The 226,212-nt window shown below is 67.1% G+C and carries 220 protein-coding genes, 5 pseudogenes and 2 riboswitches (1 of these 227 only partly in view); of the genes and pseudogenes, 108 read left to right on the top strand and 117 right to left on the bottom strand.

The features are described 5' to 3' along the window. Together FB459_RS01110 and FB459_RS01105 are read right to left on the bottom strand one after the other, a co-directional pair. Positions 1 to 465, bottom strand: partial view of an SDR family NAD(P)-dependent oxidoreductase gene (locus FB459_RS01110; RefSeq protein WP_141927161.1) — the 5' end (the start) only. The gene continues 600 nt to the left of window position 1, outside the view; the window shows 465 of its 1,065 coding nt (coding positions 1–465); the start codon lies at positions 463 to 465; the stop codon falls past the left edge of the window. Continuing rightward, entirely contained in the window at positions 426 to 1,193 is a 768-nt protein-coding gene (locus FB459_RS01105) for a CPBP family intramembrane glutamic endopeptidase (protein WP_141927160.1), read from the bottom strand. Before FB459_RS01105 ends, FB459_RS01110 begins: the two co-directional genes overlap by 40 nt. Positions 1,194 to 1,264: 71 nt before the next feature. Here FB459_RS01105 and FB459_RS17025 point away from each other — a divergent pair, with 71 nt between their 5' ends. From FB459_RS17025 to FB459_RS01085, 4 genes are all read left to right on the top strand, one after another. Then, positions 1,265 to 1,723, top strand: a complete 459-nt coding sequence (locus FB459_RS17025; protein ID WP_170221633.1) for an SRPBCC family protein — start codon at positions 1,265 to 1,267, stop codon at positions 1,721 to 1,723. A 199-nt stretch (positions 1,724 to 1,922) separates the two neighbouring features. Next, positions 1,923 to 2,945: an NAD(P)H-binding protein gene (locus tag FB459_RS01095; protein ID WP_246092262.1), complete on the top strand. Its 1,023-nt coding sequence runs from the start codon at positions 1,923 to 1,925 to the stop codon at positions 2,943 to 2,945. A gap of 215 nt (positions 2,946 to 3,160) precedes the next feature. Beyond that, positions 3,161 to 3,388 carry a hypothetical protein gene (locus FB459_RS01090; RefSeq protein ID WP_141927158.1) on the top strand — a complete coding sequence of 76 codons (228 nt, stop codon included), beginning with the start codon at positions 3,161 to 3,163 and terminating at the stop codon, positions 3,386 to 3,388. Further along, a complete protein-coding gene (locus FB459_RS01085; RefSeq protein ID WP_141927157.1) occupies positions 3,381 to 3,818 on the top strand; it encodes a TA system VapC family ribonuclease toxin in 438 nt (145 codons plus the stop codon). Before FB459_RS01090 ends, FB459_RS01085 begins: the two co-directional genes overlap by 8 nt. A 92-nt stretch (positions 3,819 to 3,910) precedes the next feature. On the opposite strand, the gene FB459_RS01080 is transcribed toward FB459_RS01085, so the two are convergent. The 3 genes and pseudogenes from FB459_RS01080 to FB459_RS01070 all read right to left on the bottom strand — a co-directional run bounded on the left by FB459_RS01080 (position 3,911) and on the right by FB459_RS01070 (position 6,137). Further along, complete coding sequence (locus FB459_RS01080) at positions 3,911 to 4,639, bottom strand: type 1 glutamine amidotransferase domain-containing protein (protein WP_342771003.1); 729 nt, start codon at positions 4,637 to 4,639, stop codon at positions 3,911 to 3,913. A 4-nt stretch (positions 4,640 to 4,643) separates the two neighbouring features. Then, positions 4,644 to 5,654 (bottom strand): annotated as a pseudogene (locus FB459_RS01075) (IS481 family transposase). A gap of 75 nt (positions 5,655 to 5,729) precedes the next feature. Continuing rightward, positions 5,730 to 6,137, bottom strand: coding sequence for a DUF1761 domain-containing protein (locus FB459_RS01070; RefSeq protein WP_012832542.1), 408 nt, complete (start codon positions 6,135 to 6,137; stop codon positions 5,730 to 5,732). Positions 6,138 to 6,208: 71 nt separating this feature from the next. On the opposite strand from FB459_RS01070, the gene FB459_RS01065 reads away from it, so the two are divergent. After that, on the top strand, positions 6,209 to 6,847 hold the full coding sequence (locus tag FB459_RS01065; protein ID WP_141927155.1) for a winged helix-turn-helix transcriptional regulator: 639 nt from the start codon (positions 6,209 to 6,211) through the stop codon (positions 6,845 to 6,847). A gap of 124 nt (positions 6,848 to 6,971) precedes the next feature. On the opposite strand, the gene FB459_RS17990 is transcribed toward FB459_RS01065, so the two are convergent. The 4 genes from FB459_RS17990 to FB459_RS01045 form a co-directional block, all read right to left on the bottom strand. Further along, positions 6,972 to 7,097 carry a hypothetical protein gene (locus tag FB459_RS17990; protein ID WP_281279507.1) on the bottom strand — a complete coding sequence of 42 codons (126 nt, stop codon included), beginning with the start codon at positions 7,095 to 7,097 and terminating at the stop codon, positions 6,972 to 6,974. Between the two features lie 962 nt (positions 7,098 to 8,059). Next, complete coding sequence (locus FB459_RS01055; RefSeq protein ID WP_141927154.1) at positions 8,060 to 9,022, bottom strand: endonuclease/exonuclease/phosphatase family protein; 963 nt, start codon at positions 9,020 to 9,022, stop codon at positions 8,060 to 8,062. After that, entirely contained in the window at positions 8,991 to 9,452 is a 462-nt protein-coding gene (locus FB459_RS01050) for a hypothetical protein (protein WP_141927153.1), read from the bottom strand. Before FB459_RS01050 ends, FB459_RS01055 begins: the two co-directional genes overlap by 32 nt. 206 nt (positions 9,453 to 9,658) lie before the next feature. Next, positions 9,659 to 10,246, bottom strand: coding sequence for a flavin reductase family protein (locus tag FB459_RS01045; protein ID WP_246092260.1), 588 nt, complete (start codon positions 10,244 to 10,246; stop codon positions 9,659 to 9,661). A 220-nt stretch (positions 10,247 to 10,466) separates the two neighbouring features. On the opposite strand from FB459_RS01045, the gene FB459_RS01040 reads away from it, so the two are divergent. Beyond that, positions 10,467 to 10,937, top strand: coding sequence for a hypothetical protein (locus FB459_RS01040; RefSeq protein ID WP_141927151.1), 471 nt, complete (start codon positions 10,467 to 10,469; stop codon positions 10,935 to 10,937). A gap of 148 nt (positions 10,938 to 11,085) precedes the next feature. Here the strand turns inward: FB459_RS01040 and FB459_RS17020 are convergent, their stop codons facing one another. The 6 genes from FB459_RS17020 to FB459_RS01015 all read right to left on the bottom strand — a co-directional run bounded on the left by FB459_RS17020 (position 11,086) and on the right by FB459_RS01015 (position 16,903). After that, the gene (locus FB459_RS17020) at positions 11,086 to 11,232 is read right to left on the bottom strand and encodes a hypothetical protein (RefSeq protein WP_170221632.1); all 147 of its coding nucleotides are present in this window, start codon (positions 11,230 to 11,232) and stop codon (positions 11,086 to 11,088) included. Next, positions 11,225 to 12,112, bottom strand: coding sequence for an amidohydrolase family protein (locus FB459_RS01035; protein ID WP_141927150.1), 888 nt, complete (start codon positions 12,110 to 12,112; stop codon positions 11,225 to 11,227). Before FB459_RS01035 ends, FB459_RS17020 begins: the two co-directional genes overlap by 8 nt. Before the next feature lie 83 nt (positions 12,113 to 12,195). Then, positions 12,196 to 13,824: a DHA2 family efflux MFS transporter permease subunit gene (locus FB459_RS01030; protein ID WP_141927148.1), complete on the bottom strand. Its 1,629-nt coding sequence runs from the start codon at positions 13,822 to 13,824 to the stop codon at positions 12,196 to 12,198. 114 nt (positions 13,825 to 13,938) lie between these two features. Beyond that, positions 13,939 to 14,733, bottom strand: coding sequence for an ABC transporter ATP-binding protein (locus tag FB459_RS01025; protein WP_129625376.1), 795 nt, complete (start codon positions 14,731 to 14,733; stop codon positions 13,939 to 13,941). Between the two features lie 40 nt (positions 14,734 to 14,773). Beyond that, positions 14,774 to 15,772, bottom strand: a complete 999-nt coding sequence (locus FB459_RS01020; RefSeq protein WP_211345107.1) for an ABC transporter substrate-binding protein — start codon at positions 15,770 to 15,772, stop codon at positions 14,774 to 14,776. A gap of 36 nt (positions 15,773 to 15,808) precedes the next feature. Then, positions 15,809 to 16,903, bottom strand: a complete 1,095-nt coding sequence (locus FB459_RS01015; RefSeq protein ID WP_129625377.1) for a FecCD family ABC transporter permease — start codon at positions 16,901 to 16,903, stop codon at positions 15,809 to 15,811. 72 nt (positions 16,904 to 16,975) lie between these two features. Here FB459_RS01015 and FB459_RS01010 point away from each other — a divergent pair, with 72 nt between their 5' ends. Further along, complete coding sequence (locus tag FB459_RS01010; RefSeq protein ID WP_141927147.1) at positions 16,976 to 17,296, top strand: NADPH-dependent FMN reductase; 321 nt, start codon at positions 16,976 to 16,978, stop codon at positions 17,294 to 17,296. 165 nt (positions 17,297 to 17,461) lie between these two features. Continuing rightward, positions 17,462 to 19,936, top strand: coding sequence for a phosphoketolase family protein (locus FB459_RS01005; protein ID WP_141927146.1), 2,475 nt, complete (start codon positions 17,462 to 17,464; stop codon positions 19,934 to 19,936). A gap of 159 nt (positions 19,937 to 20,095) precedes the next feature. Here FB459_RS01005 and FB459_RS01000 read toward each other — a convergent pair whose 3' ends face one another. From FB459_RS01000 to FB459_RS00975, 6 genes are all read right to left on the bottom strand, one after another. Continuing rightward, a complete protein-coding gene (locus tag FB459_RS01000; protein WP_141927145.1) occupies positions 20,096 to 22,183 on the bottom strand; it encodes a catalase in 2,088 nt (695 codons plus the stop codon). Between the two features lie 160 nt (positions 22,184 to 22,343). Next, positions 22,344 to 22,979: a response regulator transcription factor gene (locus tag FB459_RS00995; RefSeq protein ID WP_141927143.1), complete on the bottom strand. Its 636-nt coding sequence runs from the start codon at positions 22,977 to 22,979 to the stop codon at positions 22,344 to 22,346. 43 nt (positions 22,980 to 23,022) lie between these two features. Continuing rightward, positions 23,023 to 23,814, bottom strand: coding sequence for a GTPase domain-containing protein (locus FB459_RS00990; protein ID WP_141927141.1), 792 nt, complete (start codon positions 23,812 to 23,814; stop codon positions 23,023 to 23,025). A gap of 152 nt (positions 23,815 to 23,966) precedes the next feature. Then, on the bottom strand, positions 23,967 to 24,992 hold the full coding sequence (locus tag FB459_RS00985) for an FAD-dependent monooxygenase (protein WP_141927139.1): 1,026 nt from the start codon (positions 24,990 to 24,992) through the stop codon (positions 23,967 to 23,969). An 81-nt stretch (positions 24,993 to 25,073) separates the two neighbouring features. Beyond that, entirely contained in the window at positions 25,074 to 25,937 is an 864-nt protein-coding gene (locus tag FB459_RS00980; protein ID WP_129625383.1) for an ABC transporter permease, read from the bottom strand. After that, the gene (locus FB459_RS00975) at positions 25,934 to 28,375 is read right to left on the bottom strand and encodes an alpha/beta fold hydrolase (RefSeq protein WP_141927137.1); all 2,442 of its coding nucleotides are present in this window, start codon (positions 28,373 to 28,375) and stop codon (positions 25,934 to 25,936) included. The genes FB459_RS00980 and FB459_RS00975 overlap by 4 nt, the downstream gene beginning before the upstream one ends. 172 nt (positions 28,376 to 28,547) lie before the next feature. On the opposite strand from FB459_RS00975, the gene FB459_RS00970 reads away from it, so the two are divergent. From FB459_RS00970 to FB459_RS00945, 6 genes are all read left to right on the top strand, one after another. Further along, the gene (locus FB459_RS00970; protein ID WP_129625385.1) at positions 28,548 to 29,408 is read left to right on the top strand and encodes an SDR family oxidoreductase; all 861 of its coding nucleotides are present in this window, start codon (positions 28,548 to 28,550) and stop codon (positions 29,406 to 29,408) included. A 51-nt stretch (positions 29,409 to 29,459) separates the two neighbouring features. Further along, positions 29,460 to 30,644, top strand: a complete 1,185-nt coding sequence (locus FB459_RS00965) for a zinc-dependent alcohol dehydrogenase (protein WP_129625386.1) — start codon at positions 29,460 to 29,462, stop codon at positions 30,642 to 30,644. Then, positions 30,617 to 31,624, top strand: coding sequence for an SDR family NAD(P)-dependent oxidoreductase (locus tag FB459_RS00960; RefSeq protein ID WP_246092258.1), 1,008 nt, complete (start codon positions 30,617 to 30,619; stop codon positions 31,622 to 31,624). The genes FB459_RS00965 and FB459_RS00960 overlap by 28 nt, the downstream gene beginning before the upstream one ends. Before the next feature lie 83 nt (positions 31,625 to 31,707). Then, on the top strand, positions 31,708 to 32,778 hold the full coding sequence (locus tag FB459_RS00955; protein ID WP_239700721.1) for a glycosyltransferase family protein: 1,071 nt from the start codon (positions 31,708 to 31,710) through the stop codon (positions 32,776 to 32,778). 222 nt (positions 32,779 to 33,000) lie between these two features. Continuing rightward, on the top strand, positions 33,001 to 33,843 hold the full coding sequence (locus FB459_RS00950; protein WP_239700724.1) for a hypothetical protein: 843 nt from the start codon (positions 33,001 to 33,003) through the stop codon (positions 33,841 to 33,843). A gap of 7 nt (positions 33,844 to 33,850) precedes the next feature. Continuing rightward, the gene (locus FB459_RS00945; RefSeq protein ID WP_141927136.1) at positions 33,851 to 34,666 is read left to right on the top strand and encodes a glycosyltransferase family 2 protein; all 816 of its coding nucleotides are present in this window, start codon (positions 33,851 to 33,853) and stop codon (positions 34,664 to 34,666) included. A gap of 4 nt (positions 34,667 to 34,670) precedes the next feature. On the opposite strand, the gene FB459_RS00940 is transcribed toward FB459_RS00945, so the two are convergent. The 6 genes from FB459_RS00940 to FB459_RS00915 form a co-directional block, all read right to left on the bottom strand. Further along, on the bottom strand, positions 34,671 to 35,396 hold the full coding sequence (locus FB459_RS00940; protein WP_211345106.1) for a DUF305 domain-containing protein: 726 nt from the start codon (positions 35,394 to 35,396) through the stop codon (positions 34,671 to 34,673). Continuing rightward, positions 35,393 to 36,067, bottom strand: a complete 675-nt coding sequence (locus tag FB459_RS00935; protein ID WP_141927135.1) for a thioredoxin-like domain-containing protein — start codon at positions 36,065 to 36,067, stop codon at positions 35,393 to 35,395. Before FB459_RS00935 ends, FB459_RS00940 begins: the two co-directional genes overlap by 4 nt. Positions 36,068 to 36,187: 120 nt before the next feature. Then, on the bottom strand, positions 36,188 to 36,880 hold the full coding sequence (locus tag FB459_RS00930; protein WP_246092257.1) for a response regulator transcription factor: 693 nt from the start codon (positions 36,878 to 36,880) through the stop codon (positions 36,188 to 36,190). A gap of 66 nt (positions 36,881 to 36,946) precedes the next feature. Next, the gene (locus FB459_RS00925; protein ID WP_129625390.1) at positions 36,947 to 37,465 is read right to left on the bottom strand and encodes a type 1 glutamine amidotransferase domain-containing protein; all 519 of its coding nucleotides are present in this window, start codon (positions 37,463 to 37,465) and stop codon (positions 36,947 to 36,949) included. A gap of 141 nt (positions 37,466 to 37,606) precedes the next feature. After that, a complete protein-coding gene (locus tag FB459_RS00920; RefSeq protein ID WP_141927134.1) occupies positions 37,607 to 37,858 on the bottom strand; it encodes a hypothetical protein in 252 nt (83 codons plus the stop codon). A gap of 64 nt (positions 37,859 to 37,922) precedes the next feature. Next, positions 37,923 to 39,347 carry an amidase family protein gene (locus FB459_RS00915; RefSeq protein WP_141927133.1) on the bottom strand — a complete coding sequence of 475 codons (1,425 nt, stop codon included), beginning with the start codon at positions 39,345 to 39,347 and terminating at the stop codon, positions 37,923 to 37,925. 43 nt (positions 39,348 to 39,390) lie between these two features. Between FB459_RS00915 and FB459_RS00910 the strand changes: the two genes are divergently transcribed. Both FB459_RS00910 and FB459_RS00905 read left to right on the top strand, forming a co-directional pair. Further along, entirely contained in the window at positions 39,391 to 40,620 is a 1,230-nt protein-coding gene (locus FB459_RS00910) for a thiolase family protein (RefSeq protein WP_141927132.1), read from the top strand. 40 nt (positions 40,621 to 40,660) lie between these two features. After that, positions 40,661 to 42,481: an AMP-dependent synthetase/ligase gene (locus tag FB459_RS00905; protein WP_141927131.1), complete on the top strand. Its 1,821-nt coding sequence runs from the start codon at positions 40,661 to 40,663 to the stop codon at positions 42,479 to 42,481. A 202-nt stretch (positions 42,482 to 42,683) separates the two neighbouring features. Here FB459_RS00905 and FB459_RS00900 read toward each other — a convergent pair whose 3' ends face one another. The 5 genes from FB459_RS00900 to FB459_RS00885 form a co-directional block, all read right to left on the bottom strand. After that, complete coding sequence (locus FB459_RS00900) at positions 42,684 to 43,700, bottom strand: CNNM domain-containing protein (protein ID WP_141927130.1); 1,017 nt, start codon at positions 43,698 to 43,700, stop codon at positions 42,684 to 42,686. Next, a complete protein-coding gene (locus FB459_RS00895; protein ID WP_141927129.1) occupies positions 43,697 to 45,154 on the bottom strand; it encodes a hemolysin family protein in 1,458 nt (485 codons plus the stop codon). Before FB459_RS00895 ends, FB459_RS00900 begins: the two co-directional genes overlap by 4 nt. Before the next feature lie 218 nt (positions 45,155 to 45,372). After that, positions 45,373 to 45,440: riboswitch (guanidine-III (ykkC-III) riboswitch) on the top strand. A gap of 15 nt (positions 45,441 to 45,455) precedes the next feature. Then, complete coding sequence (locus tag FB459_RS00890; protein ID WP_141927128.1) at positions 45,456 to 46,907, bottom strand: phytoene desaturase family protein; 1,452 nt, start codon at positions 46,905 to 46,907, stop codon at positions 45,456 to 45,458. Then, a complete protein-coding gene (locus FB459_RS17015) occupies positions 46,900 to 47,040 on the bottom strand; it encodes a hypothetical protein (RefSeq protein ID WP_170221631.1) in 141 nt (46 codons plus the stop codon). Before FB459_RS17015 ends, FB459_RS00890 begins: the two co-directional genes overlap by 8 nt. Before the next feature lie 74 nt (positions 47,041 to 47,114). Beyond that, positions 47,115 to 47,480, bottom strand: coding sequence for an SdpI family protein (locus FB459_RS00885; RefSeq protein WP_170221630.1), 366 nt, complete (start codon positions 47,478 to 47,480; stop codon positions 47,115 to 47,117). Between the two features lie 46 nt (positions 47,481 to 47,526). On the opposite strand from FB459_RS00885, the gene FB459_RS00880 reads away from it, so the two are divergent. Beyond that, a complete protein-coding gene (locus tag FB459_RS00880; protein ID WP_141927126.1) occupies positions 47,527 to 48,249 on the top strand; it encodes an aromatic acid exporter family protein in 723 nt (240 codons plus the stop codon). 5 nt (positions 48,250 to 48,254) lie between these two features. On the opposite strand, the gene FB459_RS00875 is transcribed toward FB459_RS00880, so the two are convergent. Together FB459_RS00875 and FB459_RS00870 are read right to left on the bottom strand one after the other, a co-directional pair. Beyond that, on the bottom strand, positions 48,255 to 49,208 hold the full coding sequence (locus FB459_RS00875) for a succinylglutamate desuccinylase/aspartoacylase family protein (protein WP_141927125.1): 954 nt from the start codon (positions 49,206 to 49,208) through the stop codon (positions 48,255 to 48,257). Next, the gene (locus FB459_RS00870; protein ID WP_129625402.1) at positions 49,205 to 49,684 is read right to left on the bottom strand and encodes an ATP-dependent zinc protease family protein; all 480 of its coding nucleotides are present in this window, start codon (positions 49,682 to 49,684) and stop codon (positions 49,205 to 49,207) included. Before FB459_RS00870 ends, FB459_RS00875 begins: the two co-directional genes overlap by 4 nt. A gap of 25 nt (positions 49,685 to 49,709) precedes the next feature. Here FB459_RS00870 and FB459_RS00865 point away from each other — a divergent pair, with 25 nt between their 5' ends. Continuing rightward, positions 49,710 to 50,909 (top strand): RimK family alpha-L-glutamate ligase, encoded by a 1,200-nt coding sequence (locus FB459_RS00865; RefSeq protein WP_141927124.1) that lies wholly within the window; start codon positions 49,710 to 49,712, stop codon positions 50,907 to 50,909. On the opposite strand, the gene FB459_RS00860 is transcribed toward FB459_RS00865, so the two are convergent. Continuing rightward, positions 50,887 to 51,327 carry an IS110 family transposase gene (locus FB459_RS00860; protein WP_141927123.1) on the bottom strand — a complete coding sequence of 147 codons (441 nt, stop codon included), beginning with the start codon at positions 51,325 to 51,327 and terminating at the stop codon, positions 50,887 to 50,889. The two genes, FB459_RS00865 and FB459_RS00860, sit on opposite strands and share 23 nt — an antisense overlap. Positions 51,328 to 51,600: 273 nt before the next feature. On the opposite strand from FB459_RS00860, the gene FB459_RS00855 reads away from it, so the two are divergent. The 3 genes from FB459_RS00855 (at position 51,601) to FB459_RS00845 (ending at position 52,897) form a co-directional block, all read left to right on the top strand. Next, positions 51,601 to 51,882, top strand: a complete 282-nt coding sequence (locus tag FB459_RS00855; RefSeq protein WP_141927122.1) for a DUF1905 domain-containing protein — start codon at positions 51,601 to 51,603, stop codon at positions 51,880 to 51,882. Positions 51,883 to 52,124: 242 nt separating this feature from the next. Further along, a complete protein-coding gene (locus FB459_RS00850; RefSeq protein WP_141927121.1) occupies positions 52,125 to 52,547 on the top strand; it encodes a CrcB family protein in 423 nt (140 codons plus the stop codon). Continuing rightward, positions 52,544 to 52,897, top strand: a complete 354-nt coding sequence (locus FB459_RS00845; RefSeq protein ID WP_205744709.1) for a fluoride efflux transporter FluC — start codon at positions 52,544 to 52,546, stop codon at positions 52,895 to 52,897. Before FB459_RS00850 ends, FB459_RS00845 begins: the two co-directional genes overlap by 4 nt. Positions 52,898 to 52,904: 7 nt before the next feature. On the opposite strand, the gene FB459_RS00840 is transcribed toward FB459_RS00845, so the two are convergent. Continuing rightward, positions 52,905 to 53,414 (bottom strand): MarR family winged helix-turn-helix transcriptional regulator, encoded by a 510-nt coding sequence (locus tag FB459_RS00840; RefSeq protein WP_141927120.1) that lies wholly within the window; start codon positions 53,412 to 53,414, stop codon positions 52,905 to 52,907. A 96-nt stretch (positions 53,415 to 53,510) separates the two neighbouring features. On the opposite strand from FB459_RS00840, the gene icmF reads away from it, so the two are divergent. Next, positions 53,511 to 56,744 carry a fused isobutyryl-CoA mutase/GTPase IcmF gene (gene icmF / locus FB459_RS00835; RefSeq protein WP_141927119.1) on the top strand — a complete coding sequence of 1,078 codons (3,234 nt, stop codon included), beginning with the start codon at positions 53,511 to 53,513 and terminating at the stop codon, positions 56,742 to 56,744. Positions 56,745 to 56,823: 79 nt separating this feature from the next. After that, positions 56,824 to 57,615, top strand: coding sequence for a helical backbone metal receptor (locus FB459_RS00830; RefSeq protein ID WP_246092256.1), 792 nt, complete (start codon positions 56,824 to 56,826; stop codon positions 57,613 to 57,615). Positions 57,616 to 57,617: 2 nt separating this feature from the next. Here FB459_RS00830 and FB459_RS00825 read toward each other — a convergent pair whose 3' ends face one another. Further along, entirely contained in the window at positions 57,618 to 58,565 is a 948-nt protein-coding gene (locus FB459_RS00825) for a phosphatase domain-containing protein (RefSeq protein ID WP_170221629.1), read from the bottom strand. Positions 58,566 to 58,873: 308 nt separating this feature from the next. Between FB459_RS00825 and FB459_RS00820 the strand changes: the two genes are divergently transcribed. From FB459_RS00820 to ppc, 3 genes are all read left to right on the top strand, one after another. Continuing rightward, entirely contained in the window at positions 58,874 to 59,107 is a 234-nt protein-coding gene (locus FB459_RS00820; RefSeq protein ID WP_141927117.1) for a pyridoxamine 5'-phosphate oxidase family protein, read from the top strand. 3 nt (positions 59,108 to 59,110) lie between these two features. Next, entirely contained in the window at positions 59,111 to 60,157 is a 1,047-nt protein-coding gene (locus FB459_RS00815; protein ID WP_141927116.1) for an alpha/beta hydrolase, read from the top strand. 68 nt (positions 60,158 to 60,225) lie between these two features. Further along, positions 60,226 to 63,003, top strand: a complete 2,778-nt coding sequence (gene ppc / locus FB459_RS00810; RefSeq protein ID WP_141927115.1) for a phosphoenolpyruvate carboxylase — start codon at positions 60,226 to 60,228, stop codon at positions 63,001 to 63,003. Between the two features lie 20 nt (positions 63,004 to 63,023). Here the strand turns inward: ppc and FB459_RS00805 are convergent, their stop codons facing one another. Together FB459_RS00805 and FB459_RS00800 are read right to left on the bottom strand one after the other, a co-directional pair. After that, positions 63,024 to 63,611 carry a methylated-DNA--[protein]-cysteine S-methyltransferase gene (locus FB459_RS00805; protein ID WP_141927114.1) on the bottom strand — a complete coding sequence of 196 codons (588 nt, stop codon included), beginning with the start codon at positions 63,609 to 63,611 and terminating at the stop codon, positions 63,024 to 63,026. Next, positions 63,608 to 64,084: an RNA polymerase sigma factor gene (locus tag FB459_RS00800; protein WP_141927113.1), complete on the bottom strand. Its 477-nt coding sequence runs from the start codon at positions 64,082 to 64,084 to the stop codon at positions 63,608 to 63,610. The genes FB459_RS00805 and FB459_RS00800 overlap by 4 nt, the downstream gene beginning before the upstream one ends. A 69-nt stretch (positions 64,085 to 64,153) precedes the next feature. On the opposite strand from FB459_RS00800, the gene FB459_RS00795 reads away from it, so the two are divergent. Next, the gene (locus FB459_RS00795) at positions 64,154 to 64,759 is read left to right on the top strand and encodes a YczE/YyaS/YitT family protein (protein ID WP_141927112.1); all 606 of its coding nucleotides are present in this window, start codon (positions 64,154 to 64,156) and stop codon (positions 64,757 to 64,759) included. Positions 64,760 to 64,845: 86 nt separating this feature from the next. Here FB459_RS00795 and FB459_RS00790 read toward each other — a convergent pair whose 3' ends face one another. After that, positions 64,846 to 65,751 (bottom strand): GNAT family N-acetyltransferase, encoded by a 906-nt coding sequence (locus FB459_RS00790; RefSeq protein WP_246092255.1) that lies wholly within the window; start codon positions 65,749 to 65,751, stop codon positions 64,846 to 64,848. 59 nt (positions 65,752 to 65,810) lie between these two features. Here FB459_RS00790 and FB459_RS00785 point away from each other — a divergent pair, with 59 nt between their 5' ends. Next, positions 65,811 to 66,812 carry a P1 family peptidase gene (locus FB459_RS00785; RefSeq protein WP_141927111.1) on the top strand — a complete coding sequence of 334 codons (1,002 nt, stop codon included), beginning with the start codon at positions 65,811 to 65,813 and terminating at the stop codon, positions 66,810 to 66,812. A 66-nt stretch (positions 66,813 to 66,878) separates the two neighbouring features. Here the strand turns inward: FB459_RS00785 and FB459_RS00780 are convergent, their stop codons facing one another. From FB459_RS00780 to iolC, 4 genes are read right to left on the bottom strand one after another with little or no spacing between them, the layout of a single operon-like run. Beyond that, complete coding sequence (locus FB459_RS00780) at positions 66,879 to 68,378, bottom strand: CoA-acylating methylmalonate-semialdehyde dehydrogenase (RefSeq protein ID WP_141927110.1); 1,500 nt, start codon at positions 68,376 to 68,378, stop codon at positions 66,879 to 66,881. Next, complete coding sequence (gene iolB / locus FB459_RS00775; RefSeq protein ID WP_211345226.1) at positions 68,375 to 69,274, bottom strand: 5-deoxy-glucuronate isomerase; 900 nt, start codon at positions 69,272 to 69,274, stop codon at positions 68,375 to 68,377. Before iolB ends, FB459_RS00780 begins: the two co-directional genes overlap by 4 nt. Next, positions 69,268 to 70,251 (bottom strand): Cgl0159 family (beta/alpha)8-fold protein, encoded by a 984-nt coding sequence (locus FB459_RS00770; RefSeq protein WP_246092254.1) that lies wholly within the window; start codon positions 70,249 to 70,251, stop codon positions 69,268 to 69,270. The genes iolB and FB459_RS00770 overlap by 7 nt, the downstream gene beginning before the upstream one ends. Beyond that, positions 70,248 to 71,213 carry a 5-dehydro-2-deoxygluconokinase gene (iolC, locus tag FB459_RS00765; RefSeq protein ID WP_246092253.1) on the bottom strand — a complete coding sequence of 322 codons (966 nt, stop codon included), beginning with the start codon at positions 71,211 to 71,213 and terminating at the stop codon, positions 70,248 to 70,250. Before iolC ends, FB459_RS00770 begins: the two co-directional genes overlap by 4 nt. 92 nt (positions 71,214 to 71,305) lie before the next feature. Here iolC and FB459_RS00760 point away from each other — a divergent pair, with 92 nt between their 5' ends. Next, on the top strand, positions 71,306 to 72,046 hold the full coding sequence (locus FB459_RS00760; RefSeq protein ID WP_141927107.1) for a GntR family transcriptional regulator: 741 nt from the start codon (positions 71,306 to 71,308) through the stop codon (positions 72,044 to 72,046). Between the two features lie 6 nt (positions 72,047 to 72,052). Here the strand turns inward: FB459_RS00760 and iolD are convergent, their stop codons facing one another. Then, a complete protein-coding gene (gene iolD, locus FB459_RS00755) occupies positions 72,053 to 73,969 on the bottom strand; it encodes a 3D-(3,5/4)-trihydroxycyclohexane-1,2-dione acylhydrolase (decyclizing) (RefSeq protein ID WP_141927106.1) in 1,917 nt (638 codons plus the stop codon). 131 nt (positions 73,970 to 74,100) lie between these two features. On the opposite strand from iolD, the gene FB459_RS00750 reads away from it, so the two are divergent. From FB459_RS00750 to FB459_RS00740, 3 genes are all read left to right on the top strand, one after another. Beyond that, a complete protein-coding gene (locus FB459_RS00750) occupies positions 74,101 to 75,474 on the top strand; it encodes a TIGR01777 family oxidoreductase (RefSeq protein WP_141927105.1) in 1,374 nt (457 codons plus the stop codon). 43 nt (positions 75,475 to 75,517) lie between these two features. Next, entirely contained in the window at positions 75,518 to 75,811 is a 294-nt protein-coding gene (locus FB459_RS00745) for an antitoxin (RefSeq protein WP_141927104.1), read from the top strand. Positions 75,812 to 75,894: 83 nt separating this feature from the next. Continuing rightward, complete coding sequence (locus tag FB459_RS00740; RefSeq protein ID WP_168990208.1) at positions 75,895 to 76,626, top strand: dienelactone hydrolase family protein; 732 nt, start codon at positions 75,895 to 75,897, stop codon at positions 76,624 to 76,626. A gap of 10 nt (positions 76,627 to 76,636) precedes the next feature. On the opposite strand, the gene FB459_RS00735 is transcribed toward FB459_RS00740, so the two are convergent. Genes FB459_RS00735 through FB459_RS00725 form a run of 3 tightly spaced genes read right to left on the bottom strand, consistent with a single transcriptional unit; the run spans position 76,637 to position 78,792 of the window. Beyond that, positions 76,637 to 77,200 (bottom strand): GNAT family N-acetyltransferase, encoded by a 564-nt coding sequence (locus FB459_RS00735; protein ID WP_141927103.1) that lies wholly within the window; start codon positions 77,198 to 77,200, stop codon positions 76,637 to 76,639. Next, the gene (locus tag FB459_RS00730; protein ID WP_141927102.1) at positions 77,197 to 77,760 is read right to left on the bottom strand and encodes a dienelactone hydrolase family protein; all 564 of its coding nucleotides are present in this window, start codon (positions 77,758 to 77,760) and stop codon (positions 77,197 to 77,199) included. The genes FB459_RS00735 and FB459_RS00730 overlap by 4 nt, the downstream gene beginning before the upstream one ends. Positions 77,761 to 77,769: 9 nt before the next feature. Further along, positions 77,770 to 78,792: an ATP-dependent 6-phosphofructokinase gene (locus FB459_RS00725; RefSeq protein ID WP_141927101.1), complete on the bottom strand. Its 1,023-nt coding sequence runs from the start codon at positions 78,790 to 78,792 to the stop codon at positions 77,770 to 77,772. Between the two features lie 101 nt (positions 78,793 to 78,893). Between FB459_RS00725 and FB459_RS00720 the strand changes: the two genes are divergently transcribed. From FB459_RS00720 to FB459_RS00675, 9 genes are all read left to right on the top strand, one after another. Beyond that, entirely contained in the window at positions 78,894 to 79,412 is a 519-nt protein-coding gene (locus FB459_RS00720) for an 8-oxo-dGTP diphosphatase (protein WP_170221628.1), read from the top strand. Positions 79,413 to 79,735: 323 nt separating this feature from the next. Then, on the top strand, positions 79,736 to 80,224 hold the full coding sequence (locus FB459_RS00710; RefSeq protein WP_141927099.1) for an OsmC family protein: 489 nt from the start codon (positions 79,736 to 79,738) through the stop codon (positions 80,222 to 80,224). A 48-nt stretch (positions 80,225 to 80,272) separates the two neighbouring features. After that, entirely contained in the window at positions 80,273 to 81,754 is a 1,482-nt protein-coding gene (locus FB459_RS00705) for a glucose-6-phosphate dehydrogenase (protein ID WP_141927098.1), read from the top strand. Between the two features lie 81 nt (positions 81,755 to 81,835). After that, the gene (locus tag FB459_RS00700) at positions 81,836 to 83,368 is read left to right on the top strand and encodes a flavin-containing monooxygenase (RefSeq protein WP_246092252.1); all 1,533 of its coding nucleotides are present in this window, start codon (positions 81,836 to 81,838) and stop codon (positions 83,366 to 83,368) included. A 4-nt stretch (positions 83,369 to 83,372) separates the two neighbouring features. Next, complete coding sequence (locus FB459_RS00695) at positions 83,373 to 84,659, top strand: glycosyltransferase family 4 protein (protein WP_141927097.1); 1,287 nt, start codon at positions 83,373 to 83,375, stop codon at positions 84,657 to 84,659. Then, positions 84,646 to 85,362: a class I SAM-dependent methyltransferase gene (locus tag FB459_RS00690; protein WP_141927096.1), complete on the top strand. Its 717-nt coding sequence runs from the start codon at positions 84,646 to 84,648 to the stop codon at positions 85,360 to 85,362. The genes FB459_RS00695 and FB459_RS00690 overlap by 14 nt, the downstream gene beginning before the upstream one ends. Next, on the top strand, positions 85,359 to 86,426 hold the full coding sequence (locus FB459_RS00685; RefSeq protein WP_141927095.1) for a prenyltransferase/squalene oxidase repeat-containing protein: 1,068 nt from the start codon (positions 85,359 to 85,361) through the stop codon (positions 86,424 to 86,426). The genes FB459_RS00690 and FB459_RS00685 overlap by 4 nt, the downstream gene beginning before the upstream one ends. After that, a complete protein-coding gene (locus tag FB459_RS00680; protein ID WP_246092251.1) occupies positions 86,423 to 87,043 on the top strand; it encodes a class I SAM-dependent methyltransferase in 621 nt (206 codons plus the stop codon). Before FB459_RS00685 ends, FB459_RS00680 begins: the two co-directional genes overlap by 4 nt. Positions 87,044 to 87,047: 4 nt before the next feature. Continuing rightward, entirely contained in the window at positions 87,048 to 87,500 is a 453-nt protein-coding gene (locus FB459_RS00675) for a DUF2599 domain-containing protein (RefSeq protein ID WP_141927094.1), read from the top strand. A gap of 74 nt (positions 87,501 to 87,574) precedes the next feature. Here FB459_RS00675 and trxA read toward each other — a convergent pair whose 3' ends face one another. Next, positions 87,575 to 87,964, bottom strand: a complete 390-nt coding sequence (trxA, locus tag FB459_RS00670; RefSeq protein WP_129625434.1) for a thioredoxin — start codon at positions 87,962 to 87,964, stop codon at positions 87,575 to 87,577. Between the two features lie 95 nt (positions 87,965 to 88,059). Here trxA and FB459_RS00665 point away from each other — a divergent pair, with 95 nt between their 5' ends. After that, positions 88,060 to 88,860, top strand: a complete 801-nt coding sequence (locus FB459_RS00665; protein WP_141927093.1) for a crotonase/enoyl-CoA hydratase family protein — start codon at positions 88,060 to 88,062, stop codon at positions 88,858 to 88,860. A gap of 136 nt (positions 88,861 to 88,996) precedes the next feature. Here FB459_RS00665 and FB459_RS00660 read toward each other — a convergent pair whose 3' ends face one another. Together FB459_RS00660 and FB459_RS00655 are read right to left on the bottom strand one after the other, a co-directional pair. After that, entirely contained in the window at positions 88,997 to 90,496 is a 1,500-nt protein-coding gene (locus tag FB459_RS00660; protein WP_141927092.1) for a hypothetical protein, read from the bottom strand. A 122-nt stretch (positions 90,497 to 90,618) separates the two neighbouring features. Continuing rightward, positions 90,619 to 92,253 (bottom strand): AMP-binding protein, encoded by a 1,635-nt coding sequence (locus FB459_RS00655; RefSeq protein ID WP_141927091.1) that lies wholly within the window; start codon positions 92,251 to 92,253, stop codon positions 90,619 to 90,621. Between the two features lie 115 nt (positions 92,254 to 92,368). On the opposite strand from FB459_RS00655, the gene FB459_RS00650 reads away from it, so the two are divergent. The 4 genes from FB459_RS00650 to FB459_RS00635 all read left to right on the top strand — a co-directional run bounded on the left by FB459_RS00650 (position 92,369) and on the right by FB459_RS00635 (position 99,019). Beyond that, positions 92,369 to 94,423 (top strand): NAD(+) synthase, encoded by a 2,055-nt coding sequence (locus FB459_RS00650; RefSeq protein WP_141927090.1) that lies wholly within the window; start codon positions 92,369 to 92,371, stop codon positions 94,421 to 94,423. Between the two features lie 53 nt (positions 94,424 to 94,476). Beyond that, positions 94,477 to 97,755: a DEAD/DEAH box helicase gene (locus tag FB459_RS00645; RefSeq protein WP_141927089.1), complete on the top strand. Its 3,279-nt coding sequence runs from the start codon at positions 94,477 to 94,479 to the stop codon at positions 97,753 to 97,755. A 41-nt stretch (positions 97,756 to 97,796) separates the two neighbouring features. Beyond that, positions 97,797 to 98,672 carry an SDR family NAD(P)-dependent oxidoreductase gene (locus FB459_RS00640; protein ID WP_141927088.1) on the top strand — a complete coding sequence of 292 codons (876 nt, stop codon included), beginning with the start codon at positions 97,797 to 97,799 and terminating at the stop codon, positions 98,670 to 98,672. A 107-nt stretch (positions 98,673 to 98,779) separates the two neighbouring features. Beyond that, positions 98,780 to 99,019, top strand: a complete 240-nt coding sequence (locus FB459_RS00635; RefSeq protein ID WP_141927087.1) for a hypothetical protein — start codon at positions 98,780 to 98,782, stop codon at positions 99,017 to 99,019. 2 nt (positions 99,020 to 99,021) lie between these two features. Here the strand turns inward: FB459_RS00635 and FB459_RS00630 are convergent, their stop codons facing one another. After that, positions 99,022 to 99,681, bottom strand: coding sequence for a response regulator transcription factor (locus tag FB459_RS00630; RefSeq protein ID WP_141927086.1), 660 nt, complete (start codon positions 99,679 to 99,681; stop codon positions 99,022 to 99,024). Continuing rightward, the gene (locus FB459_RS00625; RefSeq protein ID WP_141927085.1) at positions 99,678 to 100,940 is read right to left on the bottom strand and encodes a sensor histidine kinase; all 1,263 of its coding nucleotides are present in this window, start codon (positions 100,938 to 100,940) and stop codon (positions 99,678 to 99,680) included. Before FB459_RS00625 ends, FB459_RS00630 begins: the two co-directional genes overlap by 4 nt. 170 nt (positions 100,941 to 101,110) lie before the next feature. Between FB459_RS00625 and FB459_RS00620 the strand changes: the two genes are divergently transcribed. Next, the gene (locus tag FB459_RS00620; protein WP_141927084.1) at positions 101,111 to 101,878 is read left to right on the top strand and encodes a DUF4352 domain-containing protein; all 768 of its coding nucleotides are present in this window, start codon (positions 101,111 to 101,113) and stop codon (positions 101,876 to 101,878) included. Positions 101,879 to 101,958: 80 nt separating this feature from the next. On the opposite strand, the gene ligD is transcribed toward FB459_RS00620, so the two are convergent. Beyond that, positions 101,959 to 102,939 (bottom strand): non-homologous end-joining DNA ligase, encoded by a 981-nt coding sequence (gene ligD, locus FB459_RS00615; RefSeq protein ID WP_141927083.1) that lies wholly within the window; start codon positions 102,937 to 102,939, stop codon positions 101,959 to 101,961. 30 nt (positions 102,940 to 102,969) lie between these two features. Between ligD and FB459_RS00610 the strand changes: the two genes are divergently transcribed. Next, positions 102,970 to 103,260 carry a hypothetical protein gene (locus tag FB459_RS00610; RefSeq protein WP_129625445.1) on the top strand — a complete coding sequence of 97 codons (291 nt, stop codon included), beginning with the start codon at positions 102,970 to 102,972 and terminating at the stop codon, positions 103,258 to 103,260. Positions 103,261 to 103,303: 43 nt separating this feature from the next. Here FB459_RS00610 and FB459_RS00605 read toward each other — a convergent pair whose 3' ends face one another. From FB459_RS00605 to FB459_RS00590, 4 genes are all read right to left on the bottom strand, one after another. Further along, positions 103,304 to 103,666: a type II toxin-antitoxin system death-on-curing family toxin gene (locus FB459_RS00605; RefSeq protein ID WP_129625446.1), complete on the bottom strand. Its 363-nt coding sequence runs from the start codon at positions 103,664 to 103,666 to the stop codon at positions 103,304 to 103,306. After that, positions 103,663 to 103,866 (bottom strand): CopG family transcriptional regulator, encoded by a 204-nt coding sequence (locus FB459_RS00600; protein ID WP_129625447.1) that lies wholly within the window; start codon positions 103,864 to 103,866, stop codon positions 103,663 to 103,665. Before FB459_RS00600 ends, FB459_RS00605 begins: the two co-directional genes overlap by 4 nt. 208 nt (positions 103,867 to 104,074) lie before the next feature. Next, on the bottom strand, positions 104,075 to 104,494 hold the full coding sequence (locus FB459_RS00595; RefSeq protein ID WP_141927082.1) for an SCO6045 C-terminal-like domain-containing protein: 420 nt from the start codon (positions 104,492 to 104,494) through the stop codon (positions 104,075 to 104,077). Next, positions 104,481 to 105,353 carry an MbnB/TglH/ChrH family RiPP precursor modification enzyme gene (locus FB459_RS00590; protein ID WP_141927081.1) on the bottom strand — a complete coding sequence of 291 codons (873 nt, stop codon included), beginning with the start codon at positions 105,351 to 105,353 and terminating at the stop codon, positions 104,481 to 104,483. The genes FB459_RS00595 and FB459_RS00590 overlap by 14 nt, the downstream gene beginning before the upstream one ends. 91 nt (positions 105,354 to 105,444) lie before the next feature. Between FB459_RS00590 and FB459_RS00585 the strand changes: the two genes are divergently transcribed. Continuing rightward, entirely contained in the window at positions 105,445 to 106,056 is a 612-nt protein-coding gene (locus tag FB459_RS00585; RefSeq protein WP_141927080.1) for a maleylpyruvate isomerase family mycothiol-dependent enzyme, read from the top strand. Positions 106,057 to 106,114: 58 nt separating this feature from the next. Here FB459_RS00585 and FB459_RS00580 read toward each other — a convergent pair whose 3' ends face one another. After that, positions 106,115 to 107,704, bottom strand: coding sequence for an ABC-F family ATP-binding cassette domain-containing protein (locus tag FB459_RS00580; RefSeq protein WP_141927079.1), 1,590 nt, complete (start codon positions 107,702 to 107,704; stop codon positions 106,115 to 106,117). A 195-nt stretch (positions 107,705 to 107,899) separates the two neighbouring features. On the opposite strand from FB459_RS00580, the gene FB459_RS00575 reads away from it, so the two are divergent. Continuing rightward, complete coding sequence (locus FB459_RS00575; RefSeq protein ID WP_141927078.1) at positions 107,900 to 109,666, top strand: long-chain-acyl-CoA synthetase; 1,767 nt, start codon at positions 107,900 to 107,902, stop codon at positions 109,664 to 109,666. Positions 109,667 to 109,744: 78 nt separating this feature from the next. Here the strand turns inward: FB459_RS00575 and FB459_RS17985 are convergent, their stop codons facing one another. Next, positions 109,745 to 110,476 carry a transglycosylase family protein gene (locus FB459_RS17985; protein WP_281279504.1) on the bottom strand — a complete coding sequence of 244 codons (732 nt, stop codon included), beginning with the start codon at positions 110,474 to 110,476 and terminating at the stop codon, positions 109,745 to 109,747. A gap of 152 nt (positions 110,477 to 110,628) precedes the next feature. Between FB459_RS17985 and FB459_RS00565 the strand changes: the two genes are divergently transcribed. From FB459_RS00565 to FB459_RS00550, 4 genes are all read left to right on the top strand, one after another. After that, the gene (locus tag FB459_RS00565; protein ID WP_141927076.1) at positions 110,629 to 111,300 is read left to right on the top strand and encodes a response regulator transcription factor; all 672 of its coding nucleotides are present in this window, start codon (positions 110,629 to 110,631) and stop codon (positions 111,298 to 111,300) included. 24 nt (positions 111,301 to 111,324) lie between these two features. Further along, positions 111,325 to 111,735, top strand: a complete 411-nt coding sequence (locus tag FB459_RS17640) for a hypothetical protein (protein ID WP_246092250.1) — start codon at positions 111,325 to 111,327, stop codon at positions 111,733 to 111,735. 1 nt (position 111,736) lies between these two features. Next, entirely contained in the window at positions 111,737 to 113,323 is a 1,587-nt protein-coding gene (locus FB459_RS00555; RefSeq protein ID WP_141927075.1) for an alpha/beta hydrolase fold domain-containing protein, read from the top strand. Positions 113,324 to 113,409: 86 nt separating this feature from the next. Next, the gene (locus tag FB459_RS00550; RefSeq protein ID WP_211345105.1) at positions 113,410 to 113,700 is read left to right on the top strand and encodes a DUF2630 family protein; all 291 of its coding nucleotides are present in this window, start codon (positions 113,410 to 113,412) and stop codon (positions 113,698 to 113,700) included. A 168-nt stretch (positions 113,701 to 113,868) separates the two neighbouring features. On the opposite strand, the gene FB459_RS00545 is transcribed toward FB459_RS00550, so the two are convergent. From FB459_RS00545 to FB459_RS00520, 6 genes are all read right to left on the bottom strand, one after another. Next, entirely contained in the window at positions 113,869 to 114,129 is a 261-nt protein-coding gene (locus tag FB459_RS00545; protein ID WP_141927074.1) for a hypothetical protein, read from the bottom strand. A 309-nt stretch (positions 114,130 to 114,438) separates the two neighbouring features. Beyond that, positions 114,439 to 114,912 carry a hypothetical protein gene (locus FB459_RS00540; RefSeq protein WP_141927073.1) on the bottom strand — a complete coding sequence of 158 codons (474 nt, stop codon included), beginning with the start codon at positions 114,910 to 114,912 and terminating at the stop codon, positions 114,439 to 114,441. A 175-nt stretch (positions 114,913 to 115,087) separates the two neighbouring features. Beyond that, the gene (locus FB459_RS00535) at positions 115,088 to 116,218 is read right to left on the bottom strand and encodes an NAD(P)/FAD-dependent oxidoreductase (protein ID WP_211345104.1); all 1,131 of its coding nucleotides are present in this window, start codon (positions 116,216 to 116,218) and stop codon (positions 115,088 to 115,090) included. A gap of 141 nt (positions 116,219 to 116,359) precedes the next feature. After that, complete coding sequence (locus tag FB459_RS00530) at positions 116,360 to 116,662, bottom strand: putative quinol monooxygenase (RefSeq protein WP_075818624.1); 303 nt, start codon at positions 116,660 to 116,662, stop codon at positions 116,360 to 116,362. Further along, on the bottom strand, positions 116,659 to 117,228 hold the full coding sequence (locus FB459_RS00525) for a type 1 glutamine amidotransferase domain-containing protein (RefSeq protein WP_141927072.1): 570 nt from the start codon (positions 117,226 to 117,228) through the stop codon (positions 116,659 to 116,661). Before FB459_RS00525 ends, FB459_RS00530 begins: the two co-directional genes overlap by 4 nt. A 1-nt stretch (position 117,229) precedes the next feature. Then, positions 117,230 to 118,396 (bottom strand): glutathione-independent formaldehyde dehydrogenase, encoded by a 1,167-nt coding sequence (locus FB459_RS00520; RefSeq protein ID WP_129625458.1) that lies wholly within the window; start codon positions 118,394 to 118,396, stop codon positions 117,230 to 117,232. Positions 118,397 to 118,724: 328 nt separating this feature from the next. Between FB459_RS00520 and FB459_RS00515 the strand changes: the two genes are divergently transcribed. Further along, positions 118,725 to 120,374: a PucR family transcriptional regulator gene (locus FB459_RS00515; RefSeq protein ID WP_141927071.1), complete on the top strand. Its 1,650-nt coding sequence runs from the start codon at positions 118,725 to 118,727 to the stop codon at positions 120,372 to 120,374. A gap of 52 nt (positions 120,375 to 120,426) precedes the next feature. Here the strand turns inward: FB459_RS00515 and FB459_RS18295 are convergent, their stop codons facing one another. The 4 genes from FB459_RS18295 to FB459_RS00500 all read right to left on the bottom strand — a co-directional run bounded on the left by FB459_RS18295 (position 120,427) and on the right by FB459_RS00500 (position 123,569). Beyond that, positions 120,427 to 120,576: a hypothetical protein gene (locus tag FB459_RS18295; protein WP_170221627.1), complete on the bottom strand. Its 150-nt coding sequence runs from the start codon at positions 120,574 to 120,576 to the stop codon at positions 120,427 to 120,429. Continuing rightward, positions 120,576 to 121,148 carry a low temperature requirement protein A gene (locus tag FB459_RS00510; RefSeq protein ID WP_484456000.1) on the bottom strand — a complete coding sequence of 191 codons (573 nt, stop codon included), beginning with the start codon at positions 121,146 to 121,148 and terminating at the stop codon, positions 120,576 to 120,578. Before FB459_RS00510 ends, FB459_RS18295 begins: the two co-directional genes overlap by 1 nt. A 63-nt stretch (positions 121,149 to 121,211) precedes the next feature. Then, entirely contained in the window at positions 121,212 to 122,471 is a 1,260-nt protein-coding gene (locus FB459_RS00505; protein WP_141927070.1) for a fatty acid desaturase family protein, read from the bottom strand. A 42-nt stretch (positions 122,472 to 122,513) separates the two neighbouring features. Next, positions 122,514 to 123,569, bottom strand: a complete 1,056-nt coding sequence (locus FB459_RS00500) for a ferredoxin reductase (RefSeq protein ID WP_141927069.1) — start codon at positions 123,567 to 123,569, stop codon at positions 122,514 to 122,516. Positions 123,570 to 123,695: 126 nt separating this feature from the next. On the opposite strand from FB459_RS00500, the gene FB459_RS00495 reads away from it, so the two are divergent. The 4 genes from FB459_RS00495 (at position 123,696) to FB459_RS00480 (ending at position 126,898) form a co-directional block, all read left to right on the top strand. After that, positions 123,696 to 124,880: a PucR family transcriptional regulator gene (locus FB459_RS00495; RefSeq protein ID WP_141927068.1), complete on the top strand. Its 1,185-nt coding sequence runs from the start codon at positions 123,696 to 123,698 to the stop codon at positions 124,878 to 124,880. A 267-nt stretch (positions 124,881 to 125,147) separates the two neighbouring features. After that, positions 125,148 to 125,522 (top strand): hypothetical protein, encoded by a 375-nt coding sequence (locus tag FB459_RS00490; RefSeq protein ID WP_141927067.1) that lies wholly within the window; start codon positions 125,148 to 125,150, stop codon positions 125,520 to 125,522. A 70-nt stretch (positions 125,523 to 125,592) separates the two neighbouring features. After that, the gene (locus FB459_RS00485) at positions 125,593 to 126,261 is read left to right on the top strand and encodes a histidine phosphatase family protein (protein WP_141927066.1); all 669 of its coding nucleotides are present in this window, start codon (positions 125,593 to 125,595) and stop codon (positions 126,259 to 126,261) included. Between the two features lie 49 nt (positions 126,262 to 126,310). After that, complete coding sequence (locus tag FB459_RS00480; protein ID WP_141927065.1) at positions 126,311 to 126,898, top strand: hypothetical protein; 588 nt, start codon at positions 126,311 to 126,313, stop codon at positions 126,896 to 126,898. Between the two features lie 17 nt (positions 126,899 to 126,915). On the opposite strand, the gene FB459_RS00475 is transcribed toward FB459_RS00480, so the two are convergent. Beyond that, positions 126,916 to 127,869: a hypothetical protein gene (locus FB459_RS00475; protein WP_141927064.1), complete on the bottom strand. Its 954-nt coding sequence runs from the start codon at positions 127,867 to 127,869 to the stop codon at positions 126,916 to 126,918. A 106-nt stretch (positions 127,870 to 127,975) separates the two neighbouring features. Between FB459_RS00475 and FB459_RS00470 the strand changes: the two genes are divergently transcribed. The 3 genes from FB459_RS00470 to FB459_RS00460 all read left to right on the top strand — a co-directional run bounded on the left by FB459_RS00470 (position 127,976) and on the right by FB459_RS00460 (position 131,401). Continuing rightward, positions 127,976 to 129,655, top strand: coding sequence for an FAD-binding dehydrogenase (locus FB459_RS00470; RefSeq protein ID WP_141929345.1), 1,680 nt, complete (start codon positions 127,976 to 127,978; stop codon positions 129,653 to 129,655). A gap of 109 nt (positions 129,656 to 129,764) precedes the next feature. Beyond that, a complete protein-coding gene (locus FB459_RS00465) occupies positions 129,765 to 130,904 on the top strand; it encodes an AI-2E family transporter (protein WP_141927063.1) in 1,140 nt (379 codons plus the stop codon). After that, positions 130,901 to 131,401, top strand: a complete 501-nt coding sequence (locus FB459_RS00460) for an NUDIX hydrolase (RefSeq protein WP_129625469.1) — start codon at positions 130,901 to 130,903, stop codon at positions 131,399 to 131,401. Before FB459_RS00465 ends, FB459_RS00460 begins: the two co-directional genes overlap by 4 nt. On the opposite strand, the gene FB459_RS00455 is transcribed toward FB459_RS00460, so the two are convergent. Together FB459_RS00455 and FB459_RS00450 are read right to left on the bottom strand one after the other, a co-directional pair. Next, complete coding sequence (locus tag FB459_RS00455; protein WP_129625470.1) at positions 131,390 to 132,007, bottom strand: response regulator; 618 nt, start codon at positions 132,005 to 132,007, stop codon at positions 131,390 to 131,392. The two genes, FB459_RS00460 and FB459_RS00455, sit on opposite strands and share 12 nt — an antisense overlap. Beyond that, positions 132,004 to 133,209, bottom strand: a complete 1,206-nt coding sequence (locus FB459_RS00450) for a sensor histidine kinase (RefSeq protein ID WP_211345103.1) — start codon at positions 133,207 to 133,209, stop codon at positions 132,004 to 132,006. The genes FB459_RS00455 and FB459_RS00450 overlap by 4 nt, the downstream gene beginning before the upstream one ends. A gap of 183 nt (positions 133,210 to 133,392) precedes the next feature. On the opposite strand from FB459_RS00450, the gene FB459_RS00445 reads away from it, so the two are divergent. Genes FB459_RS00445 through FB459_RS00435 form a run of 3 tightly spaced genes read left to right on the top strand, consistent with a single transcriptional unit; the run spans position 133,393 to position 136,146 of the window. Then, the gene (locus tag FB459_RS00445; protein WP_141927062.1) at positions 133,393 to 134,454 is read left to right on the top strand and encodes an ABC transporter permease; all 1,062 of its coding nucleotides are present in this window, start codon (positions 133,393 to 133,395) and stop codon (positions 134,452 to 134,454) included. Next, positions 134,451 to 135,137: an ABC transporter ATP-binding protein gene (locus FB459_RS00440; RefSeq protein ID WP_141927061.1), complete on the top strand. Its 687-nt coding sequence runs from the start codon at positions 134,451 to 134,453 to the stop codon at positions 135,135 to 135,137. The genes FB459_RS00445 and FB459_RS00440 overlap by 4 nt, the downstream gene beginning before the upstream one ends. Positions 135,138 to 135,168: 31 nt before the next feature. Then, positions 135,169 to 136,146, top strand: coding sequence for a hypothetical protein (locus tag FB459_RS00435; protein WP_141927060.1), 978 nt, complete (start codon positions 135,169 to 135,171; stop codon positions 136,144 to 136,146). A gap of 13 nt (positions 136,147 to 136,159) precedes the next feature. On the opposite strand, the gene FB459_RS00430 is transcribed toward FB459_RS00435, so the two are convergent. After that, the gene (locus tag FB459_RS00430) at positions 136,160 to 136,738 is read right to left on the bottom strand and encodes a bacterial proteasome activator family protein (RefSeq protein ID WP_246092249.1); all 579 of its coding nucleotides are present in this window, start codon (positions 136,736 to 136,738) and stop codon (positions 136,160 to 136,162) included. Between the two features lie 158 nt (positions 136,739 to 136,896). Between FB459_RS00430 and FB459_RS00425 the strand changes: the two genes are divergently transcribed. Beyond that, positions 136,897 to 137,874: an NAD(P)H-quinone oxidoreductase gene (locus FB459_RS00425; RefSeq protein ID WP_141927059.1), complete on the top strand. Its 978-nt coding sequence runs from the start codon at positions 136,897 to 136,899 to the stop codon at positions 137,872 to 137,874. A gap of 94 nt (positions 137,875 to 137,968) precedes the next feature. Here the strand turns inward: FB459_RS00425 and FB459_RS00420 are convergent, their stop codons facing one another. Then, the gene (locus FB459_RS00420) at positions 137,969 to 138,718 is read right to left on the bottom strand and encodes an IclR family transcriptional regulator (RefSeq protein ID WP_342771002.1); all 750 of its coding nucleotides are present in this window, start codon (positions 138,716 to 138,718) and stop codon (positions 137,969 to 137,971) included. 71 nt (positions 138,719 to 138,789) lie between these two features. On the opposite strand from FB459_RS00420, the gene hutH reads away from it, so the two are divergent. Together hutH and hutU are read left to right on the top strand one after the other, a co-directional pair. Then, the gene (gene hutH / locus FB459_RS00415) at positions 138,790 to 140,349 is read left to right on the top strand and encodes a histidine ammonia-lyase (protein WP_211345102.1); all 1,560 of its coding nucleotides are present in this window, start codon (positions 138,790 to 138,792) and stop codon (positions 140,347 to 140,349) included. 23 nt (positions 140,350 to 140,372) lie between these two features. Next, a complete protein-coding gene (hutU, locus tag FB459_RS00410; RefSeq protein WP_141927056.1) occupies positions 140,373 to 142,124 on the top strand; it encodes a urocanate hydratase in 1,752 nt (583 codons plus the stop codon). A 114-nt stretch (positions 142,125 to 142,238) separates the two neighbouring features. Here hutU and FB459_RS00405 read toward each other — a convergent pair whose 3' ends face one another. Next, positions 142,239 to 142,709, bottom strand: a complete 471-nt coding sequence (locus FB459_RS00405; RefSeq protein ID WP_129625479.1) for an aminoacyl-tRNA deacylase — start codon at positions 142,707 to 142,709, stop codon at positions 142,239 to 142,241. A 23-nt stretch (positions 142,710 to 142,732) separates the two neighbouring features. Here FB459_RS00405 and FB459_RS00400 point away from each other — a divergent pair, with 23 nt between their 5' ends. The 4 genes and pseudogenes from FB459_RS00400 to hutI all read left to right on the top strand — a co-directional run bounded on the left by FB459_RS00400 (position 142,733) and on the right by hutI (position 146,725). Next, positions 142,733 to 143,947: an allantoate amidohydrolase gene (locus FB459_RS00400; protein ID WP_281279503.1), complete on the top strand. Its 1,215-nt coding sequence runs from the start codon at positions 142,733 to 142,735 to the stop codon at positions 143,945 to 143,947. Continuing rightward, a pseudogene (locus FB459_RS00395) lies at positions 143,947 to 144,111 on the top strand (pyrimidine dimer DNA glycosylase/endonuclease V); the annotation flags it as partial. The gene FB459_RS00400 and the pseudogene FB459_RS00395, both read left to right, overlap by 1 nt. A gap of 53 nt (positions 144,112 to 144,164) precedes the next feature. Next, on the top strand, positions 144,165 to 145,532 hold the full coding sequence (locus tag FB459_RS00390) for a formimidoylglutamate deiminase (RefSeq protein ID WP_141927055.1): 1,368 nt from the start codon (positions 144,165 to 144,167) through the stop codon (positions 145,530 to 145,532). Beyond that, on the top strand, positions 145,529 to 146,725 hold the full coding sequence (hutI, locus tag FB459_RS00385) for an imidazolonepropionase (protein ID WP_141927054.1): 1,197 nt from the start codon (positions 145,529 to 145,531) through the stop codon (positions 146,723 to 146,725). The genes FB459_RS00390 and hutI overlap by 4 nt, the downstream gene beginning before the upstream one ends. 54 nt (positions 146,726 to 146,779) lie before the next feature. On the opposite strand, the gene FB459_RS00380 is transcribed toward hutI, so the two are convergent. The 4 genes from FB459_RS00380 to FB459_RS00365 form a co-directional block, all read right to left on the bottom strand. Beyond that, complete coding sequence (locus tag FB459_RS00380; protein ID WP_141927053.1) at positions 146,780 to 147,088, bottom strand: DUF4333 domain-containing protein; 309 nt, start codon at positions 147,086 to 147,088, stop codon at positions 146,780 to 146,782. 72 nt (positions 147,089 to 147,160) lie between these two features. After that, entirely contained in the window at positions 147,161 to 148,444 is a 1,284-nt protein-coding gene (locus FB459_RS00375) for a dihydrolipoamide acetyltransferase family protein (protein WP_246092248.1), read from the bottom strand. After that, the gene (locus tag FB459_RS00370; protein ID WP_141927051.1) at positions 148,437 to 149,468 is read right to left on the bottom strand and encodes an alpha-ketoacid dehydrogenase subunit beta; all 1,032 of its coding nucleotides are present in this window, start codon (positions 149,466 to 149,468) and stop codon (positions 148,437 to 148,439) included. Before FB459_RS00370 ends, FB459_RS00375 begins: the two co-directional genes overlap by 8 nt. After that, on the bottom strand, positions 149,465 to 150,589 hold the full coding sequence (locus FB459_RS00365; protein WP_141927050.1) for a thiamine pyrophosphate-dependent dehydrogenase E1 component subunit alpha: 1,125 nt from the start codon (positions 150,587 to 150,589) through the stop codon (positions 149,465 to 149,467). Before FB459_RS00365 ends, FB459_RS00370 begins: the two co-directional genes overlap by 4 nt. 65 nt (positions 150,590 to 150,654) lie before the next feature. Between FB459_RS00365 and FB459_RS00360 the strand changes: the two genes are divergently transcribed. Beyond that, positions 150,655 to 151,179 (top strand): Lrp/AsnC family transcriptional regulator, encoded by a 525-nt coding sequence (locus FB459_RS00360; protein ID WP_141927049.1) that lies wholly within the window; start codon positions 150,655 to 150,657, stop codon positions 151,177 to 151,179. A 150-nt stretch (positions 151,180 to 151,329) separates the two neighbouring features. Here the strand turns inward: FB459_RS00360 and FB459_RS00355 are convergent, their stop codons facing one another. Continuing rightward, complete coding sequence (locus FB459_RS00355; protein WP_170221625.1) at positions 151,330 to 151,653, bottom strand: DUF4235 domain-containing protein; 324 nt, start codon at positions 151,651 to 151,653, stop codon at positions 151,330 to 151,332. Between the two features lie 172 nt (positions 151,654 to 151,825). Then, positions 151,826 to 151,933, top strand: a riboswitch (TPP riboswitch). A gap of 16 nt (positions 151,934 to 151,949) precedes the next feature. On the opposite strand from FB459_RS00355, the gene FB459_RS00350 reads away from it, so the two are divergent. From FB459_RS00350 to FB459_RS00335, 4 genes are read left to right on the top strand one after another with little or no spacing between them, the layout of a single operon-like run. Further along, positions 151,950 to 153,014, top strand: coding sequence for a thiamine ABC transporter substrate-binding protein (locus tag FB459_RS00350; protein WP_141927047.1), 1,065 nt, complete (start codon positions 151,950 to 151,952; stop codon positions 153,012 to 153,014). Then, positions 153,014 to 154,657 carry an ABC transporter permease gene (locus tag FB459_RS00345; protein WP_141927046.1) on the top strand — a complete coding sequence of 548 codons (1,644 nt, stop codon included), beginning with the start codon at positions 153,014 to 153,016 and terminating at the stop codon, positions 154,655 to 154,657. Before FB459_RS00350 ends, FB459_RS00345 begins: the two co-directional genes overlap by 1 nt. Before the next feature lie 2 nt (positions 154,658 to 154,659). Further along, complete coding sequence (locus FB459_RS00340) at positions 154,660 to 155,661, top strand: ABC transporter ATP-binding protein (protein WP_141927045.1); 1,002 nt, start codon at positions 154,660 to 154,662, stop codon at positions 155,659 to 155,661. Further along, complete coding sequence (locus tag FB459_RS00335; protein ID WP_141927044.1) at positions 155,658 to 156,575, top strand: N-acetylglucosamine-6-phosphate deacetylase; 918 nt, start codon at positions 155,658 to 155,660, stop codon at positions 156,573 to 156,575. Before FB459_RS00340 ends, FB459_RS00335 begins: the two co-directional genes overlap by 4 nt. 8 nt (positions 156,576 to 156,583) lie before the next feature. Here the strand turns inward: FB459_RS00335 and FB459_RS00330 are convergent, their stop codons facing one another. Further along, positions 156,584 to 157,390, bottom strand: a complete 807-nt coding sequence (locus FB459_RS00330) for a thioesterase family protein (protein ID WP_246092247.1) — start codon at positions 157,388 to 157,390, stop codon at positions 156,584 to 156,586. Between the two features lie 93 nt (positions 157,391 to 157,483). On the opposite strand from FB459_RS00330, the gene FB459_RS00325 reads away from it, so the two are divergent. Beyond that, positions 157,484 to 159,730: a heavy metal translocating P-type ATPase gene (locus FB459_RS00325; protein ID WP_141927043.1), complete on the top strand. Its 2,247-nt coding sequence runs from the start codon at positions 157,484 to 157,486 to the stop codon at positions 159,728 to 159,730. A gap of 9 nt (positions 159,731 to 159,739) precedes the next feature. Here the strand turns inward: FB459_RS00325 and FB459_RS00320 are convergent, their stop codons facing one another. The 5 genes from FB459_RS00320 to FB459_RS00300 form a co-directional block, all read right to left on the bottom strand. Further along, positions 159,740 to 160,459 (bottom strand): anti-sigma factor, encoded by a 720-nt coding sequence (locus tag FB459_RS00320; RefSeq protein ID WP_141927042.1) that lies wholly within the window; start codon positions 160,457 to 160,459, stop codon positions 159,740 to 159,742. Further along, positions 160,443 to 161,003, bottom strand: a complete 561-nt coding sequence (locus FB459_RS00315) for an RNA polymerase sigma factor (RefSeq protein ID WP_246092246.1) — start codon at positions 161,001 to 161,003, stop codon at positions 160,443 to 160,445. Before FB459_RS00315 ends, FB459_RS00320 begins: the two co-directional genes overlap by 17 nt. 16 nt (positions 161,004 to 161,019) lie before the next feature. Next, a complete protein-coding gene (locus tag FB459_RS00310; RefSeq protein ID WP_141927040.1) occupies positions 161,020 to 161,706 on the bottom strand; it encodes a class F sortase in 687 nt (228 codons plus the stop codon). Further along, a complete protein-coding gene (locus FB459_RS00305; protein ID WP_141927039.1) occupies positions 161,706 to 162,545 on the bottom strand; it encodes a DUF4397 domain-containing protein in 840 nt (279 codons plus the stop codon). Before FB459_RS00305 ends, FB459_RS00310 begins: the two co-directional genes overlap by 1 nt. Before the next feature lie 118 nt (positions 162,546 to 162,663). Continuing rightward, positions 162,664 to 163,458 carry an aminoglycoside adenylyltransferase domain-containing protein gene (locus FB459_RS00300; RefSeq protein WP_141927038.1) on the bottom strand — a complete coding sequence of 265 codons (795 nt, stop codon included), beginning with the start codon at positions 163,456 to 163,458 and terminating at the stop codon, positions 162,664 to 162,666. A 56-nt stretch (positions 163,459 to 163,514) separates the two neighbouring features. Between FB459_RS00300 and FB459_RS00295 the strand changes: the two genes are divergently transcribed. Beyond that, a complete protein-coding gene (locus FB459_RS00295; RefSeq protein WP_141927037.1) occupies positions 163,515 to 164,972 on the top strand; it encodes a protein kinase domain-containing protein in 1,458 nt (485 codons plus the stop codon). Here FB459_RS00295 and FB459_RS00290 read toward each other — a convergent pair. Further along, positions 164,969 to 165,667: an aspartate/glutamate racemase family protein gene (locus FB459_RS00290; RefSeq protein ID WP_141927036.1), complete on the bottom strand. Its 699-nt coding sequence runs from the start codon at positions 165,665 to 165,667 to the stop codon at positions 164,969 to 164,971. The two genes, FB459_RS00295 and FB459_RS00290, sit on opposite strands and share 4 nt — an antisense overlap. A gap of 202 nt (positions 165,668 to 165,869) precedes the next feature. On the opposite strand from FB459_RS00290, the gene uraD reads away from it, so the two are divergent. The 3 genes from uraD to FB459_RS00275 are packed head-to-tail and all read left to right on the top strand — an operon-like array spanning position 165,870 to position 167,789. Beyond that, positions 165,870 to 166,340, top strand: coding sequence for a 2-oxo-4-hydroxy-4-carboxy-5-ureidoimidazoline decarboxylase (uraD, locus tag FB459_RS00285; RefSeq protein WP_246092245.1), 471 nt, complete (start codon positions 165,870 to 165,872; stop codon positions 166,338 to 166,340). After that, entirely contained in the window at positions 166,340 to 166,666 is a 327-nt protein-coding gene (gene uraH, locus FB459_RS00280; RefSeq protein ID WP_141927034.1) for a hydroxyisourate hydrolase, read from the top strand. The genes uraD and uraH overlap by 1 nt, the downstream gene beginning before the upstream one ends. A 4-nt stretch (positions 166,667 to 166,670) precedes the next feature. Beyond that, on the top strand, positions 166,671 to 167,789 hold the full coding sequence (locus FB459_RS00275) for a glycerate kinase (RefSeq protein ID WP_141927033.1): 1,119 nt from the start codon (positions 166,671 to 166,673) through the stop codon (positions 167,787 to 167,789). Here the strand turns inward: FB459_RS00275 and FB459_RS00270 are convergent. Next, on the bottom strand, positions 167,762 to 168,787 hold the full coding sequence (locus tag FB459_RS00270) for an endonuclease/exonuclease/phosphatase family protein (protein WP_170221624.1): 1,026 nt from the start codon (positions 168,785 to 168,787) through the stop codon (positions 167,762 to 167,764). The genes FB459_RS00275 and FB459_RS00270 overlap by 28 nt on opposite strands. A gap of 81 nt (positions 168,788 to 168,868) precedes the next feature. On the opposite strand from FB459_RS00270, the gene FB459_RS00265 reads away from it, so the two are divergent. The 7 genes from FB459_RS00265 to FB459_RS00235 all read left to right on the top strand — a co-directional run bounded on the left by FB459_RS00265 (position 168,869) and on the right by FB459_RS00235 (position 177,420). After that, positions 168,869 to 169,699, top strand: coding sequence for a bifunctional allantoicase/(S)-ureidoglycine aminohydrolase (locus FB459_RS00265; protein ID WP_141927031.1), 831 nt, complete (start codon positions 168,869 to 168,871; stop codon positions 169,697 to 169,699). A gap of 250 nt (positions 169,700 to 169,949) precedes the next feature. After that, complete coding sequence (locus tag FB459_RS00260) at positions 169,950 to 171,389, top strand: xanthine dehydrogenase small subunit (RefSeq protein WP_141927030.1); 1,440 nt, start codon at positions 169,950 to 169,952, stop codon at positions 171,387 to 171,389. Then, positions 171,386 to 173,671 carry a xanthine dehydrogenase molybdopterin binding subunit gene (gene xdhB, locus FB459_RS00255; protein WP_141927029.1) on the top strand — a complete coding sequence of 762 codons (2,286 nt, stop codon included), beginning with the start codon at positions 171,386 to 171,388 and terminating at the stop codon, positions 173,669 to 173,671. Before FB459_RS00260 ends, xdhB begins: the two co-directional genes overlap by 4 nt. Positions 173,672 to 173,683: 12 nt before the next feature. Beyond that, positions 173,684 to 174,502: a xanthine dehydrogenase accessory protein XdhC gene (gene xdhC / locus FB459_RS00250; RefSeq protein ID WP_141927028.1), complete on the top strand. Its 819-nt coding sequence runs from the start codon at positions 173,684 to 173,686 to the stop codon at positions 174,500 to 174,502. Further along, entirely contained in the window at positions 174,499 to 175,776 is a 1,278-nt protein-coding gene (gene guaD / locus FB459_RS00245; RefSeq protein WP_141927027.1) for a guanine deaminase, read from the top strand. Before xdhC ends, guaD begins: the two co-directional genes overlap by 4 nt. Positions 175,777 to 175,819: 43 nt before the next feature. Continuing rightward, entirely contained in the window at positions 175,820 to 176,593 is a 774-nt protein-coding gene (locus tag FB459_RS00240) for a carboxypeptidase-like regulatory domain-containing protein (protein WP_141927026.1), read from the top strand. After that, entirely contained in the window at positions 176,590 to 177,420 is an 831-nt protein-coding gene (locus tag FB459_RS00235) for an aldo/keto reductase (RefSeq protein WP_141927025.1), read from the top strand. The genes FB459_RS00240 and FB459_RS00235 overlap by 4 nt, the downstream gene beginning before the upstream one ends. A gap of 407 nt (positions 177,421 to 177,827) precedes the next feature. Here the strand turns inward: FB459_RS00235 and FB459_RS00230 are convergent, their stop codons facing one another. After that, the gene (locus tag FB459_RS00230) at positions 177,828 to 178,541 is read right to left on the bottom strand and encodes a transporter substrate-binding domain-containing protein (protein ID WP_141927024.1); all 714 of its coding nucleotides are present in this window, start codon (positions 178,539 to 178,541) and stop codon (positions 177,828 to 177,830) included. Positions 178,542 to 178,619: 78 nt separating this feature from the next. On the opposite strand from FB459_RS00230, the gene FB459_RS00225 reads away from it, so the two are divergent. Together FB459_RS00225 and FB459_RS00220 are read left to right on the top strand one after the other, a co-directional pair. Continuing rightward, positions 178,620 to 179,648 carry a GNAT family N-acetyltransferase gene (locus tag FB459_RS00225; RefSeq protein WP_141927023.1) on the top strand — a complete coding sequence of 343 codons (1,029 nt, stop codon included), beginning with the start codon at positions 178,620 to 178,622 and terminating at the stop codon, positions 179,646 to 179,648. 49 nt (positions 179,649 to 179,697) lie between these two features. Then, positions 179,698 to 180,039, top strand: coding sequence for a hypothetical protein (locus FB459_RS00220; protein ID WP_141927022.1), 342 nt, complete (start codon positions 179,698 to 179,700; stop codon positions 180,037 to 180,039). Between the two features lie 215 nt (positions 180,040 to 180,254). Here FB459_RS00220 and FB459_RS00215 read toward each other — a convergent pair whose 3' ends face one another. Next, on the bottom strand, positions 180,255 to 180,533 hold the full coding sequence (locus FB459_RS00215; protein WP_129625515.1) for a hypothetical protein: 279 nt from the start codon (positions 180,531 to 180,533) through the stop codon (positions 180,255 to 180,257). 273 nt (positions 180,534 to 180,806) lie between these two features. Between FB459_RS00215 and FB459_RS00210 the strand changes: the two genes are divergently transcribed. Both FB459_RS00210 and FB459_RS00205 read left to right on the top strand, forming a co-directional pair. Then, positions 180,807 to 182,204: an HNH endonuclease signature motif containing protein gene (locus FB459_RS00210; protein ID WP_170221623.1), complete on the top strand. Its 1,398-nt coding sequence runs from the start codon at positions 180,807 to 180,809 to the stop codon at positions 182,202 to 182,204. Positions 182,205 to 182,335: 131 nt separating this feature from the next. Further along, complete coding sequence (locus FB459_RS00205) at positions 182,336 to 182,929, top strand: GNAT family N-acetyltransferase (protein ID WP_246092244.1); 594 nt, start codon at positions 182,336 to 182,338, stop codon at positions 182,927 to 182,929. A gap of 390 nt (positions 182,930 to 183,319) precedes the next feature. On the opposite strand, the gene FB459_RS00195 is transcribed toward FB459_RS00205, so the two are convergent. Together FB459_RS00195 and FB459_RS00190 are read right to left on the bottom strand one after the other, a co-directional pair. Continuing rightward, complete coding sequence (locus FB459_RS00195) at positions 183,320 to 185,323, bottom strand: vWA domain-containing protein (protein WP_141927019.1); 2,004 nt, start codon at positions 185,321 to 185,323, stop codon at positions 183,320 to 183,322. Positions 185,324 to 185,334: 11 nt separating this feature from the next. Next, positions 185,335 to 186,723, bottom strand: a complete 1,389-nt coding sequence (locus tag FB459_RS00190) for a magnesium chelatase ATPase subunit I (protein WP_141927018.1) — start codon at positions 186,721 to 186,723, stop codon at positions 185,335 to 185,337. 132 nt (positions 186,724 to 186,855) lie between these two features. On the opposite strand from FB459_RS00190, the gene FB459_RS00185 reads away from it, so the two are divergent. Further along, positions 186,856 to 188,013, top strand: a complete 1,158-nt coding sequence (locus FB459_RS00185; protein ID WP_141929340.1) for an acyl-CoA dehydrogenase family protein — start codon at positions 186,856 to 186,858, stop codon at positions 188,011 to 188,013. 14 nt (positions 188,014 to 188,027) lie between these two features. Then, on the top strand, positions 188,028 to 189,206 hold the full coding sequence (locus FB459_RS00180) for an acyl-CoA dehydrogenase family protein (protein WP_141927017.1): 1,179 nt from the start codon (positions 188,028 to 188,030) through the stop codon (positions 189,204 to 189,206). A gap of 3 nt (positions 189,207 to 189,209) precedes the next feature. On the opposite strand, the gene FB459_RS00175 is transcribed toward FB459_RS00180, so the two are convergent. Next, positions 189,210 to 189,470 (bottom strand): 3-hydroxyacyl-CoA dehydrogenase family protein, encoded by a 261-nt coding sequence (locus FB459_RS00175; protein ID WP_246092243.1) that lies wholly within the window; start codon positions 189,468 to 189,470, stop codon positions 189,210 to 189,212. A 125-nt stretch (positions 189,471 to 189,595) separates the two neighbouring features. Here FB459_RS00175 and purL point away from each other — a divergent pair, with 125 nt between their 5' ends. Continuing rightward, positions 189,596 to 193,426 (top strand): phosphoribosylformylglycinamidine synthase, encoded by a 3,831-nt coding sequence (gene purL / locus FB459_RS00170; RefSeq protein ID WP_141927015.1) that lies wholly within the window; start codon positions 189,596 to 189,598, stop codon positions 193,424 to 193,426. A 10-nt stretch (positions 193,427 to 193,436) separates the two neighbouring features. On the opposite strand, the gene ptsP is transcribed toward purL, so the two are convergent. From ptsP to FB459_RS00145, 5 genes are read right to left on the bottom strand one after another with little or no spacing between them, the layout of a single operon-like run. Then, positions 193,437 to 195,125: a phosphoenolpyruvate--protein phosphotransferase gene (gene ptsP / locus FB459_RS00165; RefSeq protein WP_141927014.1), complete on the bottom strand. Its 1,689-nt coding sequence runs from the start codon at positions 195,123 to 195,125 to the stop codon at positions 193,437 to 193,439. Between the two features lie 4 nt (positions 195,126 to 195,129). After that, positions 195,130 to 195,399 (bottom strand): HPr family phosphocarrier protein, encoded by a 270-nt coding sequence (locus FB459_RS00160; protein ID WP_141927013.1) that lies wholly within the window; start codon positions 195,397 to 195,399, stop codon positions 195,130 to 195,132. Between the two features lie 45 nt (positions 195,400 to 195,444). Further along, on the bottom strand, positions 195,445 to 197,571 hold the full coding sequence (locus tag FB459_RS17980) for a PTS fructose transporter subunit IIABC (RefSeq protein ID WP_141927012.1): 2,127 nt from the start codon (positions 197,569 to 197,571) through the stop codon (positions 195,445 to 195,447). 22 nt (positions 197,572 to 197,593) lie between these two features. Beyond that, positions 197,594 to 198,538, bottom strand: coding sequence for a 1-phosphofructokinase (gene pfkB, locus FB459_RS00150; RefSeq protein ID WP_141927011.1), 945 nt, complete (start codon positions 198,536 to 198,538; stop codon positions 197,594 to 197,596). Beyond that, positions 198,535 to 199,290 carry a DeoR/GlpR family DNA-binding transcription regulator gene (locus tag FB459_RS00145; protein WP_141927010.1) on the bottom strand — a complete coding sequence of 252 codons (756 nt, stop codon included), beginning with the start codon at positions 199,288 to 199,290 and terminating at the stop codon, positions 198,535 to 198,537. The genes pfkB and FB459_RS00145 overlap by 4 nt, the downstream gene beginning before the upstream one ends. Positions 199,291 to 199,482: 192 nt before the next feature. Here FB459_RS00145 and FB459_RS00140 point away from each other — a divergent pair, with 192 nt between their 5' ends. The 5 genes and pseudogenes from FB459_RS00140 to FB459_RS00125 all read left to right on the top strand — a co-directional run bounded on the left by FB459_RS00140 (position 199,483) and on the right by FB459_RS00125 (position 203,698). After that, the gene (locus FB459_RS00140; protein ID WP_141927009.1) at positions 199,483 to 200,136 is read left to right on the top strand and encodes an NAD(P)H-binding protein; all 654 of its coding nucleotides are present in this window, start codon (positions 199,483 to 199,485) and stop codon (positions 200,134 to 200,136) included. Positions 200,137 to 200,209: 73 nt separating this feature from the next. Next, entirely contained in the window at positions 200,210 to 200,350 is a 141-nt protein-coding gene (locus FB459_RS17005) for a hypothetical protein (RefSeq protein ID WP_170221622.1), read from the top strand. A gap of 45 nt (positions 200,351 to 200,395) precedes the next feature. After that, entirely contained in the window at positions 200,396 to 201,700 is a 1,305-nt protein-coding gene (locus FB459_RS00135; protein WP_141927008.1) for a carboxylesterase family protein, read from the top strand. A 35-nt stretch (positions 201,701 to 201,735) separates the two neighbouring features. Continuing rightward, positions 201,736 to 202,070 (top strand): annotated as a pseudogene (locus tag FB459_RS00130) (YnfA family protein). A gap of 305 nt (positions 202,071 to 202,375) precedes the next feature. Further along, positions 202,376 to 203,698, top strand: a complete 1,323-nt coding sequence (locus tag FB459_RS00125; RefSeq protein WP_246092242.1) for an MFS transporter — start codon at positions 202,376 to 202,378, stop codon at positions 203,696 to 203,698. Between the two features lie 47 nt (positions 203,699 to 203,745). Here the strand turns inward: FB459_RS00125 and FB459_RS00120 are convergent, their stop codons facing one another. Beyond that, positions 203,746 to 204,135, bottom strand: coding sequence for a hypothetical protein (locus FB459_RS00120; protein WP_129624699.1), 390 nt, complete (start codon positions 204,133 to 204,135; stop codon positions 203,746 to 203,748). Between the two features lie 58 nt (positions 204,136 to 204,193). On the opposite strand from FB459_RS00120, the gene FB459_RS00115 reads away from it, so the two are divergent. Beyond that, complete coding sequence (locus FB459_RS00115) at positions 204,194 to 204,361, top strand: hypothetical protein (protein WP_211345101.1); 168 nt, start codon at positions 204,194 to 204,196, stop codon at positions 204,359 to 204,361. Positions 204,362 to 204,679: 318 nt separating this feature from the next. On the opposite strand, the gene FB459_RS00110 is transcribed toward FB459_RS00115, so the two are convergent. The 6 genes from FB459_RS00110 to arsM are packed head-to-tail and all read right to left on the bottom strand — an operon-like array spanning position 204,680 to position 210,238. Further along, positions 204,680 to 205,105 carry an arsenate reductase ArsC gene (locus tag FB459_RS00110; RefSeq protein WP_141927006.1) on the bottom strand — a complete coding sequence of 142 codons (426 nt, stop codon included), beginning with the start codon at positions 205,103 to 205,105 and terminating at the stop codon, positions 204,680 to 204,682. Positions 205,106 to 205,134: 29 nt separating this feature from the next. Further along, a complete protein-coding gene (locus FB459_RS00105; protein ID WP_141927005.1) occupies positions 205,135 to 205,749 on the bottom strand; it encodes an arsenate reductase ArsC in 615 nt (204 codons plus the stop codon). A gap of 20 nt (positions 205,750 to 205,769) precedes the next feature. Further along, positions 205,770 to 207,551 carry an arsenical pump-driving ATPase gene (arsA, locus tag FB459_RS00100; RefSeq protein WP_141927004.1) on the bottom strand — a complete coding sequence of 594 codons (1,782 nt, stop codon included), beginning with the start codon at positions 207,549 to 207,551 and terminating at the stop codon, positions 205,770 to 205,772. Positions 207,552 to 207,565: 14 nt separating this feature from the next. Then, complete coding sequence (gene arsD, locus FB459_RS18155; protein WP_425472262.1) at positions 207,566 to 208,387, bottom strand: arsenite efflux transporter metallochaperone ArsD; 822 nt, start codon at positions 208,385 to 208,387, stop codon at positions 207,566 to 207,568. After that, complete coding sequence (gene arsB, locus FB459_RS00090; RefSeq protein WP_211345100.1) at positions 208,380 to 209,489, bottom strand: ACR3 family arsenite efflux transporter; 1,110 nt, start codon at positions 209,487 to 209,489, stop codon at positions 208,380 to 208,382. The genes arsD and arsB overlap by 8 nt, the downstream gene beginning before the upstream one ends. Continuing rightward, on the bottom strand, positions 209,486 to 210,238 hold the full coding sequence (arsM, locus tag FB459_RS00085; RefSeq protein WP_141927003.1) for an arsenite methyltransferase: 753 nt from the start codon (positions 210,236 to 210,238) through the stop codon (positions 209,486 to 209,488). The genes arsB and arsM overlap by 4 nt, the downstream gene beginning before the upstream one ends. A 78-nt stretch (positions 210,239 to 210,316) precedes the next feature. Between arsM and FB459_RS00080 the strand changes: the two genes are divergently transcribed. Next, entirely contained in the window at positions 210,317 to 210,670 is a 354-nt protein-coding gene (locus tag FB459_RS00080) for an ArsR/SmtB family transcription factor (protein ID WP_141927002.1), read from the top strand. Position 210,671: 1 nt separating this feature from the next. Here FB459_RS00080 and FB459_RS00075 read toward each other — a convergent pair whose 3' ends face one another. The 5 genes and pseudogenes from FB459_RS00075 to FB459_RS18150 all read right to left on the bottom strand — a co-directional run. Beyond that, positions 210,672 to 211,118 carry a hypothetical protein gene (locus FB459_RS00075; RefSeq protein ID WP_141927001.1) on the bottom strand — a complete coding sequence of 149 codons (447 nt, stop codon included), beginning with the start codon at positions 211,116 to 211,118 and terminating at the stop codon, positions 210,672 to 210,674. Positions 211,119 to 211,169: 51 nt separating this feature from the next. Then, the gene (locus FB459_RS00070) at positions 211,170 to 212,834 is read right to left on the bottom strand and encodes a TniQ family protein (RefSeq protein WP_246092508.1); all 1,665 of its coding nucleotides are present in this window, start codon (positions 212,832 to 212,834) and stop codon (positions 211,170 to 211,172) included. A 94-nt stretch (positions 212,835 to 212,928) separates the two neighbouring features. After that, positions 212,929 to 213,993 carry a TniB family NTP-binding protein gene (locus FB459_RS00065; protein WP_141926999.1) on the bottom strand — a complete coding sequence of 355 codons (1,065 nt, stop codon included), beginning with the start codon at positions 213,991 to 213,993 and terminating at the stop codon, positions 212,929 to 212,931. Continuing rightward, positions 213,990 to 215,501: an integrase gene (locus FB459_RS00060; RefSeq protein ID WP_246092580.1), complete on the bottom strand. Its 1,512-nt coding sequence runs from the start codon at positions 215,499 to 215,501 to the stop codon at positions 213,990 to 213,992. Before FB459_RS00060 ends, FB459_RS00065 begins: the two co-directional genes overlap by 4 nt. A gap of 81 nt (positions 215,502 to 215,582) precedes the next feature. Continuing rightward, positions 215,583 to 215,801, bottom strand: a pseudogene (locus FB459_RS18150) (helix-turn-helix domain-containing protein); the annotation flags it as partial. A gap of 33 nt (positions 215,802 to 215,834) precedes the next feature. Here FB459_RS18150 and FB459_RS00055 point away from each other — a divergent pair. Beyond that, positions 215,835 to 217,108, top strand: a protein-coding gene (locus tag FB459_RS00055) for an IS3 family transposase (protein ID WP_370447369.1) whose coding sequence is annotated in 2 segments (ribosomal slippage) — positions 215,835 to 216,183 and positions 216,183 to 217,108 — 1,275 coding nt in all. Because the reading frame shifts where the segments join, the coding sequence is not laid out codon by codon here. A 299-nt stretch (positions 217,109 to 217,407) separates the two neighbouring features. Here the strand turns inward: FB459_RS00055 and FB459_RS00050 are convergent. Continuing rightward, positions 217,408 to 218,067, bottom strand: a complete 660-nt coding sequence (locus FB459_RS00050; protein WP_170221620.1) for a TnsA-like heteromeric transposase endonuclease subunit — start codon at positions 218,065 to 218,067, stop codon at positions 217,408 to 217,410. Between the two features lie 253 nt (positions 218,068 to 218,320). Here FB459_RS00050 and dnaK point away from each other — a divergent pair, with 253 nt between their 5' ends. The 4 genes from dnaK to FB459_RS00030 all read left to right on the top strand — a co-directional run bounded on the left by dnaK (position 218,321) and on the right by FB459_RS00030 (position 222,497). Beyond that, entirely contained in the window at positions 218,321 to 220,210 is a 1,890-nt protein-coding gene (gene dnaK, locus FB459_RS00045) for a molecular chaperone DnaK (RefSeq protein WP_141926996.1), read from the top strand. Beyond that, complete coding sequence (locus FB459_RS00040) at positions 220,207 to 220,983, top strand: nucleotide exchange factor GrpE (protein WP_246092241.1); 777 nt, start codon at positions 220,207 to 220,209, stop codon at positions 220,981 to 220,983. The genes dnaK and FB459_RS00040 overlap by 4 nt, the downstream gene beginning before the upstream one ends. A 78-nt stretch (positions 220,984 to 221,061) precedes the next feature. Further along, on the top strand, positions 221,062 to 222,057 hold the full coding sequence (locus FB459_RS00035) for a DnaJ C-terminal domain-containing protein (protein ID WP_141926995.1): 996 nt from the start codon (positions 221,062 to 221,064) through the stop codon (positions 222,055 to 222,057). Beyond that, positions 222,057 to 222,497, top strand: coding sequence for a heat shock protein transcriptional repressor HspR (locus FB459_RS00030; RefSeq protein WP_141926994.1), 441 nt, complete (start codon positions 222,057 to 222,059; stop codon positions 222,495 to 222,497). Before FB459_RS00035 ends, FB459_RS00030 begins: the two co-directional genes overlap by 1 nt. Positions 222,498 to 222,537: 40 nt before the next feature. On the opposite strand, the gene FB459_RS00025 is transcribed toward FB459_RS00030, so the two are convergent. The 5 genes and pseudogenes from FB459_RS00025 to FB459_RS00005 all read right to left on the bottom strand — a co-directional run. Beyond that, positions 222,538 to 224,280 (bottom strand): pyruvate dehydrogenase, encoded by a 1,743-nt coding sequence (locus tag FB459_RS00025; protein ID WP_141926993.1) that lies wholly within the window; start codon positions 224,278 to 224,280, stop codon positions 222,538 to 222,540. Positions 224,281 to 224,355: 75 nt separating this feature from the next. Next, positions 224,356 to 224,535: pseudogene (locus FB459_RS18145) on the bottom strand (amidohydrolase); the annotation flags it as partial. A 21-nt stretch (positions 224,536 to 224,556) separates the two neighbouring features. Continuing rightward, positions 224,557 to 225,780 carry an ornithine--oxo-acid transaminase gene (gene rocD / locus FB459_RS00015; RefSeq protein WP_141926992.1) on the bottom strand — a complete coding sequence of 408 codons (1,224 nt, stop codon included), beginning with the start codon at positions 225,778 to 225,780 and terminating at the stop codon, positions 224,557 to 224,559. Next, positions 225,777 to 225,956, bottom strand: coding sequence for a hypothetical protein (locus FB459_RS00010; protein WP_141926991.1), 180 nt, complete (start codon positions 225,954 to 225,956; stop codon positions 225,777 to 225,779). The genes rocD and FB459_RS00010 overlap by 4 nt, the downstream gene beginning before the upstream one ends. Before the next feature lie 61 nt (positions 225,957 to 226,017). Then, on the bottom strand, positions 226,018 to 226,212 hold a 195-nt coding region (locus FB459_RS00005), incomplete at its 5' end, for an SRPBCC family protein (protein ID WP_484455996.1).

The following is a 226,212-nucleotide window of genomic DNA, read 5'->3' as shown; positions in this document are numbered from 1 at the left end:
CGTCACCGTCGAGGGTGCACGAGTGGTGAGCACCTGCTCGACCTCGAGTCGCGACCGAAGGTGGGGCGACAGTTCGGACGCCGGGAGCATGGGCACCAGACCCGACAGATAGATCACTCGCTCCACACCCGCGCGGGTTGCTGCTTCCGCGAATGTTTGCGCAGCCAGGCGATCGAGCCGTTCGAATTCAGGATCAGCCAGTCCGTGGATCAAGTAGTACGCCGTCGCCACACCTTCCACTGCTGCGTCGACGGAAGCCGAGTCGAAAACGTCCATCTGCACGGTCTCGACCTGCGGATCCTCGTGCCACCACAGCGAATTCGCGCGCGAGACGTTGGTGAAGGTGGCGCGGACCCGATGTCCGTCGGCCAGCAGCCGTGGTACCAGACGACTGCCGATGTAGCCGCCTGCTCCGGTGACCAGGATCATCGGCCCGACCGGCGGCTCAGCAGCAGTTCGCCCCATGCGGCCGCCCGCTCGGTCAGCTTCGGCAGGATCACCAGCATCCCGGTCGACCAGGTGCCGTGGACGATGATCGGGGACAGCACGCCACCGGTCACGCGCCGTGAAACACCGGTGAGTCCACCCAGCAGCACGGACGCGAACACCAGCATCGGGTTGCCCGTCGCCAGGGTGGTCGTGCCGTACACGACGGTCGTCACCGCGACCTGATGCGGTTGCGGGGTGGCTGCGTACAACGCGCCTCGGAAGAAGAGTTCTTCGGCGGCGCCCGTTGCGATGGTCAGCGGCACCACGATGCGTAGGTCGCCGACCCGCGCGTGCTGCACGACGCTCTCGATCTCCTTGCGCAGCAGGGGGATCTGCACGACGGCCATGCCACCGAGAGTGAAGACCGCCACCGCTGCCGACCCGATCGCCAATGGTCGCACGATCGGCCGCACCGGCCCGCGCGAGGAGTTGGAGTGCCCGACATGCAGCGGTCCGGACGCCAACGCGCCGGCGGTCCAGACGCCGGCCAACGCCACGGTCCACAACTGGAAGGAACGGCTGCCGGGTGGCTGGCGCAACGCCGTCCGCAACACCGGCGCGCCGACGACGAGCGTGCCGAGCGAGACGAGCTGGCGGCGGCGGAATTCGGCGGGTGTCTGCCAGTGATCGCGGTCCACCGGGCGTAACCACGGCAGCTGTTTCAAGCGCCCCGCGATCTCGGTCAGGCGTGACGAATGACGCATCTGCTGCAAACTCCTCGGGGTGGTCGGTAGCTCCTAGTGTGGAACATCCACCGTCCCGAAGGGCTTCCGCCGTGAACTCATTCTCCGCACGCAATGTCTCTGAGGAGACCGTGCCATACGACGTCGACGCACTGTGGGAGGTGCTGACCGACGCGAAGACCCTGCAGAAGCTGACCCCGCTGGTGCACCGGATCACCCCGGACGGTGACCGCTGGCTGTGGGAGATGACCTCCGTCCCGGTGTTGAACCAGAAGTTCAAGCCGGTCTTCACCGCGCTCATGGACTTCGATCCCAAGAAACGGATCTCCTACTCCCACGATCCCGCGCGAAGCGACGAGCTCGTTGCGGTCGACGGCATCTACACCCTCACGCCCGTCGACGGCGGCACGCACCTGAGCATCGACATCGACATCACCGCACGGATGCCCTTCCCCAAGATCATGGGTCCGGCGGTCCGCACCGCGATGACCGTCGTGATGACCCAGATGGGCAATGGTTTCGCACGCAACCTGGACAAGCACCTGCGCTGACCCTTGGCGGGTGCCGGTGTCCCCTACGGTGACGGATGGGTGCCGCGCGGCACCCTCGGACGGCATCCGGTGACAGCGGTGCCGCTCGATCGGCCAGTGACAGGCCGAGCAGCGTCCTCCCCGCCCGGACGCGGCGCCGCGTCGCGATGTGTCGTGTCTGGACCCCGTGGCACGACCCGAACCGAGAGGAAAACGAACGATGAAGATTCTTGTGACCGGCGCGACCGGATACGTGGGTGGACGACTGGTGCCCGAACTGCTGAAGGCGGGCCACGATGTCCGCACCACCAAGACGGCGGACGAGGACGTCCACCCGTGGTGGAGCGATCAGGTCGAGACCGTCGAGATGGATGTGCTCGATCAGAGCGACGTGGAAAACGCGATCGTCGGCGTCGACGCCATCTACTACCTGATCCACGGGATGGGTGGCGACGACTTCGCCGACAACGACCGCAAGGCTGCCGAACTCGTCCGCGGCGCAATCGAATTGCATGGTGTGCAGCGGGTCGTCTACCTGTCCGGGATCGTCCCCGACGTTCCCGAGAGTGAACTGTCCGAGCACATCACCTCGCGCCTCGAAGTGGAACGAATCCTGACCGCCAGTCCGGCGACCGTGATCACCTTGCGGGCTGCCGTGCTGCTGGGCAGCGCGTCGACGTCGTTCGAGATCATCCGTCAGGTCAGCGAACGGATGCCGCTGCAGACGGTTCCGGAATGGATGAACTCCGACGTGCAGCCGATTGCGGTCGTCGACGCGATCCAGGCGTTGGTGGGTGCACTCACGATCGACGGCCCCTCGCGTCACTTCGACGTCGGCGGGCCCGAGTCGATGCCGTACGCCGATCTGCTCGACCTCTACGCCGACGTCGCCGATCTCAAGCGACCGCAGGTCACCGTGCCGCTCCTGCCGACCGGACTGGTGGGGTCACTCGTTGCCACATTGATCGACGTGCCGAAACCGACCGTCGAAGCGCTGGTCGAGAGCCTGCACCACGACATGGTTTGTGGCGACGGCGGGCCGGGGGTCCGCGAACTGCTGCCGGAAGGGCACCGCTTGATACCGATGCGTGAGGCGATCCAGCGTTCGCTGGCCGAGCGCACGGCGGAGCCGAAGGACGCCGACCCGATGGGTCCGCTTCCGCACGACCCGCCGTGGGCGCAGGGCGGCGAGGACAAGTCGTTGCTCGATCGGGTGAAGGACGTTCTTCCCGGCGGCCACTGAGGTTGCAGCCTCGTCACTCCCGAATATGCGTTGACCGCAACCCGGACGAACAGCCGGCCGTGGGATGCGCGCATATTCGCTTCTTCCCGTGGCCGCGCGGATTATCCGGGCGGCCACGTGTCTGCTCTGTGGTCCGGCCGTTGCCCGGACCCCGCGCCGGGGGCGTCACGTGTTCGTAATCTTTAAGTGTGATGCTCTGATGCTACGATGTGGTGATGCGGACCACACTGGAGATCGACGACGATGTGCTGGCTGCAGCGCGCTCCCTGGCTCGCAGTCGAGGTATCTCGATCGGTGCGGCGGTGTCCCAGCTGGCCCAGCGCGGTCTGAGCGCCGGCATCCCGTCGAGCGTCGATTTCTCTTACAGTCCCTTCCCGATCATGGTGGGTTCATCGGACGTCATCGTCACCGACGAGTTGGTCGCACAGTTGCGCGATGAGTGATGATCGCCCGGTCCTGTTCGATGTCAACGCGCTGGTCGCTCTGGCGCTGACGTCCCACCAGCACCACCGGAGTGCGCACACCTTCTTGGCGTCCGTCCGGACATGGGCCACCTGCCCGGTCACCGAATCAGGACTGATCCGGATGCTGCTGAATCCGGTTATCACCGGTTCACAGCGCGAAGTAACCGAGGTCTGGCCAATCCTTCGCGGCATGCGATCGGATCCGCGTTGGAACTTCCTGTCCGACGACTCCACGCTCGTCGAAGCGGTGGTGAGTCCGGTGGTCCTCATGGGACATCGTCAGGTGACCGATCTGCACTTGGTGAACCTTGCGGCGAGCCGTGGAACGGTGCTGGCGACGTTCGACAGCGCCATTCACACCTGGCTCGCCCCGAAGGATCGCCCCCATGTGGTCACGATTCCCGCCTGAAGGACGTCACTGCGCCATGGTTGAACACTCGGCCCGTACGGCAGAGCGGCCACTTGGATGTTCCACGCGGCCGCCCCGGTACTCGAACGCGATCAGCTCACGTCGGCGATGATGCGGTCGGCGAGGTCCTCGGACGACTGCGGGTTCTGGCCGGTGTAGACGTTCCGGTCGACGACGACGTGCGGACGCATCGGCAGCTTGGCCTTCTCGTACTCCACGCCGGCTTCCTCCAGCTTGTCCTGCAACAGCCACTTCGCCTTCTTGGCGAGACCGTTGAGCGTCTCCTCGGCGTTCGACAGGCCGGTCATCTTGTAACCGGCGAACGGCGAGGTGCCGTCGGCGTTCTGAGCGGCGAGGATCGCGGCCGGCGCGTGGCACAACAGGGCCAGCGGACGGCCTGACTCCAGACGCTTCCGGATGATCGCGCCGGACACCTCGTCGTACGCGAGGTCCTCCATCGGGGCGTGGCCACCGGGGTAGAAGACCACGTCGAACGCGTCCGGGTCGACATTCGAGAGGTTGTCCGGCGCGTCGAGAACCGGTGCGAGACGGGCGAGTTCGTCCTTCAGCGTGCCGATCTTGTTGGGCAGCAGCCCGCCCTTGACGCTGAGACTGGTCTGGTCGACGGTCGGCTTCTTCCCGCCGGGCGTCGCGACGACGACGTCCCAGCCGGCCTCCTTGAACTTGTTGTACGGCGCCAGGAACTCCTCGGCCCAGAAGCCGGTCGGGTGCTTGCTGCCGTCCTCGAGCGTCCAGTGGTCGGCGGCGGACAGAATCATCAGTACGGAGGTCATCGAGATTCCCTTCAGGTAATTGAGCAACCCACTAACTGTATGAGGCCAGGACGTTGTTGACGCGTGATGGCGTCCCGGAAGCGGGCGGCTTGCCGCCGTGCGCGCCGTGGGGCCGGTGGTAGTTGTAGTGCAGGTTCCAGGTCTCGAGCGCTTTTTCGCGCTGGTGTTCTGAGGTCCAGGTTCTGACGTAGAGGAACTCTTCGGCGAGGATGCGGTTGTAGCGTTCGACTTTTCCGTTGTGCTTGGGCGTGTAAGGCCGGGTCCGCTGGTGCTCGGCACCGTTCAGGGCGGCGGCGAAGGCATTGGAGCGATAGCAGGCACCGTTGTCGGTGCTGATCCGCTCGATCTTCACGATGCCATGCTTGGCGAACCATTCCCGGGCGCGGTTCAGGAACGCGACCGCGGTGGTGGCCTGCTCGTTCTCGAGCGATTCGGTGTACGCCAGGCGCGTGTCTCCGTCGATCGCAGAGTGTAGGTGTGCGTATCCCGCTCGCGCGCCGCGGGACTTCGCGCGGGCGGCGGCCCTGGCCTCGGGGCTGGTTCTTCCCGTGCACTCGCCAGCCGCCGCCGTCGGGGATGCGCCCGACCTTCTTCACGTCCAGGTGCACCATGTGCCCGGGATGCTTGGCGGTGATGGTCTTGATCTCTCGGTTGTTCTCGCCGTTGGGGTCGATGAACCGACGGCGGTTCAAGCCGAGCTGAGCCAGGTGGCGGGTGATCGTGCGCCGACTGACGGTGGTGCCGTCCGCGTGAAGCTCGAATGCGATGCGGGACGCCGACCATTTCTTCTCGCGCCGTAGCTGCTCGATCCTCGCCACCGTCTGGCCGGGTGTCGCGGTTGACTGTCGGACCGGAGCAGACGAGCGATCAAACAGCCCGAGTTCGCCGAACTTCCGGTAGCGGTTCACCCACTTCGATGCGGCGCCCGCGAGATGCCCACCTCGGCCGCCACGTGCGCGATCGGCCGGGTGCGGCATCGCTCCACGAGACGTCGGCGACCCTCGGGCGTGAGTGGCGCATTCTTGTGGCTGCGCGTGCCCATCGACGAGCTTATGCTCGAGGTCATACTCTGCCGCCTAGCGCAAGGACGTGATGGCCCCGTCATGGATCGACCTGCCTAGAACAGACCCAGCACAAGCGTGATCGCCAGGAATAGCGCGAGCTGATAGCCGGTGTTGATGATCGTCAGCTTCAGAGGCTTCTGCTCGAACGAGTTGTGCTGGAGAAGAGTCGATGCGGACAGCGTCAGCCAGGCGACGAACCCAACCACCACCGCCAGCCACACGGAGTCGTTGCCGGTGGCCGCCGACGTGAGCCCGACGGCGAACGCCAGTCCGAAAGTGGTCGCCGCGTTGGACACGGCGAGCAGGACGAGGTTCCGTGTTCGGACGGGTCTGTTCTTCTCCGGTGTGATGCCCGTGAGTCCTTCCCAGGCGTCCGCGATGGCTCCCTTTGAGTACCAGGCCATCGCGACGACCATCCCCGCGACGAACGCGAGGAGCACACCAATCCAGCTGATCTCCATGCTCATACCTCCTTGACGGCCGGAGCACGGACTGCCCTGGCAACGACGACGCTACATTGATACCATCAAGCATGGTTGAAAATATCAATCGTGCATCATCACGTCGATCCTACGGTCAGTTCTGCGGGCTGGCGCGCGCGCTCGACGTCGTCGGAGACCGCTGGAACCTCCTGATCGTGCGCGAGCTGCTGCCCGGACCCCTGCGATACGGCGAGCTCAAAGCATCCCTGCCGGGCGTGGCGAGCAACCTCCTCGCCGAGCGGTTGCGGACGATGGAGGAGACCGGCGTTGTGGAGCGAGCGCTGGGAGACACAGGCGTCGTCTACGGACTGACACGATGGGGCACGGAGCTCAAGGAGCCGATGGAGGCCCTGGGCCGGTGGGGCGTGCCTCTGCTGGCCGCCGGGCGCGGTGATGACGAGTTCCGGCCCCGGTGGCTGACGCTCGCCCTGCCCGCCATTCTCCACGGGAGGACGGCAGCGCCGCCCGTCGAGATCGGCTTTGAGGTCGAGGGTCTGCTCATCGTTCTCCGCATCGACGAGGGTGGTCCGAGCGCGCGGATCGGTGACAAAAATCGACCGAACACCGTCCTAGCGGCCGAGGCCGATACCGTTGTCGGCTTCGTCGCCGGCGCTCTCACCATCGACCAAGCGCTCTATGCAGGAGAACTCCGCGGAGACGCGGCCCCCCTTCGGCAAGCGTTCGCCTAAGACGCCACCTCCAAGGCAGCGGATCGGAGGGATCCGTAGTCGGTGCGACGCCGTCAACAACCTCATGGCCAGCAACAACTAACTATCTACCCGTTCGTCCGGCAGGACGGGCTGCGGGCGCAGCTCATGTTCCGGGGAAGTCCCGGCCCGGTGCGCTGGACGACATGAGAACCGCGCCGTCCGCACCATCACGGATCTCCACCTTCGCGATACCGGACGCCTTGGTCGCCACCCGACCGACCGGCCGCATGACCCTGTCACGCTTGACCTGCCAGACAGCTCGGACTCCATGAGCCAGGAATGAACGTCCACCAGTGCCGCCTCTTGATCCGATCGATGGAAGATCCCCACGCTAGGTCGGCAGCGTCAGTGACAGCCAGAGGTTCACCAGACTCAGGTCACTCAAGGTCGACGCCGAAGGTCTGACCAGACGCGCGGGTGTCGAGATCTACTTGCTTCCTGATCCGCGCGGATCTCGACAGGAGGATCAGTCGCGCTGACTACTCGGGACGGCGCAGCGTGACCGTCTCGCCGTAGGTGACGGCGAGGTGCCGTCGGCGTTCTGAGCGGCGAGGATCGCGGCCGGCGCGTGGCACAACAGGGCCAGCGGACGGCCTGACTCCAGACGCTTCCGGATGATCGCGCCGGACGGCACCTTGCTCGTAGACGCCGGACCCCAAGTGTGTGGACCGCACGCACTGTCACTAGGGTCTCGTCGCCCGCCTGCTTCAGGTAGTCCCGCAGGAGCAGTAGGTTCACCGCAGCAGTCGCTGAAACGTCATCGATCAGGATGAGAAACGTAGGCTGCCAGTACTCACGCCGTTTTAGGCTGTGTCCGGTCCGGCCGCAGGGACGCCGCCCGGGTACGACCCACGTCGCTCTTTGAGGAACCGCAGCGTCAGCCTTCCGGTCCCGTTCGTCTTCCAGTAGGCACGTGTTCCCACCCGCGTCAGCGCCGATGAGAGCCACCCGTGGTCAATGGAGTCCGGGATGCCCGCCATGCGCTGCCCACTGAAGGCAACACCAGCAGTGTCGCCCTCGTAGAGAGGCATCGCAATAGGCGACCGGTGCGCCTCGACGGCTTCACGGCGCTGTGACATGGGTCAACCACTCATTCCCTCAGAACGTCTTTGGGAATAATCAACCACCGAATGCAATGCTTGGCAGTGCGGATGCCTCCTGGGCGCATCACTTGCTCAAGGTGGTTGGAGGTCACCTCGGCACCAGACGCACCCACGTTCCACGGTGGTCGGACCCCTGCACGGTGAATCGTCCACGACCGCTCACCGCGAAGCCGTGGGTGACCACGTGGTCGAGCGAAAGCACTGGTGAAGCCGACGGCCAGGACGCGTCCGTGCCCCATCCCTTCTGCGCCTCGACACCGCCGCGCAGGAACGCGCGGAAGGCCGGGTGGTCCCTGGTGGCGTTGAAGTCACCCGCGACGACGGTTCGGCATCCGCGATCGCGCTCACCGGACTCCGTAAGGTGCAGCCCCTTGATCTCCCGCGCCCACGTCCCAGCCAACCCGGGTAGTGGCGGCAGCGGGTGCGCGCCGAGCACCGCCACGCAGCGGCCGTCGCTGCCGCTTATCACGACTCGTGGTTGCTGCAATTGCCCCGGGGAAGCCGGACCTGCGTCGGACTCACGCTCGCGCTGCGGGAGGCGGGACAGAATCACGCTTCCAGCGACGGTGCTGTTCCAGGCACGCCCGGAGGTGTACCGGAGCTCGCGCAGTTCAGGACGCCGACGCAGGTCAGCCACCGCAACCTCGTCGACTTCCAGCAGGACGAGCACGTCCACCCGGTGCCGCTTGACAACGGCGGCGACATCATCGGGAGATCCTTGCGCTTGCTTCATGTTGATCGCAGCGACCGTGATGCTCTTGCCGGGCTCGTCCGGAACCAGCGGGGCGCCGCGCCACAAGTCGTGACCGACCCCGACGAGCGAGAGAGCGAGCGCCGGACCGAGCACGAGTACCCAGGCACCACGCCGACGCACGCCGAGCACCGCCGCCGTCACGACACAGGCCGAAGCCGACACCGGCCACAACGCCTGGCACATGGCCAAGAACTCCACCGCCGGAAGGTCCCACCAACGGATGCTCATCACCGCGGTGGCAAGCAGGCCGACGGCAGCCTGTGCCTTAGTAGCCCGCCTGGAGGTACGTGGTGCCATCACTCCACTTCTGTTCGCTGAGTTCGACCTTCGTCGACGGCTTGACTGTGCGCGGGTACTTCGATCCACCGCACAGGTCGATGCTCTTGCGCGATGAGGTGTCCACGCGGGACACCTTGTCCCCCTGCACGATCACGACGATCTGCTGACCGTCGGCCACGGGCACGTGGTCGCTCGATTCCCGCCAGTTCACAGCCAGTTCCCGGCGTACGGCTTCCTCGGGAACATCCGGGCAGGTCACGAGGGCGCGCGACCAGTTACCGGGGATCAGTCCGCGGAAATCCGACACTGACCGGGCCGGTTGAGCACTCCGCGCTGCTTGCTCGACCGTGCTCCCGTCCGTCGATTTCGGTCCTTCCCCACCACCGCATCCTGAGACAGCCACAGCAATACCGATTGAGACGAGCAGGATTCGCGATGCCTTCGACATCGTCATAGCGTAACCAGTGCCGCCTCTTGATCCGATCTATGGAAGATCCCCACGCTAGGTCGGCAGTGTCCGGCAGTGACAGCCAGAGGTTCACCAGACTCAGGTCACTCAAGGTCGACGCCGAAGGTCTGACCAGACGCGCGGGTGTCGAGATCTACTTGCTTCCTGATCCGCGTGGATCTCGACAGGAGGATCAGTCGCGCTGACTACTCGGGACGGCGCAGCGTGACCGTCTCGCCGTAGGTGACGTAGCGGGACCCGCTCAGGCGAGCCACCGGATCGAGGTTCCACTCGAGCGGACGGTCGTTGTCCAGGACGTCCTCGTCGACCCAGGCGCACACCACGCGTCCGAGCACGATGAACGAGTCTCCGACGGGAATCACGTTGTGCAGCAGGCATTCCAGTGCAGATGGCGATGCGGCGACCCGAGGTGGACGCACCTGCTGCGAGGGGGTCTTGGTGAGACCGGCCAGTTCGAACTCGTCGACGTGCGGCGGGGCGGACTCGGCGGTGGCGTTCATGGGCTCCAGTAACCGCCGGGGCACGAAGTTGACCACGAACTCACCAGTCGCCTCGATGTTGTTGAGTGAGTCCTTTCGACCCACTGAGGTGAACTGAACGATCGGAGGATTGCCGGACGCGACGGTGAAGAACGAGTGCGGCGCAAGGTTGGGTCGGCCCTCGGCGTCCACACTGCTGACCCACGCGATCGGCCGGGGGATCACCAACCCCGTGAGCAAGCGATACGGCGCGGGAGCCGGAAGGTCATCCATCCGGAATGCACGTTGATTCACGGATCGACCCTATGGCTGTCCGTGACCGTTTGGAGTAGGTGGAGCTCTTCATCCACGTTTCATCCAGCTCTCATGCAGGGTCCATAGCGTTTCGGACAATCGGCGCCGGTAAAGGAAAGCGGTCAGGTCCACGGGCTTGATCCTGCCAACTGTCGCGGCACGGGAACAGGACCCCGGACGTCGGCGTCCACACGGTATGACCACTTCTCGCAGGGCTCTGATGCGCGCCTCGAGCGCCGTACTTCTGCTGCCGATCGCACTCGCCGGGTGCCAGGACGACGGACTGGACCGGCTGGGTGGGGAAGCCCCGTCGGACGATGAGGTCACGCTGAAGGTCTCAGTGAGCGACTGGAGCGGGTGGACCTCGCCGCCGCCGGGCTACAAAGCGCCGGTGAAGGTCACGACCGACGCGTACCGTTCGGGTGACATCTTCAGGGTGATGGCGATGGGAGAGGTGGTGACCTTCACGGTGGAGGTGCGCGAGCGCTCCGTCCATCTGAAGAGCACCGGGTCGATCTACGAGGACGGCGACGGAATGGGCGACGCGAAGGAGAACTTCCGGTGGCGTCGCGGCGGACGTATCGAACTGGCCACCCCGACCATGGACGCCGCAACGAACGTCACGATCGAAGATCTCGGCGCAGGGGCGCGGCCCGCGACGAGTGCGCCGAGCAGCACGTCAACCGGTTGACGAAAGGATCAGCGAGACAAAGCGGGGCTGAGTTCGCCTGCGAGACCGACGAATTGTGCCCACCAGGGGTGTACTCGTGAACGCTCGCGGCCGGCAACCGGACGGAGTTGGGCACCAGGTGCGCGAACGGGACGACCTCGCCGTCCCCTCAGTGGTGCAACGGCAGCCGCACCTCGGACGATGGGATCAGGTACTCGGTGACATCCAAGCCGTCCGCGCTCCAGTCGGGCATCGCCCACGACGCGACCCGGGGCGAGGGCATGACGGCGATCGGCCTGAGTCTTTGTTCAGGCACCCATCAGACGATGACCGTTGTGCCACAGCGCTTTCCGCATCCACTCATCACCAAGGTCGAGGCGGGCCAGGGCCTCGATCTGGTGGGCGTAGGCGTAGGGGATGTTCGGGAAGTCGGTGCCGAGCACCACCTTGTCGCTCAGCGAACCAAGCCGGTCGACGTAGCCGTCCGGCAGCGGAGCTAGGCGTTCAGTGAAATCGGTCGCCACCATCGTCGTGTCCAGATGGACCCGTTCGTACTGCTGCGACAGGTCGGCGAATGCGTTGTACTCGGGCATCCCCAGATGGGCGATCACCAACGGCAACCGCGGGTGGCGTTCGAGCAACCGGCGTACCGGCTCCGGACCGGTGAACTCACCCGCCAACGGACCCGACCCCGCATGGATCACGACCGGCGTTCCCGCCTCGTCGATCAGCGGCCACACATCGTCGAGCAGCGGGTCCTCGGGCGTGAAAGCACTCACCGAAACGTGCACCTTCCACAGCCTTGCGCCGGCGTCCATCGCCTGCCGAACGCACGCGGCCGCTCCTGGCTCGGGGTAGAAGGTCGCGCTGTGCACCGCGCCGTCCACCCGTCCGGCGAACTCGCGGTTCCACTCGTTCAGCCATGTGGCCATACCGGGCTTGTGCGCGTAGTTCAGGCTGGGGATGTACCGAACGCCGAGCGTCCTCAGCTGCTCGATGCGCTCGTCCTCGGGCAGCCGGTAGGTGATCGGCCAGGGCGTCCCGTAGTTCGTGTCGGCGTGATCGAAGTAGTCCCACACCTTGTTCAGCACCGCGTCCGGCATGAAGTGGACGTGGATGTCGGCGAGGCCGGGGATACCCAGGCGAGACAGGTACCCGGGCACCTCGGCGTCGGTGCGCGGTCCGGGTGTGGTCATGGCCCCATTCTGCTCAGCGGGGCCGGAAAAGCGAAGCGGGCCCGGGAAAGACCCGGACCCGCTTCGTTGAATGATTGCAGCGATCAGTGGATCAAGACCGGCGGCGCGGTGCCGTCGGCGTCGTCCGCGAAGTGCGACTCCTCGTGCTTGCGCGGCATCATCAGCGCCGGGATCAGCGTGAGCGACACCAGGATCGCAGCCACCAGGAAGGTGCTGCCGAAGACCTTGCCCATCGCGTCCGACACTGCGGACATGAGCTTGGCCTGAGCGGCGGCCGGGTTGGAACCGGCGGACGCGACGATCTCGGCGACGGCCGGGAACTTAGGCAGGGTCGCCTGGATGAGGGCTGGGTCTTTGGTGCCCTTGGTCGCTTCTTGGAAGCCCTGGGCCTGCGAGACGAGCTTGTCGTTCTTCAGACCGTTGGTGAGGACGACCGACATGATCGCGACACCGACGGACGAGGCGATCTGCTGAGTGATGTTCAGCAGCGTCGAACCACGGGCCACCTGGTGGTGGGTCAGCGTCTTGATCGCCGAGGTCATGATCGGCATCATCGTCGCACCCATGCCCAGACCCATGACGAACAGCACCGGGATGATGTAGCCCCAGTACGAGGTGTCGCCGTCGACCTGGGTCATGGCGAACATGCCGCCGATGATCGCCAGCAGACCGAACGGCACGATGCGTCCGACCGGGATCTTGTCGGCGAGCGCACCGGCGATCGGCATGGTCAGCATGGCGCCGATGCCCTGCGGGGCGACCAGCAGACCGGCGTCGAACGGCGACTCACCGCGCACCTGCTGGAAGTAGGTCGGCACCAGCAGCAGGCCACCGAAGAACGCGGCCGCGAAGATGAACATCGTGATGGTCGCGACGGTCAACTGACGGTTGGCGAACAGGCGCAGGTCAAGCAGCGGGTGCTCGGGCTTGAAGCTGTAGATCACGAACGCGATGAGCAGCAGCAGACCCACGGTGCCGAAGCCGATGACCTTGGCCGAGAAGAACGTGCCTTCCTCCGGGATCGAGGAGATGCCGTACAGGAAGAGCGCGAGACCCGGGCTCATCATCAGCATGCCGACGAAGTCGAAGGACTCGGTGGGCTCGGGGGAGTCGGACGGCAGCGCCCACCACGCGTACACCAGTGCGGCGATGCCGAGCGGCAGGTTGATCAGGAAGATCCAGTGCCAGCTGTAGTGCTCGATCAGCCAACCGCCCAGGATCGGGCCGAGGATCGGACCGAGCAGCATCGGCACACCGAGGATCGCCATCAGGCGGCCCATGCGCTTCGGGCCGGCGGCCTTGGTCATGATCGTCATGCCGAGCGGCATGAGCAGACCGCCGCCCAGGCCCTGAAGCACGCGGAACAGGATCAGCATGTTGATGCTGTTCGCCATCGCGCACAGCACGGAGCCGGCGGTGAACAGCGCCACCGCGAGCAGGTAGAGACGCTTGGTGCCGAAGCGGTCGGCGGCCCAACCGGTCAACGGGATGACGGTGGCCAGGGCGAGCGTGTAGGCGGTGACCGTCCACGCGACCGTGGCGTACGGCAGCGGGTTGTCGGCGCCGGTGAAGGTGGTCTGCAGATCAGGGAGAGCGACGTTCACGACGGTGATGTCGAGGATCGACATGATGGCGCCGAGGACGACGACACCTGCGATCTTCAGGACGGCACCGTCGATCTTGTCCGGATATTCCGGAGCAACCGAAGACATGAGTTCCTCATCGTTCGAGGGTGGCAGGGGCGGCTGCGAGGCGCGCAGAGCCCGCGCAACAGTACTGCTGCCCAGCACGTTGCGGAAACCTATATTTGCTCGGGGTGACCTATTTCATCCGTGGTTCGCCGCAGGGCTGAACCGAGGAGCGAACAGGAACTGCGGGATGCCGTCGTCGACCACGATCGTGGCGCGCACTCCGTAGACGTCCTTGATCAACTCGGTGGTCAGGACCTCCTCGGGTGTTCCGGACGCGACCACGTGCCCGGACTGCAACACCACCAGATCGTCGCAGTACCGAGCGGCCAGGTTGAGGTCGTGCAGCACGACGACGGCCGTCTGGCTGAGCTCGGTCAGCTGCAGGATCTCGTGTTGGAAGTGGATGTCGAGATGGTTGGTCGGTTCGTCCATCAGGAGGTAGCGCGGCTGTTGGGTGAGCGCCCGCGCGACCATCACCCGTTGCCGTTCGCCGCCCGACAACTCGCTGAGGTCGCGGTCGACCAGGTGTGCTGCGCCGACGCGGCGCAGGGCGTCCAGCGCGATCGCGTGGTCGCTGTCGCTGTACCGGCCCAGCGCGGAATGATGCGGCAGCCGTCCCAGCAGCACCACCTCGGCGACGCTCAGTGCCGTGTCGCCCGAATCCTCCTGCACGACAACGGCCATCGACCTCGCGAGTTCGGTTCGGTCGAACTGCGCGAGCGGCCGATCGCCGATCAGCACCTCACCCTCCGCCGGCCGCAGCGCGCCGAAGAGCAACCGCAACAGCGTGGTCTTGCCGCTGCCGTTCGGGCCGACGAGACCGGTCACCCGCCCCTCGCGGGCGACCATGTCCACCCCGTGCAGGACGTCGGTTCGTCCGTAACCCAAGCGCACCCCGCGCGCGTGCAGTGCGCCCACCGCAGTACTCATCGCGTACTCATCGCGTACTCATCGCGTACTCATCGCGTACTCATCGCACGGTGGGGAAGGCGTTCACGATCTTCTTCAGTCCGGTGATCGCAAGCGGCGACGGCGGCTCGGTGAAGTTGAACAGCTGGACGTGGATGCGCTTGTTCCGCACCGCTGCCAACCGTCCGGCACCGGGCAGCGAGGTCACTGCCCGTTCGATCTCCTGCGGGTTGCCCTCGTTGTGCAGCAGCACGATCACGTCGGGGTTCTTGGCGAGCAACTGTTCCGGGGAGATCTCGAAGACGCGTTCGGCGACACCCGCGAACACGTTCTTGAAACCGGCGGCGGCAAGCTGCGGATCGGCCATCGAGCGGTTGCCGTAGGCGTACGTGGTGCCGCCGCCGGGTGTCGGGTACAGCACGGCTGCGGTGGCCCCCTTACGGTCGGGCACGTTCGACGTGATCTTGCTGAGTTCCCCGCGCATCGAGGTGACCGCGCGAGTGGCCTGCTGCTGCTTGCCGAAGACCTTGCCGTACGTCTGGAGTTCGGCGTACACATCGTCGAAGGTCGGTGGCTTGTTCGCACCTTCGCACAGGGCCGGGACCTCCAACACCGGCACCTTCGTCGAGGCGAGTGTCTTCGGGTTCACGGTGTCGGTGTGGCCCAGGACGAGGTCGGGTGACCGCGCGAGCACGGTCTCCTTGGAGATCTGCAGGTGGCCGGAGGAGTCGATCTTGTCCGTCAGCGACGGGATGCGCTCGAGTGCAGCGTTCGTGTCGGCGTTGTAATAGGCCTTCGGGTAGACACCGGCCTTGGCGGTGATGCGGTCGAGGGCACCGATGGCGTCCAGGTAAGGCACGGACGCCGACTTCAGCAGCAGGCCACGCTCGGGCGGCGCGTCGAACCTCTGATCGGTGCCGCAGTTCGACACCGTGACGGGATAGCCGGCGCGGCTCTCCTGCTTGGTGGGCTCCGGTGAGCCGCACGCGGCGGTCATGGTGAGCGCGGCAGTGCAGACGACGGCGGGCATCAGCGGACGGCGGCTGGGTGGGGAATGCATTTCCTCTGGCTTCTGTCGGGGTCTTGTGGTCGGGAATCAGTGGGCTGCGGTCATCCGCCGCAGCAGCACGAGCAGGAACGGTGCCCCGACGAGAGCGGTGATGATGCCGATCGGAATCTCTTGCGGGCGCAACAGAGTTCGGGCGACGAGGTCGGCGAGCACCAGGAGGATCGCCCCCATCAGAGCTGCCACAGGAAGCATGTGGCGGTGGTTCGATCCCACCGCGCGACGGGCCAGGTGAGGCACGACCAACCCGACGAAACCGATGCTCCCGGACACCGCCACGACGGCGCCGACGTTCAGCGACACGACGACCAGGAGCCTGGAGCGCAACGTGCTGGGGGATATGCCGAGGGTGAGCGCGGTCTCGTCGCCGATGGCCAGTGCGTCGAGGCGGCGCGACCACACGATCAGCAATGCGGTGGTACCGATGACCACCGCGGTGACGACTGCAAGTGCAACGTCCCATCGGGCCAGGCCGAGTGAACCGAGCAGCCAGAACAGCACCGACCGAGCGCCTTCGGCCGACCCGGACGCGAACACCAGGAAGCTGGTCAGCGCGGACAGTGCGTAACCCACCGCGACCCCGGCCAGGATCAGCCGCACCGAGGTGACCCGCGATGTGCCGCGGGCGATGAAGAAGACCAGGAACGCTGCGGCGAGCGCGCCGGCGAAGGCGCTGCCCTGCAACGCGTACTCGCCCATGCCGGCGCCGATACCGAACAGGATCGAAGCGGCGGCGCCGGTCGACGCACCGGAGTTGATGCCGATCAGGTAGGGATCGGCCAGTACGTTGCGGACCATCGCCTGGAGCACCGCGCCGGTGATCGCCAGGCCGGCTCCGACAACGGCGCCGAGCACGATGCGTGGCAACCGGACCTCCCACACAATTGCGTCGAGCGCCGGGCTCCACGTGGCCGTTGCCGGGGTGCCGGTTGTGTGGTGACCGATGATCCGGACGATGCTACTGACCGGTGTGGTGACGGCACCGAGGGCGATCGCGGCAAGGCTGGTGGCAAGCAGACCGCAACAGAGTCCGATCAGCCAGGCGCGGTACCGGCGGTGTGAGCGGTCGACCCCGAGCGCGGTGCGTGCGGGCGCGTTCGATGCGCGCACCCGATCGATCTCCATACGCGACACGGTCGCATATGATGACTTCGCCTCGCCGGGCGGGGGTCGGGCGGCACATGTGATTGATCTTTCATCGGCTTCATCTTCGTCACGCCGGAGTACAACCACGGCGTGCCGGGCGGCTTCAAGAACGCGGTCGACTCGATCGGTCCGGAGTGGGCCGGCAAGGCCGTCGGCTGCGTCGCCTACGGCGCGGACGGTGGCGTGCGTGCGGTGGAGCAGTGGCGGGTGATCATGGCCAACCTGCACGCGCATGTCGTCCGCGCGCAGGTGTCACTGTCGCTGTTCACCGAGTTCGGTGAGGACGGGTTCCGTCCGCAGGAGCGTCGCGCCGAAGAGCTGAAGAGTATCCTGGGCCAGGTCGTCGAGCTGGCCGGCAAGCTGCGCGGCTGACGTCAGCGAGACTCACGAACGCCGCAGCCGTCGATCGGGTGCGGCGTTCGTCGTCCCTCGGAAAGTCGAGCGAGAAATCGCTCGGTCGCGGGCCTGTTCGGATGGGCGTCTGTGGTTAGCGTTGAGAACAGACTCTGTACGAAAGACAGCCCGTGAAAGGCAGCCATGACCGACCACGTCTGGACCACTCGCAAGGACACCGGGGTCAAGAAGCTCGACAAGGCCGACCTGCAGCGCATCGATGCGTGGTGGCGGGCGGCCAATTACCTCTCGGTCGGGCAGATCTACCTGCTCGACAACCCGCTGATGCGCACGCCGCTGTCGAAGGACCACGTCAAGCCGCGGCTGCTCGGCCACTGGGGGACGACTCCCGGTCTCAACTTCCTGTACGCACACCTCAACCGGGTGATCGACGAGCGTTCGCAACCGGCGCTGTTCATCACCGGTCCGGGTCACGGTGGACCGGGTCTGGTCGCCAACACCTACCTCGAGGGCAGCTACTCCGAGCGCTACCCGCAGATCTCCCAGGACGCCGACGGTTTGCGAAAACTGTTCAAGCAGTTCAGCTTTCCTGGTGGAATCCCTTCACACGTGGCTCCTGAGACACCGGGTTCGATCCACGAAGGAGGCGAGCTCGGTTACGCCTTGAGTCACGCCTACGGTGCCGCGTTCGACAACAAGGACCTGCTCGTCTTCACCGTGATCGGTGACGGCGAGGCGGAGACCGGACCGCTGGCCACGTCCTGGCACGGCAACAAGTTCGCCAACCCGGCGACCGATGGCGTGGTACTTCCGGTGCTGCACCTCAACGGCTACAAGATCGCGAACCCGACCGTGCTCGCCCGCATCGGGCAGGACGAACTGGACGCATTGATGCGCGGCTACGGACATACGCCGTACGTGTTCACGGCCGGGTTCGACGACGAGGCTCCGGAGTCCGTGCACCGCCGGTTCGCCGAGCTGCTCGACGAGGTGATGGACGCGATCGCCGGCATCAAGGCGAAGGCCGAGAAGCAGGGCGCGCAGAACGCCGAGCGTCCGATGTGGCCGATGATCGTCTTCCGCACACCGAAGGGCTGGACCGGTCCGAAGAAAATCGACGGCAAGGTCACCGAGGGTCACTGGCGCAGTCACCAGGTGCCGTTGTCGAGTGCGCGTGACACCGACGAGCATCTGCAGGATCTGTCCGACTGGCTGTCGAGCTACCGTCCGGACGAGCTCTTCGACGACGAGGGACGGCTGCTGGACGACATCGCGTCTCTGGCGCCCGAGGGCGAACTCCGGATGGGTGCGTCCTCCTATGCCAACGGTGGTCTGCGGCGAATCGACCTGAAGCTCAGCGATTTCCGTGATCATGCGGTGAAGGTTTCCGAGCCGGGGGGCGAGATCGCGGAGGCCACCAAGGTGCTCGGCACCTGGCTGGGCGACGTCATGCGGGACAACCCCGACAACTTCCGGATCTTCGGTCCGGACGAGACCGCGTCCAACCGGTTGCAGGGCGTGTACGAGTCGACCGACAAGCAGTGGCTCGGCGACTACGAACCGAACGACGAGGGCGACCCGATGGCGCGGGTCGGCAAGGTCGTGGAGATGCTGTCGGAGCACCAGTGCCAGGGCTGGCTCGAGGGGTACCTGCTCACCGGTCGGCACGGGCTGATGTCCTCCTACGAGGCGTTCATCCACATCGTCGACTCGATGTTCAACCAGCACGCGAAGTGGTTGAAGGTCACCAACGAGATTCCGTGGCGCAGCCCGATCTCGTCGCTGAACTATCTGCTCAGTTCGCATGTGTGGCGCCAGGACCACAACGGCTTCAGTCACCAGGATCCTGGCTTCATCGATCACGTCGTCAACAAGAAGGCCGAGATCGTCCGGGTCTACCTGCCGCCGGACGCCAACACCCTGCTGTCGACGTTCGACCACGTGTTGCGCACGACGCAGTACGTCAACGTCGTCGTCGCCGGCAAGCAACCCGGTCCGGTGTGGCTGTCGATGGACGAGGCGATCAAGCACTGCACGCGCGGCCTCGGCATCTGGGAGTGGGCCGGTACCGAACAGCCGGGTGAGAACCCGGACGTTGTCCTGGGTTGTGCCGGTGACATCCCGACGATCGAGGTGCTGGCCGCAGCGAAGATCCTGCGCGAGCGGATCCCGGATCTGCGGGTGCGCGTGGTCAACGTCGTCGACCTGATGCGCTTGCAGGACGCGCGCGAGCACCCGCACGGACTGTCCGACCGCGAGTTCGACACGATCTTCACCGCGGACACCCCGATCGTGTTCGCCTACCACGGCTACCCGTGGTTGATCCACCGGCTGACCTACCGCCGCAACGGTCACGACAACCTGCACGTCCGCGGGTTCAAGGAGGAGGGCACCACCACGACGCCCTTCGACATGGTGATGCGCAACGACCTGGACCGCTACCACCTGGTGATCGACGTCCTCGACCGCGTGCCCGGCCTGAGTTCGCGGTACGCCGGTCTTCGTCAGGAGATGCAGGACGCCCGCCTCGAGGCGCGCATGCACGCCTACGAGCACGGCGAGGACATCGACGAGGTGCAGGACTGGGTCTGGTCCGACTCCGGCGACACCGGGAAGTCGAAGGGCGGCCCGCAAACCACCGGCGGCGACAACGACTGAGTATCGCCGAGTCCCAGCGAATCTCACCGGGTCTCGATCGCGGTCCTCGGCTAGCGCCTCGTACCTACTCGACCACCGTTGTGGTGGTTTGAAGCAGCCGAATACAGACACGAACGCCCGGCCACACGAAGTGGCCGGGCGTTCTGCGTTCGGTGCGGATCAGGCTTCGACGTCGCGATCCCAGACACGCATCGGCTTCAACGCGTCGACGAACTTCTTGCCGGACGAGGCGTCCAACTCGATGCAGCCCTTGTCGAGCTGGTCGGCGAGGCCGGCCGCCTCGAACAACGGCTTTGCGTCGGCGGTGTAGCCGATGAACTTCTGGTGCGCGAACGCGTCCGTCACGAAGTCCTTGGCGCTCGCCTTTTTCGCCAGATCGGCCACCGACTCCTTGCCCGGGATGACCGCGACGGCGTCGTAGAGCACCGACGGGCCGCCCTGCACGTGTTGGTCGCCCGACTGCTTGGTGCCGTCGCTGAAGGTCACTCCACCGATGGTCGGGGTGATGAACTCGACCTTGCCGCCGACCGCGGTGACCGCGTCCTTCACCGCGTTGATCACGGACGCGTCCGCGCCCTCGCTGGTGAGGATGCCGAGCTTGCGCCCGGCGAACGACTTCGGGCCGTTCTTGAGGATGCTCAGTGAGTCCGAGCCGGGCAGATCGGTACGTGGCTTGATCGCAGCCTCCGCGGCGTCCGGCAGGTCGAGCCCGAGGCCTTCGGCGACCCGCGAGGCGAGCTCCTCGTCCACGTTGCGCAGATGCGCAACCACCCGCGAACGCACCGCTTCGCGCTCGCACTTGCCGAGCTCGAAGGTGTACGCCGCGACGATGTGGTCCTGCTCGGTGGGCGTCTGGCTGATCCAGAACACCCGCGCCTGGCTGTAGTGGTCGGCGAAGGTCTCCGAGCGGTGGCGCACCTTGGGCCCGCTGACCTGCTCCTGGTAGGAACGGAAGCCGCCCTCGGTGTCCGCGCGCGGGCCGCGCTCGTCACCGGTCCAGCTGTTCGGCTCGTAGTTGGCCCGGCCGGTCGGGACGGTGGTCTGCATGTGACCGTCGCGCTGGAAGTTCATCACCGGGCACCGCGGTGCGTTCACCGGCAGGTGGGTGAAGTTGGTGCTTCCCAGGCGACTGAGCTGGGTGTCGAGGTAGGAGAAGTTGCGGCCCTGCAGCAGCGGGTCGTCACTGACGTCGATTCCCGGCACGAGGTTCTGGGTGTGGAAAGCCACCTGCTCGGTCTGCGCGAAGTCGTTGTCGACGACGGAGTCGAGGGTCAGGCGTCCGACGACCCGAAGCGGCACCTGCTCCTCGGGAATGATCTTCGTGGGGTCGAGCACGTCGAACTCGAACTTCTCCGCGAAGTCCTCGTCGAAGATCTGCACCGCGAGGTCCCAGGCGGGTGCGTCGCCGGTGGTGATCGCGTCCCAGAGGTCGCGGCGGTGGAAGTCGGGGTCGGCGCCGTTGATCTTCACGGCCTCGTTCCAGACGACCGACTGCAGACCTTGCGCCGGCTTCCAGTGGAACTTCACGAAGCTGGACTTGCCCTCGGCGTTGATGAACCGGAAGGTGTGGACGCCGAAGCCCTCCATGAAGCGCAACGAGCGCGGGATGGCGCGGTCGCTCATCTGCCACAGGGTCATGTGGATCGACTCAGGCGTGAACGAGACGAAGTCCCAGAAGTTGTCGTGGGCCGACTGGGCCTGGGGGAACGCGCGGTCGGGCGCTTCTTTCACCGAGTGCACCAGGTCGGGGAACTTGATTGCGTCCTGGATGAAGAACACCGGGATGTTGTTGCCGACGATGTCCCAGTTGCCTTCTCGCGTGTACAGCTTCACCGCGAAGCCACGGACGTCGCGCGCGAGGTCGAAGGACCCCTTGTTGCCGGCGACGGTCGAGAAGCGGACGAAAGCCTCGGTCTTGCGTCCCTGCTCGCCGAACAGGTCCGCCTTGGTCACGTCGGTCAGCGCGTCGGTGCACTCGAAGGTGCCGCGAGCGCCGTAACCGCGGGCGTGGACCACGCGCTCGGGGATGCGCTCGTGGTCGAAGTGGAAGATCTTGTCGCGAAGGACGAAGTCCTCCATCAACGTCGGGCCACGGTCGCCCGCGCGCAGTGAGTTCTGGTCGTCGGAGATCGGGGCGCCCTGCGCGGTGGTCAACACTTGGCCGTTCTCGACCGGCTGGTGAATCTCGCCGCCCTGGCCGCGCTCGTCGAGCTGCTGGTCGGACTGGTTGGTCTTCTTGTCGGACATGTCCTGCTCCTGATGTCGTCGACACCGCGCCGAGGGTTGAGGGCCGTGGCGACGGTGGTCCGGGTGCTGCCTTCGACGCTATGGGGCGCAGGTTGTGCGATGTGACCAGCCGAACGAGCGGTTCGTGCCGGACGAAGGAATCACCCGAGAGGGGGAGGCCTCAGGATGCCGTGCGTTCGGAGTTGAAACCGTTGCGCATCGCCCATGCGACCGCTTGCGCCCGGGTGGCGACGCCCGCCTTGCGATAGGCGGAGCGGACGTACGTCTTCACGGTGTTGATCGACAGGTAGCACTTCTGGGAGATCTCCTGGTTGGAGTACCCCTGGGTGATCAGCCCGATGATCTCGGCCTCACGCGCGGTCAGCCCGCCGCCCTGGCCGGGCCATTCCTCCATGATGGACGGTGCATCCGGGGCACCCAGCACGATGACGGTCTCGCCGCGATGGATGCGTTCGAGGGCGTCGACCAGTTGCTCGACCGGGACCGCCTTGGAGATGTAGCCCTTTGCACCACTGGCGATGCTGTCGCGTGCCGCCTGCGGATTGTCGTTGAAGGAATAGCCCACGACCTTGCCCACGTTCGCCGAGGCGAGCAGTCCGTGGATGCGGGAGTTGCTGCCGTTGGGTGCGGCGAACGTGTCGTAGATGACGATGTCCACCGGATTGGCCGGGATGCCGCTCACCTCCGTGTCGACGACCAGGACGCGGTCTTCGAACGGGCGCAGCAATTGCGCAAGGCCCGCCACGACGACCTCGTAGTCGTTGACGAGGGCTAGGGTGATCGGGGCAGCTGGCACCCGCACAAACTAGCAACCCGGGTGGCGTAATGCCGCCGGAACCTCAGACGTGACCGCTCAGCTGCGCCATCCGGTTCTCCAGGGTGGTCAGCAGCTTGCTCAGTTCCTTCGTACTCTTGGAGTCGTTCTCGGCACTGACCGGCAGCACATCGATCGACAGTCGGGCGCCACCGGCGAGCGCACGCAGCTCGTCGAGTTTGGCGGCGAACGGCGAGCCACTGCCGGGGGAGTAGTAACGCACGGCCGCGTCGATGTCGTTCGCGAACAGGTCGGCCTTGGTGACGACGATGACCAACCAGACCGGGCGGTCGCGACGCACGCACATGGCGGCGATGCGGTGGGCGGTGATCGACCAGTCCTCCAGTTCCGCAGCCAGCTGCTCCTCGCGCGTGCGCTGTTCGGCCGCGCCACTGGTGCCGCCGGTGCGTCGGGGCGTCGCGTGGCCGTAGGCCACCACATGCAGGACGCCGTCCACCGGATCGTCATGGAACACCTCGTCCAATGCGCCCAGCCGGGTCGCCGCGTTGTCGCCGGGGACGACGCGGAATCGGAAGCCGTGCAGCCGGGAGGAATGCTTGGTGCGACGCTCCATCACTGCGGACCCTGCGTCGACGGCGTCGCTGCTCGCGTGCTTGGCGAGGCGGTCGGCCAGGCGCGTCTTGCCCACGCCGGTCATGCCGGTGACAGCCACCGTCGGGAAGCGACGGCGGAACAGGTGCGCCATCTGCCCGGGCGCACTGGACAACGCAGTGAGCGCGCTTCCGGCGATACCGGTGCTGAGGGCCGCCTTGCCCGGGCCGCTGATGGCAGCCTTGCCGAGCCGGGTTGCGTTCATGACTTGGTTACCTCGTCCTGCTGTGAGCAATCTCGTTCGGGTTCAACCGCAGCCGGCAGCCGCGATGTTCCCGTTCGTCCGCATCCGCGAACTCCTCCCGAGAGGTTAATCGGCCGGCGCGTACGTTGCCGGGCTCGGCGTCGCCGGACTCGTCACAGGGCGGTCGCCACCCGCATCAGGGACGCGGCCGTCAGGCGCGCCGCTTGTGTCACTGGCAGCCGTCTCGTCTGCCAGGCGCGAAGCGACCCGCCGCGGTTGAGCGTGTGCGCCAATGTCACGGCGTCCAGGATCGCGTCGCAGGCTCCTCGGCCCAAGTTGGGCAGGGACGCATGTGCGGCGTCGCCGATCACGACGTACCGATCCCGGACGTAGCGCGGCATCGGCGGGGTGGTCCAGAGCCGGGTTGCGATCGTGTCGCTCCCGCAGCGGTCGAGGGTGTGCCGGATGACCGGCGCGTCGCCCGCGAAGATCTCCCGGGCCTCAGCGAGAACCTCGTGGCTCGACAACGGCTCCGGACCGATCGTGCTGCGGTGCGCCGTGAACCAGTACGCCTGCTCGTCGGTGACCGACGCGACACCGAACAGCCTTCTGCGGCCCCAGTATTCGCCGAAACGATCGGGGTTGAAGTCGTCCGTCAGCCCGCGCATGGTGACGAACGGCGACTCCACTCGCTCCGAGGCGGCGGGGTGCACCAGGCCACGCACCCGACTGCGGACGCCGTCCGCACCGATCACGAGGTCGGCGTCGAACTGCGCGGGATCCTCGACCAGTTGCTGCTCGATCCGGACGCCGGCCGGTACGGCTCGGCGCAGGGCGGCGAGGAGGGCCGGGCGCGGGACGAGGTGGATGTCAGGCTCGGGCAACCTGACCAGCCGGCGCCCACCCACGGTGAACAGCGCCCCGTTGTGGGGTCGGTCGGCGCTACCCATCGCAGCGCCGATACCGGCCAGTGCGCGACGGGCGGCCGGCCACAGTCCGAGGGCAGCGCCCAAGGTCTCCCGCTGGGGCTCGGCCTCCAGGACGCTCACTTCGAAGCTCGCCGGGTCCAGAGCTGCCGCAAGCGCCAGCCCGGCGATACCGGCCCCGACGACGACGATGCGGCGGGGCCGGATCGCGTTTGTGCGCGACGCCGTGTGCGTCGGCTCCGACTTCGCGCGGTTGAACAGTTTGTCGAACATCTCTCCCTATTTTCGGCCGCTCCCCTCGAGGGCCTCGCGCCAGTACATCACCAAGTCCGGCGATGGCCACCGACTCAGCGATCAGGACACGACGTCCTTGCGGGCGAAGCCACGGACGGCGAGCGCGAACAGCACGATCCCGTAGCTGAACGACAGCGCGACACCCTTGGCGAGGTCGCTCCAGTCGATCGTGGGTTGCATCAGGTCGAACCACGCGTAATCCCAGTGCGCCGGCAGGAATTCGCGCAGCCCGCCGAGCGCGCTGACCTGATCGAGGATGCTGCACACGATCTGCAGTCCCATCGCGCCACCGACGGCACCGAGGGGGGCGTCGGTCCGCGTGGACAGCCACAGGGCGAGGCCGGCCGTGGTCAGCTGACTGAGCATCACGTAGAGCACGGTCAGCGCGCTGCGGCCGGCTGCGTCGCCGAACGAGATCGGCGCGCCGGTGGGCAGGTCGAGCGGTCCGGTGCCGTACGCGAGGGTGCCGATGACGAAGCTCACGACGGCGAGGAGTGCGATCGCGCCGAGTGAGAATGCAAGTGCGACAACGGCTTTCACGACCAGTAGCCGTGTGCGGGGTACCGGTGCGGCGAGCAGGTAACGCAAGGTCGACCAGTTCGCCTCGCTGGCGATCGAGTCGCCGAAGAACAGCGCGACCGGGATCACCAGGAAGAAACCGGACGCCAGGAACAACATTGCCACGGTGAAGTTCGGGCCGGACAAGGTGGCGACGTCCAGGATGCGCATTTGGCCACCGCCGCCTTCCTCGTCACCACCCCCGCCGACCTGGAAAGCGATCATCACGATCACCGGCAGTGCCGCGAGCAGGCCGGCGACGACCAGCGTCCGGCGCCGCCGCAGTTGCCGCGCGAACTCGACAGTGATCGGGAACGGGTGCCGGCCCTCCAGTGGGGTGAGGGCGGGTGGTGTCGTGGTGGTCATTGCCGGGCGCCTCCTTCGGCGACGATGCGCAGGAAGGTCTCCTCGAGTCGGCCGTCGCCGACGATCTCGGCCACGGTGCCGGCGCGCACGAGCCGGCCACGGTCCATCACGACCAGATGGGTACAGAACTGCTCGACCTCGGCGAGCAGGTGGCTCGACACGATCACCGTGCGGCCACCGGCGGCGTACGCCGACATCACCTGGCGCATCTGCCGGATCTGCCCGGGGTCGAGCCCGTTGGTCGGTTCGTCGAGCACGAGCACGTCCGGCAGCCCGAGCATCGCCTGCGCGATCGCGAGCCGTTGTCGCATGCCCTGGGAATAGGTGCGGACGGGACGCGCGAGGGCCTCGTCGCTGAGTGCGGCGACCTCTAGCGCCTCGTCCAGGTGAGCCTCCTGCGCCGGCCGCCCGGTGGCCTGCCAGTAGAGGTCGAGGTTGGCACGTCCGGACAGGTGCGGCAGGAAGCCGGGGCCTTCGACGAACGCGCCGAGCCGGGTGAGCACCGGCGCGCCGGGCTGGATCGGACGACCGAACACCCGGATTTCGCCGGCGTCCGGCATGGTCAGACCCATCAGCATGCGCAGTGTCGAGGTCTTGCCGGCGCCGTTCGGGCCGAGCAGCCCGAGCACCTGCCCGCGCTCCACGGTGAACGACAGGTCGTCGACCGACAGTTGGTTGTTGCCGCCGTACGCCTTGGTCAGACCGGTGATCTGCAGCGGGACGTCGGCGAGTTCCTCCTCGACCTGTTCGGCGGTGGTTCTGCGGCGCCGGCCGAACAGGATCGCACCGGCTGCGAGCAGCGCCAGCAACGGGAGCAGCCAGACCCAGGTGGGCAGCGGTTCGGCGGTGGTCTCGAACGAACCGACGACCGGGACGGTGAGGGCGCCCGCAATCGACACCCGATACGTCGCGGCCTTCGCCGGTGTCGCGTATCCCATGTCGGTGGATGAGACCACCAGCCGTATGCGATGCCCGGTCTCGAAGCGGCGGTCGATCGCGGGAAGCGTCACCTCGACCTCCCGCTCCGACCCGCCCGTCTCGACCCGGATCGGGGTGGCCAGGCGGGCCGGCAACACCGGTTGCGAACGTCCGGGACCGACGTCGTAGAGCTTCACGAACAGCACGGCTTCGGGTGTCGACGAACCCACCTTCAGCCGCACGCGGGGAGTCCCGGTGACCGTGACGGCCTCGGTGAGGGGCGCGCTGCTGAAGGCTGCGGACTGGCCGGGGAAGTTCAGCGATAGGTCGAAGACCTCGCCGGCGTCCCCCAATGCGCCGGTGCCCGGCAGGCTGCTGACATCGGCCGGCTGGCCGCCCGGCGGGTTCGCGAAGCTCTGTGGACGCCCGGTCAGCGCGATCGTGTTCGAACTCGTGCCGAGCAGGCCCGGGTACTGAGCCCGGCTCGCACCACGCAGCAGCGCACTGCCGTTCTGCGTGTTGGTGCCGGCGCGACGACTGACCCGGAACGCGGCCGTGTCGTTCCCGGATTCGCGCTTGAGGTGCTGGTCGAACCACGCGAGCGTCCGTTGCTCGACCCGGTCGGTCTCAGCATCGCCGCCGTCGTGTCCGCCGGCGATCCAGTCGACGGCGACAGGTGTTCGGTTCCCGGCGATTCGTCGTGCCGCGCGGTCGGCCTGATCGAGCGGGAACAGCGAGTCGCTCTGTCCCTGCAACAGCAGCGTCGGTGCCTTGATCCGGTCGCCGACCGCAACGGGGCTGCGGTCGCGCAGCAGTTTCAGGTCGGGCGCGGTCGCCCGCCCGGTTTCGGCGATGCGGGTGTAGGCGGCGCACAGTGCGGGGTCGAACTTCGCGCACCCGCCGCCGTTGTTGAAGAAGACGCCCGCCCAGGTCTTCTTGAAGACCCCGTTCGGTACGAGTGCGTCGGCCAGGTCCCAGTAGGTGATGGACGCCGCGATCGCGTCGACTCGGTGGTCCAGGGCCGCGGTCATGAGTGCGATGCCGCCGCCGTAGGACCCGCCTGCCATACCCGCGCGGGGGTCGCCTGCCTTGTCCAACAGCACGTTCGGCTGCTTCGCCACCCAGTCCAGCAACGTGGAGACGTCCGCGACCTCGGCGCCGGGGGCGTTGAGGGAGATGCGTCCGGTCGATCGTCCGAACCCTCGGGCCGACCAGGTGAGCACGTTGTAACCCTCGCCGACCAGTCGCTGCGCCTGCGGCAGCAGATCGGTCTTGTTGCCGCCGAACCCGTGCCCGAGCAGCACCGTGGGGCGACCGCCACCGACGTCCTTCGGGGTGAACCACGAGGTGTCGATGCGCGCCCCACCGGTGTCGAGCACGGTGTCGGTGCGCCGCACTGCGTCGGCAGGGTCGTCGTCACGCAGGTACACGCCGACGATCGCGGCAACCGCCAGCAGAGCGATGGCGGCTGCGATCGCGATGATCCGTCGGGTGGGACGGATCCCTGGCAGTCGCTTCATCCGGCGATTATCGCTGACGCGAGTGTCATGACATTCGAGACTTCGACACCCCGAACGTGATGACACCCGAGCGGCACATCCGTGAGTCGACGCGGTCCCTGCGGGTGTGCCGTCGTGCGGTGCCGGCGTATAACGTCGGTACAAACCGCCATCGGACGCCAAGGAGACCGCGATGACGAACGACCGTCCGAAGAAGGTGCCCGGTCAGCAGCAGGAGTGGCCGGGCAGCGACGCGGACCTGAACCCGCAGGCCGATCACGGAGCCGACTCGTGGACCGGCCGCGGACGCCTGGAGGGCAAGCGCACGGTGGTGACCGGCGGCGACTCGGGCATCGGCCGTGCCATCGCCGTGGCCTTCGCGAAGGAGGGCGCCGACCTGGTCATCGCCCACCTGCCGCAGGAGGAGGACGACGCGATGAAGACCGCTGAACTCGTTGCAGCGCAGGGGCGTTCGGCCACCCTGCACTCGACGGACCTGCGTACCGCAGAAGCCAACCAAGAACTGGCCGACGTGGCGGTCGAGCACATGGGCGGTGTCGACATCCTCATCTGCAACGCTGCCTATCAGATGACCCACGACGAACTGCTGGACTTCCCGGACGACCAGATCGAGCGCACCTTCGAGACCAACGTCTTCGGACCGTTCTGGTTGATCAAGGCTCTCGCCCCGCAGCTGGAGGACGGCGGCACGATCATCGTGACCACGTCCGTCCAGGCCTATGCGCCGACCGACCACCTGCTCGACTACGCCGCGACCAAGGCGGCGCTGAACAACCTCGTCGTCAACCTCGCTCAGGAGCTCGGTCCGAAGGGCACGCGGGTGAATGCCGTTGCGCCGGGCCCGATCTGGACGCCGTTGATCCCGGCGACGATGGCGAAGGACAAGGTCGAGGGCTTCGGCAGCGATACCCCGCTCGGACGCCCGGGCCAGCCGATCGAGGTCGCAGCGGCGTACGTCTTCCTGGCCTCGGACGAGGCGTCGTACGTCTCCGGCACGGTGCTCGGCGTGACCGGCGGCAAGCCGGTCTTCTGACCCGATCCACACACACCCCCCCCAAATCCGAATTCCACCGAAGGAAACTCGATGAAGGCATTGACCTGGCAAGGCATCAACGACGTGCAGATCAAGGAGGTCCCCGACCCGGTGTTGCAGGACCCCACGGACGCGATCGTGCGCGTCACTTCGACGGCGATCTGCGGCTCCGACCTGCACCTGTACGGCGTCCTGGCGGCGTTCCTCACCCCCGGCGACGTACTCGGCCACGAATTCATGGGCATCGTCGAGGAGGTCGGGTCCGCGGTCACCAACCTGCAGGTCGGCGACCGGGTCGTGGTGCCGTTCAACATCTCCTGCGGCAAGTGCTGGATGTGCGAGCGTGGGTTCTTCGCTCAGTGCGAAACCACGCAGAACACCCATCAGGGCAAGGGCGCAAGCTTGTTCGGCTTCACAAGCCTCTACGGCCAGGTGCCCGGCGGCCAGGCCGAGCGGGTGCGCGTACCGCATGCCGACTTCGGGCCGATCAAGATCACCGGTGACCACCCGGACGAGCGTTACCTGTACCTCTCCGACATCCTGCCGACGGCCTGGCAGGGAGTGCAGTGGGCCGAGGTCCCCGAGGGCGGTTCGCTGTGCGTCTTCGGTCTTGGTCCGGTCGGTCAGCTCGCGGTGCGCTCGGCCCGCCGGATGGGCATCGAGAACATCATCGCCGTGGACCGGGTGGCAGACCGTCTGGCCGTCGCCGCGGCGGCCGGTGCCCAGGTCATCGACCTGGACGAGGTGAAGAACGTCGGGGACGCGGTGCGTGACCTCACCGACGGACGCGGCGCGGACGGCACGCTGGACGCAGTCGGCATGGAGGCACACGGCAACCCCGTCTCGGAGGCCGTCATCAAGGCAACAGCGCGTCTGCCGAAGCCGGTCGGGAAACCGATGATCGAGAACTTGGGCATCGACCGGCTCGCCGCGCTGCACGGTGCGATCGACGCCGTCCGACGCGGCGGCACGGTTTCGATCAGCGGCGTCTACGGCGGCGCGGTCGACCCGATGCCGATGATGGACATGTTCGACAAGGGCATCGCTCTGCGGATGGGGCAGTGCCACGTCAAGCAGTGGACCGACCAGCTGTACGACCTGGTCGAACAGGACGACGACGTCCTCGGTCTGGAAACGCTTGCCACGCACCGCGTTTCGCTCGACGAGGCTCCGGAGATGTACCGCGTCTTCCGTGACAAGGAGGATGAGTGCCTGAAGGTGGTGCTGACGCCGTGATCGGGCAGGCGCCGGGGCCGGTCGCGCTCGTCCTCGGCGCCTCCCGCGGTCTTGGCTTGCTGTGCGCGGGCGAACTTGCCAGGCGCGGGTACGACGTCGTGCTCGCGTCGCGCTCGCTGGAGAGTTGCGAGCAGGCCTCCGATCACCTTGCCGCACAAGGCCTTTCGCGCGAGCATTTGCACGCCCGAGCCTGTGATGCGCGTGACGGTGATGCGGTGGACGATCTGATCGACGAGGTCGAACGCACCGTCGGGCCGATCGAGGTCGCGCTGCATGTCGCGGGCATCATCCAAGTCGGTCCCTGGCAGGAGTGGGAGCGCGAGCAGTTCGAGGACGCGATCGACACGATGCTCTGGGGGCCGGTCAATCTCTGCATGCCGCTCGCCCATCGCATGGCCGGACGCGGCCACGGACGACTCGGTGTGGTGTCCTCGGTCGGCGGCCAGGTCAGCGCGCCGCATCTGTTGCCGTACAGCACAGCGAAATTCGGTGCCTTCGGTTTCTCCCAGGGACTCGGTGCCGAACTCTCCGGCACGGGAGTCACGGTCACCAGCGTCGCCCCCGGGCTGATGCGGGTCGGTTCGCACCTGGCTGCGGAGTTCAAGGGTGACCACGCCAAGGAGTACGCCTGGTTCGCGGCCGGGGCATCGGCACCGCTGCTCGCGATCGACGCCGACCGCGCGGCACGCAAGATCGTCGACAGCCTGCTGCGCGGACGCCCGTTCGTCACGTTCACCCCGCTTGCCCAGGTCGGTACGCGCGTCCACGGGCTCGCTCCGGGGCTGACGCAGCGTCTGCTCGGCGTCGTCGGACGCGCTCTGCCGGACGCACCGAGCGGGCGCACCGAGGTGCTTCCCGGACACCGGGTCGAGCCGATGCTCTCCCCGAGGGCGCGGCGTGTGCTGACACGGCTGACCACACTCGGCTCGAAGGCCGCTTCCAGGAACCTCGAGCCCGGGCGTGATCAGACGGAGCGCTGACGACGCAGGCAGCAGGGCCGCACGAGACCGGGCACCCAACCGGGTGTGCCTGGCGGTCTTGACGCGCGGCTAATGTCACGAGGGTGGAGCCTGCCGCGCGCGGGCCGATGCGGGTTGCCTCCGTGCCGGCCGATCACGTCTACATCCGTCACCTCGCCCCGTCCGGGCACGATGACGGAGTCGTCCGTCTGCCGGATCCGCCGTCCGAGGAACCGGGTCGCTGGTGGCCACCGGTGATGCTTGATCCCGAGTGGGTCGCCGCGCACAGCGGTGACTTCGACCTGATGCACATTCACTTCGGCTTCGATGCGCGCAGCCCCGAGGATCTCCAGAAGCTGGCCGATGCCTTGGAAACGGCCGGGCGGCCGCTGGTGTTCACCGTGCACGACCTGCGCAATCCCCATCACGAAACCACCGAGCTGCACGACGCCCAGCTCGACGTGCTCGTCCCTGCGGCGAGCGAGCTCATCACGCTCACGCCGGGCGCTGCCAGGGAGATCGAGCATCGCTGGGGTCGTAAGGCCCACGTGCTGCACCATCCGCACGTCTTCGAGCTCGACGAGGTCGGACGCGTCCGACCCGGCAAGGACGAGTTCCTCGTCGGCGTCCATTGCAAGAGCCTGCGGGCGTGCATGGAGCCCGAACCGGTGATCCGCGCGATCGTGCAGACGCTGCCCGAACTGCCCGGAGCGCAGCTGCGGGTCGATGCGCACACCGACATCATGACGCCGGGGTACGACCGGTACGACGACGATCTGGCGACCTACCTGCGGCGGGCCCACGCCGACGGGCTGCTCGACCTGCAGGTGCACGACTACTTCACCCACGACGAACTGCGCGACTACCTGCGCTCCCTCGACCTGTCGGTGCTGCCCTACCGGCATGGCACGCATTCGGGGTGGGCGGAAGGTTGCCACGATCTGGGTACCGGCGTGCTCGCTCCCGACTGCGGGTACTACGCCGATCAACTCGACTGCTTCGTCTACCGCTGGGACGAGTTCGGGCTCGACGTGCACAGCGTGCAGTCCGCGCTGCGCTCGGCCTACGACAGCCGCGGCAACCACCCGATGATGACCTCGGCCGAGCGACGCCTGCAGCGCGACCGATTGGCGGACGCGCACGTGAAGATCTACAGCGCGGCCCTGGGGAACTGAGATGCGTGTCGCCGTGATCGCCGCCGCGCGACAGCCGTTCCCCGGTGGTCTGGAGTACATCGGCGTCTACGAACGGATGGTCGAACGAGCGTGATCGGTTGGTACGTGCACCATCACGGGAGCGGACATCTGCAGCGCCTGCTTACAGTCGCTGCGCACCTGACGCAACCTGTGACTGCTTTCTCCTGTCTGCCGGCCCCGCCCGGGTGGCAGGGGGATTGGGTGGAGCTGGCGCACGACGTTGGTCCCGATCCGGACCCTGATCCGACTGTTCGCGGCGCGCTGCACTGGGCGCCGCTCACCGTCGAGGGCTACCAGGAGCGGATGGGACAGATCGCGGCCTGGATCGATGCCGAACGTCCCGGCGCAATGGTCGTGGACGTGTCGGCCGAGGTGACTGCACTGTCGCGGCTGCTCGGTGTGCCGACCGCGACGATCGTGATGCCCGGCGTCCGGTCGGACCGCCCCCACGTGATGGCCTATGACCTGGCCGACCTGCTCATCGGGCTCTGGCCGGCGGGTGCTCATGAGGTGAGCCCCTCGATCGCCGACCGCATCGTCAACGTCGGCGGGGTTTCCCGCTTCGACGGGGAGCGGTCGCCGGATGTCGAAGTGCAGTCCGGGCGAGTGCTCGTCGTCTGCGGTGGCGGGGGAATCTCGCTGACCGACAACGACATCCAGCAAGCTGCTGCGGCAACAGGTTGGGACTGGGTCGCTCGCGGAGGGGACTGGCCGGCGAGCGAGGATCTGTGGCGAGAACTCGCCGAGGCGGACGTCGTGGTCACGTTCGCCGGGCAGAACGCCGTGGCCGAGGTGGCGGCAGCACGCAAACCCGCCGTCGTGGTCGCCACCGAGCGTCCGCACGACGAACAACTCGCGACCGTCGGTGCGTTGCGTCGCCTGGGGATCGTGCCTGCAGTCGACGACTGGCCCTCGTCCGGGGAATGGCCGGCCCTGCTCCGACAGGCTCGCACGCAAGGCGGGGACGCTTGGTCACGCTGGAGCACCGGCCACGGTGCACAGGACTTCGCGGCCGCCGTCGAGGCTTTGGCGGACCGATCGTGAACCTTCCATGACAGTTGCCGTGCTGACGATCGCGCATGGCCGCCACGATCACCTGCGTGGCCTGCTGGCGGGTTGCCGGCGCTCGGACCGGGCGCCCGACATGGTGATCGTCGTTGCGATGAGTGATCCGGACATCGAAGACTTGGCTCAGGACGCCTGGCCCGGTGCGATCGTCGAACACCTACCCACGGTCGATGGAGCGCTCCCGCTGGCAGCGGCCCGCAATCGTGCCGCGCAGACCGCCATCTCCCGTGGTGCGACCGCGCTGGTCTTCCTGGACGTCGACTGCGTTCCGTCGCCCGGCCTGATCGGTACCTATGCCTCGGCGATGGAAGAGGCGACAGAGCCGTCCGTCCTCGCCGGTGACGTCGCCTACCTGCCGGAGCACGAACGCCCCTATCCCGCAGGCGAACTCGACCGCCTGGCAAAACCGCACCCGGCCCGTCCGGTGCTCGAACCGGCGCAGTCGCGGGAGGCGGACGACGTCCGGTTGTTCTGGTCGCTGTCTTTCGCGCTCAGCGCCGACTCGTGGACGGCGATCGGCGGCTTCGACGAGCGATACGTCGGTTACGGCGGTGAGGACACCGACTTCGCACTGCGGTTGCAGGCGGCGGGCGCGTCCCTGGTCTGGGTCGGCGGCGCACGGGCGTATCACCAGTTCCACGAAAACCGGATGCCGCCGGTGCATCACCTGGACGACATCGTCCGCAATGCACGCATCTTCCACTCCACCTGGGGTCGGTGGCCGATGGAGGGATGGCTGCGGGAGTTCGACCGCCTCGGGCTCGTGCGCTTCGACGGCGAGACGCTCAGCGGGCTCTGACAGGTCAGGACGCAGCCGGCCAGGGGGTCGCCCCGCGCTTCTTGAGCATGTCCGTCATCAGGTTGATCTCGCCCGACTGTCCTTCGACCATCGACCGTGCCAGACGCACCACGCGCGGTTGGTCGCCGGACGATTGCGCCGCCTTGGCCATGTCGACGCCGGCACGGTGATGCACGATCATCAACTGCAGGAAGAGGATCTCCGCGGCCTTGCCGTCCGAGTTCTCCAACTGACGCAGCTGGGCGGTGGAGGCCATGCCCGGCATCCGTCCGTCAGGCAGCAGCATCTGACCCTGCGGCAGACCGGCGTGGTTGTGACCTGTCTTCTTCATCCAGGCCATGCGCTCGCCACTGACGGCGAGCGGTAGATCCCACTGCTGCAGCCAGCTCATCATCTGTCCGCGCTGGTTCTCCTGGGTGGTGGCGATGTCGTAGGCGAGTGTCTTGACGTCGTTCGCGACGTCCTTGGCGCGCACCACCATCGACATGTTCACCGCCTGAGCGTGGTGCGAACTCATGTCGCGGGCGAATCCGGCGTCGACGCTGTCGTCGGACGGGTACTTCGGCTGACCCAGCCAGTACCCGGCCAGCACCGCCAGCACGATCGCGGTCGCCGCTGCCACCGAGAGCAGGAATGGCTTCTTCGCCTCGTTCCAACTCAGTGCGCGGCGCTGTTGCTCGACTTCCTCGTCGGCTTCGACGTGGTGGTTGAGCGCGTCGCGCTCGGTCACATCTGTCCGCCGGTCTTGCCGGTGGCCGGGTCGTACGCACCCGAGCAGGCAGCACCGGGCTCAGGGGTCTGCGGACCCTGCAGGTAGGCCTTCACGAACTGCTGGATACGCGGGTCGGACGCCTTGTCCACGCGCAGCTGCAGACCCCAGGCCGACAACACGATCGGGGAGCTCTGCGAGGGCACCTTGGACATGATCATGTAGTCCTGGCTCGCGACCTTCTTCAGCGTCGCGATGTCGCCCGCGGACACTTTGTCGTTCGTGGTGATCCAGACCGCCCCGTGCTCGAGCGAGTGCACGGTGTGGTTGTTCGGGATCTCCTTGTCGTAGATGCCGCAGGTGGACCACGCCGGGTGGTGGGCGCCACCGACCGGGGGGTTCATCAGGTACTTCTGCTCGGCGTTGGTGTGGTCACGACTCAGGTCGGTCCACTGGCGCACGCCCTTGACGGGTGAGTTGATGACCTTCGACCCGGCGAGCGAGTCGGTGGGTTTGGTGTCGTCACCGCTCTGCGACTGAACCAGTGCGAAACCCCCACCAGCGACGAGGGCCAAAGCCACGACCACCGCCAGGATGATGCCGATCTTGCGGTTGCGTTCACCGCGTGCCTGACGTGCCCGCTCCTCGGCGAGGCGCTCGCGGCCGGTCTTCGTGGTGTCGGTCTTCGACAAGGCTCTGCTCCTGGGGGTGTGTTCGCGTGCGGCGCCGTACCTATGCCGAATCGCTTCGAGGAACCATCGTAGATAAGCGCGTGAATGGTCGTATGTTCACGGCCACCATGTGGAGCAACGTCAGAGTGACGGCATGCGTTCCGGACGGAATCCGTGACGCAGCGCCCAGGCGACGGCCTGAGCGCGCGTGTTGACGCCCGCCTTGCGGTAGGCCGAGCGGATGTAGGTCTTCACGGTGTTGATCGACAAGTAGCACAGCCGGGCGATCTCTTCGTTGGAGTAGCCCTGTGCGATGAGCCCGATCACCTCGCCCTCGCGTTCGGTCAGGTCGATGTCCTTGCCGGGCCATTCGGTTTCCGGCAGCGGGTCGACCGCGTCCGAAAGCACGACCGCGTGCTCCCCGGCCGCGATCTTCTCGAGCGCGTCCACCAACCGAGCGGTCGGGACGGCCTTGGAGATGTACCCGTGCACGCCGATCGCGAGTGTGTCGCGCACTGCGGACTCATCCTCTGTGAAGGAGTAGGCAACGACCTTTCCCACCTTGGCACTGTCCAGCAGATGCCCGACCTCTGCGGAACCGCCCCGGGGTGCGGCGAACGTGTCGTACACCGCGATGTCGACCGGTTGCGACTCGTCGTCGTCCACATCGAACTCCACGACCTGCACGCGATCGCCGTACGGCGCGAGCACCGCCGCCAGACCGGCGACGACGAGTTCGTAGTCGTTGACCAATGCAAGGCGCAACGGGTGACCGTCGGGTGGAACGGCGGGCTCGTGGGGGGAGGAACGGGGCACGTCAGCGGGGGCGATCACTGGGTTTCCTTCGGGACATCAGTTGCCGGACCGACCCAGCGGTCGATCCGGCAACGACGTGAGCGATCAGTTCAGGGCGGAGAGTACGGCGTGCTGGAACGCCGGCAGGTCGTTGGGGTTGCGGCTGGTGATGAGATTGCCGTCGACCATGACGTCCTGGTCGACCCAGGTGCCACCGGCGTTCTCGATGTCCGTCTTCAGACTCGGCCACGAGGTCAGTGTCCTCCCCTTGACCACGTTTGCCTCAACCAATGTCCAAGGTGCGTGACAGATCGCTGCGACCGGCTTGCCGCTCGCCACGAAATCCTTGACGAACTGCACCGCGCCATCGTTCGTGCGTAGTTCGTCCGGGTTGGCCACTCCACCGGGCAGGACGAGCGCGTCGTAGTCGTCGACACTCACGTCCCTTACCACCTTGTCGACCTTCTGTGTCTCGGTCTTGTCGAGGTGATTGAACAACTGAACGGTGCCGGACTCGGTGCTGATCAGTTCGGTGTCGTGACCTGCATTGCGCAGGGCTTCCCACGGGTCGGTCAATTCGACGGCTTCGACGCCTTCGGTGGCTGTCAGGAATGCAACCTTCACGGCTGAGCACCTCCTGGGAGATCGATGAGGACTCGGGTCTTCGCCCGGTCGTTGGGCAGGCTTACCGTATGGAGTTTTCGCGGACAAATGTCCGATGCTGCACTGATGCGGCACTAAATCACCCCGTGGGGTGGCGCTGCCTCAGCGCTTGGCGTGCCGCTCGCGGAACGGCGGCAGTCCACCGTCGCGGGCGATCATCGCGAGCACTTCCGCAGGTGCCTCGGTTCCGCGCTTCTCGTGAGCCGCCTTGACCTTCTGGGCCCGCTCCAGCCGCAGCCGCGACTTCGGATCACCCTGGGTGGACACCTGCGCAGGGCCGAAGACGGTGAGGCCGGCGTACTCCAGCCGCCACAGCAACCTGTAGCCGATACTGAGTCCGGTCTTGTCCTTCACTGCGGCTACATCCTCTGAGTGTGGTGCGGGGCTGACCCGAGAATCCTACGTCGTGTCATGGTGCTCAGACGTACGGGACGAAGGTCGGCCCGGGCAGCCGGCCGGTGGACGCGTCGCGCGCCGCTTCGTAGGCGTGCCCGATCTCCAGCAGGGTCTGCTCGCTGTGTGCCGTGCCCCAGAACGTGACCGCCACCGGCAGGCCGACCGCCAGTTCGGACGCAACGGTGAGCAGCGGGTAGCCGGCCTGAGCGGACGGTGCGGTGCACGAACCCGAGACGTGCTCGTGGTTGACATGGTCGATCAGGAACGCCGGCGGGTAGGCGGGGGAGACCAACGCGTCCAGATCGTGCTCGCGCAGCACCGCGTCGATCCCGTCCTCGCGTCCCGCACGTCGGCACCGGGCAAGCGCTTGCTCGTACTGCGGTGACTCGATGTCGGGACCCTCGAGAGCCTTCTCGAACAGCGACTGGCCGAAGTACCGCAGCTCGCGATCAGCGTTGACCCGGTTGAACTCCACGACATCGGCGAGGTCACGCGGGCCCTGGCCGCCGCGGGTCGCCAGGTAGTCGGTGAGGTGCACCCGGAGTTCGGCGAGCAGCACGATCTCCTCGTCCGGCCAGCTGTACTCGGGCGCGAGATCGGCGTGGTCGATGATCGTCGCGCCGGCCCGGGAGAGCAGTTCGAGGGCGCGCTCCGCGGGCGCGTCCGCGTGGGCGCTGTAACCCCAGTAGGTCTTGCGCGGGACGCCGATCCGCCTGCCGCACAACGGTTTGTCGTCGGGCTCGGGGATGGCGTAGTCGTCAGCGGTCAGTACCGAGAGCAAAACGGCCGACTGTGCGACGGTCGTGGTCATCGGACCGGGTGAGTCCTGAGAGACCGACACCGGTATGACCCCGGTCGTCGGCACCAGACCGACTGTCGGCTTGAGCCCGACGCACCCGTTGAACGCCGCCGGGCAGGTGATCGAGCCGTCCGTCTCGGTGCCGATCGCGAAGTCCGTGATGCCCGCACCCACCGCGGCACCGCTGCCCGAACTCGACCCACCGGCGGAGCGGTTGAGCGCGTACGGGTTGCGGGTGAGCCCGCCATATCCGCTCCACCCACTGATCGAGTTCTCGTCGCGGATGTTCGCCCACTCACTCAGGTTGCTCTTACCGACGATCACCATTCCGGCATCACGCAGACGGGTGACCAGAGCCGCGTCCCGCGCAGGGTTCGGCAGTTCGGCGAGCGCGAGGGAGCCGGCAGTGGTCGGCAGGTCGGCCGTGTCGATGTTGTCCTTCACCAGGACCGGGACGCCGTGCAACGGTCCGCGGGGTGCTTCGGCGTCACGTGCCCGTGCCTGGGTCGAAGCGTCGTCGGCCACCGTGCACACCGCTGCGATCTGTGGGTTCACCTCGGCGATGCGGGCCAGCGTTCGTTCGACCAGTTCGGCGCTCGTGGAACTTATACCGGCGATCGTCGCAGGTCTCGGTGCTTCTAGAGTCATCACCATCCGTCGATGTGATCGTTGCCGCGACAAGGAGCACTCCATGGGCGCATCATTCGTCTACGACGCCGTTCGTACCCCCTTCGGTCGTTACGGCGGTGCGCTCGCCGGCACGCGCCCGGACGACCTCGCCGCACTGGTCGTCGGTGAACAAGCGCGGCGCGCAACGGCATTGGACCCCGAACGCATCGACGAGATCCTTCTCGGCAACGCCAACGGTGCGGGCGAGGAGAACCGCAACGTGGCGCGTATGGCCGGGTTGCTCGCGGGCCTACCGGTGGGGATTCCCGCCGCCGCGGTCAACCGGCTGTGTGGCTCGAGCCTGGACGCGGTGATGCTCGCCTCCCGTGCGATCGAGGTCGGCGATGCGGACGTCGTGATCGCCGGCGGCGTCGAGTCGATGAGCCGCGCACCGCTGGTGATGCCGAAGCCGGAGAAGCCCTTCCAAGCCGGAAACATGGACCTGGTCTCGACCACCCTGGGGTGGCGTCTGGTCAACAAGAGGATGCGACCGGAGTGGACGGTGTCCCTGGGTGAGGCGACCGAGCAATTGCGTGAGAAGCACGGCGTCACCCGTGACCGACAGGACGAATTCGCCGCTCGCTCACACCGTTTGGCGAACCAAGCCTGGGGTGACGGCTTCTTCGACAACCAGGTCGTTGCCGTTCCCGAGGTCGAGCTGACCCGTGACGAATCCATCCGTCCCGACACCACCGTCGAGAAGCTGGCCGGCCTGAAGACCTCGTTCCGCAAGGAGAACGGCACGGTCACCGCGGGTAACGCCTCGCCGCTGAACGACGGTGCGAGCGCGGTGCTGGTGGGGTCCGAGGCCGCTGCCGACCTGACCGGTCTGCAGCCGCTCGCGCGGATCGCCGGCCGTGGCGCGGCAGCAAACGAGCCGCGGTTCTTCGGGTTCGCGCCGGTGGAAGCTGCAAACCGCGCGCTCGCGAAGGCCGGCATCGACTGGTCGGACGTGTCCCTGGTGGAGTTGAACGAGGCGTTCGCCGCCCAGTCTCTCGCCTGCGTCGATGCCTGGGACATCGACCCCGAGATCGTGAACGCCCACGGAGGCGCGATCGCGATCGGTCACCCACTTGGCGCGTCCGGCGGTCGCGTGGTCGGCACCCTGGCCCGGGCGCTGCAAGCGTCGGGCCGGCGGTGGGGTGTAGCTGCGATCTGCATCGGAGTGGGTCAGGGACTGGCGCTGGTGCTGGAGAACGTCTCTGACCGCCCGGTTCGGCCGCGACGTAGGTCCCATCCGTGTGGCGGCTAACCTGATTCGGCCGTTTCCAAACCGATCAGGGGGATCCCGAGTGAGCAGCAGTACGTCCGTCCGTGAGTTCGCGGTGGAGCAGGACTTCACCCTCGACGAGGACGGGATTCTCGCCCGCCTCCCGTGGCGTCGTGCTGCCGAGCGTCCGCAGCACACCAGCTTCGAGCGGTTCGAGAACGGGCAGTGGCTGCCGGTCACCGCCGAACGCTTCCTGGCCGAGGTGAAGGCGACGGCCAAGGGACTCCTCGCGTCCGGCGTCGGTGCCGGCGACCGCGTCGCACTGATGGCCAACACTCGATATGAGTGGATCCTGCTCGACGCGTCCGTGTGGGCCGTCGGTGGCGCGACCGTGCCGATCTATCCGTCGTCCTCGCCGTCGCAGGTCGAGTGGATCGTCCAGGACTCCGGTGCACGAATCCTGTTGGTGGAGGACGCGATTGCGCGCGACAACCTCTCCGGGGCCGACCTCGCTGATGCCGAAATCATGGTCATCGACGACGGCGCCACCGGCGTCCTGCGTCGGCGCGGGGTGGACGTGCCCGACGACGCGATCGAGGCGCGCCTGGACGGTCTGACCCTCGACTCACCCGCCTCGATCATCTACACCTCCGGCACCACCGGACGCCCGAAGGGTTGCGTGATCACCCACCGCAACCTGCTTGCCGAGGCGCGCGGTGTACTCGCCCACCCGATCGGTGAGTCGGTTGCCGGGTCCGGCAACCGCACCCTGATGTTCCTGCCGCTCGCGCACGTGCTGGCGCGGGCCGTGACCTACGCGGCCTACGAGGGTGGCGCCACGATCGGGTTCTGGGGCGATTTCAAGACGATCGTGGACAAGTTCGGTTCCTTCAGGCCCGAGATGATCCTGTGCGTGCCGCGGGTGCTGGAGAAGGTGCACGGCGGCGTCCGCGCGAAGGCTCTCGCCGGCGGACCGGTCAAGGCCGAGATCTTCCGTCGCGCCGAACGGGTCGCGATCGAGTGGAGCAAGTGCCAGGGCAACTCGGGTCTGGACGACGCCACGAAACCGTCGGTCCGGCTGCGCGCGGAGCACCGGTTGTTCGACAAGCTCGTCTACTCCAAGGTGCGCGAAGCGATGGGCGGACGCTGCTCGGTCGCGATCACCGGCGGTGGCGCGCTGGGGGAGACGCTCACCCACTTCTACCGCGGCATCGGGGTGCCCGCGTACGAGGGCTACGGCCTGACCGAGACCTGCGCGGCGATCACGGTGAACGGTCCGGGCGTGCAGCGCATCGGCACCGTCGGTCGACCGGTCGCCGGCAACGCGGTCCGGATCGCCGAGAACGGTGAGATCGAACTGCGCGGTCCGGTCGTGTTCGAGCAGTACTGGCAGAACTCCGACGCCACCCGCGATGCTTTCCACGACGGCTGGTTCAAGACCGGCGATCTCGGTGAACTCGACGCCGACGGTTATCTGCGGATCACCGGACGCGCCAAGGAGATCATCGTCACCGCCGGCGGCAAGAACGTCGCCCCCGGACCGTTGGAGGAGCAACTGCGCTCGCACGAGGTGATCGGTCACGCGATGCTCGTCGGCGAGGGACGCCCGTTCGTGTCGGCGTTGATCGCGCTCGATCCCGAGGGCGTCGCCGACTGGGCCTCGGCGAACGGCAAGCGGGTCGGCCCCGACCTCGCCTCCGACGACCAGTTACGCGCCGAGATCCAGGTTGCCGTCGATGAGGCGAGCGCCGCCGTGTCCAAGGCCGAAGGCATCCGCAAGTTCGTCGTGCTACCCGACGACTTCACCGAGGAGACCGGCGAACTGACCGCCACGATGAAGATCAAGCGCCACGTCGTCGAGCAGAAGTACGCCGAACAGATCGAGTCGATCTACCGCGAGTAGAAACCTGACCCGGCGAATCCTGACCGCTGGTTGAGTACGCCAAACAGATCGATCTACCGCGAGTAGAAACCTGGCCCGGCGAATCCTGACCGCTGGTTGAGCCATGCGAATGAGGAACGAATTCGCATGCGCCGAAACCAAGGTGAGACAGAACGGCCACCCAGGCACAGGTCGCCGGGTGGCCGTTCATGCATTCAAAGGGTCAGTCGTGGGCCTCGACCCCGCGCGGGAACAAGCTCGGCAGGATGTCGGTCAACGTGAGCACACCGGCGAACCTCTCGCCGTTGCGGATGACCGCCAGTTGAGTGCTGGTCTCCCGCATGGTCGCGATGGCCTGGTGCAACGGAGTGGTGCGCTGGAACTCCACCACCGGACGCGCGAGAGGCCCGGCGAAGTCGTCCAACTCGACCCCGCTGAGGGTGTCGCGCACGTGCACGAACCCACGGACGTGGTCGCCGTCCTTGAGCAGCACCCGCAGGTGACCGCTGCGACGGGTCGCCTCCTGAACATCGCGCACGGTGGCGGAGCCGGCGACCGAGGTGACCTGAGCGCCCTTGCGCAACAGGTTGCCGACCGTGAGATCCTCCAGGCCGAGGGCCTGGGTGATGGACGACTGGTAGCCGAGTTCGAGCGCGCCGACGTTCGCGGAGTGTTCGACCAGCGCGCGAAGAGCCTGCGGGTCACCGGCGATCGTCAGCTCGTCGACCGGCTCGACACCACTACGGCGCACCAACCGGTTGGCCGACGCGTTCAGCAGGCGCAGCACCGGGCGGGTCAGCCACATGAAGGCGCGCATCGGGATGGCCAGCACGGTGGCCGACATCTCCGGGTGCGCGATGGCCCAGGACTTCGGCGCCATCTCACCGATCACCAGGTGCAGGAAGGTGACGATGATCAGCGCGAAGACGAACGCGAGCACGTCGGCGAAGGTCGGTCCGAGCCCGACCGCCTCCAGCGGAGACATCAACCAGTGGTGCACCGCAGGCTTGGTGATCGCACCGAGGGCCAGGGTGCACATGGTGATGCCGAGCTGGGACCCGGCCAACAGCAGCGTCAGTTCGCTGGAGTTGCGCAGCGCAGCGCGCGCCGCACGTGAGTTGGACGCGAGTTCTTCGAGGCGGTGCCTGCGCGCGGCCATGAGCGAGAACTCCGTCGCGACGAAGAACGCCGACAACACGATGATCGCGATGGTCGCAAGGACGACGGTGGTCGTGCTCATGCCCGTCCCTCCTCGTTCGCGGCTGCCCGCTCGACGCGGTCCGCCTGCTCCTCGCGCTCCTCGCGCTCCTCGCGCTCCTCGCGCTCCTCGCGCTCCTCGCGGACCAGCGCGGGCTCCGGAAGGGTGAGTCGCACGCGGGTGGGCACGTAGTGCTCCACCTCCAGCACCTCGGCCCGCAGGACGTGCGGGTCGGTCGGCTCGTCGGCCACGAGATCGGCTGCGTCGATCGGTAGTTCGACGTCGACGATCACGCCTTCCTCCGGCAGCGAACCGTAGGCATCGATGATCAGGCCGGCGACGGTCTCGTAGTCGCCCTCGGGCAGGTCGATGTGCAGGGAACGCTCCACCTCGTCGACGTGGACATCACCGCCCATCACCCAGATTCCGTCGTCCGGTTTGGGTTCGTAGGACTCGTCCTCGGGGTCGTGCTCGTCGGTTAGTTCGCCGACGATCTCCTCGGCGAGATCCTCGACGGTGAGAATGCCGGTGAAGCCGCCGTACTCGTCCACGACGCAGGCGAGCACCTGGCGCTCGGCGTCCATCTGCTCGAGGGCGTCGGGCAGGTCCATCAGGGACGACAGCACCAACGGCGGCTTGGCGATGTCGGTCACCGGGGTCGCCAGGTCGACGACGTTCAACACGTCGACCAGGTGCACGACACCGAGGATGTGCTCCTCGTCGTCGAGCACGGGGTAACGGGTGTGCCCGGTCGACATCAGTTCGCGCACCTCGCCGACGGTGGCGGTGTCACGGACGACGTCGACGCGCGAGCGCGGCATCATCGCGTGCTCGACGTTCTGCCGCGGGAAGTCGATGATGCGGTCAAGCACGTTCGACAGTTCGGCCGACAGTTCGCCGCGTTCGCGCGACTCCTCGACGACGTGTTCCAGGTCGACCGCGGTGGCCGAGTGCTCGACGTCGTGCACCGGCTCGATGTTCAGCATGCGCAGGAAGAGTTCGGCCGCCTTGTCGAAGACCCAGATGATCGGGCCGAACACGGCCAGGTAGATCTTCGTCGAGCGCGACAGCAGCCCGGACATCTGGTCGGCACGCGCGATCGCGTAGTTCTTGGGGTAGAGCTCACCGAAGAGCATCTGGACGAAGGTGGAGAACAGCAGCGCCAGGATGCTTCCGATCGCGACCGAGATTCCCATCGTGAGGCCGCCGCGTTCCATCACCTCGCCGAGGGCCGATCCGATCAGCGGCTCGGCGACGTAACCCACGAGCAGTCCGGTCACGGTGATGCCCAGCTGCGCGCCAGAAAGCATGAACGAGGTGCGCTTGGTGATCTCCAGGGTGCGCTGCGCGCCCTCGTCCCCGGAGGCTGCCCGAGCAGCCAGCTTGGAACGGTCGACCGCCATATAGGCGAATTCCTGCGCGACGAAGTATGCGGTGACTGCGGTGATGAGCAGCACGACCACGATTCCGGCCAGCAGCGAGAGCGCGATGCTCATCGGCGGGCCTCAACCGGGTAGGAGGGGAAGGGGCCGGTATGCGGAGGTTGGTCGTCCATCGTCGTTTCTGGTGGGGTGACAGGTCGTTACACAGAGTACGGGCTGCCCGCTCCAACGCGGGCAGCCCGGCTCGGGTTCCTCTGTGGGATCCACGCACCGCCGTCCGATTCCACCGCCGGGGCGAGTCGCCTGCCGGCGACAGATGTGAGACCTTCGAAGCAGAACCTCAGCGATGAGATTCCCGGACGAGGGGCGCCGTACCCGGACAGCGACAAGACGGCCCGTGGAGGCAAGCTCAAACTCACGCACTGAGCGAGGGCAGCGGAATGTTGGTGTCGTCCAACAGGGTTCGCGCGGCCCACCAGCCGGACATGCCGTGCACGCTGGGACCGGGCGAGGTCGCACCGGAAGCGATGTAAACGCCGTCCAACGGGGTTCGCCACGGGGTCGGCGATGCCACCGGGCGCTTGATCATCTGAGTCATCGTCACCGCGCCGGAGGAGAAGTCGCCCCCGGCGAAGTTCGGGCTCACCGCACGTTCGAAGTCCGTTGCCCTGGTCGCCGTCGAAGCCAGGATCAGGTCGCGGAAACCGGGTGCATGCTCCTCGATCATCGCGGTGGCCCTCTCGGTGATGTCATGGTCGCTGGCGTACGGCACGTGCCCGTACGCCCACAGCACGTGCTTGCCTGCCGGTGCTCGCGACGGGTCGACCACGGTCGGTTGTACCAACAGGATGTACGGCCGGTCCGGGATGCGACCGCGCGCGACCTGACGCTCGGCGTCCGCGATCTGTGCGCGGGTGCCGCCGAGGTGAATGGTCGGCGTCTCGCGCAGCACCGGGTCGGTCCAGGGGATGGGACCGTCGAGCGCCATGTCGACCTTCGAGACGCCGTTGCCGTGCTTGAAGCGCTTAAGTGCACGCCGATACCCGGCGGGGAGCCGGTCGCCGGCGAGGCGCAGCAAGCCGGGCACCGCGACGTCCAGCACCGCCCCGTCGTACCCGTCCAACTCGCGCAGGTCGGTCACTTCGACACCGGTGCGGACGCGTCCGCCGTGATGCTCCAGGTCGGCGACGAGGGCGTCGGCGATCGCCTGCGACCCGCCGACGGGCAGTGGCCAGCCGGCGGCATGTGCAGTTGCGCTCAGCATCAGGCCGGCCCCCGCCATCGCCAGGCGTGGGTGCTGACCGATGGTGTGCGCGCTGCACCCGATGAGCATCGCCGGGGCGACTTCGTCGCGAAAACGCAACCCCCACAAGTAAGTTCCAAGCTCCAGCGAGCGTGCGCCGTAGATCGCGGGTCCGGCCAGGTGCTTCGGCACACCGATCAGCGGGCTGGTCGCGAACTGCGAGACCGCGTCGATCCGGTCGACGATCGGCCGCAGCAGGTCGCGGTACGCCTCGCCGTCGCGTCCACCGATCGCTGCGGCGGTGCGGTCGAGGTCGCGGTAGCCGCGGCCCGTGCGTCCGTCGGGCAGCGGGTGACCGAACGAGACCTCGGGCACGACGAGTTCGATCCGGTCGGTCAGCCCGAATGCCTGGAAGAACGGGCTCGCCAGTGCCATCGGGTGGACGGCGCCGGCCAGATCGTGCCGGAACCCGGGAAGGGTGATCTCGCGGGTGGCGGTGCCGCCGCCGACCCAGCCGTTCCGCTCGAGAACCTCGACCTCCAGGCCGGCCCGGGCCAGAGTGACGGCCGCAGCCAGACCGTTGGGCCCGCTGCCGACGACCACCACCCGCCGGCTGTCAGGCATCTGCAGCACCGGCCGTTGCACCGGTGGAGGTGGGTTGTTCGAGCACGAAGATCGCCGACTCGATCCACCCGATCCGTTCCACGAACCACTTCTCGACGGCCTTCGCCCGTTGCGGCAGGAGGGAATCAACCACACGGTAAGGGTATTGAGATTCGACCCGTACTGCACCGTCCGGGCATCAGCAGGCCTCCCGGACAGCCGCCGGCCTCAGTCGGTTGCATCGGCAGCCTCGCCGGCGGTCCGGGTCAGGGGCCATGCGGCCGCCAGTACGAAGACCTCGGGCGCGAACGCGACGACGGCAGCCGCGATCTTCCACCCAGGGATCAGGAGCAGCAAGCCGGCGACGGCGCAGATGCCGGACGCAACGGTCAGGGATCGGGCCATCGGCCAGGCGGCCGTGTGCCCGGCCCGCCACGCGGCCTGGTTGCGCATCGTCCGCGCGGTGCGGATACCCGCCCACTCATTGGGCCTCAGCCGTCCGGTCGCGGCGGCCCACGTCGTCCAGCCGATGGCGGCGGCCACCAGCAGATCGCACGCGACCAGGATCAACACCGCGATGGTCAACTCGTCCATGAGCTCCACGATTTCAGACGAGTTCCCGGAGCCCGCACTTGGACGCGTGACTGATTCACTCATACCCACGGGCGCGCAGAGCACGTGGGTTCCGTTGGCGGCGCTGTTCGTCTTCACCGCCGGGCGCAACGACCTGAACGACTACACGCTCGGCTACTTGCTGCAGATCACGCTCGGCATGGTGGTGGGTCTCGTCGTCAATGCCACTGTCTTCCCCTCCCTCGGATTGCATGACGTCGAACGCCACGCGATGGTCGTGCGTACCGACATCGGGGATTCACTGCAGGCCTTCGCCGACCACTTCCGTCATCCCACGCCGCAGACGGAGGAACAGTTGCGCACGTCCTGTCTGCAGGGACTGCCGGCGTCCGCCGCGGTTCTTCGCGAATTGGGTGAGGAGGCCGGGCGTGCGGGACGCGGCAACTTCCGGAGGGCGCGGTGGGACCGGGTTCGAGCCGATGTCCTCGGGCTCAAGGAGGCGACGCAGGCGTGCGCGCTGTTGCTCGAAGACCTTGCTCGCGAGGTGCTCGAGGACGGACTCGAGACCGTCGCGGACGATCAGCGCCGTGCGTTGGGCGACGCCGCGGCTGCGGTGAAGACCGCGATCGACAACGCCCAGTTCGCGGTCGTGCCAGGTGAACGGGCGCGGGCGGCGAACGAGTTGCTCGACGCGAGCATGCGGGACGAGGCTCCGTACATCGCCGAGCGGATCACCCAGACGCTGCGCCGCTGCGTGCGGTTGGCCGCCGCATGGGTCGACGAGACCTGATCGGCTCAGACGATGGTGGCGATGTGCACGAGCGCATCGCCGGAGTTCACCAACGGTGCCTCGGTGTGGCCGACGATGATGCCGTCGCGGTCGGCGTACACGGCGCGCAACGTCTTGCCGAACGAGTCGTAGAGCGCACCGAGCCGCTCGCCGAGGGCGACGTGTTGTCCCAGGTGTGCGTCCAGGCGCAGGATCCCGGTGCGGCGAGCGCGCACCCAGCCGCTGCCACGGCACTCGATGGACGGCGTGGGCGGTTCGCCCTCGAAGGGATCGATCATCCCCATGCCCGCCAACACCCGTCGGACGCCGACCACGCAGGGTTCGATCGCCCAGTCGTCCAGGCGCAGGGGCGCACCTGATTCGACGAGCAGGACGCGCGCGCCGCGCTCGCCGGCGACGTGCCGCAACGACCCGTCGCGGATCTCGGAGTGCATCATCGCCGGTGCCGCGAAGGCCGTGGCGAGTTCGCGGGTGCGGGCGTCGTCGAGGTCCGCGCGCACCTGCGGCAGGTTGGTGCGCCGGTCGGACGCGGTGTGCAGGTCGATGCCGACCTCGCACTTGGCGACGACCTCCTGCAGGAACAGGTGCGCGATGCGTCCGGCGAGCGAGCCGCGGGCGGACCCGGGGAAGCTGCGGTTGAGGTCGCGCCGGTCGGGCAGGTAGCGGTCGCCGGCCAGGAAGCCGTGCACATTGACGACCGGGACGGCGATCAGCGTGCCGCGAAATTCCTTGGGGTACAACGAGGCCAGCACCTCACGGATGACCTCGACCCCGACCACCTCGTCGCCGTGGATCGCCGCGTTGACCCAGACGACCGGGCCGTCCTCCTTGCCGTGCACCACGCGGATCGGCAGCGAGACCTCGGCGCCGGTGACCAGCCGGGTGATCGGCAGTTCGGTGTTCTTCGTGCTGCCCGGGCGGACGCGGACGTTGCCGATCGCGAACGACTCGCGCTTCATGCGTGGCCCCGGTTGCGTCGCCGGGTCTGCAGCGACGGGCGTCCGCCGTAGTAGGAGTGGCCGGAGTCGACCAGGAAGCCCTGGCGCAGCGCTTCGCGGCCGACAAGCATCCGGAAGCCCATCTCGTCACGGTCGGTGAGTGTGAACTCGGCGGGGATCCTGCGGTCGGCGATCGACAGCGTGGTGGAGACGACGATGCGGCGCTGGATCTGCCCGTTGGAACTGCGGATGTCACGGCGGTCGTGCACGGGGAGTTCGGCCGCGACGATGTCGTCGGTGGACTTCTGCCAGGGCCGAACGTCGAAGCGCACCCAGTCGACGCCGTCCCGTTCGAACTCCTGCACCTCGTAGGCGTGGATCGAGGAGGTGCGCGCGCCGGTGTCGAGTTTGGCCTTCACCCAGTCGACTCCGAGGTCGGGCAGGCAGACCCACTCGCGCCAGCCGACGGTGAGGTTGGACTCGCTGGGCGCTGGCACCCGGACAGTGTGGCAGGGTGCCACCGTGAAACTCGCGATTCTGTCCCGTGCGCCGCGTGCTTATTCGACCCAACGCCTGCGAACCGCTGCCCTCGAACGCGGGCACGACGTGAAGGTGCTCAACACGCTCCGCTTCGGAATCGACCTGTCGAACGACGAACCCGACCTGCAGTTCCGTGGTCGCCGATTGTCCTCGTACGACGCGGTATTGCCGCGCATCGGTGCTTCGATCACCTACTTCGGTACGGCTGTCGTGCGCCAGTTCGAGCAGATGGACGTCTACACGCCCAACACCGCGAACGGCATCAGCAACAGCCGCGACAAGCTGCGCGCCACGCAGATCCTGTCGCGGCACAACATCGGCATGCCGGCCACCTTCTTCGTGCGCAACCGCGCCGATGTGAAGCAGGCGATCGAGCAGGTCGGCGGCGCTCCCGTCGTGATCAAGCTGCTCGAGGGGACGCAGGGCATCGGCGTGATCCTGGCGCCGGAGGTCAAGGTGGCGGAGGCGATCATCGAGACCTTGCAGTCGACCTCGCAGAACGTGCTGATCCAGGCCTTCGTCAAGGAGAGCAAGGGGCGCGACATCCGGGCGCTGGTCGTCGGTGACCGTGTCGTCGCTGCGATGCGCCGGACGGCTCAGGGCGATGAGTTCCGCTCCAATGTGCACCGTGGTGGCTCGGTCGAGGCCGTCGAACTCGATCCGGAGTACGAGGCGACTGCTGTTCGTGCGGCGCAGATCATGGGTCTGCGGGTGGCCGGTGTCGACATGCTCGAAGGCAATGACGGGCCGTTGGTGATGGAGGTCAATTCCTCACCCGGGTTGCAGGGCATCGAGACCGCGACCAGGCTCGACGTCGCGGGTGCGATCATCGACTTCATCGGCGACCAGGTCGACTTCCCCGAGATCGACGTCCGCCAGCGGCTGGCCGTCTCGACCGGGTACGGCGTCGCCGAGCTGGCAGTGCACTCCGGCTCGGAGATGGTCGGAAAAGCGTTGCGGGACAGCGGTTTGTCCGACCGCGACATCACTGTTCTCACCCTGCACCGCGGCACCTCGGTCACCCCGTCGCCGCGTCCGGGCAAGGTGCTGGAGGCCGAGGACCGTCTGCTCTGCTTCGGCAAGCTGGAGGAGATGCGCTCCATGATCCCCGAGCGCCCCAAGCGCCGCCGCCGCGTCAAGAAGCTCGCCCAGAAGGCCATCACCGCTGCCGAGAACCCCTGACCAACGCTGGGTGAGCCCCCGAGTACCGACGCACGATCTGTCGGATCTGTTTCTTGTTCGCGGCCCGTTGTTGATCCAGCACCAGGATGTCTTGGGCGTACTCGGTAGCCAGTTCACGCAGGATGGTCATGTCCAGGGGTTCGTAGCGTGGTCGCCAGGTCGCGACCTGCCCCAGTTGGGCGATCGTGAGCGCGTGCCGGGCATCCGTACCGAGCGCGGTCGCGTGTAACAGCGCGGTGAGCATGTTGATCGTGACGGTGCGGCGGCTGATCCAGTCCGCAGCGCGGCGTAGCCCGGCTGGTGTGGTCGGGAACTGCTGATCGTCCAGGACTGCTCCGGTCCCGGGATGGATCACGGCGTAGTGGTGCGTGGCGGCGTGGGTGTCCACCCCGATGACGTACTGGCAGATGTCTGCCACGATGGTGGAGCTCCCAAGGACCGCTGGTTGAGCTGCCGAGTACCGCTGGTTGAGCCGGGGGACTGAGGAACGAAGTCCCGCGCGCCGAAACCTCTCGCGTTCACGAAGCAACTCGATCGAGATCAGACGCCGGTCGAGCCCCCGAACACCGCTGGTCGAGCCCTGCCCACACCGCTGGTTGAGCCCTACGGATGAGGAACGAATCAGTAGGCGCCGCAACCAAGGTGACGTTCATCCGGACCCAGCCACAACAGTCCGAACTACCGTATTCACGTGCACCTCGAATTCGACGCCGAAGTCATCGAGTGGCGTGGCCCGGCGCCGTTCCTCTTCGCCGTGATGCCTGAGCCGCAATCCGCCGAACTTCGCGACATCGCAAAGCAGGTCACCTACGGCTGGGGGTGCATCCCGGCGTCCGCAGAGGTCGGCGACACCGCGTTCACCACCTCGTTGTTCCCCAGGGGCGGCGGCTTCCTGGTCCCGATGAAGGTCGCCGTGCAGCGCGCCGAGGGCATCGCACTGGGCGACGTCGTCCACGTCCGACTGACGATCTGATGAACGCGGGAGGGATCACTGTGCGGTCGGCGGAACTCGTAGGCGTCGAAGGAGTGCGCTTCCTACCGACCGAACACCGAGGCGTCGGCGTGCTCACCATCGCCGGATCCAGCGGCCGTCGGACACCGAGCCGGTCGGCGGCGTCGATGATCCGGCGGTGCTGCGTATGGAGCGAGCCGTCCGCGCGTCCGCGGCGACGCCTTCGCCTGTGAAGTGAGCACCCGGCTGGATAGCCTTCCCGGGTGAACCGCCAGCCACCCGATACGGACGCCGCCGCAGTTCGTTCCGACCGGCTGGTGCTCCCGGCGCTGGTTTTCGTCGGTGGTGCCGCCGGCACGACCGCGCGTGCACTGCTGAGTGAGCGGTTCCCGATGCGGGCGGACGGCTGGCCGTGGACCACCTTCGTCATCAACGTGCTCGGTGCGCTTCTGCTCGGCCTTCTGCTCGGGGTTCTTGCGCATCTCGGCGACGACAGCGGTGCACGCCGACGAGTTCGGTTAGGACTCGGGACGGGTCTGTTGGGCGGATTCACGACCTACAGCGCCTTCGCGGTCGAGGTGGTGGAGCGTGACCTGGGCGCCGGTCTTGCCTATGCGACCGCGAGCGTCGTGGCCGGAGTGCTCGCCGCAGGGATCGGGCTCCGACTGCCGGGCATGAACCGATGATGCTTTGGATCGCCCTCGGGGGAGGCACCGGCGCACTCCTGCGTTGTGTGCTCGACACCTGGATCGCCGCGCGGGTGCGAGTGAGGGTCCCGGTCGGCACTCTGGTCATCAACTTGCTCGGATCGTTCGTGCTAGGCCTGCTCGTCGGTCACTTCGGACACGCTTCGGAGGCCACGAAGGTGCTCGGTACGGGTGCCATGGGCGGGTTCACCACGTTCAGCGCGGCGTCTGTGGAGTCGGCCCGGCTGCTGCTCGCGCCGAAGGTGCACTGGGCGGGCGTCGTGCATGCGCTCGGGATGGTCATCGGGTCAGTTTTGGTCGCCGCGCTCGGCCTGTGCGTCGGCGGTTGAGTTGTGCTCAGAAATCGCCTGCGGCAGAACGCATCCGGGCGATGATCGACACAAGTGACTCGAGGTCGTCGCGGTCGAGTTCCGGTCGGCCGAAGACCTGCTCGTTGAGCGCAGCCGTCGCTTCTTGCGCGAGTGAGCGTCCTTCTGGTGTCAGTGCCACGATGAACGCGCGCCGATCGTCGGGGTGCGTGGTACGGGTGACGAGCCCGGCCTGCACCAACCGGTCGACCGCGTTGGTGACGGACGTCGGGTGCACCTGCAGGCGCGACGCGATCAGCTTCATCGGCAGGCTGCCGCGACGACTGAAGGTCAGCAGCATCAGCACCTCGTAGCGGGCGAACGTCACGCCGAACGGCTTCAGCACCGCATCGACTCGGGCCGAGACGATCTGTTGTGCCCGCATGATCGAGGTGACTGCCGCCATGCCCGGCGCAGCATCGGCCCACCCGCGATCCACCCACTGATCCCGCGCGACCCCGATGGGGTCGGCAGCGAGGCGGGCGGGTGCTTCGGTCATGGATCGAGAGTAGATCAAACTCGCGTTGACGTCCATTAATAGGAAGTCCTACTATTTTGCGAGAGCTGAGTCACGTCCACGCACCCGGAGGACCCCATGGCCGACATCAAGCCTGAACTGCACAAGCCGGAGCACCACGTCCGGATCGTTACTGCCGCAAGCCTGTTCGACGGCCACGACGCCTCGATCAACATCATGCGGCGGATCATGCAGACGCAGGGTGCGGAGGTGATTCACCTGGGCCACAACCGTTCGGTGCAGGAGGTCATCGACGCTGCGCTCGAGGAAGACGCGCAGGGCATCGCGGTCAGCTCCTACCAGGGTGGCCACGTCGAATACTTCGAGTACCTCGTCGATCTGCTCAAGCAGGCGGGCGCCAAACACGTGAAGGTCGTCGGTGGCGGCGGCGGCGTGATCGTGCATGACGAGATCGACCGCCTGCGCAAGGCCGGCGTCACGATCTTCTCGCCCGAGGACGGCCAGCGCATGGGCCTGGTCGGAATGATCAATTCTGTTGTCGCCGACTGTGATTACGACCTCTGGCAGCTGGGCCGGGCTGATCTGGACGCAGTGCTGTCGGGTGATCGTGCAGCCATCGCGCGAGCGATCACCGGCGCGGAGCAGGGTGCGCTCTCCGCCGAGTTCGTCGACGCGATCAACCAGGCTGCGGCCAAGCGTCCGGTGCCCGTGCTCGGCATCACCGGCACCGGTGGTTCTGGAAAGTCTTCTCTGACAGACGAACTCGTGCGCCGCATGCGCCTCGACCAGCAGGACAAGCTGCGGGTCGCGGTGCTGGCGATCGACCCGACGCGTTCGCGCGGCGGTGGTGCATTGCTCGGCGACCGCATCCGGATGAGCTCGCTCGACGGTGACCGTATCTTCTTCCGGTCGCTCGCCACCCGTGGCAACAACCAGGTGCCCGAGCACCTCGACCAGATCATCGCGCTGACCAAGGCGTCCGGTTTCGACCTCGTCATCCTCGAGACTCCCGGTGTGGGCCAGGGCGATTCGGCGATCATCGACTATTCCGATGTGTCGATGTACGTGATGACTCCGGAGTTCGGCGCCTCCAGCCAGCTGGAGAAGATCGACATGCTCGACCTGGCCGACGTGGTCGCGATCAACAAGTTCGAACGCCGTGGGGCCGAGGACGCGTTGCGCGATGTCGGACGCCAGATGGTGCGCAACCGTGAGGCTTTCGGCAAGAAGCCCGAGGACATGCCGGTCTACGGCACCTCGGCGGCCACCTTCAATGACGACGGCGTGACCGCGCTCTACCAGGAGCTGCGAAACCTGCTGTCGGAGAAGGGAATGCACGTCGAGGACGGCGTGCTTCCGCAGGTCGACACCAAGCAGTCGACCCGGATCGCCACGATCGTGCCGCCGTCCCGCGTCCGCTACCTCTCCGAGATTTCAGAAACGGTACGTGACTATCATTCCGACACCGCGAAGTTCGCCAAGGCGGCAGCCCGTGCGCAGCGTTTCGAACTGGTCGCCGGCGAACTCGGCGAGGTGCCGCACAGTGTCGCCGAGCTGATGGAGAAGGCGCAGCAGGACGTGCCCGACGAGATCTCCAAGGCTCTCGTGAAGTGGCCGAGCATCGTCGATTCCTACTCGGGCGACGAGCAGGTCGTGAAGATCCGCGACCGCGAGATCGTGAACAAACTCACTCGGGAATCGCTGTCCGGCAACAAGATTCCGCGCGTCGCGCTCCCGCGCTTCGACGACCACGGCGAGCTGGTGAAGTTCCTTCGCCGGGAGAATCTGCCGGGCTACTTCCCGTACACCGCCGGCGTCTTCCCGTTCAAGCGGGAGGGTGAGGATCCTGCCCGCATGTTCGCCGGCGAGGGCGACCCGTTCCGCACGAACCGCCGCTTCAAACTGCTGTCGGAAGGCCAGCCGGCCACCCGCCTGTCAACCGCGTTCGACTCGGTGACCCTCTACGGGCGCGACCCCCACGAGCGTCCGGACGTCTACGGCAAGGTCGGCACGTCCGGCGTCTCGATCGCGACGTTGGACGACATGAAGGTGCTGTACGGCGGGTTCGACCTCGTCTCGCCCACGACGAGCGTGTCGATGACGATCAACGGCCCGGCACCGACGATTCTCGCGTTCTTCCTCAACACGGCCATCGACCAGCAGGTCGACGCATTCACCGAGCGTGAAGGCCGTGAGCCGAACGATGACGAGCGCAAAGAACTCGCGGCGTACGCCGTCGCCAACGTCCGCGGCACCGTCCAGGCCGACATCCTGAAGGAGGACCAGGGCCAGAACACCTGCATCTTCTCCACCGAGTTCAGCCTGAAGATGATGGGCGACATCCAGCAGTGGTTCATCGACCACCAGGTGCGCAACTTCTACTCGGTCAGCATCTCCGGCTATCACATCGCCGAGGCCGGGGCGAACCCCATCAGCCAGCTGGCGTTCACGCTCGCCAACGGCTTCACCTATGTCGAGAGCTACCTCGCACGGGGCATGGACATCGACGACTTCGCGCCCAACCTGAGCTTCTTCTTCAGCAACGGCATGGACCCCGAGTACTCGGTGCTCGGCCGTGTCGCCCGCCGAATCTGGGCGGTGGCGATGAAGGAGAAGTACGGCGCGAACGACCGCAGCCAGAAGTTGAAGTATCACGTGCAGACGTCCGGCCGGTCCCTGCACGCACAGGAGATGGACTTCAATGACATCCGCACCACGCTGCAGGCGCTCATCGCGATCTACGACAACGCGAACTCGTTGCACACCAACGCTTATGACGAGGCTGTCACCACGCCGACCGAGGAGTCGGTGCGTCGTGCGCTCGCGATCCAGTTGATCATCAACCGTGAGTGGGGTCTGGCGATGAACGAGAACCCGCTCCAGGGATCGTTCATCATCGACGAGCTCACCGACCTCGTCGAGGCGGCGGTGCTGAAGGAGTTCGACCGCATCACCGAGCGTGGCGGCGTGCTCGGCGCGATGGAGACCGGCTACCAGCGCGGGCGCATCCAGGACGAGTCGATGCTCTACGAACACCGCAAGCACGACGGCTCGCTGCCGATCGTCGGCGTCAACACCTTCCGCCACCCCAAGGCCGACGACGGCACGCCGAAGCACATCGAACTCGCCCGCGGCACCGAGACCGAGAAGCAGGGTCAGCTCACCCGAGTCCGTGAGTTCCAGCAGCGGCACCAGGGCGAGTCCAAGCAGGCGCTGGACGAGTTGCGTGCCGCAGCGGTCAACGGCGACAACGTGTTCGACGTGCTGATGCGCGCCGCGCGGGTGTGCTCGCTGCAGCAGATCACCGAGGCCTTCTTCGAGGTGGGCGGTCAGTACCGGCGCAACGTCTGACCAGCCTCTACACCCGTAGTCAACGGAAGTGGTCGTGATCGCGACCACTTCCGTTCGCGCGCTGAGTAAGGTCGGGCGGGTGCGAACACAGATCGACGATCTCGGATTCCACGTCGACCTCCCCGACGAGGTCGAACGAGTCGTCAGCCTCGTCCCCTCCCTTACCGAAGCGATCGCGGCGACCCGTCCACAGGCTCTGGTCGGTGCCACCGACTGGTGCACCCATCCCGCGGACCTCGATGTGCCGCGCGTCAGAGGCACGAAGAACCCCGACGTTGCGGCCATCGCCGAGTTGGCACCCGACCTGGTGGTCGCCAACAAGGAAGAGAACCGCGAGCTCGACGTGAAGCGCCTGCGGGATAAAGGGATTGCCGTCTGGGTGACCGACATCGAGACCGTGCCGCAGGCGCTGGACTCGATGCGCCGATTGTTCACCGAAGCTCTCGGCTGGGGGTCACCCGGCTGGCTGGACGAGGCCGACGCTCTGTGGCGAATGTCCGCAGGACGCGCGGGTGAGGTCGGCGGTTCTGCGGACACTCGGCGAGTGGTTGTGCCGATCTGGCGCGATCCGTGGATGGTGGTCGGGAGGCCGACGTACACCGCCGACCTCCTCCAGTGCCTCGGCTGTGACGCGGTCGTTCCGGACGGCGCCGAGGGCCGATACCCGCATGCTGACCTGGCCGATCTCGACGACCCGAGCCGCGCGGATCTCGTGCTGCTGCCCGACGAGCCGTACGTCTTCACCGCCGACGACGGCCCGGAGGCCTTCGTCGAGGTTCCCACGGAACTGATCAGCGGCCGGTTGATCACCTGGTACGGACCGGCGATGGTCGAAGCAGCTCGCACTCTTCCCGCCGTGCTGCGGCGCTGACGTCACCCCAGCGCGAGCGCCTCGTCGGCGTCGCGCTGCAACAACTTCCTGGTCGAGGCCTCCTGTTCGGCGGTCTCCCAATCGATGTCGTCGAGCGCGGCAAGTGATTCTGTGACAACCCGTTTCACGTTGTCGAGCGAGACCAGGCCGAGGCTGTACGCCTTCATGGCTGCACCGACGTATGTCTCGAAAACGTGGACTCCGGATGCCGCCAACTCCTCGCGTCGAGCGGCCGGGGTGTCGACGACATCGTGGATGAACACCGCCGACACGGCGTCCGGATAATCGGTCCGGACGCGTTGTCCGACCAGGACGTCGCCCTGACCGGAGTCACCGACGAACACGACGCCGTACTCGGGGAAGAGCTTGCGGTAGTGCGCGAAATTCGCCACCTTGCCGTCCGCCATGGCGTCCTTCGAGTGAATGTTCATCAGGCTGCCGGCCAGCAGGGATGAACTCGCGACCCCCGCTTTGCGCAGCACGTCCTTGGAGTTCGATTCGATGAGACCGAACGCGATCTCGGGCCGCGCGGTCAGGAACGTGAGGTCGCCGCGTGACCACGGCGACTCGGTGGGACCGTCGTCCAGGGCCTGCAGGAAGGCCAGCGATCCCGGAACCAGGAAGTGGCCGCGGGGGTAACGCGTCTCGTGGATCATCGGGAAGACGGTGTCGTCGATGTCCGACAGCACCTTCACCCCGAGTCGCCCGAGCGGCTCGGCCTGCGCCGCGAAGTGATCGAGGACCCGTTCGCGCACCGACTCGTCGTCGATGTCGCCGAAGATCAGTTCCTCGAGGTCGTGATGATCGTCGCGCCGGTTGAGCGCGTTCTTCAGCTGCGTCAGTTCCTCGCCGTGCACGGAATAGAAGATGTCGACGATCTCCCGCTCCTCGTGCCGTCGCGTCCACCCCTCCTGCAGCCGGTGGATCCGGTGGACGTGCTCTTCGCTCACTGCGTTCCTCCCGAGAGTGGACATGCCCGTTCGATGATGTCGTGCTCGGTGGCGCAGGTGTGGCTGCAGCCCGTCGATGTCAGGCTTGGTCGATGTTCCGTAAGCAGAGCTGCGGGTGCTGCGAACCTACGCGCAGCGGTGGCGTCCGGACGCAGATCCTCTGAGTCTCGACTGAGTCCTCACTCTGGCGGTCCGCACGTGGTCGGGGCCTGCCGTCCCTGCATCCCCGATCGTGCAGACTTCGACCTTGCGGCGTGCGCTCGCGAATTTTCGGTGAGACTGACCGCACCGACGGAAGGAAGCCTGAGATGTCCTGCAAGATTGCGACCGCCGACCGACGTCCACTGCAGGAGGTGCTCGATTTCGTCCGCTCCCGGAACACCATGGTGCTCACCACGTTCCGCCGCGACGGCTCGTTGCAGAGTTCGCCGGTGACCGGTGGCGTCGACGACCAGGGCAAGTCGCTCATCCGGAGCACGATCGACCGGACCGGCCCGATCGCCACCGGTGGCTTCCCGCCGCGCCTCGCCAACAAGGATTGACCCGTGAGCGATCTGCGTTTGCGCATCGAGAAGACCGTCTTCAACGGCGGTGCCAAGGTGCCCCGAGTGGTGAAGCGGGTGATCGCCGGTAAGCCGCCGACGGCGGACGGTCGGACCCTCGATCTCGACTTCGCCGTGGGCTTGCGAATGCTCGAACTCGGTGGGGCGACCGAGTACGCCGGCATGACCCTGCAGGAAGCCCGTGACCTGCTCGAACACGAGTCGCTCGTGTCTGCCGGTCCACCGGTCGAGGTCAGGCAGGTCGAAGACCTCACCCTCGATCTGCCGGACGCGTCGATTCCGGCTCGTCTCTACAAGCCGTCCGAAGACCCGAAGCTCCCGCTGCTGGTCTACTTCCACGGCGGCGGTTGGGTGCTCGGCAGCATCGAGTCGCACGACGGACTCTGTCGCCGCATCTGCGACCAGGCGCAGGTGGCCGTCCTCAATGTCGGCTACCGGCTCGCGCCCGAAGACCGTTTCCCGGCAGCCGTGGACGACGCGATCGGCGCGTTCCGGTGGGCCGTCGAGCACGCGTCCGAGATCGGTGTCGATCCCCGCCGTATCGCCGTCGGTGGCGACAGCGCCGGCGGCAACCTGTCGGCGGTGATCGCCCAGCAGACCCGCGGCGACGCGGTGCAACCGGCCTTCCAGCTGTTGTTCGTGCCCGTCACCGACCTGTCGCGACGCACCGATTCCTATGCGAAGTTCAGGGAGGGATACTTCCTCACGGCATCCGAAATGGACTGGTATCAGGACCATTACATCGGTCCGGACGGTGACGCGGCCGACCCGCGCGTCTCACCACTGCTGGCGCAGGACCTCACCGACCTGCCGCCCGCGTACGTCGGTGTCGCCGGTTTCGACGTGCTGCGCGACGAGGGCATCGCCTACGCCGAGGCCATGCAGGCAGCCGGTAACCAGGTGCAGCTGCGGGTGGTCGCCGGGGGAGTGCATCCCTGGGTCAACTCACCCCTCGCCCGCACCAGCAGGGAGCACCTCGCCGAAGCGCTCGGGGCGTTGCGGCAGGCACTGGGTGTGGTCTCGACGTGACGAAGGTCGCGTCCGCGGGCTGAACAGGGCATCTGGGTTACCGGGCGGTCGCGACCATACTGGGCGCCATGATCGACCAGCCGCAGATGGTGTTCGAGGCGACCGACGAGGGCCGCGCCGCGACCGAACCACTTCGCAACGACATCCGCCTGCTCGGCGGGATGCTCGGCGACGTGGTGCGCGAGCAGGAGGGCGAGCGAGTCTTCGAACTTGTGGAGCAGGCACGTAAGAAGGCCTTCGCCGTCCGGCGCCAGGAGGTCGATCGCGAGGGTTTCGCAGAGCTCTTCCACGACCTGTCGACCAAGGACGCGCTGCATGTGATCCGGGCGTTCAGCCTGTTCGCGCTGCTCGCGAACCTTGCCGAAGACCTGCACCGGGAGCGTCGTCGCGCCGTGCACGTCAACGCGGGTGAGGCACCGATCGACGGTTCGCTCGCGGCGACCTTCCCCAAACTGCAGGCTGCGCACCTCGACAACCGCCAGGTCGAGAGCGCGCTGCGGGACGCGACGGTCGTCCCGGTGGTCACCGCGCACCCGACCGAGACCCGGCGCCGCACCGTGTTCGAGGCGCAGAGCAAGATCAAGCGCATCATGCGAACCCGCGAGCGCATGACCCTCAACGCAGAGGAAGAGCGGGATGCGTTGCGGGACATCAAGATCCAGATCATCACTCTCTGGCAGACCGCGCTCATCCGGTTGAAGCGTGTGCAGATCGAGGACGAGATCGAGGTCGGGCTGCGCTTCTTCGAGGCATCGCTGTTCGATGTCATGCCGCGCATCAACGCGCAGGTGCGTCGCGAGCTGAACGAGCTCTACCCGGGCGCCGATCTGCTCGAGGAGCCGATGCTGCGTGCCGGCTCGTGGATCGGTGGCGACCGGGACGGCAACCCGAACGTCAACGCCGACGTCGTCGCCACGGCCTCGCGACGTGCATCCCAGACCGCACTCGCCCACTACCTGCGTGAACTCAACGGCCTCGAGGTCAGCCTGTCGTTGTCGAAACGACTCGCTCCGATCAGTGATTCGCTCACGACGCTGGCCGACCTCAACACCGAGGACGAGCGGGACGATGAGCCCTACCGTCGCGCGATCCGATGGATCCGCGGACGGCTGGAGCGCACCTACGAGAACTTCTTCGGTCGCCCCGCCGACGGTGCGATCGAGGTCGAAGGAGCTGCGCCGTACGCGCAGGCGCAGGAGTTCCTGGACGACCTGAACGTCGTCGACGACTCGTTGCGTGCCAACCACGACGACCTGCTCGCGGACGCCGAACTCGCCGGTCTTCGTGAGGCGGTCCGCACCTTCGGGTTCCACCTGTACGGGCTCGACCTGCGGCAGAACTCCGACGTGCACGAGGAGACCATCGCCGAGTTGTTCGCGTGGGCGGGCGTGCACGACGATTACGCCGCCCTGGACGAGGACGCGAAGGTCGAGTTGCTCGTGCGGGAACTCAGCTCCCGGCGACCGCTGGTCGGTCGTGGCGCGGAGTTCTCCGAGCAGACCTCCGGCGAACTCGCGATCGTGGCCTCCGCCGCGGACGCGGTGAAAACCTTTGGTACGGAAGCGATTCCCAACTATGTGATCTCGATGTGTACGAGTGTCTCCGACATCCTCGAATGCGCCGTCATGCTCAAGGAGGCCGGTCTCTACGTGCCGGACACGGACGGCGCGACCTGCTCGGTGAACATCGTGCCGTTGTTCGAGACCATCGAGGATCTCCAGGTCTCGGCCACCACACTGCGGGCGGCCCTCGCCCTGCCCGCGTACCGCGCCTTGGTCGACTCGAAGGGCGGTCTGCAGGAGGTCATGCTCGGCTACAGCGACTCCAACAAGGACGGCGGATACCTCGCCGCGAACTGGGCGCTCTACCGCGCGGAACTCGATCTCGTCGACGTGGCAACGGAATTCGACATCCGTCTGCGCCTGTTTCACGGACGCGGCGGCACCGTCGGACGCGGCGGCGGCCCGAGTTACGACGCGATCCTCGCCCAGCCTCCGGGTGCCGTCCGTGGCTCATTGCGACTGACCGAGCAGGGCGAAATCATCGCCGCCAAGTACGCCGAGCCCGCGCTCGCGTACCGCAATCTCGAAGCTCTCGTCGCCGCCACCCTCGAATCGTCGCTGCTCGACATCGAAGGGCTGGACGACACCGATCAGGCCTACCGTGATCTCGATGAACTGGCGGCCCTGGCCCGGGACGCGTACAGCGAACTGGTCCACCACACAGACGGATTCGTCGAGTACTTCAAGACCTCCACCCCGGTCGCCGAGATCGGTGCGCTGAACATCGGCTCGCGTCCGGCGTCCCGTAAACCCACCGAGCAGATCTCCGACCTGCGGGCGATCCCGTGGGTGATGAGCTGGTCGCTGGCCCGCGTCATGCTGCCGGGTTGGTACGGCACCGGTTCCGCGCTCGAACGTTGGATCGACGGCGACGAGACCAAGCTCGCCAAGCTCAAGCACTACTACGAGCACTGGCCCTTCTTCCGCACCGTGGTCTCGAACATGGCGCAGGTCATGGCGAAGTCCGATCTCGGTATCGCTGAACGTTATTCGCGCCTCGTCGACGACGAAGCACTGCGCGAGCGGGTCTTCGGCAAGATCACCGAGGAGCACGCGCGCACGCTGCGCATGTACGCCGCGATCACCGGTCACGAGGACCTGCTCTGGGACAACACCGCGCTCAAGCGATCGGTGTTCAACCGTTTTCCGTACCTGGAGCCGTTGAACCATCTGCAGGTCGAACTGCTCGCCCGCTACCGTGCCGGGGACGAGGACGAACAGGTGCGCCGCGGCATCCTGCTCACCATGAACGGTCTGGCCACAGCCCTGCGCAACTCCGGCTGACCGGTTTCGCGGAGAGCCGCTCAGCGGGTACCGGACTCCAGATCGAGGAGGGTCTGCTTCGCCTCGGTGCCGCCGAGGTAGGCGCCGATGGTCCCGTCCGAGCGCAGCACCCGGTGACAGGGCACCACGATCGGGAGTGGGTTCATCGCACACGCGGTGCCGACCGCCCGGACGGCGCGGGGGTTGCCGACGTGCTCGGCGACCTGCCTGTACGACTCGGTGCTCCCAAAAGGGATGGACGGCAGGTACTCGTGCACGCGGGCGCGGAAACCGCGGGACAGCGAGCGGTCCAGCGGGAGCTCGAAGGCGCGCAGACGTCCGGTGAAGTACTCCTCCAGCGACCGGGCAGCCTCGTCCAGTCGACCAGGAGCGTGCAACACCCGTGGGCTGATCTGCGCTGCCAGCATCACGAGCGCGGTGTCGAAGTCCTCGAGTTCGAAAGCGACCCGAACCAGTCCCGAAGTCGTTGTGGCGAGAAGCAATTCACCGACGGGGGAGTCGACCGTGCGGTAGGCGACCTCGACCTCGTCCCCTGCCGTATCCGCGAGGTGAGCGCGCAACATCTCCAAGTGCGCCGGGTCGGTGCGCAGGTCGTCCAGCTGGTTCATGACTCCTCCTCGCGATACAGGATGCGTAGTTTCTTCATGCCGTCGGCGGCTGCGCGCCGCGCAGCTTCGGCTGATCCGCCGATCAGGTAGGCGACGTCGGTATAGGACAGCCCGGCCAGGTGGTGGTACGCGATGGCCTGCCGCTGCCGATCCGGCAGCGCCGCGACTCGCGCCCACAGTTCCCGATCGTCCTCGGACGGAAAACCGTTGTCGTCCAGTGCGTCCGGTACATCGGACACCAGAACGTGACGTGATTCGCGCCGGACGACGTCGATCGCCTTGCGATGGGCGATCGTCACCAACCAGGCGCGCACGTTCGCGTCGTCCGGCAGATCCGGCCAGGCACGCATGGCCGACAGGAAGGTCTCCGACCAGGCATCGTCCGCCGCGGTGTGATGGCCGAGCACCGCCCGGCACACCCGCAGCACCACGTCGCCGTGCTCGCGCACGGCGTGGTCGAACGGCTGCTTCATGGTCATCACCTTCGATAGACGGCCCGGCCACCGCGAACGTGAGGTCGGCCGACACATAGTCTGCAAGGCGTGTCCCCGATCCGCCGCGCTCTGCAACTTCCGATCGGCTGCATCGTCCTCGGGCTGGGGGTCACCTTCCTGCTGTCCGCCAAGCTGGGCTCGGACGGCTACTCCACGCTGATGAGCGGTCTGACGGACGCGACCGGTGCCGACTTCGCGGTGGTCAGCTGGATCAGCGCCGCTGTGCTGGTCGCCCTGGCCTGGTTGCGCGGGCAGAAGCCCGGTATCGGCACTGTCTGCCAACTCGTCGTCGTCGGTCTGTCGGTCAGTGCTTTTCTCACGGTGATGCCGACTCCGGACGATCTGTCGGCCCGGATCGGGATGTTCGCCGTCGGTTACGTGGTGCTGTGCATCGGCGTCGCGGCGTACCTGGCGACCGATCTCGGCGCCGGTCCGACCGAAGCTGCGGCTCTGGCGTTCGACCCGCCGGTACCGTTCAAGTGGAGCTACACGATCTTCCAGGGGTTGTGCGTGCTGGTCGGTTGGCTCTGCGGCGCGACGGTCGGGATCGGCACGTTGATCCTGGCCGCAGGTATCGGCTGGTCGATCGACCGGCTGATGCCGGTCCTCGGCCATTCGGCTCGGGAGGTTGCCGGAACCGGCGCCGTCGACTGACTCGGGGTTGCTGCCTGACGAGGAGCGTGATCGTCGGCCTCCTGCACAAGGAGACCGAGGCGATGACCGCGACACTCTGACGAGGGTCAGATCTGCTTCGCCAGGTGGTGCCAGGTCTGGGTGACGTGCATCCCGACCTTCTCGTACAGCCCCAGCGCGCCGGTGCGCGAGTCGGTCGACAGCCCGAAACGGACGGCGCTCTTCTCCCGACCGAGCCGGAACGCGTCCGCCATCAGGGCTCGTGCCAGCCCGAGTCCGCGCTGGTCGCCTCGCACCGCGAGCTGGTCGATGTAGGCCTGGCCGGCGGAATCGATCAGCAGGGCTGCCACCCCGACGACCTCGTTCGAGTGGTCGATGGCCAACCGCATCTGCCACGGCTCGAACCCGCGGCGACGCAGCAACCGCACGGACCAGTCGTCGAAGGTCTGCGGGTTACGGTTCGGCCACTCGTTGAACGCGTCCTCGACCACCTGATACGCGATGTGGTCGTCCTGCCCGGGCACCAGTCCACGGATCGAATATCCCCGGGGGAGAGGCTGTTCGGCAACCTCCTTCTCGGGCGACAGCTCGAGCACCCACGACGTCCAGAGCGTTTCGTAACCGCGTCCGCGTAGCAGCGTCTCGCCCGGGCTGCCGCCGAACCGGGATTGCCCGACCAGCGTGCCACCGTCGCGTTTCGCCTGCTCCTCGCTCCATCGCGCCAGCCACGACCCGATGCCACGCCCCTGATGGGAGGGAAGGACAGCGGCATCGGCTCTACGGCCGTCGGCCACCTCTGCTGTCCCGACCAGGCGCTCGCCCTCGAAGACGCCGACGCTCTGCGACGACAGATCGAAGTTCGTCCTGGCCCAGTCGCCCTCGATGTCCTCGACCTCGATGCCGGGCTTCCCCGTGTCGGCTAACTCGGCCTCCGAAAAGACCACGAAGACAGCGTCCAGATCGCCGGGGACGAGGGGGCGGCTGGTGAGGCCAGGTGGGAGGTCGATGTCCATGTCGCCAAGCATCCTCCCGCGACGGTCGCGGCGCATCCGGATATGCCACGGTTGGATCCATGCGCCCCGGAACCACGAACTCGCTCACCGACGTCCACGGCATTCGGGTGGGCCATGCCACCCGGCGCGCTGACGGATGGTTGACCGGGACGACGGTGGTCCGTATGCCCGACGACGGAGCCGTCGGCGGCGTGGACGTCCGCGGTGGGGGACCGGGTACCCGCGAGACCGATCTGCTCGACCCGCGGAACATGGTCGAGCGGGTGCACGCCATTGTCCTCACCGGTGGCAGCGCGTTCGGCCTCGCCGCTGCAGACGGTGTCATGCAGTCGCTCGCCGCCGAAGGCATCGGCCTGCCGGTGGAAGCAGCCGGACGACAGGTGCCGGTGCCGATCGTGCCCGCTGCGGTCATCTTCGACCTGGGTCGCGGCGGTGACTCGAACGCCCGGCCGGACGCGTCCTTCGGCGCGGATGCCCTTGCCGCCGCGAGTGATTCGGGGGTCGAGCAGGGCGCGGTCGGCGCCGGAGCAGGAGCGCGTGCTGGCGGTTTGAAGGGTGGCATCGGTTCGGCGAGCGTGGTGCTGGACGACGGGACGACCGTCGGCTGCCTGGTTGTCGTCAACGCCGTCGGCAGCACGGTCGCCCCAGCCACCGGCGAGTTGTACGCGGCGCGGCAGGGCCTGCCGGACGAGTTCGCGCAGGTACCGGTGCATCCGAACGACCCACCGCCGCAGACACCGGCCGTCGGCACCGCGACCACGCTCGCCGTGGTGGCGACCGACGCCACTTTGACAAAGGCGCAGTGTCAGAAACTCGCCGGCATCGCCCACGATGGCATGGCGCGGGCGATCAATCCCGTGCACACGATGTTCGACGGCGACACCGTGTTCGCGGTGTCGACGATGACCCGAGAAGCGCCGGACGGCATGGGTTTTCACGCCCTGCTCACAGCGGCCGGGGATTGCGTCACCCGCGCTGTCGGCCACGCGATGTGGCACGCCGAGAGTGAAGCCGGCATGCCGAGTTACCGCGACCACCACGTCGCAAGCCAGGTCGAGTAGGTGCTGAACGCACCCGATATTCGCTCACGGGGGTTTCCCGCGACGCCTCAGAAGCCCTGACTCCGGTCAGTCGTTCTGCGGGAACCCGAGGTTGAGACCACCGTGCGAGGGGTCGAGCCAGCGAGAGGTGACGGCCTTGGTGCGGGTGAAGAAGTGAACGCCCTCGACGCCGTACGCGTGACTGTCGCCGAACAGCGACGACTTCCAACCACCGAACGAGTAGTACGACACCGGCACCGGAATAGGCACATTGATGCCGACCATACCGACCTCGACCTCGTTCTGGAAGCGGCGAGCAGCACCGCCGTCGTTGGTGAAAATGGCTGTGCCGTTTCCGTATTCGGATGAGTTGATGAGGTCGAGACCCTCGTCGTAGCTCTGCACCCGGACGACCGACAGCACTGGTCCGAAGATCTCGTCGGTGTAGATCGACATGTCCGTGCCGACTTCGTCGAACAACGTCGGTCCGACGAAGAAGCCCTCGTCCGGGCCGTGAAACTCCCCGTCGCGACCGTCGACGACCAGGCGGGCACCGGCGTCCAGGCCGGCCTGGATGTAGTCGGTGATCCGGTCGCGGGCCTGCGCGGTGACGACCGGACCCATGTCGCAGCCGGTCGAACCGTCACCGGTCTTCAGTCCGGCCATCCGGCTCTTGATCCGCTCGATCAACTCGTCGGCGATCGAGTCGACCGCGACGACCACGGAGATCGCCATGCACCGTTCACCGGCGGAACCGAACCCCGCGTTCACGGCCGCGTCGGCAGCGAGGTCGAGGTCGGCGTCGGGCAGCACCAGCATGTGGTTCTTCGCACCGCCGAGAGCCTGAACCCGCTTGCCGGTCGCCACGCCGCGCTCGTAGACGTACTTCGCGATCGGGGTCGAACCGACGAACGAGACGGCCTTCACGGTGGGGTGATCGAGCAGCGCGTCGACAGCCTCCTTGTCACCGTGGACGACGTTCATGACGCCGTCCGGCAGGCCGGCTTCCTTCCAGAGCTTCGCGACCTCGACGACGGCGGACGGGTCCTTCTCGGACGGCTTGATCACCACGGCATTGCCGCACGCGACCGCGATCGGCACGAACCACAGCGGCACCATCGCCGGGAAGTTGAACGGCGAAATGACGGCGACCACGCCGAGGGGCTGCAGGATCGAGTAGGCGTCCACCCCGGTCGACACGTTCTCGGAGTACCCGCCCTTGAGCAATTGCGGGATGCCGCAGGCGAACTCGGCGACCTCCAGGCCGCGGGTCACTTCACCGAGGGCGTCCGAGGTGACCTTGCCGTGCTCCGAGGTGATGATTTCGGCGATCCGCTCCTTGTTCTCCTCCAGCAGCTGGCGGAACTTGAACAACACCGGCGTTCGCTTCGCGAGCGAGGTCGATCCCCACTGCTTCGCAGCTGTGGCGGCGTGCTGGACCACGCGGTCGACCACTTCGGCGGACGCGAGGTCGAGCGTTCCGGTGACCCGCCCGGTGGCGGGGTTGTATACCTCGCTGGTGCGCTCGGCGGAACCGTCGAACTCCTGGTGGCCGATGAGGTGGGTGATCCGGGTGGGCGTGCTCATGGCGTTTCCTCGTGTGTCGGTCCGGTGAAGGGAAGTCGGGGGTCCATCGGGTGGTCGGTCCAGGTGTCGCGGACCCAGGTGTGCGCCGGGTCGTCGCAGATGCGCCACGCCCGTTCGTCGCCGGGTCCGGCCATCACGTTCAGGTAGTACAGGTCGTACCCGGGCGGGGCCATCGACGGCCCGTGCCAGCCGTGCGGCACCAGCACGACATCGCCGGAGACGACGCGGGCGTTGACCTCGATCGGACGATCGGCCGTGCCGTGCACCGCCTGGTAGCCGTGCGGTTCGGCCTCGGCCGGGCCACCCGTGGCGATACGGGACTCGAAGTAGTAGATCTCCTCGAGTTCGGTCTCGACGCCGGGGCGTTCCTCGTCATGCTTGTGCGGCGGGTACGAACTCCAGTTGCCCGACGGCGTCAGCACCTCGCAACAGATGATCGAATCCGCGTGCAGCGCAGCGGGAGTGCCGAAGTTGTGCACTTGCCGAGAACAGTTGCCGGCGCCGCGAAGCTCGACCGGCACGGCGTCCTTGTCGACGACAGCGAACGGTTGATCGGACGACGCGGGCGCGAAACACAGCGCCACCCGACTCGGCTCGGACGCGGTGACGGTGAGAGTTCGGCCGCGCGGCACGTACGCCACATCGCTCGGACCTTCGAACACGTCGGCTCGCCCCATCAGCCGGACCTGATCCGGGTCGCAGGACACATCGACACCGAGGCCGGACAGCGGAACCACGATGTACTCGTCGTCGCCGGTCTGGAGCGTGCGTGACTCGCCGGCACCGAGCGTCGCCACCAGCAGCCCGGTGTGCCGCCAGTCGTCACTACCCGGTCGCACCACGACGTCGTACTGCTCGTCGCTGATCGACCCGGCAGGCCTGTGCCAATTCATGATTCAGTCCCTTTCGCCGAGTGGCCGGGCTGTGAACCAGTGGCCGGGGTATAACCCGGCCACTCGTCCGTAACCCGGCCACTCGATGAAGGTTCGGTGCCGTGGACGAGGCGAGCCGCGACGTCGACGGCCGCGGCGACGTCGTCGTCCGGCGGGAAGAGCAACGCGCGACCGATCACCAGCCCGGCCGCGGACGGAGCGCTGAGCGCGTCCTCCCAGCTCGCGTACGTCTCGTCCGAGTCGGTCGTCGGGTCGCCGCCGAGGAGCAGGGTCGGAAGCGTGGTGGCCTCCAGAACGCGGTGCATCTCGGGCACGATCGGCACCTTCAGCCAGGTGTACGCGCTGGTGGCGCCGAGCCCGGACGCCACGTGCATCGACCGGATGGTCGCGTCGGCGGTGAGGATATTGCGGGCACGGCCGTCGGTGCCGAACTCTGACCAGAACGGTTCGATCATCGCGATCTTGCGGCGGGTTGCCAGCTCGTCGACAGCACGTGCTGTCGCCTGGAGAGTGGCGACGGTTCCGCTGTCCTGCAAGCAGATTCGAGCAAGTGTCTTTCCGCCGTCCAGTCCGAAATCGTCGATCTGCGCCGCCGTGTACCCGGTGAACCGATCATCGAACTCGAAGCCGGCCCCCTGCAAGCCGCCGCGGTTCATCGACCCGATCACCAGCTTGTCGTCCAGCGCTCCGAGCAACAGGAGGTCCTCCAGCACGTCGGCCGTGGCGAGCACGCCGTCGACACGCGGGTTGGCCAGCGCCGTCACCAGCCGGCCCAGCAGTTCAGGTCGGGACGCCATCGCGTCGTTGTTGTCGCGCACCCCGAGCGCGCCACGGGCCGGGTGGTCGGCGGCGACGATGAGGAGCCGACTGTCCGGGCCTTTGCGGCGCCCACGCGTCGCCCAGGCAGATGCGATCGCGTCCGGGTCGCTGATCCGTCGGCGGGTCAGTTGGTGAATTTCGGTGTCGGACAGTCTCATCATCCCTCCAGACGCACGGCGCCCGCTGCCAGCGCAGCCTCGACCTGGGCAGTGTTCGGCATGGCGGACGAGCACTCGAGCCGACCGGCGACGATCGCGCCGGCGGCGTTCGCGAAACGCAGCATCCGTTCCAGATCCCAGCCGGACACAAGCCCATGGACGATCGCCCCACCGAACGCGTCACCCGCACCGAGGCCATTGACGACGTCGACCGGCAACGGCGGCACCTCCACGCATTCGCCGGCGGTCATCGCCAGCACCCCACGCGGACCCTGTTTCACGATCGCCAGCTCGATCCCACGATCCAGCAGAGCTCGGGCAGCTCTGGTCGGATCGGTCTCACCCACCGCGATCTCGCACTCGTCCTGGTTGCCGACGGCGACCGTGACCTGCGCGAGTGCCTCACCGACGATCGCGCGGGCGCCGTCCGGCGACGGCCAGAACATCGGTCGCCAGTCGAGATCGAGCACGGTGAGCGGGCGCCGCTCTCGAACACCCCAGGCGTAGAAGTGCGCTTCGCGCGAGGGTTCGCGGGACAGGCCGGTGACCGTCGACCAGTACACGCGGGCGTCCCGCACCTGCTCGACCGGTATCTGCGCGGGATCGATGGTGAGGTCGGGTGCGATCGGCTCGCGATAGAAGTAGAGCGGGAAGTCGTCGGGCGGAAAGAGCTCACAGAAGGTGATCGGTGTCTTCAGTTCCGGGGTCGGCGTCACGGCGGCGGGGTCGACCCCGAACTCCTCCAATTGCCTGATCAGGTAACGACCGAACGGGTCGTCTCCGGTCCGGGAGATGAGCGCGCAGGTGCGTCCGTACCGCGCGGCGGCGACCGCGACGTTGGCCGCGCTGCCACCCAGGAACTTGCCGAACGTGTCGACCTCCTCCAGGCCGACGCCGCTGGTGAGCGGGTACAGGTCGACGCCGAGCCGGCCGATGGCCAGCAGGTCGGGTGCGGACGAGGTCACGACGAATGCCCTTCTCGGGGGACCGGACGGGTGATCCTGCAATGTAATGACATTTTTACTTCCGAACGACATTTGCTGTCTATGATCGGCCCATGGCTGAGACAGTGCCGGTGGTCATCGATCGGGCGAGCCCAGTCCCGTTGTACTACCAACTCGCCCAGCAGCTCACCGCTGCCATCGAGAGCGGGTCGCTCAAACCGGGCGACCCGTTCGAGAACGAACTGGCGATGGCCGAACGGCTCGACCTGTCCCGCCCGACGGTGCGCCGGGCGATAGCGGAGCTGGTGCAGCGTGGCCTGGTCACCCGGCGCCGAGGCATCGGGACGACGGTGGCCAACGAGGTGATCCACCGCCGCGACGAGCTCACCAGTCTCTACGAGGACCTCGTCCGCTCCGGGAAGGAGCCACGCACCGAGTTGCTCGACTTCGACCGCACCGCTCACTCGCCGGTGGCTGCCGAGTTCTTCGGCGTCCCGAAGAATGCCGACCTGGTGTTCGTGCGGCGTCTGCGATACACCGGTGACGTCCCCCTGTCGATCCTGTCGAACTGGTTGCTGCCGCAAGCGGCGAAGTTCGACGAGCGGCAACTGATCGACCGTGGCCTGTACGCGCTGCTGCGCGAGGCCGGAGTGCGTCCGGTGGTCGGCAAACAGCGCATCGGTGCCAGACGTCCGACCGGCAAGGAACGTTCGATGCTGCGCACCGACAAGGGCGAACCGCTGCTGACGATGACCCGTCGAGCGTTCGACGAGTCGGGCGCACCGGTCGAATACGGCGACCACGTCTACCGCGCCGACCAGTACGCCATCGAGATCACCGTCCACCAGAGCTGAGCACCGTCACAGGTGATGGCGCTGATCGCGCTTGCGCTGCTCGTACGCCGCACGCGCAGCTGTGGTCGACTGCAAGGTGGAGGTCTCGCTGACCGGTACGTCCCACCAGGACGAACCCGGGGGATTGGGGCCGGTGAGGTCGGTCTCGATGTAGAGCACCACGGACTCCTCGCCGTCCAGCGCAGTACGCAGACTGCTGCGGAACTCCTCGATTCCGTCGCTGCGCACCACCTTCACACCCCAGGACGCCGCATTTGCCGCGAGGTCGAACGGCACCGGCGCCCCGTCCAAACGCCCGCTGGACGCGTCCCGCATCCGGTACTTCGTGCCGAAGCGCTGCGACCCGACAGACTCCGACAGCGCACCGATCGAGGCGAAGCCCGCGTTGTCGAGCAGCACGACGATGACCTTGATGCCTTCGGACGCGATGGTCGCGAGTTCCATCGGCATCATCTGGTAGGAACCGTCACCGACGACGGCGACGACATTCCGGTCTTCGTCGCCGATCGCGAGGCGGACGCCGAGCGCTGCCGGAATCTCGTATCCCATGGTCGAGTAGGCGTATTCGAGGTGGTACTGGTCGGGCGAGGTCGCGCGCCACAGGCACTGCAGGTCGCCCGGCATCGAACCCGCCGCATTGATGATCACGTCGCGCTCGGCCAGTTCGTCGTTGAGTGCACCGAACACCTCGGTCTGTGCCGGGAGCGGCTCGTGGTCGCGGTGATAGCACTGCTCGATGACGTCGTTCCACTCGTCCCAGAGCCCCGCTGCTTCCTGCTGATACGCGTCGTCGGTGTGCCACCCCGCCATCTGCTCCTGCAACGCGACGAGCGCGGCGCGTGCATCGGCCACGACCATCGTCGCCGAGTTCTTCGCGGCGTCGAAGGACTGCACGTTGATGTTCACGAACTTCACGTCCGGACGCGCGAACGCGGTGTGTGACGCGGTGGTGAAGTCGGAGTACCGGGTGCCGATGCCGATGATCAGATCCGCCTGCGCAGCGAGCGCATTCGCCGCGGAGTTGCCGGTCGAGCCGACTCCACCGACGGCCACCGGATGGTCGAAGTTGATCGCACCCTTGCCGGACTGAGTGTCGGTCACCGGAATCCCTGTGACAGAGGCGAACTCGCGCAGGACGTCACTCGCCTCCGAGTAGACGACGCCACCACCGGCGACGATCAGGGGTCGCTCGGCAGCCTTGATCGCGGCGACTGCTCGTTCGAGAGCCGCCGGGTCGGGGGCCGGTCGGGGAATGTGCCAGACCCGGCGGGAGAAGAACTCCTGCGGCCAGTCGTACGCCTCGGCCTGCACATCCTGTGGCAGGCAGATCGTCACCGCACCGGTCTCGGCCGGATCGGTCAGCACCCGCATGGCAGCGAGCAGCGAGGGCATCAACTGTTCCGGACGGTTGATCCGGTCCCAGAAACGTGAGACCGGTTTGAATGCGTCGTTGACCGAGATGTCGAGCGAACGCGGGTCTTCCAATTGCTGCAGCACGGGGTCGGGGTAGCGGGTGGCGAACTGGTCGGACGGCAGCAGCAGTACCGGTAGTCGATTGGTTGTCGCGAGGGCGGCGCCGGTGACCATGTTCGTCGCGCCGGGGCCGATGGACGTGGTGACGGCCAGTGTCTGGCGGCGCCGCGTCTCCTTCGCAAACCCGGCGGCCGCATGAACCCCGCCCTGCTCGTTGCGCATCAGCCAGTACGGCATCTCGTCGTCTTCTTTCGCATCGACCGAGTTCTGCAGCAGGGCCTGGCCCACGCCGGCGACGTTCCCGTGTCCGAAGATCCCGAATGTGCCTGCGATCAAACGCCGCTCATCGCCGTCCCTCTCCGAGTACTGCTGCGTCAGAAAGCGGACGAGTGCCTGGCCGACCGTCAGGCGAACGGTGGGCGCGTGGGCGTACGGATAACTCGAGCTCATCGGTGCTCCCCTCGGGACGGTCAAAGCCAGGTTATCGGCCTTGTTCTGACATTTGAACAACTGGCCCGGCGAGCCTGGGGCCTCAGGATGCGTGAACGGACGGAGGGCGGCCCGCGTGGGATAGTGGTCGCATGCTGACCAGAACGCACGCGTTCACCGTTCCTGTGCCTCATTCCCGGCAGGAGGTCTGGGACTGGTTCGCCCGTCCGGGTGCCTTCCACCGGTTGGCGGCTCCGTGGACACCCCTGCAACCACTGGAGGAAGCGCGCAGTCTGGCCGACGGCCGGGCGGTGCTCCAAGCGAAGGTCGCGACGGCGTCCGTGCCCCGTGGCCGGTGGGTGGCCCAGCACCAGCCGGACGAGTACATCGACGGGAGTCAGTTCGGCGATCACTGTGTGTCCCAGCCGTTCTCGGCGATCACCGGGTGGAAGCACCTGCATCGCTTCGAGGGCGACGACGCGTCCTGCCGGTTGATCGACCAAGTGACGACCCGCGTCCCGAAGTCAGTGCTCACCCCGATGTTCCGCTACCGCGGACGTCAGGTGACCGACGATCTGAACGCTCACGCGGCTGCCGCTCGGCAGTGGGATGCGAAACCCAGCACCATCGCGATCACCGGCGCGCGCGGGTTGGTGGGGACGGCGCTGACCGCGTTCCTTTCGACCGGTGGCCACAGGGTCATCCACCTCGTGCGTGGCGAACCCGATCCCGACGCGATCCACCAGCAGCGGCACTGGGATCTCGAAACCCCCGACCCGGCGATCCTCGACGGGGTCGACGCGGTGGTCCACCTGGCCGGCGAGACGATCGCCGGCAGGTTCACCGCCGAACACATGAGCAAGGTGCACGACAGTCGGGTCGGTCCGACCCATCGGCTGGCGGAGGCGATCGTGCAGCACGGCGGTCCGCGGGTGTTCGCCTCCGCATCCGCGATCGGTTTCTACGGCTCCGAGCACACCGACGAACTGCTGGACGAGTCGAGCCCGTCGGGCGACGACTTCCTGGCCAGTGTGGTGCGTGAGTGGGAAGAGGCGACTTCGCCGACCTCCGACGCAGGTGTCCGGACGGTGCTGGTCCGCACAGGTTTGGTGCAGTCGGCCCGCGGAGGCCTGCTGGCCGTCCTTCGTCCGTTGTACGAGGCCTTCCTGGGCGGTCGTCTTGGTGACGGGCAGCAGTGGATGTCGTGGATCGCCATCGACGACCTGATCGACGTCTATCACCGCGCGATCTTCGACGATGTGCTCGCCGGTCCGGTGAATGCCGTTGCCCCGCAGCCACTTCGCAACGAGGAGTTCAGCAAGGTGCTCGCGTCGGTGATCTCCCGGCCGAGTTCGCTCGCGGTGCCGAAGGTGGGCCCGCAGTTGCTGCTCGGCCAACGCGGAGCGCGGGAGTTGGCGCTCGCCAGCCAGCGCGTCGTGCCCGCCGCGCTCATCGACGCCGGACACAGGTTCCGACACCCGGGCCTGCGGGAGGCGCTGCAGCACGAGCTCGGCCGAACCGACTGAGTCACCGATCGACTACCGATCGGGTGGATTTAGGATCCGGAGCATGAACTTCACAAGCATCATCGCCAAGGCGAAGAACTACGCCGCGAAGAACCCCGACAAGGTGCGCGACGGCATCGACAAGGCCGAGGCCGCGGTCAACGCCAAGACCGGCAACAAGTACGCCGGCAAGGTGAGGCAGGGCGCAGACGCCCTCGAGGACCAGCTCGGGGTGCCGGACGCTCCCGCGCAGCCTCAGGGTGGCGAGCAGCCGCCGACCACTCCGGCTCCGCAGCCGAACCAGCCTGGCACCCAGGCGGGCACCCAGCCCGGAACGCAGCCGCCCGCAGCCGGCTGATCACAGAAGGTTCCAAGTCGTTGTGCGACTCCCGCCCGGCGATGCGTCGACGGTCCTACCCTGGGACAGTTGGCCGTAGATCGATGAAAGGCAAGACGTTGAGACCCGCTGCGACGACCATGCCCCTGAGCGCCCACCGCGTGGCGCCGGGTGGAAGCGTACGCGGCGGCATCGTGATGCTGCCCGGGCTGCGCGAGTCGGACGCGACCATCATGGAACTCGCGCGCCGTTTCGCTCACGAGCGCTACGTCGTCCTCGTCCCCGAACTCGTCGCGGGCCTCGGCCTCGACCCGCAGGCGGCCGCGCGCGCGGAGCAGGCCTGGCAGGACGCCGACCTTGCCGACGACCCGACGGTCGGCGACGTCATGGCCGTCATGCAGAGCCCCGACTACGAGCGTTGGGTGATGAAGGCCCTGCGTGCCACCGTCGGGGAGCTAGCGAAGGAACCGGGCGTCGACACCCGGATCGCGGTGATCGGCTACGGCACCGGCGGGGGACTCGCGTTCGCGCTCGCGGCGGTCGATTCTCGGGTTCGCCTCGCACTGTCCTACGACTGTGTGGCCACCGATATCGACCTGGTCGAGAACATCAAGGGTGCAGCGGTCAGCTTCTACGCGGCCGACAACGCGGCGGCCGCAGAAGGTCTGCCCGAGTTACGGGCAGCGATGCGCCGTGCGGGAGTGCCGTTCTGCGCCAAGAAGTACCCGGGCAACCTCAACACGCTGCGTGATCTGGCGGCGGTCGGGCCGCAGTCGGCACTGGCTCGCGACCTGTGGCAGCGTTCGCTGGCGATGTTGCGGCTGCACCTCGCCTGATCCGTCGGCATCACCGGCCGCCGGTCGACATCCAGCTGCCCAGCGGCTGATCGGGGTAGTCCTCGTCGGTGACTACCTCGTCGACGACGTTCAGCCCGCGTGCTCGGTAGGTGCGTAGCGCGGCAGATCCGTCGAGCGAGCAGGTGTGCACCCAGACACGCGAGACCTTCGGCAATCCCGTTGTCTGCCAGGCGCGCTCGATGCCTCGGGTGAGTAGCGCCGACCCCAGTCCACAGCCGATCGCCGATTCCACCAGTCCGAAGTACTTGATCTCCATGTCCGTGGTCTGCCCGATCGCCGACGCACCGAGTTGCAGGTAGCCCTGTGGAACGCCGTCGGCGTAGGCGATCAGGAAGCGAGTGCCGGGCGCGGCGAGGTCCTCGGACCACTGCTGACGAGACCAATCGAGGCGGTCGGTCCAGCGCCACGGACCGCCGACCAGTCCGTACAGGAAGCGAGCGAATTCCGGTGTCACCGAAGTTGATTCGGTGACGGTCAAGCCCTCGGGAAGCTGGGCCGGGCCACGGAGGTCGTCCGGTGAACGCATCTCCAGCGTCCAGGTGGTGACCTTCACGGACGGGTCAGCAGCGCGTCGATCCGGTCGATCGTGGCGGCGGTCGCCTCGCGGTCGCCGTCCGGCCCATGGACGTCGGTGAACAGGTGGCCGCGGCCGGGGACGACGAAGTCCTCGAAGGACGTGCCCTCGGCCTCGACCGACGCACGCAACGCATCGAGGTCGTCCTGCTCGATCCAGGGGTCGGACTCGTAGCGGTGCACCTGTACCGGCGCACCCGGCCACCGTCCGAACGGCGCCGCGACGCTGTGCATCAGGATCACGCCCGCGGCCTCGGGCCGGGTCGCGGCGAGGGTCTGCGCGAAGGCCGAGCCCAGCGAGAACCCAGCGAGTGCGGCGTCCGCGGGAAGTTCCTCGACCACCGGCAGGATCCGCTTGAACAGTTCCTTGGCGCCGGTGCGGTCGCGGTATCCGACGCCCGACTCCTCGTCGTCGAACACCTGGCCGTCGTAGTAGTCGGGCACCACGAGGGTGTGGCCGCGAGCGGTGAGCGCATCGGCGAACTCTCGCACTGCCGGTCGCAGGCCGAGGGCGGAGTGCAGCAGCAGGATATGGGTCATGTCTTCTCCTCAGCCGAACAGGACGGCGGCTTCGTCCCAGCGACTCTGGGGCACGGACTTCAGGTCGGCGGTGCCTTCGCTCAGTGGAACGGTTTCGATGTCGATGCCGCGCAGCGACACCATGTGGCCCCACTTGGAGTCCATCACGGCGTCGATCGCGGCCAGCCCGAACCGGGTGGCGAGCACCCGGTCGTAGGACGTCGGCACGCCCCCACGCTGCAGGTGACCGAGCGTCATGACCCGGGTCTCGATGTCGGTGCGCTGTTCGATGATCGGGCCGAGCCATTCGCCGACACCGCCGAGGCGGGGTCGTCCGAAGCCGTCGAGGGCATCGCGGACGATCTCCGCACCGTCCGGCATGAAGCCTTCGGCCACGACGACCAGCGGTGCGCGGCCGCGGTCGAGCGCCGATTCCACCCATCCGCAGATCTGCTCCATGCTCACCGGTTGCTCGGGGATGAGGATCGCGTGTGCACCACTGGCGAGACCGGCGTGCAGGGCGATCCAACCGACGTGGCGTCCCATGACTTCGACCACCATGCAGCGGTGGTGCGACTCCGCGGTGGTGCGCAGCCGGTCGATCGACTCGGTCGCGATCGACACCGCAGTGTCGAAACCGAAGGTGTAGTCGGTCGCCGAGAGATCGTTGTCGATGGTCTTCGGCACGCCGACGACCTTGATGCCGTCATCGTGCAGCATCCGCGCGACGGTGAGGGTGCCTTCGCCACCGATGGCGATGATCGCGTCCATCTCGTTGCGTTCCATCACCTGCTTCACCCGAGCCGAGCCGCCGCCACCTTCGCCGAACGGCCCGATGCGCGAGGTGCCGAGGATCGTGCCGCCGGTGCGGGAGAGCCCTCGAACGTCGTGGCGGGGCAGGGGGCGGATGTCGTCCTCGACGAGCCCACGGAATCCGTCGCGGATGCCCTGGAAGTTGACGCCGTAGATGCGGTCGCCCTTCATCACCGCACCACGGATAACTGCGTTCAGGCCGGGGCAGTCGCCGCCGCTGGTCAGAATGCCGATGTTCACGTGGTCAAGCATGGCGGCTACCCGCCGGTCGGCGAAACCGCCCGGCGAGCCTGCTCAAAATGCGAGTCGGCGAATTCGGCGCGGGGTGCAAGGATCTGCAGGTGACCGAGCAACCGATCGACATGTGCCTTGCGCTGGTCGTAGACCTGGATCGGAGACGGGTTTTGTTGGGTCGCAAGCTGCGTGGGTTCGGCGAGGGCAAGGTGATCGCACCCGGTGGGAAGCTCGAAGCGGGAGAGTCCGCGCTCGAAGCGGCGGTACGGGAACTGGCGGAGGAGACGTCCCTGAGTTCGTATGTCCGGGACGCGCGGTCAGTGGGGGAGTTGTTGTTCACCTGGGCCGACCCGCAGCGGACGCCGTTCCGGGTGTCGCTGGTGATGATCGAGCGCTGGACGGGCGAGGCCGAGGCGTCAGCTGAGTTGTCGCCGTTCTGGTGCCCGCTGGACGAGATCCCGTATGCGGACATGTGGGACGACGACCGCATCTGGCTGCCGAACGTGCTGCGTGGCGACGTGGTCACGGCGACGATCGGCTACGACTTCGTCGGCGAGTTCGTCACCTCCGTCGATCTGGATGCCGCCGGGCGCAAAGCGCGACAGTCGCGCGTTACGCCCCGGTAGTGCCGCGTACCGGGGCGTAAGTCGCGACAATCGCGCCTTCGTTCGAGCCGCTAGGGTCGGTCGCGAGTTGTACGGCCATCTCGCCGGCCGGGTTCTACCTGCCGACCGGACTCGCTGTCGCGGGTGCCGCGCTGCTGTCGATGAAGGCGGCGAGCCACGCACCGTTGCCGATCATCCGGCTGTTCAGCCAGAAGCCACGTCGCCCTCCCGAACTGCGGGCACGTCCCGATGCTCGATGAACCGGAGCTGATCACGCGAGTCATCGAAGAGACCGTGGAACTGGCCGAACGTACACCTGCCACCTCGACGATGTCGGCGACCGCGTGAACCACTCCTACTCGACCTCTCTGCGGTGGGAAGGGACGACGGCGACCGGGTACGACGACTACTCGCGGCAACACCAGATCGACGTCGTGGGCAAACATCATCTGACCCTCAGTTCCGACCCCGCCTTCCGTGGCGACCCCAGCCTGACCAACCCCGAAGAACTGTTACTCGCCGCAGCCAGCAGTTGCCAACTGCTGTCCTTCCTCGCCGTCGCAGCACGCGCACGGGCTGACGTGCGTTCGTACGTCGACCACGCCGAAGCGGTCATGGCGAACGACGAAAGACCGTTGTGGGTCAACGAGATCCGACTCAACCCGGTCATCGAGATCAGCGGCGGCAAGCAACCGGACAAGTGGGAGCGCTGGGTGCGGATCGCTCACCAGGAGTGCTTCATCGCCCGTTCACTGCGATCACGGATGACCGTGCGCGCCACCTTCGTCACCGGCGACGGCGAGCACACGGTCGTCGAGGTGACCGACGCCTGAGGTCGGCAGTCGCCCGCCACGATGCCGGGAGTGGCACGATCGGTCACCATGACGACGAAGCAGACGACCAAGTCCGTCACCTTCCTCATCCTCGGCGCCGGCGGTGACCTCACCCAGCGCCTGCTGCTCCCCGGACTCGGCAGCCTGCTGGCGGTCGAGTCCGACCGCGAGGTGCAGGTGATCGGTGCCGACCGTGCCGACCTGACAACGGCCTCGTTCCGCGCCCTGGTGCGCGATCGGCTGAAGAAGGGCGGCGCCGACGCGAAGACCGCCGGGCGCATCGCCGGCAAGGCGCACTACATCAAGGCCGACCTGCTCGACCCGTCCGCGCTCGCCGACCTCGTCCAGGCGGCCGAGGGCGAACTCGTCGTCTACTTCGCGCTCCCGCCGGCCATCTCGATGAAGGTCTGCGCCCAACTGGAGAAGCTCGACCTGCCCGCGTCCACCCGTCTGGGTCTGGAGAAGCCGTTCGGCGCCGACGAGAAGTCGGCCCGGCAGTTCAACAAGCAACTGCAGCGAGTGGTGGACGAGGACCGCATCTTCCGCGTCGACCACTTCCTCGGCGTCTCGACCGTCCTCAATCTCATCGGCATGCGGTTCGCCAACCGCATGCTCCAACCGATCTGGAACGCCGAGCACATCGAGCGGGTCGAGATCCTCTATGACGAGGACCTCGCGCTCGAGGGCCGCGCCGGCTACTACGACCAGGCAGGTGCGCTGCGCGACATGCTGCAGAGCCACCTGCTGCAGATCCTGGCCATCTTCGCGATGGAGCCGATCGCCAGTCTCGATCCGCAGGAACTGGCCGATCTCAAGGCTCAGGTGCTGCGTGCCACCCACATCTGGGAGAACAACCCGAAGGAGTACGCGCAGCGCGCGCGCTACACCGCCGGTTCGATCAACGGCCGCAGCGTGCCCTCGTACGTCAAGGAGAAGGGCGTCGAATCCTCGCGCAACACCGAGACGCTCGCCCAGCTCACCGTCCAGATCGACAACAACCGGTGGGCCGGCGTCCCGTTCGTGCTGCGCAGCGGGAAGGCGATGGGCGCTCCCCGAAAGCAGGTCATCGTCTACTTCCGCGACGTGCCGCACCTGCCCAAGGGGTTCATCGGCGACCACACCGGCGACGCGATGATCATCGATCTCAAGCCCGGACGGGTGTCGTTCAAGCTGTCGATGAACGCCGAGGGTGACCCGCTCGACCTGGAGCAGAAGACGCTGTCGGCCGATCTCGCGGGAGCGCAGATGACGGCCTACGGCGAAGTGCTGCGCTACCTGATGGACGACAACCAGTTGCTCAGCGTGCGAGCGGACTCGGCCGAACTGTGCTGGAAGATCGTCGCTCCGGCGATCAAGGCATTCGAACAGAATCTGGTGCCGATCCAGCAGTACAAGGCCGGCTCGGACGGACCCGAGGGCTGGTTGGCCGACGACTCGGTCGCCATCGGTCAGGAGAGCGCCGAACTCACTTCGACGTCCAACAAGGGTCGTACCGCGCGGACGACGACGGCTCGTCCCGCCAAGGGCTGACGCGTTCGTCCACCCGTGACGGTTCCCCTGAACTCGCCGGTAACTTAGGCTTGGTCAGCCCGCAACAGCAAGGAGCCGACGGTGTCCGAACAGCAGATGCACGAGCAGACGCGGCAGCACCCTGCCCTCAAGGACCGCTACGACGTCGTCGTGGTGGGTGCCGGTCTGTCGGGGATCGATGCCGGCTACCGGTTGCAGACGATGTGTCCGGACAAGGACTACGTCATCCTCGAAGGCCGCGAGAGCATGGGCGGCACCTGGGACCTGTTCAAATACCCGGGCATCCGCTCCGACTCGGACATGTTCACCCTCGGGCTGCCGTTCGAGCCGTGGACCGGTAAGAAGTCCATCGCTGACGGCGCCGACATCCTGGACTACCTCAAGGACACTGCGGCCAAGCACGGCATCGACGAGCGCATCGTCCACCGCACCAAGGTCACGGACGCCTCCTGGGACAGCGCCACCGCCGAGTGGACGCTGACGCTCACCACACCGGGCGGCGAAAGCACCGTACGCAGCCGCTTCATCTACCTCTGCTCGGGCTATTACGACTACGACGAGCCCTACGACCCCGCGTTCACCGGCCGTGACGACTTCCGGGGTGAGGTCATCCATCCGCAGTTCTGGCCGCAGGAGTTCGACCCGGCAGGCAAGAAGATCGTCGTCATCGGTTCGGGCGCGACCGCCGTCACCCTTGTCCCGGCGCTCGCCGACCGGGGCGCAGAGGTGACGATGTTGCAGCGCACGCCTTCCTACGTCCTGGCGCTGCCGAACACCGACCCGATCGCGAACGTGCTGCAACGGACACTGTCGCCGCAACGCGCCTACAGCATGATCCGGATGAAGAACGCCACTCAGGCGCTCTCCCTCTACCTGGCCAGCCGCCGGGCGCCTAAGACGATCGGCAACATGTTGCGCAAGGGCGTCATGGCCCAGGTGCGCGGCACCGACGTCACCGAGCGCGACTTCACCCCGCCGTACGGGCCGTGGGACCAACGGCTGTGCATCGTGCCGGACGGCGACCTGTTCAAGGCCATCAGGAGTGGCAAGGCGAATGTCGTCACCGACACCGTCGACTCGTTCGTGCCCGAAGGCATCCGCACCGGATCCGGTCAGGTCATCGAGGCGGACGCGGTCGTCACGGCGACCGGGCTGAAGATGCTCGCCGGTGGCGGCATCACGCTCACCGTCGACGGGGCGAAGGTCGACATGGGCAGCCGCTACATCTACCGCGGCATGATGATCAACGGCGTGCCGAACATCGCGATGTGCGTCGGTTACACCAACGCCTCGTGGACGCTGCGTGCCGATCTCACGTCGCAGTACTTCGCGACGTTCATCAACCACCTGGACGCCCAGGGGTACGCGTACGGCTACCCGCACGTCGACTCCGCCATGGACGCCCGACCGGCCCTCGACCTGGACGCCGGGTACGTGCTGCGGTCGATGGCCGAGTTCCCCAAGCAGGGTGACCGCGCACCGTGGTTCCTGCACCAGAACTACCTGCGCGACCGGCGCGACACCCGGCGAGCCGACGTCAGCAAGGACATGACGTTCGTCCGTCGCGCAGAGCAGCACGACATCCAGGAGATCGCCGCTCCCGCGGTGGTGTGAGTCCGTGCCGCAGAACGTACGTGCCGAGCGCGGCCTTCGGGTCGCGCTGTCGTCGTATCGCAGCAAGCCGCACTCGGGCGGCCAGGGCGTGTACGTCCGCAATCTCTCGCGGGAACTGGTCGCACTCGGCCACGACGTCGAGGTGTTCAGCGGTCCGCCCTATCCCGAGTTGGACGCAGGGGTGCGGCTGACAACGGTCCCGGGGCTTGACCTGTACCGCGAGCCCGACCCCTTCCGTACCCCGCACATCCGCGAATTTCGTTCCGATCTGGACGTATTGGAGTTCGCGACGATGTGCACTGCGGGGTTCCCGGAGCCCCGGGTGTTCGGTCTTCGCCTGGACCGCCTGCTGCGCTCGCGGCTGTCGCAGTTCGACGTGCTGCACGACAACCAGACGCTCGCTCCGGGCATCCTCGAACTGGAGCGACGCGGGCTACCGGTGCTCACCACGATCCATCACCCGATCAGCCGGGACCGTCGCCTGGAGATCGAGCACGCCCGTGGGTGGGATCGCGTCACCAAGCGTCGGTTCTACGGCTTCGTCCAGATGCAGGCTCGCGTCGCTCGAAAGACTTCGCACGTGTTGACGGTGTCCGAGGGTTCGGCGCAGGACATCGTCACCGACTTCCGCGTGCCCCGCGAACGCATCAGCATCGTCCCGGTCGGGGTGGCGGTCGAGACGTTCGCGCCGCCGTCGCTGCCGCGCGTCCGTGGGCGGCTGGTGACGATCGCGTCGGCCGACGTGCCGCTCAAGGGCGTGCCGGTGTTGATCGAAGCGCTGAAGAACATGCGCACCGACGCGTGGTCGGAACTGATCATCGTCGCAGCCGCAAGCGAACGCACCCAGAAGTCGCTGGCAGACGCCGGCCTGCTCGACCGGGTGAGCTTCCGCTCCGGCCTCACCGATCTCGAACTCGCCGGCCTCATCGGGTCGGCCGAAGCCCTCGTCGTGCCCTCGCGATACGAAGGATTCTCGCTGCCGGCGATCGAGGCGATGGGGTGTGGGACGCCGGTCGTCGCGTCCGCGGTCGGCGCCCTGCCGACGCTCGTGTCCGGTGGCGCGGGAGCACTCGTGCCGCCGAACGACCCCGTCGCACTGGCAAATTCACTGACCGAAGTGCTGAGTTCGCCGGATCTTCGTACCGCCATGGGCGCGGCCGGTCGACGGCGCGCGGTGGCGACGTACAGCTGGCGTGCCGTCGCCGAACAAACAGCAGACCTCTACCGGGACGTGATCCGTGCTCGACGGACGTCCGGCACGATGAAGGAGAACGAACATGTTGACCGTTGACTTCGACCGCTTCCCGGTCTCACCCGGGATGAACCTGATCGACGTCGGTTGCGGCCAGGGACGGCACTCCTTCGAGGCGTATCGCCGTGGCTGCAACGTGACTGCATTCGACATGAACGAATCCGACCTGGCCGACGTGAAGACGATGTTCGGTGCGATGGAGGCCGAGGGTGAAGCGGGCTTCCCAGCCATCGCCCAGGTGCAGGCCGGCGACGCCCGCGCGATGCCGTTCGAGGATGGCAGCTTCGACCGGGTGATCGCCTCGGAGATCCTCGAGCACATCCATGAGGACGAGGCCGTGATGGCCGAACTTTTCCGGATCACCAAACCCGGTGGTCTGGTCGCCGTGACCGTGCCGCGCAACTGGCCCGAACAGGTCTGTTGGAAGCTCTCCGATGAGTACCACGAGGTCGAGGGCGGACACATCCGTATCTACAAGGCGTCCGAACTCGTCGACAAGCTCACCCGCGCCGGATTCCAGCCGTACGCGCAGCACCACGCGCACGCGCTGCACGCCCCGTACTGGTGGCTGAAGTGCGCGGTCGGCAGCGACAACGACAACTTCGCGACGAAGGCGTACCACCGCCTGTTGGTCTGGGACATGATGAGCGCGCCGCTGGTCACCCGGCTCGCCGAGAAGTCGCTCGACCCGGTGCTCGGCAAGAGTTTCGTGGTCTACCTCCGCAAGCCGGAGCATTCATGACGGCACCCGCACGCGACCTCTCGTTGCACGACGCGCTCACCCACGAGCGCGTCGTCCGGATCGGCGATTTCATTGCTTCGCAACAGGATCCGAACGGTGCGCTGCCGTGGTTCCGCGGCGGCCACCTCGACCCCTGGGATCACGTCGAGGCCGCGATGGGTCTGACCGTGGCCGGTCGTCACGACGAGGCGATCCGGGCCTACCTGTGGTCGGCGCGTACCCAGCGGCCCGACGGATCCTGGCCGATGAAGCAGACCGCCGGCGTCGTCGAGGAAGCTGCAGCCGACACCAACCAGTGCGCCTATATCGCGGTCGGTGTCTGGCACTACTACCTGGTCACCGGACACAGCGCGTCGCTGGCCCGGTTCTGGCCGACGGTCGAAGCGGCGATCAACTTCGTGGTGCGTGGACAGCTTGCGTCCGGCGCGATCTCCTGGGCGATGAACGTCGAGCGGGAATGGGACGACCAGGCGCTGCTCACCGGCTCGTGCAGCACCCTGCAGGCCATCGAATGCGCCTGTCTCATCGCCGAGACGCTGGGCCACGACCGCCCGCGCTGGCGGGCCGCCGGTCGTGGGCTGCGGGACGCGATCCGTAACTCGCCCGAGGTGTTCGAGGATCGCAGTCGATACTCGATGGACTGGTACTACCCGGTGCTCACCGGGGCCGTGCGCGACGAAGCTGCCGCGCGGCTGATCGACTCCGGCTGGGAGACCTTCGGATGGCCCGGACGCGGTATCCGTTGTGTGGCCGACGAGCCGTGGGTGACCGCGGCCGAGACCGTCGAGCTCGTCGCAGCTCTGGATGCAATCGGTGAATCCGACCGTGCCACAGAGCTTTTCAATGACGTGCAGTTCCTCTTCGACGAGGAGACCGGTGGTTACTGGACCGGCATGAACATTCCGAACGAGCAGGTCTGGCCGGTGGAACAGACCACCTGGTCGGCCGCGGCCGTCCTGCTCGCGGCCGACGCGCTAGGACAAGCCACCGGGGGAGCCTCGCTGTTTCGTGATGCCGGTGGTTGGAGTGGCTGGGGCGGCGCGATCGAAGGAGCGGCGAGTTGATCTCGGAGCAACTGCGGGCGGCGGTCGACGCGACCAAGGGATTCATGCCGGACGACGAGGGCGAGGCGCTGCATGCCAGCGCGCTTGCCGCCAAGCCCGGCGTCTGGCTCGAGATCGGTACGTACTGCGGCAAGTCGACCCGTCTGTTGTCGGACGCGGCACGGCAGGCCGGTGCCCGGCTGGTCACTGTCGATCACCACCACGGGTCCGAGGAGAACCAGCCCGGCTGGGAGTGGCACGACGAGTCGATGGTCGACGAACGATCCGGACGCCTTGACACTTTCGCCACCTTCCGCCCGGTGCTCGACGAGTACGCCGACGTGCTGAGTGCCGTCGTCGCCGACACCCGGGTGGTCGGCGCCTGGTGGGCGACACCGCTCGAAGTGCTCTTCCTCGACGGCAACCACACCGAAGAGACCGCGCAGCACGACTACCGCGCGTTCGCGCAGCACCTCGTCCCCGGCGCTCTGCTGCTCGTGCACGACGTCTTCCCCGACCCTGCCGACGGTGGCCAGGCGCCCTGGCACGTGGTGCAGTCGGCGCTTACGGACGGCTTCGAGCAGGTCGAGGTGCATGGTTCGTTGCGAGTCCTGCGCCGCCCGACATCGCGTAGCTGAGACCGTGCGCCAGGTCGTCGTCCTCGCAGTCGCGCTGCTGTGTACCGGCTGCTCGAGCACCGAGCCGACCACCACGTCCTCCCCGAACACGTCCACCATGAGCTCGACGTCGAGTTCGAGTCGGCCGTCGCCGGCCACGACATCGACGAGCACACCGCAGCCGGGTCCGCCCTACATCGGCACGCTCACCTGGCGGCCCGGACGGCACGGTCACGACCTGATCGTCACGCCCACCGGAGCCGGACGCGCCGTGCTGGGGCAGGAGAAGGAGGCGGCTGCTTGGGCGGAGGTCGCCAGGCGCGAGCCGCGGGCCGACACAGTGTCGATGCAACGCCAGTTCGCCTGTCACTGGCGTTACGCCCGATCCAAAGCGACCTGGAACCTGGAAACCTGGCGGATGGCCGTCCCGATGGACCAGGTCGTGAGCGCCTATTGCAATCCGGGCGGACCTGAGTAGCCGGACGCAGCAAACGCCGCAGCCCGAAGGCTGCGGCGTTCAACTGATCGAGTCCGTAGTAAGTCAGTAGTGAGTCAGTTCTGCTGGGCGGCGTCGCCCTCGGCGGCCTGCTGCTCGGCGATCTCGGCGTGGATCTTCTCCATCGGCAGTTCGCGGATCTGCTTGATCAGATCGGTCAGCATTGCCGGCGGCATCGCACCGGACTGGCTGAACACCATCACGCCCTCACGGAAGGCCATGACGGTCGGGATGCTGCTGATGTTCATTGCGCCGCCGAGTTCGCGCTGGTCCTCTGTGTCGACCTTGCCGAACACGATGTCCTCGTGTTTGTTCGATTCGGCGTCGTACACGGGAGCGAACATCTTGCACGGGCCGCACCAGTCGGCCCAGAAGTCGATGAGAACGATGTCGTTGTTCTGGATGGTCTCGACGAAGTTCTCGGTGGTCAGGGTGGTGGTGGCCATGCCGGCCCTCCTTGAAATCGGGTTCTCCTCGTCCAACGTCTCACGGGCCGCAGCATTCCCGCAGGTGTCGGGCCGCGGCGAAGTAGCGTGAGCGTGTGACCTCCTTGATCAGCTGCACCGTCCGAGACGGCATCGCCGACGTCCGCCTCGATCGCCCGGACAAGTACAACGGCCTCACCTTCGAGATGCTGCGCGATCTGGCATCCACCGCGCACCGGCTGCGCAAGGACCGAACGCTGCGCGCCGTCGTGATCAGCGGAAACGGTGACGCGTTCTGCGCCGGACTCGATTTCGGCTCGGTGTCCAAGAAGCCCTGGCAGATCCCCGTGGGTCTGGTGCCGGTGCCATGGCGGGGCACCAATGTGTTCCAGGAGGCGTGCTGGGCCTGGCGACGTGTCCCCGTCCCGGTGATCGCCGCCGTGCACGGCCACTGTTACGGCGGCGGCATCCAGATCGCGCTCGCCGCCGACTTCCGGATCACGACGCCGGACGCCAAATGGTCTGTGCTGGAAGGGAAGTGGGGCCTCATCCCGGACATGAGCGGGGTGCGCTCGCTCTCGGAGTTGGTCGGGGTGGAGACCGCGAAGCGACTGACGATGACCGCCGAGGTGCTCAGCGGTCAGGACGCCCATGACGTCGGTCTCGCCGGCACCGTCGCGGCCGACCCGCGCGCGGCTGCGTTCGAGTTGGCGCGCACGCTGACGACGAAATCGCCGGACGCCCTCGCCGCCGCCAAGCGATTGTTCGACAAGCACCACAGTTCGTCGGCCCGGCGCACCTTCGCGGCTGAGCGACGCGAGCAGGTGAAACTGCTGTTGGGCCGCAACGCGAAGATCGCCCGGGCAGCGGGCCTGAAGCGGGAAGCACCGCAGTTCGTCGCGCGCGGGACGCGCTGATCGTTTCGATGAGCTGGGAGCAACTCGACAGCCGCCCGATCTATGAGAACTCCTGGCTGCGCGTCCGCGAGGACGACGTTCGCAAGCCTGACGGAACGACCGGCATCTACGGTGTCGTGGGCGGATCTGACCTGCGTCAGCCGCCCACCGGGGTGCCCGGAGTCGTGCGTCGTCCGCCTCCGCGAGCCCACCAGTCGGCTGCGACCTGCTCCTCGTCCGTCGCCGCGACGCCCGTGTGGCCGAGCATTCCGGCGGCCATCAGAGCGTCCTCCCGCGGCGTCGGGTCATCGAGGAAGGGAGCCAAGGCTGCCCGATCGAGTGCGCCACCACGTCCGATCGCGATCAGTCCGTCCGAGACCACCTTCGGGTCGGTCGCGAACAGCAACCGGCGCAACAACGATTGGTCGTCCGGGGTTATTTGTCGCAACAGGTTCGAGGCGCTGCGACGCGCCTGGCCGACAGCGGACGTCGTCGCCACATGGATCGCGGTGCGTGCCACGGCGTCCCGGTAGGGGCTGGCACCGATGAGTTCCTGCGCCAACTGTCGCTTCTCCAGCCACAGGTTCGACAGCGCCTCCTGCAGGAGGCGGTCGATGATCGGGTCGTCGTCCAAGCCGGAGGCCTCGCGGACGGCGGCGAGGTAATCGTCGTAGTGCGGCGGGCGCTCGACGAAGCCGCGTTGACTCCACTGTGCCGGTGGTGGGTGGCCGACCGCGGCCATCGTGCGTCCGCCGAGCCGACCCGCCAGGCTGTAAGCGATGTCGCGATCCTGTGGGGATCCTTCCCGGGCCATCACCCGGAGCCGGTCCTGCAAGGCCTCGACATCCTGGCCGCCGAGTTGACGCCGGCCGATCATGGTTGCCAGACCGAACGAGACGCCGAGCACCCGTTCGTCGTCGCCGGACACGAACTGCTCGATGAGGGTTGCGGCGACACCCTTGCGGGTCGACTGGGACAACGCGTCCCAGGCATTGCGGGCCAACGGGGCCCCGGGCTGCTGCGCGACCGCGACGATCTCCTGCTCCGCCAGCTCTTGGTAGAGGCTGTCGCCGAGCAGGATGGACAACGCCGCCCACCGCGAGGAGTAGTCGAAATGTCCCGCCCGCAGCATCTCGGTCGTCAGACCGTGTGCCATCAGGCGCGCTGTGCCGCGCGGCGGAGGGGTGATCCGGGGGTCGGTGATGAGGATGACCAGGGTCAACCAGTCGTGGCCGGTAGCCGTGCCTTCCGCGATCGCGTCGTCGAGCATCGAGATCTGCGTGAAGAGTTGGTCACGGTCGTCGGGGATCGGCTCGGCAACCGTCACCCGGTAGGTCTGCTGCATGCTCGCGACGGCTCCGAGCAACTCGGCGGGTGCCAGGCTCAGCGCGCGTTCGTAGGCAGCGACCAGAGCGAGTGGAGCGGTGAAACGTCCGCTCTCCCACTGCGATACCTGTGACCCGTGCTTGATCGGGTAGCCGACCTCGGCGAGACGATGGACGAACGAGTCCGCGGTGCGGGCTCCCCACGGTGAGGCCATTCTGCTGACCCTTAGCAACCAGGCAGTGCGTGCCGCGACGTCGATCGAGGAGTCGAACAGGTCGTGTTCGTCGGCAGGCAGGCGCCGGGGTGCACCCCGAATCTTTCCCCAGCTCATACCCCGTCGTCCCCCTTGCGAGCGGCCACGATCCCTCACCGTGTTCGGCAACGATCATCGTCTCGTACCGAGATCTTTCGCGTTGATATCTTGGGGAACAAAAACTATCCGAAAAAAAGTGGTCACCCTCCGCCGAGGCCGAGCTTCGCGGCGGTCGTCTCGCGCATCTCGACCTTGCGCACCTTGCCCGTTACGGTCATCGGGAACTCGTCGACGAGTTCGACATAACGCGGGATCTTGTAGTGAGCCAGTTGGCCGGAGCAGAACTGCTTCAACGACTCGGAGGTGATCGGCTCGGCGCCCTGCCTCAGGCGGATCCAGGCGCACAACTCCTCGCCGTACTTCTCGTCCGGCACCCCGATCACCTGTGCGTCGACGATGTCGGGGTGGGTGTAGAGGAACTCCTCGATCTCCCTCGGATATATGTTCTCGCCGCCGCGGATCACCATGTCCTTGATCCGGCCGCTGATCTGCACATAACCGGCGTCGTCCATCACGCCGATGTCGCCGGTGTGCATCCAGCCGTCCTCGATGGCCTCGGCGGTCTTGTCCGGCTGTTCCCAGTAGCCGAGCATCACCGAATAGCCCTTGGTCATGAACTCGCCGCTGCTGCCGCGCGGCTGGGTCTCACCGGTGACGGGGTCGACGATCTTGATCTCCAGGTGCGGCATCACGCGTCCGACGGTGCCGACCTTCTGTTCGAAGGTGTCGTCGGTGCGGTTCTGCGTGCTGACCGGCGAGGTCTCGGTCATGCCGTAACAGATCGTCATCTGCTCGATGCCGGCGGCGATGAGCTTCTTCATCAACTCCGCCGGGCACGGTGAGCCGGCCATGATGCCGGTACGGACGCTCGACATGTCGTAGTCGGCGAAGTTCGGCAGACCCCACTCGGCGATGAACATGGTCGGGACGCCGTACAGGCTGGTGATCTTCTCGTCCTGGGTCGCCTGAAGAGTGGCGGCCGGGTCGAACGCAGGCGCCGGGATGACCATGCAGGCGCCGTGACTGGTGCACGCAAGGTTGCCCATCACCATGCCGAAGCAGTGGTAGAAGGGCACCGGGATGCACACCCGGTCCTGCTCGGTGTAGCGGCAGGTTTCTCCGACGAAGAAACCGTTGTTCAGGATGTTGCGGTGACTCAGCGTCGCGCCCTTCGGGAATCCTGTTGTGCCGCTGGTGTATTGGATGTTGATCGGGTCGTTGCTGTCGAGGCCCGACTGGACGTCGGCGAGCGCTTGCGGGGTGACGTCGTCCGCCTGGGCCAGCAGGGCGTCCCACTCCGGGGTCTCGAAGTAGATCGCGTCCATCAGATCGTGGCAGTCGTGCCGCACGCCCTGCACCATCCGTGCGTAGTTGCTGGTCCTGAACTCGCTGACCGCGAACAGATAGGAGATGCCGGCCTGCTTCAGCACGTACTTCAACTCGTGTGCACGGTAGGCGGGATTGATGTTGACCAGGATCGCGCCGATCTTCGCGGTCGCGTACTGAACCAGGACCCACTCGCTGCGGTTCGGTGCCCAGATGCCCACGCGGTCACCCTTGGCGACGCCGGCGGCGAGCAGCGCGCGGGCCAACCGATCGACGTCCGACTGCAGTTCGGCGTACGTCCAGCGTTTGCCCTGTGCGACGTCGACCAGGGCTCCCCGATCGCCGAAGCTCGCGACGGTCGCGTCGAAGTTGTCGCCGATCGTCTGCTCGATCAGCGGAGTGTCGGTCTCGCCGTGGGTGTGGGACAGCTGCGCGGACGGCTCGGTCATGTCGCGAGCGTAAGTGAGCCAGGTCACACGGGGGCGCTTGTCTCGCCGAGCGGTGCCGGTGCGTCGATGAGCGGCTCCACGCGGGTGTGGGGTGTCGGACTGGCAGACTCTCCGCATGGCTTCGAGCACGGACTTCTGGTCGGCGTACGCCCACGGTTACGCACGCGTCGCGGCGTGCACGGTCCCGACCGCGATCGCCGACCCGGCGACCAACGCGGCGTCGATCGTCAAGGAACTCAAAGCTGTCCATGCGGAGGGAGTCGCCCTCGCGATCTTCCCCGAACTCTGCGTGAGCGGTTATGCGATCGAGGATCTGCTGTTGCAGGACCCGGTGCTGGAGGCGGTCCAAGACGCGCTCGCGACCATCGCGAACGCGACCACGCGACTGCGACCGTTGGTCATCGTCGGCGCGCCTTTGCGCAAGGGTCTGCGCCTGTACAACTGCGCCGTCGTCATCCACGGCGGTGAGATCCTCGGCGTCGCCCCGAAGTCCTATCTGCCGAACTACCGCGAGTTCTACGAGAAGCGCCACTTCGCGCCTGGCGATGATCAGATCGGTGAGTCGATCCGTTTAGGGGACAACGAGATTCCCTTCGGTCCCGATCTGCTCTTCAATGCGACCGACGTGCCCGGGCTCGTAGTGCACGCCGAGGTCTGTGAGGACATGTGGGTGCCGGTCCCGCCGTCGTCCATCGCCTCGCTGGCCGGCGCGAGCGTCCTGGCGAACATCTCCGGCAGCCCGATCACCGTGGCCCGAGCCGAGGACCGTCATCTGCTGGTGCGCGCCCAGTCGGCTCGCTGCCTGACCGCCTACCTGTACGCAGCGTCCGGGGTCGGGGAGTCGACCACCGACCTGTCCTGGGACGGCATGTCGATGGTCTACGAGTGCGGGGACCTGCTGGGGGAGACCGAGCGCTTCCCGGACGGCCCGCGTCGCACCGTGGTCGACATCGACCTCGACCGCATCCGGCAGGACAGGCAGCGCGACGGGTCGATCGCAGACAACGCGCGCACCTACACCGACCGGGTACGGGAGTTCCGCACCGTCGACTTCCAACTCAAGGCGCCCGCCGGCGACATCGGCCTGCTGCGCAAGGTCGACCGCTTCCCGTTCGTGCCGGACGACCCCGCCCGCCTCGACCTCGACTGCTACGAGGCCTACAACATCCAGGTGGCCGGCCTCGTCCAGCGCCTGCGCGCGATCGGCAACCCGAAGATCGTCCTCGGCGTGAGTGGCGGTCTCGACTCCACCCACGCCTTGATCGTGGCCGCGCGGGCGATGGACCGGATGGGGCGCCCGCGTACCGACATCCTCGGTTACACGATGCCCGGGTTCGCGACGTCCGACTCCACCAAGACCAACGCCTGGAAGCTCGGCGAGGCACTCGGCGTCACCTTCACCGAACTCGACATCCGGCCGACCGCCACCCAGATGCTGAAGGACCTCGGTCATCCGTTCGGCGAGGGCAAGCCGGTCTACGACGTCACCTTCGAGAACGTGCAGGCCGGCCTGCGGACCGACTACCTGTTCCGGATCGCCAACAAGGAGAACGGAATCGTCCTCGGCACCGGCGACCTGTCCGAGCTGGCGCTCGGCTGGTGCACCTACGGCGTCGGCGACCAGATGTCGCACTACACGGTCAACTCGGGTATCCCGAAGACGATGATCCAGCACGTCATTCGCTGGGTCGTCGCGCACGAACTGTTCACCGACGAGGTGGGCGAGGTGCTCACCGCGATCGTCGATCAGGAGATCAGCCCCGAACTCGTGCCGAGCAAGAAGGGCGACAAGCCGCAGTCGACCGAGGACGCCATCGGACCGTATGCGCTGCAGGACTTCAACATCTTCTACACGCTCCGTTACGGCTACCGACCCAGCAAGATCGCCTTCCTCGCCTGGCACGGGTGGCACGACGACACGACCGGTGAGTGGCCCGCGGGATACCCGCAGGACAAGCGGATCGCGTACGACCTGCCGGAGATCCGGTCCTGGCTCGAGGTGTTCATCAAGCGCTTCTTCGCGTTCAGCCAGTTCAAGCGATCGGCGCTGCCGAACGGGCCGAAGGTGATGGCCGGCGGGTCCGTCTCACCGCGCGGTGACTGGCGCGCGCCGTCCGACGGCAACGCCGCCGTCTGGCTCAAGGACCTGGAGAAGGTGCCCACCGACTGATCGCCGGCACCCAGGGATTTCCGGAAGCGGGCGGCACGGGTTATTTTCGGACGATGGTCACTTCCCCTCGGCTCCAGGTACGCGGCGCGGCCTGGTTGGCCCAGGTGAGCGACGACGACGTGATCGAGCACGTGGGCCGCTTCGCTTACGAGCGAGCGCTCGGGTACGTCGACGCCGAACGCGTCGAGTCGATCAACGTCGGTGACAACGGGCGCCTGCTGATCGGCACCGTGAACGGCGGCGACGTGCGGCCGTACACGGCAATGTTGACCGTCCCGAAGGTGGGCGCGCCACCCCGCGACTGGCGTTCGAGGTGCTCCTGCCCGGTCAAGGAGGCGTGCAAGCACGTCGCCTCGATGGTGATGTCGGGTCGCGAAGCGCTCGGTGGTGCGCTGCAGCCGACCCCGACCGGCGACGCCAACTGGCGCGAGTTCTCCGACCGATTCCTGGGCGACGACGAGGCGTCCCAAACCTTCACGGACGCGGACGCGTTGGGTTTGCGCATCGCACCGATCATGGCGCCGCGGTCCGGCACCGACTCCTCCCCGCGTACCCGTTTCGAACTGATTCCGTGCCGCCGCGGGAAGACCGGTCGTTGGAATATGTCGATCGAGTGGACCGACGTCCGCACCGACGCCCGTTCCTCCGGACGCCGCTTCTTCGTGCCCGAGCAGGCGCAGGCCCTCACCCGGCTGCTCGAACGCTGGCGCGGTGCCGGCGGCGTGATGACCCGCGCCCCGCGGTTGATGCTGGACGAACTCGGGGGCGGAATCTGGGACGACCTTCAACTTGCTGTCGCCGCCGGTGTCGAACTGCTGCCCGCGTTCGCCCACCCGGACGCTTCGATCGAACTGCTCGCGACGCCGGTGCGTACCGACGTCCGATTCTCCGACGGCCCGAACGGTGAGCTGATCGGTCGCACCGAGATCGACCTGCACCGGCCCGGCCGGCTGGTGCTGATCGGTGACCCGGCGCATGGTCTGGTCGTCATCAGCGATCACGATGTGGTGCTCGCCGGCCTCGACCGGCCAATGTCGTCCATGGCGCAGTGGCTGTCGGCCAACGGTCCGGTGACCGTGCCGGAGTCCCTCGCCGAGTCCTTCCGTGACGATCAGTTGCCCAAGCTCGCCCGTCGATACGGGGTGGTGGCCGGCGGGTCGGTAGAAAAGCCCCGCCTGGCGCTGGTCGAGCCGCTGCGGCTGCACCTGAAAGTGGAACGGGAGTCCGACACGGCCGTCCTCGTCTCGACCGGTGTCCGGTACCCCGGCGGCGAACTGCACACGATGGCGTTGGACGCCACTCCCTGGAGCGGGCGCGACCGGCACAACGAACGGGTGCTCGTCGAGCAGTTGGAGCCCCTGCTGCGCAAGGCATCGCTGCTCGAGGCGATCGGCGGCATCGGGTGGTGGCCGAAGGACCGCGAGATCTTCACCGACTTCGCTGCGGTGCGATTCACCAACCTCCTCGATGAACTCGACCGCCACGACCTGGTGATCGTCGAGCGCGCCGATGATCTGCCGGTGTTCGAAGAGGCCCAGGACGACCCACTGATCGAGATCGGTGCGGACGACTCCGACGACATCGACTGGTTCGACCTGCGCGTCGAGGTCAGCGTCGGCGGCGAGAAGGTGCCCTTCGAGCCGCTGTTCCGTGCCTTGGCCCGTGGCGAGGAGTTGTTGCTCCTCGACTCCGGCACCTGGTTCTCGCTCGATCACCCTGAACTGCAACGACTTTCGTCCCTCATCACCGAGGCGCGCGAGCTGTCCGATCGCCGTTCGAGCGGTTTGCAGCTCAACAAGTTCCAGCTCGGCTACTGGGACGAACTGGTCGAACTCGGCGTCGTCACCAGCGCGTCAGCTGCCTGGTCCGAACGGGTCGCCCGCCTGGAATCGGTCGGCAAGGGGGAGCCGCCGGTAGCGCCGCAGGGCTTCACCGCCACCCTGCGTCCGTACCAGGTGGACGGCTACCACTGGCTCGCCAGCATCTGGGACGCCCAGCTCGGCGGCATTCTTGCCGACGACATGGGCCTGGGCAAGACCGTTCAGGCACTCGCGATGATCGCGCGAGCCCACGAAGCCGGCGAACTCACGGCTCCCGTGCTTGTCGTCGCGCCGTCGTCGATGGTCGGGACATGGGTGCGGGAGGCTGCGACCTTCGTTCCTGGGATGCCCGTCGTCGCCGTGCAGCGCACCGCGTCCAAGCGTGGAGAACCGTTGCGGGACACGGTTGCCGGTGCGGCGGTCGTGGTGACGTCGTACACCGTGCTTCGTCTGGACGCCGAAGAGTTCCAGTCGCTCTCCTGGCGCGGGCTCATCCTCGACGAGGCACAGTTCATCAAGAACCATCAGAGCAAGACCTTCCACGCGGCCAAGCGACTGCGTGCACCCTTCACTCTCGCGATCACCGGTACCCCGCTGGAGAACTCGCTGATGGACCTGTGGTCGATGCTCGCCCTGGCCGCGCCGGGACTGTTCCCCAAGCCCGAACTTTTCGGCAACACCTATCGCAAACCGATCGAGTCGGGTGTCGAGCCGGAGAAGCTCGAGCAGTTGCGGCGCCGGATCAAGCCGCTGATGATGCGCCGAACCAAGGAGGTCGTTGCGGCCGACCTGCCGCCGAAACAGGTTCAGCTGCAGGAGATCTCGCTCACCACTAAGCACGAGGCGTACTACAAGAGACACCTTCAGCGCGAACGCCAGCGCATCCTCGGCCTGCTCGACGACCCGGACGCGAACCGCATCGCGATCCTGTCGTCGCTGACCCGCCTGCGCCAGCTGTCGCTCGACCCGCGCCTGGTCGACGCCGAGTACTCCTCGCGCGAGCCGAGCGCGAAGATCGCCTTCCTCATCGACCAACTGCAGGAACTGTCGGCGGAGGGCCACCGAGCACTGGTCTTCAGCCAGTTCACCTCCTACCTGCGTCTGGTGGAGTCCGCGCTGACCGAGGCCGGGATCACCACGAACTACCTGGACGGCTCGACCACGAACCGGCAGAAGGTCATCGACGACTTCAAGGACGGCGACTCCGCAGCCTTCCTGATCTCGCTGAAGGCCGGTGGTGTCGGGCTCACCCTCACCGAGGCCGACTACGTCTTCGTCCTCGACCCGTGGTGGAACCCGGCTGCCGAGGCGCAGGCGATCGACCGCGCGCACCGCATCGGCCAGGACCGGCCGGTGATGGTCTACCGCCTGGTCTCCCAGGGCACCATCGAGCAGAAGGTCGTCGACCTGCAGGAGCGCAAGCGCGACCTGTTCGCCCGGGTCGTCGACGGCGGCGAGGGTGCGTCCGGCGCGATCACCGCTGCCGACATCCGTGCGATGTTGGAGAGCTGACCGACGGACGCACGCGGGTACTCACCGGTAGCGTCGGGTTCATGAAGAATCCTCTGCGCCGCGAACCACAGTCCTTCGCCGGCAAGCGTGCCCTGGTCACCGGTGGTGCCTGCGGACTGGGCCTGGCGATGACGAAGATCCTTGCCGCCGAGGGCGCCAAGGTGTTGGTCGTCGACGTCCACGGACTCGCGCCCGAAGGCGTGCTGCCGGCCGGCGTCGAGTATCGGCAGCTGGACGTGCGCTCCGACGAGGGCTGGGACGAGACCCGCAACTGGGTGGAGGCGACCTGGGGTGGGCTCGACCTACTGTTCAACAACGCCGGTGTCGCAGCCGGCGGACGCATCGACGTGGAGTCGATCGAGAACTGGCAGTGGATCATCGACATCAATCTGCTCGGTGTCGTCCGCGGCTGCCGCACCTTCGTGCCGATGATGAAGCAGGCGGGCGGCGGGCACATCGTGAACACCGCGTCTCTGGCCGGACTGGTGCACGCACCGAGTATGGCGTCCTACAACGCGGTGAAAGCTGCAGTCGTCGCGGTCTCGGAGACGTTGCGCCACGAACTTGCGCCCGACCGCATCGACGTATCGGTGATCTGCCCGTCGTTCTTCCGCACCAACCTCGCAGAGTCGTTGCAGGGCAAGGACGTCGACATGGAGGAGACCGCCGTCAGGCTCATCACGCAGGCCCCGCGGTCCGCCGACGAGGTCGCGTCCAAGGCGTTGGAGGGCGTCCGCAACCGCCGCTTCATCGTGCTCACCGACTCCGACGGTGTTGCCGCGTACAACGCCAAGCGCTACGCCCGGAAGGCCTACGACGCGGCGATGATCCGGTCGGCCAAGCAGGTGCGCGAGGGCAAGGACCCGATGGCGGACATCGACAAGGTCTGGACTCGCATGCGGAAGTCCAAGTCCTGACGGACTCCTTTCCGGGCAGAGCTACCCATGGCGGATTCGCGCTGAGGCGAGGACGGTGGTTACCGACGTGAAACCAACCTGGTTCGCAGTTCGGGGGCCCATCAGTCATGAACATCACTCGCCGCTCCGTCCTCGGTGCCGCTGCCGGCGCCGTCATCACCCCGGTCGTCGCGTCGCCGGCCACTGCGCTCCGCTCTGCCGTGCCTGACTCCAGCGGCGGGTACGTCAACTACCTTGAGGCCGGGACGTCGATGCAGCGCTACCTCGCCGGCAACTACTCGCGGTGGCGGACGGTGCGATCGACCTACGACCCGAGGGGCGTGATCGCGGCCCCGATCGCGGTCTGATTTCAGACCAGACCGGCCTTGGTGACGATCACCGCCACCTCGACGCGTCCGCCGACACCGAGTTTGCGCTGCGCGTTCGCCAGGTGGGTCTTGACGGTGGCTTCGCCGAGATAGAGCGTGCGTCCGATCTCGGCGTTGGACAGCCCGCGGGCCACCTCGACGACCACCGCGTGCTCGCGCTCGCTGAGTGCGGACATCGAGGTTCGTGCGGCGTCGCGGTCGGTACGGCCTTCGTTGACCAGCCCGAAGACGTAGCCGACCTTGCCGGGGGCGAGCGCGCCCTGACCGCGGTGCACATTGCGCACCGCGGCGATGATGTCGGCCGGGTCGGCGGTCTTGAGCAGGAAGCCGGCGGCGCCTGCGGCGATGGCTCGCTGGACGATGTCGTCGGTGTCCCAGGTGGTCAGCACGATCACTCGCGGCGGGTTGGTCAGCCGCTGGATCTGCGCGGTGGTGACCAGACCGTCCTGCCGCTTCATCCGGACGTCGAGCAGGACGACGTCCGGATGGTGGCGGTGGATCGCGTCGACCACCTCGTCACCGTCGGACGCGGTCGCGACCACGTCGATGTCGTCGGGCATGCCGACGATGGCTTGCAGGGCCGACACGACCATCGCGTCGTCGTCCACGATCAGAACCCTGATCGGGCGCAGGTCGTTCATCGGCCCACCTTCTGTTCGGCCGGGCGGAACTGCCACGGCAGCCGCACCAGCACCCGGAAGGCGTCGTCGTCCACCCATGCCCACGACTCGCCCCCGCATCGGGTGACGCGTTCGTGGATGCCGGTGAGCCCGTTGCCGGGGCGGAACGCGGATGCGGCACCGGGACGCAGGCGGTTGGTCGTTGAGATCTCGATGCCGCGGGCCGGCCGTGCGTCGAGGTGCAGCCGGATGGGCGCACCGGGCGAGTGCCTGCGCGAGTTGGTGAGCAGTTCCTGGGTGATCCGGAAGACGGTATGGCTGACCTGTTCGTCCAGCGGCGCCGACTCGTCGATGAAGATCGAGGACGCAACCGGGCTTCCGGCCGCAAGAGATTCGTCGATGAGCCCGGGAAGGTCGCTGAGGGTGAGCAGCGCCTTGCTCACGTCGGGGTCGCCGGGTTCGCGTAGCAGTCCGAGTAACGAACGCAGGTCGGCCATCGACTGCTGAGCGCTCTCGCGCACCACCCGCGCACTCTGAGCGAGTTTCGGGTTGTTGCCCGCCGCCATCTCCAGAGCGCCAGCGTGCAGGTTGAGCAGCGACAGGCGGTGGCCGAGCGCGTCATGGACCTCACGGGCGATGCGTTCGCGCTCCGCCCGGCGGGCCACCTCCTCGCTCAACCGGTCGATCTGGGTGTGCGCGATCTGTTCCTTGAGCGTGCTGGTGTCGAGCGCTCGCCGGTTACGGGTGAACACGACCAACAGTCCGACGACGGCGACCAGGACGGTCGTGATGAGCGCGATCAACCACCACGGGAACGCGACGCCGGCCTCGTACCGGAAGAACAGTCGCCAGAAGGAAGAGACCTCAGGGACGCCGTCGGTGACGTCGCGGTACACCGAAACGGCGACCGCGAGCGATGCCGCTGCGATGGCCGCAAGGACGTGTTCGCGCCGGCGTGCGATGAGCAGCACCGTGAAAAGACCTGCGAGAGGCAGGAATCCGTCGATCGGCAGGGCGATGGTGGCTACGCAGTAGGCGGCGAAAAGCTGCCATGGCCACCGGCGCCGCCAGATGAGCAGGATGCCGAGGACCACGCCGACGAGCCAGGCGAGCAAGGTCCAATCGGAGGTCGTCGCGACTTGTTCCGAATCGGTCGCGCCGACGCGGCGAAGGTCGTTGTAGGCGATCGCCAATGTGGTGGAGAAGAACGCCACGATCACCAGCGACGTCGTCCGCACCCGTCGCCACGAGCGCTCATGGGGTGCGGTGGACGACATCATGCGCACAACCTATGGGAGAGCACCGACAGTCGGTTCCACCGATCGGATCGACGCCGGCGCCGAACCTCCACCGATCGGGGGAGGCGGCTGCAGCCGTGCGGTGGAAGTGGAGAAGGGGCCTGCCGTCGTCCACTTGGGACATCGACGAAGGACCTTGGAAAGGACCCACCATGAACGACCAGCAGCCGATGAACAACGGTGCGCCGCAGTACAACCCGAACCACAACACGAACGGTCAGCAGTGGCACGGACAGCAGCCCTCGCCGTACGGTCAGGGTGGCAACCTGCCGCCGGCGCCGCCGTACGCCAACCCGCCCAAGAAGAACTGGTTCCTGCGTCACAAGGTACTCACCGGGCTCGGCGCACTGGTGCTCCTCGGGGCCATGGCGTCGGCTCTCGGAGGCGGTGGCGGCAAGGGCACCGACGCCGCCACGTCGCAGACGTCGACCTCGTCGAGTACGAGCCAGGAGTCCTCCGCCGGCTCGTCCCAGGCGGCTGCCGAGCCGTCGCAGACGAAGGCCGAGAAGCAGGAGAAGAAGGATGCCGGCCTGAACACCCCGGTGCGGGACGGCAAGTTCGAGTTCACCGTCACCAAGGTGCAGCCTGGCGTGAAGCAGATCGGCGACGAGTACCTGAACCAGCAGGCGCAGGGGCAGTTCGTGCTGATCACGGTCACGGTGAAGAACATCGGCGACAAGCCGCAGACCATGTTCGACAGCATCCAGAAGCTGACCGACGACCAAGGTCGTTCGTTCAGCCCCGACTCCGCAGCTGCGATCTACCTGAAGAACAACGACATCTGGATGAAGGAGATCAACCCGGGCAACACGTTGACCGGCACCCTCGTCTACGACATGCCGGCCGGTGCGAAGGCGACCAAGCTGGAGCTGCACGACTCGATGTTCTCCGGCGGGACGACCGTCTCCCTCACCAAATAGCAAACCTACTGCTCGGCGCCGAACCTACTGGTTGCAGCCAGTAGGTTCGGCGCGCATCAGTAGGTTCGCATCTGGCCTGCTCACTCCGATGGTTCCGGTGGCGCTTGTTCGCCGGCCTTCTCATCGCGAGCGGCCCAGTCGAGCAACTGGTCGAGTCGGAACGCGACGTCGTCGATCTCGGCGGTCAGATCGCCCTTGTTCGCATATCGGGCCGGGACCGTCGCGATCGTGAAGTCGCGCGGGTCGATGTCGGCCAGCTCGTCCCAGTCGAACGGCGTGGAGACGGTCGCATCGGTGTTGCCGCGCACCGAGTACGCGGATGCGATCGTGTGATCGCGGGCGTTCTGGTTGTAGTCGACGAACAACGCGGCCGGGTCGCGATCCTTGCGCCACCAGGTCGTGCTGACGTCCTTCGGGGCGCGACGCTCGACTTCACGGGCGAACGCCAGGGCAGCCCGTCGCACGTCCGAGAAGCCCCACTCCTGCTCGATGCGGACGTAGATGTGCAGACCGGCGCCACCACTGGTCTTCGGGAAACCGCGAATACCCAACTCGTCCAACAGTTCCCAGCACACGTCCGCGATATTGCGTACTCGGTCGAATGGGCAGTCCGGCATCGGGTCGAGATCGATGCGCCACTCGTCCGGCTTCTCGATCTGGGGACGACGGGAGTTCCAGGGGTGGAACTCGACGGTCGACATCTGTACGGCCCAGATGACCTGGGCGAGTTCGGTGACGCAGAGTTCGTCGGCGGTGCGTTTGTAGCGCGGGAAGAAGACGCGCACGGTGTCCATCCACTCGGGCGCGCCGTGCGGCAGCCGTTTCTGGTGCACCTTCTCCCCGGAGACGCCGGTGGGGAAGCGGTGCAGCATGCACGGACGGTCGCGCAGCGCCCGCACGATGCCGTCACCGACCGACAAGTAGTAGTTGACGAGATCGAGCTTCGTCTCGCCCCGAGCAGGGAAGTAGACCCGGTCGGGGTTCGAGACCGACACGATGCGCTCGCCGACCTCGATCTCGACCTTGGGGGAGCTGCTGTGCCGTCCCGGTAAGGCTGCCATGGTCCGAACCTACGCGTACCCTTGGGCGCCGTGAGTGAGAAGCCAAGCATGTTCCGGATCTTCGCGCTGCGGGTCGCGGCGGCGATGGTGGCAGTCGTGGCCGGCCTGTGCCTCGTGGTGACCGTGCTGGCCGCGATCGTCTGGGCCAAGGGCGGGTCGGAGGCCGACGGCATGCCGGCACTCACCGGTGGCTTTTTCGCCGGCTTCCTCCTCTGCCTCCTCGGGTTCTGGTTGTTGCGTCGTCGCTCGGCGCGGGTGGAGGCGGCCTTCGACGATCCTGCGGACGGCGCGCGCAGCGGGAGCAGCTCCACATCTGTGTGATCCGTCGCTGACCGGCGGCGCTCGGTGGGCGACGGCGACGCGGTCAGTGCCAGCGGGTGAGCGCTGCGGCGATGTCGGGCAGCTCGATCCGCCCGGCCGCGGTGGCGATGACGAGGTCGTACGCATCGTCGTCGGGAGCCTCGATCCAGGCGCCGTTGAGATCGAGGAAGACGACGGTGGCGAGCCAGCCGAGTCGCTTGTTGCCGTCGACCAGTGGGTGGTTGCCGACCAGGGACTCCAGCAGCGCAGCCGCCTTCTCCTCCAGCGTCGGATACGCCTCGCGCCCCCACAGCACCGTCGTCGGTCGGTGCGCCGCCGCTTCGAGCAGACCTACGTCCCGCAACGGCCCGACGCCGAGATCGTCGACGAGACCGAGCAGATCCTCGAGCGTCAGGAACTCGGTCACTTCCCGAGGCGGTCGAGGACGTCGGCGTAACGGGCCCGGGCGCGAGCGGAAGCGTCGGTGACACGCCGCTCATGGCCCCGTCGAGCGGCGACCTCGTGGATCGCACGGATCGTCGCTTCCTGGCGGCTGATGCCGTCGGCCTCTGCCAGCATCGCCAGGACGCGCTCGTCTGCTTCGGACAGTCGCAGTGTCATCGCCATGCGGATGATGGTATCAATGTGGTATCACCATTGTGCACCGAAAGCGGGAGGGCGCCGCGGCGACCCGTGGACGCGACGTGACCGTCCGTCGATGCGGTGGCTCACGATTGCGTCACGACGGGGGCAGCGGTATTGATCGGTCCCGGCCTCCCGCTCGACTCTCAGATATGCGAAACGGCCTTGCCGCCGCAGCGCAGGCCCCCGAGGCTCAGTTCGGCAGGGCAGGCAGGGCGTGGAGGCGTCCGCGCCGACTCCACACCAGGTGCCGACGCGTAGCCATCTCGACCGTTGCTATACGTCGCCGCCCGGCGCGGAGGTCGTCGAGCACCACCCAGTCCCCGTCGTCCGCGGCCGGGCGGTCGCGTACCCATTCCACGAACATCTCGGCGTCCCAGTGGGCGCACGAGCCCGCCGGTGTCGCCAGCACGAAGGCGATCGCGCGGTCTCGCCAGCGGGGGAGCAATGCGATCTCGGGTCGCACGTGGGTCATGCCGTCGACCCGCTTCATCGCGAGGATGCGACCGGTGTGGCGGGAGCGCAGTTCGTCGAAACCCTCGGGCGTGCGACCGCGCAGCAGTTCGCCGACGACCCCGCTCTGGCGCGCGGCCAGTTCGTCACGAGCCGACACGGGCGGCTCCCCGGGCGACGGCGCGGTCGATCCGGTCGAGGTCGTGCAGCACCGCTTCGGCCCGCACGTCGGCGTCCCGTTCGAGCATGATGCCCGGCACCGGGGCGCCGCACGAAATCCGATGTGCAACCAAGGCACTCAACAGCTCCGACACCGCGTCGGGCACGGGGTGGGCATGGGTGTCGATGTAGAGACCGTCGCGTTCGGTGCCGCCGGCGACGTGCACGTAGGCGACGGCGTCGAGCGGGAAGCGAAGTAGGTCCGCGTGGGCATCCGTGCCGCGCGAGACCGCGCTCGCGTGCAGATTGGCCACGTCGAGCACCACCCGGACGCCGGTGCGGCGCACGATCTCGCCGAGGAAATCCGGCTCGTCGAACTCGTCCTCGGGCCAGCTGAGCAGGGCGGCGATGTTCTCGATGGCGAGTGGCACCAGCAGCTGCGCCTGCGCGATCTCGATGTTCTCGACCACGATGTCGAGCATCCGGCGGGTGCGCGGTGGCGGCATCAGGTGGCCTGCCTCGAGCACATCGCCGTGCAACGAATCGGGCGTCCCGGCGGCCCGCACGAACGCGAGGTGCTCGCTCACCAGTGGCGCGTCGAAGAGCATCGCGAGCGACGAAAGTCGTTGCAGCCGAGCGGGATCAGGGGTGGAGGCGTCGGCAAGGCCCAGGCTGACCCCGTGCGGGATCACCGTGACGTGCTCGGCAAGGGTCATCAAGGCAGCCGGCGGACGGTCGGGATCGACGTTCTCGGCCACCACCTCGGTGAACTGCAGCCGTCCCTGCGCGGCGAGGTCGGCGAGGTCGGGGGCGATGGGCACCCGCCAGGCGATCGCGGTTCCGCTCGGCATCGGCTTCATGGGTCCGATGGTAGGTCGCAACCAGCTCCGCGAGGCGGACGGCGAGACCGTGCCGGCAGCCACCGTCAGGGCGACATGTGAGGCTGGCGTCATGAGCGACATCTGGAACCTCGTCCACGCCGAACGGCACGCCCTCGTCGACGACCTCTCGAGCCTCACCGACGCGCAGTGGCAGGCGCCCTCGCTGGCCGAGGGGTGGACGGTGCACGACGTCGCCGCACACCTCGTCGACAACGCCACGGCGACCACCTGGCGACTGGTCAAGGCGATGGTGAAGGCCCGGGGCAACTTCCACCGGCAGAACGACACCGGCCTGCGCGCCGCCAAGGGGGCTACGCCGCAGGCGACTCTCGAGCGAATGCGTGCGGTGGCCGAGCGCACCGACACCCCGCCCGCACCGCTGGCGAGCCGGTTGGTCGAGGAGATCGCCCACGGTGAGGACATCCGGCGCCCGCTTGGCATCGTCCGCGAGTATCCGGTCGCCGCGATCGTGCCGGCCATCGGCTACCAACTGCGCACGCCTCATGCGTTCGACGGCACGAAGTCGCTCGCCAAGAGGGTGCGCTTCGTGGCCGACGATGCCGATCTGGCGATCGGGCAGGGACCGGAGTTGCGCGGCCCCGCGCTCGAGTTGCTGATGGTGGCCACGCGGCGGGCACCGCGTGAAGGTGCGTTGAGTGGCCCGGGGCGCGCGCTGATCTGACGTCGGTGCGGGAGGTGGTCAGGTGAGCGGGGGCTCGAGCTCCCGCTGCCGCACCAACTCACGACCCCAGTAGCACCGTCGGCCCGCTCCACCGCGACCGCAACCACCGATCGTGGCTGGCCACGAGCACCGTCGCCGGGGCGTCGAGCAGTGCCGCCTCCAGTTCTTCGACCAGCCCGAGCGAGAGGTGGTTGGTCGGCTCGTCGAGCAGCACCAGGTCGGGGCGCCCCGCAATCAGCATCGCCAGCGCGAGGCGCTGCTGCTGGCCGAGGCTGAGCTGTCCGATCGGCCTGCGGGCGTCGCGCGGCGGCAGTAGCCCGAGGGTGTCCAGGCCGGGCTGCGACTCGTCGTCGCCGTACGCCTGCAGCGGGGTGAGGTGCGGTTCGGCGAAGCTGATCTCCTGACGAAGAAATCCGATTCGCCGGGCCGACACCTCGAGCGTGCCGTGACCCAGCGCGAGCTCGCCCGCGATCGCCGCGAGCAGGCTCGACTTGCCCGAGCCGTTGGCCCCGGTGATCAGCCAGTGTTCACCGGCGCACACGTCGAGCCGCCCGATCCGGAAGCGGCCGGCCACGGCGGCGTCACGCGCCGACACCCACCCCGCGCCGTCGGCCGAGAACGTGCCGCCGAACCGCAGGGTCTTCGGTGGCTTGCTGATGCGCGCCCGCTCGATCGCGGCGATGCGCTGCTCTGCGTTACGTCTGCGCCGCGACACCGTGGCCTGCACCCGCGACCCCTTGAACGCGTAGATGAACTTGTCGCCGTCCCTGGGCGGACGGTCGTGGGCCACATCGAGATTGGTGGTGCGGGCGGTGGCGCGAAGTTCGTTCAGCTCCTCCTGTTGCGCCTCGAACGCCTCCTGCCAGCGCGCCCGCGACCGGGCCTTCTCAGCGAGGTAGTCGCTGTAGTTGCCGGTGTAGCTGCGGCCGCCTTCGCCGTCGGTGCCGAAGTGGGTGCGGTCGAAGTCGACGATCGAGGTGCACACGCCGTCCAGGAAGGTGCGGTCGTGGCTCGCCGCGACGACGACGCCGCTCATCGCGCGCAGTTCCTCCTCGAGGAAGGTGAGGGCCGTGTCGTCGAGGTGATTGGTCGGTTCGTCGAGCAGCACGCAGTCGGGCCGGCGTGCGAGCAGCGCGGCAAGGGCGAGCCGTCCACGCTGCCCACCCGAGAGCGTCCCGACGGGCCGGTCGTGGGGCAACTGCTCGAGACCGAGGAGTGCGGCGGCGCGCTCGGCCCGGGCGGTCGCCGTCCAGGCGTCATGACGGGTGGCCCACGCGAGCACCTCGTCGTATCGATCGGCGGCGCCGGGTTGCTCCAATCCGGTTGCCAGCTCTTCGAGTTCGCGCACCGCGGCGTGCAGCGGCGCGAGCGCGTCGTGTAACACCCGGGCGATCGTGTGCTCCGGAGCGAGTCCGCCGTCCTGCGCGACGTAGCCCAGATCTGCCGGTGCGTGCACCTCGCCGCGGGTCGGCGGCTCGACACCAGCGGCGAGGCGCAGCAGCGTCGACTTGCCCGAGCCGTTCTCGCCGACCAGCCCGACGCGGTTGCCGGCGGACGCGGCCAGGGAGATGCCGTCGAGGATCCACCGTCCGTCGTAGGTGACGGCGAGATCGTCCAGGAGGAGAGTGGGGGAGGAATTGGCTGGCATGAGGCCTCGGAGGGGTCGGCATGGTGCGCCGCCGGGCAGGGCCGCGAGCGGGGCGATGATCCGATCAGTTCTCCATGGTGCATCCAGTCTGAAGGACGAGATCGGAGCGGGCCAACCGGTTTTCGTGGGACGGCTCGTTACCAGTGGGTAGCAAACCTGGCTAACCTTGTCCCGGTCGTTCGTGAGGAGAGTCACATGAGTCCTGCCACTCGCCGTCGCGTCGGTTTGACCGACATCAGCAAGGGCCTACTCGGTTTCGCCCCCGACCTGCCGATGCTGGCCCGTGAGGCGCCCGGTCTGCTGCTGCGTAAGCCGACGCACACTGCGTCCATCGGCCAGCAGTTTCAGCGCACCGTCGAACGCCACCCCGACCGTCCGTTCCTCAAGGGGGAGGGCCGCACGCTCACCTATCGCGAGGCGAATGCGCTGATCAACCAGTACGCAGACCTGTTCGCCGAGCGCGGCGTCGGCCACGGCGACGTCGTGGGTGTGAACTCGGCCAATGACGTCGAGAACGTCCTGGTCATCCTCGCCGTGGTGAAGCTCGGTGCCGTTGCGGGCCTCATCAATTACAACCAGCGCAGCGAGGTGCTCGCGCACAGCCTGCGGACGCTCGACGCCGCACTCATCGTGATGGCTGACGACCTGCTCGAGGACTTCGCGAGTGCCGGCGAGATCGCTCACGAACAGAACGTGATCCTCTATTCGCAGCTGGCCGGTCTGGCCGAGGGCCGCCCGAGCGAGAACCCCGCGTCGGCCGAGCAGGTCAGGGCCAAGGAGCGGGCGCTGCTCATCTTCACCTCGGGCACCACGGGCATGCCGAAGGCGTCGGTGATGACGCACTACCGCTGGCTGAAGTCGTACTCCGGTCTGGGAGCGCTCGGGGTGCGCCTGCGCCCGACCGACACGCTCTACTGCGCCCTTCCGCTGTACCACAACAACGCAGTGACGGTCGCGCTCGGCGCAGTGCTCGCGGGCGGCGCAGCGTTCGCGGTGTCGCCGAAGTTCTCGGCCACCAAGTTCTGGGACGAGTGTCGCTCCTACGACGCAACCGCCTTCGTCTACATCGGCGAACTGTGCCGTTACCTGCTTGCCCAGCCGGAGAAGTCGGACGACCGCGACCACGGGATCCGGGTCGTTGTCGGCAACGGTCTACGTCCGGACATCTGGGACGCCTTCCAGCAGCGCTTCGGCATCGAGCGCATCGCGGAGTTCTACGGCGCGTCCGAGTGCAACATCGCCTTCATCAACGCGTTCAACATCGGGCAGACCGCCGGCACCTGCCCGCTGCCCTACAAGGTCGTGGCCTACGACCCCGAGACTGGTGCGGCCACCCGCGACGACGCCGGGCGCCTCACGACGGTGAAGACGGGCGAGGTCGGGCTGCTGCTCAGCAAGGTCACCGACCGCGCGCCGTTCGACGGCTACACCGACGACGCCGCCACCGAGAAGAAGCTGCTGCGCGGGGGATTCAAGGACGGAGACTGCTGGTTCGACACCGGTGACCTGGTGCGCAATCAGGGGCTCACGCACGTTGCGTTCGTCGACCGGCTCGGCGACACCTTCCGCTGGAAGGGCGAGAACGTCGCCACCACCGAGGTGGAGGCGGCGCTTGCCGGGTCTGCTCAGGTGGTCGAGTCGACGGTCTACGGCGTGGAGGTGCCGGGGTGCGACGGCAAGGCCGGTATGGCTGCGGTCGTGCTGCCCGACAGTGAGGCCTTCGACGGTGCAGCGCTCGCGGAGCACGTGCGCTCGCAGCTCCCGGCCTATGCGCGACCTCTGTTCGTGCGACTGGTCAACGAGCTCGAACACACCTCGACCTTCAAGTCGCGCAAGGTCGAGTTGCGCAACCTCGGCTTCGCCGACGGTGACGAGGCAGTGTACGTCCTCACCAAGGACGAGGGTTACGTGCCGATCTACGACGGCTACACCGACGCGATCGTGGCTGGCACTGCCGGCTGACCGAACTCGAGACACGACAAGCCGGCCCCGGGTGATCGCCCGGGGCCAGCTGCCGTTTTCGGTCGCAGCGGAAGGGGGTCAGCGCGCTGCGAAGGAGTGTGCAGTGCTGCGCGCGCTCGCCGCGGAGGCCGATTTGCCGGCCGGCTTCGAGCCGCAGTCGCGCTTGCCGTCACCGTCGTGATCGGTCCGGTTTCCCTGCGCCGCAGCGGTGTTCACCTTCTTGGCGGTGAGCGGAGCCGGGCGTGAACTGCTGCGTGCCGGTGCGCCGTGCGTCCGGTCGGCGTCGCGAGTGGTAGACGGGGTGGATGAACCCGTCGACGTGGTGCCGGCCGTCGTCGTGCCCGTGCCCGCGCTCGTCGAGGTGCCGGTGGCCGACCCCGTCGAGCCGGTCGAGCCGGTCGAGCCGGTCGAGCCCGTCGAGCCCGTCGACGTGGTCGGCACCGCGCCGAGGGACGCCCAGCACGACTGCGACGCGGCCCACGGTGCGGTGCCCTGCGCGTTGTAGAGCTCGATCGCCGCGGCGTCCTGCACCGACGCGGGCGCCGACTTCGCCGTGGCGTAGCCGGCGCTTGCCGACAGCGACTGCCAGGTGCTGGTGAGGAACTGGTAGGCGCCCGACGCGGAGCTGCTGGGGTTCTGGGCCTGGTAGTTGTTGCCGCTCTCGCAGTAGCGGATCTTCGCGAGCACGTCGGGCACGGTGGCCGCCTGGGCGGGCGCTGCCGCTGCGGCGACGCCGAGCAGTGCGAGGCCGACGGTGCCGCCGATCGCGGCGCGGCGCCAGGTGGCGGTTCGCTTCGAAGCTTGCTTCATGGTGGGTGTCCTTGCTCTCGTAGGTTCTGGGGACATCGACGAGCGTGCACTTGGGCAGATGTCGCAACCGTGACGGCAAGCTGGTGACGCCGACACCGCGCGCCAACGAACCCCACAGTGACCGGACAGCGGATCTTTCTACCGTCGCGGCCATGGAACTGCTCATCCTGGACCTGTCCGGCTCCGTCGGGCCCCGCCTGCACGCGTCCCTCGAGGCACGCGGTTACCGGGTCGAGACCATCAGCGACCCGTCGATCGCCTTGTGGCGCAGCGAAATCGGCAACATCGACGCAGTAGTGATCTGCTGTGACCGTCCGGCCCTCGACGATCTGGCGACGATCGCCGAGATCGGCAGCGGCGCCGAACGCACCCCCGTGGTGATGCTCGCGGCGTCAGCCGACGACACCGATGTCGTACGCGTACTGGACGCCGGCGCGGACGACATCATGTGCTCCCCGGTGAGCTCCCGCGAGTTCGATGCCCGGCTCCGCGCGATCGCACGCCGGACCACACCGCAGCTCGGTCCGTCGATCGAGGTAGGCACTCTCCGGCTCGAACCACACGAGCGACGTGCGTGGCGCGACACTCACGAACTCGACCTCTCCCCGAGGGAGTTCGCTCTGCTTGAGGTGTTCATGCGGCACCCGGGACGACTGCTCACCCGTGAGTTCTTGCTCGACGGGGTGTGGGACGTCGCCTACCTCGGCCGATCCAACGTCGTCGACCAAGGCGTCAGCCATGTGCGCCGCAAGATCGACCGGCCGTTCGGACGCGACGACCTGCAGACCGTCCGCGGCGCCGGCTATCGCCTGCGCGCCGGTTGATCTCTCGCCGCAAAGTGGCGTAACTTGCGCAGCTGGTCGACACGCCGAAGGCCCCTGGCGCTGGGCTGGAACCCCAAGAGCCGCAGCCGATTCCGCCACGACCGGGACTTGCTGGCCGGGAACGCGCGGGCGGTGCTCACCGCCGCCCGCCGGGGCGACGCGGCCGCCGCTGTGGAGGCGCTCGGCGAGCACCGGCTGCTGTGCGCGCACCACGCCGGGCCGCAGGGCGTCCGCACCACAGACAGCCCGCTGCTGACGCGGGAGTTGTGCGACACTGGCGTCACCCGGGCCGAGGAGGAGGTGCGGGTCGTCGGGTCCGAGGAGGAGGTGCGGGTCGTCGGGTCCGAGGAGGTCGTGCGCCCGGCGGTGGCCCGTCGGGTCGTGCGGGCGAGCGGTCTCCGGCAACGGCTCGGTTCGACACCCCAGGGGGACTGACGTGGACCTCAGCGACCTGCGACCGCCCGTCGAGGACGGCCCCTGGCCCCCAATCACCCACTTCCCGCCGCTGGTCTACGGCCCGCTGCGGGGCGCGAGGTCGTGGACCGGCCTGACCCACGCGTCCGTCCCCGGCTACCGACCGCTGCAGCTGGACGTCCACGTGCCGGAGGGCCTCGCGTCGCCGCCCGTGGTGCTCTGGGTGCACGGCGGCGGCTGGGCAGAGGGCGACCGGCGCCACGTGCCGCTGCAGTGGGGTCAGCAGCGGATGTTCCAGGCGATCCTCGACGCCGGGATGGCCGTGGCGACCTGCGACTACCGGCTCAACGAGGAGGCGCGTCTGCCCGCCGCCGTCCACGACGTCGTCGCGGCCGTCCGTTATCTGCGCCGATATGCCGCTGAGTTGGGGGTGGACGGTGACCGCGTGGGACTCTGGGGAGACTCGGCGGGTGCGCACCTGGCGGCGGTGGCAGGCCTCGCAGGCAGTTCTCCCGAGCCGGACCCGTGGGTGCTGGGCGAGATCGGGGTCGTCGCCGACGGCGCCTACGCCTCGGGCGGTCCGGAGCGGACCGACGTGCGGGCCGTCGTGTGGTGGTACGGCCTCGCCGACCTGGCCCGGGAGCGTCAGCTCGCGGCGTGGCTGTGGCCCGAGGTGGAGGCGGACGCCCGGGCCGAGCTGGCGCGCCGGCTGTCGCCGGTCACCTACCTGCGCTCGGACTCCCCGCCGCTGTTGGCGATGATGGGCGACGCCGACACTGTCGCGCCGGTCACCCAGGCGCACGCCCTGGCCGAGGCCGCCGAGGCGGTGGGGGCCCGCTGCGAGCTGGTAATCTCCCCCGGCTCCGGGCACGTCTTCCACGGCGAACCGCTCGAAGCGTTCTGGGAGCGCGCGGTCGAGTTCCTGGCGCGGGAGCTCGGTGCGGTGCCGCTCGTCCCGGAGGAGTCCCCTGCCCCGGAGCAGTTCGTCCGCCGAAACCTGCGGGGTGCGAGGTTCCGCGACGTGGACCTGTCCGGCGCCGTCATGCGGGCGGTGGACGTCGACGGCCTCGAGATCGACGCCCCCTGGCTGCTCGAGGAGGACGGCCGCCTCGTCGTCAACGGGGTCGACGTGGCACCGCTCGTCGACACCGAGCTCGACCGCCGGTTCCCCGGGCGGGCTCTGCGGACGGCGGCGACCCCCGAAGGGCTCGGCGAGGCCTGGTCCGCGGTCGAGCAGGCCTGGTCGCGGGCCGTCGCGCGGGCGGAGGCCATGCCGGACGGGACGATCGACCGGTCCGTCGATGGCGAGTGGACGTTCGCCCAGACGCTGCGCCACCTGGCCCACGCCACCGACATGTGGCTGCGCACGGGGATGCAGCGCCTCGACGACCCCTTCCACCCGTGGGGGCTGCCCGACGGCGACCCGACTGACGGCATGGGTGACGGACCGACCTGGGAGCAGGTGCTGGAGGTGCGGGCTGACCGCCAGGCCCAGGTCCGACGGGCGATCGCCGCCACCACGACCGAGGAGCTCGCCGAGGAACGACCCAACCCGCACGCGCCCGAGCACCGCGAGACCGTGCTCTCCTGCTTCCGGACGATCCTCTAGGAGGAGTGGGAGCACCTGCGTTTCGCCACCCGCGACCTCGATCTGCTCGAGCAGGAGACGTCGGGTCGTCCGTGCCACGATGAGGCATGACCGACGACAGCATCCACGACCGGATCAGCGCCCTCGTCGCCCGCGAGCGTGAGCTCCGCGAGCAACTGGGCACGGACCTCGGGGCCCAGGCCCAGGCCGACCGCGAGGAGCTCCGGTCCGCCGAGGTCGAGCTCGACCGGGACCTGCTCCGCCAGCGCGACGCGCTGCGGGAGGCCAGCCGCAACCCGACGAGGCGCAGGAGCGCCCCGCCGACGTGGTGGAGAACTACCGCAACTAGCCCCCGACGACGCCGGTGCATGGCTTCGGCACGCAGACTCGCGATCTGACGCACCATCCCCATGCACCGGCGCCCGTGTCGGCGGACGCCTTTCAGTTCATACCTTGCGCCACAAGGTAAGGCACCCGCTGTCGTCGCCTGCTGGGGCGAAGGGGCCTGATCTCGGTGACCGGTCGGAGCCGAAGGAGAAGACGGCGCCGACCGGGCTGGTGGCGGGTCAGACGGCGCGCAGGGTGCCGTCCTTACCGACCCGGTAGGAGATCGATCTGCCATCGCTGCGTGGTAGGTCGGTGGGGGAGACGATCGATGCCTTCGATGCTGGCGAGACGACGGCGTAATCGGTCGCCTTCGCTCCGGCTGCCTCGGCCTGGGCGGCCGGCACGACCGACGCCCCGACGAGCGCGACGCAGGTCGCGGCAAGAACACCGCGCCCGACGCGCTTTGAGGTGGACAGTGAGTTGGTGGCTGCGGTGTTCATGAAGAAGAGACTGCCGACGGTGTCTATGCACTTCCTGTGCGAAGACTACGACTGCGCGATGCGCGTTTTCAGCGTCCTTGCGCGGCGTCCAAGTTCGCCGGGTTGATCTTCGGCGCCCGGACTGCCCGCGACCTTCGCCATCGGTGTGCGCGTGCCGGAACAGCGCTGCACCGGACGATCAGTCCGCGCTGCGCCGAGCCGTTGCGCTCGGCGCAGCCTGGACGATGTTCGCGCTTGTCGCCCCGGCCGCACGCACGTCGTTGTTGACGCTGTCAGGTCGAGCCTTGCGGGACGTCGAGCTCGGGGGAGTCAGCTCTCGACGAACGGGGTGACCTGTCGAACACCGCGGCCGACCGATTTGGCGCCCGCCTTGGTCGCCGAGGTCAGGCCTTGGGTGAGCAAGGTCAGGCCGGCACCGACGAGCCAGACGTCCTTCGCCACGCCGGTACCTTCCTGGGTCGGACGGACGCCGTCGGACTGGGTCATACCAGGGGTCTTGAGGTACATCCGAACCAGACTCGCGCCGAAGCCGGTCAGCGCCGCGCCGGCGACTACAGGGGAAACCATCGGAGCAAGAAGCAGCGCGCCGACTCCAATTTCGCTGTAGGACAACACCTTTGAGAACGTCTTCGGGTCCATCGAGTCGAAGACGCCGGGGTAGGCGGTCTTCGCGCCGTTGTGCAGAAACGCGGCCGTGCCCTCGTCGACTTTCAGCTTGCCGACCCCGGAGTTGAGGATGAAGGCGCCGGTGGTGACGCGCAGCGGCATCTGTGTCAGGTTCATGGACTACTCCTCCTGGTGGATGACTGGACAACAGAACACACTAGATCCCAGACGCTTGTCGATGGCGCTTCGGGCAGCGTGATCCGAGGCGCACGTCGACCATGGCCTGACAGGTGCCCACCGCGAAGTGCCCGGACGCCGGGAGGTGCTCGCCGCGTGCCGCGCCGCAGACCCGCTAATCCTGGGCTTCGCCGAGGCGCGCTTCGGGCGTGAGCTCGGCGCGGAGACCGCCGCCGGTCGCAGCCCGGGCAAGAGCGCGACCCAGCGCCGGTGCCTGCTTGAACAGATTGTGACCGGCCACAAAAAAGACAGAGCCTGCCTCCCACACGGCCACGCCGTCCTCACTCCACGGCAGGTCGGTCACCCAGCAGTGAAGGAAGTCGCGCGGCTCTGGGTGGAGACCGGGCAGCGCTCGTGTCACGTAGTCGCGTGCGCGTTCGTCCAGCGATCGAATCGCCGCCGGGTCGATGAAAGTTCCGTCGTCGCGGACGCCGACGGTGTCGCTGAGTCCGACCGAGTAGCTGCTGTTGCCCGGTAGCGGCGTCGCGTAGACGCCGACTTCGCCGAAGACGCCGCTGCTGTCCTGCAGGCACGCGACTCGTGCCGGGGCGGCGGCTTTCACCTCGAAGGTCAGCCGGACGTGTGCGGCAAGGCGAACCGGCAGCGACAGGCCGACGCTGCGCGCCAGGCGGGCGGTTTCGCGGCCGGCGCACACGACCGCCTTGGAGTAGACAGCCCGGTCGGTGACGCTGCGCACCTCGACCGTCCCGTCGGCGCGGGGATCGATGGAGATGACCTCACCAGTGGTGACCGCATCTGCAAGGGCACCCGTGAGTGCCGTGATCGCGGCGCGAGTGCGGATCGCGCCGCCCGACTCGTCAAGCACCGCCGGCCCCGAGTACCCAGCGAGCAGCGGCATCCGTTGGGCGACCTCGGCCGCGTCGATCTCGCGTGCTTGCACGCCGCCGACCTGGTCCAGCACCCGCAGCCGCGCCAGGGCGCTGTCTCCGATGGCCACGACACCGTCTGATGAGACCAGCTCGACGTCGAAGTGTTCGGCCCACTCATCCCATACGCCGCGGCTTTCGCGCGCGAAAGCGACGAGTCGCGGGTCGTCGTGGGCGTGCCGGAAGATCCGTGACTCGCCTGCGGACTGACCCGTCCCGGGCAGACCAGCCTCGTACAAGCGCACCGGCACGCCCTGCTCTCGCAGCGCGTACGCCGTCGACAGACCGACGATCCCGCCCCCGATCACTGCTACCTCGGGTGAACGCGTCGTGGCAACGCCGTCGTCAGTTCCTGTCATCGCGGTTCCTCGATCTGTTGGTGATGAGCGATTGGCCGCAAGAGAAGGGGCCGCTGCCACGACGTCAGCGGGCTGTGTAAGCCCGAAGCCATCGCGCGCAGCGACCCCTCCTCGCTGGGCCAGTACTCCCAGTTTTGGGTGTCAGGCGGGGAGTTTGGAGCCCAGTACGTCGAGCTTCTCGATCGTCGGTTCGGAGAACAATGTGCCGGTCTGCTCGCCGAGAGCTACCGCAACAGGGCCGGACAGGTGGGCGTCACGTCCGGCGTCATCGGGGAACACGTCGAAGATCCCGAACGAGGTCGGCCCGAGGCGGATCGCGAACCACGCAGTGGTCGCCTGCTCGTCCTCGACAAGCGCACGGCCGCTGTCAAGAAACTCCTTCACGTCGTCCTCCTTGCCGGGCAACGCGTCAAACCTGACCAGCAATCCCTTGGTCACACTCATGACTTCTCCTCTTCCTTTGTCGTGGTGCCCGCGAGTTGGGACACTATCGCCTCGGAGAACGCCGGCAGGTCCTCCGGCGAGCGGCTGGTGATGAGATTCTTGTCGATCACCACGTCCTGGTCGACGACGTCGGCGCCGGCGTTGCGCAGGTCGGTGCGAATGCTCGGGTACGACGTCAGGGTGCGACCGGCGGCCACGCCGGCCTCGATCAACGTCCACGGCCCGTGACAGATCGCCGCCACTGGCTTGCCGCTCTCGACGAAGTCGCGGACGAAGGAAACGGCGTCCTCGTCGACCCGGAGCTGGTCGGGGTTAACCGTGCCGCCGGGAAGCAGCAGGGCGTCGTAGTCGCCCACCGAGGCGTCGGCGACCAGCCCGTCGACGGTGAACGTGCCCGCTTCATCCAGGTCGTTCTTACGGGCCTTGATCTCGCCCTCGTGGATCGAGAGGACCTCGGTCTGAGCGCCCGCGCGGTCCAGTACTTCGCGGGGTTGCTCGAGCTCAACGCGCTCGACGCCGTCGGCGGCGAGGATCGCGACCCTCTTGCCCTGGAGATCTGCTGCCATATCAGTTTGCCTTCTTTCCGTTTGACATGCCGGGCTTGATGACGACCTTGGTCCAACCCTCGGACCTGGAGTCGAAGTTCCTGTAGGCGTCGGCAGCCTGGTCCAGCGAGATCTCGTGGGAGACGATCCAGGACGGCTTCGCCTTGTCAGCCGCGATGAGGTCTCGCAGCCGGCGGTTGTACCTCTTGACCGGGCACTGACCGTTGCCCATGGTCTGTCCCTTGAACCAGTGGGTGCCGAAGTCGATGGCCGCCTTGCCCTGCTTGGCCAATTCGCTCTTGGCCCCCGGGTCCTCGGGGACGAACACGCCGACGGTGCCGATCCCGCCGGTGAACCGGACCGAGTTGATGAGCATGTTCAAGGTGGCAGCCGGGTCTTCGTTGCCCTCAGGGTCGTGGGCCTGATAGCCGACACACTCGCAGCCACGGTCGGCTCCGAGCCCCATGGTCTCGTCCAGCACAGCCTGCACGGGGTCGACCTTGGAGTCGTCGATGGCGATCGCTCCGATCTGCTCGGCCAGCGCGAGCCGGTCGGGGTGGCGATCGACCACCATCACCTTCGCGGCGCCCTTGATCGTCGCGGACAGGGCGGCCATCAGTCCCACGGGGCCGGCCCCGGCGATCACGACGCTGTCGCCCGGGATCACGCCGGCCATCTCGGTGGCGTGGTAGCCGGTGGGGAAGATGTCGGAGAGCATGACGTAGTCGTTCTCCTTGTCCTGCGCGTCTTCACCCAGGCGCAGCGCGTTGTGGTCGCCGAAGGGCACCCGGAGCAGTTCTGCCTGCCCGCCGCCGTACGGGCCCATTTCGGCGAAGCCGTAGGCCGCACCGGCGGCCGACGGGTCAGGTTGCGTTGTCAGGCAGTAGTTCGTGAGCCCGCGCTCGCAGTTCTTGCAGAACCCGCACGAGATGTTGAAGGGCAGCACGACCCGGTCGCCCACCTTGATCTTCTCTACTCCCTTGCCGATCTCCACCACCTCTCCCATGTTTTCGTGGCCGAACGTCCGGCCCTTCTCGAAGGAGGTCCGCCCCTCGTACATGTGCAGGTCCGAGCCGCAGATGTTGGTGGTTGTGACCTTGACCAGCACATCGGTGGGCCGTTCGATCTCGGCGTCCGGAACGTCCGTGACCGCGACATCTTTGGGTCCCTGATAGACGACAGCCTTCATGGCGAATCTCCAATCGTTGTGTCGGTGACTCCGACCAGTCCACACTCGTCGCCGACCACCAAGAATTCATGGGCGCACCAGGCCAAAGTCCCGGGGCATGATTTGGTTCGAGTGCACAACTCCCCACCGTGGGTGCGCTGGGCAAGGGGTACGGTGAGCGCGACGCTGCCCCCGAGAGTTGACGAGGACCGATGAGCTCGCACGGATTCGGACTGGATCCCGGGATACATCCGTGCTGCATGTACCGAGGCGTCGTGGCTCAGCGCGACGACCTGTGGGGTCCCTACGGCACAGGGGGATCCCGGGCGGGCCGGCCAGGGATCAAGAGATGACCGTCTGCGAGCCCGCCACAACCGGAACCGTTGTGCCAACCGGCGAGCTGGATCTGCGGCGTGCCCTCACCGGCCTCGAGGGGCTGCTGGTGATGTCCATGGCGATGATGCAACGTCACGACGTGGACGAGGTCATCAACGTCCTGAAGCGTGAGGTCGAGTCGGTGACCGGCTGCCAGTTGGTTAACGTCACCTTCCAGCGGGACCGGGAGTGGATCACCCTGCCCCCCAGGGAGCCGACGAAGCCGGCGGAACCGAGCCCCTCAACCGGTGAACGGGTATTCGTGCAGGACAACGGCGACTCCTGGACGTCGACGACGGCTGTGGCGGTCTTGAACGGCGCCCCGGGCCAACTGGTCCTTCGCAGCTTCGCCCGGCCCGACCCCGAACAACTGTTCGTCATCGAACGGTTGGGCAATCTCCTCGGGACGGCGCTCGCGGACGCGCAGGTGCACGAGCGCCACCGCCGACGCGCCCACGAACTCGGTGCAGCCAATAACGAGATGGCGCGCACCGTCGCGGCGCTGCAGCACCGTGAGGGGGTGCTTGAGGAGTTCGCCCGACTATCCACGACCGGGACTGAGCTCGACGTGGCCACCTCACTCAGTCGGCTCACTGGCTCCGCTGTCGTGCTGCGGGACAGATTCGGGCACGAGACGACCCGGATCACGGTTGCCGGCCGGTACCAACCGGTCCTCGAGCGAACCTCGCTCGAGGAGGTCATCGGCGGACGCCCCGAACTCGGCACGATCGAACTGGAGGTGCCACCGGACAAAGACCGAGACGACGCATCATTCGCTCTGCGGTACGCGGGCGTCGCACTGGGGCTGCTGAGGGCTCAGGCCGCAGCGATGAATGAACTGGAGAACCGACTGAGTCGAGACCTCCTCGACGACCTTCTTGGAGGGCTCCCGGCCGACGTTGCCGTGGACCGGGCATCCGCTCAGGGCCACGACCTTGGCGTTCCGCACGACCTGATCGTGTGCGCATGGTCCTCCGAGCGGGGTCACCGCGGGCACGACCGCGACGTCGATCACCTCCGGATGGCCATGGCTCGTCAGCGACTGCCCTGCTTGGTCGTCCGGAACCGGGGACTGGTCGTCGCCCTCGCCCATCGAGGTGTCGACATGGGCCGCATGTTCAACGACTTGTCGCGCGCCTACGGCGACACCAACGGTGTGATCGCCAAGGGGGAGCCGGCCAACTCGCCGGAACAGATCCCACGTGCGTATGAACAAGCCCAACGAGCACTCAGGGCTCGTCAGCAGTCCCACAATCCGTATGGCTTCATCGCCTACGCCGACTTGGGAGTAGACCGGCTGCTCGCGCTCGACGGCAACGCTGAGGAAGTCGAGCGTCTCATCACGGACTGGCTCGGCGACCTATTGAGCTACGACCGTCGCCACGGCACCGAGCTCGTCCCCACGCTAGCGGCCTACCTTGACCACGGGGGCAAGTACGCCGACACGTCAACGACGCTCACCATCCACCGCAACACACTGCGCTACCGAATCAGCCGCATCACCGAGATCTCGGGCCACGACCTCAACGACGTCGAGACACAACTCAACCTCCACCTGGCGACACGCGCGTGGCGACTGCGCCGTGCCTCCGTCGGCGAGCCCCCGCGAAACGCCGTCCGGTGAGGTAGTCCCAAGCCGTAGTTGCGAGAGTCTGCGCGGCGATGGCACTGGACGATCAGGAGTCGCCGCCCGGGCCGATCGCCGGGTGGTGCCAGAGTTCCCAGCTGGTGTGCAGCAAGCAGACGAAGGTCAGCCCGGCGAGCGCCGCCAAAGCAGGCGCCACCACCGCGACCAGAATCAGCGAAGCAGCCCCCAATGCGGCCATCAGGCGACCTGTGGCGAGCTGGTGGTGGTCGCGCCATCGGTAGGCGACGTCGCCGACGTAGAACACCGCGACGCCACCGGCCAGGGCGAGGGCCGGCAACAGGGGGAGTGGTTCCCCCGGTGCCGCGACTGCTTCGTGCACCCCGAGAGCGAAGAACACCACCCGGCCACGAGCGGCAGATGAAGGTAGCTGTAGGAGTCGCGCGCGAGCCTTGACCGCTCCCGACCAGTGGTGCCGCGCAGCCGTCGTTCGGCACCGCCGCGCAGATAACCGAAGTAGGACCACCACAGACCGGCCGCGATCAGCACGGCGAGGAGGACGGCCGTCACAACCCTCGGGCGCGCAAGAGCGGCTTCGGCGCCGGCGCCTACCCCGACGATCGCCTCACCCAGCGCGATGATGATGATCAGCCCGTGCCGCTCCACGAAGTAGGCAGGTGTCACGCTCCAACCGGTGGTCCCGACCAGGACCGGTCCCGACAGATCCATCACCGCGGCCACGATCCACAGCAACTCTCGTTCTGGCGTGTCGAAGAACGCCGCGGCCACCAGCACTGCCGGGCCGGCGAGCAGGGTGGGTTCGCTCGGCGTGGCGGCTCGCAGTCTGTGCCCATGACACCCGGGCGATTCAGTCGCTCAGGCGGTCTTGGGGGTGGTGCGGCCCTTCCACGCGTCGCGCAGCACCTGCCACTTGCCGGGCTTGCCCGACTCGTGACGCTCCCAGAACTCGTCCGGCAGCGACAGCTTGGCGATCTTCTTCCAGGTCTGTGCGAGCTGGGTGCCGAGCGGGCCCGTCGTGTAGTGCAGGTTGTACCGGTCGCAGATCTCGCGCACCTTCGGCGCCACCTCGATGTAGCGGTTCGAGGGAAGGTCGGGGAACAGGTGGTGTTCGATCTGATGGCTCAGGTTGCCGGTGAGGATGTGGAACAGCGGGCTGCCCGACAGGTTCGCCGATCCGAGCATCTGGCGGATGTACCAGTCGCCGCGGGTCTCGCCGTCGAGCACGTCCTCGGTGAACACGTCGACCTCGTCGGGGAAGTGACCGCAGAAGATCACCGAGTGTGCCCACACGTTGCGCACCATGTTCCCGCCGATCATTCCGGCGAGCGACCACTTGCCGGAGCCGGTGAGAGTGGCGACCAGCGGGGTGGCGATGTAGTCCTTCAGCACCTGTCGAACGGCCTTGGCCTTCAGCGCCTCCAGATCCTTGTCGAACTGCTCACGTGACTTGGCACCGGTCTGCACCTGGTCCCATTCGAGGTCATAGGAGGCGATGCCCCACTCGAAGGTCGGCGCGAGGAAGGCGTTGACGATCGGGTTGAAGATGTCGCGCTTCTGCCACGGCTGCTCGTCGCTGATACGCAGGATGTTGTAGCCCACGTCGCGGTCCTTGCCCATCACGTTCGTGTACGTGTGGTGTAGGTCGTTGTGGGTGTGCTGCCATCCGCGGGCCGGGGCAACGAAGTCCCACTCCCAGGTGGTGGAGTGGATGTCGGGGTCGCGCATCCAGTCCCACTGCCCGTGCAGGACGTTGTGGCCGATCTCCATGTTCTCCAGGACCTTGCCCATGGAGACGCCGGCAATGCCGAGCAGGAACATCGGCTTGTGCTTGCCGAAGATCAGCGCCGTGCGTCCGGCGAGGTCGCAGGTGCGCGCGACCTTGATGACCTTGCGGATGTAGGCCGCATCGTCCGCGCCGCGCTCGGCAAGTACGGAAGCGCGGATCGCGTCGAGCTCACGTCCGAGTTCGTTGACCTGCTCGTCGGTGAGGTGCGCGGCCGCCTTCGGACGCGTGTGTGCACCGCCCTCGGTGGGCAGCACGCCGGTGCGCTTCTTCTGGGTGTCGTCGTAGATCGCGGTGCGACGTTCGATGACGGAGGCATTGGTGATCGTCATGAAATCTCCTGACTATCAAGGGGGTTCGTGAAGTGCAACGGTTCAGACTTCAAGATGGACGGGGCCGACAGCGGCCGTGATGCAGGTCTGGATGAGTTCGCCCTCGTCGGCGTGGATCTCGCCCGTGCGCAAGTCGCGCACCTGACCCGAGACGAGGGGAGTCAGGCAGGTGCGGCAGATGCCCATTCGACAACCGCTCGGCATGATGACGCCGGCTTCTTCGCCGACCTCGAGGATCGGGGTGGAGCCGTCGCAGACGGCTTCCTTGTCGGACTTGGCGAACGTGATCGTGCCACCGTCGGTGTCGGACGGTGCGAGCAGCGCCGGTGCGAATCGCTCCACCTGCAGGCCCTGCGGGAGTCCGGCGTTCGCCCAGAGCTTCTCGGTGTCGTCGAGCAACTCGGTGGGGCCGCACACGTAGGCCTTGCGCGAGCGCCAGTCGGGGCAGACGGTCTCGACCGCGGACGCGTTGCTGAAGTCGATACGTCCGTTGTTGCCGGTGAAGTGGATGACGACGGTCAGGCCGGCGTACTGCCGATCCATCGTACGCAGTTCGTCGATGAACAGTGCATCGTCCTCATTGCGGGCGGAGTGAATCAGGACGACGTCGGCGTCGGGGCGCCTCGGGATCAGGGTGCGCAGCATCGACATGACCGGAGTGATGCCGCTGCCCGCGGTGATCATCAGCAACGGGCGTGGGCCGGTCGGCAGGATGAACTCACCCTGCGGGGGAGCGAGGAACAGAACGTCGGCGGTCTTGGTGTGTTCGACCAGGTGGCGCGACACGCGTCCGATCGCGGTGACGGTGATCTCCGGGTCGTGCCCCTGGGCCGCGGACAGGGAATACGAGCGCCACTGGCGGACCCCGTTGATCTCGACCCCGACGCGGGCCCATTGCCCAGCCAAGTGCGGCTCCCAGCCACGTCCGGGCCGGAAGGAGATGGTCGCCGAGCGGGCGCCGTGTCGGCGGACTTCGGTGACGACACCGCGCAGCTGACGCGCGGAAGCGAGAGGATTGATGATCTGCAGGTAGTCCTCAGGGGATGCCGGCGACGTCCAGACGGACGCGGCACGATGAATCGCCTTCAGAACTCCCATACGTCCATTCTGATTGGCGCGGTCCGCGTAAACGGTGAGTCTGTATGTAGAATTTCGACCGATAAACTGTGCTCCGGTGATAATAATGGGACGGAACGGCACGTTTCTTCGTTCGGAGGCTCGCTCATGACCACACCAGTCACACCCGATCGGGTGAGTCGCCCCCAGCCGTGGGCTCAATTGCCGCCTGAGATCAGTGCCACGATCGGTCCCGTCGTCCCTGAATTGGTGGCGACGATCATCAGGAACATTCCCCGTGAGATCACCGAGTACGCGCGCCCGCTCGACGGCGAGTTCGGTGCGGCCGTGCGGCGTGGTGTCGAGACCGCGCTGCAGCGTCTGCTGATCGAACTGCCCGGCACGGATGAGCCGCCCTTCACTCCCGAGGGCCGTGCGATCTATCGGACGCTCGGCATCGGCGAGGCGCGCACCGGTCGTTCGCTGGAAGCCCTGCTGTCCGCCTACCGGCTCGGCGCCCGCCTCACGCTGCGCAGCGTGAGCGAAGCAGCGCTCGAGGCCGGACTCGACGCGCGCGTCCTGCTCAATGTCGGCGAAGCGATCTTCGTGTACTTCGACGAGATCTCGGCGGCGAGCGTCGAGGGCTTCGCCGAGGAACAGTCCCGGCAGATGGGGGAGCGGGACCGCGCCCGTGCAGCCCTGCTGAACTCGTTGCTGTCCACTCGCGTGGACGAGATCGAGGTGCGTCGGTTGGCGGCGCGTGCCGGTTGGGTGATCCCGGACCGCTTGATCGCGCTGGTTGTGCCGCTGGAGAACGCGGAGGGCCTGCGATTGCGCCTGGGTGATCGGGCGCTCGCGTCCGCTCGCGGGGGGCAAGCCGTCGCGATCGTGCCTGAGCCGAGCACGCCCACCGCTCACCGCGAACTCGAGTTGGCGCTCGCGGGACGCAGTGCCTGGCTCGGCCCGGGGCGCCCCTGGACAGCGGTGAACGAGTCGTTGCGCGCAACGATGCAGACACTCGGAGTTCCGTCGGTCGATGAACCGCGGTGGGTCGTCGACCACGTGGTCGAAGTGGTGCTCGCCTCGCAGCGTGAACTGGTGGCGGACCTGGCCGAGCGTCGACTTGCACCTCTCGACGAGGCCGGCGAGACGCAGCGCGAGCGTCTGTTGGAGACGTTGGAAGCCTGGCTGCGCTGGCGCGGCGAGCGCAAGAAGATCGCCGAGGAACTGCACGTGCACCCGCAGACGGTCGGTTATCGGCTCGGGCAACTGCGCGAACTGTTCGGCAACGCCCTGGAGGATCCGCAGTCCCGGTTCGAACTCGAACTGGTGCTGCGCGCTCGGCATTCCTGACCAAGAATTGACGATCAGGCGGTGACGGCTTGACCCGGACATCGCCACGCTTTGCATACGACAACCTTTACGGCCTCGTCCGCAGCAAGGCACCGAATGCGAGGGTGGTCGTCGCCGGATATCCGCGGCTGTTCAACGGTGAGGACTGCAACGCGCTCACCTGGTTCTCACCCCAGGAGCAGACGTCGCTCAATGCCGCCACCGACCAGCTCGACACGCTGCTGCTAACCAAGGCGGCGAACCGCCGGTTCAAGACGGTCGACGTCCGTGCAGCGTTCGACACCCACCGGGTGCGACGGCGTCGAGTGGGTGAACGGGTTGTCGAATCCGATCGAGGAGTCCTACCACCCGAACGTCGCGGGCAAGCAGGGTTACGCGGCGGCCCTGTCGCCGACTCTGGTCGGTTCTGCGATGCGTGTGACAGCCGCCGCCACAACTCAGCACAGCGGGAAGCTCGCCGCGCCGCAGATCGACCTGTTGTCGGCCGAGTCGGTAGCGGGCGCACGCAAGGTCGGGATCAGCATCGACGAACTGTGCCGGCTCGACCGCGAACTGCGCTCGGGTGACTCCACCAGGATGACGAACGCCGGCCGCCGGATCGGGCAGCTGGACGCCTACGCCACGGCGAAGCTGGGACGCTGACGCCGCCTGTTCTTCGTCTCAGCTCACGGAGGGTTCACCTCCCGGTCAGGTCCATGGTGAGAATGGACCCATGCGGCTGATCCTGATTCGGCACGGCGAGACGCCGGCCAACGTGCAAGGTTCGCTCGACACCACTCTTCCCGGCCCCGGTCTGACCGACCGTGGCGTCGAGCAGGCGGAAGCCATCCCGGCGGCGTTGCATGGGGAACAGATCGACGGGTTGTGGACCAGTCGCGCCCTGCGCACCAAGCAGACCATCGCACCGCTGGCCGAGCACCTGGGCATCGAGCCGCAGGCGCTCCCCGGCACGCACGAGATCCAGGCCGGCGAGCTGGAGAAGCGCACCGACCCCGACAGCATCCACGCCTACCTCAAGCTGCTGGGTGACTGGGCCGAAGGTGACCTCGACCAGCGGGTCCCCGGCGGCGAGACCGGTCACGAAGTGTTGGACCGCTATGACGACAGCGTCGCGCGCATCGAGGCATCCGGTGCGCGCACCGCCGTGATGGTCAGCCACGGGGCGGTGATCCGTTTCTGGACCTACCAGCGCGCCGACAACATCAAGGACACCGACCTCGCCGTAGAACCACTGCCCAACACCGGAATCGTCGTGCTGGAAGGTGATTCGGACGAGGGGTGGAGCGTCGTGTCCTGGCTCGGCACCGCGCTCGCCGGTACCGGCCCGGACGACCCAGACCCCTACGACGGTCCGACCGGGCACCCGTTCGACGAGGACTGACGGATTCGCTGATTTGGCGGGCGTGGGCGGCGCGTTGCATGGTGTTCGGATGAAGTACGCACGACGCGGCCGGGCGGCCGCCCCGATGGCCGTTCTCGTGGTCGGTGCTCTTGCCCTCGGCGGGTGCAACAGTGGTGACGACAACTCCTCGAGTTCATCCTCGAGATCTACGACGAGTTCGACGTCGAGTTCGTCCACCACCACCTCGGCCACCTCGACTCCCTCGAGTGCTGCGACGTCGTCCGCCCCGGCGAGTTCGTCATCGAGCGCTCCGACCTCCGCCGCTTCCTCGAGTCAGTCGTCCAAGCCGGCCGCCTCGCCGACGTTGGTCAAGTCGTGCATCAACGCGAACTCGCGGTCGAACAGTGCGGTCAACGATTGGAACGCCGCTGTTCGCTCCAAGGACAGCACGCAGCTCGACAACGCTGCGAAGGGCTTCCGCCAGACTGCGACCTACCTGCGCACGCTCACCAAGGCGCCGGGCGACAAGCAGTTCACCCCGTTGGTCTGGGCGGTCGCGAAGGACTTCGACGACCTGGCCACCGCGCGCGTCCGCCGACAGACCGTGTCGACCAAGAACTTCAACTCCGACGCCCAGAAGATGCGTACCTACTGCCTGAGCAAGATCAAGGTCTGACTGCGGCTCGTCGTCACTCAGCCGAGTGAGTCGAGCAGGTCCTCGGCGTCCTGGCGAGCCTTGGTGACCGCCGCCGCGTGTGATTTGGCAGCCGCCAGTGCCTCGCGCGCGGCGTCGACCGCCTCCTGCGTCCGGTGCTCCAGGTCTTTCAGTTGTTCGACGACGCGTTGTGCGTCTTCGGACGAAACCGGTTCCTTCTCAGCTGGTTTCGCCGGTTCTGTCGGCTTCTCTGCCTCCTCGTCGGGGGTCTCCTCGGGCCCGTCGGACAGCTCGGCGTCGTCGGGCGCTTCCTCGGTGGGCGCGTCCTGCGCGGGCTCCTCGTGTGTGGGTTCGTCCGCGGCCGGTGCCTCGTCCGGATGATCTTCGGGTTCGGCCGGTTCGTCGGACCTCACCGAGCGCAGCGGGCGTTCTGCGCGTGCGGCGTCCCGCTCGGCGATCTCGGCCAGCCGTGCCTGCTGCAGTTCGCGCAAGGGCACGGCGACCGCCTCGTCCACCTCGACATCGCCGAAACCGCTGTAGGACAAAGGGTTCACCAGGTTGCCGCTGCACACGGCGTCCTCCGCCTTCTGCGAGGCGAGCGCAGCGGTGAAGGTCTGCGTCAATTGATCCTTGGCCGAAGCGGTACCGGCCCCATGCGGTTCCGCGTCGGCGAGCAGTTGTGCAATGAGTTCGGATCGCTCGGCACCCAGCTTCTTCAGGGTGGCGGCGTCCATCCGCCCCTGTGCCTCGCGCATCCGCTCACCGAGTTCGCGCAGCGCAGGGATGTTCGGTGGATCCTCCTGCCGGGCAAGGTGATTGACCGCGTCCGCTGCCACCGAGGGGCGACGTAACCCACCGACGGTCTTCGCCACTTCCTTGTCGCCCGCCTTCCGGATCTGCGCCACCAACCGCTTGCGGGTCGCGATGAACTCGGCCGGGTCGCCGGAGTAGAGCTCATCGATCGCAGCGTGCAGGGTGGGCGCGTCGTCCATGCGCCCAATCTAGTTGGGCATCAGGACGATCGATCGGGACGAACGACTCCCGCGATCAGTCCTGGGCGACTAACTTCGTCATTACCCAACAGTAGGAGTTGTCGTGATGGACGCTGACGTCATCGTCGTGGGAGCCGGGCTCGCCGGTCTGGTGGCCACCGCAGAACTGGTCGCCGCGGGCCGCAAGGTGCTCGTGGTCGACCAGGAGAACGAAGCCAACCTCGGTGGTCAGGCCTGGTGGTCGTTCGGCGGCATCTTCCTGGTGGGTTCACCCGAACAGAAGCGGATGGGCGTCAAGGACTCCTTCGATCTTGCCTGGCAGGACTGGCAGGGCAGCGCGCAATGGGATCGCCTCGACGGTGAGCACGACGAAGACCACTGGGGCAAGCAATGGGGACGCGCGTACGTCGAGTTCGCGGCGTCGATCAAGCGCGAGTACCTCACCGGCAAAGGCGTGAAGTTCACACCGATGGTCGGTTGGGCCGAGCGGGGCGACGGCCGCGCGACCGGGCACGGCAACTCGGTGCCCCGGTTCCACGTGCCGTGGGGCACCGGCACGGGCATCGCGAAGCCGTTCATCGACCTGGCCCGTGAGGGAGCGCAGAAAGGCCTGGTGACCTTCGCCCACCGGCACCGTGTGGACGGCCTGGTCACCTCGGGCGGCGCCGTCACCGGCGTCCACGGACGCGTCCTCGCGCCCGACTCCTGTGAACGTGGTGTGTCGAGCAACCGGGACGAGATCGGCGACTTCGAGTTCACCGCGCAGGCGGTCGTGGTGGCGTCCGGCGGCATCGGCGGAAACCACGAACTCGTCCGCAAGTTCTGGCCGGAGCGCCTCGGCACGCCGCCCAAGCGCATGATCACCGGCGTCCCTGCACACGTCGACGGACGCATGATCGAGATCACCGCCGAGGCGGGCGGTCGCCTGGTCAACCGTGACCGCATGTGGCACTACGTCGAGGGCATCCACAACTGGGACCCGGTATGGCCGAACCACGCGATCCGCATCCTGTCCGCACCCTCGCCGATGTGGTTCGACGCGCTCGGGCGCCAGTTGCCCGCACCGTTCTTCCCCTCCTACGACACGCTCGGCACGCTGCGCTACCTGCGCACGACGTCCGGCATCGACCAGCACGACCACTCATGGTTCATCCTCACCACGACGATGATCGCCAAGGAGTTCGCTCTGTCGGGCTCGGAGCAGAACCGCGACCTCACCGACAGGGACGTGAAGGCGGTGTTGAAGTCGCGCGTGGCCAAGGGCACGCAGCGCGAGGTGCAGGCGTTCGTCGACAACGGCGAGGACTTCGTCACCGCCGACACCCTCCCCGAGCTCGTCGCGAAGATGAACGCGCTGACCGACGAACCGTTGCTCGACGTCGATGTCGTCACGGCCCAGGTCGAAGCACGTGACCGCGAGATCGGCAACAAGTACTCCAAGGACTTCTCCGTCAACGCCATCCACAACGCCCGCAGCTACCGCGGCGACAAGATCGGCCGCGTCACCGCTCCGCACCGAATGCTCGACCCCAAGCACGGTCCGTTGATCGGCGTGAAGTTGAGCGTCCTGACCCGCAAGACGCTCGGCGGCATCCAGACCGACCTCGAGTCGCGGGTGCTCGGCAGCGACGGCAACCCGATCGAAGGGTTGTACGCCGCCGGCGAAGCGGCCGGGTTCGGAGGAGGCGGCGTCCACGGGAAGAACGCGCTCGAGGGCACGTTCCTCGGTGGTTGCATCTTCTCCGGACGAGCGGCCGGCCTGTCACTCGCTCGTCGGGTGGGCTGAACCGGCGGTCGAGCAGTGGCAGGCTGTCACTGTGCGTGACTTCCTTCGTTCCGGACGGGCTTCCGCCGCGGAGCCCGATCCGGTTCAGCCGGTAAAGACCATTCCTGCCATGGTGTCGGCCGAAGTACCGGAGGATGCCCAGGACGAGCGTCCCGAGCGTCCGCTGGACGACGTCAGTTTCGGGGTGCAGGTCGCCGCATGGTGGTCGCTGTGTCTGATCCTGATCGTCAGCGGTGTCATCACGCTGTTCTGGCTGCTCAACGAGATCAGCCTGGTCACGATCACCATCGCCGTGGCGATCATGATCACTGCGCTGCTCCAGCCGATGGTCGCGCTGCTGACCCGATGGAAGGTGCCACGCACCCTCGCGGTGTTGATCGTCTTCCTAGGCGGTATTGCGATCATCAGTTGGCTGCTGTGGTTCGTGATCAGCCAGATCGCCTACTCCAAGGACAGCCTGCTGGACCAACTCAACGGTGGTCTGGCCTCGGTGCGGGACTGGTTGGTGCACGGTCCGTTGGAGATGACTCCGAAGCAGGCCGACCGCTTCTCGGTTCAACTGGGTGACACTCTGCAGCAGCAGTTCGGCGGATCGTCCGAGGCGCTCGATCGTGCGACCGGCGCGATCGGCGTGCTGTCCGGTGGGGTGTTCTGCCTGTTCGCGACCTTGTTCATGTTGTTCGATCGGGGACGCATGTGGGCATGGTTCGTCTCGATGTTTCCCGATCACATCCACGACCACGCGCAGGAGGCCGGACAGGCTGCCTGGCGCACGCTGACCGCGTACATGCGCAGCCTGGTACTGCTGGCCGCGATCAATGCGCTCGCGATGGTGCCGGTGATGATGATCGCCGACATGCCGTTGGTCGTTCCGCTGGCCGTGCTGCTCTTCCTCGGATCGCTGGTGCCGCTCATCGGGGTGCTGGTCGCAGGTGTGGTGGTGTGCCTGATCGCGTTCGTCAGCCAGGGCCTCACCACTGCGATCGTCGTCGCCGTCGCGCTGGTGCTGATCGTCCAGTTGTTCGGCAACCTGCTGAACCCGATCATCCTGGGCAAGGCGGTCGACATCCACCCGCTTGCGATCCTCGTCGGCGTCACCGGTGGAACGCTGCTCGCCGGCATCTTCGGAGCGTTCGTGGCCGTCCCGTTGATCGCGGTGCTCAACAACGCGATCAAGGCGGTACGTCACCACCACACTTCCCGGCCGAACGGCAGCACCGCCGACTCGGCCGAGGTGGCGAAAACATGAGCGACGAACCAGGTGCGTTGCAGCGCACCGGTTTCCGGCTCTACCGCAAGCTCTCCCCGGCGGTCGGCCAGCGGCTCGTTCGTACCTTCAAGCCCACCTATTCCCTGGGCGCGATCGCGCTGATCGAGTTCGACGGCAAGCTCCTGGCGTTGCGGCAGGCGCATCGCGCGGGCTACTCCCTGCCGGGTGGTCTGATCGACCGCGGCGAACAACCCCGGGACGCGGTGCGGCGGGAAGTGGCGGAGGAAACCGGGATCGACATCGACCCGGGCGACCTGGTCACCGTCGTGTTCGACCCGCGGGTGCGGCACGCCGACGTCATCTTCCGCGTCGTCTGTGACCGCGAACCCGAGGTCACGGTGGCCAGCGAGGCGTACGACCACGCCTGGCTCGATCTGGTCGGCTGGCCCGAGGCCGACTACGCGACCGCGCGGATCCTCAAGGCCGTTCGCGCTGCGTCCACCGTGCCGCAGCCCGGCCGGTTGTCAGCGCAGTAGCCCGAGGTCGCGGGCGCGCCCGACGGCGGCGGTGCGGGAATCCACGCCGAGCTTGTCGAAGATGTGCACCAGGTGTGATTTCACCGTCGCCTCGCTGACGAATATCTTCCTCGCGACCTCCCGGTTGGATGCGCCGTCGGCCACGAGTGTGAGCACCTCGAGTTCGCGAGCGCTGAGCCGCTGCACCGGGTTCCGCAGACTCGCCAGCAACCGGTCTGCCACCACGGGTGCGAGGGCGGTCTCGCCGTGCGCGGCCTTGCGGACTGCGCGGATCAGTTCGTCGGGCGGCGCGTCCTTCAGCAGGTAGCCGACGGCCCCCGCCTCGACGGCACGCAGGATGTCGGCGTCCGTGTCATAGGTCGTCACGATCAACACGTGCGGGGGATCGGGCAGTTCCCGTAATGCGGCGGTGGCCGCGACGCCGTCCATGCCTGGCCCGAGTTGGAGATCCATCAGTACCAGTTCCGGTTGGTGCATCCGGGTGAGTTCGATCGCCTCCGTGCCACTCGCGGCTTCGGTGACAACCTCGATTCCGGCTGCCTCCAACAGCATCCGGAGACCGGCGCGTACCACCGGGTGGTCGTCGGTGATGAGCACTCGCGTCATGAGCGCGCTCCGTTCAACGGGATCTCGACCTGGACGGTGGTGCCCTCACCGGGTGCGGACTCGACCGCGAAGCGTCCACCGGTCTCTTCGGTACGGGCTCGCATGGCGTTCAACCCGTAGCCGCCGCTCTGACTCGGGACGATGGGTGCGGACGGGTCGAAACCGCGTCCGTCGTCGCGGACATCGAGTCGGACGACGTGGGCGTCCCCGCCCAGGGTGACGACCGCGCGGCAGGCATCGGCGTGCTGACGGACGTTCGCGAGGGCGCCCTGCGCGATGCGTAACAGTGCGACCTCGACGGTGGTGGGGAGCGAGCCCACCTGATCGTCGACGACGAGTTCGAGTCTGGTCGGGCCGGACTGGCGGTCGATCAGCCGTTGTAGCGCAGCAGAGAGCGGGGCGCGTTCGAGCTCGGTCGGGGTGAGGGCGTGCACCACCGATCGCGCGTCGGTGAGGCCGTCGGCGGCCGCCTGCTCGATGCGGGTCAGCACGTCACGCAGCTGGGATTCGTCGGCAGTGCCGGTGAGCCCGGCACGCGACAGCAGCACGATGCTGGAGAAGCTCTGCGCGAGGGTGTCGTGCACCTCGCGGGCCAGGCGGGCTCGTTCCTGCAGCACTCCGGCCTCACGCTGAGCACCGGCGAGCGCGTCGTGGGTAGCGATCAGATCACCTTGTGCCGCGAGCAATTCGGCGTTCAGTTGCCTTCGTTGCGCGCTCTCGGTCCGCAGCTGCCGGTAGATGGATGCGATGCCTATCGCCACCAGCGCGCCGATGCAGGGGCCGAGGATGCGCGGCACCACGGGGCCGTCGCCCCGGGCCAACTGAGCCGTGACCACGACGAGCGTTGCGAGCCCGATGACGGCCAGGGCCACTGGCACCCGGAGCAGGTGCAGCGCGATGAAGAACAGCGCGAACGCGACCCAGGACAACTCGACACTCACCGCGACCAAGGCAATCCACCCGACGAACAGCACCGCGAACCAGACGACACCGGACGAGGGCCTGCGTTTCTCGGTGACGAGTCCGATCGCGTACCAGGCGCCCAGCGCGAGACACCCGAGCACGAGGGGGATCGGGTGGCTGCTCTCCTGCGCGCCGCGGACCGTCCCGACGGCCAACAGCAGTGCGAAGAGCCCGTGCACGGCGAGTTGGAGAGTACGCAGCACAGGGCTCGGTGCGATCGGAGCGGTGGCGGCAGGCATCACCATCGACCGTACTTCGACAGCGCCCGTCGGCGCTTCCTCGCGGCATCCATCGAACGGTTGATCCCGTCGTCCATCGACGGTCGATCCGCCGATTCCATCGGTTGCGCGATGTGCGACCTGCCTGGTGCGGGGTGAACTGGACGACATCGACATCAGTGTGTCCAGAAGGAGTTGTGCAACGTGTTCTTGGCAGTCCGTGACCTGTGGTGGGCTCGGGGCAGATTCGCCCTGATGGTCGCCGCGGTCGGCCTCATCACCGCACTTGTGGTGGTGCTCAGTGGGTTGACCGAAGGGCTTGCGCGGCAGTCGATCTCGGCAGTGACGTCCTTGTCGACCGATCGCATCGTGTTCGAGAAGCCCGCCGCCGGACAGGAACTGTCGATGAACGCTGGCCGGGTGACTGACGCACAGGTGGCCGCGGCCCGGCGCCAACCAGGAGTGAGGTCGGCCGATCCGCTGCGTATCGGCAACTCGCGCGCCACGGTGGACGGTGTCGTCGCCCAGGTCGCGTTGTTCGGGATCGACCCGTCGGCCCCAGCCGCGCCGAAGGGACTTACCGACGGATCGACGGTGATCAGCCGTGAACTGGCCGACGATCGGGGGATCGGTGCCGGGGACGAGATCACCGTTGCAGGCAGCAAGTTGCGCGTCGCGGCCACGGTCGACGATGCGTCGTTCAGCCACCTGCCCGTGCTCTGGGTGACCCCGTCGGTGGGACGACAGGATCCCAGCGACGGGATCGGTTCGGTGATTCTCATGAACGTCGGATCCTCCTTCGGGGCAACCGGTTTCGAGTCCTCGACCGGCTTGCTGGCGAAGACGAAGGACGACGCGCTCGGCGCGATCGGTTCGTACTCCGCGGAGAACGGGTCGCTGACGATGATCCGGGGTCTGCCCATCGCGATCAGCGCACTCGTGATCGGTGCGTTCTTCACCGTCTGGACGGTGCAACGCGAACCCGATCTCGCCGTCCTGAAGGCCATCGGCGCCCGCACCTCCTACCTCGTCCGGGACGCGCTCGGGCAGGCGTTGCTCACCCTGCTCATCGGGGGCGTGCTCGGTGCTGCCGCGTCCGTCGCGGCCGGCCTCGCCCTCGGCGGACGCGTGCCGATCGTCATCGAGGCACGCACAGTCGTCCAACCACTCGTCCTTCTCGTAGTGGTCGGTTTGATCGGTGCGGTGGCAGCCCTGCGCCGTGTCGTGACCGTCGACCCGATGGCCGCACTCGGAGGCGCCCGATGACTTACGCACTCGAACTCGAACGGGTCTCGGTCGAATTTCCGGACGGCGACGGTGTCGTCAAGGCGCTCGACGACGTGTCGATGACGATCGATCGCGGTGCGTTCGTCGCGGTGACCGGGCCGAGCGGATCGGGAAAATCGACCCTGCTCGCGGTGGCCGGACTGCTCTTGCGGCCGACGTCAGGGCGGGTGATGCTGGCCGGCCAGGACGTCACCGGATCCTCCCGGTCGCGAAGTACCGATCTGCGTCGAGAACGGATCGGCTTCGTCTTCCAGCAGCCCCACTTGATCGGATCACTCACCGCGATGGAGCAGTTGGAGATGGTGGCCCGTCTGTCCGGCGACCTCTCGGCGCAGATGCGGGAGCGCGCCATGCACCTGCTCGAGTCGGTGGGGTTGGAGGCCGTGGCGAACCGTCGTCCGGCGGCGATGTCGGGTGGCCAGCGCCAGCGGGCGGGGATCGCGCGGGCGCTGATGAACGACCCGCAACTGTTGCTGGTGGACGAGCCGACCTCTGCGCTCGACCACGAGAGGGGCGTCGAGGTCATCGACCTGCTGCGGGGGATCACCAAGGACCAGGGCACCGGGACGATCGTGGTCACGCACGACCTCGCAACGCTGGGTGAGCAGGACGAGGTGGTGCGGTTGGCCGACGGGCGGATGCAGGAACCGGTGTTCGCCTGAGTGCGCAGGGCGGTCGCCTAGGGTGGCGGGCGTGACCCAGAACCAGACAAGTCGTCGTGCAGCCCTGGCCGGAGCCCTGGCGGTCGGACTGAGCGCATGTAGCAGTAAATCCACGAACGACCCGGTCAAGACGGCGGGGACCTCCGGGACACCCGCCGGTGGGTCGTCGACCACGCCTGCGCCCTCGTCCACGCCGCCTGCCGGCAAGACGCTGCCGGGTGGGGCGCGCACGATCCTGCCGCAGCACCGGCTCGTCGGCTACTGCGGAATGCCCGGTGCCCCGGCGCTCGGAGAGCTCGGCGCAACCAATGATCTGCAGGCGCAGATCGACAAGATGATGAAGGTCGTCAAGCAGTACGACGACGGCACGGTGAAGCCGCTGCCGGTCATGGAACTGATCACCACCGTCGTCCACCCGTACGCCGGCCGGGACGGCATGTTCCGCGAGCGCCTCGACCCGAAGGTGATCGGGGAATGGAGCAAGGCGGCAGAGGACAACGGGGCCATCCTGCTGCTCGACATCCAGCCCGGTCTCGCGTCCTTCCTGGACGAGGCGAAGGCGTACGAGGAGTGGCTGCTCAAACCGCACATCGGTCTCGCCCTCGACCCGGAGTGGGCGATCAAGCCCGGGCAGATCCCGGGCAAGGTGTTCGGCACGACGACGGGCGCGAAGGTGGACGAGGTCGCGGCCTACCTGTCCGGACTGGTGAAGGAGAACGACCTGCCGGAGAAAGCGCTGATCGTCCACGTGCTGCGCCGTTCGATCTTCACCGAGGAGTCGGGACTCAAGCAACACCCCGGCGTGCTGGTCATCAAGTCCGTCGACGGCATCGGCGTACCGGCGGACAAGGTGAAGGCGTACGACGCGGTCATGAAGGGCACGCCCTCGAACATCAAGGGCGGTTTCAAGATCTTTTATCAGGAGGACACCGCGGGTGGTGGGCCGCTGATGAAACCGGACGAGGTGCTGGCGCTCTCCCCGAGGCCCGATTACGTGATGTACGAGTGAACGTGCGAGCGCGTCAGAGGTACTGACCCGTAGGGTGGTCGTCCCCGCCATGTTCGGACGGCTGCTCGGCCCGCTGCGGCAACCCGCGTCGCATCGCCTGCAACTGGGCTTGTGACGCCATCTGCTGAGCGACGATCGCGGTCTGGATGCCGTGGAAGAGACCTTCCAGCCAGCCGACCAACTGCGCCTGCGCGATCCGCAACTCCGCGTCGCTGGGCGCTTGCTCGCCGAACGGCAGCACGATGCGGTCGAGTTCCTCGGCCAACTCCGGCGCGAGACCGTCCTTCAGTTCGGCGATCGAACGCTGGTGGATGTCGGCCAGCCGCTTGCGCCCCTGATCGTCCAGGCCCGCCGTGCGCACCTCTTCGAGCAACTGCTTGATCATCGAGCCGATCCGCATCACCTTGGCCGGCTGCTCGACCAGTTCGGTGGCGTTCTCGACCTTGCGGTCGCTCGACTCCTCGTCCGAGTCCTCGGAGTTCTCGTTCGGATCGGCCACACCCATGCCGTCCTGGGTGATCACCACGAACCGGCCGTGTTCGTCGGCTGCGGTCGCCGCGTCCTGCTGGGTGTTCTCGTCCTCGGGCGTCATGGCCCCATCCTGACATCCGGTTCGTGTCCGGCGGTCCGGACCGCAACCGGTGCCGTCGGTGACGCCGGTCGTGATCTGCATGTCCAGAAGTGCCGCGGACGTCAAGAAGGTGGTTTCGATCCCATGGACACGTCCGTCCCCGGTCGTAGGGTCGACACATGCGTGCTGTGACCCTTCCCGAGTTCGGCGACGAGTGCGTCCTGACCCTTGCCGAGGTGCCCGACCCGCAGCCCGGGTCCGGCGAGGTCGTGATCGATGTCGCGGCGGCCGGGGTGAACCGGGCCGACCTGCTGCAACGACAGGGCCACTATCCGCCGCCGAAGGGTGAGTCGGACATTCCCGGCCTCGAGGTCAGCGGCACGATCAGCGCGGTCGGCGACGACGTGGACGGCTGGAGCGTGGGCACCGAGGTCTGTGCGGTGCTCGCCGGCGGCGGGTACGCCGAGAAGGTCGCCGTCCCGGCGGGGCAGTTGCTTCCCGTTCCCAGCGGTGTCTCACTGATCGACGCTGCCGGTCTGCCCGAGGTCGCGTGCACGGTGTGGTCGAACATCGTGATGACCGCGCACCTGCAGGAGGGTGAGGTGTTCCTCCAGCACGGCGGCAGCAGCGGCATCGGCACCATGTCGATCCAGGTGGCCCGCGCGCTCGGAGCGAGGGTCGCTGTCACCGCAGGGTCTGCGGAGAAGCTCGAACGGTGCCGCGAACTCGGCGCCGAGATCTTGATCGATTACAAGCAGCAGGACTTCGTCGAGCAGGTCAAGGATGCGGCCGACGGGCGCGGAGCCGATGTGATCCTCGACGTGATCGGTGCAAAGTATTTGGCGCGCAACGTTTCTGCGCTCGCGCCCGACGGGCGCCTGGTGATCATCGGCATGCAGGGTGGTGCGAAGGCGGAGCTGAACATCGGGGCGCTGCTGGCCAAGCGGGGCTCCGTCATCGCCACGTCGTTGCGTGGACGCGACAAGGCCGACAAGGAGCGGATCGTCGCCGAGGTCCGCAAGCATCTGTGGCCGCTGATCGAATCCGGACAGATCAAGCCGGTCATCGACCGGACGATGCCGCTCGACCAGGTGGCCGATGCGCATCGTCTGCTCAACGACTCGACGCATATCGGCAAGGTCTTGCTCACCGTCTGAGAGCCGATCACGCAGGCGCTATCAAAATCGGCGTGAGTTTCTGCCCTTCGCCAGGCGCGGCGAAGGGCAGAAACTCACGCGGATTCGGGGTGGGTCAGGCTCGGTGGCCGAGCCGGTGGCTGAGCGACTCGGCGCTCGCCTGCACCTGTGCCACGAGGTCGTCGCGGTCCGAGTCAGGTAGGTCGGCACCGAAGGTGCACGCCAGACCGGCTGCCGGCTGCCCGGTGTGGTCGAACACGCACGCCGCGATCGACGCGATTCCTGGTGTGACAGAGCCGTTCTCGATCGCGTAGCCGCGACGGCGCACCTGCGCGAGTTCCGATCGGAGGGCCGTGAGTGAGGTCGGTCCCACGCCTTGGCGTTGAACGAACTCGGCTCGTGACGGAAACAGCGCGCGGACCTGAGCGGTGGGCTGCGCCGCGAGCAAGGCGAGCCCGGACGCGGTCAGCGGGGCGGGCAGCCGGACGCCGACGTCCGTCACCAGCATGGGACGCCCGGGCGCTCGCTCCTCGATCACGTAGAGCACGTCGCGTCCGTGAAGCATCGCAAGGTGGGCGTTCTGCTGCACCTCGTCGACCAACCGCCGGATGGTCGGGAGGGCGACCCGTTGTAGTGGTTCCTGGCGGGTGTAGGCCGAGCCGAGTTCGTAAGCAGCGACGCCGAGTCCCCAGCGTCGATCGTCGGGGGAGTGGGTCACGAAACCTGCATCGCGCAGCACGCCGAGCAGTCGGTAGGTCGACGAGCGCGGGATGCCGAGTTCGCGCGCCAGGGCGGCGCCGGGCTGGGGCGTGCCTCGACGGGCGAGCAGTTGAAGGAGGGCGAGCGCTTCGCCGGCATCGGGCACTGTTCGAATGTCTCATATCTGAGACAGTGAAGATGCCTCGGCGGTGTCGCTCCCGCCGCGACGGGAGTGGAATGACAGACATGAGCAACGAGCACGCAGAAGCTGTCGAAGTCGGGATCGGTCCGCTGAGCATCGACGACGTCGTCGCGGTTGCCCGGCACGGATGCCCGATCGCGTTGTCGCAGCAGTCGCGGGCCGAGGTCGAGAAGTCGCGGGCGATCATCGACGGTCTCGCCAATGACACGGTGCCGCACTACGGCATCTCCACCGGATTCGGCGCTCTTGCAACGAAACACATCCCGGTGAGCAAGCGACAGCAGCTCCAGCGGTCGCTCGTCGCCTCACACGCCGCCGGTTCCGGTCCGCTCGTGGAGCGCGAGGTGGTGCGCGCACTGATGCTGCTGCGTATCTCCACCCTCGCGACCGGTCGCACCGGTATCCGTCCGCAGACGCTCGATACCTACGTCGCGATGTTCAACGCCGGCATCGTGCCGTGCGTGCGCGAGTACGGCTCGCTCGGCTGCTCCGGCGATCTGGCGCCGCTGTCGCATTGTGCGCTCGCCTTGATGGGTGAAGGTGAGGTGCTGGACGCCTACGGCACCCTGATGGGGGCCGGTGAAGCGCTCCGCGCGGTGGGTATCCAACCGCTCGTGCTGCAGGAGAAGGAGGGCCTGGCGCTCATCAACGGCACCGACGGGATGCTCGGCATGCTGTGCCTGGCGATCGACGACCTACGGATGCTGCTCACCACTGCCGACCTGTCGGCGGCGATGAGTGTCGAGGGACTGCTCGGCACCGACGACGTGTTCGCGCCGGAACTGCACGCGCTGCGTCCGCATCCGGGCCAATCAGCATCCGCCGAGAACCTGCGGAAAGCACTGGCCGGCAGTGGTATTCGTGAGTCACACCGCGACCCCGAAGCGTGCACCAGGGTCCAGGACGCTTACTCTTTGCGCTGCTCGCCGCAGGTGCACGGCGCCGCGCGCGACACCCTGGCTCACGCGATCACTGTCGCCGACCGGGAACTTGCCTCGGCCGTCGACAACCCCGTCGTCACCCTCGACGGACGCGTGGAGTCGAACGGCAACTTCCACGGCGCTCCCGTCGCCTACGTGCTGGACTTCCTCGCGATCGTCATCGCCGACGTAGCGAGCATGAGCGAACGGCGCACCGACCGCTTCCTCGACGTCGCCCGCAACCACGGTCTGCCGCCCTTCCTGGCCGACGACCCAGGCGTCGACTCCGGACTGATGATCGCGCAGTACACGGCGGCCGGCATCGTCTCCGAACTCAAGCGACTCGCTTCCCCGGCCAGTGTCGACTCCATCCCGAGCAGCGCGATGCAGGAGGACCATGTGTCGATGGGATGGGCCGGCGGACGCAAGCTGCGTCGGGCCGTCGACGGGCTGGCTCGGGTGCTCGGCATCGAACTGATCACCGCTGCCCGTGGCGTGCAGTTGCGCGCTCCGCTCGAGCCCAGCCCGATCACCGCTGCGCTCATCGAACAGCTCGACCTGCCCGAGCCCGGCCCCGACCGGTACCTCTCGCCCGAGATCGAACGGGTCAGCGCACTCGTGACGAGCGGTATGGCCGTACAGGCCGCCGAGTCCGTCACCGGCCCGCTCAACTGACCCACCGCCGAAGGAGATTCACCATGCAAGGTGCACGCCACGTCCGCGCTCCCCGCGGTACCGAGATCACCGCCACCTGCTGGCAGACCGAAGCGCCCCTGCGGATGCTGATGAACAACCTCGACCCCGAGGTGGCCGAACGTCCGGACGACCTCGTCGTCTACGGCGGCACGGGCCGCGCGGCCCGGAGCTGGGAGGCGTTCGACGCCATCGTCGAGACACTGAAGTCGTTGCAGCCCAATGAAACTCTGCTGGTGCAGTCGGGTAAGCCGGTCGGTGTCGTCACCACCAACGAGTGGGCACCGCGCGTCCTGATCGCGAACTCCCACCTCGTGCCCGACTGGGCCACCTGGCCGGAGTTCCGCCGGCTGGAGGCCGAGGGCCTGATGATGTACGGCCAGATGACTGCGGGCTCGTGGATCTACATCGCGACGCAAGGCATCCTGCAGGGCACCTACGAGACCTTCGCCGCCGTCGCACGCAAGCGGTTCGACGGGACACTGGCCGGCACCATCACACTCACCGGTGGATGTGGCGGCATGGGTGGCGCGCAGCCGCTCGCCGTGACGCTCAACGGCGGTGTCTGCCTGATCGCCGATGTCGACCGCACCCGCATGGAACGTCGCGTCGCCAAGCGCTATCTCACCGAGATCGCGGACGACCTCGACGACGCCATCGCGCGGGCCGACAAGGCGAAGCAGGACAAGCGCGCGGTCTCGATCGGCATCGTCGGCAACGCCGCAGACGTCTTCCCCGAATTGCTCAAGCGTCACCAGAACGGCGACATCCACATCGACGTCGTCACCGACCAGACCTCCGCGCACGACCCGCTGTCGTACCTCCCGTCGGAGTACTCGGTCGACGAATGGCAGCGCGAGGCCGAGGGCGACCCGGACGGCTTCACCAAAAAGGCTCGTGAGTCGATGGCCCGCCAGGTGCAGGCGATGGTGGGGTTCCAGGACGCCGGTGCCGAGGTCTTCGACTACGGCAACTCGATCCGGGACGAGGCACGTGCTGCCGGATACGACCGGGCGTTCGCGTTCCCCGGTTTCGTCCCCGCCTACATCCGTCCGCTGTTCTGTGAAGGGCTCGGTCCGTTCCGATGGGTCGCGCTGTCGGGTGACCCCAAGGACATCGAGGTCACCGATGCAGCTCTGAAGGAACTCTTCCCCGGCAACGAGCACCTGCACCGATGGCTCGACGCCGCAGGCGAATTCGTCGAGTTCGAGGGACTGCCGGCCCGGATCTGCTGGCTCGGCTACGGCGACCGCCACAAGGCGGGCCTGCTGTTCAACCAACTGGTCAAGGAAGGCAAGGTCTCCGCGCCGATCGTCATCGGTCGCGACCATCTCGACTCGGGCTCGGTCGCGTCCCCGTACCGGGAGACCGAGGGCATGCTCGACGGCTCGGACGCGATCGCGGACTGGCCGCTGCTGAACGCCCTGACCGCCGCGAGCTCCGGCGCCACCTGGGTCTCGCTGCACCACGGCGGCGGGGTCGGCATCGGACGCTCGATCCACGCCGGGCAGGTGGGTGTCGCGGACGGCACGGACCTCGCAGCCGCAAAGCTCAACGCGTTGCTCACCAACGACCCGGCGCTCGGTGTGTTCCGGCACGTCGACGCGGGTTACCAGCGTGCGGTCGACATCGCCGACGAGCGCGGGGTGCGAGTGCCGATGGAGCCGGTCGTGCGGGACGCCGACGACGCCGATGCGGCCCAACTGGCCGCCACCCGCAAGGCGGCGGAGTCCAAGGCACCCAAGGCAGGACGCTGAGATGACCCCCGAAAGTCCGCAGATCGAGCGCGTTGACCCGCGCTTTCTGCGGACTTTCGTGGGGAGTGTCCGCAGATCAGGCGGGTCGACCCGCGCTTTCTGCGGACTTTCGGGTCAGTCCTGCTCGGACAGGTCGGCGACGGTGGCACCGAAGTGGGCGATCACGTCGTCACCGCTGACAGAGAGACCGACGCCGTGACCGCCACCACCGAGACTGATCGTGCGGCCGCGCAGGTGTTCGTCGGCGTAGACCGGCAGGTCACGCGCCGAACCGAACGGGGTGATGGTGCCGCGTTCGTACCCGGTCACTTGCTTGGCCGTCGCCGCGTCGGGCATCGACAGTCGTTTGGTGCCGAGCAGCTCACGCACCTTCGGCCAGGAGAACTGACGGTCACCCGGCACCAGCACGAACACGTACTCATCGTCGGTGACCCGCACGACGAGGGTCTTGATCAGGTCGCGCGGTTCGATCCCACGCGCTGCCGCGGCCTCCTCCAGACTCGACACTTTCCCGTGCCGGGTCACGGTGTGTTCGATACCTGCCGCACGGGCGGCCTCGATCGCCGGAGTCGTTTCGTCAGCCATGTGACCGAGCCTAGGTTGGACAGGTGACTGCTGAGCACTCCCATTTCGACGCGATGTGGGCCGAACTGCAACCGATCGGACGCGACGGTCGGACGGCCGGTTACCGGCGGTTCGCGCTGACCGACGAGGACCTCACGCTGCGCGAATGGTTCGCCGGTGAGTGCGGCGCACTCGGTCTCGACCTTGTCGAGGACCGGATGGGCAACCAGTGGGCCTGGTGGGGAGACCCGGACGCAACCGCCGGGGTCGTCACCGGCTCGCACCTCGACTCGGTGCCGGACGGTGGTGCGTACGACGGGCCGCTCGGCGTCGTATCTTCCCTCGCCGCCGTGAAACGTATGCAGGACAATGGGTTCCGGCCCGATCGTCCGATCGGGATCGTGAACTTCGGGGACGAGGAAGGTGCACGCTTCGGTGTTGCCTGCGCCGGTTCACGGGTGATCACCGGTGCAATGACCACTGACCGTGCGCTCGCGCTGAAGGATGCCGACGGTGTGACGATGGCCGAAGCCATGCAGCGCGCCGGTCGATCCACGGGCATCGGACGGGACGAGGAGACCCTGCGCCGGGTCGCTGCGTTCGTCGAACTGCACGTGGAGCAGGGCCGCGCCCTGGCCGACCTCGACCCGGCCACGTCCGCGGTCGCCGTCGGTACGGACATCTGGCCGCACGGGCGGTGGCGCGCCGACTTCGCCGGACGGGCCGACCACGCCGGCACCACCGCGCTGGGCGATCGAGCCGACGCGATGCTCGAAGCGGCTGCCTTCGTCCAGGCCGCACGCGAGGAAGCTGCCCGTCGCGACGGTGAATCCCGTTGTGTCGCAACGGTGGGCAAACTCGACGTACAACCCGGTGGTGTGAACGCGATTCCTTCGCATGTCACCGCTTGGTTGGACGCCCGTAGCAGCGACGAGCGCCTCGTGCTCGACACGATCGCCGCACTCGAGCGACGTTTCCCGGGTGCGCTCAGCCAGGAGTCCTGGACCCCGACCACACCGTTCGACGCCTCGCTGTGTGCCCGACTGCAGCGCACGCTCGGTGCACACACGCCGATGCTCGGCACGGGCGCCGGCCACGACGCAGGCATCCTGGCCAATGCCGGTGTGCCGACCGCGATGTTGTTCGTGCGCAACCCGACCGGCAGTTCGCACACACCCGAGGAGTTCGCCGAGGCGGACGACTGCCACCGAGGCGTCGACGCACTGGTGAAGGTGCTGGAAGACCTGGCGAGCGTCTGATGCGCATTTGGTCGGTCCACCCCGCTCAACTCGACCGCGCGGCTCTGGCGTCGTGTTGGCGAGAGACCCTGCTGGCTCAATCCGTGCTTGCCGGGCGCACCAAGGGCTACACCCGGCACCCGCAACTCCAACGGTGGCGAGCCACGCCCGAACCCCTCGCTGCACACCCGATGCTCGAGTTGGTCGACGGCGGGATCGAACCGTGGGAGATCGTGAAATGAAGCAGTTCTGGTGCGAGTACGCATTGCTGCCCGACGGACTCGCGCGGTCGGTGCTGTTGACGATCGAGGGCGCAGAAGACGGCGACGATGCCCGACGCTTCGTCGCCGTCGAGCAGGACGCGCCGGCCGGGGGTGCCGAGGTACTGCGCGGGGTCACCATGCCGGGTTTCGCGAACACCCACAGCCACGCCTTTCACCGCGCCTTGCGGGGTCGCACCCACGACGGCGGGGGCACGTTCTGGACCTGGCGTGACCGCATGTATCACGTTGCGGGGCAACTGGATCCCGACAACTATCTATCGCTGGCCAGGGCGACGTACGCAGAGATGGCGCTCGCGGGCATCACGACGGTCGGTGAGTTCCACTACGTGCATCACAACCCGGACGGCACCCCGTACGACGACCCGAATGTCATGGGCATGGCCCTGCAGCAAGCGGCACGGGACGCCGGTATCCGGTTGACCCTGCTCGACACCTGCTATCTGCGTGGCGGGTTGACCGCCGACGGGCACACCCCCTTGTCAGCCCAGCAACGCCGATTCGGCGATGCGGACGTGATGGCCTGGGGTGAACGGGTGAGCCGTCTCGACGCCTGGCATTCGCGCGGCTTCGCCGTCGGCACCGCAATGCATTCAGTGCGGGCGGTGCCTTTCGACCAACTGACAGCCGCCGCGAACCTCGCTTCACACGTCTGCGAGGGCACATGGTCCGTCGATCCGTTGCACATCCACTTGAGCGAGCAGCCGGCGGAGAACGAAGCCTGCCTCGCTCACTACGGACGGACCCCGACCCAGCTCCTCTCGGAAGCCGGCCTGATCGATCGCAATCTGACCGCAGTCCATGCCACCCACCTCAACGACGAGGACATCCGCCTGCTCGGAGACGAGCACGCCTTCGCGAGCTTCTGTCCGACGACCGAGCGTGACCTCGCCGACGGCATCGGTCCGGCCAAAGCGTTGCGCGACAGCGGAGTCGGCATCTCGCTGGGCAGCGACCAGCACGCGGTGATCGACATGTTCGAGGAGATTCGAGCGGTCGAGATGCATGAGCGTCTGCGCACCAATGCACGAGGTCACTTCGCAGCGCAGGACCTCCTCGGTATGGCCACCCGGCACGACAGCCTGGGCTGGGAGGACGCCGGACAGCTCGCTCCCGGCATGCACGCCGACTTCGTCACCGTCTCGTTCGACTCACCACGCACGGCCGGCATCGACCCGGCTCAGATTCTGTTCGCCGCGACGTCGGCCGACGTGCACACCGTCGTCCGTGACGGTGAGCCGATCGTGACCGACGGGCACCACCGCCTCGGCGACGTGGGACGAATGCTCGCCGACTCCATCGCACCCTTCTGGGAGGACGCATGACCAGCACGCTCATCACCGGCATCAGCGAACTCGTCACCAATGACGCAGAGCAGGACAACGGGTTGCTCGGTATCGTCGAGGACGCGGCGATCGTGGTGTCGGACAACGCGATCGAATGGATCGGTCTGCAGTCCGAGGCGCCCGCGGCGGACCTGCACCGCGACGTCGGCGGACGAGCAGTGCTGCCGGGTTTTGTCGACAGCCACACTCACCTCGTCTTCGCCGGGGACCGCAGCGCCGAGTTCTCGGCACGGATGACCGGTGAGCCGTACGACGGGGGCGGCATCGCGGTGTCGATGGCCGCCACCCGGGGCGCGTCGGACGACGAACTGCGCTCGCTCGTCCGTCGCCGCGTCCAGGAGATGCGCGGCCAGGGGACGACCAGCTGGGAGATCAAGTCGGGTTACGGACTCGATGTGGACACTGAGGCCCGGTCGCTGCGTATCGCTCGCGAATTCACATCGGAGACAACGTTCCTGGGTGCCCACGTCGTGCCGCCGGAGGCGAGGAAAGACCGCGCGGCGTACGTCGAACTCGTGACCGGACCGATGCTCGAGGCGTGTGCTCCGCACGCGAAGTGGATCGACGTCTTCTGTGAACCACACAGCCAGTACGCCTTCACCGAGGCGGAATCACGCACGGTGTTGGACGCCGGAAAGGCGAGGGCACTCGAGGTGCGGGTACACGGCAACCAGTTGGGCCACGGTCCCGGCGTGCAGCTCGCGGTGGAACTGGGTGCGGCGAGCGTCGATCACTGCACCTTCCTGACCGACGGTGACGTCGATGCCCTGGCGGCGAGCGACACCGTGGCCACGCTGTTGCCGGGCGTGGAGTTCTCCACCCGGATGCCGTACCCGCGGGCGCGTGACCTCATCGATGCCGGCGCCACGGTCGCACTCGCGAGCGACTGCAATCCGGGTACGTGTTACTCCAGTTCGATCCCGTTCGTCATCGCGCTGGCGGTGCGCGAGCTACGGATGACTCCTGCCGAGGCGGTATGGGCGGCGACTGCCGGGGCGGCGACGTCGTTGCGCCGCAACGACATCGGAGTGCTCACTCCGGGAGCGCGAGCCGACCTCGCAGTTCTGAATGCGCCGAGTCACCTGCACCTGGCGTACCGGCCGGGGGTGCCGATCGCTGCGGCGGTCGACCTTTGCGCGGGAGAAGAGCTGGACGAGCTGCACCTGGAGTAGGAATGAGGAAGGGCCGCACCGAACCGGTGCGGCCCTTCCTCATCGAGCGAAGGATCAGTCCTTCTCGACCGAGTAGTTGACGGTCTTGCCGTTGACCGACTTCACGACAGCCTTGAACTTCTGCTTGGAGCCGGCGACCTCGGCCTCACACTTGACTTCTTCACCGACCTTCGCCTTGAGGTCGTCGTCGCAGTTGACGTCCTTGACTTCCTTGTCGGGGTTGGTCGACTTGATGCGCTGCTCGATCTGCTTCTCGACGTCCTTCTCCTTCACAGCCGGTTCGCTGCTGCACGCGGTGAGCCCGCCGAGGAGAAGGGCACTGGCGAGGGACGCCGCTGCTGCGCGGCCGAGGCGGTTGGTCATGATGATTCTTCCTCCGAGAGATTGAGGTTTGTCCTCGTGGATCCTACGCAGGAATGCGCGCACCGAGGCGGCTCAGCAGTCGGCCAGTAGTCGCACCGGCTGCTCGACCGCATCGGCGGTGAATCGCAGGAATCCGCCGGCTGAACCGCCGTCGCACACGCGGTGATCGAAGGTGAAACCGAGTTGGGTGACCTTGCGGACGGCGAGTTGTCCGTCGACCGCCCATGGCCGATCGATGATGCGTCCGACACCCAGCATCGCTGCCTCGGGGTGGTTGAGGATCGGTGTGGACCCGTCGACTCCCAACACGCCGTAGTTGTTCAGCGTGAAGGTGCCGCCGGTGAGTTCGCCGGGCGACAGGTCGCCGGTGCGGGCGCGAGCAGTCAGGTCGGCCAGCGCCTCGGCCAACCGGCGGGTGGTCATCTCCTGAGCACCGCGCACGACGGGAACGACCAGACCCCGGGGCGACTGGGCCGCGAAGCCGAGATTGACCTGCTTGTGCCGCACGATCGTGTCGCCGTCGACGGACGCATTGAGTTCGGGGAACTGCTGGAGTCCGGCGACGCAGAACCGTGCCAGCAGCGCGAGCAGGCTGATGCCGGACGACTTCAACTGTGCGCGCACGTCCAGCAGTTCGGTGGCATCGACGTCGACCCAGGTGGTGGCGTCCGGGATCTCCCGACGCGAGGTCGACAGCTTATCGGCGATGGCCTTGCAGACGCCGGTCAGCGGGATGCGTTCGTCGCCGTCCGCGGCGACCACGGCCTTCTCGGGCTCGGCGGACTGCATGTTCGTCCTGGCCGAGAGCGCCGACTCGATATCGCTGCGTCGCAACACAGTTCCCGAAGCCGGTCGCAGGGTGCACAGGTCGAGGCCACCGTCGGCGGCGAGCTTGCGCACCAGCGGCGAGATGACCTGCGGGGCACGCTGCTGCGTGAACGCCGACGGCAGGGAGGCTGTGGCGTCCACGCGGGAGCGGTCTGTGGAGCCGTTCAGCGCGCCGCGAGGCGCGCGCCGACGGCGGGTCTGGTCGGCGTGGCCCGTGCCGTACCCGATCAGGACGGCGCCGGAACCATCGTCGCCTTCCTCGCCCTGCACGGCCTCTGTGGCAGGGGCGTTGTCGGAGACCGTGATCAGCGGGGTGCCGACCTTGACGACATCACCGGTGCTCCCGTGGCGAGTGGCGACCCGCCCGGCGTAAGGGATGGGTACCTCGACCGTGGCTTTGGCGGTCTCGACGACCACGACGTTCTGGTCGGTCGACACCTCTGCCTGGTCCTCGACCAGCCACTCCACGATCTCGGCCTCGGTGAGTCCTTCGCCGAGGTCGGGCAGATTGAAGACGCGCTCAGCCACGGTTGTCACCGACGAACGGCTCGTCGTCCCACTGCAATCGGTCGATCGCATCGAGGATGCGGTCGACACCGGGCAGGTAGGTGTGCTCCAGCATCGGCGCCGGATACGGAAGCGGCAACCCGCTGACCCGCAGCACCGGGGCGGCCAGGGAGTGGAAGCAGCGTTCGGCGATCCGAGAGGCCAATTCGCCTGCGACGCCGGCAAATCCCTGCGCTTCGCTGACCACCACGCAGCGTCCGGTACGCCGCACCGACTCCATGACCGACTTGTCGTCCAACGGGACGATGCTGCGCAGATCGACGACCTCGACGTCGTAACCCTCTTCGGCGGCTGCTTCGGCCGCTTTCAGCGACACCGGCAGCGAGGGACCGTAGGCCACCAGGGTGACCTCCTTGCCAGGCCGGCGCACGGCGGCCTGACCGACAGGCGCCGAGGGAGTCTCGGTGTCGACGTCCGCCTTGCTCCAGTAGAGGACCTTCGGCTCCATGAAGATCACCGGGTCGGGATCGGCGATCGCCTCGCGCAGCATCCAGTACGCGTCCTGCGGCGTGGCCGGGGTGTAGACCTTCAGGCCGGGCGTGTGCGCGTAGTAGCCCTCGGAGGAGTCGCAGTGGTGCTCCACCCCACCGATGCCGCCGGCGTAGGGCACCCGGATGACCATCGGCAGCGTGACATTGCCGGCGGTGCGGTTGTGCATTTTCGCGACATGAGAAGCGATCTGTTCGAACGCCGGGTAGGCGAACGCGTCGAACTGCATCTCGACCACGGGCCGAAAACCGTTGTAACACAGGCCGATCGCGAACCCGACGATGCCGGACTCAGCCAACGGCGTGTCGAAGCAGCGGTCCTCGCCGAAGTCGCGGGTCAACCCGTCGGTGATGCGGAAGACGCCGCCGAGGGTGCCGACGTCCTCACCGAAGACCAGGACGTCGTCGTTCTCGGTCATCGCATCGCGCAGCGCCTGGTTGATTGCCTTCGCGAAGGTCAGCGAGCTGGTGCGGACAGGAGCGTCGATGGTGGTCATCGGGTCACCTCGTCGGCGGCCTGCAGTTCGCGGACGACCATGGCGCGGGCGTCCTCAACCTGAGGCGTCGCGGACTGGAAAACGTTGTCGAACAAGGACATCGGGTCGACAACGGGGTCGGCGTTCATGCGGTCTCGCAGGTCGGACGCCAACGCTTCGGCCTCCTGGCGGACCGCGTTGGCCTGGTCGTCGTTGAGCAGACCGCGTGAACGCAAGTACGCCTCGAGACGTGCGATCGGGTCACGGTCGAGCCAGGCGCAGACCTCGTCGCCGGAGCGGTAGCGGGTCGCGTCGTCGGCGTTGGTGTGTGCGTCCATGCGGTAGGTGTGCGCCTCGACGAGGAACGGACCCTTGCCGCTGCGGCAGTGCTCGAGCGCCGCGTCCATGACGGCGAGCACCGCGGCCGGGTCGTTGCCGTCGACCTGCTCGCTGGCCACGCCGTAGCCAATTCCCTTGTACGCCAACGACGGTGCCTTCGTCTGCTTGGCGAGCGGGACGCTGATCGCGTACTTGTTGTTCTGCACGAAGAAGATCGCGGGCGCATCGAAGACCGCCGCGAAGTTCAGCGCCTCGTGGAAATCGCCCTCGCTGGTCGCACCGTCGCCGATGAAGCCGAGCGCGACGGAGTCCTCACCGCGACGCTTGAGGCCGTAGGCCGTGCCGGCCGCGTGCACCAGCTGCGTCGCCAGCGGAGTGCACTGGGCGGCCGTGCGGTGCGTCATCGGCTCGTACCCGCAGTGCGCGCTGCCGCGCAGCAGGGTCAGCACCTCGACCGGGTCGATGCCGCGGCTCACCAGAGCCATCGACTCGCGATAGGTCGGGAACATCCAGTCGCGCTCGGTGAGCGCACGGACCGCAGCGACCTGGCAGGCCTCCTGACCACGCGAGGACGGATAGACCGCCAGCCGACCCTGTTTGGTCAGAGCGGTCGCCTGCAGATCGAAGCGGCGTCCGATCACCATGTGCCGCCAGACGTCCTGGAGCCGGTCGGCGTCCGGCATGACATAGGGACGACGGGTGCCGGTCTGGGTGACCTCGGCGCCAGTCGGGTCGATCAGCTGCACCGGTCGGGCGGAGGGCAGGAGGTCCTCGATCGCCGGATCATGGACTGTGGTCTGCATCACACTATCGTCGCTATCCGGGCCTACTGGCTCAAGTTCGGCGCAAAGGAGTGGATGATCGGCGCATGAATGCCGAAGATGAGATCAATTCGTCCAGTCGTGATGCACGCTCCGCACCGACGGCTGGACGATCGGCAGCGGCCCTGGACGTGGTGGATCGACGCATCCTGGCGGCGTTGCGCGAGGATTCCCGGCTGTCCGTGCGAGCGCTTGCCGAGAAGCTGCATCTGAGTCGGGCCGGGGCCTACGCGCGCATCGAGCGGTTGCGCGAACGAGGAGTGATCACCGGCTTCACGATCGCCATCGATCCGGCGGCGGCCGGCCTGACCACCACGGCGTACGTGGCGATCAACATCGAGCAGAACACCTGGCGCCGGGTCAGCGACGAACTCGCGACGTTGCCCTATCTGGACACCATCTCGCTCATGGGTTCGGACTTCGACGTCCTCGTCCAGGTGCACGCGCCCGACAATGCCTCGCTGCGCACGCTCGTCCTCGAACGCATCCAGGCCATCCCGGGCGTCCTGGGCACCCGCACCTGGCTGGTGTTCGACGAGTCCCGTGGGGTCGGGACTCCGTGGCAGGCGTGAGCACATGGCTGTGCCTCCCGCTGCGGGCGGGGGATTCCGCGGCGGGAGGCACATGTCAAGCTGCGTGGATCACGACTGGCCGCGCCGGCGGCACCCGTCGCGGCCCGGGCGGCCAGAAGCGACCCGGTTGGCCGGACGTGAGGCTGATGGTCAGGCCTTCTTGGCGGCCTTCTTCGTTGCCTTCTCCAGCGCCTTCTGGTGCTCCTTGACGACGACCTGCGGCGGGTGACCGGCGGTCTTGGTCCAGACGTCGGCGGCCTTGCGCTCACCCAGCGCGCGCACACCCTGCGCGACGGCGGCGGCGAGCAGGACGAAGAGCGCGGTCTCCTTGGCGGAGTAGTTCGGGTCGTGCTTGCCGACCGGCGCCGGCTGTCCGGTGACTGCGTGCCAACCCTGGTTGGTGACCTTGTTGGCGATCTGAGTTGCCGCCACACCGGCCGCAGCCGAGACGATCTTCCACACCACAGAGCCCATGAGTTCCTCCAAGTCAGCGGCCGTCACCGGCCGGTCGGGTCGATTTGTCTGTTCAGAGCCTGCCATGTTTCGCCCGGCCCGCACGTTTGCGCGCCCGATGATTCGGGCTGTGATCCCGGCCGCATGGAACGGCCGCCGACAAGACGCCGGAGAGACGGTGTAGCGTCCGATACGGAAACGACAGGGGAGCGCACGGTGCGCTGAGAGTGCGGCGATCGGGCCGCAGACCCTCGAACCTGATCCGGTTAGTACCGGTGTAGGAAGTCGAGCCCCTCCTTGCATCCGAGGAGGATCAGTTGTTCCGGAGAACCTTCACCACCGCGTGCTGCGGCACCCTCGCCCTGGCCATCGCCGGCTGCTCGACCACCGGCGACGACAAGCCCGCAGCGACATCGTCCGGCAAGGTCACGACCGTCAAGCTCGTCACTCACGAGTCGTTCGTGATCCCCAAGGACGTGCAGGCCGAGTTCACCAAGACCACGGGATACCAACTGCAGGTGCTCGCCTCCGGGGACGCGGGCAAGCTCGCCAACTCGGTCGTGCTCGCCAAGGGCAACCCGACGGGCGACGTCGTGTTCGGCATCGACAACACCTTCGCTTCCCGGGTCGTCGGCTCCGGTGCGCTCGCCGCCAACGAACCGAAGGCGCTCCCGAAGAGCGCATCGAAGTACGCGTTGCCCGGCGAAGCCGCGCATTCGCTCGCGCCGATCGACTTCGGTGACGTGTGCGTCAACGTCGACGACGCCTGGTTCGCCGCGAAGAAGAAGGCGAAGCCGCAAAGCCTGGACGACCTCACCAAGCCCGAGTACAAGGACCTCTTCGTCACGCCCGGTGCCGCGACGTCCTCGCCCGGTATGGCCTTCCTGCTCGCCACTGTCGCGAAGTACGGCGACGACGGTTGGCAGGACTACTGGAAGAAGCTCAAGGCGAACGGCGTGAAGGTCACCAGCGGTTGGAGCGACGCGTGGGGCGTCGACTACACCGCCGGCGGCGGCAAGGGGACGCGTCCGATCGTGTTGTCGTACAACACTTCTCCCGCCGACACGATCAAGGACGGCAAGCCGACGACATCCGCCATGACGGACTCCTGCTTCCGGCAGGTCGAGTACGCCGGCGTGCTGAAGGGCGCGAAGAACGAGCCCGGCGCGAAGGCGTTCATCGACTTCATGCTCGGCAAGAAGTTCCAGGCGTCGATGCCGAAGAACATGTACGTCTTCCCGGTCGATGACCAGGTGAAGCTGCCCGACGCCTGGCAGACCGCGGTCAAGGTGCCGGACAAGCCGTTGCAGGTCGACCCCACGAAGATCACGAAGAACCGGGACGACTGGCTGCGCCGCTGGCAGGACGCCGTCTCCGGGTGATGCGTACTCGCCTCGGGCGATCGCTCGTTCCGGCGCTCGCAGCACTGATCCCGCTGGCCTTCCTGGCGGTGTTCTTCCTGCTGCCCGTGTCGGCGATGGTCGCCCGAGGCCTGCACCTCGACGGGCAATGGTCCTTGGACGCGGTACGTGACGTCCTGACGCGGCCACGCACCCGCCGCGTCGTCTGGTTCACGGTGTGGATCAGCTCGCTCGCGACGCTCATCACCGTGCTGCTCGGCGTGCCGATCGCGTACGTCACCTACCGGCTGAAACTGCCGCTGACGGGGCTGGTGCGCGGGCTGCTGGTGATGCCCTTCGTGCTGCCGACCGTCGTGGTCGGCATCGCGTTCCGCAGCCTGCTGTCGACGTCCGGTCCCTTGGGTTTCCTGGGTTGGGACGGCTCGTGGCAGGCGATTCTCGCCGCCCTGGTGTTCTTCAACATCGCGGTGGTCGTGCGCACCGTCGGCGGACGCTGGCAGTCGCTCGATCCACGGCAGGCCGAGGCTGCGGCCTCGCTCGGCGCGAGTCCGTGGACGGTGCTGCGAACCGTCACTCTGCCGGCGTTGCGTCCGGCCGTCGTCTCCGCCGCGATGGTGGTGTTCCTCTTCTGTGCCGGGTCCTTCGGCGTGGTGCTGACGCTCGGCGGGGTGCGCTACTCGACGGTCGAGACCGAGATCTACCTGCTGACCACGAACTTCCTCGACCTGCGCGCCGCCGCGGTGCTGAGCCTGCTGCAGGCACTGGTCGTGATCGCACTGCTGTTGCTGACCGAACGCATCACCGACCGTGGCGAGACCCGTCTTCGATCGGGCACCTCTGTGCAGCAACGGGTTCGGCGCAGCGATCTGCCTCACCTACTGCTCACCGGCGCCGCGTTGATCTTCGTGCTGGCGCCGCTCGTCACCCTCGTCGCCCGGTCGCTGCAGGTCGGTGACGGCTGGGGCTTGGGCCATTACCGCAAACTCACACAGGTCGGATCGGTGCCGCTCCTGCAGGTCAGCGTCTTCGATGCGCTGCTGACCTCGTTGCGGGTGGCGGTCGACGCCACCTTGCTCGCGATGCTCCTCGGACTGCTGGTCAGCTTCGTGATCACCCGGCGTCCGACCTCGGCGGGCGGACGCCGCCTGCTGTCGGCGCTGGACGCCACCTTCATGCTGCCGCTGGGTATTTCCGCGGTCACCGTCGGGTTCGGCTTCCTGATCGCGTTGGACGAGCCGCCGCTCGACCTGCGCTCGTCGCCGCTCCTCGTCCCGATCGCGCAGGCGCTCGTCGCTCTGCCGCTGGTGGTGCGGGTGATGGCGCCCGCGCTGCGCTCGGTCGACCCGCGGGAACGGGAAGCGACCGCTGCACTAGGTGCCAGCCCGATGAGGGTGTTCTGGGACGTCGACCGGCGGGTTTTGACCAAGCCGCTGCTGGCTGCGACCGGGTTCGCCTTCGCCGTGTCTTTGGGTGAGTTCGGGGCGACGAGTTTCCTTGCGCGGCCGGAGAATCCGACTCTGCCGGTCGTGATCTACCAGCTGATCGGCCGCCCCGGCGCCGACCACTTCGGCATGGCCCTCGCGGCGTCCGTGATCCTCGCCGGTGTGACTGCAACGATCATGGTCGCGGTCGAGCGACTGCGCGGTCGGACGGGAAGTTGGTGAGCATGCAAGACGGACTGGTGGTGAATGACGTCCGCGTCCGTTTCGGCACGACGATGGCCGTGAACGACGTCTGCCTCGAGCTTGCGATGGGCCAGGTGATGTCGATCCTCGGACCGTCCGGTTGCGGAAAGTCCACCCTGCTCCGGGTCATCGCCGGACTGCAGGACCTCGAAGCCGGCACCGTCGGTTTCGACGGTCAGGACGTCACGCGCGTACCGACCCACCGCCGTGGGTTCGGGTTGATGTTCCAGGACGGGCAACTGTTCGGACATCTCGACGTCGGCGGCAATATCGCCTACCCGCTGCGGCGGCAGGGGGTTCCGTCCCGCGAACGCACTGCCCGGATCACCGAACTGCTGGAGCTCGTCGGACTCGCCGGCTACGAGAAGCGCTCGATCACCACGCTCTCCGGCGGACAACAGCAGCGCGTGGCGCTCGCCAGAGCGCTCGCCCCACGACCGCGACTGCTGCTGTTGGACGAGCCGCTGTCGGCTCTCGACCGCGACCTGCGAGAGCGGCTGGCCACCGATCTGCGCCGCATCCTCACCGAGACGGGCACGACCGCATTGCTGGTCACGCACGACCATGACGAAGCACTGACTGTCGCCGATCAGCTGGCGGTCATGCTCGCCGGCCGCATCGTGCAGCACGGTCCGGCGCAGCAGGTCTGGCGTGACCCACGCGGCCGGGAGGTGGCGCGCATGCTCGGCTACCGAACCGAGGTGGATGCCCGGCGCTGGTCGTCCGCCGGCCTTCCTGGAGCGAACGCCGACGGATCGGTCCTGTTGCGCGACAACGCTTTCCGCGTCTCCGACGACGGCACGGTCGAAGGAGTCGTACGGGAGGCGCGTGCGGTGAGCGGGGGTTCGGCACTGGCCGTCGAGCTGCCCGGCGTCGGCCTCGTCCCGGCGGTGGGGGACGACCCGTCGTCCGCGCGTCCAGACGAATCGGTCAGGCTGGAACTCAACCCGCACGCGATCACCACGTCGAAGGCCGAGGCATGACCGAACTCATCGACATCCACTGTCACGGCGCACTCGGTCATGAGTTCGGCGCAGACGTGAAGGGAAGTCGCGCCGCCGCCGGCTACCACCGGTCGCAAGGGGTCTCGCAGCTTGTCGCCAGCCTCGTCTCCGGCACGGCAGAGACGATGGAGCACTCGGTGCGCGTGCTCGCCCCGCTCGTCGCCGAAGGCACGTTGCTCGGCATCCACCTCGAAGGCCCCTTCCTGTCGGACGCGCGGCGCGGCGCTCACGACCCGACCGCTCTGCGCGATGCCGACCGCGCGTTGATCGAGCAACTCGCGGCCGTCGCGGAGAGCGCCGGAACGCCGAATGCGTTGCGCCAGATGACGTTCGCTCCCGAACGCGGTGACACCCGAGGTTTGATCGGGGTGCTGGTCGACCACGGCATCACGCCCGCGATCGGCCATACGGATGCCGACGCCGCCACCGTGACGGCTGCGATCGATCACGTGGTCGAAAGGTCGGGACACCCGGCATTGATCACGCATCTGTTCAACGGCATGCCGCCGATGCACCACCGCGCCGGTGGCCCGGTGGCGGCCGCGCTCGCAGCAGCGGGCCGCGGAGACGTGTTCGTAGAACTGATCGCCGACGGCGTCCACGTCGCACCCGAGGTGGTTCGGATGGTCTTCGAGACCCTCGGTCCCGAGGCGATCGTGCTGGTCTCGGACTCGATGGCCGCGACCGGGCTCAGCGACGGTCCCTACCGGATCGGCACGCTCGACGTGCGGGTGGAGGGTGGCACTGCCCGCCTCGTGCAGGGGGGTTCGATCGCCGGCAGCACCTCGACGCTGGCTGACTGTGTCCGTTGGGCGATCGACGTGGCGGGTCTACCTGAAGCCGACGTGCTCACCGCGGCGTCCGTGACCCCACGCCGAGCGCTCCGGCTCTGAGCGAGCAGCTACCCGGCCGGCTTCTGATCCGGGAACTCGCGCACGGTCAGGCACTGCTCGACCTTGCCGACCGGGCCGTCCTCGTCGTGGACCGTCGTCGAGGTGAGGCCGAGGCCGGTCGGTCCGAAGGTGACCGCCGTGTCCAGACCGACCCAGCCGGGTCGTGGCGTCCGGATCAGGTGCAGTGACAACTCGACGTTCGGGAACATCAGTTCGGTCGGGCGGAATCTCGTCGCAACTCCGTTGGCCGTGTCGACGCGGGTGACGAGAGCGGCCACCGGAGTGGCCCGCTCGCCTTCGACCAGCGTCGGACGCGTGCGGATCCAGACCGACCGGCGTCCGTCGCGCCCACCGGGCAGTTGTCGCATCTCGAGCGAGGCGATGTAGCCACCGGGCCACTCCTTCGTCGGGTCCATGGGAGCCGCGTTCTGCGGACCGTCCATCGCGGGGAGTTCGTTGCCGATGCGAGCGGTGGTGTCCTGCACCGAAAGCCGCCAGGCGCGGGCGCGGATGATCACGCGGCCGCCGATCGTGAGGGTGGCTTCGAGCAGTTCGATGGTGCGTCCCGGGCGCAGCGTGACCACCTCGATGTGCGACTCCGCGGCCGGGATCATGCCGAGGATCTCCCAGGTGATGCGGCCGATCTGCATGTCGTCGCGAGGCTCGTGCGCCTCGAGCATGTAGGTCATCAACGCGCTGATCGGGGCCATGTGCTGCTCGGCGTCCTGCCAGGCACCCTGGGCGTGCAGAGTGGGCATGAAGGTGTTCTCGTCGATGCGCCGGTAGTAGGCGTCGGAGTGCGGATCGAGGCTCACTCGATCGAGCGTAGTTTCGGATACAGGGAATGGACGACCGGGCTGGGCGTTAATACCCCCCAGGGGTATAGTGAAAGGCGGAGGTGAGTCCACATGACCACAGATCAGGACGTCCGGAAGGCCGACGCGAACGGCGATCTGCGGGATGTCGAGCTCGACATCACCGGAATGACGTGTTCGTCGTGCGCGGCGCGCATCGAGAAGAAGCTCAACCGGGTCGACGGTGTGAGCGCCTCGGTGAACTACGCGACTGAGAAGGCGCTGGTGCGGGCGCCGCGCCCGATCACGGTCGATGACCTGATCGGGGTCGTGAAGAAGACCGGCTACGGCGCGTCTGAGCGCACGCACGATACGCAAGACCACATGAATCACGAGGTTGCACCTGCCGAGGTGCTCAAGCGTCGCTTGATGATCGTCTGGCCACTCGTCCTGCCCGTGATCCTGTTGTCGATGGTGCCGGCGTTCCAGTTCACCGGCTGGCAGTGGGTCGCTCTGGCACTCACCACGCCGGTCGTGCTCTGGGGCGCACTGCCGTTCCACCGCGCCGCCTGGACCAACGCCAAGCACGGCGCCTCCACCATGGACACCCTCGTCAGTCTCGGCACGCTGGCCGCGTACCTCTGGTCGGTTTGGGCCATGGTCTTCGGCGACGCCGGCGAACTCGGCCTCAAGCACCACTTCGAGCTCCTCATGCATCCCGAGCACGCATCGAGTGCGATCTACCTCGAAGCTGCGGCGGGTGTCTCGGCATTCCTGCTGACCGGCCGTTACCTCGAGGCCCGGGCCAAGCACTCGTCAGCCGAGGCACTGCGGGCCCTCGCCGAACTCGGCGCCAAGGATGTCGCTGTCCTGCACGACAAGACTGAGCAACGAATCCCGTTGTCGCAGCTCAGAGTCGACGATCACTTCGTCGTCCGACCGGGTGAGAAGGTCGCCACCGACGGCGTCGTCGAGATGGGCAGGTCGAGCATCGACACGTCCGCCATGACCGGTGAGTCGGTGCCGGTCGACGTCAGCATCGGCGATGACGTCACCGGCGCAACGGTCAATGTGAGCGGCCGTCTCGTCGTTCGCGCCACCCGCGTGGGCTCCGACACCGCGCTGGCCGGGATCGCTCGCATGGTGGAGCAGGCGCAGACCGGCAAAGCCAACGCGCAGCGGCTGGCCGACAAGGTGTCGAGCATCTTCGTGCCGATCGTGCTCGCTGTCGCACTGGTCACCTTCATCGGCTGGTGGACTATCGGCGGGTCGCTCGCAACCGCTTTCACCGCCCTGGTCGCCGTACTCGTCATCGCCTGCCCGTGCGCGCTCGGTCTCGCCACTCCGACAGCGTTGTTGGTCGGCACCGGTCGAGGGGCCTCGCTGGGCATCCTGATCCGCGGTCCGCAGGCACTGGAGACCTCCCGCGGCATCGACACCGTCGTGCTGGACAAGACGGGCACGCTCACCACGGGTGAGATGTCGGTCGTCGACGTCCACGGCGGCAGGGCAGTGCTTCGTGCCGCTGCCGCGGTCGAAGCGGGTTCGCAGCACCCGATCGCGCAGGCCATCGTGCGTGCGCAGGAGCCGCCGATGCCCGAGGTCGACGACTTCGAGACGGTCGACGGTTTCGGAGTTCGTGGCACCGTCCGCGGGGTGCCGGTGGTCGTCGGACAGGAGAAGCTGCTCACCGACTCAGGGATGCCGCTCTCGGACGAACTCGTCGCCGAAGTCGACCGGGCCCGGGACGGCGGTGGCACCGTCGTCGTCGTGGGCTGGGAGGGTGCGGCTCGCGGCTTCGTTAAAGTAGCCGACCAGCCCAAGGAGACTGCGGCGCAGGCCGTTTCGGCGTTCAAGGCGCTGGAGTTGCGTCCGGTGCTGCTGACCGGTGATCACGAGTCGGTGGCGCAGTCCGTTGCCGCGGAACTCGGCATCGACGAGGTCATCGCGCAGGTCACTCCTGCCGACAAGGCCGAGCAGATCCGGCACCTGCAGGAACAGGGACGCAAGGTCGCGATGGTGGGCGACGGGGTGAACGATGCCGCGGCGCTGGCCCAGGCCGATCTCGGTATCGCGATGGGCACCGGCACGGACGCCGCCATGCAGGCCGCCGACATCACGATCATGAGCGGTGACCCGCGCAAGGTCGCGACCGCCGTCGAGTTGTCGCGCAGCACGCTGCGGACGATCTACGGCAACCTGACCTGGGCGTTCGGCTACAACGTCGCGGCGATCCCGCTGGCGATGTCGGGTCGGATGAGCCCGATGGTCGCCGGTCTCGCGATGGCGTTCTCGTCCCTGTTCGTCGTCGGTAACTCGTTGCGTCTCAAGGGTTTCCGTCCGACCCACGGCGGCGACTGAACGGAGACCTCAGATGGGCAGCGTGCCGCGAACGATGCTGTCGCCGGAGTGTTTCGGGTCGCCGTCCAGCGGCTCGCGCGATACATCGACGATCACGTAGCCCTCGTCCAGCAGCCGCGGGTCGATGACGAACTGCTGCGGCTCGGTGCCGTGCACGAAGCCGATGCTGATCATCCGCCGGCCGTCCTTGTTGATCAGCCACGCCTCGACGATCTGCCCCTTCGACGGCAACGAGTTCATGGCGATCCGCACCTGGGTCGTCGAACCGCTGCGGGTCAGGTCGGCCTCCCCGAGTTCCTCCGGGGCATCACCCAGCGTGGACAGGGGTGTCCGAGCCAGCGTGGTGGTCGCGACCGTGGGCTCGTCCGATACTCCTGCGGTGAGCCGCCCGATCCCTGCGCCGATCAGCAGCGCAGCCGCGACCGCGAGCAGGGTGCGCCGCCGATTGCGTGGCTTGGGCGCAGCAGGCGCGGTGGGCTGCAGTTCGGCCGATCCCTGAGATCGGGTGCGCAGCTCGACCGGCGCGTCGATCTCAGCCAGTACGCGCTGCCAGACGTCGTCGCTCGCAGGCTCCAACCGATCCGGACCGGACGCTGTCGCGTCGATCGCGCGGACGAACTCCTCGACGGCACGGCGGCATTCGGCGCAGGTGTCGAGGTGTGCCGCATCGGGGTGGTTGCCGTGCGACAACGCGATCTCGATCAGGACGTCGTCATTCGGATGCTGCATGACCCACCTCCTGAAGTCGGGTGCGCAACTGTTGCAGGCCGCGTCGGATATGGCTCTTCACGGTGCCGAGCGGGAGGTCGACCTTGGTCGCGATCGCCTCGTGGGTCAGGTCTTCCCGGAAGGCCAACAGGAGAACGGTACGGCGTGGTTCGCCGAGTTCGTCGACGGCGTCGGTGACGACGACGCGGTCGATCGTTCGTTGCATCTCATCGGGCGTCGCGTCGGGTTCGCGGCCGGCAACCTGGTGGACCAGACGTGACTCCCGAGCCCGCGACGCCATCCGGTCTGCGACCCGGTGTCGGGTGATTCCGACCAGCCACGCGGGGAATGCCGCCGGATCGGGTCGCAGCGTGTGCCGGCTGTTCCACGCGGAGACGAACACCTGTTGGGTGACGTCCTCGGCGTCCGCGCGGTTGCCGAGCGACCGGTAGGCGATGGTGTGGACCAGCGGGCTCCAGAGTCGGTAGATCTCCGCGAGCGCCTCCCGGGACCCTTCCCGCAACTGCACGGCGAGCTGCTGCACGTCGTCCTGGTCCGCGGTCACGTGGACACGGTAGACGTCACGACGTCGATATCCGTTGTGCGACAACCACAACGTTCTGGTCGTAGTGCCCGGTCGAGGGGTCGAACCGGCCGCCACACGTCACCAGGTGCAATCTCTCGGGCCCGGTCGAGGAAAAGAGGTTCGCGGTGTCGAGCCCGCTCTTGCGGATGCGGTTGACCGACGTCGTGCGATAACGGACAGCGCCGGCGCTGGTCTGCACGACGACTTCGCTGCCGATCCGAACCCGTGTCAGCGCCGCCCACGGACCCTTGCCGGAGGTGGCCGTGTCGACATGAGCGGCCAGCACCGTGGCGCCGGCGCCTTCCCCGGGCGACGAGCCGTGGCGGTACCACCCGGCCGTGGTCACGTCAGTCGGGATCTGCATGAGTCCGTCCTGGTCGACACCGACCGGTCGTACCGTCGACCGCAGCCCGATCGAACCGACTGTCACCACCAGCGGCCGGCTGCCCGTCGTCGCGAAGGTCGGGTCGGCCGCACGCCGAACAGGCGTGGGCAGTCCCGTCGTCGGTGACCGAGGAGAACCCAAGGTTCCGGACGGTGCAGGAGTGGACGACGCGAGCGCGGCGAGCACCGACCCGTCCCCGGCTGTAGGGGTGCCGGCCTGATCGACCGCCGCGGCGACGGCACCGCCCAGGAGGGTGGCAGCCAGTACGGCCGCCACCCGTCCCAAGCGGGCAGGCATCACGCGCGTTCGGTCTTCACACGGCGACGGGTGGCGAGCAGCGCAAAGCCGCCTGCGACTCCTGCGCCGAGAGCGATCGCAGCACCGGACGCACCCTGGTCCGTCGCTGCCTGTCCACCGTTGCCTGCGGGGACGCCCCCGGGCATCCCGCCGAGTCCGTCGATGGTCTGTACTGCGAGCTTCAGGTTCTTGTCGGCGGCGCTGCCCCAGGCGTAGACGATCGTGTTCGAGCCCGCCTTGAGCGGCACGTCGGCCGGCCCGATGGCGACGGTCGAAGTGCCGGCCAGGACGACGTCCGCGGAGACGGTGCCGGCGGCGAGGTCGGCCATCGCCTCCTTCGGGTTCACCAGACCCTTGAACGCGGGGGTGCCGTTGGCGCGCACGTCGACGGCCGGGGCCGCAGCAGTGTGACGAACGGTCAGGCGCGCCTTGCCGGCGGCCAGGGCCGAAGTGTCGTTGACGAACGGGGTGAGCGTCGGCTTGCCGTCGGCGTCGAGGTGAGCCACCACGGTGATGTTCGCGCCGGCGGGCACGGCCACGTCGTTCGCCTCGATGACGGCCTTGCCGTCTGCTCCGGCACCCGGGGCGACCACCTTCAGGTCGTAGGAACCGGCCGGCAACGACACCGGGTCGGTCAACGTGCCCGGCGCGAAGTTCGGCAGCAGTTCCTTGCCGTTGGCGTAGACGTCGACCGTGACACCGGGAACTCCGTGAAGCACCGACACCATGGCCGGCTTCGCGCCGTCGGGCGCCGCGGCGGACGCGTGGGCAGCGGCCGGGGCAAGCGCGAGTGTTCCGGTGGCCAGGACGCCTCCGGCGAGGACTTTGGCGAGCTTCATGATGGTCTCCCTCAGGTTGAGGCACTCCCGATGAGTGCTTCTGTCCTCTTCTTCGCTGTGCGTGCCCTCGGTGGATGCACCCGTCGCGAAGATTTTTTCGGGCGGTCTCGCGTCGGCGTCAGGGAGTGTCGGTCGGGTGCAGGTCGTGCTGACCCAGGACGTCTGACAGCAGGTCGACGGTGACGCTCTGCCGGGCGGCATCGTCGGCGAAGGCGCCGTCGTCCCGGCCCTCCTCCCGCCACGCCAAGGCGTGCTCGATGACCGGGCGGTGGCGCTCGTCCATCGCCTCCAGTCCCCAGCGTCCGGCACCCGACTTGGACGTGATCGCGTGCTGGGTCAGCGCGTGGTGCAGCCGGAGTACTCCCAGCACGCTCCACGCCGCTTCGCGCGGGGCAATCCCGGCGTCCGGGGTGTCGACCAGCCCCTGCAGCCGTGGCAACCAGTAGCCCTCGAGATTGGTCCGGGTGTTCAGCTCGAGCACTGTGTCGCTGGTGAAGATGTCGAGTTCGCCGGCGTCCGGGCCGTGCACGGTGATGCCGCGCTCGGCCAGTTCCTGCCAGGTCACCTGGTTGGCGTCGCAGTGATGGGCCACGGTGAACTTGCCGTGCAGCACGCCCGGGTGCACCGGCAGGACGGACGGGTCCTCGGCGAGCTGGGTGGTCGGCAGGTAGAAGCCGTCGAAGTGGTCGGGCAGGTCGCGGTGGTTCTGCTGCAGTTTGGCGATGTCGGTCTCGTTCGGGCGCCGGGTCGTGGTGGCGACGAAGTCGATGTCGCTGTCGTCGAAGTACTCGCCCCAGCACAGCGACCCGTGCAGGTACATCCCGTCCAGGTAGCCCGGCAGGCGCTCGTCGATGAGTCGCACCGCCCGCTCGGCGGTCGCTCGGACGTCCGACGGCAGCTGCGGGGTAGACATGAGTCGAGGCTAGCCGCGCGCACGCGCACTAGGGTTGGCGCGCGGAGGGGAGAGTGATGGACGCAGCGGCAGCGACCAGGGTCGGCAACCGTTACGGTTTGCGTACCCGTATCGCCGGAGGCGGCATGGGCGAGGTCTGGCGGGCACACGACGAGGTCCTCGACCGTCCGGTCGCGGTGAAGATGCTGCACGCCGGTTTGAGCGACGATCCTGACTTCCTCGAACGTTTCCGTACCGAGGCACGCAACGCCGCGAAGCTGTCCCACGCAAACATCGCCCAGGTCCACGACTACGGCGAGGACGACGGATCCGCGTACCTGGTCATGGAACTCGTCGAGGGCGATCCGTTGTCGTCGATCATCCGGGCGCGAGCTCCGCTGTCACCGGCCGACACCGTCGCACTCCTCGTTCAAGCTGCGACCGCGCTCGACGCGGCCCACGTCAAGGGCATCGTCCACCGCGATGTGAAGCCCGCGAACATCGTCGTGACGCCCGACGGCACCGCCAAGCTCACCGATTTCGGCATCGCCCGCGCACTCGGCTCGGCCGGAATGACCAGGGCGGGCGAGGTGCTCGGCACCCCGCAGTACCTGCCGCCAGAAGCTGCCCTCGGTCACGAGGTCGGGCCCTTCTCCGACGTCTACTCGCTCGCGGTCGTCGCCTTCGAGATGCTCACCGGTGCCTGGCCGTTCAGGGCCGACACCGCGGTCGGCTTGGCCATGGCACACATCCAGCAGCCGGTGCCGCCCCTGCCGGCGGGTGTCCCGCAGCCTGTGAGCGAGGTCGTCCATCGTGGTCTGGCCAAGGAGCCCGAACAGCGGTACGCATCCGCGAAGGACTTCGCCGCCGCGCTGCAGCAGGCGCTTGCGGCGATCCCGCCGGCGGCCCTGGACGAGGACATCACCGAGGTCTCGACGGTGGTGATTCGCTGCACTGAACCGGAACCTGACCCGTCCGAGCCCGTACCCGTGCCCGTGCCCGGGGCTGGGGCTTCCGACGACACCGTTCATCCGGACGCGTTGTCCGGCGCGACCGTCCTCGCGCCCGGGCAGAACTCCGCGCTCCCGGGCACCGTCGTCGAGGTGCACGCGACAGTCGGCGCCGGTGTCGGCGAACCGGTCGACCCGATGGCCTTCGAGGTCGACGGCAACGGTCAGGCGCTTGCTGAATCCTCGTTCGTCTTCTTCAACAATCCTGTCTCGGCGTCCGGGGCGGTGACCTTGCGGGACAACGGAATTCGGATCGATCTGACCGAACTCCCGGACGATTGCCGCGCGGTCAACGTCGCTCTGTCGGACGACCACCCGCTCGGCGAACAGCAGCTCGCGGTCAAGGTGCAGATCGGTGATGCTGCGCTGGAACTCGACACGACGGTGCTGACAGAGGAGAAGGCGGTCGTGTTGCTGCGGGTCTACCGCCGGGACGGCCTGTGGAAGATGCGCAACGTGATGGCCGGTTGGGTCGACGGCATCGAACCGCTGGTCCGCGCCTTCGGGATCGAGATCGAGGACTAACGAGCCTCGTCCAGCGCGGCCTTGACGTGCAGGCGGGTCGTCGGGAAGATCGGCACGTCGGCGTCCATGGCGGTCACGAGCAACTCGATCTCGGTGGCGCCCAGGATGATTCCCTCGGCGCCGCGGTCGGCGAGGTCCTGCATGACCGACCGGAAGTAGCGGCGCGATTTCTCGTTGACGATGCCGACGCACAACTCGTCGTAGATGATCCGGTTGATCTCACCGACCGCTCCCTGCGCGGGCGTGTGGACGGTCAGGCCCTGACGTTCCAGGCGCTCGGTGTAGAACGTCTCGTTCATCGTGAACGCGGTGCCGAGCAGGCCGACCTCCTTCATTCCGGCGTTCTTCGCCGCCGCGCCGGCGGTGTCGGCGATATGGATCAGCGGCACGTCGACTGCGTCGTCGATGCGGTCGGCGACCACGTGCAACGGGTTGGAACACAGCAGGATCATCGTGGCCCCGGCGGCTTCGAGGCGCTTGGCCTCGCCGCCGAGCACGGAGCCCAGGGCCTCCCAGTCGCGGGCATCCTGGAGTTGCTGGATCTGCGCGAAGTCGAGGCTGCTGAGCAGGACGCGTGCCGAGTGCAGGCCGCCGAGCCTGCTGTGCACGGTCTCGTTGGCGAGGCGGTAGTACTCGGCGGTCGACTCCCAGGAGAGTCCGCCGATGAGGCCGATGGTCTGCGTCGAGGAGGACATGAGTCCAGCCAACCACCCCTGCGGCCGTCATGCGACCGGGTTTGTACAACTGGGACGGATTGACCGTCTCGCCGGACGGCACGATCCTTGACCGGGTGGGCGCACCCCGACTAGCGTTCCGCCATGCGTAACTAAACTTCCGAATCGCGGAAGTTTGAGATTCCGAGGAGCCCAGATGAGCGCGCCTTCCATATTCAACGCCATGAATGAGGAACAGGTTCACGAGGCGCTGCTTGCGTGCTTGCCGGTCGAGCGCTGGGCGCGGGAGGTCGCGGCCGCTCGTCCGTACGACTCGCGCGAAGCGCTCCTCGCGCAGGCCGAAGCATCGGCCGGGGCGCTCGACGACGACGAGCTCGACGCTGCCCTGGCCGGTCACCCGCGCATCGGTGAGCGCGCCTCCAGTCCCGACCACCAGGCCGAGCATTCCGCAAAGGAGCAGGCCGGCGTCGACCAGAGCGAGCAGGACGTGATGGAGCGACTGCGTACCGGCAACGAGGCGTACGAGGAGCGGTTCGACCGTGTCTTCCTGATCCGGGCCAAGGGGCGCACCGCTGCGGAGATCCTGAGCGAGATGGAACGCCGCTTGGCCAACGACGACGAGACCGAACGAGAAGAGACCGTCACGCAGTTGCGCGAGATCGCGTTGCTGCGACTTGTTGAGGGTGCACGCTGATGGGCACGTTGAGCACACACATCCTGGACACCAGTCGCGGCAAGCCGGCCGAAGGCGTCCGCATCACGCTGGAGACGCTGGCCGGTGAGCAATTGGGTGAAGGCGTCACGAACGCCGACGGTCGCGTCGGGGAGATCGGTCCCGAGCGCATGGAGGTGGGCGACTACCGCCTGCACTTCGCCGCGAAGGACTACTTCGACGGCCTCAGCGAGCAGTCGTTCTACCCCGAGATCACGGTGGCGTTCACGATCGCGGACGCCGACCAGCACTACCACGTGCCGATCCTGTTGAACCCCTACGGTTTCAGCACCTACCGGGGCAGCTGACGACATGACTCGGGTGGTCATCGCGCCGGACAAGTTCAAGGGCACGCTGACGGCTGCACAGGTCGCCGATGGCCTCGAGCGGGGTTTGCGCAGTGTGGTGACCGACCTGGACGTGGTCACCGTGCCGGTCGCCGACGGTGGCGACGGCACGCTCGCCGCTGCCGAGTATGCCGGCTTCCGGCGGGAGACTTTGACGGCGACCGATCCGGTCGGACGGACGATCGACACTGCCTATGTGCGTGACGGCGAACGCGCGGTCGTGGAGATGGCCGAGGTGAGCGGCCTGGCGATGCTGGGCGACGATCTCGACCCGATGAACGCCTCCAGTCGAGGGCTCGGTGAGGTCATCGCCGCGGCTCTGGACGCCGGAGCGCGCACCCTGGTGATCGGCATCGGCGGGAGCGCGTCCAGCGACGGTGGCGCCGGCATGGCGCAGGCGCTCGGTGCTCGCGTGCTGGACTCGAACGGCACTGACATCGCACCGGGTGGGGCCGGACTGGATGATGTGGCCGAGCTCGACCTGACGGGTCTTCATCGCGGCCTGGCCGATGCAGAACTGTTGTTCGCCTGCGATGTCGACAACCCGCTGACCGGGGAGCGTGGCGCAGCTGCCGTGTACGGCCCGCAGAAGGGTGCCTCGATCGAGCAGGTGCGCGAACTCGACGCCGGCCTCGGACGCTGGGCGGACGTGGTTGCGAAGGCAACCGGCGCCGACCGCCGCGATGTCGCCGGGGCGGGAGCTGCTGGCGGAGTGGGTTTCGCCGCCGTCGCGCTGCTGGGTGCCGAACTGCGTCCGGGTGCCGAACTGCTCTTCGAGATGGTCGGCCTGCCGCAGGCTGTCGTCGGCGCCGACCTGGTGATCACCGGCGAGGGAACCCTCGACGAGCAGACGTTGAATGGCAAGGCACCCGCAGCCGTCGCCAAACTTGCTGCAGCACAAGGCGTTCCGGTCGTCGCTGTATGCGGAGTTAACAAGCTCGGCGCCGACGGCCTGTCCCGGCTCGGCGTGCGCAGGGCGTACGCACTGATGGACGTCGCACGCGATCAGGACGAGGCGATGACACAGGGGGACCGCCTGCTGGAGCAGATCGGCGCTCAGGTTGCCGGCTTCGCGTTGCTGTGACACAGGCGCAGATTGCTCCAGACCGCACGGTGGTCGCTGCCCGGCACGTCGATGGCCGCCGCATCGGTCGATTCGAAGCCGCGCACCATGATGTGGTCGATCGTCACGAAGCTCGGCAGACGTCCACCGACGGGCCAGGTCGGACGGTCGAACGGACCCCAAGACGGGCCGGCATCGTGCAGGCCACCCACCGCGTCTCGGAAAGCGGGATGGGCCCACGATGCGTTGAAATCGCCTGCGAGCACGAGGTGTTCGTCCGTGCTCGCCCGCTGCCAACGGCCCAGCTCGCGCAGCGAAGCGTCCCAACTGCGCACCTCTTCCACCGGGGGGTAGGGATGCACGGCTTGAACGGTGACGGGCAAGCCGGCGACGATCAGTCGCACGGCCGGCTGATCGAATGTGTGCCTGGCCGAACCGCCCGTGGCTCCGCCGATCTGTTCGATGGGCAATCGGGAAAGCACCGCGGTACCGGAAAACCCGTCGTCCCGGATGACAGGGGTGCGGTGGGTGAGCCGTCGTCCACCCGTGGTCTCGGAGAACTGCGCCACGAAATCGTTCGTCGCTTCCGGCACCACCAGCAGGTCGACGTCCCGGTCGAGGACGACCGTGCTCAGCGCCTGCAGGTCGGCGCTTGCGACATAGGCGTTCGCGGTGAGCACCGAGAGTTTTCCGGTGGGCGTCTCGCCGTCCGCGCAGCCGGCCGGCCGCCAGTGGTTGATCGGCACCAGCGCTGCGAACGCCGCGCAGGCAGCGAGCACGCAGGCCACGGTGTGACGGCGCCGGACTCCGATCACGATCACCAGAAGTCCGAGCGCCAGCGTGACCGGCCAGAGGGTCTGGAGTACCGGCACGGAGAGCCGGCCGAGTCGTGCGGTGGAGGGCACGATCGGCAGCAGCGCGAAGCCGAGGACAGCGAAGCCGATCGCCGTCAGAGCCCACCAGCTCGACGGCCGTCGTGCCGTCGGGTGGGGAGTTGCTCGTTCGTCCAGTTCTTGCACACGACCAGGTATACCCATCGGCACCGGCACGGCCGGCCCCGACCGCTTGAATGCAGTACGAACAGTTACGGAAGGACGCTCATGACCAACACCTATTACGTTCCGAAGGGTGGGCTGCCGCAGCAGAGCAACCTCACCACGGACCGCGCGATGTTCACCGAGGCGTACGCCGTGCTGCCGCGCGGCACGATGCGCGACATCGTCACCAGCCTGTTGCCGTTCTGGGACGACACCCGACTGTGGATCATCGCCCGGCCCCTCTCCGGGTTCTCCGAGACGTTCTCGCAGTACATCCTCGAGGTGGCTCCGGGTGGAGGTTCGGACAAACCCGAACTCGATCCGGGTGCCGAGGGTGTCTTGTTCGTCGTCGGGGGCAATCTCAAGCTGACCCTCGCGGGCCAGAGCCACGACCTGCGTCCGGGAAGCTACGTCTTCCTGCCGCCACAGGCGCAGTGGACGCTGCACAACGAGGGCAGCGAGAACGCCACCTTCCACTGGATCCGCAAGGCGTACCAGCGGGTCGAGGGCATCGAGGTGCCCGAGGCCTTCGTAACCCACGAGGACGACGTCCCCGGCGCAGAGATGCCCGGTGCCGAAGGTCGTTGGACCACACAGCGATTCGCTGACCCGACCGACATCCGCCACGACATGCACGTCAACATCGTCAACTTCGAGCCCGGCGGCGTGATCCCGTTCCCGGAGACCCACGTGATGGAGCACGGCTTGTACGTGCTGGAGGGCAAGGCCGTCTACCTGCTCAACAAGGACTGGGTGGAGGTGCAGGAGGGCGACTTCATGTGGCTGCGCGCGTTCTGCCCGCAGGCCTGCTACTCCGGCGGACCCGGACGCTTCCGCTACCTGCTCTACAAGGACGTCAATCGGCACGCGGTGCTCAGCCGCCAGTTGGTCTGAGTCGGCTTCGACGGACGGCTGGTCACGCGGGCAGCGGACCGGCCGTTCTCGTCCGCGAGATTCCACCAGACGAAATACATATTTCCCCCAGCGAAACCTTCCGTTCTGTCGGGCGAGTCCGTACTGTGGCTCGGACGGGTGCCCGTTCGCATGGATCACCGGGCGCCGGTCAGGCATCGACAACCATGCTCCCGGTTTCCCGGGTAGACCGTCCAGCGGCCGAGCGCCGACTGCACTGGGGAGTGAAAGCATGACTTCTGGACAACCCGAGATGATCCTCAACGGACGCGTAAGTTCGATGGCCGGGATCGATCCGTCCATCAACGCCCTCGACTACGTCCGCGACCGCGGCTTCACCGGAGCCAAGGAAGGCTGCGCCGAGGGTGAGTGCGGGGCTTGCTCGATCATCGTGCTTCGTCCCGACACCGACGGCCGTTCGCGCTGGACCGCGATCAACGCCTGCCTCATCCCGGCGCTCACGCTGGACGGCCAGGAGGTGGTCACCGCCGAAGGCATCGGTACGCCCGACGATCTGCACCCGGTGCAGCGCGAGATGGCCGTGCGTGGTGGATCGCAGTGCGGTTACTGCACCCCCGGCTTCATCTGCTCGATGGCCGCCGAGTTCTACCGCCCCGATCGCGAGGCCGGGGGCGACGACAGCGAGGAGCACGGGGCCAACGGGTTCGACCTGCACTCGCTGTCGGGCAACCTGTGCCGCTGCACCGGCTACCGCCCGATCCGGGACGCCGCGTACGCACTCGGCGATGCGGACGAGAGTGACGAGCGGGTCACCCGCCTCTCCTCGCCGGCGCCCGAAGGCGCTGCCACCAGCGTCGAGCACCACTACGGACGGTTCGTGCGCCCCACGTCCCTCGATGAGGCACTCTCGATCATCTCCGGCGACGAGGACGCGGTCGTCGTCGCCGGTTCCACCGACTGGGGCGTCGACGTGAACATCAAGGGCGTGCGTGCACCGTTGGTCGTCGCGATCGACCGGCTCGCCGAACTGCGCGGCTTCGAGATGAACGACGACGTCGTCGAACTCGGCGCCGCACTGACCCTCAGTGAGGCCGAGCGGCTGCTCGACGGACGTGTCCCGCTGCTGGCCCAGCTGTTCCCACAGTTCGCCTCCCGCCTGATTCGCAACGGCGGCACGATCGGCGGCAATCTCGGCACCGGATCGCCCATCGGCGACACCCCTCCCGCGCTGCTCGCGCTCGAGGCGGACCTCGTCCTCGCTGGCCCCGGCGGGGAGCGCGCGGTGCCGCTGGCCGACTACTTCACCGGTTACCGCCAGACCGTCCGCGACCCGGTCGAGCTCATCAAGGCGATCCGGATTTCGTTGCCGCTCAGTGGGGTGACGGCATTCCACAAGATCGCCAAGCGTCGCTTCGACGACATCAGCAGCGTGGCCGTCGGCATCGCGCTCGACATCGACGGCGGCGTGGTCAAGAAGGCACGCATCGGACTCGGCGGCGTCGCGGCCACTCCGATCCGGGCAACCGCCACCGAGCAGGCGCTCGAGGGCAAGTCGTGGACGGCGCAGACGGCTGCAGCGGCGGGTGAGGTCCTCGGCGGCGAAGGCACGCCGATGGACGACCACCGAGCCAGCGCCCGCTACCGCGCCGCGACCCTGCGTACGTCCTTGCCGAAGTTGTTCGCGCAGACGACCGAAGAGGTCGCGTCATGAGCACCCTTTCCCAGCGTCCGATGAATGCCGTTGTCGGACAAGAGATGCCGCATGAGGCGGCTGATCTGCACGTCACCGGTGCGGCGCTCTACACCGACGATCTGGTGGGCCGTACGGCCGGCACGCTGCACGCGTACCCGGTGCGGTCCGAGGTCGCGCACGGCAAGGTGACCCTGCTCGACGTCCAGCCGGCGTACGACGTCCCCGGCGTGGTGCGGGTGCTGACCGCCGACGACGTGCCCGGGATCAACGACGCCGGCATCAAGCACGACGAGCCGTTGTTCCCGGACGAGGTCATGTTCTACGGGCACGCCGTGTGCTGGGTGCTCGCCGACGACCTCGAAGCAGCCCGTCGTGGTGCCGCCGCGGTCAAGCTCGAGGTCGAGCCGCTCCCGGCGCTCATCACGGTCACCGAGGCGATCGAGGCCGAGAGTTTCCAGGGTGCGACACCGACCATGGTGCGCGGCGACATCGAGACCGCGTTCGCGCAGGCAGCTCATGTGTTCGAGGGCGAGTTCGAGTTCGCCGGGCAGGAGCATTTCTACCTGGAGACCCACGCCTCGCTCGCACTGATCGACGAGAACGGCCAGGTCTTCATCCAGTGCAGCACCCAGCACCCCACCGAGACGCAGGACATCGTGTCGCACGTGCTCGGCGTCGAGGCGCACGAAGTCACCGTTCAGTGCCTGCGTATGGGTGGCGGCTTCGGTGGCAAGGAGATGCAGCCGCACGGCTTCGCCGCCATCGCCGCACTCGGTGCCAAGCTCACCGGACGCCCGGTCCGCCTGCGGCTCAACCGGAATCAGGACATGACGATGTCCGGCAAGCGGCACGGCTTCCACTCCTCGTGGAAGGTGGGGTTCGACGGCGAGGGCAAGATCGTCGCGCTCGACACCCTGCTCACTGCTGACGGTGGGTGGAGCCTCGACCTGTCCGAGCCGGTACTCGCCCGGGCGCTGTGTCACACCGACAACGCGTACTGGTTGCCGAATGTCCGAGTGCGTGGACGCATCGCCAAGACGCACAAGACGTCGCAGACTGCGTTCCGTGGGTTCGGTGGACCGCAGGGCATGCTGGTCACCGAGGACATTCTCGGACGCTGCGCGCCGGCGCTCGGTATCCCGGCCCATGAACTGCGGCGCAAGAATTTCTACGTGGAGGGTCAGGAGACCCCGTACGGCCAGGAGGTGCGTCATCCGCACCGGATGGTTGCCTGCTGGGACCAGGTCTGGAGCAACGGCGAACTCGACCGCCGGATGGCCGAGGTCGAGCAGTTCAACGCCGCGCACGACGACGTGAAGCGCGGTTTGGCGATCACGCCGGTGAAGTTCGGCATCTCGTTCAACTTCGTCTCGTTCAACCAGGCGGGCGCGTTGGTGCACATCTACAAGGACGGCTCGGTGCTGATCAACCACGGCGGCACCGAGATGGGCCAGGGCTTGCACACGAAGATGCTGCAGGTCGCGGCGACCACGCTCGGTATCCCGCTCGACCGGGTGCGGCTCGCGCCGACGCGTACCGACAAGGTGTCGAACACCTCTGCCACAGCTGCAAGTTCGGGTGCCGACCTCAACGGTGGGGCGGTCAAGGACGCGTGTGAGCAGATCCTTGCGCGGCTGGAGAAGGTCAAGGCCGACATGCAGGAGGAGATCGGATGGGACGATCTGGTGAAGAAGGCCTACTTCGACCGGGTCCAGCTCTGGGCGGCGGGCTACTACCGCACCGAGGGTCTGTCCTGGGACGCCTCGATCGTGCAGGGAAACCCGTTCAAGTACTTCGCGTACGGCGTCGCCGCGGCGGAGGTCGAGGTCGATCGCTTCACCGGCGCGTACACGACCCGTCGGGTCGACATCGTCCACGACGTCGGCGACTCCCTGTCGCCGCTGGTCGACATCGGACAGATCGAGGGCGGTTTCGTGCAGGGCGCGGGCTGGTTGACGCTCGAGGATCTTCGGTGGGACACCAGCGACAAGCCGACGCGCGGACGCCTGGCCACGCAGGCCGCGTCCACCTACAAGCTGCCGAGCTTCTCGGAGATGCCGCACGAGTTCAACGTGAAGCTGCTGGAGAACGCGCACGAGAACGGCGTCGTCTACGGCTCGAAGGCCGTCGGTGAGCCACCGCTCATGTTGGCTTTCTCGGTGCGCGAGGCGCTGCGACAGGCTGCCGCGGCGTTCGGTGACGGGGGAGCGGTCGTCGAGATCGGTTGCCCGGCCACGCCGGAAGCGGTGTTCTGGGCGTTGGAGGATGCCCGCGCGGGAAACTCGTCAGATCCCCACTGAGGATCACGAATCATGCACTGGGCCAAGGTGATTCAGCGCCTTCGCCACGAACGGGTGCCGGCGGTTCTGGTGACGGTCGTTGCTGTGCGCGGACACGCTCCGCGGGCGGCCGGCGCCAAGATGGTCGTCACCGCGGTACAGGCGTACGGCACGGTCGGCGGTGGCAATCTCGAGGAGACAGCCATCACCCGCGCGCGGGAGATGCTGGTCGAGGCGAGCGACGAACCCGAGCAGATGCACATGTCACTCAGCGCGCACGCCGATAACAGTTTCGGTGTGCAGTGCTGCGGAGGTGAGGTCACGATGATGTTAGAACCCTCGCCGCCGACGCCGGCGGTCGCCGTGTTCGGACTCGGTCATGTGGGTCGGGAGTTGGCGCACATCCTCGCGCGACACGACATCCTCCTCTACCTCGCCGATTCCCGTGTGGCGCAGGTCGATTCGGTGCGTTCCGAGCTGGTCGACACGGCGGCGGAGGTCGAGGTCCGTCATACTCCGGTGCCTGAGGTGCTGCTGACCGAGGTGCCGTCCGGCACGCATGTGGTGATCATGAGTCACGACCACGCCGAGGATGCTGCGGTCTGCGACTCGGCGCTGCGCAGGGACGACCTGGGCACGATCGGCCTCATCGGGTCGAACGCGAAGTGGCGACGCTTCGAGAAGACCCTCGTCGAGGAAGGGCACACGCCACAGGCGATCGCGCGCATCCAGTGCCCCGTCGGAATCCCACAGATCACCTCCAAGGAACCGGCCGCCATCGCCGTCGGCATCGCCGCACAACTGCTTCAGGCTTTCGCGAACGATCGCGACAGCGAAAGGGCCACTCGATGACCATCTACCGCGCGACCGTTCTCGACACACCGGACAGTCCCTTCGACGGTGCGGCATTGCGTACCGGCACCGACATCGGACTGCGGGTGGTCGAGGGCGTGATCACGCGGCGCGACTCGTTCGAGGCCGTCGCCCGGGAGTATCCCGACGAGCAGGTGGTCGACCTGAGCGACGGCATCCTGCTGCCCGGGTTCGTCGACACCCACGTCCACTTTCCGCAGTTGCGGGTCATCGGTGCGCTCGGCATGCCGTTACTGGACTGGCTCGACCGTGCGGCTCTTCCCGAAGAACTGCGCATGGCCGACGACGAGCAGGCTGCGCGCGTGGCCAAGGGCTTCCTGCGTGGCCTGCGGGAGGCCGGCACGACGACCGCGCTCGTCTTCGGTTCGCACTTCGCCTCGGCGATGGACGTCTTCTTCAGCCAGGCCCGCGCGAGCCGGATCCGCATCATCAGCGGTCTCGTCGTCTCCGACCGGATCCTGCCGGAGGGTCTGTTGACCACTCCCGAGCGTGCGTACCAGGAGTCGATCGACCTGGCCCGGCGATGGCACGGGGTGGGCCGACTGCATTACGCGGTCACCCCGCGGTTCTCGCTGTCGGCGGGGGAGGAGATGCTCGCAGCCTGCGGCCGGGTGATGAAGGAGATCGACGGCCTGTACTTCACCTCCCACGTCAACGAGAACAAGCGCGAGGTGGAGGAGGTCGAGGAACTGTTCAGTGGGCTCGACTACACCTCCACCTACGACGTCCACGGTCTGCTCGGACGGCGCTCGGTGCTGGCGCACGACGTCCACCCGAAGGACGAGGAACTGTCGATGATGGCCGCGCGCGGTACGTCCGTCGCGCACTGTCCGACAAGCAACTCGGCCCTCGGCAGCGGACTGTTCCCGCTGAAGCGGCACGTCGAGCAGGGCGTTTCGGTCGCGCTCGGTAGTGACGTCGGTGCGGGCACCGGGTACTGCCTGCTGAAAGAGGGGCTGCAGGCCTACTTCATGCAGCAACTGCTGGCCGACGAGGGATTTCCGCTCACCGCCGCGCACCTGCTCCACCTGGCCACGCGCGCCGGTGCGGTGGCACTGGACCTCGGCGACCGCGTCGGCGATCTGTCCGTGGGGCGTGAGTTCGATGCGGTGTGGATCCGTCCGCAGAACGGTGACCCACTCGACATGGGCATCGAGTACGCCAAGGACTCCGAGGACGCTCTGGCGAAGATCTTCGCGCTCGGCACGACGGACGACATCGCGTCGGTCTGGGTCGGCGGCGAGCGGCTCTGATCGCGCTCGAACAGTTAAATAGGCTCTGCCGGCCGGCGGCCTGATGATGGTCGTGTTGTCGCCGGTGACGGCCACCATCACCCGTTGCTGGGGAGGTAAGTACTCGCTCATCATCGGCGCAGTGGTGCTGGGTCTGAGCTATGTGCTGCGCGTCGGTGACATCGAATTGCCGACCCTCGAGGCCTTCCACGACATCTACTGGATCGCCGCCGCCGCAGGTCTGTTCTCGGCCTTCGCCGCCGTCTTCATCCCTTCCAGTCGCCGGCAGGAGGCGAACCGGACCCACACCGGCAACGACGTGATCATCCACGGGCATGTGCGGGACGCGCCCGGTCGCCCTGCCCGCAGCGCAGTCACCACCTTGCTCACCGACACCGGCGAGGAGGTCGACTGGTCGCGGGTCGAACCGGATGGTTCGTATTCGCTCGTGCTGCCCGGTCCCGTTGTCTACCAACGGATCACGAACGCCGATGGTTACCAGCCGCGCGCCGAACTCGTCCGCATCGACAAGCCGGGCGCGTACGACGTGGAACTCGGACCACGTCTGGAACTCACCGGACTGGTCCGCCTCGAAGGGCGCCCCGTTTCGGACGCGTCGATCACCGTCACCACTGCGTCAGGTGAGGTCGAGCTGACAACCACGGCCGGCCCGGACGGACGATTCGCCGTCCGTCTTGGGGTGACCGGACGGCATGTCGTGAGCGTCATCGATCCGTCGACGGGTGCCTCCCGTTCCTGCCACGTCGTCGTTCTGGGTTCGGTCGCGCCGCTCGTGGTCGACCTCGAACCCGTTTCCGCGCTTACCGTGGACGCATGACCTCCACCACCGAACGCGACCTGTTCACGCTTCCCGCCGTCGGCTTCGGCACCTACCCGCTCAAAGGTGAGGAAGGCGTCGAAGCGATCGTCTCGGCGCTGAAGACCGGCTACCGCTACCTGGACTCGGCGGTGAACTACGAGAACGAGGAAGAAGTCGGCGACGCGATCCGCAAGAGCCACATCCCGCGCGACGAGGTGATGGTGGCGACCAAGATCCCGGGCCGATTCCATGCCAAAGACCTTGCCGCGCAGTCACTTCGCGATTCGGCGTCCCGGATGAAGCTCGACCACGTCGACGTCGGCCTGATCCATTGGCCCAACCCGAGCGTCGACCTGTACGTCGAGGCGTGGCAGGCGCTGATCGAAGCTCAGCAGGCCGGACTCGTGAAGGAGATCGGCGTCTCCAACTTCACCGCGCAGCACCTGCGCCGCATCATCGACGAGACCGGGGTGACGCCGTTGGTGAACCAAATCGAACTGCACCCCTACTTCCCGCAGGTCGAGATGGTACAGGTGCACGAGGAACTGGGGATCCGGACGCAGGCATGGAGCCCGCTCGGCAAGGCGAGCGCGCCCTACTCCGAAGGCCCGGTCGTCGAGGCAGCCAAGGCGCACGACGCGACACCGGCGCAGGTCATCCTGCGCTGGCACGTGCAGCGCAATGTCATGCCGTTGCCGAAGTCGGCCACGCCGTCACGGCAGAAGGAGAACCTCGACGTGCTCGGGCTCGCCCTCACCGATGCCGAAGTCGCGGCGATCACCGCGCTCGGTAAACCTGACGGACGTCTGTTCGGCGGCGACCCGGACACCCACGAGGAGCAGTAGGGCGGCCCGGTCAGCGGTTGCCGAGGATCTTGTTCACCAGACGGCTGCCGGCGCCGGACGGGTTTGCGCTCGCCATCATCGTCCGAGCCTGCACGCCGACTCCGCGGTGCACGCCGCCGCGTCCGCCCTGCGCCACCTTGAACGCGGCGCGGGCGACGTCGTCCGGAGTCAGGCGGACGCCGAACGCAGGTTGATGACCTGTGCCTCACCGGCACGCTTGAGGTAGGGGTGAGTGGTGTGGCAGCCGTTCATGGTGCCGAGCAGGTTGATCTCGAGGGTTCGCGTCTGGCCGCAAGAACGGTCTTCTGCTGGGCCAGGGGGGGCCTTCCGAAGACGATTTGCTCCCAGGTTGCCGGCCGGTCACCCCGGGCGTCCGGAAAGCGGAGGGTCGCCTACTCCTGACGTGACTAGGCGGGTGCGACCCGGACGCCGCCCTGTCCGCTGCGCTTCAACGCGGCTGCGACCCAGCCGTTCTCCTTGAGTTGCTCGACGAGCGAGTGCAACCAGGCGACGGTTTCGTCCGACATCGCCTTCGGCACGGCAACGGCCTGTCGAATCTGCATGAATGCGTCCTCGATCAGGCGGTGGCGGGCGTCGGATTCGACGAACACCGTTGCGGGCTGGCGGATTCCGGCTCCTGCCTCCAGCTCTTGATCCGCGTAGACGTCGACGCCTTCAGACCCGCGGACCAGTCCGGCGTGCTCGAGAGTGCGGGTGAGTAACAGGTCGTACGCCGATCCCTCCTTCACCCCGATCCGCACGCCTTCCCGGTCCACATCAGCGACCGTGCTCAGCGAGCTGTCGGCGGGGACCACGAAGACGCCTTCGATCAACGCGTACGGCGCGGTGAAGTTCACTTGATCAGCGCGAGCGGGCTCGATCGCCATGAACCCGATCACCGCGTCCCCGGTCGTGAGCGCTTCGAACGATTTACGTGCCGCATCGAAGCAGACGTACTCGATCGCGACTCCGAGTCGCTGGGCGATTTCGGCCGCGAGATCGACGGTGACCCCGGATGGACCGGCCGAATCTCCCTGCGCAAGAACCGGGTTGCCGAGGTTGATCGATGCGCGCAGCATGCCGAGCGGGGCGAGTTCGTCACGGATCTGATCGAGATTCATTTCGCCAGCGTAGAAGTGGGAGCCGTTGCACACCCGGCGAACGCCCGAGCGGATACGCGCCCTGGGAAACTGGGCCGCATGACCGCTACCGAACTCACGATCGAAGGTCTGCCGGACGGATGGACGGTGCGCTCTCCTGAGCCGAACGATGCGGACGATGTCGTCCAGCTCGTCGCCGACCGGCGCCGCGCCGTCGGCCGTGACGGCTCCGTCGACGCCCCGATGCTCAAGCGGCAGCTGACCGGTATCGGTTCGTGGACCCGACGGCAGGTGCTGGTGTTCGACGAGGAGGGCCGCCTTGCTGCGTGGCTTTCGGTGCACGACAGGGCTGCCGGTCGGACGGAGATCGAGCCTGAACTGCGACAGGACTTGACCGGGGCGCGGGCCGATCAGGTTGCGCAATGCCTGTTCGAGGCGGGGGAGCGGTTCGCGGCGGCCATCTCGAAGGTTCGTGGCTTGAAATCGACGCTGCTGGACGCGCATGCCTACTCCGTGGACGAACGCCAGCAGAAGTGGCTCGCTGCAGCGGGCTACGACCACGTCCGCACGTGGTGGCACATGTCGCGTCCGGTGTTCGCGTCGGAGGCCGGCTCACTGCCGTCGCCGCGCGCAGGGGTCACTGTCCGTCGCGTCGAGAAGCACGACGACGGTCTGCCCGTCGCGAAAGACCTGCAGACCGTGCACCAGTTGCTTGAAGAGTCCTTCCAGGACCACTTCAGTTCCTATCGCGAGAGCTTCCCGGAGTTCGTGATGCGATTGCGCGAGGACCCCGGACACCGCTGGGACCACTGGTGGTTGGCCACGATCGAGCAGGACGGTGAGCAGTTGCCGGCCGGTGCTGTGGTGTCGTCCGTGAGCCCGCCGGACGTTGACGGCGTCGAGGGCAGCTACATCGACTACATCGGCGTACACCGTCGAGCGCGCGGACACGGTGTGGCAAAAGCGTTGCTGCACACAGTGATCGCCGATGCCGCGGAGCGCGGACGGAACCGCGTCGGGCTCGAGGTCGACGCCGATTCGCCGACCGGTGCCGACGGGCTCTACACGTCCCTGGGTTGGAAGACCGTCTACAAGACACAGTCCTGGCATCAGCACCTCGACCTCTGATCACAGGGACGCCACTTAGACTGCAGACACGACCGCAGAGGAGGACCGGATGATCATCTTCCTCATCGTGTTGGCCTCGATCTACCTCTTCGGTGTGATCTTCGCGGTCACCGCCGCGAGCATGCACCTCGGTGACGAGTCGGCGTTGAAGCGGCGGGAAGCGCTCAACCAGCTGAAGCGTGCTCCGCTCTGGCCGATCGACGAGGTGCGCCGCCTGAAGGCCGAGAACGAACTGTCAAAGCACCAGGCAAACATCGAGCAGTCGCGCCGGCTGCTGGAACAGCTCGACCGCGTCGAACGGGAACAGCGCCGCAACCTGCAGACCTGGGAGAAGGCGGCTCAGTCGCAGGAGAAGCTGCGCGAACTCACCCGCCGCGACGACAACGCCTGATCCTGCTCGCTGGTGAAATCAATTCGGTGCTGCTCGAGCTGAAGTCACCGACGGTCGAGCCGAGATTCACCGCTGGTTGAGCCGCGGGGCGACCGTGCTCGCAGCAGATTGGTGGAAGCGCAGCGAGGACTCAGGGGCCAGGTCGAGCAGCGCCGTCGTCAGTAAGTTCACGGAGAGTCCCATACCGATGCCCGACAGCGCCCAGGTCGTCAGTGCTATGGCGTACGTGCCGTGTCGCGCAGGTATGCCAGGACGCCGGTGCCGCTGACTCCGATGAGCGCGAGCCCGATTCGGCTGCGCCGGAGTTCGGTGCTGTGGGCCTGGACGTACCGGCGGCTGGCGATGTTGGACCCAGCCGCCCAGAACAATCCGGCGATACTCAGCGTGATGCCAGACGCGGCGGGCGACAGACCCGCGGGTGTCTTCAGGATCAACGGTAGGAACGCACCGAGGAGTCCGAACGCTCCTGCGACGAGACCGCGCAGGGCGATCACGGCAGAGGCCGCGCATCGCGCGAGCAGCCAGCAGGACGCTCATCGTCGGTGTGAGCGACTGGCCGTCGGCCGCAACGACAAAACCGCCCACTCCGAGCAGGAGTGCGACGGATGAGGAACGAGTCCCTCGGTGCCGAAACCACCCCGAACCCTCGACGCAAACGTGACCACACGGTGGTTGTCAGTGCTCGATGGTTGACTATTCGTATGAGGGCGAACGAAGCAGTCGGCGCCACGGAAACGGTTGAACCCGAACCGTTTTCGTCGAAGGCTGTGCTCGACAACCCGGCCGAGTACGACCCCGCGTACGTGGCCAGGTACGACCTGGAACGCGCCGCAGGTGCCCTCACCGGCGCGTACGCCGACCTCATCACCGTGATGCGCGAATCCCTCACCGAACAGCACTGGGCTGTCTCCGGGATCCGCTCGCCCGAGCACTGGTTGACCTGCTTCGCCGGCGTCTCCCGCGCCGCCGCAACCGACATCGTCCGCATCGCCTCCCGCGCGAACGAACTCCCGCACGCGATCGCCGCGTTCGAACGCACCGAGATCACGTTCCACCAACTGGCGGTCATCGCCCGTCATGTCCCGGCCGGATTCGACGAAGATGTCACCCGCCTCGCACCACACTGCGACGTCGGCCAACTCCGACGGGCCGTCGCGAAATACCCCTTCCCCGCTGATGACACCGACGACAACTTGGACGACGATGTGGACGAGGACGAGGTGCCCGAACCCGACCCGTCCACCCGTCCGGCGCAGTTACGGTCCTGGTTCGACAAAGGCCGCTACCACTTGGAGTTCGACGGACCCGTCGACCAGGGCGAACTCCTCGAGCAAGTGTTGAACGAAGCCAAGAACGCGCTGTTCCAGCAAACCCGCCACACCGACAGTGATGGCGACAACAACTGCGATCAGGACTGCGGCCAGGACCCCGCAATCGAGTCCGACCAAGACACCACGGCTCAACGGATTCCGGCCGCGTTCGGCGGCACCCACCTCGGTGCCGACTCGGGTGAAGGTTTGGACGCGGCTGGGAAACCACGGATCACTCTGGCGGACGCGTTCCTCGAAGCCATGCTCCACTCCCTCCACGCCGGCACTCAGGGGGTGTCGGGTCGGGCGGACACCTACCGGGTGCTGTTCCACCTCGACGCCCACGGACACGGCTGGTCGGGCGGTGCCGGAGCCCTCCCACCCGCACTCCGCGAGAAACTCTCCTGTGACGGGCTGATCGTGCCGATCATCGAGAAGAACGGGTTCCCCGTCGACGTCGGACGCACCCAACGCATCGTCCCGCGCCGCACCCTCCGCCTCGTGCACGACCGGGACCACGGCTGCCGGTTCCCAGGGTGCGGAACCCACCGGTACGTCGAGGTCCACCACGTCATCCACTGGGCCAAAGGTGGCAACACCGACCTGGGCAACCTGATCAGCCTCTGCCCCTTCCACCACGACCGGTTACACGCCGGCGACTTCACCATCACCACGATGGCACCAGGGTTCTTCACGTTCCACGACCGGTACGGCGACCGCTTCGGCTACCGACCACCCGACCCAGCAACCCCACCCGGCACGTACTCCAAGCCAGCAGAGCCGGCGAAACCGTACGAACGACAATCCTGGGAACCCCTCAACCTGCACTGGATCGAATTCCACAACACCGGCTGACAACGAGCCCTGCCGTCGCACGCACAAAGCGCGGCTACATGACGCTCCGCTCAACACGAGGACAGCATCGTGCGTCGGCGACAGCGGGAAAGTCGTTTGACGATCGACGTTACGGCTGTGAGTGTCAGCGGGTGCCTCCCCTTCGTCCTTGGCCCAAGACCATCAACGGTGTGTTGCTGCGCGATCCCCAAGACGCAGACATCGAGGTCATCGCGAGCTTCCGCAACCTGCCCGAAGTCAACCGGTGGATGATCGTCACCCACCAGACCCTTGACGAGCTACGCCGAAGCTGGCTCGCCGTTGCGTCCAGCCAGACGGACTTCTCCTGCGTCGCCGAGGTCGACGGTGAGCTTGCTGGGGTCGGATTCCTTGAGGTCGAGGACGGAGCGGGCCAGCCCGGCAAGCCTCGCGGGACCGACGCGTGCATCGGATACATCGTCCGCCCGGGGTACGAAGGTCGCGGTGTGGGATCAGCCGTTGCCCGCGGCCTGGTCGAGGCTGCGTTTGTGCACCTCGAACTGCGACGAGTGACGGCCGGCTGCTTCGCGGACAACTTCGCTTCGGTACGTATCCTGGAGAAGACCGGTCTGCGGCGCGAGCAGCACGGGCGAGGGGACTCCTGGCACGCCGAACTGGGATGGGTCGACGGCTACACCTACGGCGCGCTCAGAGACGAGTGGCTCGCTGCGCGAGCCGGAAGCCTGGCAGCCGGCACCGGATCCTGAGACAGCCTCCGTGGTTCGAGCGGGTGTGGCCTCGCGTCCGGTCGACGCTTGATCACGCGCTTCGGAATTTCGCTCGCCCGAACGGTGCAGAGCAGCGGCGTGGATCAAGTTCTGATTGAGCAGCGACAGGCCGGCAGCCGCTGCGAAACCGCTGATATGACCGCCAAGGCTGAGCATCGCGATCGGTCACGCCGCCGGCGTCGTGGCTGGTCAGGGTGACGTCAACGTACCCGTACCGCGGGTCGAGGTCGGGAATGAGGTGGTGCGGCCGGCCACCGTGCCGACAGCGATGAGGCGGCAGCGCGGCGCAGTGCGGGGGTGTTCATGTGGGACCCCTTTCCGAGCGAGAGGGGTCGCTGTGTCGACGTCCGGTAAGGGGTGCCGGTTGGGCTAAGCCCACCAACCGCGGCCCATGCCGAACTCGCTGTACAGATCGTGCGGCAGGTCGGTGCGCGAGCCGAGGAAGGAACCAACGACGGCACTGCCCAGATCGTCGAGATCGGGGGTGACCACGCGGCCGTCGACCCGCTTGGCGAGTTCGACGAGGAAGCGTCCGAGCGACGGCTCGTCGCCGAGTTGGAAGAAGGTGGTCTGCGCGCCCATCCGTCCGGCGGTCTCCAACTCGCGGATGGTGACCGCGAGCGTGAACGGGTGCGGCGGGTAGTCGAAGAAGGACTGTCCGTCGCGTTCGAGGTGCGCAGTCGGCTCGCCGTCGGTGACGATCAGCAGCACCGGCTGTGCGGACGGGTGCTTGCGGAAGAAGCGATTGGCCAGCAGCAGCCCGTGGTGCAGGTTCGTCCCCTTGTACTGCATGCCCGACAACGCGGTGAGTTCCTCGATGCCCATGACCTCGGCGTTCCGGCCGAAACCGATGAGCTGCAGGTGATCTCCGCGGAAGCGTGTCGAGATCAGCTGGTGCAGCGCGAGAGCAGTGCGCTTCATCGGCACCCATCGACCGGCGCGGATCATCGAGTACGAGGTGTCGACCAGCAGAGCCACCGCGGCCTGGGTGCGCGCCTCGGTCTCGACCACCTCGACATCGCCCATCTCGATCCGGACGCGTCCGTCCCGCCGACCGTCCGCAGCCTTGCGCTGGACGGCGTTGGTGATGGTGCGGGTGACGTCCCAGCTCTGGGTATCCCCGAACTCCCACTGCTTCGAGGCGCCGGTCAGTTCGCCCGCGGCACCCGATCGACGCATGTCCCGCGACCCGGAGCGACCGGACATCCGGTCGGCGACATCCCGCAGGAGCGTCTTGCCGAGCTGCCGCATCGCCTTGGGGGACAAGCGAAGTGCGCCATCCGACCCCTTGGTCAGGTATCCGGTGTCGCGCAGTTCGCGCTCGAGGTCGGCGAGCGTGCGTGCGTCGAGCGCCGCTTCCGGGCCGAGCAGCTTGGAGACGGCGTCCAGATCGATGTCGTCCATCCGGGCTCCCGGCCGGTCCTGGTCGAGTTGTTGGACGAGGTCGTCGAGTTGGGCGAGCTCCTGCAGCGCGCCGGTGCCGTCGCCCAGACCGAGTCCTTCCTCGCCGCCGAACTCCTCCGAACCGCCCCAGTCCTCGCCCGGACGCAGTGACTGCAGCTGGGAGTCGAGCTGCGCGAGTTGCTCCATCAGCTCCGGTGATCCGAACGCCTGCCCGGCCAACTGCATGAGTTCCTCACGCTGCTCGGGGGTCATCGAGTTCATCATTCGCTGCGCGGCCGCAGCACGGGCTGCCATCGCGTCGAGGAGTTCGTCGAGATTCTGCGGGTTCTCGGGGAAGAAGTCGCCGTGCTTGTCCATGAACTGCTCGAACGCCTCGTCCACGTCCTGCCCGGCTGCCTTCTTCGCCAGCAGCTCGTTCAGATCGCGCAGCATCTCGGTGACCGCGGCTCGATCCTCATCGGTCGCGGACTCCAAGGCCCGCTTCATACCCGCGAACCGCTGGTCGAGCAGTTCCCGACCCAGCAGGTCCTTGATCTGCTCGTAGTGCTCGCGCGCGTCGGCCGACCGCCACGGGTAGTCGGCCAACTCGGTGACGGCCTGCGCGGGAGACGGCGGGAGGTTCTCGATCCGCATCTCGGCGAACCGGGCATCGTCGTCGAGGTCGCGAGCCAGCCGCTTTCGCTCCTCCAGCACCGCCTTGTCCAAAAGCTCCCTGACCTGCTTCAGTGTGCCGCCGAGGTTGCTGCGCGCCAGGATCTCCTCGCGTCGCTTGGACACCTGCTGCATCAACTGATCGAGCCCGCGCTGTTGCTCGCTGCCGCGTCGCAGGTACTCGCGCATCGCCTGCTCCGAGGAGTACCCGGCCATGACGTCCTCACCGATCGCGGCGAGTGCGTCGGCGAGGTCGACGGGAGGAGCCAGCGGATCGGGTCCGCCGGTGTACTTCCCGTAACGGGAGCGATGGGTCATTCGAATTCCGTTCAGCCGTAGATGGTTTCGCCGTCGCCGGACTGCTTGCCCACCTTGCGGATCAGGTACAGGCCTTCCAGTGCGAGCTCGATCGCGCAGGCACGTTCGCCGTCCGTCGTCGCACCGACCCGCTCGGCGATGTCGTCGTAGACCGTCGATCCGGCGAGCGAGGGAAGTCCGTCGATGAAGTCCTTGGCCGTCACCCGCTCACCGGTCGTGACCATCGAGCCGTTCTCGAACGCGTCCACAAGTGGAGCCAGGTCGAGTCCCTTGAAGAGGTGGCGCACGGTGTCGGCTGTCGAGGTACGCAGCAGGTGGTCGAGCACCGCGCGTTCGCGTCCCTCTTCGCCGACCTCGAACTCCACCTTTCCGCCGAGCACGTCGACCGCTGTCTCCAGATCGACCACGCGAGCCACGGCGTCGTCCTCGCCACGAATCACCCTGCGGTGCAGCGCAGCTGCCGCGATGGTCTCCGCCCCTGCGATCGAGAAGCGGGCCGAGACACCGGAGCGTTGGTCGACGGACGACGACTCACGCAGGGCACGGGTGAAGCGGGCCAGGATTTCGACAAGTGCGTCCGGCACGGTGGCGACCAGATGTGCCTCCTGCCGAATGACGGCCACCTCGTCGTCGAGCTCGACCGGGTAATGGGTGCGGATCTCCGCGCCGAAGCGGTCCTTGAGCGGAGTGATGATGCGCCCGCGATTGGTGTAGTCCTCCGGGTTGGCGCTCGCGACGACCAGCACGTCCAGCGGCAGCCGCAGCAGGTAGCCACGGATCTGGATGTCTCGCTCCTCCATCACGTTGAGCATCGCGACCTGGATGCGCTCGGCGAGGTCGGGCAGTTCGTTGATCGCGACAATGCCGCGGTGCGAGCGGGGGATCAGGCCGAAGTGGATCGTCTCCGGGTCGCCCAGACTGCGCCCCTCGGCGACCTTCATCGGATCGACGTCACCGATCAGGTCGGCCACCGAGGTGTCGGGGGTTGCAAGCTTCTCCGAATACCGCTCGGCGCGATGCCGCCAGGTGATCGGTAGGTCGTCACCGAGTTTCTCGGCACGCTGCTTGGACGCGTGGGTGATCGGGTCGTACGGGTGCTCACCCAGTTCGGACCCCTCGATCACCGGCGTCCACTCATCCAGGAGCCCGGCGAGAGTACGCAGGATGCGGGTCTTGCCCTGGCCACGTTCGCCCAACAGGACGACGTCATGGCCGGCGATCAGTGCCCGTTCCAACTGGGGGACGACGGTGTCGTCCAGGCCGTGCAGGCCCGGCCACGGGTTGCGTCCCGCGGCGAGGGCCGCGAGCAGATTGTCGCGGATCTCTTCGCGGATGTGCTTGTGCTGATGGCCGCTCGCGCGAAGTTCGCCGACGGTGCTGATGGTGGGTGCCTCGGTCACCCCCTCACGCTACGTCGTGGACCGGTTCGGTCGTGAGTGTCCGGACAATGGGCGAGACGCCACGGCCGTTTTCATCCCTTGAGGTGGCAGGATCCAGACATTGCCCGGGTGGTTCTCAGAGAGCGGGACGTGATGGTGGATCTGACCCTCGACGACGAACAGCGTGGCTTCCAGCAGGTGGCCCGTGAGTTCCTCGCCAAGGAGGTCCTGCCCTACCGGCGTGACTGGGACCGCGCCGAGTCGATCGATCTCGCTCTGGTGCCCAAGCTCGCGGAGATCGGCTTCCTCGGGCTGACCGTCCCGGAGGAGTACGGCGGCATCGGCGGCGACTGGATCACCTACTGCCTGGGCATGGAGGAACTCGGTCGTGCTGACTCGTCCGTGCGTGGACTCGTGTCGGTGTCGATGGGATTGTGCGGCAAGCCGATTCTCGATTACGGCACCGAGGAGCAGAAGCAGCACTGGCTGCGCCGCATCGTCACCGGTGAATCGATCGGCTGCTTCGGACTGACCGAACCCGACAACGGGTCCGACCCCGGCTCGCTGAAGACGAAGGCGGTCAAGGACGGCGACGACTACCTGCTGCGCGGACAGAAGATCTTCATCACCAACGGCACCTGGGCGGACGTCTGCCTCGTGTTCGCGCGCACCAGCCCGGACGGGCCGAAGGGCATCAGTGCCTTCCTGGTGCCGACGAATTCGCCCGGATTCGAGCGCCGCGAGATCAAGGGCAAGCTCGGTCTGCGCGGTCAGGCGACCGCGGAGATCTTCCTGGACGAGGTACGGGTGCCCTCCTCCGCCCGGCTGGGTGACGAGGGCAAGGGAATGTCGATCGCGATGTCGGCCCTGGACAAGGGTCGGGTCTCGGTCGCTGCCGGGTGTGTCGGAATCGCGGCCGGCTGCCTCGACGAGGTCGTGAACTACACGACCGAGCGCAAGCAGTTCGGCAAGGTCATCGCCTCCTACCAACTGGTGCAGGAGATGATCGCCGACATCAGCGTCGACACCGATGCGGCCCGCCTGCTGACCTGGCGCGCGGCCGACCTGTTGGAGAAGGGCGAACCCTTCAAGGTGGAAGCCTCGAAGGCGAAGCTGTTCGCGTCCGAGACGGCCGTGAAGTCGGCCAATCTCGCCATCCAGGCGTTCGGTGGCTACGGCTACATCGACGAGTACCCCGTGCAGAAGTACCTGCGGGACGCCCGCGTGATGACGCTCTACGAAGGCACTTCCCAGATCCAGAAACTGCTCATCGGCCGCGCCGAGACCGGCATCAACGCATTCACCAGCTGAAAGGTCCCACCCCCATGGCAACCCAGAGCCCGATGCAGTTGTTCGGCATCGACACGCTGATCGAATCCGACGACCGTGACATGTCCGCGGCCGTCCGCAAGCTGCTCGACGCCGAAGTTCGCCCGCACCTGCAGGACTGGTACGAAGCCGGCACCGTCCCGGTCAAGGAACTCGCGCCGAAGCTCGGGGAGATGGGGCTGCTCGGCATGCACCTGGAGGGGTACGGGTGTGCCGGAACGTCCGCGACCGCGTACGGCCTGGCCTGCGTCGAACTCGAAGCGGCCGACTCTGGTATTCGGTCGCTGGTGTCGGTGCAGGGCTCGCTCGCGATGTTCGCCATCTGGCGGTTCGGCAGCGAGGAGCAGAAGCAGGAGTGGCTGCCGCGCATGGCGGCCGGGGACGCAATCGGTTGCTTCGGGTTGACCGAGCCCGACTTCGGTTCCAACCCCGCAGGCATGCGGACGCGGGCCCGTCGCGACGGTGACGACTGGGTGTTGAACGGCTCGAAGATGTGGATCACGAACGCACCGGTGGCGGATGTCGCCGTGGTCTGGGCGCAGACCGGGGAATCGAGCAAGGAGATCCGCGGCTTCGTGGTGCCCACGGACACGCCGGGATTCAGCGCTCCGGAGATCAAGAAGAAGCTGTCGCTGCGTGCATCGGTGACGGGTGAGATCGTGCTGGAGAACGTGCGTCTGCCTGACTCGGCGATGTTGCCCGAAGCAGCAGGTCTGTCCGGTCCGCTGTCGTGTCTGAACGAGGCTCGATTCGGCATCGTGTTCGGCGCGGTCGGTGCCGCGCGTGACTGCATCGAAGCGGCGATCTCCTACGTCGGCGACCGCGAGATCTTCGACAAGCCGCTCGCCGGCTACCAGATCACCCAGACCAAGCTCGCCGACATGACGCTCGAATGGGGCAAGGCGATGCTGCTCGCGCTGCACCTCGGTTCGCTGAAGGACAACGGCGGTGTGCGCCCCGAGCAGATCAGCCTCGGCAAGCTCAACAACGTCCGGGAAGCCATTCAGATCGCTCGGGAGTGCCGAACCCTGCTGGGGGCCAACGGAATCACGCTCGAGTACCCGGTCCTGCGCCACGCCAACAACCTGGAATCGGTGCTCACCTACGAGGGCACCTCAGAGGTGCACCAGCTGATGATCGGTCAGGCGCTGACCGGTGTCGCGGCCTTCCGCTGAGACTCACGCGCTGCCTTGGGCGAAGCGCTCGGCCCAGTCGGCGAGGGTCTGACAGATCTGCGGGCTGGAATCCTCGATCCGGAACGGGACGCCGCTCATGTCCTGCAGCTCGAACGGGCCCCTCGGGTGGCCGAGCGCGGTACGGCAGGCGGCGGCGATGTCGGTGATCGACGCATAACCGCCCCCGAGCAGGAACAGGGCCTCGTCCCGGATGGCGTCGAGGATGCGGTTGGCGATGAATCCGTTGATCTCCTTGTCCGTCACGACGGCCTCTTTGCCCAAGCGCTTTGGTCGGCGCAGAGGGGACGGGTGGTGGCCCGGGCGGTCACGCGATGCGTGGTCGATAGGCTGGAGGCTCCTGCCGGTCGCCTCTGGAGATGCCCTCGTTCATGGCTTCGTCGCACTTCGTCCTGACCCACGTCCCAGGCGGCTCCGCCCTCTCCGGCTTCCGGGCCCGAGCGCTGCTGACGCGCTTGCAGCAGGTGCAGCCGAATGTCACCGGGGTCGATGCCCGGTACGTGCACTGGGTCGCGAGCACCCGTGAACTCGACGATCTCACCCGCGACTCCCTCACCCGGATCCTCACCTACGGCGACGCCTACGAGGGCCCGACCGAGGGCACCCTGGTCGTGGTGACGCCGCGGCTCGGCACGATCTCGCCGTGGGCGTCCAAGGCGACCGACATCGTCCACAACTGCGGCATCGAAGTGCATCGTGTCGAGCGTGCGACGGAGTTTGTGCTCACCGGTGAGGTCGACGACTGGGACGCGGCCGCTGCCGTCCTGCACGACCGGATGACCGAGACGGCGTTCGCCGATCACGACGCAGCGGCGCACCTGTTCGACGAGCGCGACCCCGAGCCGATGGAACGCATCGACGTTCTGGGTCGCGGGCGCGGGGCGATCGAGGAGGCCGATGCACGTTTCGGTCTTGCCCTCTCCGGCGACGAGATCGACTACCTGGTCGAGGCGTTCACCGGGCTCTCCCGCAACCCCAGCGATGTCGAACTCATGATGTTCGCACAGGCGAACTCCGAGCACTGCCGCCACAAGATCTTCAACGCCGATTTCGTGGTCGACGGCGAAGTACAGACCCAGTCGCTGTTCGGGATGATCCGGTACACCGAGGCCGTCGCGGGCGAGGGCACCGTCGTCGCGTACAAGGACAACGCCTCGGTGATGGCCGGTGGGCCGGTCACACGGTGGATGCCCGCCGAGCAGACCGGACCGTCCCCCTACGGCGAGCACCCGGACGAGGTACACGTACTGATGAAGGTCGAGACGCACAACCACCCGACCGCGATCAGCCCGTTCCCCGGTGCGGCCACCGGCGCTGGCGGCGAGATTCGCGACGAAGGCGCGACCGGCCGCGGCTCCGCACCCAAGGCCGGCCTCACCGGATTCATGGTCTCGAACCTGAATCTTCCTGGCACTCAGGAAAACTGGGAGGACGAGGATTACGGCGCACCCGAACACATCGCGTCCCCGCTCGACATCATGATCGAGGGGCCAATCGGCGCGGCAGCCTTCAACAACGAGTTCGGGCGGCCGGGCCTCGGCGGTTTCTTCCGCGTCTACGAGCAGACCGTCGACGGGGTGCGCCGCGGCTATCACAAGCCGATCATGAGTGCGGGCGGCCTCGGGGCGATCAGCGCGAACCAGACCGAGAAGATCATCTTCCCCGCGGGAACGCTGCTCGTTCAGCTCGGAGGCCCCGGGATGCGGATCGGAATGGGCGGTGGCGCGGCATCGTCGATGGCTTCGGGCACCAACGCTGCCGAACTCGACTTCGACTCCGTGCAACGCGGCAACCCCGAGATCGAGCGGCGCGCGCAGGAGGTCATCAACCACTGCTGGGCGATGGGCGAGCAGAACCCGGTGCTCGCCATCCACGATGTGGGGGCCGGCGGACTGTCCAATGCCTTCCCCGAACTCGTCGACGGCGCGGCCCTCGGTGCCCGCTTCGATCTGTCGGCGGTGCCCCTGGAGGAGTCCGGGCTCGCGCCGAAGGAGATCTGGTGCAACGAGTCCCAAGAGCGCTATGTCATTGCGCTGCAGGAAGATTCGTTGGACCAGTTCGCTGCGCTCTGCGAACGCGAGCGCTGCCCTTTTGCCGTGGTCGGCGTGGCGAAGGACGATGCGCAACTGGTGCTCGCGGGCGAGAGCGACGACCACCCCATCGACATGCCGATGGAGGTGCTGCTCGGCAAACCGCCGAGGATGACCCGCGACGTCCGCCGGGTGGAGCGTTCGACGGCGCCGCTCGACGTGTCGAGGATCGACCTGCGCGAGTCGGCCTACGCGGTGCTTCGTCACCCGTCCGTCGCCTCGAAGCGTTTCCTCATCACGATCGGTGACCGCACGGTCGGCGGTCTGACTCACCGCGACCAGATGGTGGGTCCGTGGCAGGTGCCGGTGGCCGATGTCGCGGTCACGCTGTCCGATTTCGTCGGCCTCGCCGGACAGGCGATGAGCAGCGGCGAACGGTCGCCGTTGGCAGCGGTCGACGGTCCGGCATCCGGCCGCATGGCCGTCGGTGAGGCGATCACCAACCTCGTCGCCGCTCCGATCACGCTGTCCGGCGTGAAGCTGTCGTGCAACTGGATGGCGGCCTGCGGCGAGGACGGCGAGGACGCGGCGCTGTTCGACACCGTCCACGCGGTCGCCATGGAACTGTGCCCCGCGCTCGGCGTTTCGGTGCCGGTGGGCAAGGACTCCCTGTCGATGCGCACCAAGTGGGACGACAAGCAGGTCACCTCGCCCGTGACGCTCGTCGTGTCGGCTTTCGCGTCCCTGTCCGACGTCACCGGCACGCTCACCCCGCAGCTGCGCGGCGGTGACACCACACTCCTGGCAGTCGACCTCGGTGCCGGCCGAAACCGGCTCGGCGGTTCGATACTGGCTCAGGTCAATGCTGAGTTCGGCGGGGAGGTGCCCGATCTCGACGACCCCGCGCGACTGGTCGCTCTCGTCGATGGCGTGAACGCGCTGCGCGCGAGCGGAATTGCGCTCAGCTACCACGACCGCTCCGACGGTGGGTTGTGGACGACTGCCACTGAGATGGCGTTCGCCGGCAACACCGGTGTCGACCTCGAGGTTGCCAGCATTCAGGCGTTGTTCACCGAGGAGCTCGGTGCGATCGTCGAGGTGCCCTCCGCGCAGGTCGACGAGGCGCTCGCTGCTCTCGCGGGGTGCGGCGAGGTCACAGTGATCGGAAAGCCGAACTCCGACAAGCGAATCCGGGTGAAGATCGCCGGTCGGTCCGCCGTCGACGAACCTCTGTCGGACCTCGCACAGGCGTGGGACGAGGTGTCGTGGCGTATTGCGTCGCTGCGTGACAACCCGGAGTGCGCCGACTCCGAGCACTCGGCGGTCGGCACCGACGTCCCGGGTCTGGTCGTCGCCCCGAGTTTCGACCCGGCCGACGATGTCGCCGGGCCCTATCTCAACCTCGGTGCACGTCCCAAGGTCGCGATCCTGCGCGAGCAGGGAGTCAACAGCCATGTCGAGACCGCGTTCGCGTTCGACCGGGCCGGGTTCGAGGCGTACGACGTGCACATGACCGACCTGCAGGCCGGACGGTTCGACCTCGCGGACGCCGTCGGCCTGGTCGCCTGCGGCGGGTTCTCCTACGGAGACACCCTCGGCGCCGGTGAAGGTTGGGCGCGTTCGGTGTTGTTCAATCCGGCTCTGACAGAGGCGTTCTCGACGTTCTTCCACCGCGAGGACACTTTCGGTCTCGGCATCTGCAACGGCTGTCAGATGTTCGCCGCGCTGGCCGACCTCATTCCGGGAGCGCAGGCGTGGCCGCGGTTCACCCGCAACAGGTCGGAGCAGTACGAGGCTCGCCTCTCACAGGTCGAGGTACTGGACTCGCCGTCCATCTTCTTCGCGGGGATGGCGGGTTCGCGGCTGCCGATCGCCGTGGCGCACGGGGAGGGTTTCGCGAACTTCGATCTGCGTGGTGACGAGAGCCGCGTGCACCGGGCTGCTCGATACGTTGACGGTAACGGACAACCGGCCAGCGCATATCCGTTGAACCCCAACGGTTCTCCGGACGGACTGACTGCGGTGACGACCCCGGACGGCCGGTTCACCGCGATGATGCCGCACCCCGAACGCGTGCAGCGCAACGTGCAGCTCAGCTGGACCGACGGCCCGATCGGACAGGCGAGCCCGTGGTCGCGGATGTTCCGTAATGCGCGGGTCTGGGTCGACTGAACGCCGCTGGTCAGAGGATCGCGACGAGCTCGGCGTCGGCAGCAGTACGGACGGCGTCCAGCGCATCGGCGGCTGTGGGTGCCGACAGTGCCAGCGCAGCCAGGCGCCGACACTCCTGCAGAGAATGACGCGACAGCGCGAAGCGAACGATCGCGACCTTCGACGGCGCCATCGACAACGACCCGACACCCATGCCGGTCAGCACGAGCGCCATCAACGGGTCACCGCCGGATTCACCGCACACGCCGATGGGCTTTGCGAGCTCGGCGGCTCCGTCGCAGGCAGCCTTGATCACCGAGAGCACGGCCGGTTGCCACGGATCAAGCAGATCGGAGAGCGCACCCTCCATCCGGTCGGCCGCCATCGTGTACTGCGCCAGGTCGTTGGTGCCCAGGCTGCCGAAATCGACCGGACCGAGCACATGCCGAGCCGACAGGGCCGCTGCCGGCACCTCGATCATCACGCCCGACGTGGGCAGGCCCGCAGCCGCGACCTGCTCGGCGAACCACGACGCCTCGTCGAGGGTGGCCACCATCGGGGCCATCACCCGAACGTCCGCGCCGGTAGCCGACGCCGCAGCACCGAGTGCCTCGAGCTGGGTCTGCAGCAGCTCCGGACGTGCTTGTGACAGGCGCAGGCCACGACGGCCGAGAGCAGGGTTCTCCTCCTCGCCGAGGTCGGCGAAAGCGAGCGGCTTGTCGGCACCCGCGTCCAGCGTCCGGACCACGATCCGACGGTCGTGCCCGAAGGGTTCGAAGACCTTGGTGTAGATGTCGGTCTGCTCCTGCAGCATGGGCGCCTTCTTCGCCGACAGGAAGACGAACTCGGTGCGGAACAGACCCACCCCCTCGACGTCGGTGGCAGCCGCGGCGACGGCGTCGTCCACCCCGCCGATGTTTGCGAGCAGGGCGACCGCGTGACCGTCGGATGTGCTGCCGGTACCGGTCGAGGACGACAGCACATCGGCCCGCTTGGCGTCGCGATCTGCAAGAGCCGCAACGATTTCCGGTTCCGGGTCGATGAGTACCTCGCCGGTGTCTCCGTCGATGGACAGCGCAGTACCGATCTCGATGTCGAGCGCTCCGGCACAGTGAACGACGGCGGGGATGCCCATCTGAGCGGCGAGAATCGCGGTGTGGCTGTTGCGACCGCCCGCCTGGGTGACGATGCCGGCAACGAGCGCCTTGTCGAGCACGGCGGTGTCGACCGGAGCCAGATCCAGCGCGACGACGATCGAGCGCTGGGCCAACGTCGGAACGCCCGGCGCCGGTAGGCCGAGCAACACCGAGATGGCCCGGGCGCCGACGTCACGCAGATCGGTGACCCGCTCGGCGAAGTAATCGCCCAGCGCTTCGAACTGAAGGACGTACTCCTCGACTGCGAGGTGCACCGCGTTCGCGGGGCCGTTTCCGCCCGCGAGGTGCTTGCCGGCCGCCTTGTGCAGGCCCTTGTCGCGGGCGATGAGGGCGGTGGCGGACAGGATCTGCGCGGCCGTCTTCGGCGCCGCTGCGGCGCGGGCGTCCAACTCGGTCGCGACCGATTCGAAGGCGGCCTTGACCTCGAGCAGTGCCGAGTTGGCGTCACTCGGTGCCGGCTCATCGGCCGGTGCCTGCACCGGGGGAGCGACGAGGACCGCCGGGGCGTAGGCGGATCCGGGGCTGACGCCGATCCCTTGCAGAATCCTGTTCTCCACCGCCATCAACTCATTCCGCGTCGAGGTCGCGCGAGAGCAGGTCGACGAGCGAGTCGAGTGCCTCGTCGGCGCCGTCGCCTTCGGCGGTCAGCTCGACCTCTTCGCCGTGCCTGGCGCCGAGCGCCATGACCCCCAGGATGCTGGTCGCGTCGACCGGGTCCTCGCCCGGCTTGGCGATCTGGACGTCCAGTCCGGTCTCGGACGCCGCCTGGACGAACAGGGCCGCGGGGCGGGCGTGCAGCCCGACCTTGGAGGCGATGGTGACGGTGCGCTGTGCCATGTGAATGACTCCTTCTTCGTGGTGGTTCGAGTCTGCCCGAGGGGATCAGGCAGCGGGGACGGGTGCCTCGGTCGTGGTGGTGGTCTTGTTCGCGGCGGCCTGCTTGAGGGTGACGACCAGGGCCGTCATCACCAGCACGCCGGCGGCGAGTGCCACGAGGAACAGGGCGAAGTTGCCGATGAGGGGGAGCACCCAGATCCCGCCGTGCGGTGCGCGGAGCGTGGCACCGAAGGCCATGGTCAATGCCCCGGTCACGCCCGAACCGACGAGTGAGGACACGATCACGCGCCACGGGTCGGCGGCCGCGAAGGGGATGGCTCCCTCGGAGATGAACGAGGCGCCGAGCAGCCACGCGGCCTTGCCGTTCTCCCGCTCGGGCTCGGTGAACAGCTTGGGCCGGATGGTGGTGGCCAGTGCCAGACCGAGCGGCGCGACCATTCCGGCGGCCATGACCGCGGCCATGATCTTCAGTTGCGGGGCATCGGTTGCGGTGCCGGCTGCGGACAGCCCGGTGGTCGCGAAGGCGTACGCCACCTTGTTCACCGGGCCGCCGAGGTCGAAGCCCATCATCGCGCCGACGATCAAGCCGAGCAGGACCGCGCTGGTGCCCGACATGCTGTTCAGCCCCTCGGCCAACTGGTCGGACAGCCACTTGATCGGCCGGCCGAGCACGGTGATCAGCAACCCGACGGTGAGCAGGGTCGACAGCAGCGGGATCACCACGACGGGCATCACGCCACGGACGTTCTTGTGCACATTCCAACCGGAGATCCACTTGGCGATCAGGCCACCGAGCAGGCCGGTCGCGATGCCGCCGAGGAAGCCGGCCTGCATGGTGACCGCCACGGCACCGCCGACGATGCCGGGCACCAGACCCGGACGGTCGGCGATCGCGTACGCGATGTAGCCGGACAGGATCGGGACGAGGAACCCGAACGCTGCTCCACCGATGAGGAAAAGCAGTGCAGCCCAGTGCATCCCGTCGAGCGGGTTGAACGAGTTCTGCAGGACGGTGATCGTCTTGGCATCGGCCGTCGGGTCGAGCGTGAAGTTCTTCGTGACGTCGATCGCGCCGGTCTCACCGCCGAAGATCTGGGCGAGCATGAAGCCGAGCGCGATGAGGATTCCGCCGGCCGCGACGAACGGGATCATGTACGACACACCGGTCATCAGCCACTTGCGCAGCCGCGTGCCGAGGCCCTCGCTCTCGGGCTCGTCGTCCATGACGGACGCCGGCGTCGCCTGGGCGCGCGAAGGATCCTTCCTCCACTCGTCCGCGAGCCGTCCGGCCTGCGCCAGCAGGGCAGGGGCGTCGCTGATCGCCTTCTTCACCCCGACATCGACCGTCGGCTTACCGGCGAAGCGCTGCTTGTCGCGCACCTCGACGTCGTGAGCGAAGATCACGGCGTCCGCCTCGGCGATCTGGCGTGCGGTGAGCGGCGTCGATCCGGCGGATCCCTGTGTCTCCACGGTGATCGAGTGCCCCGCCTCGCGCGCTGCATTCTCCAGTGCCTCGGCGGCCATGTAGGTGTGGGCGATGCCGGTCGGGCAGGAGGTCACCGCGACGAACCGCCGGGAGGTGGACGCATCCGCGGCCGATGCGGTCGGCTCGACCTCGTCCGGGACCGATGCCCTGTCCCAGGTCTTGTCCGATGCCGGCGCAGCAGCGGTGGCGCCGGCGGCTGCCGTGGTGGTCGAAGCTGCAGCTGGCTTGGCGGGCGCATTGTCGAGCGAGACCCGGGAGTTCACGAGCTCGACGACCTCGGACTTCGTCCTCGCCGACTGCAACTGTGCGCGGAACTCCTTGTCCATCAACGCTTTCGCCAGCTTGGGCAGCATCTGCATGTGCGCCTCACCGCCCTCCTCGGGAGCGGCGATGAGGAAGATCGTGGTCGCCGGGCCGTCCTTGGCGCCCCAATCGATGCCTTCGACCGGGCGTCCGAAAACCAGCGATGGTTCGGTGATCGCCGCGCTACGGGCATGCGGGATACCGATGCCGCCGGGCAGGCCGGTTGCCATCTTCTCCTCGCGGGCACGCACATCGGCGAGGAACGCATCGAGGTCGGTGCAGCGACCGGTCGCGACCAGCGTCTCGGCGAGAGTGCGCGTGGCCTCATGGCGGTCGTCGCCACCCAGGTCCAGGATGACCTGTTCGTCGGTGATCAGAGACACGACGTGTCCTTTCGTCGGTGCGTCAGGAGATGACGCGGTCGAGTTGCGGGGTGCGAGTGGAGTGCACCTCGATGTCGGTGAGGTCTTCGAGGTGCGGTACCTGACTGCCGGGTAGTCGAACGGCGGCGGCGCCCCAGCGGACGCCCTCGCGAAGGGCGGCTTCAAGGTCGCCGCCCGCGACGGTCGAGTGCAGGAAGCCGGCGAGCAGGCAGTCGCCGGCTCCGACCGTCGACAACGGGTCGGCGATTTTCGCTCCGGCCCAGACCAGTTCGTCGGCGGTCACGGCAATCGCGCCGTCGGCGCCGAGGCTCACGACGACTGTCTCGACACCGTCCGCGACCAGTTCGCGTGCCGCGTCCACGACGTCACCGACGGTGCTGAGCGGGCGGCCGACGAGCTCGGCGAGTTCCTCATGGTTCGGCTTGATCAGGTGCGGTCGAGCCGCGACGGCCAACGGGAAGGGGGCTCCGGAGGTATCGATCGCGACCTTCACGCCGCGTCCGCTCATCCGACGGACCAGTTCGGCGTACAGCGTGGTCGGGACGCCCGGCGGTAGCGAGCCACAACCGACCACCCAGGAGGCGGACACGCACGCCCGTGCGGTGGCGCCGAACAGGGCGCTGACCTCGGCGTCCGTCAGATGTGGACCCGCTTCGTTGAGCTTGGTCGTGGTGCCGTCCGGCTCGACCGCCGCGATGTTCATCCGGGCCGACCCGGCGATCTCCACGGCGAGATGAGGGACCCTCGCAGCGTCGAGCAGTTCGGTGAGCAGGTGGCCCTCAGGACCACCGGCAGGAAGGACCGCGAGCGTCGGTGTCTCGTTGGCGGCGAGGGCACGGGAGACGTTGATTCCCTTGCCGCCCGGGTCGATTCGGCCGGAAGCGGCGCGCTGTACCTCGCCGAGGGCGATGCGCTCGAAGGACATCGTGCGGTCCACGCTGGGGTTCGGAGTGAGGGTGACGATCATGCGCATGCCACCTTCGTTCCTGCCTCGACCAACCCGTCGCGGTCGTCCGCAGCGAGCGCGGAGTCGGTGATGACGAGATCGACGGCGTCCAGCGGCGAGAAGCGGTGCAGGTGGTCGACACCCACCTTGCTGGAATCGGTCACGACGACGGTTCTGGTCGCGGCGCCGATCATCGCTGTTTTCACTGCGGCCTCGGCGTCGTCCGGGGTCGTCAGTCCGCGCCGGGTGCTGATGCCGTTGGTGCCGATGAAGGCGACATCGACGGTGAGGCCGCCCAACAGGTCCGACGCCCAGGAACCGACGGCTGCGCCGGTGACGCCGCGAACGCGTCCGCCCAGCAGCAGGAGGGTGAGGTTCGGGCGGTCGGTGAGCAATGCCGCGGCCTGTACCGAGTTGGTGACCACGGTGAGCGATATGTCGACCGGGAGCAGGCCGGCGATCGCGAGGGTGGTCGAACCGCTGTCGAGCAGGATCGTGCCGTCGGCAGGGATCTCATCCAACGCGCGGGCAGCGATCCGGGTCTTCTCGTCGGTCGAGCGGGTGGATCGGGCGGCCAGGGTCGGTTCGAGACGTTCGACCGGAATCGCTCCGCCATGAACTCGTCGCAGCGTGCCGCGGTCCTCCAGGACGCTGAGGTCGCGTCGCACCGTCTCGGTGGTGACCTCGAGAGCATCGGCCAGGTCGGCGACCGCGACCCGCCCGTTACGGCGGGCCTCGTCGACGATGCGCTGGTGGCGCTCGGCTGCGTACACGGCTGACTGACTCCTCGTGTGAGTTGGCTCACGTGGTCGTGGTCACGCCAGAAAACCACCTGAGCGTGCACAAGTCAACAGAAAACAACATTTGTCTATATTGGAACGCCGAGAGGTGCCAACCGGCGGGCCGGGCTACGTACCGTGGGTCGAGCAAGCGCACACGAAACGGATCGATACCTGGAGGCGCACATGACCCGCATCGCGATCATCGGAGGGCACGGCAAGATCGCCCTGCTCGCAGCTCACAAGCTCGCCGCAGCCGGGCACGAGGTCAGCTCGATCATCCGCAATCCCGATCACGCCGCAGATGTCGCCGAGACCGGCGCCGCACCGGTTGTGGCTGATGTCGAGCAACTCGACACCGACGAACTCGCCGAACTGCTCACCGGGCACCAGGTGATCGTGTGGTCCGCAGGAGCCGGCGGTGGTCACCCCGATCGCACCTATGCCGTCGACAGGGACGCGGCGATCCGATCGATGGACGCCTCCCGCCAGGCCGGGGTGCTGCGGTACGTGATGGTGTCCTACTTCGGTGCCGGTCCCGATCACGGTGTGCCGGAGGACAATTCGTTCTTCGCGTACGCCGACGCCAAGGCCGCGGCCGACGAACACCTCAAGGCGTCCGAACTGCAGTGGACGATCCTGAAGCCGAGCACTCTCACTCTCGACCCGTCGTCCGGGACGCTCGACCCGGCGAACGACGGCAAGACGTCCACGTCACGTGAGTTGGTTGCCGATGTGATCACCGCCGTCGTCGAAGCCGACCCCGAAACGGTCGCGGGCCGCGAGATCGAATTCACCGACGGCGACGTGCCGATCGCCGACGCGCTGCATCGTTCGTGAACCCCAGGGGTGATGCCGGGATCTGTCGCCGCCCCTTCACCAACTGCCGGTGCAGAAGGAGGAGCGTGGAGACATGGGTTTGGACGAAGGTGTCCTGGCAGTGGTGATCATCCTCGTGGTGATCGGACTGCTTCCGATGGCGATGGCGTGGCTCGAACAGCGCTGGTTGCACGATGAGGAGAAGGTGGGCGAGACGGTTCTGTCGCCTCGGTAGCCCTGGCCGCCCGGGCGGCGACGACGGTCTGCGACGATCGCCGGTATGAGCGTCCCGAACACCCCGGTCTGGACGATTCCCGGCGGCAAGGTCTCGGGTCGCGGCACCCCGAAGGTGTGGCAGGCGACCGGCCTTCCTTACGCGTCCGCCTCCCGGTGGGGTCTGCCCGTTCCCGTGCCGTTCTCCGGTCGGGATTTCGATGCACGTGAGCCGTCCCCGGTCTGTCCGCAGGTGTCGTTCCCGCTCATCGACGAAGTGCTGGACGATCTCGAGGGTCGACCGCGAACGGACGAGAACTGTCTCAACCTCTCGGTCACCGTCCCGGCCGGCACGAGCTCGGATGCCGCGCTGCCGGTGCTGGTGTGGATCCACGGCGGCTCCTATGTGACCGGTGGTGGCGACCTGCCCATCTACGACCCGACCGCCCTGGTCGTCGAGCAGCGGCTGATCGTGGTCAGCATCAACTATCGGCTCGGACTCTTCGGCTACCTGCGGCACGGCGACGCACCGGGCAATCTCGGTCTGCTCGATCAGCGCACCGCCCTTCGCTGGGTGCACGAGAACATCGCGGTCTTCGGCGGGGACCCGCAGCACGTCACCGTTTTCGGGGAGTCCGCCGGCGGCGACTCGGTCGCCCACCTGATGATCGCCGAGGGCACCCGGGGCCTTTTCCGTAGGGCGATCGTGATGAGCGCCCCGCTCGGTCTGATGAGCAGACGGGACCGGATGTACGTCGCGATGGCTCGCCAGGTGCAGGACCTTGCGCCGGACGCGTCTGTCGACGAGGTCCTGGCTGCCACCGACCGCTTGCAGCGGATGTCACTGCGTTACGGCTTGCGGGCCGGGATGCCGTTCGGCCCGCAGTACGGCATCGACCCGTTGCCGAAGGAGCGGGACGTGGACGATGCCCGGCGATCAGCGGCATCGATCGATCTGCTGATCGGCCACACCGATCGGGAAGCGGCGTTGTTCGTCCCGCCCCGGCTCGGACGCCTGCCGCTGCGGCCCGCGGTACGGGAGCGAGTCGTCCGGCGGCTTACCAGCCGCATCTACGGCACTCCGGCTCGCCGGTTCGCCCAGCGTCATTCGGCGGCCGGCGGCCACACAGGGCGGTACGTCCTGCGCTCGAAACCGGCCAACGGCCCGCTCGCCGGTGCGCACACCACGGATCTCCCGCTCGTCTTCCCCGGGCCGGCGTGGGATTCCATCGTTCGTGCGTCCGGCCCGGCGTGGCATGCAACCTCCGATGAAGGACGTGCGATGCGCACTGTGCTCGCCGAATTCGCGAGGAGCGGCACGCTCGACGAACGTGCACATGCACCCGTGTTCGTGCACGCACTGCGATCCTGACCGGAGCCGAAGGGGCTGCGACAACAATGGGCGCCATGATGATCGCCCGCTCGCTCGCGTTGTTCCTGGCTGCCGCAGTCTGCGAGATCGGCGGCGCGTGGCTCGTCTGGCAGGGCGTGCGGTAGCACAGGGTTGGCTCTGGATCGGAGCCGGTGTGATCGCGTTAGGCCTCTACGGGTTCGTCGCGACCTTGCAGCAGGACGCGAACTTCGGACGGATCCTGGCGGCGTACGGCGGAGTCTTCGTTGCAGGTTCGTTGGTCTGGGGCATGGTGATGGACGGCTACCGTCCCGACCGCTACGACGTGGTCGGGGCGCTCTGCTGCCTGGTGGGTGTCGCGATCATCATGTACTCACCCCGCGTCATCTGACCGTTCCGAACCAACCTGCGGCTCGGCGTGAAAACGGATGCATTCCTGGAAGTAGCCCAGGCGGACCGTGAGGACATGACTGCCGGGAGTGATCTCGTAGTCGTTGACCTCGCCTTCCAGGCGTCCGACCCGCTGCCCGCCGACCATCACGATCCGGTCGGGGGCAGGCGTACCCGCGATGCACGCGCACTGTGGTCGACATGCCCGACCTCCGTGGTGCGGATGGAGGCGGCCGCCGGACGGCGGTCGTCACGTCTTGACTGTCGCGCGTTCACACACCGAGCGCGAGAGGTGGGTGTCAGTCCGTGGTCGCTGCGAGTGGGAGGATCGAGCGCTTCGTCGTCCGTACCTCGGAGGTTGCCCTGTCCCGCGTCCGCGGCTTGTTCGCCGACACCCGTCCGCTGCGCGTCCCGGCTTACCGACGGCTGTGGTGGACCAACATCATCACGCTCATCGGCGCGCAACTGACTGTGGTCGCGGTGCCCGCGCAGATCTACAAGATCACCGGCAGCTCGGCATATGTCGGTCTCACCGGGCTGTTCGGCCTCATCCCGCTGATCGTCTTCGGTCTGTACGGCGGCGCCCTCGCCGATGCCATGGACCGGCGCAAACTGCTGACCATCACCACGATCGGCCTCATCGCGACCAGCGCGCTGTTCTTCGTGCAAGCCGCAGCACAGCTCGACCATGTCTGGTTGTTGCTGGTGCTGTTCGCCGTCCAACTGGCGTTCTTCGCGGTGAACCAGCCGACGCGCTCGGCGATCTACCCGCGACTGGTGCCGCTGGAACAGCTGCCCGCCGCGAACTCGCTCAACATGACGGTCATGCAGTTCGGTGCCATCGCCGGGCCGATGGTCGGCGGTCTGCTCATCCCGGTGCTCGGCTACTCCTGGCTCTACGCGGCCGACACCATCACCTTGTTCGCGACGCTGTGGGCCGTGGTCGGCCTGCCTGCCATGCCTGCGATCGGCCAGGCGACCAAGGCCGGTTTCCGTTCTGTCATCGAAGGATTCGCCTACCTGCGCGCGCACACGGTGTTGCTCATGTCGTTCGTCGTCGACATCATCGCCATGGTCTTCGGCATGCCCCGGGTGCTGTTCCCACAGATCGCGCACCTCGACTTCGGTGGCCCGGACGGTGGCGGGTTCGCCTTCGCGTTGCTGTTCGCCGCGATCCCGGCCGGTCCCGTCATCGGCGGGGTGCTGTCGGGCTGGGTGTCGCGCGTCGAGCGCCAAGGGCTGGCTGTGGTCGTGGCGATCGTCGTCTGGGGCGTCGCCATCACGGTGTTCGGCCTCGCGGTGGCCTTCGGCAGGGGAGCGGCCGGTCTACCGCTGGCGATCGCGGTCGGTGCCTTGATGGTGGCCGGCGCTGCCGACATGGCCTCCGCCGCATTCCGCACCACGATGCTGCAGGAGGCGGCCACCGATGATGTCCGTGGCCGCCTCCAAGGTGTGTTCACCGTCGTCGTCGCCGGTGGTCCCCGCTTGGCCGACGTCGCGCACGGTGCTGCCGCCGTCGGGCTGGGAACGGCGTGGACCGCCGCAGGCGGCGGTCTGTTGACCGTCGTCCTCGTGATGGCGGTGTCGCTGGCTGCTCCGGTGTTCGTGCGCTACCGGGTGGCACGTTGACCACGGGCTCACAACCGGGATCCTCGTCCTGACCCGCGCCCCGATCCTCAGGCCCAGGTGACCTTGCCTTCGCCGACCTTCTTCTGGGCTTCGGTGGTCTGGGTCAGACCCGGAATGCGCTTGCCCTTCTCCGGGGAGGCGAGGATAGCCCAGTTGGTGCCCCCGACGTACGACACCGGCTTGCCCTTGGCCCAGCGCACCTTGATCTCCGCCAGGGCCGGCCCGATCTGCCCGGCCTTCTCCGTTCGCATGACGGTGTACTCGATGTCGCCCGCGGTGCAGTCGTACCCGGTCTTGACGCCCTTCGCCAGCAGCCAGCTGCTCTTCGGCGGCACCGCGCGCTCGCGTGCACAACCCAGCTTCGTCGCGAACGCTTCGATGGCGGCGTCGTCGAGCAGCGCGCCATCGGTGGACGTCGGTGAACTGGTCTCACTCACCGTTGGGCTCGAAGTTTCCGAACTGGTCGGGCTCGAGGTCTCGGGGCCGGAGGTGTCGGTGCTCGCGACGGTGCTCGACTCGGTGCTCGACTCGGAACTGCTCGTCGGCTCCGCTGTACCGGTGGTCGTCGCCCCGGAATTCGTGGCGCTGCTGACCGTCACACCGGAGTCCGAACCGCAGCCCGCCAGCAGTGTCGTGGCAGCAACCGCGCTGAGAAGGGCGTAACTAGGCTTCATGGGGTCCCCCTGGGGTCCGGACCGGAATGTCGAGCGCTGACAGCGTACGTCGTCCCGGTCGTGCATTGTTGCTGGTGCGCCGGTCCGCGATCGCGAACCGCGAAGTGGACGGCGCCGCGGCAGGTCTGGTTCCACCTTGAAGGCCGACAGCAAATGTAGGTTTTCGTGATTCGTGTCGGATTTGCGCGGCTCTGACCAGCGCACCGACATTTTGGGTCGTGCTGTCTTGTCTCAGCAAGATGTCGTAATCCAAAGATGACACCCGCTGCCGAGTGGGCAGCGGGTGTCATCCGCGAGGCGCACCGCCTCAGTCGGAAGCTTCGTCGACTCCGAGTTCGCGCAGTAGTGCCCGTACACGTCGTTTGATGTCGTCGCGGATGGGTCGGACGGCTGCGACGCCTTGTCCGGCGGGGTCTTCGAGTGTCCAGTCGAGGTATTGCTTGCCGGGGAAGACGGGGCAGGTGTCGCCGCAGCCCATGGTGATGACCACGTCCGATGCCTGGACCGCTTCAGTGGTCAGGACTTTCGGCTTCTCGGCAGAGATGTCGATGCCGTCTTCAAGCATCGCTTCTCGGACTGCTGGGTTGATCGAGTCAGCGGGAGCTGAACCTGCGGAGCGGACTTCGACTGCGCCACCGGACAGGTGGTGGGTGTAGGCCGCTCCCATTTGGGATCGTCCGGCGTTGTGCACGCACACGAATAGGACGGAGGGGCGCTCAGCAGCTTCGGTCATTGCACGGACTCCTAGATGGGTCGGATGGGTCAGAGGATTTGACGCAGCAGGGTGGTGACGCGGGCTTGGATGTCGTCGCGGATTTCACGTACGACCTCGATGGGTTGGCCAGCCGGGTCGGCGACGTCCCAGTCCTCGTAGCGTTTGCCGGGGAAGACGGGGCAGGTGTCGCCGCACCCCATGGTGATGATCACGTCGGCGGCTTGCATGACGCTGTCGCTGAGCGGTTTCGGGTAGGCCGTGCCGAGTGGAATACCGCGTTCTTTCAGTGCTTCGACCACGACGGCGTTGATCTCACCTGTTGGCGCTGATCCTGCGGATCGGACGTGCACCTTGCGCGCGGACAAGTGTTCGGCCAGCGCAGCGGCCATCTGAGAGCGTCCTGCGTTGTGGACGCAGACGAAGAGCAGTTCGGGAACCTTCTTGGCGATGCGGCCTTCGGCTTGCGCGGTGGCCATGAGTTGTTCGCGAGCTTGGCGGGCGACCAGCACTGGCAGGAAGGCGTGCACGGTGGAGCGGGGCGCGAGTAGGTCCCACGCATCGTTCACAGCGGTCTCGATGGTGTGTTCGTCGAAGACTCCCGCGTAGGAGTAGTTCATGTCGTCGATGAGTTGTCGGACGGTGGTTTCGCGGTCGAGCTGCATGGCGGTCTCCAGGTATGAGGTCAAGCAGGTTGGTGGGTTGAGGTCGTAAGGCGTCGCAGCGCGTCGGGGCCGTGCGGTTCATCGGCAAGCATCGGGATGATCGCGGTGCGCCCGGCGAGTGCGGTGACGCGTTCGAGTTGTGGTTGTTCTGCTGCTGCACGTGCTCGCAGCAGCGAGGACGACGGTCGGGCCGCAGCAAGGGAGGCGTTGACGACCCAAGCCCATGGATGGATGTCGGCTCGTTCGAGATCGTGTTGAAGCTCGGCGGCTTCAAGGACTGGTGTGGTGTCGGGCAGGGTGACGATGACGACTTTGGTGAGGTCAGGGTCGCGCAGCCGCATCAACGGGGTTGTGTAGGTGCCGGTTTCGCCCATGCTGCGTGCGATGTCGCGGTGGTAGGAGCCGGTCGCGTCCATCAGCAGCAGTGTGTGTCCGGTGGGCGCGGTGTCCATGACGACGAAGTGGCGGCGGGCTTGGTTGACCAAGTGAGAGAACTGTCCGAACACTGCGACTTCCTCGGTGCACGGCGACAGCAGGTCTTCGGCCAGGCGTGCCCGACCGGCGTCGTCGAGCTTGTTGCCTTTGCTGGCCATGACCTTGTCGCGGTACTCCTGGGTCGCGACGCGGGGGTCGATCCGAGACACCGTGAGGTTGCCAATGCTCTGGTGATCCAGCACCTCATCCAGGTGAGCAGCCGGGTCGGTGGTGGTCAGGTGGGCTGTGTGACCGCGATCGGCAAGGGCGATTGCGATCGACGCTGCGACTGTGGTCTTGCCGACGCCGCCCTTGCCCATGCACATGATCAGGCCGTGGTCAGCGGTGGCGAGTTCGTCGACGAGCCTGTCGAGCGAGCCGAGGTCAGGGTGCTGCGCGTTTTCCATGAACGTCGCAATCTCGGTATCGCCGGTGTGGAGCAGCGCGCGTACCGTGTCAACCCCGACGACGGTTTGGGCGTGCAGTGGCACTGTGGTCAGCGGCAGTTGGCGCAGGACTGGTGGCATCTCGGAGATCGCGTTGTGTTCCCGTCCCCGGACAGCCTCAGCCAGTGCGTCTGATTCGCCATCGCTGACAGCCTTGGGAAGGACGGCATTGATGACCAGGTGTTGGCCGGTGATGCCGATGGCGGCGAGTTCCGCGCTGGTGCGGGCAGCCTCGCGCAGCGTGGATTGCTGAGCACGGGCGACCAGGACCAGCCGGGTCTGCGCAGGATCGGCCAACCGGCGCACAGCCTCGGCGTAGACCGTGCGGGTGCGATCCAGGCCCGCCATCGGGCCGAGACACGAAGCGTCACCTTTTCCGGCGTCCAGGAACGAGGTCCACTCGCCAGGTAGTTGCAGCAACCGGATGGTGTGCCCCGTGGGTGCGGTGTCGAAGACGACGTTGTCGTACTCGGCGATCCGTTCTTCGTCGGCCAGGAAGCTGGTGAACTCGTTGAACGAGGCGATCTCAGTGGTGCACGACCCGGAAAGCTGCTCAGTGATCGAGTCCAGCTCGGCTTGCGGGAGCAGGTCACGCACGGGGGCGATGATCTTCTCCCGATACGCCTCGGCGGCCTGGTTCGGGTCGATCTCCAACACGTCCAGGCCAGGCACCTGCGGCACAGGGGTGATCCTGTCGCCGACAGTCAGGCCGAAGACCTGCCCCACGTTCGAGGCAGGATCGGTCGACAACAACAGCACCCGCTTGCCCGCGTCCGCCAACCGAACAGCCGTGGCGCACGCCAGAGAGGTCTTCCCGACACCGCCCTTGCCGGTGAAGAACACGAACCGAGGCAGATCAGCCAGAAACCGGGGCATGGTCATCAGGTGACTCCCTTTCAGCAGCAACCGGTTCCAGCGTCCGGGCTGCACCCGCCGGTCGGCGCGGACGAGGTCAGGCCCAGGTCAGTTACGCCGGTTGGCAACGCGGTGGACGACGTGACGCCAGCAAACCTGACCAGTTCCTCCCGACTGGGGTAGCGCCCAGTCACGGCAGTGACGCCGTCGACGGTGGTCAGCGGCAAACCGGCTGACCCGGCAATGCGCAGGAAGTCTGCGACTGCCGTGTTCGTGGTAAACGCGGTTGGGTCGTTGGCGAGGTTGTGCCGTTGGAGATCAGCGCCCCGGCTTCGTAGGTGATCCAGGTCGGCGGTGAACCGGACCAGTTCGTCGTCGAGATCGGGTCCGCAGACCCCGGTGTTGCAGCACAACGCTGGCTCGTACACCCGCACGACCGGTGCGGTATGCCTACTGAGTTCGTCGATGAGCGCGTCAACGCGGTCGGTGATGTCGTCACGCACGAGACGCATCCGCTCGACGCCCTCGATCCCACGTGTGGACGGTTCGTCAGTGGTCCACACCTCGATCGACCCGGCCATGCCCTCGACCGGATCGACCGCGGCTTCAGTGCCCAGGACCACGACCCGGTCGACTCGTCGTAGCAGGTTCTCGTCGATCGGCTTCGGGTGCTCGCCAGCCATTGATGCGCCGACTTCTTCAACGACCTGCGCGGACAATCCATTGACCGCGTCGCCGGGGCGGGTACCAGCTGAGTGAACCTCGACGGAGCCGTCAGCGCGATGACGCATCAGCGCAGCCGCCATCTGCGACTTGCCACCGTTCTTCACACACACGAACAACACAGACGGACGGTCAGCCACGAGAAGCCTCCGAGGCGGTAGCAGGAGAATGAGTGAAACGAGAGCGCAAGGCCAAGGCGACATACACCAGTGCGACCAGCACCGGCACCTCGATCAGGGGGCCGACGACCCCGGCAAGGGCTTGCCCGGACGTCACACCGAAGGTCGCGATCGCGACGGCGATGGCCAGTTCGAAGTTGTTCCCGGCAGCGGTGAACGCGAGGGTGGTGGTGCGTTCGTAACTCATACCGAGCGCCCGGCCCATCAGGTAGCCGCCGCCCCACATCAGCACGAAGTACGCCAACAGCGGCAGCGCGATTCGGGCGACGTCCAACGGCTTGGAGGTGATCTGGTCACCTTGGAGTGCGAACAGGATCACGATGGTGAACAACAAGCCGTACAGCGCCCACGGTCCGATTTTCGGCAGGAACGAACGCTCGTATGCTGCGCGACCCCACCGCTTCTCACCGACTCGACGGCTGAGGTACCCCGCCAGGAGAGGGATACCGAGGAAGACCAGCACCGAGCCCGCAATGTGCCACGGTGAGACATCAAGGTTGGTTTGGGCCAGGCCGAGCCAGCCGGGCAACACCGACAGATAGAACCATCCGAGTGCCGCGAACGCGATCACTTGGAAGACGGAGTTGATCGCCACCAGCACGGCGGCTGCCTCACGGTCGCCGCAGGCCAGGTCGTTCCAGATGATGACCATCGCGATGCACCGAGCCAGCCCGACAATGATCAGCCCGGTGCGGTATTCCGGCAGGTCCGGCAAGAAGATCCAGGCCAGGGCAAACATCAGCGCGGGACCGACCACCCAGTTCAACAGCAGACTCGACATCAACAGGCGACGGTCGCCGGTCACTGTGTCGAGCCGGTCGTAGCGCACCTTCGCCAACACCGGATACATCATCACCAGCAACCCCAGCGCGATCGGCAGCGAGACCCCTTCGATCTCAACCGCGCTCAAGGTCGACCCGATACCCGGCACGATGCGGCCCAGCAACAGGCCAGCAACCATCGCGGCGATGATCCACACCGGCAAGAACCGATCCAAGGTGGACAGTTTCGCGGCGACCGAGTCGTGCTCGGTCGGTGTGTCCAATCGATCTACCTGCGTCATGACCGCACCGCCCGAACGATCGCTGCTTGCGCGTAGTCGTGCACAGCGTGGGTGTACCGGACTTCGACCTCAGACCACCCGGCCCTGTCCAACGCCTGCCGGTACTGGGCTTCGGTAAGCGCGCCTGCGATGCAGCCGGTGAACGCAGCCATATCGGCGCGTGTGACGTCGTCCATGTTCTCGGAGGCGATCACATCGGACACTGCGAACCGGCCACCCCGCTTGGTGACTCGCGCGGCTTCGGCGAGCACGATGTTCTTGTCGGCGGCCAGGTTGATCACACAGTTGGAGATGACGACATCGACCGAAGCGTCAGGCAGCGGGATGTCTTCGAGGTAGCCCTTGACGAACTCTACGTTGCTGGCTCCGGCATCGGTCGCGTTGCGGCGGGCAAGGTCGAGCATTTCGTCGGTCATGTCCAGGCCGATCACCCGACCAGCCGAACCGACCCGGCGTGCTGAGATCAGTACGTCACCACCGGCACCGGACCCGAGGTCCAGCACAGTTTCACCCTCGTGCAGATCAGCGACAGCCGTGGGGACGCCACAGCCCAAGGATGCCTCGACCGCTGCGCCAGCCTCATTCGCAAGAGCAGAGTCGTACAGCCCGGACCCGAACACAATCGTGCCGTCATCGGTGACGTTGCCGTCATACACCGTGGATTCACAACACCCACCGCCGGTTACCGAACGCGCAGATTCGGCGTACCTCTGCCTCACCTGCTCGCGAATGTCGGCCTGGTCGGCCATGCCACAACCTCCACTGAATCGATAACTGTCGATGCAGTAAGCCTGGCGGGTTGCTTCGACATTTGTCAATATGGAGTCATGACGAACTCTGCGCCCGGTGTCGAACCCGACTGCTGCGTCCCCGGCGAGCCCGCGGGCCTCTGCGCTGCGGACGCCGAGTACACCGCCGCGCTCCTCAAAGCGGTCGCCGACCCAATCCGGCTGCGCCTGTTCATCCGCATCGCCGCGGTGGACGATTCGCTGTGCGTGTGCGACATCCAAGACGTCGGCGTCTCGCAGCCGACCGTGTCGCACCACCTGAAAAAGCTGCGCGACGCGGGCCTGGTCGACTGCGAACGACGCGGCACCTGGGTGCACTACTGGCCTACCGAACGGGGCGCTCGTCTCAGCCAGGCCGTCAACTCTTTGGTGGGCGGGCACATCGGTGCATGAGTCAGTGCTTATCCCGGCGCGAGAGGGTTCTGTCCGCTGAGCTGCGGAGGGCTGCTGCTGCGATTAACGGCAAGGCCGTCGCTTCGGTGTTCGGAAACCGCCGATTCCAATCCCTGCGATGCATCGCAGGGATTGGTGCTGAGGTGGCGATGGGATCGAAGTACCAGTGGACGCGTTGGTTGTCCACTTCGCAGGTGTGAGTGATGAGCGACCGAATGAAGACGGGGCAGTCGGCTGTGGCTATGTCGTCTCTTAGGACCTGTCGGCGGGCGTTGTGCAGGAAGCGCAGCCATTCTGGTCGGTGGGGCTCAACACCCAACACCTCACGGTGGTACTCATTGAGCCAGTCAGTCACATCGTCTTCGATCAGGTCTTCTTCGCACGATGCAAGGACGGCGTCGATGGCTTGCCGACGCACGAGTGCGAAGTCAGAGTGCTCTGCGATCACGCTGCCCTGCTGGATTGCCGGACCCTGAACAGGGGCGTGGGTGGGATCGCTTCAAGGCGGTGCCCACGTGAGTGGTCCGTCGTCTTCTTCGCCGGCGGCGGCCTCGATGCAACGCCGGATATCTTGTAGCAGTGCCGTGACTTCTGGTCGATTCACGAGTGACAGATGACGGTCCACGTGTTCCTTGGGCATGCAGGGTAGGCCAAGCGGTGCAGGTGCCAAGCGAATGTCACCGCCTGTGTATACGGTCCAGAACAGCCGCGCCCATTCACGCGAATCGATCCCCGGAACCGGGCTTCCCGTTTGCGCCACGACGCGGCTGGTGCAGGAATGAACCCACTTGCCATCGAATGTTCGTAATCGACGCTTGTGGTAGCCGATGGGTGGAGGATCGGCAGCGAGCCGCACGCCCAAATCCTCTAGTTCTTGGTGCAGCGTGCCCCGGAGGTCTCGCTTGCGGAGCCACCTCAAACGTGCCGGTGGTCTGGTTCGGTATGAGGCTGGTAGTTGGTTCTCGATCGCGAGGTACTGCCAGGACCGGTTAGACCCAAGTCGGCCCAGCAACAGCGCATCGGTGGCTCGGTCAAGGTCGTCCTTGCGCAGGTGCTCGGAGATCGTGCCGGGCCACAACGCCTGCGGTATCCACGCCAACGACAACTCCTGTTCCCTCGGGGTGAAGCCCTCGGTTGGGCGTCGCGTAGCGTCCGTGGGGTAGCTCGGTCGTCGACTGGCCGTCCGGTACGTCAACTGCTTGCTGGGGGACATCGTGGCGACGTTCGCGCTCAACGCGATGTGAGTCAGAATCGGGTTGTGTGTTGTGTGGGCAGCGGCACGACTGGCGTATAGCGGAGCCTGGCGACTATGACGTCCGAGAGATCGAAGCAAGTGTTCGTTCGCTGCGAATGGGTCGGTCTCACTCAGGATCGCCACGCCGTCGTACAGACGGCTCATCTGCCACTGCGGGTCGGCACCCACCGAGAAGGGGCTACCGCCGCCATGCGGGTCAGATGCGCTCAACACTTCGAACAGAAGCGACAGGACGTCGGCGAATTGGAACTCCTGGTCAAAGAGCGGCCAGCGCAAGTCACCCCGATCGCTATTGCTGGCGAGTCGGTCGATCAGTTGCTGAGTGTTGACTTCGTGCTTGGATGCGACAGGCTCGTCGGTGACGCCGTCACGGAGGTCGAAACAGCACCGTGGAATCCTTCGTCCTCGCCCACTCGGGACTCGTTTCAACAGGCGCGCACATTCCCAGCCCGGCGCAAAACCGTCGAGCCACGCCCGCGACGACCACGGCCTCCCACCGCACCCAGGGCAGGTGGTGCGCAGGAACACCTGGTGGTCGAGGCAGACCATCGACAAAGGTTGCTCCCACAGGTGCTTCCAACCGCCGCCTCGATCGGCCAGACACCGCGGACAGAACCGTGACCCCGGCTTGTTCCGGGAGTGCAACGGTCGGTACTCGGTGAAGTATCGGTCGAGTGCATGTTGGGAGGCGAGGCTCAGTTCACTTGGCGCAAAAAGCCGTTGCGGCTCTAACCCCAGCGCATCGCAGATGACATCGTGATGAGTGTCCAGGCCCGATTGGAAGTTCTGGAGCGTCCATGCGTTAGCGGTGATGCCCATGGATGCCAACAGGGACCGCACACTCATCCGGTAGCGATGAGCGAACCTAACCGCCCAACTCGCAGCAGGCTCATCATCAAGCGGTAGCACCGCAATTGGCAGACGCTGCGGATCAAACCCGGCAGAAATCGGGCGAAGGCTGCCGCTCGGGAATGTCTCCCCGTGTTGCGGCAGGCGCTGTGGATTACCCGGCGCGGGCACTGGTCTCTGCTGCGTTGTCACCGGTTGCTGCTGCAAGCACTTCAGGAGTGATTCGCTCGACCCCGTTGCGGATCGCGACGTAACTGGCACGGTCCAACAGATTGGTCAGTGACCCGATGCAGCCCTGGGTGCGGCGATCAAGTTCCTTGGCGTGACCAACCAACATGCCGGGTGCGGCGTCGAGAAGGATCAGGTGACTTTCCAGCGTCGACAAAAGCTGGACCCAAGCTCGAAAGCCTGCATCGGAGCTGATCGAGAACGGTGCAATCGGCACCCTCGTCGAACGCCGGGATGTTTGAGCGTAGGACGCGTCCTCGCCGATGAGTCCTTCGTCGAAGAAGCGTTTCTCAGTGAGTCGAACACCCACGTAGATGAACGTGACTGGCATCTCGTTCGCCAGACCTTTGAGGTGGTTGCTGACGTCGCGACCGTTGCGGTGCTTGAAGTCGATGAAGTGAATGTCGTCGATGATGATCAATTGGGTTTCGCAGGACCGCACACAGTCCACGGCCAGAGCGCCCAGCCGGGACGTGCTGGCCCGCGTCGCGCCCGGATGTCCGTAGAACGACAGAATCTTCTGGTTCAAGCCTTTGAGGGTGATGCCCGCATCCAACGGCACAAAGGCCACTGGAAGCCGTTGGTGACCCTCGCGCGTGGACGGGCCATGGCGTCGAAGAGTGCGACGGTGGAACTCACGCGCGTAACGCGTCGCAATCGTGGTCTTCCCCAGCGCTGGCGCGGCATCGATCACGACCGAGCCACGCAGACGGTCACCATCGCGCCGGTTGGATGCCATCACCTGCTCGATGACGTCGAACGCATTGTTCAGTTGGGCAGTTTTCACCGCGGGCGGGTTCGCATTCCACACCATCCGGGCTTCGTTGTAGTCCTCACGTTCGTCATCCGAAAGTGTCTGCAACTTCTCGACTGTCAGGCGTTCGAGCGAAGGGCGTGGTGCCGACTGCGCGAAGGCGTCCCAGCCATGCTTTGTCGCCATGTTGAACCGCTGAGGCTCGTTCTCTCGCAGCCACTTCGCCCACGTGTTCATTCGTCGAAGACCTCCAACCGTCCGTCGTCGCCTTCGGAGCAGTACCGCTCGAACACTTCGTCCAGGTCATCCACAAGCGAGGGCTGGCGTTGACGCTGTTCCCGTGCCGACAGGAGGTCGATAATCGCGGGGACGGACGCGTTGGTTGTCTGCGCCGCAGGTGGTGGGTTCGTTGGGCGGCTGCTGCTCAGTCGCAGTGCGAGTGACTTTTCGCGCCTGGTCGAGACCTCGTCCTGGCTCCATGCGAGGAGAAGGTCGGTGACTGCCGTCAGCGGGTCGACGTGGCGGTTGTCGCGTAACGCAAGCTGCTTGGTGTACTCGGCTGCTTCATGTGAGAACGGCTGGTCAAGAGCGGGGGCGTGCTCCCAAGCCAGCGTACTGAACTCGTGAGTCACAGGGTCTTGGAACCAGACGTTTCTGACGTCATGGCGATCAACGAAGATCGGCCACTTTCCCGCGTTAAGACCCCCATGCGGCGACTTCGTGTTGCGGTACTTGTTGAGGCCGGGCCCGTCGTAACGTCGTCCGTCAACCTCCACCCCGTAGTGCTGAATCGTTCTCCACGCAACTTCCAGGAACGAGAACGCTAGGTCCGGATTCGTAGGGACGAGAAGCCCGCCCGCCTTGGCGAGACCTACCTCGAACATTTCGAGCGGAGAGAACACCGCACCGGGGACCTCCGGAACGCACAGCCCGTCGTGCTTGCTGCGGTGGTACACCGTACCCACCCATTCACGGATGATCTGTTCAAGTTCGGACACGTAGTAGAACGCCTTGCCCTCGACATCCTCACCACGGTTGTAGACGTCAGGCCCCTTGTACGCAGGCAGATGCTGCAAGAGCCCCTCCCGCAGCGTTCGGAAGAACCGCTCGACGGTTGGTTTGTCAGTCGGCTTGTACGGGATCGCAGGTTGGATCGTGATACCCAGCCGGGCACACGCCGACGTGACGTGGGAGGAGATGTACACCTTGCCGTGATCAACCACGATCGCCTCCGGCAAACATGCCGGGATCCCATCGAGTCGCTCCTGTGAAACCCCATCGGGCTCCTCGGTCCCGACGAGAAGATTCCGAGGAACGCCGTGGAAGGGCCAATGGCCATCATCGGAAGCGTCCCGTTGAGGTACGACGCATTGGTACAAGACGTTCGCAACGTCAGCCGACGTAGTGGAGATCGGGGTGAGGCGGAGGCCGAGAATGCATCGCGTAAACAAGTCTTGGGCCACAGTCAGTTCCACAGGAACCCATCGCAGTGTCACGGGCTCCATGGCAAACACATCCAACGGAGTGGTGTCCAGAACGACGTACTCTCCGGGGCGTGTCGCACGTAGACGCCCATATGGTCCATCGGGCCGACGAGCGACAGAGCGCCGCTGCTTCGCGCTCCCGAACGCGTGCCGACCCTTGGACAGTTCGGTGAGGCGACGGTATCCGGTGCTCTTGGACGGGTTAGGTACTTCGCCGGGGCCATGCATCTCATCCAGCCGCTGGCGGATTTTGTCGAGCACCACATTCATGGTGGGGGTCGATCGGGACGTGAAGTCCGCCAATACGACCAGACATGCTTCGTCCCAGCGGGGGTCCACACCGGACCTATAACGACCAGTTGTACGACTATGGGCCAGGCCCGCGACACCACCCTCTCGGTAAGCCAGTACCCATCGCTCCAACGTCCGAGTTGAGACGCCCTCTGTCTTCGCAGCGTCGATCAACCGCTCCTGCATCGGACGGTCCGTGTCGTGAAGCAGGGCGCGTACGACGCTTGCGCGGGGCCTGACCCCGGTTCTTGGACACGCTGAATCCAGCACCTGGTGCTGGGGAAGCGAGATGATCCGAGAATCATGGCCAGGAAGAACTACTCCGAGGAGTTCCGTCGTCAGGCCGTCGACTTGTACGAGTCCACCCCGGGCGCCACGGTCCGCGGCATCGCCGAGGACCTCGGCATCGTGCGTGGCACGCTGCGGGGTTGGCTCGAGGTCTACGGGACCGGCAAGAAGACCGCCGCTGACGGGACGTTGACCTCCAGCCCGCTGCAAGCCAAGACGTCCGCCGCGAGCTCGTCGGCACCGACGGACGAGACGCCGGAGCAGAGGATCGCCCGGCTCGAGGCCGAGAACGCGGCGTTGCGAGCGGAGACCACCAAGCTCACGACCGAGCGGGAGATCCTGCAGCGGGCGGCCAAGTATTTCGCCGGGGAGACGCGCTGGTGAGTCGCTTCCAGTTCGTCGCCGACAACTCCGCCACCTTCGAGGTGAAGCGACTGTGCGAGCTCGTCGAGATCGAGCGCTCGTCCTACTACGCCTGGCTCAAGGCCGCGCCGGCCCGCGAAGCCAGAGCAGCTGACGACGCAGCGCTGGCTGAGCGGATCAGAGCGGTCCATGCCGAGGACAACACTCAGGGCGCGCCGCGGATCACCGCCGAGCTCAACGCTCAACTCGGTGACAGCGCGGCTGCCGGTGAGCGGGTCAACCACAAGCGTGTCGCGAGGGTGATGCGCTTTGAGGGCATCCGCGGCTACATGAAGAAGCGCCGGGTCCGCACCACGATCCCCGAGCCGTCGGGGCAGAAGTACCCCGACCTGCTCCAGCGTGACTTCACCGCCGAGCGCCCCAACGAGCGCTATGTCGGCGACATCACCTACCTGCCGCTGGCCGACGGGACGAACCTGTACTTGGCGACCGTGATCGACTGCTACTCCCGTCGGCTGGCCGGGTGGGCCATCGCCGACCACATGCGCACCGAACTCGTCGAGGACGCCCTCAAGGCCGCCGCCGCGACCCGGGGCAGCCTCAAGGGCGCTGTGTTCCACAGCGACCACGGGTCGGTCTACTGCTCGAAGGCCTACGCCAAGCTCTGCCGCAAGCTCGGCGTGACCCAGTCCATGGGCGCCGTCGGATCCAGCGCGGACAACGCCCTCGCAGAGTCGTTCAACGCCACGATGAAGCGTGAAGTCCTCCAAGACGCCGCCTGCTGGAGTGACGAGCTGACCTGCCGTCGGCAGGTCTTCAGATGGCTCGTCCGCTACAACACCAAGCGACGCCACTCGTGGTGTCGCTACACCTCGCCGGTCGCCTTCGAGACCGGCTACACCGCTACGCTGCGACCTGCTGCGTAATCACACCCCGTGTCCAAGATCCGGGGGTAGGGCCCCGCGGTGCTCCACCTTCGATCGCGCATTGGGTGCAAGGTTGCTCAACACCAGGTTCGATGAAGGGATCGACGCATCGGATTCGGTGGCGTTCTCGGCGCGATCACCGACCAGTCGGGCCGACGTCAGCACGTGAGCGGTAGCGACACTGCGCAGTTCGCCGTCCCGAGACAACAAGCACGCGGTATGTCCTAGCTCGGTCACCGACCAGATCTGACCGTCCAGCCATACCGTGGAGCCAACGCGTAACTCGATCACTTGGGCATTCACGGCGATCCCCACACGTCAGACACGGACAGCGGCGTCTTCAAATTCGTGACCGTAAGCCCTTCCCAGCCATCGCCGAGGCGAGCAAGCCCCGTGGACATCGATAAAGCTGCGGGATCGTGCGCGAACAGTGATCGGCGTCGGCCCACTGCAAGGGCACGGATGTTTGCCAGGATCACAGGATCGCCACCAGTCCAGACTTCATACGCCCACCCGCGACTGGCACAGACCTCGCGCGTCCATCTGAAAACCACTTCGACTTCCGCCTTCGTCGCGAACTGTGCAGGTTTCACATCCACCACCAAGGGTGGTGCACCCACTCGACTCAGCATGAAGTCAGGCGCATGACGCCGCAGCGCATCACCATCGCGACCAGACATCCAGAAGGGCTGAGCGGCGATCCAGGTCACCGACGAGTCGAAGTCGGCCAGCCACAGCCGGTCCAACTCCAACCGGCTTTCATACGGGACGTGGCCCTGCGTCGTTGCCGACCAAAACAAACCCGAATAGTGCCGTTGCCCAGCGCGGGACCGAATCTTGCGAACCGGAAGGCCGCGGGCGACCCGTGCCTGATCCACGTGGCGCACCGAAGTAGTGACCTCCGTGCCGTCGTCCGCGACGTATCGAAGCTCGGTGTCGAGCAAAGTGTTCGTCGTCACACAACAAGGTTGCTCCGCCGACACGAAATTGAGACGCCCGACACGCCACCGACACGAAATTGAGAATCCGACACCAAATCTGGGTTCCTACAGCAAACCGACCAGAAAACTTTTGTCGGGTCGGGAATGATGGACGCGTCCAGGAGGTTGAGTCCATCAGACGCAAGTTTTCAGGGTCTCGACTTGACAATGTTTCGACACCCGGAGTTGAGTCGCCTGTAGTCCTGAACCCCACAACAAGGAGAACATCACCATGGCTCGTGCGGTAGGTATTGACCTCGGCACCACCAACTCGGCCGTTGCCGTCCTTGAGGGCAACGATCCGGAAATCATCGCGAACGCTGAGGGCGGCCGCACCACGCCGTCCGTCGTGGCTTTCGCCAAGAACAACGACGTCCTCGTCGGCGAGATCGCCAAGCGACAGGCGGTCACCAACGTCGACCGCACCATCCGTTCGGTCAAGCGCCACATGGGCACCGACTGGACCACCGACGAGATCGACGGCAAGAAGTACACGCCGCAGGAGATCTCCGCGCGCATTCTGATGAAGCTCAAGCGGGACGCCGAGTCCTACCTCGGCGAGGAGGTCACTGACGCGGTCATCACCGTCCCGGCGTACTTCGACGACGCCGAGCGTCAGGCCACCAAGGAGGCCGGCGAGATCGCAGGCCTCAACGTCCTGCGCATCGTCAACGAGCCCACCGCGGCCGCACTGGCATACGGCCTGGACAAGGGCAAGGAGGACGAGCTCATCCTGGTCTTCGACCTGGGTGGCGGCACCTTCGACGTCTCGCTGCTCGAGGTCGGCAAGGACCCCGAGGACGGCTTCAGCACCATTCAGGTGCGCGCCACCAGCGGTGACAACAAGCTCGGTGGTGACGACTGGGACCAGCGCATCGTCGAGCACCTGCTCACCACGGTGAAGAACCAGACCGGTGTCGACCTGTCCAAGGACAAGATCGCCATGCAGCGTCTGCGCGACGCCGCCGAGCAGGCCAAGAAGGAACTGTCTTCCTCGACGTCCACCAACCTGTCGCTGCAGTACCTGAGCATGGGTGAGAACGGTCCGATCCACCTGGACGAGACCATCACCCGCGCGCAGTTCGAGCAGATGACCAAGGACCTCCTGGAGCGCACCAAGACCCCGTTCCAGAACGTCATCAAGGACGCCGGCATCTCGGTCGGCGACATCGACCACGTCGTCCTCGTGGGTGGTTCCACCCGCATGCCCGCAGTCGCCGAGGTCGTCAAGGAACTCACCGGCAAGGAGCCCAACAAGGGCGTCAATCCGGACGAGGTCGTCGCCGTCGGTGCTGCCCTGCAGGCCGGTGTGCTGAAGGGTGAGCGCAAGGACGTGCTGCTCATCGACGTCACCCCGCTGAGCCTGGGTATCGAGACCAAGGGGGGTCTGTTCACCAAGCTCATCGAGCGCAACTCCGCGATCCCGACCAAGCGCACCGAGGTGTTCTCGACGGCCGAGGACAACCAGCCGTCCGTCGATATCCAGGTGTTCCAGGGTGAGCGCGAAGTGGCCAAGATGAACAAGCCGCTCGGCAACTTCGAACTCTCCGGCATCGCACCCGCCCCGCGTGGTGTGCCGCAGATCGAGGTCACCTTCGACATCGACGCCAACGGCATCGTGCACGTGTCCGCCAAGGACCGCGGCACGGGCAAGGAAGCCTCGATCCAGATCACCGGTGGATCCGCCCTCCCCAAGGAGGACATCGACCGCATGATCAAGGAGGCCGAGGAGCACGCCGCCGAGGACGCCAAGCGTCGCGAGGCCACCGAGGCGCGCAACACCGCCGAGCAGCTCGTGTACTCGACGGAGAAGTTCCTCGCCGACAACGGTGACAAGATCCCCGCCGATACCAAGACCGAGGTCGAGACCGCGACCAACGACCTGAAGGACGCGCTCAAGGACGAGAACACCTCCCCGGAGGACATCTCGGCCAAGAGCAAGACCCTCTCGGACGTCTCGCAGAAGATGGGCGCAGCGATGTACGCGTCCGAGAGCGCCGAAGGTGCGCCCTCGGGTGACGCCTCCACCGCAGGTGCCGCGGACGACTCCGCCCAGACCGCCGGTGACGACGACGTCGTCGACGCCGAGGTCGTGGACGACGACGAGTCGGACAAGAAGTGACCGACGATCAGGTGGGCTCCTCCCAGGAGGAGCCCACCGGGCCGGTCGTCCGGGACAAGCGCCGTATCGACCCCGAGACGGGCGAGCTGCGCGGCGCACACCCCGCAGATCATGAGAAGGAGGACGCCGTGAGCGACGACAGCAGCGCTGACAAGAGTGCCGAGAAGGGCTCCGAGAAGGGTTCGGGCAACGACGAGTTCGACCGGATCGTCGAGGCGGAAGGCGGCGACGGCGCGTTCGGTGGGGCGGTCGGCGACGACCTGCCCAATACCGAAGCGATCAACGACGACCCGCAGCAGACAACCGGTTCGAGCGCCGGTCCGAACGACGACGTCCACCCGGACACCGCGCTCGCCGCCGAGCGGTTGGCAGACCTGCAGCGACTGCAGGCCGAGTACGTCAACTACAAGCGGCGCGTCGACCGCGACCGCGAGATGGCGCACAGCGCCACCCTCGCCGGATTCGTGGAGTCGCTGTTGCCGGTGTTGGACGAGATCCACTACGCGCGCCAGCACGGCGACCTCGAGGAGGGTTCGCCGTTCGCCAAGATCGCCGCCAAGCTCGATGCGATCCTGGGTCGCTACGGCCTGGTCAGCTTCGGTGAGGTGGGCGACGCGTTCGACCCGATGCACCACGAGGCCCTGATGCACATCGAGGCCGAGGTGCCCGAGGGCAGCGAAGGCACCACCGTCGTTCAGGTGATGCAGCCCGGTTACAAGGTGGGCGAGCGCGTCGTGCGCCCGGCCCGCGTGGCGGTCGCAGACCCTCAGTGATGCAGTTCCCCGTCGTGGGCCACGCGGACGGGAAACAGATCGGAACCGTGGCCCACGACGAAGGATCAAGGAGAAAGCATGGCGAGCCAGGACTGGCTGGAGAAGGACTTCTACAAGATCCTCGGGGTGCCCCAGGACGCGTCCGAGGCCGACATCAAGAAGGCCTACCGCAAATTGGCCCGGCAGTACCACCCGGACAAGAACCCGGGCGACACGGTCGCCGAGCAGAAGTTCAAGGACGTCGGGGAGGCCAACTCCGTCCTCGGCGACAAGGACAAGCGCGCCGAGTACGACCAGTTGCGCGCGATGGTCGGCGGGGGAGCTCGCTTCACCGCAGGCGGTGGAGGAGGTGGCGCCGGAGCAGCCGGCTTTGAGGACCTCTTCGGTTCGATGTTCGGTGGCGGCGGTGCCGGTCCGGCCAGCGGCTTCTCCACCGGTGGCGGGCAGACCTTCAACCTGGACGACATCCTCGGCCAGTTCGGTGGTGGCGCAGGGGGATTCGGCGGCAACGGCGGATTCAGCCAAGCGGCCCCGAAGGGCCGCGACGTCCGTGCTCAGACCACCTTGTCGTTCCGTTCCGCGGCTGAGGGCGAGACCGTCTCGCTGCAGTCCGCCGACGGTTCGACGATCAAGACCCGTATCCCCGCGGGCGTGAAGGACGGACAGACGATCCGGCTGCGGGGCAAGGGGCAGCCCGGCCCCGGCGGTGCCGGCGACCTGCTGCTGGAAGTGCACGTGCAGCCGCACCCGGTGTTCGGCCGGGACGGCAACGACATCACCGTCGACCTGCCGGTCACCTTCGCCGAGGCGACCTTGGGCGCCACGGTCGCGGTGCCGACCCTCGACGGTTCGACCGTCAAGGTCAAGATCGCTCCCGGAACGCAGTCCGGTCAGGTGCTGCGGATCAAGGGCCGAGGCATCCAGGCCAAGTCCGGCGCGGGCAACCTGCTCGCGAAGGTGCACGTGGTGGTGCCGACAGATCTGTCGGACGACGACAAGAAGACGCTCGCCGAGATCGCCGACAAACGGGGCGGTGACCCGCGCGCCGATCTGATGGCGAAGGCGCGTCAGTGATGAACCGCTCGCCCATACCCGACATGGACGCCCCGGTGTATGTGATCTCGGTGGCGGCCGAGCTGGCCGGAATGCACGCTCAAACGTTGCGTCAGTACGACCGGCTCGGCATCGTCACCCCGTCGCGCACCCGGGGTGGCGGACGCCGTTACAGCGCCCGCGACATCGAGATGTTGCGGGAGGTGCAGCGCCTGTCCCAGGAGGAAGGCGTCAGCCTGGCCGGCATCGCCCGGATCATGGAGCTCGAGGCACAGGTCGACACCCTCCGCGCCAGGGTCCACGAACTTCAGGATCAGCTCCAATACGCCTCGGCGGCAAGAGTTTTCGCCGCTGCGCCGGACGGTCAGATCGTCGCACTGCGGCCGGGCGAACGTGCCCGTCGCCGGGCCCCGGGCACGTCCTTGGTGGTTTGGCGCCCCAGCGCTGATCTACACCCGTAGTCAAGGAAACCGGTCGCAATTGCGACCGGTTTCCTTGTCGTCAGCGGGGCAGGTTGCGCAGGTTGGACCGCGCCATCGACACCGCTTCTCCCGCGCCGCCGTTGAACACGATCTTGCTCATCGCCGTGGCGAATCCGAAGATCTGCGTGCCGGTCACCTTGGGCGGGATCGACAACGCGTTCGGGTCGGTCACGACGTCCACCAGTGCCGGCCCGTCGTGCGCCAGCGCTTCCCGGTACGCCTTCTCCAAGTGCTTCGGGTCCTCCACGCGAATCGACTTCCAGCCCATGGCTGCTGCGATCGCGGCGTAGTTGACCTCGGGCACGTCGACGCCGAAGTCGGGCAACTTGTCGACCAGCATCTCCAGCTTCACCATGCCCAGGGTCGAGTTGTTGAACACCACGACATTGATCGGCAGGTCGTGGGCCGCCGCGGTGAGCATCTCGCCCAGCAGCATGCCGAGGCCACCGTCACCTGACATCGAGATCACCTGCCGGTCGCGCTGGGCGAACTGTGCGCCGATGGCCTGCGGCAGCGCGTTCGCCATCGACCCGTGCAGAAACGAGCCGATGAGGCGGCGCGAGCCGAGCGGGTTGATGTACCGAGCACTCCACACGTTGCACATGCCGGTGTCGGCGGTGAACACCGCGTTGTCCGCCGCGACTTGGTCCAGGACGGACGCCGCGTACTCGGGGTGGATCGGCTTCTTCTTCTCCACGTTGCGCGTGTAGGCGCCTACTGCTTTGTCCATGAGCCCGTCGTGACGCTTGAGGGTCTTCTCCAGGAACTTGCGGCTCTTCTTACGCTGCACCAACGGGATCAGCGCGCGCAGGGTCGTACCCACGTCACCGTGTACCGGAATGTCCACGGAGGTACGTCGGCCGATCACGGCGGCATCGCGGTCGACCTGGGCCGTGGTGACGTCGGGTAAGAACTGGTCGTAAGGGAAGTCGGTGCCGAGCATGATCAGCAGGTCGGCGTCCTCCATCCCGGCCGCCGCAGCGCCGTAACCGAGCAAGCCGGTCATGCCCACGTCGTACGGGTTGTCGTACTGGATGAGCTCCTTGCCACGCAGTGAGTGCCCGACGGGTGCACCGATGAGGTCGGCGAGCTCGACGACGGCGTCGTGTTCGCCGGCGATGCCATGCCCGACGAAGAGAGCGACCTTGTCGGAGGCGTTGATGGCGTCGGCGAGCCGTTGCATGACTGCCGCCGGGGGAGTGAGGACTCCGCGCTCGACCGGAACATAGCGGGGCGCTTCTGCCGTCGCTTCCTCGTCGGCGACATCGCCGGGCAAGGTGATGACCGCGACGCCCGGCTCGGCCACCGCGTGCCTGATCGCGGACGCCACCACGCGGGGGGCCTGGGTCGGGGTGGAGATGAGCTCGGAGTAGACCGAGCACTCGTTGAAGATGCGGTCGGGGTGCGTCTCCTGAAAGTACCCCTGGCCGATCTGGGAGCTCGGGATGTGGCTCGCGATCGCGATCACCGGCGCGCCCGAACGATTAGCGTCGTACAGGCCGTTGATCAGGTGCAGGTTGCCCGGACCGCACGAGCCGGCGCACGCGACGAGTTCACCGGTGACCTGGGCATCGGCGCCGGCTGCGAACGCAGCGGCTTCCTCGTGGCGCACGTGGACCCAGTCGATCCCACCTTTCGCCGAACCGCCGGTGCGGCGCACGGCGTCGACCACCGGGTTGAGACTGTCGCCGACGATGCCGTAGATGCGGCGGACGCCGGCGTCCTGAAGTTGAGCGACGAGCTGATCAGCAACGGTTGTCATGGGTCCAGTTAACGCTGATTCGGCGGGGTTGTGCAGCTTGCGGCCTGTTCGGTGTGCCACGTCGGCGCACGCGGCTTACAGCTCGCTGTGGACGACCCGTCCGGCAATCACGGTGAGCACGGAATGCCGATTGCGCAGGGCATCGGCAGCGGTTCGGGTGGCATCGGAAGCCGGAAGCGGGTCGTCGTCCAGCACGACCAGATCTGCGGGGTGGCCGGGTGCGACCGTGCCCCAACCATCCGTGCTCGAGCCGGGCGTTGCCGACGACGAACGAGCTCATCGAATCGCGTCGGCCAGTGACTCGGAGATGGAGTCGGCGATGAGATCGATGTCCGACTCGGACGCCACGAGCGGGGGAGCGATACGCACGGTCGAGCCGTGGGTGTCCTTGACCAGGACACCGCGGTGCATCAGCGCGACACTCAGGTCGCGTCCGCTCATCACGTTCGGGTCGAGGTCGAGGCCGGCCCACAGTCCGCGGCTGCGGACGGTGACCACCGCGTCCCCGAGGCCGTTGAGACGTTCGGTGAGGCGTGCACCCAATCGGCTTGCGGCGTCCTGGAATTCGCCGGTACCGAGCATCGCGACGACCTCGCGTCCGACCGCCGCCGCCAACGGATTGCCGCCGAACGTCGAACCGTGGCTGCCCGGAGTGATGACGTCGAGCACGTCGTGGTTCGCGGCAATCGCAGAGACCGGCAGGATGCCGCCGCCGAGCGCCTTGCCGAGCACGACGATGTCGGGCACGACGTTCTCGTGTTCGACGGCCAGCGTGCGACCGGTCCGTGCCAGACCCGACTGGATCTCGTCGGCGATGAACAGCATGTTGTGCTGCGTGCAGAGTTCACGCACCCGGCCGAGGAAGCCGGCCGGCGGGATCACGACGCCACCCTCGCCCTGGATCGGCTCGACGAGCACGGCGATGGTCTCGTCGTTGATCGCGGCTTCGAGCGCCTCGGCGTCGCCGTAGGGAACAACCACGAAACCCGGTGTGAACGGCCCGAATCCGGCGCGCGCCTCCTCGTCCGTCGAGAACGAGACGATCGTGGTGGTGCGGCCGTGGAAGTTGCCGTCCATGACGATGATCTGCCCGCGTTCGGCCGGGATGCCCTTCACCTCGTGGCCCCAACGTCGTGCCACCTTCAGGGCCGTCTCGACGGCCTCGGCACCGGTGTTCATCGGCAGGATGACCTCCTTGCCGACGAGGTCACCGAGTTCGGCGGCGAACTCTCCGAGCTGGTCGTTGTAGAACGCGCGGCTGGTCAGGGTCAGCTTGCGCAGCTGGGTCTCGGCGGCGGCGATCAGCTGCGGGTGGCCGTGGCCGAAGTTGAGCGCGGAGTAGCCGGCGAGGCAGTCGAGGTACCGGTTGCCGTCGACGTCGGTCACCCAGGCGCCCTCACCGTGGGCGAGGACGACGGGCAGCGGGTGGTAATTGTGCGCGGCGCGCGACTCGGTGAGGTCGACGTGGTGCTGCGTGCTGGAAGCGGTGGATGCGCTCATGTGGTGACTCCTTCTTCGACAGTATTCACGGTAGGTGCTTCCTGGCGTCCGTGGCTCTTGGCGTACCAACAGGCCATGATTGCGCCGGCGACGGCGGCCATCGCAAGCACTGCCCAGGCCAGGCTGGCGTGGAACTGCCAGAGCGCGAGCGCACCGAGCTTCCTGCCCGCGAGCACACCACGAGGGTTCCGCGACGTTGCCGCGGAACCCTCGTAGAACGTTGTGCCCGAGAGGAACTCAGACGAGTTCGGACAGGCGCTGCAGGCTGTGCTCCAGCTTGTCCTTCTCGACCAGCGGGAAACTGATCTTCTTCAGCAAGTCCTTGTCGGTGACCTTGCTCCAGTCGTAGGTGAGCGTCACCTCGGTCTCGTGTTGGCCCTTCGGCTCCAGTTCCCAGACCCACTCCCAGCCCTTGGGCTCGGTGCCGGCGGG

It is taken from the genome of Yimella lutea, assembly GCF_006715095.1.
Classification (GTDB): domain Bacteria; phylum Actinomycetota; class Actinomycetes; order Actinomycetales; family Dermatophilaceae; genus Yimella; species Yimella lutea.
Note: the sequence above shows the minus strand (reverse complement) of the source record. Positions and strands in the feature narration are given on the sequence as shown.

Coding starts and splice junctions, on each gene's coding strand:
- FB459_RS00645 (WP_141927089.1), top strand. CDS start 94,477: ATGGTCACTTCCCCTCGGCTCCAGGTACGCGGCGCGGCCTGGTTGGCC.
- FB459_RS00335 (WP_141927044.1), top strand. CDS start 155,658: ATGACCGAACTCATCGACATCCACTGTCACGGCGCACTCGGTCATGAG.
- FB459_RS00160 (WP_141927013.1), bottom strand. CDS start 195,399: ATGGCACAGCGCACCGTCACCATCGCCTCCAAGGTCGGGCTGCACGCC.
- FB459_RS00550 (WP_211345105.1), top strand. CDS start 113,410: ATGACCGACGACAGCATCCACGACCGGATCAGCGCCCTCGTCGCCCGC.
- FB459_RS00325 (WP_141927043.1), top strand. CDS start 157,484: ATGACCACAGATCAGGACGTCCGGAAGGCCGACGCGAACGGCGATCTG.
- FB459_RS00730 (WP_141927102.1), bottom strand. CDS start 77,760: ATGACCCATATCCTGCTGCTGCACTCCGCCCTCGGCCTGCGACCGGCA.
- FB459_RS00620 (WP_141927084.1), top strand. CDS start 101,111: ATGAACGACCAGCAGCCGATGAACAACGGTGCGCCGCAGTACAACCCG.
- FB459_RS00520 (WP_129625458.1), bottom strand. CDS start 118,396: ATGAAGGCTGTCGTCTATCAGGGACCCAAAGATGTCGCGGTCACGGAC.
- FB459_RS00355 (WP_170221625.1), bottom strand. CDS start 151,653: ATGGGCTCTGTGGTGTGGAAGATCGTCTCGGCTGCGGCCGGTGTGGCG.
- FB459_RS00575 (WP_141927078.1), top strand. CDS start 107,900: ATGAGTCCTGCCACTCGCCGTCGCGTCGGTTTGACCGACATCAGCAAG.
- FB459_RS00220 (WP_141927022.1), top strand. CDS start 179,698: ATGATCATCTTCCTCATCGTGTTGGCCTCGATCTACCTCTTCGGTGTG.
- FB459_RS00035 (WP_141926995.1), top strand. CDS start 221,062: ATGGCGAGCCAGGACTGGCTGGAGAAGGACTTCTACAAGATCCTCGGG.
- FB459_RS00455 (WP_129625470.1), bottom strand. CDS start 132,007: ATGACGCGAGTGCTCATCACCGACGACCACCCGGTGGTACGCGCCGGT.
- iolD (WP_141927106.1), bottom strand. CDS start 73,969: ATGAGCTCGAGTTATCCGTACGCCCACGCGCCCACCGTTCGCCTGACG.
- FB459_RS01105 (WP_141927160.1), bottom strand. CDS start 1,193: ATGCGTCATTCGTCACGCCTGACCGAGATCGCGGGGCGCTTGAAACAG.
- FB459_RS00345 (WP_141927046.1), top strand. CDS start 153,014: ATGCGTACTCGCCTCGGGCGATCGCTCGTTCCGGCGCTCGCAGCACTG.
- arsA (WP_141927004.1), bottom strand. CDS start 207,551: ATGACCATGCCCCGGTTTCTGGCTGATCTGCCTCGGTTCGTGTTCTTC.
- hutU (WP_141927056.1), top strand. CDS start 140,373: ATGCAAGGTGCACGCCACGTCCGCGCTCCCCGCGGTACCGAGATCACC.
- FB459_RS00390 (WP_141927055.1), top strand. CDS start 144,165: ATGAAGCAGTTCTGGTGCGAGTACGCATTGCTGCCCGACGGACTCGCG.
- FB459_RS00505 (WP_141927070.1), bottom strand. CDS start 122,471: ATGACGATCACCAATGCCTCCGTCATCGAACGTCGCACCGCGATCTAC.
- FB459_RS00600 (WP_129625447.1), bottom strand. CDS start 103,866: ATGGCGATGACACTGCGACTGTCCGAAGCAGACGAGCGCGTCCTGGCG.
- FB459_RS00585 (WP_141927080.1), top strand. CDS start 105,445: ATGAGCGACATCTGGAACCTCGTCCACGCCGAACGGCACGCCCTCGTC.
- FB459_RS00635 (WP_141927087.1), top strand. CDS start 98,780: ATGAACATCACTCGCCGCTCCGTCCTCGGTGCCGCTGCCGGCGCCGTC.
- FB459_RS00530 (WP_075818624.1), bottom strand. CDS start 116,662: ATGAGTGTGACCAAGGGATTGCTGGTCAGGTTTGACGCGTTGCCCGGC.
- FB459_RS00225 (WP_141927023.1), top strand. CDS start 178,620: ATGACCGCTACCGAACTCACGATCGAAGGTCTGCCGGACGGATGGACG.
- FB459_RS00470 (WP_141929345.1), top strand. CDS start 127,976: ATGGACGCTGACGTCATCGTCGTGGGAGCCGGGCTCGCCGGTCTGGTG.
- FB459_RS00295 (WP_141927037.1), top strand. CDS start 163,515: ATGGACGCAGCGGCAGCGACCAGGGTCGGCAACCGTTACGGTTTGCGT.
- FB459_RS01070 (WP_012832542.1), bottom strand. CDS start 6,137: ATGGAGATCAGCTGGATTGGTGTGCTCCTCGCGTTCGTCGCGGGGATG.
- FB459_RS00525 (WP_141927072.1), bottom strand. CDS start 117,228: ATGGCAGCAGATCTCCAGGGCAAGAGGGTCGCGATCCTCGCCGCCGAC.
- FB459_RS00785 (WP_141927111.1), top strand. CDS start 65,811: ATGCGCCCCGGAACCACGAACTCGCTCACCGACGTCCACGGCATTCGG.
- FB459_RS00805 (WP_141927114.1), bottom strand. CDS start 63,611: ATGAACCAGCTGGACGACCTGCGCACCGACCCGGCGCACTTGGAGATG.
- FB459_RS01015 (WP_129625377.1), bottom strand. CDS start 16,903: ATGGAGATCGATCGGGTGCGCGCATCGAACGCGCCCGCACGCACCGCG.
- FB459_RS00310 (WP_141927040.1), bottom strand. CDS start 161,706: ATGCCTGCCCGCTTGGGACGGGTGGCGGCCGTACTGGCTGCCACCCTC.
- FB459_RS00320 (WP_141927042.1), bottom strand. CDS start 160,459: ATGCAGCATCCGAATGACGACGTCCTGATCGAGATCGCGTTGTCGCAC.
- FB459_RS00235 (WP_141927025.1), top strand. CDS start 176,590: ATGACCTCCACCACCGAACGCGACCTGTTCACGCTTCCCGCCGTCGGC.
- FB459_RS00450 (WP_211345103.1), bottom strand. CDS start 133,209: ATGCCTGCCGCCACCGCTCCGATCGCACCGAGCCCTGTGCTGCGTACT.
- FB459_RS00900 (WP_141927130.1), bottom strand. CDS start 43,700: ATGAGCACGACCACCGTCGTCCTTGCGACCATCGCGATCATCGTGTTG.
- icmF (WP_141927119.1), top strand. CDS start 53,511: ATGGCCGACATCAAGCCTGAACTGCACAAGCCGGAGCACCACGTCCGG.
- FB459_RS00640 (WP_141927088.1), top strand. CDS start 97,797: ATGAAGAATCCTCTGCGCCGCGAACCACAGTCCTTCGCCGGCAAGCGT.
- FB459_RS00980 (WP_129625383.1), bottom strand. CDS start 25,937: ATGACCACCACGACACCACCCGCCCTCACCCCACTGGAGGGCCGGCAC.
- FB459_RS00965 (WP_129625386.1), top strand. CDS start 29,460: ATGAAGGCATTGACCTGGCAAGGCATCAACGACGTGCAGATCAAGGAG.
- FB459_RS00430 (WP_246092249.1), bottom strand. CDS start 136,738: ATGACGCCCGAGGACGAGAACACCCAGCAGGACGCGGCGACCGCAGCC.
- FB459_RS00685 (WP_141927095.1), top strand. CDS start 85,359: ATGACGGCACCCGCACGCGACCTCTCGTTGCACGACGCGCTCACCCAC.
- FB459_RS00475 (WP_141927064.1), bottom strand. CDS start 127,869: ATGGACGACGCGCCCACCCTGCACGCTGCGATCGATGAGCTCTACTCC.
- FB459_RS00975 (WP_141927137.1), bottom strand. CDS start 28,375: ATGAAGCGACTGCCAGGGATCCGTCCCACCCGACGGATCATCGCGATC.
- FB459_RS00140 (WP_141927009.1), top strand. CDS start 199,483: ATGACCCGCATCGCGATCATCGGAGGGCACGGCAAGATCGCCCTGCTC.
- purL (WP_141927015.1), top strand. CDS start 189,596: ATGGCTTCGTCGCACTTCGTCCTGACCCACGTCCCAGGCGGCTCCGCC.
- FB459_RS01050 (WP_141927153.1), bottom strand. CDS start 9,452: ATGTCGAAGGCATCGCGAATCCTGCTCGTCTCAATCGGTATTGCTGTG.
- FB459_RS01030 (WP_141927148.1), bottom strand. CDS start 13,824: ATGTCTTCGGTTGCTCCGGAATATCCGGACAAGATCGACGGTGCCGTC.
- FB459_RS00885 (WP_170221630.1), bottom strand. CDS start 47,480: ATGGACGAGTTGACCATCGCGGTGTTGATCCTGGTCGCGTGCGATCTG.
- FB459_RS00625 (WP_141927085.1), bottom strand. CDS start 100,940: ATGATGTCGTCCACCGCACCCCATGAGCGCTCGTGGCGACGGGTGCGG.
- uraH (WP_141927034.1), top strand. CDS start 166,340: ATGGGCACGTTGAGCACACACATCCTGGACACCAGTCGCGGCAAGCCG.
- FB459_RS00690 (WP_141927096.1), top strand. CDS start 84,646: ATGTTGACCGTTGACTTCGACCGCTTCCCGGTCTCACCCGGGATGAAC.
- FB459_RS01005 (WP_141927146.1), top strand. CDS start 17,462: ATGACCGACCACGTCTGGACCACTCGCAAGGACACCGGGGTCAAGAAG.
- FB459_RS01085 (WP_141927157.1), top strand. CDS start 3,381: ATGAGTGATGATCGCCCGGTCCTGTTCGATGTCAACGCGCTGGTCGCT.
- FB459_RS00780 (WP_141927110.1), bottom strand. CDS start 68,378: ATGAGCACGCCCACCCGGATCACCCACCTCATCGGCCACCAGGAGTTC.
- FB459_RS00535 (WP_211345104.1), bottom strand. CDS start 116,218: ATGACAGGAACTGACGACGGCGTTGCCACGACGCGTTCACCCGAGGTA.
- FB459_RS17005 (WP_170221622.1), top strand. CDS start 200,210: ATGGGTTTGGACGAAGGTGTCCTGGCAGTGGTGATCATCCTCGTGGTG.
- FB459_RS00890 (WP_141927128.1), bottom strand. CDS start 46,907: ATGCCTGACAGCCGGCGGGTGGTGGTCGTCGGCAGCGGGCCCAACGGT.
- FB459_RS00195 (WP_141927019.1), bottom strand. CDS start 185,323: ATGACCCATCGCTCCCGTTACGGGAAGTACACCGGCGGACCCGATCCG.
- uraD (WP_246092245.1), top strand. CDS start 165,870: ATGAATGAGGAACAGGTTCACGAGGCGCTGCTTGCGTGCTTGCCGGTC.
- FB459_RS00485 (WP_141927066.1), top strand. CDS start 125,593: ATGCGGCTGATCCTGATTCGGCACGGCGAGACGCCGGCCAACGTGCAA.
- FB459_RS01000 (WP_141927145.1), bottom strand. CDS start 22,183: ATGTCCGACAAGAAGACCAACCAGTCCGACCAGCAGCTCGACGAGCGC.
- FB459_RS00380 (WP_141927053.1), bottom strand. CDS start 147,088: ATGACCAACCGCCTCGGCCGCGCAGCAGCGGCGTCCCTCGCCAGTGCC.
- FB459_RS00875 (WP_141927125.1), bottom strand. CDS start 49,208: ATGAAGCGCGAGTCGTTCGCGATCGGCAACGTCCGCGTCCGCCCGGGC.
- FB459_RS00660 (WP_141927092.1), bottom strand. CDS start 90,496: ATGAGCTGGGGAAAGATTCGGGGTGCACCCCGGCGCCTGCCTGCCGAC.
- FB459_RS00580 (WP_141927079.1), bottom strand. CDS start 107,704: ATGCCAGCCAATTCCTCCCCCACTCTCCTCCTGGACGATCTCGCCGTC.
- FB459_RS00405 (WP_129625479.1), bottom strand. CDS start 142,709: ATGGCTGACGAAACGACTCCGGCGATCGAGGCCGCCCGTGCGGCAGGT.
- FB459_RS00540 (WP_141927073.1), bottom strand. CDS start 114,912: ATGAACCTGACACAGATGCCGCTGCGCGTCACCACCGGCGCCTTCATC.
- FB459_RS00025 (WP_141926993.1), bottom strand. CDS start 224,280: ATGACAACCGTTGCTGATCAGCTCGTCGCTCAACTTCAGGACGCCGGC.
- FB459_RS01090 (WP_141927158.1), top strand. CDS start 3,161: ATGCGGACCACACTGGAGATCGACGACGATGTGCTGGCTGCAGCGCGC.
- FB459_RS00240 (WP_141927026.1), top strand. CDS start 175,820: ATGATGGTCGTGTTGTCGCCGGTGACGGCCACCATCACCCGTTGCTGG.
- FB459_RS00970 (WP_129625385.1), top strand. CDS start 28,548: ATGACGAACGACCGTCCGAAGAAGGTGCCCGGTCAGCAGCAGGAGTGG.
- trxA (WP_129625434.1), bottom strand. CDS start 87,964: ATGGCCACCACCACCCTGACCACCGAGAACTTCGTCGAGACCATCCAG.
- FB459_RS00650 (WP_141927090.1), top strand. CDS start 92,369: ATGGCTTCGAGCACGGACTTCTGGTCGGCGTACGCCCACGGTTACGCA.
- FB459_RS00820 (WP_141927117.1), top strand. CDS start 58,874: ATGTCCTGCAAGATTGCGACCGCCGACCGACGTCCACTGCAGGAGGTG.
- FB459_RS00515 (WP_141927071.1), top strand. CDS start 118,725: ATGACCGTCTGCGAGCCCGCCACAACCGGAACCGTTGTGCCAACCGGC.
- FB459_RS00915 (WP_141927133.1), bottom strand. CDS start 39,347: ATGACTCTAGAAGCACCGAGACCTGCGACGATCGCCGGTATAAGTTCC.
- FB459_RS00495 (WP_141927068.1), top strand. CDS start 123,696: ATGACCACACCAGTCACACCCGATCGGGTGAGTCGCCCCCAGCCGTGG.
- FB459_RS00910 (WP_141927132.1), top strand. CDS start 39,391: ATGGGCGCATCATTCGTCTACGACGCCGTTCGTACCCCCTTCGGTCGT.
- FB459_RS00030 (WP_141926994.1), top strand. CDS start 222,057: ATGAACCGCTCGCCCATACCCGACATGGACGCCCCGGTGTATGTGATC.
- FB459_RS01035 (WP_141927150.1), bottom strand. CDS start 12,112: ATGACCACACCCGGACCGCGCACCGACGCCGAGGTGCCCGGGTACCTG.
- FB459_RS00340 (WP_141927045.1), top strand. CDS start 154,660: ATGCAAGACGGACTGGTGGTGAATGACGTCCGCGTCCGTTTCGGCACG.
- ptsP (WP_141927014.1), bottom strand. CDS start 195,125: ATGGCGGTGGAGAACAGGATTCTGCAAGGGATCGGCGTCAGCCCCGGA.
- FB459_RS01095 (WP_246092262.1), top strand. CDS start 1,923: ATGAAGATTCTTGTGACCGGCGCGACCGGATACGTGGGTGGACGACTG.
- FB459_RS00545 (WP_141927074.1), bottom strand. CDS start 114,129: ATGAACACCGCAGCCACCAACTCACTGTCCACCTCAAAGCGCGTCGGG.
- FB459_RS00465 (WP_141927063.1), top strand. CDS start 129,765: ATGGTGTCGGCCGAAGTACCGGAGGATGCCCAGGACGAGCGTCCCGAG.
- FB459_RS18295 (WP_170221627.1), bottom strand. CDS start 120,576: ATGGCCGCATTGGGGGCTGCTTCGCTGATTCTGGTCGCGGTGGTGGCG.
- FB459_RS00370 (WP_141927051.1), bottom strand. CDS start 149,468: ATGACCACCATCGACGCTCCTGTCCGCACCAGCTCGCTGACCTTCGCG.
- FB459_RS00080 (WP_141927002.1), top strand. CDS start 210,317: ATGACGAACTCTGCGCCCGGTGTCGAACCCGACTGCTGCGTCCCCGGC.
- FB459_RS01040 (WP_141927151.1), top strand. CDS start 10,467: ATGCGCGCCTCGAGCGCCGTACTTCTGCTGCCGATCGCACTCGCCGGG.
- FB459_RS00800 (WP_141927113.1), bottom strand. CDS start 64,084: ATGAAGCAGCCGTTCGACCACGCCGTGCGCGAGCACGGCGACGTGGTG.
- FB459_RS00790 (WP_246092255.1), bottom strand. CDS start 65,751: ATGGACATCGACCTCCCACCTGGCCTCACCAGCCGCCCCCTCGTCCCC.
- FB459_RS00750 (WP_141927105.1), top strand. CDS start 74,101: ATGCTGACCAGAACGCACGCGTTCACCGTTCCTGTGCCTCATTCCCGG.
- FB459_RS00565 (WP_141927076.1), top strand. CDS start 110,629: ATGGAACTGCTCATCCTGGACCTGTCCGGCTCCGTCGGGCCCCGCCTG.
- FB459_RS00840 (WP_141927120.1), bottom strand. CDS start 53,414: ATGACCGAAGCACCCGCCCGCCTCGCTGCCGACCCCATCGGGGTCGCG.
- FB459_RS00480 (WP_141927065.1), top strand. CDS start 126,311: ATGAAGTACGCACGACGCGGCCGGGCGGCCGCCCCGATGGCCGTTCTC.
- FB459_RS00290 (WP_141927036.1), bottom strand. CDS start 165,667: ATGTCCTCCTCGACGCAGACCATCGGCCTCATCGGCGGACTCTCCTGG.
- FB459_RS00745 (WP_141927104.1), top strand. CDS start 75,518: ATGAACTTCACAAGCATCATCGCCAAGGCGAAGAACTACGCCGCGAAG.
- FB459_RS00185 (WP_141929340.1), top strand. CDS start 186,856: ATGGTGGATCTGACCCTCGACGACGAACAGCGTGGCTTCCAGCAGGTG.
- pfkB (WP_141927011.1), bottom strand. CDS start 198,538: ATGATCGTCACCCTCACTCCGAACCCCAGCGTGGACCGCACGATGTCC.
- FB459_RS00365 (WP_141927050.1), bottom strand. CDS start 150,589: ATGCAGACCACAGTCCATGATCCGGCGATCGAGGACCTCCTGCCCTCC.
- FB459_RS01020 (WP_211345107.1), bottom strand. CDS start 15,772: ATGCATTCCCCACCCAGCCGCCGTCCGCTGATGCCCGCCGTCGTCTGC.
- ligD (WP_141927083.1), bottom strand. CDS start 102,939: ATGGCAGCCTTACCGGGACGGCACAGCAGCTCCCCCAAGGTCGAGATC.
- FB459_RS00590 (WP_141927081.1), bottom strand. CDS start 105,353: ATGAAGCCGATGCCGAGCGGAACCGCGATCGCCTGGCGGGTGCCCATC.
- FB459_RS00275 (WP_141927033.1), top strand. CDS start 166,671: ATGACTCGGGTGGTCATCGCGCCGGACAAGTTCAAGGGCACGCTGACG.
- FB459_RS00135 (WP_141927008.1), top strand. CDS start 200,396: ATGAGCGTCCCGAACACCCCGGTCTGGACGATTCCCGGCGGCAAGGTC.
- FB459_RS00300 (WP_141927038.1), bottom strand. CDS start 163,458: ATGTCTACCCCGCAGCTGCCGTCGGACGTCCGAGCGACCGCCGAGCGG.
- FB459_RS00945 (WP_141927136.1), top strand. CDS start 33,851: ATGACAGTTGCCGTGCTGACGATCGCGCATGGCCGCCACGATCACCTG.
- FB459_RS00630 (WP_141927086.1), bottom strand. CDS start 99,681: ATGAACGACCTGCGCCCGATCAGGGTTCTGATCGTGGACGACGACGCG.
- FB459_RS00425 (WP_141927059.1), top strand. CDS start 136,897: ATGCGTGCTGTGACCCTTCCCGAGTTCGGCGACGAGTGCGTCCTGACC.
- FB459_RS00845 (WP_205744709.1), top strand. CDS start 52,544: ATGATGCTTTGGATCGCCCTCGGGGGAGGCACCGGCGCACTCCTGCGT.
- rocD (WP_141926992.1), bottom strand. CDS start 225,780: ATGAGCGCATCCACCGCTTCCAGCACGCAGCACCACGTCGACCTCACC.
- FB459_RS00065 (WP_141926999.1), bottom strand. CDS start 213,993: ATGAACACGTGGGCGAAGTGGCTGCGAGAGAACGAGCCTCAGCGGTTC.
- FB459_RS00500 (WP_141927069.1), bottom strand. CDS start 123,569: ATGGGAGTTCTGAAGGCGATTCATCGTGCCGCGTCCGTCTGGACGTCG.
- ppc (WP_141927115.1), top strand. CDS start 60,226: ATGATCGACCAGCCGCAGATGGTGTTCGAGGCGACCGACGAGGGCCGC.
- FB459_RS00265 (WP_141927031.1), top strand. CDS start 168,869: ATGACCAACACCTATTACGTTCCGAAGGGTGGGCTGCCGCAGCAGAGC.
- FB459_RS00705 (WP_141927098.1), top strand. CDS start 80,273: ATGACGACGAAGCAGACGACCAAGTCCGTCACCTTCCTCATCCTCGGC.
- hutH (WP_211345102.1), top strand. CDS start 138,790: ATGACAGACATGAGCAACGAGCACGCAGAAGCTGTCGAAGTCGGGATC.
- xdhB (WP_141927029.1), top strand. CDS start 171,386: ATGAGCACCCTTTCCCAGCGTCCGATGAATGCCGTTGTCGGACAAGAG.
- FB459_RS00740 (WP_168990208.1), top strand. CDS start 75,895: ATGAAAGGCAAGACGTTGAGACCCGCTGCGACGACCATGCCCCTGAGC.
- FB459_RS00770 (WP_246092254.1), bottom strand. CDS start 70,251: ATGATGAGACTGTCCGACACCGAAATTCACCAACTGACCCGCCGACGG.
- FB459_RS17990 (WP_281279507.1), bottom strand. CDS start 7,097: ATGCGGCCGGTCGGTCGGGTGGCGACCAAGGCGTCCGGTATCGCGAAG.
- FB459_RS00760 (WP_141927107.1), top strand. CDS start 71,306: ATGGCTGAGACAGTGCCGGTGGTCATCGATCGGGCGAGCCCAGTCCCG.
- dnaK (WP_141926996.1), top strand. CDS start 218,321: ATGGCTCGTGCGGTAGGTATTGACCTCGGCACCACCAACTCGGCCGTT.
- FB459_RS00460 (WP_129625469.1), top strand. CDS start 130,901: ATGAGCGACGAACCAGGTGCGTTGCAGCGCACCGGTTTCCGGCTCTAC.
- FB459_RS00180 (WP_141927017.1), top strand. CDS start 188,028: ATGGCAACCCAGAGCCCGATGCAGTTGTTCGGCATCGACACGCTGATC.
- hutI (WP_141927054.1), top strand. CDS start 145,529: ATGACCAGCACGCTCATCACCGGCATCAGCGAACTCGTCACCAATGAC.
- FB459_RS00305 (WP_141927039.1), bottom strand. CDS start 162,545: ATGAAGCTCGCCAAAGTCCTCGCCGGAGGCGTCCTGGCCACCGGAACA.
- FB459_RS00655 (WP_141927091.1), bottom strand. CDS start 92,253: ATGACCGAGCCGTCCGCGCAGCTGTCCCACACCCACGGCGAGACCGAC.
- FB459_RS00230 (WP_141927024.1), bottom strand. CDS start 178,541: ATGAATCTCGATCAGATCCGTGACGAACTCGCCCCGCTCGGCATGCTG.
- FB459_RS00895 (WP_141927129.1), bottom strand. CDS start 45,154: ATGAGCATCGCGCTCTCGCTGCTGGCCGGAATCGTGGTCGTGCTGCTC.
- FB459_RS00985 (WP_141927139.1), bottom strand. CDS start 24,992: ATGTTCGACAAACTGTTCAACCGCGCGAAGTCGGAGCCGACGCACACG.
- xdhC (WP_141927028.1), top strand. CDS start 173,684: ATGCACTGGGCCAAGGTGATTCAGCGCCTTCGCCACGAACGGGTGCCG.
- arsB (WP_211345100.1), bottom strand. CDS start 209,489: ATGACGCAGGTAGATCGATTGGACACACCGACCGAGCACGACTCGGTC.
- FB459_RS17985 (WP_281279504.1), bottom strand. CDS start 110,476: ATGAAGCAAGCTTCGAAGCGAACCGCCACCTGGCGCCGCGCCGCGATC.
- FB459_RS01065 (WP_141927155.1), top strand. CDS start 6,209: ATGGTTGAAAATATCAATCGTGCATCATCACGTCGATCCTACGGTCAG.
- FB459_RS00990 (WP_141927141.1), bottom strand. CDS start 23,814: ATGAACGCAACCCGGCTCGGCAAGGCTGCCATCAGCGGCCCGGGCAAG.
- FB459_RS00360 (WP_141927049.1), top strand. CDS start 150,655: ATGAATGCCGAAGATGAGATCAATTCGTCCAGTCGTGATGCACGCTCC.
- FB459_RS00440 (WP_141927061.1), top strand. CDS start 134,451: ATGACTTACGCACTCGAACTCGAACGGGTCTCGGTCGAATTTCCGGAC.
- FB459_RS01025 (WP_129625376.1), bottom strand. CDS start 14,733: ATGAGTACTGCGGTGGGCGCACTGCACGCGCGCGGGGTGCGCTTGGGT.
- guaD (WP_141927027.1), top strand. CDS start 174,499: ATGACCATCTACCGCGCGACCGTTCTCGACACACCGGACAGTCCCTTC.
- arsM (WP_141927003.1), bottom strand. CDS start 210,238: ATGGCCGACCAGGCCGACATTCGCGAGCAGGTGAGGCAGAGGTACGCC.
- FB459_RS00110 (WP_141927006.1), bottom strand. CDS start 205,105: ATGACCGAAGCTGCTGAGCGCCCCTCCGTCCTATTCGTGTGCGTGCAC.
- FB459_RS00105 (WP_141927005.1), bottom strand. CDS start 205,749: ATGCAGCTCGACCGCGAAACCACCGTCCGACAACTCATCGACGACATG.
- FB459_RS01055 (WP_141927154.1), bottom strand. CDS start 9,022: ATGGCACCACGTACCTCCAGGCGGGCTACTAAGGCACAGGCTGCCGTC.
- FB459_RS00260 (WP_141927030.1), top strand. CDS start 169,950: ATGACTTCTGGACAACCCGAGATGATCCTCAACGGACGCGTAAGTTCG.